The 228675-nt window shown below is 62.1% G+C and carries 216 protein-coding genes, 6 tRNA genes, 3 rRNA genes and 4 pseudogenes (2 of these 229 running past the window's edge); 81 read left to right on the top strand and 148 right to left on the bottom strand.

All coding sequences use genetic code 11. The annotated features are described in order from the left end of the window. The 3 genes in view from JWZ97_RS19115 to JWZ97_RS19105 are tightly spaced (at most 34 nt apart) and all read right to left on the bottom strand, a layout consistent with a single transcriptional unit that may run on beyond the window. A protein-coding gene (locus JWZ97_RS19115; protein ID WP_205432368.1) for a hypothetical protein crosses the window boundary here: on the bottom strand, nt 1-438 show its 5' portion. The gene continues 336 nt to the left of window position 1, outside the view; 438 of the gene's 774 nt are visible here — the first part of the coding sequence; its start codon is at nt 436-438; its stop codon lies beyond the left edge, outside the window. Nucleotides 439-472: 34 nt separating this feature from the next. Continuing rightward, entirely contained in the window at nt 473-898 is a 426-nt protein-coding gene (locus JWZ97_RS19110) for a DUF350 domain-containing protein (protein WP_205432366.1), read from the bottom strand. Between the two features lie 31 nt (nt 899-929). Further along, nucleotides 930-2411: a DUF2491 family protein gene (locus JWZ97_RS19105; RefSeq protein ID WP_205432363.1), complete on the bottom strand. Its 1482-nt coding sequence runs from the start codon at nt 2409-2411 to the stop codon at nt 930-932. Between the two features lie 243 nt (nt 2412-2654). On the opposite strand from JWZ97_RS19105, the gene rpsF reads away from it, so the two are divergent. From rpsF to rplI, 4 genes are read left to right on the top strand one after another with little or no spacing between them, the layout of a single operon-like run. After that, nucleotides 2655-3059 (top strand): 30S ribosomal protein S6, encoded by a 405-nt coding sequence (gene rpsF, locus JWZ97_RS19100; protein WP_205432361.1) that lies wholly within the window; start codon nt 2655-2657, stop codon nt 3057-3059. A 39-nt stretch (nt 3060-3098) separates the two neighbouring features. Next, nucleotides 3099-3332, top strand: a complete 234-nt coding sequence (gene rpsR, locus JWZ97_RS19095) for a 30S ribosomal protein S18 (protein ID WP_205432359.1) — start codon at nt 3099-3101, stop codon at nt 3330-3332. Nucleotides 3333-3365: 33 nt separating this feature from the next. Further along, nucleotides 3366-4286, top strand: a complete 921-nt coding sequence (locus tag JWZ97_RS19090) for a hypothetical protein (RefSeq protein ID WP_205432357.1) — start codon at nt 3366-3368, stop codon at nt 4284-4286. Between the two features lie 45 nt (nt 4287-4331). Then, complete coding sequence (gene rplI / locus JWZ97_RS19085; RefSeq protein ID WP_205432355.1) at nt 4332-4778, top strand: 50S ribosomal protein L9; 447 nt, start codon at nt 4332-4334, stop codon at nt 4776-4778. Between the two features lie 222 nt (nt 4779-5000). On the opposite strand, the gene JWZ97_RS19080 is transcribed toward rplI, so the two are convergent. Further along, nucleotides 5001-6191: a class I SAM-dependent rRNA methyltransferase gene (locus JWZ97_RS19080; RefSeq protein ID WP_205432354.1), complete on the bottom strand. Its 1191-nt coding sequence runs from the start codon at nt 6189-6191 to the stop codon at nt 5001-5003. A gap of 299 nt (nt 6192-6490) precedes the next feature. On the opposite strand from JWZ97_RS19080, the gene JWZ97_RS19075 reads away from it, so the two are divergent. The 5 genes from JWZ97_RS19075 to JWZ97_RS19055 are packed head-to-tail and all read left to right on the top strand — an operon-like array spanning nt 6491 to nt 10305. Then, nucleotides 6491-7423, top strand: a complete 933-nt coding sequence (locus JWZ97_RS19075) for an ABC transporter ATP-binding protein (RefSeq protein ID WP_205432352.1) — start codon at nt 6491-6493, stop codon at nt 7421-7423. Further along, complete coding sequence (locus JWZ97_RS19070) at nt 7420-8196, top strand: ABC transporter permease (protein WP_205432350.1); 777 nt, start codon at nt 7420-7422, stop codon at nt 8194-8196. Before JWZ97_RS19075 ends, JWZ97_RS19070 begins: the two co-directional genes overlap by 4 nt. Before the next feature lie 33 nt (nt 8197-8229). After that, a complete protein-coding gene (locus JWZ97_RS19065; protein WP_205432348.1) occupies nt 8230-8583 on the top strand; it encodes a hypothetical protein in 354 nt (117 codons plus the stop codon). A gap of 25 nt (nt 8584-8608) precedes the next feature. Continuing rightward, the gene (locus JWZ97_RS19060; RefSeq protein ID WP_205432346.1) at nt 8609-9706 is read left to right on the top strand and encodes a sensor histidine kinase; all 1098 of its coding nucleotides are present in this window, start codon (nt 8609-8611) and stop codon (nt 9704-9706) included. Further along, a complete protein-coding gene (locus JWZ97_RS19055; RefSeq protein WP_205432345.1) occupies nt 9703-10305 on the top strand; it encodes a response regulator transcription factor in 603 nt (200 codons plus the stop codon). Before JWZ97_RS19060 ends, JWZ97_RS19055 begins: the two co-directional genes overlap by 4 nt. A 179-nt stretch (nt 10306-10484) precedes the next feature. On the opposite strand, the gene JWZ97_RS19050 is transcribed toward JWZ97_RS19055, so the two are convergent. From JWZ97_RS19050 to JWZ97_RS19030, 5 genes are all read right to left on the bottom strand, one after another. Then, nucleotides 10485-11072 carry a DUF882 domain-containing protein gene (locus tag JWZ97_RS19050; protein WP_205432343.1) on the bottom strand — a complete coding sequence of 196 codons (588 nt, stop codon included), beginning with the start codon at nt 11070-11072 and terminating at the stop codon, nt 10485-10487. Between the two features lie 267 nt (nt 11073-11339). Further along, the gene (gene mtnC, locus JWZ97_RS19045; protein WP_205432342.1) at nt 11340-12014 is read right to left on the bottom strand and encodes an acireductone synthase; all 675 of its coding nucleotides are present in this window, start codon (nt 12012-12014) and stop codon (nt 11340-11342) included. Then, nucleotides 12011-12571, bottom strand: coding sequence for an acireductone dioxygenase (locus JWZ97_RS19040; RefSeq protein ID WP_205432340.1), 561 nt, complete (start codon nt 12569-12571; stop codon nt 12011-12013). Before JWZ97_RS19040 ends, mtnC begins: the two co-directional genes overlap by 4 nt. A 110-nt stretch (nt 12572-12681) precedes the next feature. Then, nucleotides 12682-14496 carry an ATP-dependent zinc metalloprotease FtsH gene (ftsH, locus tag JWZ97_RS19035; RefSeq protein WP_205432338.1) on the bottom strand — a complete coding sequence of 605 codons (1815 nt, stop codon included), beginning with the start codon at nt 14494-14496 and terminating at the stop codon, nt 12682-12684. A gap of 108 nt (nt 14497-14604) precedes the next feature. Further along, a complete protein-coding gene (locus JWZ97_RS19030; protein WP_205432334.1) occupies nt 14605-15225 on the bottom strand; it encodes a methylthioribulose 1-phosphate dehydratase in 621 nt (206 codons plus the stop codon). Nucleotides 15226-15341: 116 nt separating this feature from the next. On the opposite strand from JWZ97_RS19030, the gene JWZ97_RS19025 reads away from it, so the two are divergent. Next, nucleotides 15342-16229 (top strand): ATP-binding protein, encoded by an 888-nt coding sequence (locus JWZ97_RS19025; protein WP_205432332.1) that lies wholly within the window; start codon nt 15342-15344, stop codon nt 16227-16229. Between the two features lie 553 nt (nt 16230-16782). Further along, the gene (locus JWZ97_RS19020) at nt 16783-17544 is read left to right on the top strand and encodes a VPLPA-CTERM sorting domain-containing protein (RefSeq protein WP_205432330.1); all 762 of its coding nucleotides are present in this window, start codon (nt 16783-16785) and stop codon (nt 17542-17544) included. 203 nt (nt 17545-17747) lie between these two features. Here JWZ97_RS19020 and JWZ97_RS19015 read toward each other — a convergent pair whose 3' ends face one another. From JWZ97_RS19015 to JWZ97_RS18985, 7 genes are all read right to left on the bottom strand, one after another. Continuing rightward, the gene (locus JWZ97_RS19015) at nt 17748-18467 is read right to left on the bottom strand and encodes a hypothetical protein (RefSeq protein ID WP_205432328.1); all 720 of its coding nucleotides are present in this window, start codon (nt 18465-18467) and stop codon (nt 17748-17750) included. Nucleotides 18468-19173: 706 nt separating this feature from the next. Continuing rightward, the gene (chrA, locus tag JWZ97_RS19010) at nt 19174-20532 is read right to left on the bottom strand and encodes a chromate efflux transporter (RefSeq protein ID WP_205432326.1); all 1359 of its coding nucleotides are present in this window, start codon (nt 20530-20532) and stop codon (nt 19174-19176) included. After that, nucleotides 20525-21487, bottom strand: a complete 963-nt coding sequence (gene xerC / locus JWZ97_RS19005) for a tyrosine recombinase XerC (protein ID WP_205432324.1) — start codon at nt 21485-21487, stop codon at nt 20525-20527. The genes chrA and xerC overlap by 8 nt, the downstream gene beginning before the upstream one ends. A 3-nt stretch (nt 21488-21490) precedes the next feature. Then, entirely contained in the window at nt 21491-22192 is a 702-nt protein-coding gene (locus JWZ97_RS19000; RefSeq protein WP_205432322.1) for a DUF484 family protein, read from the bottom strand. Continuing rightward, nucleotides 22189-23019 carry a diaminopimelate epimerase gene (dapF, locus tag JWZ97_RS18995; RefSeq protein WP_371822545.1) on the bottom strand — a complete coding sequence of 277 codons (831 nt, stop codon included), beginning with the start codon at nt 23017-23019 and terminating at the stop codon, nt 22189-22191. The genes JWZ97_RS19000 and dapF overlap by 4 nt, the downstream gene beginning before the upstream one ends. Continuing rightward, nucleotides 23016-24263 (bottom strand): diaminopimelate decarboxylase, encoded by a 1248-nt coding sequence (gene lysA, locus JWZ97_RS18990; protein ID WP_205432321.1) that lies wholly within the window; start codon nt 24261-24263, stop codon nt 23016-23018. The genes dapF and lysA overlap by 4 nt, the downstream gene beginning before the upstream one ends. Next, nucleotides 24263-24472: a lipoprotein gene (locus JWZ97_RS18985; protein WP_205432320.1), complete on the bottom strand. Its 210-nt coding sequence runs from the start codon at nt 24470-24472 to the stop codon at nt 24263-24265. Before JWZ97_RS18985 ends, lysA begins: the two co-directional genes overlap by 1 nt. 101 nt (nt 24473-24573) lie before the next feature. On the opposite strand from JWZ97_RS18985, the gene mutY reads away from it, so the two are divergent. The 3 genes from mutY (at nt 24574) to JWZ97_RS18970 (ending at nt 26697) form a co-directional block, all read left to right on the top strand. Continuing rightward, nucleotides 24574-25662, top strand: a complete 1089-nt coding sequence (gene mutY, locus JWZ97_RS18980) for an A/G-specific adenine glycosylase (protein WP_240342403.1) — start codon at nt 24574-24576, stop codon at nt 25660-25662. Nucleotides 25663-25669: 7 nt separating this feature from the next. Continuing rightward, entirely contained in the window at nt 25670-25942 is a 273-nt protein-coding gene (locus JWZ97_RS18975) for an oxidative damage protection protein (RefSeq protein WP_205432318.1), read from the top strand. A 113-nt stretch (nt 25943-26055) separates the two neighbouring features. Beyond that, entirely contained in the window at nt 26056-26697 is a 642-nt protein-coding gene (locus tag JWZ97_RS18970) for a peroxiredoxin (RefSeq protein WP_240342402.1), read from the top strand. Nucleotides 26698-26763: 66 nt separating this feature from the next. On the opposite strand, the gene JWZ97_RS18965 is transcribed toward JWZ97_RS18970, so the two are convergent. Further along, the gene (locus JWZ97_RS18965; protein ID WP_240342401.1) at nt 26764-27996 is read right to left on the bottom strand and encodes an MFS transporter; all 1233 of its coding nucleotides are present in this window, start codon (nt 27994-27996) and stop codon (nt 26764-26766) included. 101 nt (nt 27997-28097) lie between these two features. Here JWZ97_RS18965 and JWZ97_RS18960 point away from each other — a divergent pair, with 101 nt between their 5' ends. After that, nucleotides 28098-28499, top strand: a complete 402-nt coding sequence (locus JWZ97_RS18960) for a Dabb family protein (RefSeq protein ID WP_205432317.1) — start codon at nt 28098-28100, stop codon at nt 28497-28499. 57 nt (nt 28500-28556) lie between these two features. Next, nucleotides 28557-28808, top strand: coding sequence for a Rho-binding antiterminator (locus JWZ97_RS18955; RefSeq protein WP_205432316.1), 252 nt, complete (start codon nt 28557-28559; stop codon nt 28806-28808). Between the two features lie 226 nt (nt 28809-29034). On the opposite strand, the gene JWZ97_RS18950 is transcribed toward JWZ97_RS18955, so the two are convergent. Then, entirely contained in the window at nt 29035-29481 is a 447-nt protein-coding gene (locus JWZ97_RS18950; RefSeq protein ID WP_205432315.1) for a hypothetical protein, read from the bottom strand. A gap of 168 nt (nt 29482-29649) precedes the next feature. Between JWZ97_RS18950 and JWZ97_RS18945 the strand changes: the two genes are divergently transcribed. Both JWZ97_RS18945 and JWZ97_RS18940 read left to right on the top strand, forming a co-directional pair. Further along, on the top strand, nt 29650-30612 hold the full coding sequence (locus JWZ97_RS18945) for a helix-turn-helix domain-containing protein (protein WP_205432313.1): 963 nt from the start codon (nt 29650-29652) through the stop codon (nt 30610-30612). 241 nt (nt 30613-30853) lie between these two features. Continuing rightward, nucleotides 30854-31504 carry a glutathione S-transferase family protein gene (locus JWZ97_RS18940; protein WP_205432311.1) on the top strand — a complete coding sequence of 217 codons (651 nt, stop codon included), beginning with the start codon at nt 30854-30856 and terminating at the stop codon, nt 31502-31504. A 63-nt stretch (nt 31505-31567) separates the two neighbouring features. On the opposite strand, the gene aroC is transcribed toward JWZ97_RS18940, so the two are convergent. The 3 genes from aroC to JWZ97_RS18925 form a co-directional block, all read right to left on the bottom strand. After that, a complete protein-coding gene (gene aroC, locus JWZ97_RS18935) occupies nt 31568-32668 on the bottom strand; it encodes a chorismate synthase (RefSeq protein ID WP_205432309.1) in 1101 nt (366 codons plus the stop codon). A gap of 78 nt (nt 32669-32746) precedes the next feature. Then, nucleotides 32747-33700: a sulfite exporter TauE/SafE family protein gene (locus JWZ97_RS18930; RefSeq protein WP_240342400.1), complete on the bottom strand. Its 954-nt coding sequence runs from the start codon at nt 33698-33700 to the stop codon at nt 32747-32749. Then, a complete protein-coding gene (locus JWZ97_RS18925) occupies nt 33688-34392 on the bottom strand; it encodes an MBL fold metallo-hydrolase (protein WP_205432305.1) in 705 nt (234 codons plus the stop codon). The genes JWZ97_RS18930 and JWZ97_RS18925 overlap by 13 nt, the downstream gene beginning before the upstream one ends. 198 nt (nt 34393-34590) lie before the next feature. Between JWZ97_RS18925 and JWZ97_RS18920 the strand changes: the two genes are divergently transcribed. Beyond that, entirely contained in the window at nt 34591-35955 is a 1365-nt protein-coding gene (locus JWZ97_RS18920; protein ID WP_205432304.1) for a sigma-54-dependent Fis family transcriptional regulator, read from the top strand. Between the two features lie 76 nt (nt 35956-36031). Here JWZ97_RS18920 and ntrC read toward each other — a convergent pair whose 3' ends face one another. From ntrC to JWZ97_RS18905, 3 genes are all read right to left on the bottom strand, one after another. Continuing rightward, complete coding sequence (ntrC, locus tag JWZ97_RS18915) at nt 36032-37447, bottom strand: nitrogen regulation protein NR(I) (protein WP_205432298.1); 1416 nt, start codon at nt 37445-37447, stop codon at nt 36032-36034. Next, a complete protein-coding gene (gene glnL, locus JWZ97_RS18910; RefSeq protein WP_205432296.1) occupies nt 37440-38507 on the bottom strand; it encodes a nitrogen regulation protein NR(II) in 1068 nt (355 codons plus the stop codon). Before glnL ends, ntrC begins: the two co-directional genes overlap by 8 nt. 288 nt (nt 38508-38795) lie before the next feature. Then, the gene (locus tag JWZ97_RS18905) at nt 38796-39833 is read right to left on the bottom strand and encodes a cytochrome-c peroxidase (protein ID WP_205432294.1); all 1038 of its coding nucleotides are present in this window, start codon (nt 39831-39833) and stop codon (nt 38796-38798) included. Nucleotides 39834-40046: 213 nt separating this feature from the next. On the opposite strand from JWZ97_RS18905, the gene JWZ97_RS18900 reads away from it, so the two are divergent. From JWZ97_RS18900 to JWZ97_RS18890, 3 genes are all read left to right on the top strand, one after another. Next, nucleotides 40047-41453 carry an amino acid permease gene (locus tag JWZ97_RS18900; RefSeq protein WP_205432292.1) on the top strand — a complete coding sequence of 469 codons (1407 nt, stop codon included), beginning with the start codon at nt 40047-40049 and terminating at the stop codon, nt 41451-41453. A gap of 334 nt (nt 41454-41787) precedes the next feature. Further along, nucleotides 41788-43848 (top strand): excinuclease ABC subunit UvrB, encoded by a 2061-nt coding sequence (uvrB, locus tag JWZ97_RS18895; protein ID WP_205434726.1) that lies wholly within the window; start codon nt 41788-41790, stop codon nt 43846-43848. 236 nt (nt 43849-44084) lie between these two features. Next, nucleotides 44085-44582 carry a hypothetical protein gene (locus tag JWZ97_RS18890; RefSeq protein ID WP_205432290.1) on the top strand — a complete coding sequence of 166 codons (498 nt, stop codon included), beginning with the start codon at nt 44085-44087 and terminating at the stop codon, nt 44580-44582. A gap of 106 nt (nt 44583-44688) precedes the next feature. On the opposite strand, the gene JWZ97_RS18885 is transcribed toward JWZ97_RS18890, so the two are convergent. The 13 genes from JWZ97_RS18885 to JWZ97_RS18825 form a co-directional block, all read right to left on the bottom strand. Further along, the gene (locus JWZ97_RS18885; RefSeq protein WP_205432288.1) at nt 44689-44943 is read right to left on the bottom strand and encodes a hypothetical protein; all 255 of its coding nucleotides are present in this window, start codon (nt 44941-44943) and stop codon (nt 44689-44691) included. Between the two features lie 270 nt (nt 44944-45213). Further along, nucleotides 45214-46410, bottom strand: a complete 1197-nt coding sequence (locus JWZ97_RS18880) for a DUF3322 domain-containing protein (protein ID WP_240342399.1) — start codon at nt 46408-46410, stop codon at nt 45214-45216. Then, a complete protein-coding gene (locus JWZ97_RS18875; RefSeq protein ID WP_205432286.1) occupies nt 46407-49799 on the bottom strand; it encodes an ATP-binding protein in 3393 nt (1130 codons plus the stop codon). Before JWZ97_RS18875 ends, JWZ97_RS18880 begins: the two co-directional genes overlap by 4 nt. Then, the gene (locus tag JWZ97_RS18870) at nt 49792-50457 is read right to left on the bottom strand and encodes a DUF4194 domain-containing protein (RefSeq protein WP_205432285.1); all 666 of its coding nucleotides are present in this window, start codon (nt 50455-50457) and stop codon (nt 49792-49794) included. The genes JWZ97_RS18875 and JWZ97_RS18870 overlap by 8 nt, the downstream gene beginning before the upstream one ends. Before the next feature lie 27 nt (nt 50458-50484). Then, a complete protein-coding gene (locus JWZ97_RS18865) occupies nt 50485-51939 on the bottom strand; it encodes a DUF3375 domain-containing protein (protein WP_205432283.1) in 1455 nt (484 codons plus the stop codon). Further along, entirely contained in the window at nt 51936-54641 is a 2706-nt protein-coding gene (locus JWZ97_RS18860; protein WP_205432281.1) for a DEAD/DEAH box helicase, read from the bottom strand. Before JWZ97_RS18860 ends, JWZ97_RS18865 begins: the two co-directional genes overlap by 4 nt. Continuing rightward, nucleotides 54638-54934, bottom strand: coding sequence for a type II toxin-antitoxin system RelE/ParE family toxin (locus JWZ97_RS18855; RefSeq protein WP_205432279.1), 297 nt, complete (start codon nt 54932-54934; stop codon nt 54638-54640). Before JWZ97_RS18855 ends, JWZ97_RS18860 begins: the two co-directional genes overlap by 4 nt. A gap of 3 nt (nt 54935-54937) precedes the next feature. After that, on the bottom strand, nt 54938-55144 hold the full coding sequence (locus JWZ97_RS18850; RefSeq protein ID WP_205432270.1) for an addiction module protein: 207 nt from the start codon (nt 55142-55144) through the stop codon (nt 54938-54940). A gap of 55 nt (nt 55145-55199) precedes the next feature. After that, nucleotides 55200-55454: a DUF2442 domain-containing protein gene (locus JWZ97_RS18845; protein WP_205432268.1), complete on the bottom strand. Its 255-nt coding sequence runs from the start codon at nt 55452-55454 to the stop codon at nt 55200-55202. A 21-nt stretch (nt 55455-55475) separates the two neighbouring features. Continuing rightward, entirely contained in the window at nt 55476-55736 is a 261-nt protein-coding gene (locus tag JWZ97_RS18840) for a DUF4160 domain-containing protein (protein ID WP_205432266.1), read from the bottom strand. 1 nt (nt 55737) lies between these two features. Next, nucleotides 55738-57477: a site-specific DNA-methyltransferase gene (locus JWZ97_RS18835; protein WP_205432264.1), complete on the bottom strand. Its 1740-nt coding sequence runs from the start codon at nt 57475-57477 to the stop codon at nt 55738-55740. 13 nt (nt 57478-57490) lie between these two features. After that, on the bottom strand, nt 57491-57706 hold the full coding sequence (locus JWZ97_RS18830) for a helix-turn-helix domain-containing protein (RefSeq protein WP_205432262.1): 216 nt from the start codon (nt 57704-57706) through the stop codon (nt 57491-57493). 284 nt (nt 57707-57990) lie between these two features. Further along, nucleotides 57991-58066: transfer RNA gene (locus JWZ97_RS18825), tRNA-Ala, on the bottom strand. A gap of 164 nt (nt 58067-58230) precedes the next feature. On the opposite strand from JWZ97_RS18825, the gene JWZ97_RS18820 reads away from it, so the two are divergent. From JWZ97_RS18820 to JWZ97_RS18775, 10 genes are all read left to right on the top strand, one after another. Further along, complete coding sequence (locus JWZ97_RS18820; RefSeq protein WP_205432261.1) at nt 58231-60360, top strand: YdbH domain-containing protein; 2130 nt, start codon at nt 58231-58233, stop codon at nt 60358-60360. Beyond that, the gene (locus tag JWZ97_RS18815; RefSeq protein ID WP_205432258.1) at nt 60357-60554 is read left to right on the top strand and encodes a YnbE family lipoprotein; all 198 of its coding nucleotides are present in this window, start codon (nt 60357-60359) and stop codon (nt 60552-60554) included. Before JWZ97_RS18820 ends, JWZ97_RS18815 begins: the two co-directional genes overlap by 4 nt. Before the next feature lie 12 nt (nt 60555-60566). Further along, nucleotides 60567-60908 (top strand): YdbL family protein, encoded by a 342-nt coding sequence (locus tag JWZ97_RS18810; protein WP_205432257.1) that lies wholly within the window; start codon nt 60567-60569, stop codon nt 60906-60908. Between the two features lie 30 nt (nt 60909-60938). After that, nucleotides 60939-61427, top strand: coding sequence for a hypothetical protein (locus JWZ97_RS18805; protein ID WP_205432255.1), 489 nt, complete (start codon nt 60939-60941; stop codon nt 61425-61427). A 108-nt stretch (nt 61428-61535) separates the two neighbouring features. Beyond that, entirely contained in the window at nt 61536-63614 is a 2079-nt protein-coding gene (locus JWZ97_RS18800; protein WP_205432253.1) for a carbon starvation CstA family protein, read from the top strand. Between the two features lie 243 nt (nt 63615-63857). After that, nucleotides 63858-65024 (top strand): aspartate aminotransferase family protein, encoded by a 1167-nt coding sequence (locus tag JWZ97_RS18795; RefSeq protein ID WP_205432251.1) that lies wholly within the window; start codon nt 63858-63860, stop codon nt 65022-65024. Between the two features lie 24 nt (nt 65025-65048). Continuing rightward, nucleotides 65049-65942, top strand: coding sequence for an ornithine carbamoyltransferase (argF, locus tag JWZ97_RS18790; protein ID WP_205432250.1), 894 nt, complete (start codon nt 65049-65051; stop codon nt 65940-65942). Between the two features lie 83 nt (nt 65943-66025). Continuing rightward, nucleotides 66026-66694 carry a TIGR04211 family SH3 domain-containing protein gene (locus JWZ97_RS18785; RefSeq protein WP_205432247.1) on the top strand — a complete coding sequence of 223 codons (669 nt, stop codon included), beginning with the start codon at nt 66026-66028 and terminating at the stop codon, nt 66692-66694. A 26-nt stretch (nt 66695-66720) separates the two neighbouring features. Continuing rightward, nucleotides 66721-68412 (top strand): dihydroxy-acid dehydratase, encoded by a 1692-nt coding sequence (gene ilvD / locus JWZ97_RS18780; protein ID WP_205432246.1) that lies wholly within the window; start codon nt 66721-66723, stop codon nt 68410-68412. 19 nt (nt 68413-68431) lie between these two features. After that, a complete protein-coding gene (locus tag JWZ97_RS18775; RefSeq protein ID WP_205432244.1) occupies nt 68432-68908 on the top strand; it encodes an MEKHLA domain-containing protein in 477 nt (158 codons plus the stop codon). On the opposite strand, the gene JWZ97_RS18770 is transcribed toward JWZ97_RS18775, so the two are convergent. The 3 genes from JWZ97_RS18770 to JWZ97_RS18760 form a co-directional block, all read right to left on the bottom strand. Next, entirely contained in the window at nt 68905-70482 is a 1578-nt protein-coding gene (locus tag JWZ97_RS18770; RefSeq protein WP_205432242.1) for a hypothetical protein, read from the bottom strand. The two genes, JWZ97_RS18775 and JWZ97_RS18770, sit on opposite strands and share 4 nt — an antisense overlap. 105 nt (nt 70483-70587) lie before the next feature. Beyond that, nucleotides 70588-72444 carry a DUF4105 domain-containing protein gene (locus JWZ97_RS18765; protein ID WP_205432240.1) on the bottom strand — a complete coding sequence of 619 codons (1857 nt, stop codon included), beginning with the start codon at nt 72442-72444 and terminating at the stop codon, nt 70588-70590. 54 nt (nt 72445-72498) lie between these two features. Further along, nucleotides 72499-73008 carry a DUF3015 family protein gene (locus JWZ97_RS18760; protein WP_205432238.1) on the bottom strand — a complete coding sequence of 170 codons (510 nt, stop codon included), beginning with the start codon at nt 73006-73008 and terminating at the stop codon, nt 72499-72501. Between the two features lie 236 nt (nt 73009-73244). Here JWZ97_RS18760 and surE point away from each other — a divergent pair, with 236 nt between their 5' ends. From surE to JWZ97_RS18705, 11 genes are all read left to right on the top strand, one after another. Next, nucleotides 73245-74000, top strand: a complete 756-nt coding sequence (gene surE, locus JWZ97_RS18755) for a 5'/3'-nucleotidase SurE (RefSeq protein ID WP_205432236.1) — start codon at nt 73245-73247, stop codon at nt 73998-74000. Beyond that, nucleotides 73997-74656 carry a protein-L-isoaspartate(D-aspartate) O-methyltransferase gene (locus tag JWZ97_RS18750; RefSeq protein ID WP_205432234.1) on the top strand — a complete coding sequence of 220 codons (660 nt, stop codon included), beginning with the start codon at nt 73997-73999 and terminating at the stop codon, nt 74654-74656. Before surE ends, JWZ97_RS18750 begins: the two co-directional genes overlap by 4 nt. 140 nt (nt 74657-74796) lie before the next feature. Next, nucleotides 74797-75537 (top strand): class I SAM-dependent methyltransferase, encoded by a 741-nt coding sequence (locus JWZ97_RS18745; protein ID WP_205432232.1) that lies wholly within the window; start codon nt 74797-74799, stop codon nt 75535-75537. A gap of 43 nt (nt 75538-75580) precedes the next feature. Further along, nucleotides 75581-76204, top strand: coding sequence for a DedA family protein (locus tag JWZ97_RS18740; RefSeq protein WP_205432230.1), 624 nt, complete (start codon nt 75581-75583; stop codon nt 76202-76204). Next, a complete protein-coding gene (locus tag JWZ97_RS18735; protein WP_205432229.1) occupies nt 76201-77397 on the top strand; it encodes an iron-containing alcohol dehydrogenase in 1197 nt (398 codons plus the stop codon). Before JWZ97_RS18740 ends, JWZ97_RS18735 begins: the two co-directional genes overlap by 4 nt. A gap of 26 nt (nt 77398-77423) precedes the next feature. Continuing rightward, nucleotides 77424-77744, top strand: coding sequence for a rhodanese-like domain-containing protein (locus JWZ97_RS18730; RefSeq protein WP_205432227.1), 321 nt, complete (start codon nt 77424-77426; stop codon nt 77742-77744). A gap of 5 nt (nt 77745-77749) precedes the next feature. Continuing rightward, nucleotides 77750-78199, top strand: coding sequence for a D-aminoacyl-tRNA deacylase (dtd, locus tag JWZ97_RS18725; RefSeq protein ID WP_205432225.1), 450 nt, complete (start codon nt 77750-77752; stop codon nt 78197-78199). 28 nt (nt 78200-78227) lie between these two features. Next, nucleotides 78228-79415 (top strand): ribonuclease D, encoded by a 1188-nt coding sequence (gene rnd / locus JWZ97_RS18720; protein ID WP_205432223.1) that lies wholly within the window; start codon nt 78228-78230, stop codon nt 79413-79415. Further along, nucleotides 79384-80967, top strand: a complete 1584-nt coding sequence (locus tag JWZ97_RS18715) for a bifunctional aminoglycoside phosphotransferase/ATP-binding protein (RefSeq protein WP_205432221.1) — start codon at nt 79384-79386, stop codon at nt 80965-80967. The genes rnd and JWZ97_RS18715 overlap by 32 nt, the downstream gene beginning before the upstream one ends. 397 nt (nt 80968-81364) lie before the next feature. Beyond that, nucleotides 81365-83032: an acetolactate synthase large subunit gene (gene ilvB, locus JWZ97_RS18710; RefSeq protein WP_205432219.1), complete on the top strand. Its 1668-nt coding sequence runs from the start codon at nt 81365-81367 to the stop codon at nt 83030-83032. Between the two features lie 3 nt (nt 83033-83035). Further along, complete coding sequence (locus JWZ97_RS18705) at nt 83036-83338, top strand: hypothetical protein (RefSeq protein ID WP_240342398.1); 303 nt, start codon at nt 83036-83038, stop codon at nt 83336-83338. Between the two features lie 47 nt (nt 83339-83385). Here JWZ97_RS18705 and phoU read toward each other — a convergent pair whose 3' ends face one another. The 5 genes from phoU to JWZ97_RS18680 all read right to left on the bottom strand — a co-directional run bounded on the left by phoU (nt 83386) and on the right by JWZ97_RS18680 (nt 87395). Continuing rightward, nucleotides 83386-84114, bottom strand: a complete 729-nt coding sequence (gene phoU, locus JWZ97_RS18700) for a phosphate signaling complex protein PhoU (RefSeq protein WP_205432217.1) — start codon at nt 84112-84114, stop codon at nt 83386-83388. Between the two features lie 222 nt (nt 84115-84336). After that, a complete protein-coding gene (locus JWZ97_RS18695; protein ID WP_205432215.1) occupies nt 84337-85191 on the bottom strand; it encodes a dihydrofolate reductase family protein in 855 nt (284 codons plus the stop codon). Continuing rightward, on the bottom strand, nt 85188-86126 hold the full coding sequence (locus JWZ97_RS18690) for a DNA/RNA non-specific endonuclease (RefSeq protein ID WP_240342397.1): 939 nt from the start codon (nt 86124-86126) through the stop codon (nt 85188-85190). Before JWZ97_RS18690 ends, JWZ97_RS18695 begins: the two co-directional genes overlap by 4 nt. An 82-nt stretch (nt 86127-86208) precedes the next feature. After that, nucleotides 86209-86853, bottom strand: a complete 645-nt coding sequence (locus JWZ97_RS18685; RefSeq protein ID WP_240342396.1) for a hypothetical protein — start codon at nt 86851-86853, stop codon at nt 86209-86211. Nucleotides 86854-87026: 173 nt separating this feature from the next. Then, a complete protein-coding gene (locus tag JWZ97_RS18680) occupies nt 87027-87395 on the bottom strand; it encodes an HPF/RaiA family ribosome-associated protein (protein ID WP_205432213.1) in 369 nt (122 codons plus the stop codon). A gap of 310 nt (nt 87396-87705) precedes the next feature. Here JWZ97_RS18680 and dapC point away from each other — a divergent pair, with 310 nt between their 5' ends. From dapC to JWZ97_RS18655, 5 genes are all read left to right on the top strand, one after another. After that, a complete protein-coding gene (gene dapC, locus JWZ97_RS18675; protein ID WP_205432212.1) occupies nt 87706-88902 on the top strand; it encodes a succinyldiaminopimelate transaminase in 1197 nt (398 codons plus the stop codon). A gap of 116 nt (nt 88903-89018) precedes the next feature. After that, a complete protein-coding gene (dapD, locus tag JWZ97_RS18670; protein ID WP_205432209.1) occupies nt 89019-89834 on the top strand; it encodes a 2,3,4,5-tetrahydropyridine-2,6-dicarboxylate N-succinyltransferase in 816 nt (271 codons plus the stop codon). A gap of 50 nt (nt 89835-89884) precedes the next feature. Next, a complete protein-coding gene (locus JWZ97_RS18665) occupies nt 89885-90286 on the top strand; it encodes a hypothetical protein (RefSeq protein ID WP_205432208.1) in 402 nt (133 codons plus the stop codon). Nucleotides 90287-90424: 138 nt separating this feature from the next. Further along, on the top strand, nt 90425-92479 hold the full coding sequence (locus tag JWZ97_RS20275) for a DCC1-like thiol-disulfide oxidoreductase family protein (protein WP_205432206.1): 2055 nt from the start codon (nt 90425-90427) through the stop codon (nt 92477-92479). 192 nt (nt 92480-92671) lie between these two features. Further along, entirely contained in the window at nt 92672-93322 is a 651-nt protein-coding gene (locus JWZ97_RS18655; protein WP_205432205.1) for a hypothetical protein, read from the top strand. A 220-nt stretch (nt 93323-93542) separates the two neighbouring features. Here the strand turns inward: JWZ97_RS18655 and JWZ97_RS18650 are convergent, their stop codons facing one another. From JWZ97_RS18650 to JWZ97_RS18635, 4 genes are read right to left on the bottom strand one after another with little or no spacing between them, the layout of a single operon-like run. Continuing rightward, a complete protein-coding gene (locus JWZ97_RS18650) occupies nt 93543-93968 on the bottom strand; it encodes a GNAT family acetyltransferase (RefSeq protein ID WP_205432203.1) in 426 nt (141 codons plus the stop codon). 41 nt (nt 93969-94009) lie between these two features. After that, nucleotides 94010-95974, bottom strand: coding sequence for an Hsp70 family protein (locus JWZ97_RS18645; RefSeq protein ID WP_205432201.1), 1965 nt, complete (start codon nt 95972-95974; stop codon nt 94010-94012). Beyond that, the gene (locus JWZ97_RS18640) at nt 95971-96597 is read right to left on the bottom strand and encodes a DUF2760 domain-containing protein (protein ID WP_205432199.1); all 627 of its coding nucleotides are present in this window, start codon (nt 96595-96597) and stop codon (nt 95971-95973) included. Before JWZ97_RS18640 ends, JWZ97_RS18645 begins: the two co-directional genes overlap by 4 nt. A 39-nt stretch (nt 96598-96636) precedes the next feature. Continuing rightward, nucleotides 96637-97095, bottom strand: a complete 459-nt coding sequence (locus JWZ97_RS18635; RefSeq protein WP_205432197.1) for a hypothetical protein — start codon at nt 97093-97095, stop codon at nt 96637-96639. 215 nt (nt 97096-97310) lie between these two features. On the opposite strand from JWZ97_RS18635, the gene JWZ97_RS18630 reads away from it, so the two are divergent. Beyond that, nucleotides 97311-98243 (top strand): DUF2167 domain-containing protein, encoded by a 933-nt coding sequence (locus JWZ97_RS18630; RefSeq protein WP_205432196.1) that lies wholly within the window; start codon nt 97311-97313, stop codon nt 98241-98243. 4 nt (nt 98244-98247) lie between these two features. On the opposite strand, the gene JWZ97_RS18625 is transcribed toward JWZ97_RS18630, so the two are convergent. The 3 genes from JWZ97_RS18625 to JWZ97_RS18615 all read right to left on the bottom strand — a co-directional run bounded on the left by JWZ97_RS18625 (nt 98248) and on the right by JWZ97_RS18615 (nt 100014). Then, nucleotides 98248-98901: an alpha/beta hydrolase gene (locus JWZ97_RS18625; RefSeq protein ID WP_205432195.1), complete on the bottom strand. Its 654-nt coding sequence runs from the start codon at nt 98899-98901 to the stop codon at nt 98248-98250. A gap of 188 nt (nt 98902-99089) precedes the next feature. Beyond that, the gene (locus JWZ97_RS18620) at nt 99090-99566 is read right to left on the bottom strand and encodes a DUF411 domain-containing protein (protein ID WP_205432194.1); all 477 of its coding nucleotides are present in this window, start codon (nt 99564-99566) and stop codon (nt 99090-99092) included. A gap of 22 nt (nt 99567-99588) precedes the next feature. Next, nucleotides 99589-100014, bottom strand: a complete 426-nt coding sequence (locus JWZ97_RS18615; protein ID WP_205432193.1) for a secondary thiamine-phosphate synthase enzyme YjbQ — start codon at nt 100012-100014, stop codon at nt 99589-99591. Between the two features lie 288 nt (nt 100015-100302). Here JWZ97_RS18615 and JWZ97_RS18610 point away from each other — a divergent pair, with 288 nt between their 5' ends. The 5 genes from JWZ97_RS18610 (at nt 100303) to JWZ97_RS18590 (ending at nt 106430) form a co-directional block, all read left to right on the top strand. Next, nucleotides 100303-100779 carry a formate dehydrogenase subunit gamma gene (locus tag JWZ97_RS18610; RefSeq protein ID WP_205432192.1) on the top strand — a complete coding sequence of 159 codons (477 nt, stop codon included), beginning with the start codon at nt 100303-100305 and terminating at the stop codon, nt 100777-100779. After that, the gene (locus tag JWZ97_RS18605) at nt 100776-102329 is read left to right on the top strand and encodes an NADH-quinone oxidoreductase subunit NuoF (protein WP_205432191.1); all 1554 of its coding nucleotides are present in this window, start codon (nt 100776-100778) and stop codon (nt 102327-102329) included. The genes JWZ97_RS18610 and JWZ97_RS18605 overlap by 4 nt, the downstream gene beginning before the upstream one ends. Before the next feature lie 75 nt (nt 102330-102404). Further along, the gene (gene fdhF, locus JWZ97_RS18600) at nt 102405-105251 is read left to right on the top strand and encodes a formate dehydrogenase subunit alpha (protein WP_205432190.1); all 2847 of its coding nucleotides are present in this window, start codon (nt 102405-102407) and stop codon (nt 105249-105251) included. An 8-nt stretch (nt 105252-105259) separates the two neighbouring features. After that, nucleotides 105260-106135, top strand: a complete 876-nt coding sequence (fdhD, locus tag JWZ97_RS18595; protein WP_205432189.1) for a formate dehydrogenase accessory sulfurtransferase FdhD — start codon at nt 105260-105262, stop codon at nt 106133-106135. A 49-nt stretch (nt 106136-106184) separates the two neighbouring features. Beyond that, on the top strand, nt 106185-106430 hold the full coding sequence (locus JWZ97_RS18590; RefSeq protein WP_205432188.1) for a formate dehydrogenase subunit delta: 246 nt from the start codon (nt 106185-106187) through the stop codon (nt 106428-106430). Nucleotides 106431-106526: 96 nt separating this feature from the next. On the opposite strand, the gene JWZ97_RS18585 is transcribed toward JWZ97_RS18590, so the two are convergent. The 29 genes from JWZ97_RS18585 to JWZ97_RS18445 form a co-directional block, all read right to left on the bottom strand. Continuing rightward, on the bottom strand, nt 106527-107399 hold the full coding sequence (locus JWZ97_RS18585) for an HDOD domain-containing protein (protein WP_205432186.1): 873 nt from the start codon (nt 107397-107399) through the stop codon (nt 106527-106529). A 251-nt stretch (nt 107400-107650) separates the two neighbouring features. Further along, a complete protein-coding gene (gene kdpE / locus JWZ97_RS18580; protein WP_205432184.1) occupies nt 107651-108346 on the bottom strand; it encodes a two-component system response regulator KdpE in 696 nt (231 codons plus the stop codon). 3 nt (nt 108347-108349) lie between these two features. Then, nucleotides 108350-111082, bottom strand: a complete 2733-nt coding sequence (locus JWZ97_RS18575) for a sensor histidine kinase KdpD (RefSeq protein WP_205432182.1) — start codon at nt 111080-111082, stop codon at nt 108350-108352. A gap of 116 nt (nt 111083-111198) precedes the next feature. Next, nucleotides 111199-111804 (bottom strand): potassium-transporting ATPase subunit KdpC, encoded by a 606-nt coding sequence (gene kdpC / locus JWZ97_RS18570; protein ID WP_205432180.1) that lies wholly within the window; start codon nt 111802-111804, stop codon nt 111199-111201. 98 nt (nt 111805-111902) lie between these two features. Next, a complete protein-coding gene (gene kdpB, locus JWZ97_RS18565) occupies nt 111903-114125 on the bottom strand; it encodes a potassium-transporting ATPase subunit KdpB (RefSeq protein WP_205432178.1) in 2223 nt (740 codons plus the stop codon). Nucleotides 114126-114205: 80 nt separating this feature from the next. Beyond that, nucleotides 114206-116014, bottom strand: coding sequence for a potassium-transporting ATPase subunit KdpA (gene kdpA / locus JWZ97_RS18560; RefSeq protein WP_205432176.1), 1809 nt, complete (start codon nt 116012-116014; stop codon nt 114206-114208). Then, nucleotides 116014-116226 carry a potassium-transporting ATPase subunit F gene (locus JWZ97_RS18555; protein ID WP_205432174.1) on the bottom strand — a complete coding sequence of 71 codons (213 nt, stop codon included), beginning with the start codon at nt 116224-116226 and terminating at the stop codon, nt 116014-116016. Before JWZ97_RS18555 ends, kdpA begins: the two co-directional genes overlap by 1 nt. Nucleotides 116227-116297: 71 nt before the next feature. Beyond that, a complete protein-coding gene (locus JWZ97_RS18550; protein ID WP_205432172.1) occupies nt 116298-116999 on the bottom strand; it encodes a M48 family metallopeptidase in 702 nt (233 codons plus the stop codon). Beyond that, nucleotides 116999-117499 carry a GreA/GreB family elongation factor gene (locus JWZ97_RS18545; protein WP_205432171.1) on the bottom strand — a complete coding sequence of 167 codons (501 nt, stop codon included), beginning with the start codon at nt 117497-117499 and terminating at the stop codon, nt 116999-117001. Before JWZ97_RS18545 ends, JWZ97_RS18550 begins: the two co-directional genes overlap by 1 nt. Then, the gene (lpxB, locus tag JWZ97_RS18540) at nt 117496-118626 is read right to left on the bottom strand and encodes a lipid-A-disaccharide synthase (protein ID WP_205432169.1); all 1131 of its coding nucleotides are present in this window, start codon (nt 118624-118626) and stop codon (nt 117496-117498) included. Before lpxB ends, JWZ97_RS18545 begins: the two co-directional genes overlap by 4 nt. Nucleotides 118627-118711: 85 nt before the next feature. Next, complete coding sequence (locus JWZ97_RS18535) at nt 118712-119806, bottom strand: DegT/DnrJ/EryC1/StrS aminotransferase family protein (RefSeq protein WP_205432167.1); 1095 nt, start codon at nt 119804-119806, stop codon at nt 118712-118714. Nucleotides 119807-119866: 60 nt separating this feature from the next. Next, nucleotides 119867-120199: a DUF5615 family PIN-like protein gene (locus JWZ97_RS18530; RefSeq protein ID WP_205432165.1), complete on the bottom strand. Its 333-nt coding sequence runs from the start codon at nt 120197-120199 to the stop codon at nt 119867-119869. Next, nucleotides 120196-120423, bottom strand: coding sequence for a DUF433 domain-containing protein (locus JWZ97_RS18525; RefSeq protein ID WP_205432162.1), 228 nt, complete (start codon nt 120421-120423; stop codon nt 120196-120198). The genes JWZ97_RS18530 and JWZ97_RS18525 overlap by 4 nt, the downstream gene beginning before the upstream one ends. Before the next feature lie 57 nt (nt 120424-120480). Further along, entirely contained in the window at nt 120481-121425 is a 945-nt protein-coding gene (locus JWZ97_RS18520; protein WP_205432160.1) for a Gfo/Idh/MocA family protein, read from the bottom strand. A gap of 22 nt (nt 121426-121447) precedes the next feature. Beyond that, nucleotides 121448-122230 carry an acyl-ACP--UDP-N-acetylglucosamine O-acyltransferase gene (lpxA, locus tag JWZ97_RS18515; RefSeq protein ID WP_205432159.1) on the bottom strand — a complete coding sequence of 261 codons (783 nt, stop codon included), beginning with the start codon at nt 122228-122230 and terminating at the stop codon, nt 121448-121450. A gap of 18 nt (nt 122231-122248) precedes the next feature. After that, the gene (gene xerD, locus JWZ97_RS18510) at nt 122249-123154 is read right to left on the bottom strand and encodes a site-specific tyrosine recombinase XerD (protein ID WP_205432158.1); all 906 of its coding nucleotides are present in this window, start codon (nt 123152-123154) and stop codon (nt 122249-122251) included. Then, nucleotides 123147-123644: a methylated-DNA--[protein]-cysteine S-methyltransferase gene (locus tag JWZ97_RS18505; RefSeq protein ID WP_205432157.1), complete on the bottom strand. Its 498-nt coding sequence runs from the start codon at nt 123642-123644 to the stop codon at nt 123147-123149. Before JWZ97_RS18505 ends, xerD begins: the two co-directional genes overlap by 8 nt. A 92-nt stretch (nt 123645-123736) precedes the next feature. Then, nucleotides 123737-124084, bottom strand: a complete 348-nt coding sequence (rplS, locus tag JWZ97_RS18500) for a 50S ribosomal protein L19 (RefSeq protein WP_205432156.1) — start codon at nt 124082-124084, stop codon at nt 123737-123739. Nucleotides 124085-124100: 16 nt separating this feature from the next. Then, nucleotides 124101-124844 (bottom strand): tRNA (guanosine(37)-N1)-methyltransferase TrmD, encoded by a 744-nt coding sequence (gene trmD, locus JWZ97_RS18495; RefSeq protein WP_205432155.1) that lies wholly within the window; start codon nt 124842-124844, stop codon nt 124101-124103. Nucleotides 124845-124856: 12 nt separating this feature from the next. Further along, a complete protein-coding gene (gene rimM / locus JWZ97_RS18490) occupies nt 124857-125357 on the bottom strand; it encodes a ribosome maturation factor RimM (protein WP_205432148.1) in 501 nt (166 codons plus the stop codon). 25 nt (nt 125358-125382) lie between these two features. Continuing rightward, the gene (rpsP, locus tag JWZ97_RS18485; RefSeq protein WP_205432146.1) at nt 125383-125637 is read right to left on the bottom strand and encodes a 30S ribosomal protein S16; all 255 of its coding nucleotides are present in this window, start codon (nt 125635-125637) and stop codon (nt 125383-125385) included. Between the two features lie 183 nt (nt 125638-125820). After that, a tRNA-Ser gene (locus tag JWZ97_RS18480) sits at nt 125821-125913 on the bottom strand. A 22-nt stretch (nt 125914-125935) separates the two neighbouring features. Next, on the bottom strand, nt 125936-126145 hold the full coding sequence (gene csrA, locus JWZ97_RS18475) for a carbon storage regulator CsrA (RefSeq protein ID WP_205432141.1): 210 nt from the start codon (nt 126143-126145) through the stop codon (nt 125936-125938). 136 nt (nt 126146-126281) lie between these two features. Further along, a complete protein-coding gene (locus JWZ97_RS18470) occupies nt 126282-127511 on the bottom strand; it encodes an aspartate kinase (RefSeq protein ID WP_205432140.1) in 1230 nt (409 codons plus the stop codon). 22 nt (nt 127512-127533) lie between these two features. Continuing rightward, complete coding sequence (gene alaS / locus JWZ97_RS18465; RefSeq protein WP_205432139.1) at nt 127534-130134, bottom strand: alanine--tRNA ligase; 2601 nt, start codon at nt 130132-130134, stop codon at nt 127534-127536. Between the two features lie 5 nt (nt 130135-130139). Continuing rightward, a complete protein-coding gene (locus JWZ97_RS18460) occupies nt 130140-130475 on the bottom strand; it encodes a regulatory protein RecX (protein ID WP_240342395.1) in 336 nt (111 codons plus the stop codon). A 140-nt stretch (nt 130476-130615) separates the two neighbouring features. Continuing rightward, complete coding sequence (gene recA / locus JWZ97_RS18455; RefSeq protein WP_205432138.1) at nt 130616-131659, bottom strand: recombinase RecA; 1044 nt, start codon at nt 131657-131659, stop codon at nt 130616-130618. A 245-nt stretch (nt 131660-131904) separates the two neighbouring features. Further along, entirely contained in the window at nt 131905-133032 is a 1128-nt protein-coding gene (locus tag JWZ97_RS18450; RefSeq protein ID WP_205432137.1) for a DUF3466 family protein, read from the bottom strand. Next, a complete protein-coding gene (locus JWZ97_RS18445) occupies nt 133013-133789 on the bottom strand; it encodes a VPLPA-CTERM sorting domain-containing protein (protein ID WP_205432136.1) in 777 nt (258 codons plus the stop codon). The genes JWZ97_RS18450 and JWZ97_RS18445 overlap by 20 nt, the downstream gene beginning before the upstream one ends. Before the next feature lie 316 nt (nt 133790-134105). Between JWZ97_RS18445 and JWZ97_RS18440 the strand changes: the two genes are divergently transcribed. Together JWZ97_RS18440 and JWZ97_RS18435 are read left to right on the top strand one after the other, a co-directional pair. Further along, nucleotides 134106-134729 carry a response regulator gene (locus tag JWZ97_RS18440; RefSeq protein ID WP_205432135.1) on the top strand — a complete coding sequence of 208 codons (624 nt, stop codon included), beginning with the start codon at nt 134106-134108 and terminating at the stop codon, nt 134727-134729. A 6-nt stretch (nt 134730-134735) separates the two neighbouring features. After that, entirely contained in the window at nt 134736-136493 is a 1758-nt protein-coding gene (locus tag JWZ97_RS18435) for a hybrid sensor histidine kinase/response regulator (RefSeq protein WP_205432134.1), read from the top strand. Between the two features lie 6 nt (nt 136494-136499). Here JWZ97_RS18435 and thpR read toward each other — a convergent pair whose 3' ends face one another. From thpR to JWZ97_RS18405, 6 genes are all read right to left on the bottom strand, one after another. Beyond that, nucleotides 136500-137063, bottom strand: coding sequence for an RNA 2',3'-cyclic phosphodiesterase (thpR, locus tag JWZ97_RS18430; protein WP_205432133.1), 564 nt, complete (start codon nt 137061-137063; stop codon nt 136500-136502). After that, nucleotides 137044-137559 carry a nicotinamide-nucleotide amidase gene (pncC, locus tag JWZ97_RS18425; protein ID WP_240342394.1) on the bottom strand — a complete coding sequence of 172 codons (516 nt, stop codon included), beginning with the start codon at nt 137557-137559 and terminating at the stop codon, nt 137044-137046. Before pncC ends, thpR begins: the two co-directional genes overlap by 20 nt. After that, nucleotides 137556-138260 carry a TMEM165/GDT1 family protein gene (locus JWZ97_RS18420; RefSeq protein WP_205432131.1) on the bottom strand — a complete coding sequence of 235 codons (705 nt, stop codon included), beginning with the start codon at nt 138258-138260 and terminating at the stop codon, nt 137556-137558. The genes pncC and JWZ97_RS18420 overlap by 4 nt, the downstream gene beginning before the upstream one ends. 7 nt (nt 138261-138267) lie before the next feature. Beyond that, the gene (locus tag JWZ97_RS18415; protein WP_240342393.1) at nt 138268-139200 is read right to left on the bottom strand and encodes a ZIP family metal transporter; all 933 of its coding nucleotides are present in this window, start codon (nt 139198-139200) and stop codon (nt 138268-138270) included. A gap of 255 nt (nt 139201-139455) precedes the next feature. Next, nucleotides 139456-141570: a flagellar assembly protein A gene (locus JWZ97_RS18410; RefSeq protein ID WP_205432128.1), complete on the bottom strand. Its 2115-nt coding sequence runs from the start codon at nt 141568-141570 to the stop codon at nt 139456-139458. 412 nt (nt 141571-141982) lie between these two features. Continuing rightward, complete coding sequence (locus JWZ97_RS18405) at nt 141983-143209, bottom strand: argininosuccinate synthase (protein WP_205432126.1); 1227 nt, start codon at nt 143207-143209, stop codon at nt 141983-141985. Between the two features lie 173 nt (nt 143210-143382). Here JWZ97_RS18405 and JWZ97_RS18400 point away from each other — a divergent pair. Continuing rightward, nucleotides 143383-143459, top strand: a tRNA-Arg gene (locus tag JWZ97_RS18400). Nucleotides 143460-143704: 245 nt separating this feature from the next. On the opposite strand, the gene JWZ97_RS18395 is transcribed toward JWZ97_RS18400, so the two are convergent. The 20 genes from JWZ97_RS18395 to JWZ97_RS18300 form a co-directional block, all read right to left on the bottom strand. Beyond that, nucleotides 143705-145744: a phage terminase large subunit family protein gene (locus JWZ97_RS18395; protein WP_205432124.1), complete on the bottom strand. Its 2040-nt coding sequence runs from the start codon at nt 145742-145744 to the stop codon at nt 143705-143707. Next, entirely contained in the window at nt 145734-146279 is a 546-nt protein-coding gene (locus JWZ97_RS18390; protein ID WP_205432123.1) for a hypothetical protein, read from the bottom strand. Before JWZ97_RS18390 ends, JWZ97_RS18395 begins: the two co-directional genes overlap by 11 nt. 207 nt (nt 146280-146486) lie before the next feature. Beyond that, nucleotides 146487-147092 carry a hypothetical protein gene (locus JWZ97_RS18385; protein ID WP_205432121.1) on the bottom strand — a complete coding sequence of 202 codons (606 nt, stop codon included), beginning with the start codon at nt 147090-147092 and terminating at the stop codon, nt 146487-146489. Then, nucleotides 147086-150001, bottom strand: coding sequence for a DUF927 domain-containing protein (locus JWZ97_RS18380; RefSeq protein ID WP_205432120.1), 2916 nt, complete (start codon nt 149999-150001; stop codon nt 147086-147088). Before JWZ97_RS18380 ends, JWZ97_RS18385 begins: the two co-directional genes overlap by 7 nt. Then, nucleotides 149988-150227 (bottom strand): hypothetical protein, encoded by a 240-nt coding sequence (locus tag JWZ97_RS18375; RefSeq protein ID WP_205432114.1) that lies wholly within the window; start codon nt 150225-150227, stop codon nt 149988-149990. The genes JWZ97_RS18380 and JWZ97_RS18375 overlap by 14 nt, the downstream gene beginning before the upstream one ends. After that, nucleotides 150224-150508 (bottom strand): hypothetical protein, encoded by a 285-nt coding sequence (locus JWZ97_RS18370; RefSeq protein WP_205432112.1) that lies wholly within the window; start codon nt 150506-150508, stop codon nt 150224-150226. Before JWZ97_RS18370 ends, JWZ97_RS18375 begins: the two co-directional genes overlap by 4 nt. Further along, nucleotides 150505-150990, bottom strand: coding sequence for a hypothetical protein (locus tag JWZ97_RS18365; protein ID WP_205432110.1), 486 nt, complete (start codon nt 150988-150990; stop codon nt 150505-150507). Before JWZ97_RS18365 ends, JWZ97_RS18370 begins: the two co-directional genes overlap by 4 nt. Next, nucleotides 150987-151409: a hypothetical protein gene (locus JWZ97_RS18360; RefSeq protein WP_205432109.1), complete on the bottom strand. Its 423-nt coding sequence runs from the start codon at nt 151407-151409 to the stop codon at nt 150987-150989. Before JWZ97_RS18360 ends, JWZ97_RS18365 begins: the two co-directional genes overlap by 4 nt. A 1-nt stretch (nt 151410) precedes the next feature. Next, nucleotides 151411-151713 (bottom strand): hypothetical protein, encoded by a 303-nt coding sequence (locus JWZ97_RS18355; RefSeq protein WP_205432107.1) that lies wholly within the window; start codon nt 151711-151713, stop codon nt 151411-151413. A 309-nt stretch (nt 151714-152022) separates the two neighbouring features. Further along, a complete protein-coding gene (locus JWZ97_RS18350; protein ID WP_205432106.1) occupies nt 152023-152697 on the bottom strand; it encodes a KilA-N domain-containing protein in 675 nt (224 codons plus the stop codon). Further along, nucleotides 152694-153098, bottom strand: a complete 405-nt coding sequence (locus JWZ97_RS18345; RefSeq protein ID WP_205432105.1) for a hypothetical protein — start codon at nt 153096-153098, stop codon at nt 152694-152696. The genes JWZ97_RS18350 and JWZ97_RS18345 overlap by 4 nt, the downstream gene beginning before the upstream one ends. Further along, nucleotides 153095-153337: a helix-turn-helix domain-containing protein gene (locus JWZ97_RS18340; protein ID WP_205432104.1), complete on the bottom strand. Its 243-nt coding sequence runs from the start codon at nt 153335-153337 to the stop codon at nt 153095-153097. Before JWZ97_RS18340 ends, JWZ97_RS18345 begins: the two co-directional genes overlap by 4 nt. Before the next feature lie 88 nt (nt 153338-153425). Continuing rightward, entirely contained in the window at nt 153426-154343 is a 918-nt protein-coding gene (locus tag JWZ97_RS18335; protein ID WP_205432103.1) for a hypothetical protein, read from the bottom strand. Between the two features lie 204 nt (nt 154344-154547). Continuing rightward, complete coding sequence (locus tag JWZ97_RS18330; protein WP_205432102.1) at nt 154548-154814, bottom strand: hypothetical protein; 267 nt, start codon at nt 154812-154814, stop codon at nt 154548-154550. 12 nt (nt 154815-154826) lie between these two features. Further along, a protein-coding gene (locus tag JWZ97_RS18325) for an IS5 family transposase (RefSeq protein ID WP_205434700.1) occupies nt 154827-155593 on the bottom strand; the annotation gives its coding sequence in 2 pieces (ribosomal slippage) (nt 154827-155218 and nt 155218-155593; 768 coding nt in all). A 38-nt stretch (nt 155594-155631) separates the two neighbouring features. Beyond that, nucleotides 155632-156003, bottom strand: coding sequence for a hypothetical protein (locus JWZ97_RS18320; protein WP_205432101.1), 372 nt, complete (start codon nt 156001-156003; stop codon nt 155632-155634). Then, entirely contained in the window at nt 156003-158651 is a 2649-nt protein-coding gene (locus JWZ97_RS18315; protein WP_205432100.1) for a phage tail tape measure protein, read from the bottom strand. Before JWZ97_RS18315 ends, JWZ97_RS18320 begins: the two co-directional genes overlap by 1 nt. Nucleotides 158652-158730: 79 nt before the next feature. Continuing rightward, entirely contained in the window at nt 158731-159078 is a 348-nt protein-coding gene (locus JWZ97_RS18310) for an AlpA family transcriptional regulator (protein ID WP_205432099.1), read from the bottom strand. Nucleotides 159079-159348: 270 nt separating this feature from the next. Further along, nucleotides 159349-159705: a toxin-antitoxin system HicB family antitoxin gene (locus tag JWZ97_RS18305; RefSeq protein ID WP_205432098.1), complete on the bottom strand. Its 357-nt coding sequence runs from the start codon at nt 159703-159705 to the stop codon at nt 159349-159351. Between the two features lie 4 nt (nt 159706-159709). Beyond that, the gene (locus tag JWZ97_RS18300) at nt 159710-159949 is read right to left on the bottom strand and encodes a hypothetical protein (protein WP_205432097.1); all 240 of its coding nucleotides are present in this window, start codon (nt 159947-159949) and stop codon (nt 159710-159712) included. Nucleotides 159950-160277: 328 nt separating this feature from the next. Between JWZ97_RS18300 and JWZ97_RS18295 the strand changes: the two genes are divergently transcribed. Next, on the top strand, nt 160278-160829 hold the full coding sequence (locus JWZ97_RS18295) for a recombinase family protein (RefSeq protein ID WP_205432096.1): 552 nt from the start codon (nt 160278-160280) through the stop codon (nt 160827-160829). A 249-nt stretch (nt 160830-161078) separates the two neighbouring features. On the opposite strand, the gene JWZ97_RS18290 is transcribed toward JWZ97_RS18295, so the two are convergent. Further along, on the bottom strand, nt 161079-162449 hold the full coding sequence (locus JWZ97_RS18290; protein WP_205432095.1) for a site-specific integrase: 1371 nt from the start codon (nt 162447-162449) through the stop codon (nt 161079-161081). A 374-nt stretch (nt 162450-162823) separates the two neighbouring features. Between JWZ97_RS18290 and JWZ97_RS18285 the strand changes: the two genes are divergently transcribed. Continuing rightward, complete coding sequence (locus JWZ97_RS18285; RefSeq protein WP_371822543.1) at nt 162824-163645, top strand: TIGR01458 family HAD-type hydrolase; 822 nt, start codon at nt 162824-162826, stop codon at nt 163643-163645. A 29-nt stretch (nt 163646-163674) separates the two neighbouring features. Here JWZ97_RS18285 and JWZ97_RS18280 read toward each other — a convergent pair whose 3' ends face one another. Then, nucleotides 163675-165660 carry a monovalent cation:proton antiporter family protein gene (locus JWZ97_RS18280; RefSeq protein ID WP_205432086.1) on the bottom strand — a complete coding sequence of 662 codons (1986 nt, stop codon included), beginning with the start codon at nt 165658-165660 and terminating at the stop codon, nt 163675-163677. A 140-nt stretch (nt 165661-165800) separates the two neighbouring features. Further along, a complete protein-coding gene (gene hpnH / locus JWZ97_RS18275) occupies nt 165801-166910 on the bottom strand; it encodes an adenosyl-hopene transferase HpnH (protein WP_205432078.1) in 1110 nt (369 codons plus the stop codon). A gap of 330 nt (nt 166911-167240) precedes the next feature. Between hpnH and JWZ97_RS18270 the strand changes: the two genes are divergently transcribed. The 7 genes from JWZ97_RS18270 to JWZ97_RS18240 all read left to right on the top strand — a co-directional run bounded on the left by JWZ97_RS18270 (nt 167241) and on the right by JWZ97_RS18240 (nt 177269). Continuing rightward, nucleotides 167241-168326: a phytoene/squalene synthase family protein gene (locus tag JWZ97_RS18270; RefSeq protein ID WP_205432076.1), complete on the top strand. Its 1086-nt coding sequence runs from the start codon at nt 167241-167243 to the stop codon at nt 168324-168326. Between the two features lie 46 nt (nt 168327-168372). Then, nucleotides 168373-170340, top strand: a complete 1968-nt coding sequence (gene shc / locus JWZ97_RS18265; RefSeq protein ID WP_205432074.1) for a squalene--hopene cyclase — start codon at nt 168373-168375, stop codon at nt 170338-170340. Further along, nucleotides 170337-171044 (top strand): phosphorylase, encoded by a 708-nt coding sequence (locus JWZ97_RS18260; RefSeq protein ID WP_205432063.1) that lies wholly within the window; start codon nt 170337-170339, stop codon nt 171042-171044. Before shc ends, JWZ97_RS18260 begins: the two co-directional genes overlap by 4 nt. A gap of 24 nt (nt 171045-171068) precedes the next feature. After that, nucleotides 171069-173699: an MMPL family transporter gene (locus JWZ97_RS18255; RefSeq protein WP_205432061.1), complete on the top strand. Its 2631-nt coding sequence runs from the start codon at nt 171069-171071 to the stop codon at nt 173697-173699. A gap of 40 nt (nt 173700-173739) precedes the next feature. Further along, entirely contained in the window at nt 173740-175131 is a 1392-nt protein-coding gene (locus JWZ97_RS18250) for an aspartate aminotransferase family protein (RefSeq protein ID WP_205432060.1), read from the top strand. Nucleotides 175132-175229: 98 nt separating this feature from the next. Then, nucleotides 175230-175622 (top strand): copper resistance CopC family protein, encoded by a 393-nt coding sequence (locus JWZ97_RS18245; RefSeq protein ID WP_205432058.1) that lies wholly within the window; start codon nt 175230-175232, stop codon nt 175620-175622. A gap of 6 nt (nt 175623-175628) precedes the next feature. Continuing rightward, a complete protein-coding gene (locus JWZ97_RS18240; protein WP_205432057.1) occupies nt 175629-177269 on the top strand; it encodes a copper resistance D family protein in 1641 nt (546 codons plus the stop codon). A gap of 97 nt (nt 177270-177366) precedes the next feature. Here JWZ97_RS18240 and JWZ97_RS18235 read toward each other — a convergent pair whose 3' ends face one another. From JWZ97_RS18235 to JWZ97_RS18225, 3 genes are all read right to left on the bottom strand, one after another. Further along, nucleotides 177367-177600 carry a hypothetical protein gene (locus JWZ97_RS18235; RefSeq protein WP_205432056.1) on the bottom strand — a complete coding sequence of 78 codons (234 nt, stop codon included), beginning with the start codon at nt 177598-177600 and terminating at the stop codon, nt 177367-177369. Between the two features lie 73 nt (nt 177601-177673). Next, nucleotides 177674-179323 carry a bifunctional UDP-sugar hydrolase/5'-nucleotidase gene (locus tag JWZ97_RS18230; RefSeq protein WP_205432055.1) on the bottom strand — a complete coding sequence of 550 codons (1650 nt, stop codon included), beginning with the start codon at nt 179321-179323 and terminating at the stop codon, nt 177674-177676. 182 nt (nt 179324-179505) lie between these two features. Next, a complete protein-coding gene (locus JWZ97_RS18225; protein WP_205432054.1) occupies nt 179506-179964 on the bottom strand; it encodes a DUF2721 domain-containing protein in 459 nt (152 codons plus the stop codon). A gap of 159 nt (nt 179965-180123) precedes the next feature. Between JWZ97_RS18225 and JWZ97_RS18220 the strand changes: the two genes are divergently transcribed. Next, the gene (locus JWZ97_RS18220) at nt 180124-180816 is read left to right on the top strand and encodes a hypothetical protein (protein WP_205432053.1); all 693 of its coding nucleotides are present in this window, start codon (nt 180124-180126) and stop codon (nt 180814-180816) included. Nucleotides 180817-180851: 35 nt separating this feature from the next. Here the strand turns inward: JWZ97_RS18220 and JWZ97_RS18215 are convergent, their stop codons facing one another. The 21 genes from JWZ97_RS18215 to rlmH form a co-directional block, all read right to left on the bottom strand. Further along, on the bottom strand, nt 180852-182042 hold the full coding sequence (locus JWZ97_RS18215) for an O-succinylhomoserine sulfhydrylase (RefSeq protein ID WP_205432052.1): 1191 nt from the start codon (nt 182040-182042) through the stop codon (nt 180852-180854). Between the two features lie 322 nt (nt 182043-182364). Continuing rightward, on the bottom strand, nt 182365-182601 hold the full coding sequence (locus JWZ97_RS18210) for a hypothetical protein (protein ID WP_205432051.1): 237 nt from the start codon (nt 182599-182601) through the stop codon (nt 182365-182367). Nucleotides 182602-182610: 9 nt separating this feature from the next. Further along, entirely contained in the window at nt 182611-184119 is a 1509-nt protein-coding gene (gene purF / locus JWZ97_RS18205; protein WP_205432050.1) for an amidophosphoribosyltransferase, read from the bottom strand. 7 nt (nt 184120-184126) lie between these two features. Continuing rightward, nucleotides 184127-184657, bottom strand: a complete 531-nt coding sequence (locus JWZ97_RS18200; protein ID WP_240342392.1) for a CvpA family protein — start codon at nt 184655-184657, stop codon at nt 184127-184129. A gap of 36 nt (nt 184658-184693) precedes the next feature. Next, nucleotides 184694-185665: an SPOR domain-containing protein gene (locus JWZ97_RS18195; protein ID WP_205432047.1), complete on the bottom strand. Its 972-nt coding sequence runs from the start codon at nt 185663-185665 to the stop codon at nt 184694-184696. 20 nt (nt 185666-185685) lie between these two features. Further along, nucleotides 185686-186948, bottom strand: a complete 1263-nt coding sequence (folC, locus tag JWZ97_RS18190) for a bifunctional tetrahydrofolate synthase/dihydrofolate synthase (protein ID WP_205432045.1) — start codon at nt 186946-186948, stop codon at nt 185686-185688. A 16-nt stretch (nt 186949-186964) separates the two neighbouring features. Next, entirely contained in the window at nt 186965-187858 is an 894-nt protein-coding gene (gene accD / locus JWZ97_RS18185; RefSeq protein ID WP_205432043.1) for an acetyl-CoA carboxylase, carboxyltransferase subunit beta, read from the bottom strand. A gap of 24 nt (nt 187859-187882) precedes the next feature. Then, the gene (trpA, locus tag JWZ97_RS18180; protein WP_205432042.1) at nt 187883-188686 is read right to left on the bottom strand and encodes a tryptophan synthase subunit alpha; all 804 of its coding nucleotides are present in this window, start codon (nt 188684-188686) and stop codon (nt 187883-187885) included. Further along, nucleotides 188683-189894 (bottom strand): tryptophan synthase subunit beta, encoded by a 1212-nt coding sequence (trpB, locus tag JWZ97_RS18175; RefSeq protein ID WP_205432040.1) that lies wholly within the window; start codon nt 189892-189894, stop codon nt 188683-188685. Before trpB ends, trpA begins: the two co-directional genes overlap by 4 nt. Further along, nucleotides 189878-190513: a phosphoribosylanthranilate isomerase gene (locus JWZ97_RS18170; protein ID WP_205432039.1), complete on the bottom strand. Its 636-nt coding sequence runs from the start codon at nt 190511-190513 to the stop codon at nt 189878-189880. Before JWZ97_RS18170 ends, trpB begins: the two co-directional genes overlap by 17 nt. Nucleotides 190514-190717: 204 nt before the next feature. Continuing rightward, a 5S ribosomal RNA gene (gene rrf, locus JWZ97_RS18165) occupies nt 190718-190830 on the bottom strand. Between the two features lie 132 nt (nt 190831-190962). Continuing rightward, a 23S ribosomal RNA gene (locus JWZ97_RS18160) occupies nt 190963-193856 on the bottom strand. A gap of 207 nt (nt 193857-194063) precedes the next feature. Beyond that, a tRNA-Ala gene (locus JWZ97_RS18155) sits at nt 194064-194139 on the bottom strand. A 4-nt stretch (nt 194140-194143) separates the two neighbouring features. Further along, nucleotides 194144-194220, bottom strand: a tRNA-Ile gene (locus JWZ97_RS18150). A gap of 66 nt (nt 194221-194286) precedes the next feature. Further along, nucleotides 194287-195822 (bottom strand): 16S ribosomal RNA (locus JWZ97_RS18145). Together the 16S, 23S and 5S rRNA genes with 2 tRNA genes alongside form the textbook arrangement of a ribosomal RNA operon. A 400-nt stretch (nt 195823-196222) precedes the next feature. Next, nucleotides 196223-197668, bottom strand: coding sequence for a metalloprotease TldD (gene tldD / locus JWZ97_RS18140; protein ID WP_205432038.1), 1446 nt, complete (start codon nt 197666-197668; stop codon nt 196223-196225). 42 nt (nt 197669-197710) lie between these two features. Further along, nucleotides 197711-198532, bottom strand: coding sequence for a carbon-nitrogen hydrolase family protein (locus tag JWZ97_RS18135; protein WP_205432035.1), 822 nt, complete (start codon nt 198530-198532; stop codon nt 197711-197713). Beyond that, complete coding sequence (locus JWZ97_RS18130) at nt 198529-202383, bottom strand: YhdP family protein (RefSeq protein ID WP_205432033.1); 3855 nt, start codon at nt 202381-202383, stop codon at nt 198529-198531. The genes JWZ97_RS18135 and JWZ97_RS18130 overlap by 4 nt, the downstream gene beginning before the upstream one ends. Nucleotides 202384-202425: 42 nt before the next feature. After that, on the bottom strand, nt 202426-203880 hold the full coding sequence (gene rng, locus JWZ97_RS18125) for a ribonuclease G (protein WP_205432031.1): 1455 nt from the start codon (nt 203878-203880) through the stop codon (nt 202426-202428). Beyond that, nucleotides 203877-204470 (bottom strand): nucleoside triphosphate pyrophosphatase, encoded by a 594-nt coding sequence (locus JWZ97_RS18120; RefSeq protein WP_205432029.1) that lies wholly within the window; start codon nt 204468-204470, stop codon nt 203877-203879. Before JWZ97_RS18120 ends, rng begins: the two co-directional genes overlap by 4 nt. A gap of 1 nt (nt 204471) precedes the next feature. Further along, nucleotides 204472-204939, bottom strand: coding sequence for a 23S rRNA (pseudouridine(1915)-N(3))-methyltransferase RlmH (rlmH, locus tag JWZ97_RS18115; RefSeq protein WP_205432027.1), 468 nt, complete (start codon nt 204937-204939; stop codon nt 204472-204474). Between the two features lie 209 nt (nt 204940-205148). Between rlmH and JWZ97_RS18110 the strand changes: the two genes are divergently transcribed. Beyond that, complete coding sequence (locus JWZ97_RS18110) at nt 205149-205916, top strand: sulfite exporter TauE/SafE family protein (protein ID WP_205432025.1); 768 nt, start codon at nt 205149-205151, stop codon at nt 205914-205916. Nucleotides 205917-206171: 255 nt separating this feature from the next. Here the strand turns inward: JWZ97_RS18110 and JWZ97_RS18105 are convergent, their stop codons facing one another. From JWZ97_RS18105 to JWZ97_RS18090, 4 genes are all read right to left on the bottom strand, one after another. Further along, nucleotides 206172-206714, bottom strand: coding sequence for a GNAT family N-acetyltransferase (locus JWZ97_RS18105; protein ID WP_205432023.1), 543 nt, complete (start codon nt 206712-206714; stop codon nt 206172-206174). A gap of 80 nt (nt 206715-206794) precedes the next feature. Next, nucleotides 206795-207892: a quinolinate synthase NadA gene (nadA, locus tag JWZ97_RS18100; protein ID WP_205432022.1), complete on the bottom strand. Its 1098-nt coding sequence runs from the start codon at nt 207890-207892 to the stop codon at nt 206795-206797. A 113-nt stretch (nt 207893-208005) separates the two neighbouring features. Then, a complete protein-coding gene (gene aspS, locus JWZ97_RS18095) occupies nt 208006-209784 on the bottom strand; it encodes an aspartate--tRNA ligase (protein WP_205432020.1) in 1779 nt (592 codons plus the stop codon). A gap of 68 nt (nt 209785-209852) precedes the next feature. After that, nucleotides 209853-210128 (bottom strand): FmdB family zinc ribbon protein, encoded by a 276-nt coding sequence (locus JWZ97_RS18090; protein ID WP_205432019.1) that lies wholly within the window; start codon nt 210126-210128, stop codon nt 209853-209855. Nucleotides 210129-210246: 118 nt separating this feature from the next. On the opposite strand from JWZ97_RS18090, the gene pyrC reads away from it, so the two are divergent. After that, nucleotides 210247-211281: a dihydroorotase gene (pyrC, locus tag JWZ97_RS18085; protein WP_205434718.1), complete on the top strand. Its 1035-nt coding sequence runs from the start codon at nt 210247-210249 to the stop codon at nt 211279-211281. Between the two features lie 80 nt (nt 211282-211361). Here pyrC and JWZ97_RS18080 read toward each other — a convergent pair whose 3' ends face one another. Then, on the bottom strand, nt 211362-212129 hold the full coding sequence (locus tag JWZ97_RS18080; protein WP_371822542.1) for a VacJ family lipoprotein: 768 nt from the start codon (nt 212127-212129) through the stop codon (nt 211362-211364). A gap of 171 nt (nt 212130-212300) precedes the next feature. On the opposite strand from JWZ97_RS18080, the gene rnt reads away from it, so the two are divergent. Beyond that, nucleotides 212301-212930, top strand: coding sequence for a ribonuclease T (rnt, locus tag JWZ97_RS18075; RefSeq protein ID WP_205432018.1), 630 nt, complete (start codon nt 212301-212303; stop codon nt 212928-212930). Here the strand turns inward: rnt and grxD are convergent. Beyond that, complete coding sequence (gene grxD / locus JWZ97_RS18070) at nt 212921-213250, bottom strand: Grx4 family monothiol glutaredoxin (RefSeq protein ID WP_205432017.1); 330 nt, start codon at nt 213248-213250, stop codon at nt 212921-212923. The genes rnt and grxD overlap by 10 nt on opposite strands. Nucleotides 213251-213427: 177 nt before the next feature. On the opposite strand from grxD, the gene JWZ97_RS18065 reads away from it, so the two are divergent. The 4 genes from JWZ97_RS18065 to mgtE all read left to right on the top strand — a co-directional run bounded on the left by JWZ97_RS18065 (nt 213428) and on the right by mgtE (nt 217283). Beyond that, a complete protein-coding gene (locus JWZ97_RS18065) occupies nt 213428-214561 on the top strand; it encodes a D-alanyl-D-alanine carboxypeptidase family protein (protein WP_371822631.1) in 1134 nt (377 codons plus the stop codon). A gap of 45 nt (nt 214562-214606) precedes the next feature. Further along, on the top strand, nt 214607-215458 hold the full coding sequence (locus JWZ97_RS18060; RefSeq protein WP_205432015.1) for a D-amino acid aminotransferase: 852 nt from the start codon (nt 214607-214609) through the stop codon (nt 215456-215458). After that, nucleotides 215455-215724, top strand: a complete 270-nt coding sequence (locus tag JWZ97_RS18055) for a YbeD family protein (protein WP_205432014.1) — start codon at nt 215455-215457, stop codon at nt 215722-215724. The genes JWZ97_RS18060 and JWZ97_RS18055 overlap by 4 nt, the downstream gene beginning before the upstream one ends. Nucleotides 215725-215840: 116 nt before the next feature. Beyond that, entirely contained in the window at nt 215841-217283 is a 1443-nt protein-coding gene (gene mgtE, locus JWZ97_RS18050; RefSeq protein ID WP_205432013.1) for a magnesium transporter, read from the top strand. 57 nt (nt 217284-217340) lie between these two features. Here the strand turns inward: mgtE and JWZ97_RS18045 are convergent, their stop codons facing one another. After that, on the bottom strand, nt 217341-218603 hold the full coding sequence (locus JWZ97_RS18045; RefSeq protein ID WP_205432002.1) for a M15 family metallopeptidase: 1263 nt from the start codon (nt 218601-218603) through the stop codon (nt 217341-217343). A gap of 3 nt (nt 218604-218606) precedes the next feature. Further along, entirely contained in the window at nt 218607-219230 is a 624-nt protein-coding gene (locus JWZ97_RS18040; protein WP_205432001.1) for a hypothetical protein, read from the bottom strand. A gap of 173 nt (nt 219231-219403) precedes the next feature. Between JWZ97_RS18040 and JWZ97_RS18035 the strand changes: the two are divergent. Beyond that, a pseudogene (locus JWZ97_RS18035) lies at nt 219404-219688 on the top strand (transposase); the annotation flags it as partial. A gap of 6 nt (nt 219689-219694) precedes the next feature. On the opposite strand, the pseudogene JWZ97_RS18030 reads toward JWZ97_RS18035, so the two are convergent. The 3 genes and pseudogenes from JWZ97_RS18030 to JWZ97_RS18020 all read right to left on the bottom strand — a co-directional run. After that, nucleotides 219695-219946 (bottom strand): annotated as a pseudogene (locus tag JWZ97_RS18030) (IS30 family transposase); the annotation flags it as partial. Between the two features lie 116 nt (nt 219947-220062). After that, nucleotides 220063-221319: an IS256 family transposase gene (locus JWZ97_RS18025; protein ID WP_205428540.1), complete on the bottom strand. Its 1257-nt coding sequence runs from the start codon at nt 221317-221319 to the stop codon at nt 220063-220065. Between the two features lie 53 nt (nt 221320-221372). Further along, nucleotides 221373-222287: pseudogene (locus JWZ97_RS18020) on the bottom strand (IS30 family transposase); the annotation flags it as partial. Nucleotides 222288-222467: 180 nt separating this feature from the next. Between JWZ97_RS18020 and JWZ97_RS18015 the strand changes: the two are divergent. Further along, nucleotides 222468-223301: a hypothetical protein gene (locus JWZ97_RS18015; RefSeq protein WP_205431993.1), complete on the top strand. Its 834-nt coding sequence runs from the start codon at nt 222468-222470 to the stop codon at nt 223299-223301. A 435-nt stretch (nt 223302-223736) separates the two neighbouring features. Here JWZ97_RS18015 and JWZ97_RS20150 read toward each other — a convergent pair. Next, a pseudogene (locus tag JWZ97_RS20150) lies at nt 223737-223996 on the bottom strand (transposase); the annotation flags it as partial. Between the two features lie 303 nt (nt 223997-224299). Between JWZ97_RS20150 and JWZ97_RS18005 the strand changes: the two are divergent. Next, nucleotides 224300-224971, top strand: coding sequence for an SDR family NAD(P)-dependent oxidoreductase (locus tag JWZ97_RS18005; RefSeq protein ID WP_205431991.1), 672 nt, complete (start codon nt 224300-224302; stop codon nt 224969-224971). A 22-nt stretch (nt 224972-224993) separates the two neighbouring features. On the opposite strand, the gene JWZ97_RS18000 is transcribed toward JWZ97_RS18005, so the two are convergent. Then, nucleotides 224994-225692, bottom strand: a complete 699-nt coding sequence (locus JWZ97_RS18000) for a cupin domain-containing protein (protein ID WP_205431990.1) — start codon at nt 225690-225692, stop codon at nt 224994-224996. Between the two features lie 93 nt (nt 225693-225785). Then, entirely contained in the window at nt 225786-226124 is a 339-nt protein-coding gene (locus JWZ97_RS17995) for a Rieske 2Fe-2S domain-containing protein (RefSeq protein WP_205431989.1), read from the bottom strand. Between the two features lie 662 nt (nt 226125-226786). Between JWZ97_RS17995 and JWZ97_RS17990 the strand changes: the two genes are divergently transcribed. From JWZ97_RS17990 to JWZ97_RS17975, 4 genes are all read left to right on the top strand, one after another. Further along, nucleotides 226787-227182, top strand: coding sequence for a bacteriohemerythrin (locus JWZ97_RS17990; RefSeq protein WP_205431981.1), 396 nt, complete (start codon nt 226787-226789; stop codon nt 227180-227182). Nucleotides 227183-227300: 118 nt separating this feature from the next. Then, on the top strand, nt 227301-228248 hold the full coding sequence (locus JWZ97_RS17985) for an aldo/keto reductase (RefSeq protein ID WP_205431979.1): 948 nt from the start codon (nt 227301-227303) through the stop codon (nt 228246-228248). Nucleotides 228249-228329: 81 nt separating this feature from the next. Then, nucleotides 228330-228419, top strand: a tRNA-Ser gene (locus JWZ97_RS17980). A 165-nt stretch (nt 228420-228584) separates the two neighbouring features. Next, a protein-coding gene (locus JWZ97_RS17975) for an Arm DNA-binding domain-containing protein (RefSeq protein ID WP_205431977.1) crosses the window boundary here: on the top strand, nt 228585-228675 show its beginning. It continues 185 nt past the right edge of the window; the window shows 91 of its 276 coding nt (coding positions 1-91); the start codon lies at nt 228585-228587; its stop codon lies beyond the right edge, outside the window.

Genomic DNA, 228675 nt, shown 5'->3' with positions numbered 1-228675 from the left:
CTCTTTCAGCTTGGCGCCGGCATCGGCATAGGTTTTTTCCAGCAAAGCCAGGAAATCCTGGGCATCCACGGCCTCGGCGGCTTCGCGCTCGACCTCCGGCGTCATCTGCTCCAGCAGATCGAGCAGCGTGGCCAGACTCTTTTCGATCTGCGCCTTGCGCGCCGGGTCGGCTTCGGCGGTGAGCTGGTTCTGCAGCAACTCGGCGGCCGCGATGCGCTGGTCGAGCAGGGTCTTGATCGCATCGGCCTCCTTCTTTTCGCGGTCGTAGCCCGCGCGCGCCTCGGCGACTTCCAGGCCCAGTTCGTCGAGGTGCTGCTCCATGGTGCGTAGCTCGGCCTCGGTCGCGCCTTTCGGATCCCAGCGCACCAGCGCTTCGATGCCGGCCTGTACAGCGTGGTCGGCCTTCACGCCGATGAGATTGCGGACGAAATTGAACATGCGTTTCTCCTTACATTATGACGAAAGCGGGGATTCAGCCGGCCATGGCGCCGGCGTTGAGCAGGGCGATGGCGAGTTGCACGCCGACCAGCACCGACGCGGCGGCGACATTGTCTTCTTCTATGGCCACGCGGAAATTACGGAACACGGCGGCGAATGCGATGAACGCGGTCAACTGGATTAGGACCGCCACCGTGCCCCACAAGACGATGTCCAGCCATATGTTGCTGGTCGCCAGCGTAGCTGCCAGCGGTATGGCGACGGCGATCAGCGAGCCGCCCAGCACCAGGCCGGCGGCCTTGTTGCCGCGGGCGATCAGCTCGCGCTCGCGGAACGGGGTGAGTGCGGCGTAACAGCCGACGCCCAGAATCAGCAGCGCGGCGGTGGTGAATAAATGCAGGAAGAGGATGGGCAGGCCGCTGCCGAGCGTCTGCCAGAGGGTGGAAAAAGTTTCGGTCACGGCGGGAACTCCATACTAGAGAACGATGGTTTTAGCTCAGTTGCAGGGCACTGATACTGACGTCGATGCCGACATGGATCGCCACCCAGGCGGCACCGTCCTGCTCGATGGCGGACGCCAGCAGATATTCGGTTTTCGGCGCGGGAGCGGTCGCGCCGGTTTCGCGGGCATACAGCATGGCCTGTTGGCGGCGGTTCCGGCTGCCCTCGGCGGTCTCCACGATTTCGTCGATTTCGCGCGGCGCGGACCGTTGCCCGCCGCCCGGCGTCCAGACGCGTTGATAGATTTTGCCGTCCTTGGTCTGGAATTCCGGCCAGCCTATCATGCCTTCGGTGCGATCCAGCCAGAATCCCCACTCGTCCTGGTCGGCGGGGGTGATTTCGTCCAGCAGGGAAAAATACCGGCACTCGTCCGGATTCCCTTGTTCGTCCAGATGCACCTGGAAAAAACTCGTCGCGGAGAGGTAAAGGCGATGCCAGCTCAGCCCGTCACTGAGCGCGACCCCCAAACTGCTTACCGATATCAGGCCGCTGGCGGTAGCGGCTTCCGGTGACCGAACCGAGGTGCAGGACTCGGCGAGGATGAATAGCGAAGGATCCACCGGCACGGTCATGCCGACACGGAACCATTTGGGACGGTAAGGCGTACGTTGCGAGTGACCGAGCATGGTTTTCTTGCCCTTGGCAATGTCGCCGGACAGATAGCGCCAGCCGAGGTAAACGACCAGCACGCAGACGGCGATCAACAGTAAAGCGGGAAAGGACGACGACTCCTCGGGTTGGTCGACATCCGGCGGCAGATAGCCCGGATTGCGGGGCTGCCCCTCCAGGGCGGCGAGGTGGCTATCGAGGTCGTGTAGCTTTTGGCCCAGTTCCGGGTTGTTCCGGGCCTGCTCGTCGGCTTCGGTGCGCCAGGCGCGGTAACCCGGATCGTCATAGTGGTGATGGAAAAATTCCGCGTGGCCGGGGCGCGACAGGGTATCCAGCAGCCCCCACAACAACACCGCGCTCCAAGGGCCGAAGCGTTCGCCCGCCGATCGTGCGTAAGCCGGCGGCATGCTCCAGCCGCGCAGACGGTAGTCGCCGGCCGTATCGCCGTAAGACGGCGTACGCGCGCCCCAGCCACCGTAACGGCCGGAACCGGAGCTCCAGCTCGACGGCCGTCGCGGAGCACTGTCGGTGCTTTGCTGCGGGTCGGCGCGATAGCTGTCCAGCGCCCGCCTGGACGAGCTGCGGGCCATCGCCCGGTCGGTTTCGCTCCCGCCGAACCAGGACGAGGAGGAAGAAGACGAGCCCGGTCGGCTATAACCGCCACTGCTCGAGGGCGTGCGCGACCCCCAAGAAGAAGAGCCGGTGGAAGGTGTGCGGCTCGATGAAAAAGATGACGAAGACGGCCGCGAGTAACCGCCGCTGGAGCCAGCCTTGGCGCTAAGCCCGGTGGGAAAGCTTATCCCGACGGCCAGCACGAATGCGGCTAGGAATTTGATGGCGGGAGACAAGGTTCGATAGTCCATGGTCGTCGAATAAACTCGTTTACCGGTGCGCCGTCGCCGGGTCATTATACCCGGACGGCTGCCATCGCGCAGAAACCGAGGCCAACAGATATCGCGTCACGACGGAAGCAGAAGCCTCTTCCGACTTGCCTCCGATGGATCCACTCCGTTACAATTCGCCGTTTTTCAGGCGGCGGGCATTCCGCCCGTCACTCCTTGCCTCACCGCCAGCCGGCGGGAGGCTTCATTCCGTAAGGAGCCCATATGCGACATTACGAAATCGTTTTTCTTGTACACCCGGATCAGAGCGCCCAGGTACCGGCGATGGTAGAGCGTTACCGCAGCATCATCGAATCCGGCGCCGGCGTGATCCATCGCCTGGAAGACTGGGGCCGCCGTCAACTGGCCTACCCCATCAACAAGCTGCTCAAGGCGCACTACGTGTTGCTGAACATCGAGGTCAATCAGGAGACCCTGGATGAACTGGAAAGCAGTTTCCGCTTCAACGACGCGGTGCTGCGCAGCTTGACCATCCGCCGCGACGAAGCCATCACCGAGCCGTCCCTGCTGACCCGCTCCGGTCATGCCGAAGCCGAGAAGGCCGATGACGAGGAAGTCGAAACCGCCGAGAGCGCTGCCGAACCGGCTGCCGCCGAAAGCGCCGAATAATCGCTTCCTTCTTCCACATCCAATCAAGAGATTCAGCACATGGCTCGTCAATTCAACAAACGCAGAAAGTATTGCCGTTTCACCGCCGAAGGCGTCAAGGAAATCGATTACAAGGACCTGGACACCCTGAGGGAGTTCATCTCCGAAACCGGCAAGATCGTGCCCAGCCGCGTCACCGGCACCAAGGCCAAGTATCAGCGCCAGCTCGCCACGGCTATCAAGCATGCCCGCTTCCTGGCATTGCTGCCGTTCTGCGACTCGCACCACCAGTAAGTTAGCCGGGGGCACCCTGGGGACTGGCGGTCGATGTACTCGCTAGCGACCATAGCCGCCGTCGCCGCGACCATAGGTTTCGGCGCCTTGTCTCTGCGCATTCCGCCCCTGAGTCTGCTGAGTGCTGCGGCCCTGGGATTGACCGCCCTGCGCTTGGACTTGCGTCCCAGCGCCGGAGTATTGGCCGCCTCGCTGATCGGTATCGGTCTGATAGGCATGGCTATCGGGGGCGAGTGGGGAGCGGTCGTGTTTTACGGCCTGGTGTTGTGGATGCCGATCTGGCTGGCCGGGCGGCTCCTGCGTTTCAGCGCGAACCTGACCTTGACGCTGGAAGCCACTACTGCCGCCGTGATCCTGGCGGTGGGCGTCTTCTATCTGGTGACCGACGAACCTGCTCAGTACTGGCAGAAGACCACCGAACAGGTGGTCCGTCCGATGCTGGAGCATGCGCCGCCCGGTATCGACCAGGCGCAGATGAAGCAGGGCCTGGAAGTGGTTTCCCACTACCTGAGCGGCATCTCGGCCGCCGGCGCTCTGTTCGGGCTGATACTCGAACTGCTGCTGGCCCGAGCGCTGCAGGCCGTTTGGTTCAATCCGGGCGGTTTCCGCAGGGAATTTATCGCCCTGCGCCTGCACCGCCCGGCGGCCTACGCCGGCCTGGCAACCGTCGCTGCCGGCTTGGCGGCGGGCGGAAGCATTGCGGAATTAGCCTGGAACCTGGCCATCCCGCTTTCGGTGCTGTGCCTGTTCGCCGGTCTGGCCGTCGTCCACGCACTGGCGGCCAAGTCAGGGACGGGCGGCTTCTGGCTGGCGGGCGTCTACGTCATGCTGTTCGTATCGCTGGCGGTCGCGCCGCGTCTAAGCGCGCTGGCGATCTTACTGACCAGCTTGCTGGGGCTAAGCGACCCTTGGCTGGACTGGCGCCATCGTTTTGGCGGCCAGACCCCACGGTGACATGCCATTTCTTTCTGTATTACGACAACGATTGAGACTACAACGATGGATATCATACTTCTCGAAAAGATCGCGAACCTGGGCAACCTGGGCGATAAAGTAAGCGTGCGTCCCGGTTACGCGCGCAATTTTCTGATCCCCAAAGGCAAGGCCGTCACGGCCACCGCCGAGAAGCTGGCCGCTTTCGAACAGCGCCGCGCCGAACTGGAGAAAAAGGCCGCCGATGAACTGGCCGCCGCCCAGGCCCGCGCCGACGCGATCGGCAAGCTGACCGTCACCATCGCCCAGAAGGCCGGCGACGAAGGCCGTCTGTACGGTTCCGTGGGCACCAAGGACATCGCCGAAGCGGCCGCCGCCGCCGGAGCGAAGGTCGAAAAGCACGAAGTTCGCTTGCCGCAAGGTGCGCTGCGCAACCTGGGCGACTACGAAATCACCCTGCACCTGCACACCGACGTCAACGCCACCCTGGCGCTGAAGATCGTCGCTGCCTGACCCTGCCAAAGAGCTAACCGACGTAAGGCGGAACCGGCTCCATCGGGTTCCGCCGGATGTTGGCGGCATGGCGGATCGCCCTCGCGGGCATCCGCCTTACATTACATTGCCGTCGGAACCGACCGCGAAAATCGGTGGGTTACGGCGCGCGCAGAGTTCGGCGCGCAACGGATAGGACGAGTTTACGCGCGCCTAACCCACCCTACATTTCCTCCTCTTTTCTCAAAGACTGGGCGTGACGCTGCAGAAATAAGCCTTGAGATAGTCGGTTTCCGGGATGGCCGGATGGACCGGATGGTCCGGCCCTTGCCCGCCCTGGGCGATGAATACCAGATGGCGGTCGCCGTGCCGGGCGCTCGCACGCAGCAAGTCGTGCAGGGTCTCGCGCTGCAAATGGTAGGAACAGGAAGCCGAGACCAGAATCCCGCCGGGCGCCAGGAGTTGCAGCGCCCCCTGGTTTAAACGCTGATACGCCTCGACGCCGGCCTTCGCGTCCTTCTTGCGCTTGATCAGGGCCGGCGGGTCCAGGACGATCAGGTCGTAGCGGCGGCGTTCTTCCCTGGCTTGTTTGAGAAAATCGAACACGTCGGCACGCAGGCTATTCACACGGCCGCCCACGCCGTTCAGCTCGGCATTCTCGCCAGCCAGGGCCAGGGCCGTTTCCGATCCGTCCACGCAGTCCACCGAAGCCGCACCGGCCACGGCGGCCTGTATGCCCCAGCCTCCTGTGTAGGAAAACAGATCCAGCACCCGCTGGCCCCCGGCCAATTTCGCCGCCAGAGCGCGGTTGCTTCGATGATCGAAGAACCAGCCGGTCTTCTGCCCGCCGAGTATGTCGATGCGGAATTTGACGTCGTTTTCCTCGATCTCCACCGGCCCGGATAACTCTCCGCCGATTAACCGGGTTTCCTTCTGCAAACCTTCGAGCTGGCGCAGACTGGAGGTGTTCTTCAGCACGATGGCGCGCGGCGAAAACGTTTTTTCCAGCGCCGAAAAGATCTCGGGTTGCAGCCGCTCCATGCCAGCGGTATTGGTCTGCACGCTCAGCACGTCTCCGAAACGGTCGACCACCAGCCCAGGCAAGCCATCGCTCTCCCCGTGCACGAGCCGGTAATAGGGTTTGTCGAACAGCCGCTCGCGCAGCGCCGACGCGGTCTCCAGGCGGCGGACGATGAAGTTTTCATTGACGGAAGCGCGCACGTCGCGAGTCAGCACCCGGGCACAGATCAAGGTATCCGGATTGACGTAGGCCAAACCCAGCGCCTGCCCGCGCGAGTCCTCGATCAGCGCCAGCGAACCGGGCTCCAGACCCTTCAACGGCGTCGCGGCGGTGTCCACCTCGTTGCTGAATATCCACAAGTGGCCTGCGCGCAGGCGTTTCTCTTCGTTTTTCTTTAGACGGAGACGGTTCATGCTGAAAGATCGTTGTTTAGGGCCGGGTTGGATGTAAGAGCCGATCGGATACGGGGATGCGACAGACTGGGCACGCGCGGTTCGGTATCCGAATACTATACCCGACGAGCGGCCACGCCGGCGCCCCTTCTGCTTTCCTGATGAACAACTCGCCCTCCGGAGCCTCTGCCACGCTTGCGGCGCTCCCGTACTCCGACAGAACACCGAGGTGACGATAGTCAGTTCAACTCGCTGACAGCCGCCACTGACGCCCGGGCGCAGCACTGGACAGAATGGCGACCCAGTACAGGAGGAACGCCATGTCCAATTCCATTGCCCAATCTGAAAGACCTGCCGGCGCATTGCTGGCGCGGCTGCGCGGCGTCAGCAAAGCCTACGGGGCCGTACAAGCGCTCTCGGCGGCAGACCTCGACGTGAGCGCCGGTGAAGTGTTGGCCCTGCTGGGAGCCAATGGTGCCGGCAAAAGCACGGCCCTCGGCTTGCTGACCGGGCGGCTGAGCGCCGATGCCGGCCGGGTCGAACTGCTCGGCGGCGACCCACGCGATCCGGCGATCCGCCGTGGCATCGGCGTGATGCTGCAAGACGGCGGGCTCGCCGACACCTTGCGCGTCGGCGAGCATGTGCGCCTGTACTCCGGCTACTACCCCGACCCGCGTCCGCTCGCCGAGACGCTGGCGTTGGCGGGACTCGAGGACATTGCCAAACGCCCTTACGGCGACTTGTCCGGCGGACAACAACGCCGTGTGCAGTTCGCCCTCGCAATCTGCGGCCGCCCGGCCTTGTTGGTCGTCGACGAACCGACTGTGGGCCTCGACGTAGAAGCGCGGCGCAATTTCTGGGCGGTGCTGCGGCAACTGCGCAACGAAGGCACCGGCATCGTGCTGACCACACATTACCTCGAGGAAGCCGACGCCCTGGCCGATCGAGTCCTGTTGCTCGCCGGCGGCCGCGTGCTGGCCGAGGACACACCGGCCGGCATCAAGTCACGCGCTGCCGGCAAGCGGCTGCGCGCGCGCACCGCCATCAGCCCCGGAACGCTGTCCGGTTGGCCGGAAGTGCGCTCGGCGAGCCTCGCCGAGGGCGTCACCGAACTGGTCAGCTACGACGCGGAAAGCGTCTTGCGGCGTTGGCTGGCAAACGACGAAAGCCTGACCGAACTCGAGGTCAGACCTCTGAGTCTGGAAGAAGCCTTTCTGTCCCTGACTGCGCCCGCACTGGAGCAATTCGCATGAACACCGTATCGCAGCCGCTCGTCATCGGCCGCCCTTCCCTGTTGCGCATCTATTTATCCGAAGCCGCGGCCGAACTGCTGCGCCTGCTGCGCACGCCGAGTTTCTCCGTACCGACGCTGGCATTTCCGCTGGTGTTCTACGTGTTGTTCGGAATCGTGCCGCAAGGCCATTGGGGGGATCTGCACAAAGCCACCTATTTGCTCGCGACTTATGGCGTATTCGGCGTGATCGGACCGGCCTTGTTCGGTTTTGGCGTCGGCTTGGCGATCGAACGCCAGCAGGGCTGGCTCGAACTCAAGCGGGTATCGCCTATGCCGACCGGCGCCTACTTTTTTGCGAAGATCGCAATGAGCCTGGTGTTTGCCCTGGCCGTCATTCTGGAACTGTCGGTCGCGGCGATCGGTTACGCCGACACCCACATCGCCATCGGCACCTGGCTGCTATGGGTCGCGGCTTTGCTGCTCGGCACTCTACCGTTCTGCGCGCTCGGTTTGTGGATAGGCACCTTGGTAAAAGGCCAAGCCGCGGTTGCGGTGGTCAATCTGGTATATTTACCGATGTCCGTACTGTCGGGCTTATGGATGCCGCTGGCGGCCTTTCCTACTGCGCTACAGAAGCTCGCCGTCGTCTGGCCGGCCTGGCACCTGAGCCGTATCGCACTCGGCGTGATCGGCCAGATCAGGGAGGTACACTACCTAAGCCATGTCGGCGTGCTGCTCGCGATGACCGCACTGTTTCTCTCCCTGGCCGCCTTGCGCCTGCGTTCCGTGTGAACCGCGATGATATTTCTGCGCGCGACGGTTACATTGAGCGTCGTGCTGTTGGCCTCGCTTCCGCCGCTAGTGGATGGCAAGGCGAGCGGCTCCTTTGGGGAAACGCTGAAGCCGATCGGATCTGCGGACACCAGAACTTGCAGGAAGCTCGTCTTTCAGTTCCGCGGCGCCGGCAGGAATTATACGGCGTTGCTCTTTTCGGGCGCCGAGCCGGGAGTTCTTCCGAACAGCGCGCAAATCCACCTCGGCAACGGCTCGGCCGAAATACGCCTGTCGTTGTCGGGTTCCTGCAGTACCGGTCTTACCGCCCTGCCTGCCTACACGGTCACTGCCGGCCTATCGGAAGGACACTTCCGGTTCGACGTGGATGTCGCGGAAATCCGTTAATATGCGCTCCACAACAGGGAACGACATGGCCACGAACGCGCACCAGCCGCCTATAGACGATCGGGACATCCACAGGACGCCTTTCGGGCTGGCCTACCTGGTGTTCGTGTTCCTGCCGCTGATATTTCCGCCGCAACGCACGGCGTCGGCCGCTCTCGCCAGCCTGCTTGCCGCTGCGCTATTCATCCCGCTATACCTGCGATTCCATAAGCTCGACCCGCGACGCCAAGCCGCCTCGACGATGGCTACGGCCCTACTCGGGTACGCCTTGATACCCTTCAACGGCGGCGGCAATACCTTCATCATTTACGCGCTGGCCATGGCCGCGCAATGCATGGCTGTGCGAACGGCTATCGTGCTGGCGGTGCTACTGGTTGCGGTCATGGGGGCGGAATTCTGGCTGATCATGCCCGGCCAGATGTACGCGCTCTGGTCGGTCGTGGTGGTTGCCGTGATCGGCACGCTGGCCATCGCCAATATCCTTTATCTTCGCGCGCGAGCCTGGCGCAACGCCGAATTGCGCCTGACCCAGGACGAAGTGCGCCGGCTGGCTGCCGTCGCCGAGCGCGAGCGCATCGGCCGGGACCTGCACGACCTGCTCGGCCACACGCTGTCGGTGGTAGCGCTGAAGAGCGAGCTCGCGGGCAAGCTGCTCGATCACGACCCGGCCGCAGCGCGCTCGCAAATACGTGAAGTCGAGGACGTTGCGCGCCATGCCCTCGCACAAGTACGCGAGGCGGTCGCGGGCATCCGCGCCACCGGTCTGCCGGCCGAGCTCGCCGCCGCCCGGCTGGCCCTGCTGTCGGCCGACGTGCGGCTCGACCAGCGCGTGGCGCCGGTGACGCTCGATAGCCAGGTCGAACTCGCGTTCACCATGGCTTTGCGTGAAGCGGTCACCAATATCATCCGCCATGCCTCGGCGCGCCGCGTGGAGGTGGAGCTGACCGCCGATGACTGCGGCACGCGCCTGCTGATTGCCGACGACGGGCGAGGCGGCATAGCCCGTCACGGCAATGGCCTTGCGGGTATGCGCGAGCGACTGCTGGCCATCGGCGGCGAACTGGAGGTCGACAGCCCTCCGGGCGCCGGCACGCGTTTGGCGATACGCGGGCCGAAACCATGATCCGCCTCGTGCTCGCCGAGGATCAAGCGATGGTGCGCGGTGCGCTCGCCGCGCTGCTGCGGCTAGAGGGCGATTTCGAGGTCGTCGCCGAAGCCGGCGACGGCGAGCTTGCATGGCGGGAGGTACAGGCATTACAACCCGACCTGCTGGTTACCGACATCGAAATGCCGTGGCTGACAGGCCTGGAACTCGCGCAGCGCGTGCGCGATTCGGCGCTCGCCACGCGCGTGGTCATCCTCACCACATTCGCGCGAGCCGGTTACCTGCGTCGTGCGCTGGACGCCGGCGTGCGGGGCTATCTGCTCAAGGACGCACCGTCCGAGCAGCTTGCCATGGCGCTGCGCCAGGTGCATGCCGGCGGGCGCGCCATCGACCCGCAACTCGCCGTCGCGGCATGGAGTGAGGATGACCCCCTGACCGAGCGGGAGCGCCAAGTGCTGCGCTTGGCCGGCGAGGGCGTGAAAAGCGTGGAGATCGGCAAGCGCTTGAATCTTTCCCAAGGCACGGTACGAAATTACCTTTCGGATGCCATCAGCAAGCTAGGCGCATCCAACCGGATCGAGGCCTATCGCACGGCTCGCGCGAAGGGACTGCTCTAAGCCGTCAATACACCAGTCAAGACGACTAGACACTTTAGGCTTTGAGCGCTGCCGAAGGCCAGCGCTCGTGGCCAATCGAAAGCCGCAAAAAACCCGCCCAGCCTCGCGGCTTGCGGGTTTCCAAATGGGTCCGTTTTCAAACCGCGCGCGGAGGCGAGGCGGTTTGAAAACAGCGCATGCTACCAGGAGCGGACCGAGCCGGTATCCATGTGAACGAAGTCCGAGGAGCGGTAATAGCCTACGCCGCCCTGTTCCAGAGCCAAAGCGGCCTGCTGGATTTGCCGAGTGCTGACGTCGTCCATGCGCAAGTCGATCGCCTTGCCTTGTATGTGCAGGCTGTGTTCGGCCACGCCATGGCTGACCTTGCGCAGCATTTGGTTGGTTTCCGGCGCCCGGTAGCCGGAGATGATTTTGAACTCGCCGCGGCTGCGGGTCAGTACCGAAACCGCATAGAGCAGATCGAGCAGCGCAGGATCCATGTGATGCGCTTCCTCGGTGCGGTGATCGCGCAACAAGTGGTTGAAACGTGTGAGCAGTTTGCGGTCGTAATTTTGTTGCGGGGAACAGATGAAACTCAACTCTTCGTCGGTGTTGGTGTTCAAAAGAGTCAGCTTGCGCTCCTTGGTCAGAGCCTTGGCGAAAGCTTCGGTGGAAGGCAGCAGCAGGGAACCCGCCGCCGCGACACCCACCCGGGTCAGAAACGTCCGGCGGCTGATGGTACCGCGCGGCGAGGGCCCGGAGTGGCTGTTAAATCGTTTAAACATCATGCATTCATTCCTCTCTACGAGACGCCGTCTATTACGACATTAAGGGCAAGGGTATAGAAGAAAAGAGCATTAAATCAAGCCCTTGTTATCACTTTTAGGCAGCAGTTTGTGTGCCATGGGATGGATGGCCCAGCGCAAAGCCGCGCGCCCAGCGGCCTGCGCCAAGCACCTAAGAAATTTCCTGAATCGTATTTTTTGTCCGCTTACGCACAATTTTGGGCAAAACTGCTGCTTTTCGAGCAGACACCCAACAGCGCATCCCACTCTTTAGGCCAGGATCACCTCGTCGAAATCGGCGGCATGTATATGAGCCGGACCGGGACTCGCCCCCTCCCGCAGCAACTGGCACGTCTGGTAACCGGCCTCGCGCGCCGCGTCGAGTTCGCCGACGATATCGGACAGGAACAGCAGCTGCCCGGCGGGCAGGCCGATCTCGCGGGCGATCGCACGATAAGACTCGGCCTCCTGCTTGGCGCCGACTCGGGTGTCGAAGTAGGCCGAAAACAAGGGGGTCAGATCGCCATAGTCGGTATGGCCGAACAGAAGCTTCTGGGCATATACCGAGCCGGACGAATAGACATACAAATCCAGCCCCGAGGCTTTCCACTCCTTCAACTTGCGTTCGGCATCCGGGTAGACATGGCCATGGAAATCGCCGCTCCGGTAGCCGGCCTCCCAGATCAGGCCCTGCAAGGCCTTAAGCGGCGTGGCCTTGCGGTCCTCGTCTATCCAGCGGACGAGCACGGCGATGGCCGCCTCGTCGTCCAGCGCCGCCCCGTGCAGTTCGGCCGTATCGGCCAGCAGGCGGCGCACCTCGGCCTCCCCGGCGTGGGCGCGCACGAAACCGGGCAGATGTTCGCGGGCATAGGGAAACAACACGTCCTTGACGAATGAAATCGAAGACGTCGTGCCTTCGATATCGGTGACGATCGCCCGGATCATGCGTAATCCTTAAGGAAAGCCTCCAGACGAGGGAAGCCTTCGGCGATGTCGCTGCCGGTATATTCGGCCACCCAGCCTTCCGGGGTGGTGAACAAGCGGATGCACTTGAGCTCGGGCTCGGCGCCCAGATCGAACCAATGCTTCACATGGGCCGGCACGCTCAGCAGATCGCCGCGCTCGCACAACACGCCGTATACGTGGTCGTCCGGATGCAGGTAGAAAAGGCCGCGCCCTTCGACGAAGAAGCGCACCTCGAATTCGGAATGGGTGTGCTCATTCAAAAATTTGGCGCGCAACTCGGCCTTCTGCGGATTGTTCGCAGCGATGCTGATGACATCGGCCGATTGGAAGCCGTGTGCTTCCTGCAGTCGCGTCACCTGGGCCTTATAGGCACCCAGGATGTCGTCCTGGCTCGCTTCCGGCCCCAAATCCCGGTCGGCGCTCCAGCGCTCGAACCTGACGCCGATCTGCGCCAAGCGCTCGGCTATCGCTTCGGGTTCGCGGATGAGTTCCGCGCGGCCGGGTTTATCTTCGGGATGTATGCTGAGTATGCTCATGGTTTGCTCCTGTAAATTGGATGATGCCGTTCTGACCGATACGGGACCGGAAAAACGAAAGCAATAATTGTGCAATCGGGACGACGAATTGTAGAGGGCGGAACACCGCGTCAGTGGTCGGTTCCGAGTAACGCGTGCAGGTCCGACTCCACCAGGGTTTCGTTTTTCAATAATTCCTGCGCGCCACGCTCCAACACGGCACGACGCGCGATCAACAAGGACTTGGTGCGCTCGAAAGCTTCCTCGATCAGCTTGCGCACGGCACAATCGATTTCGCGCGCCGTCTCCTCGCTGTAATCACGCTCCGAGACCTGCACGCCGCCCGCACCGCCGAGGAAAGTCGGATGCTCGGCCTCATAGGCCACATGGCCCAGCTTGGGATCCATGCCGTAGCGCATGACCATGCTGCGGGCGATGTTGGTCACCTTGGACAAGTCGTCCGCGGCGCCAGTGGATAACTGATCGAACACGATGCATTCGGCCGCGCGTCCGCCGAGCAGCACGGCCATCTTGTTCTGCAGTTCCTCGCGGGTCATCAAAAAGCGGTCTTCGGTCGGCCGCTGTATCGTGTAGCCCAAGGCCCCGACGCCCCGCGGAATGATGGATATCTTGTGCACCGGGTCGCTCCCCGGCAGGGACAGGGCCACCAGGGCGTGGCCCATCTCGTGGTAAGCCACGACGCGCCGCTCGTGTTCGTTCAGCAGGCGGTTCTTTTTTTCCAGGCCAGCGACGATGCGTTCGATGGCGCGGGTGAAATCGTCGAGGTTCACGGAGTCGGCGCGCCGCCGGGTCGCCAGCAAGGCCGCTTCGTTCACCAGATTGGCCAGATCGGCGCCCGAGAAACCCGGCGTCAGTGCGGCGATCTGCTCCGGGTCCATGTCCGCGGCGAGCGTCACTTTCTTCAGATGGACCTTCAGGATCTGCACCCGGCCCAGCTTGTCGGGCCTGTCCACCAGCACCTGGCGGTCGAAGCGGCCGGCGCGCAGCAGCGCGGGGTCGAGTATCTCCGGCCGATTGGTGGCGGCGAGCAGCACCAGGCCCTGGGAAGGATCGAATCCGTCCATCTCCACCAGCAACTGGTTCAGGGTCTGTTCCTTCTCGTCGTGGCCGCCGCCGGGAAAGGCGTTGCGGGCCCGGCCCAGCGCATCCAGCTCGTCGATGAACACAATGGCCGGGGCCAGCGCGCGGGCCTGTTCGAACAGGTCGCGCACACGCGCCGCACCCACGCCGACGAACATCTCCACGAACTCCGACCCGCTGATGGAAAAAAACGGCACGCACGCCTCGCCCGCCACCGCCCGCGCCAGCAGGGTCTTGCCCGTGCCGGGTGGGCCGACCAGCAGCACCCCCCGGGGGATGCGCGCGCCCAGCCGGCCGTAATCCTGCGGCGTCTTGAGGAATTGCACGATCTCCTGCAATTCCTCTTTGGCTTCGTCCACGCCGGCGACGTCGGCAAACGTCACTTTCGTATCGCTTTCCATGTAGACCTTGGCCTTGCTCTTGCCGATGGACAAAAATCCGCCGCCCATGCCCTGCTTCTCGGCGAACTTGCGCATGGCGAACATCCAGATGCCGAAAAACACCACGGCGGGGATGACCCAGCCCAGCAGATCCTTGAGAAAAGTGCTCTCTATCACGCCGGCGAATTCGACGTTGTACTGTTCCAAGTCACGCGCAAGATCGGTCTCGACTCGCGTGGTCACGAAACGACTGCGACCGTCGGGCAATGGGGAGCGCAGTTCACCTTCTATGGTGTTCTGGGCGATGGCGATCTGCTTGACCTTGCCCTCCTTCAGCAGATTCTGGAACTCGCTGTACGAGACGGGCTCCACGGTCCTCGTCTGCACCCAGATCTCATGCAGATAGGTGACGGCCAGCGCGGCCAGGATGAAGTACCAGATGTTGAACTGCGTCTGCTTATGCATAGCGCGAACCTTCGGACGTAGGCCGGAATGAGCAGCGGCGAATTCCGGCAGATGGCAAGCTTACGGATACGGCGGATCGCCCTCTCGGGCATCCGCCCCACGGCCAGGCTAACCGCGCTTCAAGCCATGGAGCCGCATTTCCAGATCGAACAGGAACTCCAGCGCCTCCACGTGGCGCAAGGCGTCCGGCACGCTGGATCCCCAGGTATAAAAACCGTGACCGGCGATGATGTAAGCGTAGATGTCGCCGTGCATCTCGATATATTCGTCCACCTGCAGGGCGAGGCGGGGGATGTTCTGGTCGTTGCGGAAGATGGGCACGACGATGCGGCTTTCGTGGGTATCTATGCCCTCCAGCGCCTTGAGCAGCTCGTAGTCTTCGAGCACCAGCTCGTGGGCGAACAAGCGGGCGGCCAGGGTGGCGTTGGGCGAGTGCGGATGCAGCACCGCCTGCACAGCGGGGTAGCGCTTGTACAATGCGACATGCAGCAGGGTCTCGGCGGACGGCTTCTTGCCGTCCAAGGGCCTTCCGTCCCCATCGGTGCGCATGATGTCGTCCGTCGTCAACTGGCCCTTGTGCCGGCCGGAAACGGTCAGCGCCAGGCTGCCGTCGCTCAGGCGGGCCGAGAAGTTACCGCTGGTGGCCGGCACCCAGCCGCGCGCGTGGATGAAGCGCCCGGCCGCTATCAGCTCGGCGGCTAGGGTTTGGAATTCGTGTTCGATGCTCAAACGGGTAGTCCTTTAATCGGCGGAGCGCCGATTGTAAGCCGCGCGCAATAGCCGCTCAAACCCGGTCGCTTGGCTTATCATGCGCCATCCCAAGCTCACGACCGATAAGCCTTACCATGCCCGAGACCACGCCCTTAGTAACCCTGCTGACCCAATTGATAGCCCGCCTGGACCGGATTTCCGGCCATCTGGAGCGTGCGTTCCCGGTGACGGACGACACCGCGATATTCGAACGGTCCATCGCCTATCTGTGGAAACCGCATGGCCCATCCGGCCGGCCGGGCTTGCACCCGGTGGCCGAACCGAACCTGATTCCTTTCGAAGCCCTGAAGAATGTCGACCGACAGAAAGCGCTGATCGAACAGAACACCCGCCAATTCGTACAGGGCCGGCCGGCCAACAACGTGCTGCTCACCGGCGCGAAAGGCACGGGCAAGTCCTCGCTGGTGCGCGCCTGTCTGCATGGCTTCCACGAACAGGGATTGCGCCTGGTCGAGGTGGACAAGGACCATTTGGCCGATCTGCCGGCCATCATCGACCTGCTGCGCGGGCGGCCGGAGCGCTACATCCTGTTCGCCGACGACTTGTCCTTCGAAGCGGGCGAATCGGGCTACAAGGGCCTGAAGAGCGCGCTGGACGGCTCCATCGCCGGCCAAGCCGCCAACTGCCTGGTTTACGCGACCTCCAACCGCCGCCATCTGCTGCCGGAACGCATGGCCGACAACCTGAGCTATGCCCGCGGCGAGGACGGCGAAGTGCATCCCGGCGAAGCGGTCGAGCAGGTCGTTTCGCTGTCCGAACGCTTCGGCCTGTGGGTCGCCTTCTATTCATTCTCCCAGGACGAATATCTCGCGGCCGTCGCGCAATGGCTGCGCCACTATGGCGCTGACGAAGAGAGCATCGTGGCCATCCGCCAGGACGCCATCAACTGGGCCACCCAGCGCGGCTCCCGCTCGGGGCGCGTGGCTTACCAATACGCCAAGGATTGGGCGGGGCGGCAGTGACGCGGTTCGCTCCCGCCCGCATCCTACAACCGCTCGTCCACCGCGCAACCGGGTGAAACCACGCACCCGGCTTGCCTTGTTTTAAATGCTCCGCGAGTTTCCAGCCGACACCTCCCCGTCCAGCCGTTCGATGAACCGCTTCGACTGACCGCTCCCGCAATCGCGTCTTTGCGTTTCAACCCATCTGGCCGCCAAGCCGGCCCGAAATTCTTCGGGTATCGCCGAAGGGAAAACTGGTCAGCGATGTCGTGCGTTATTTGACTCACGACGACCGGAATCCTGCGTCATACGACGCGGCTCAAATCGGACGATAGCCGTCGCGGGCCAGCAGATCATAGTCGCCCCACAAAAGAACACATTGTTTTCAATAACTTGTGGTGCGCATCTCAATCACCCGCTAGACCCCGTGATATTGGCAACCTATTTGCGTATTTCACGCCCTGCTTACCATGCAAAACGTATGGATTTTACATACTGGAGACTCCCCAAGGTTGAATCCCCAGGGGGCTGAGGGACCGGACAGCTAAACATTCCACTGGAACCGAGAGAACCAATGACGATTATGAAAAAGCATCATTTTGGATGGGCTGGCGCCAGCCTGTTGGCATTGACCGGACTGTGGGCGCCTGCCGCCTCGCAGGCCGCATTGGTGACGGGCGATGCGACTTTCACGATAAACAATACGGCCTTCCTGGCCGCCAATAGTTATCAGGTTTATCTGGAAAAGCATTGGGGGCCTGGCGACAATAGCCTGGACATCACCCGCAATACCACCGGCGGTACGACTTACGGTCAGTCGGATATTGCCACGACCTTGTTCCCGGTCAACACCAATACCGTCACCGCTACGCTCACCGCGCCTTGCCCGAGCTGTACCCCCAAAACGTATGGACGCACCCAGCAAGCGACCACCATGGATGCCGGCGATACCTCGGTGGGACAAATCGGATTAAGCGGGGCCTGGCGCCTGAACAGCCCTTATGGCGTATTAACCCCATACGATTTCAGCCTGGTCAAAAACGCCGGCACCTGGGTTATCCGCACTTATGACAGTGCTTACAGCTACCAGGATTTTTTGACATTAGCCAATGTCTCGGAAAGCCTGGACAACCAAGGCCGCTTGTCGCTGACGGGCGATTTGAAATGGGCGAATGCCTTGTGGCCGACCATGGCCGGCGGGAATACCTCGGCGGTTTTCGGCAGCTTCAGCCTGCAGCCCGCGGCCGTGCCCCTTCCTGCGGCCGTCTGGCTGTTCGGTACGGCTCTGGCGGGTTTGATCGGGGTAGTCGGCAGAAGATCGGCTTCCGCAAGCTAATAGGCACCGAAAACCGACCCCGTTTCAAAAGCCGGGAATGGTGTCCGGTTTATAGGCACGGCCCGGGTTTCCTTATCTTCCATTTACGGGAACCGGTTTTAGCCCGCGAAGATCGCGGCCTGAAAACTGCTCCCGCCATGACCCAACGCCTACGGCGGAATACGCTCGGCTATTCCGCCCTATGGTCCCTAACCGATTAGGTTTCACCGCTTCGGCGAGTAGCTTTTATTGGCCGCCTCCTCGAACTTCAAAGTGAAGTCATGAATTTGGTCAAAGAGTTCCTGATCGCCAAAAGCCTTTGCGGCCATGCCAAAGGCGAGGATGCTCCGATAATAGTAATTCCAAAGGTCCATCCGATACTCGGCGTGTCGCGGCGTACCCAACATACCCTCGACGTGGAAGTGAGGTGGGTTTCCTCCATACATGTCCATGATCTGCGGCGATGCTGCATGCACAAAGCCTGAATAGGTCTTTGTGAGCGTCTTGGAGAGCGCGATTGCCCTGCTAGGATCAAGGTTGGAGCCTTCCTTGTTCGCGATGTAGGCCTGAATCTTCGACCGTTTTTCCATTGGGCGTTTCTGGGTTGATTCTATAGGATCGTCCGCGTCGAACTCCTCTTGGTAAAAGGCATCAAGATATCGTTTGTGTAGCGGCGTCAGATCGTTGAAGATCAGTGCGTAGGCTAGGAACGTAATGTCTTCGTGTATCTCATGGATTACCCGCTGCAGAGCCCCTTGCTCTTGAACGAGGCCGTTCCGCATCAGGACCGTGGCAGCATGAAGTGTTGTGACGACGCGCGCTAACTTTTGAACGAGCGCCTGTTCCGGCAGTTGCTCGACATACCTGAAGACGAAAGACGCCTTGAACGGCACCTTCTGCGGCGGCGGAACCCGCGCGGCAAGACCATGCACTGTGCGCTGCATGTTTGCTAACGCCAAGTCGTATAACTGTTCTCGCGGCATCCTGTGAAACCTAACGAATGAAGTTGAAGGGCGTGCATTTTATTAAGCAAGATAACCGTAAACTGTCCATTATCACTTGCCGATAAAACCGAAACTGATGCGCTACCAAAGCACGTCCCTTCCAACGGACGTTGGGCAGCATATCACCGGCCCAGTCCGTTAACGCGGAATCGGATATGTGTTTGGAAAATCGTCCTGGCGAAGCGCTGCGTCGCTGTCCGCATCAACGCGTTGTGCGGCAGCTATGCTGCGCTTCGCTCAATATCATATTTTTCCAAAAACATCTATCGCGTTCCGTCGATAATGTGATCGAAACCACTATATGTCTGCTCAACGTGAAATCGATGGCGAATCCGGCATCTAAGAATTTTTATGCTACTGCAAATTTGCCGTGTAAGACGGCGGCTGTGAGGCTAGAGCACTCTTCGGCTTTGTGAAGTCTGTCAAGGCGGTCTGGTGTTACAAGGAACGATCCGCAAGGACCATAGGATGCGCTGAACAAAGGGAAGCGCATCATTCGAGTCATTCTCCGCCATGTACTTCGATGACTCCACCGCCACTACCGCGCCCATCGGCAGGGTAAATGCCTTGCTTTACGAATTGGCGGAAACTCGAATGGGGCCAGTCGTGCGATGCGCTTCCCTTCGGTCAGCACATCCTATGGGTTTCAAATCCCCGCCGTCCTGAGCATCAGCCCCAGCAAGGCGCAGCCGGCTATCACCGGTATCACTCCGAGCTTGTAGCGGAACAGGGCGATGAGTGCGGTGAGCGCGATGGCGGCCGAACCCCATTCGAAGTTGCCGGCGTAGCCTTGCGGCCACAGCACGTGGTAGCCGAAGAACAGGGCCAGATTGAGGATGACGCCGACCACGGAGGCGGTGATGGCGGTGAGCGGAGCGGTGAACTTCAGATCGCCGTGGGTCGACTCGACCAGGGGACCGCCGGCCACAATGAACAAAAAGGAAGGCAAAAAGGTGAACCACGTCACCAGCAGGGCACCGGCCGCACCGGCCAGAAACGGCATATCCGCTCCAAATAACGCCTGCACGTAGCTGCCGACGAAACCGACGTAGACCACCACCATGATCAAGGGCCCCGGCGTGGTTTCGCCCAGGGCCAGACCGTCTATCATCTGCGCGGGCGTCAGCCAGCCGTAATGCCCGACCGCGCCCTGGTAGACGTAGGGCAACACCGCATAAGCGCCGCCAAAGGTCAGCAAGGCCGCCTTGGTGAAAAACCAGCCCATCTGGGTCAGGGTGTGGTTCCAGCCCAGACTCGCGGTTAATCCGCCCAGCGGCACCGCCCAGGCGATCAGTCCTGCGGCTGAAACGCGCAACAGTCTGGCCCAGCGGAAGCGGGCGTGAGGCGGCGGCGGAGCGTCGTCGGGTATCAGGGCCGGACCATAGGATTTCGCCGACGCGCCGTGACGTCCGCCGGGACGAAACCCATCCGGCGCCCATTTCCCGCCCAGATAGCCCAGCAGCGCGGCGGCGGCCACGATAAGCGGGAAAGGCAGGTTCAGGGCGAAGATCGCCAGGAAGGCCGCGGCGGCAATACTCCAGAGCCAAGCGTTCTTCAGCACGCGCATGCCGATGCGATACGCCGCCTGCAACACGATGGCGGTCACCGCCGGCTTGATGCCGTAAAACAATCCCGCCACCACCGGCAGTTCGCCCAGGGCGACGTAAACCCAGGACAGCGCGATCAGGATGAGGAGCGAAGGCAATACGAACAAACTGCCGGCGACGATGCCGCCCCAGGTGCGGTGCATCAGCCAGCCCAGATAGGTGGCCAGTTGTTGCGCCTCCGGACCGGGCAACACCATGCAGTAATTCAGCGCATGTAGAAATCGCCGCTCGCTGATCCAGCGCCGCCGCTCGACCAGTTCGGTGTGCATGATTGCGATCTGCCCGGCCGGGCCGCCGAAGCTGATGAACCCCAGCTTGAGCCAGAAAGCCAGGGCTTCCCGGAAACTGACCGAGGCCACCCCGTCGTGCCCCCCCTTCTCCCCCGGCCCCTCACTCATGCGCCGTTTCCGGCTCGGGTCCAGCCAGTCCTTCGGAAGCACTCGCTGGAACCCGTTTGCGCGCGCGGGGATGGGCCTGATCGTAGACCGCGGCCAGATGCTGGAAATCGACGTGGGTGTAGATCTGGGTGGTGGCGATGTTGGCGTGGCCCAGTAATTCCTGCACGGCCCGGAGGTCGCGGCTGCCCTCCAGCATGTGGCTGGCGAATGAATGGCGCAGCATGTGTGGATGTACGTGGATGTCCACCCCGTGTTTGAGGCTCCAGCGCTGCAGGCGCATGTGCACGGTACGCGTGGCGATGCGCACCCCGCGGGCGCTGACGAACAGCGCCCGTTCCCCGGTGGCCGCGTAAGCGGGCCGGATCGCCAGCCAGGTCCGCAAAGCCTCGACGGCCTTGGAGCCCACGGGAACGTAGCGTGACTTGCCCCCCTTGCCGGACCGCACGTGGGCCATGCCGCCCGCCAGGTCGAGATCGGCCGTATCCAACGAAGTTAGTTCGGCGAGACGCAGGCCACTGGAATAGAAGAGCTCCCACATCGCCAGATCACGCCGCTCCAGATCTCCCTCCGGCCCGGCCTCCAGCATGCCGGTGATCTGGTCCACGTCCATCACGCCGGGCAGGGTCTTGGGAGCCTTGGGCGCCCGCACTCCCTTGGCTGGATTCAGGCTCAGCCCGCCTTCCTTCACCAGATAAGCGAAAAAACTGCGGATGGCCGACAGCTCCCGGTGCAGGCTGCGGCCGCTCAAGTTCTCGCGGTGGCGGGCGGCGACATGGGCGCGGATGTGATGCGGACGCAAGTCGGCCCAGTTGGCCAGGCCGTCTTGTTTGGAGCAAAAGTCGTGGAGATGTTCGAGATCGCGGCGATAGGCGAGCACCGTGTGGGTCGAAACCCGCCGGCCGGTCTTCAGCCTTTCGAGATAGCGCTCAAGCTCGGCCCGCGCGCCCTCGTCCATGGCTCAGTGTATTTCCTGCACCAGCGCCGCCAGCCGGGCGGCGGCGATCTCGCCCAATTGGACCAAGAACAAATGTCCCATGTCCGCCTCGAAGCGGCTGGCTTCCTCGCTGCCTATGGCCAACACGCCGCGGAACGGTCCGTGTTCCAGGGGCACCACCGCGTGCGACTTCACCTTGTCGGCATTGGAGCCGAACAGGAACAGGGTCAGGCGCTCGCCGGGCTGGCCACACTCGGGCTGGCCGGATTCCAGCAGGAGTTGAAGATGCTCCAGCTCGGCGGTATCCGGCGTCACGTACAGATCCGCGTGGGAACCGTCGAGCGTCGGCGCCAGCACGCGCAGGCTGACGAAATCGGCATCGAAACAGTCGTGCAGTTTGCGCCGCAACGCGGTCAGCGCTTCATCCAGCGTGGCCGCGTTGAGCAAAGCCAGGGTCAGGCGGTGTATGCGGTGGAACAAGGCGTCGTTGTCTCGTGCGATGCCGACTATCTCGCTGAGCTGCGCTTCCAGTTTGCGATTCTTCTCGCGCAGCAGATCCAATTGTTTCGCCACCAGGGATACCGCCTGGCCACTGGGGTGCGGCACCTGCAGGTGTTCCAGCAGTTCGAGATGGTCGGCGAAGAAATCGGGGTGCCGGCTCAGGAAATCGGCGACCTCGGTGGCCGTGAGGGTCTCGGCCAGGGACTGTAGGGGGTTCGAACTCATAATGTGATGCTACCTTCAAAAACGGTGACGGCGGGCCCCGTCATGTATACCGGCTCGCCGCGTCCGGCCCAGCGTATCTGCAAGCTGCCGCCCGGCAGGTCGACCCGCACCGGCTGTTTCAGCCAGCCGCGCTCGATGCCGCTCACCACCGCGGCGCAGGCTCCGCTACCGCAGGCCAGGGTTTCGCCGGTGCCCCGTTCGTAGACCCTCAGGCGGATGTGATGAGGGTCGACGATCTGCATGAAACCGATGTTGGCGCGTTGCGGAAAACGGGCGTGGCTCTCCAGCAGCGGACCCAGGGTGTGCACCGGCGCAGCGGCGGCGTTGTCGACCCTCAGCACGGCGTGCGGATTGCCCATGGACACCGCACCGTAGCGGTAGGCCGAACCCTCCACTTCGATTTCATATTCCAACGCTTCATCGTCCGCGAGCAAGGGAATCTGGACCGGCTCATGACGCGGAACCCCCATGTTGACGGTGACTTCGCCGCCGGCTTCGCGATGCAACACCAGTTGCCCCGCCCCGGTGTCGACCCGCACCTCGGTCTTGTCGCTCAAGCCTTGTTCGTAAACGAAGCGGGCGAAACAGCGGGCGCCGTTGCCGCACTGGGAAACCTCGCTGCCGTCCGCGTTGAAGATGCGGTAGCGGAAATCGGCGTTTGCGCTGAGCGGCGGCTCGACCAGTAATAGCTGATCGAAACCGATGCCGAAATGGCGGTGCCCCAAATGGCGAACCTGTTCCACGCTCAGTTCGACGCGTTGGCGCACGCCATCGATCACGACGAAATCGTTGCCCAGACCCTGCATCTTGACGAAATTCAGCTTCATGGCAGCAGTGTCTCGCCTTCGAACAAGCGGCTCAACGCCTCCCGCTCGCGCACCAGGTGCACCGTACCGCCGTCGACCAGCACCTCCGCGGCGCGGGGGCGCGAATTGTAGTTGGAGCTCATGCTGAAGCCGTAGGCCCCGGCCGAGCGCACCGCCAGCAAATCACCTTCGCGGATGGCCAAAGACCGCTCCTTGCCCAGGAAGTCGCCGGTTTCGCATACCGGGCCGACCACGTCCCAGGTTTGCGCCTCGCCCACGCCGCCTTCGATCACCGGCAATATGGCCTGCCAGGCCTGGTAGAGCGAAGGCCGCAGCAAATCGTTCATGGCCGCGTCGACGATGGCGAACTGCTTGGCCGGTGTGGACTTGAGATATTCCACCCGCGTCAGCAGGATGCCGGCGTTGCCGACGATGGCGCGGCCCGGCTCGACCAGGATCTCATAAGGCAGGTCGGCCAGCCGCTCGAGGACGGCGGTCGCCAGCTCCGCCGGCTCGGGCGGCGTTTCCTCGCGGTAGCGTATCCCCAAGCCCCCGCCCAGATCGAGGTGGTGCAGGGTGATGCCCTGCTCGCGCAGTTGTTCGACCAGCAGCAACACGCGTTCGAGCGCATCCAGGAATGGCCCGGTACCGGTGAGCTGCGAGCCGATGTGGCAATCGACGCCGACCACCTCCAGATGGGGCAGATCCGCCGCGCGGCGGTATTCGTCCAACGCGGCACGGATGTCGATGCCGAACTTGTTTTCCTTGAGGCCGGTGGAGATATAGGGATGGGTCTGCGCGTCGACGTCGGGATTCACGCGCAGCGAAACCGGCGCCTTGACGCCCAGTTCGCCGGCGATGCGGTTGAGCCTATCCAGCTCGCCCGCGACCTCGACGTTGAAGCAGCGTATGCCCACTTCCAAGGCCCGGCGCAGTTCGTCCTCGCGCTTGCCCACGCCGGAAAAGACCACCTTGGCGGGATCGCCGCCGGCCGCCAGCACACGCTCCAACTCGCCCAAGGAAACGATGTCGAAGCCGGAGCCCAGCCTGGCCAGCACATTCAGCAGCCCCAAGTTGGAATTGGCCTTGACCGCGTAGCAGATCAGATGCGGCTTGGCCGCATAAGCGCGGTCGAAGGCATGCCAGTGACGCTCCAGGGTGGCACGGGAATAGACGTAGGTGGGCGTGCCGTGGCGCTCGGCGATGGCGGACAAGGGCACGTCTTCGGCGTGCAATACGCCGTCGCGATAATTGAAATAGTCCATTACTGTATGACCGGCGGCAGTTCGGTGGACGTATTGTCCTTGGAAGCCGGCTCCACGGTGGTCTTTACGGGTTTTTGCGGGGCTTGCGCTTGGTCGGTCGAACTGACCGGTGCTTCTTCGCGCTCGACGTAGAGCGGGCCTTTCTGCCCGCAGGCGGACAGCAGCGTCAATATCGCCGTCAGCAGGACGGCGCGGGTGTATGAATTCATGCGTAATGGGGACCGGTTTGTTACAGTGGCGCGCCCGCGATAGTCCATAGGCGAGGCCGCGAAGGCCGTCCATTCTAATGCAAAACCCAGCAGCCCCCAATTTGCCTGCAGCCACCGAATTCCCTCACCGGGTACTAGCCTGGTACGACCGCCACGGCCGCAAGAACCTGCCCTGGCAGCAGCCGCGCACGCCTTACCGCGTATGGATCTCCGAAATCATGCTGCAGCAGACCCAGGTGGCAACGGTCATCCCCTATTTCCTGCGCTTCATGGATCGCTTTCCCAGCCTCGAGTCCCTGGCGGAAGCGCCGGTCGACGACGTGCTTAGCCATTGGGCCGGGCTCGGCTACTACGCCCGCGCGCGCAACCTGCACCGGGCGGCGCAGGCCTTGAACGAGGATCACGGCGGGCACTGGCCGCGCGACCTGGAAACGGTGAACGCCCTGCCCGGCATCGGCCGTTCGACCGCCGGAGCGATCTTGAGCCTGGGATTGGGGTCGCGCGCCGCCATCCTCGACGGCAACGTGAAGCGCGTGTTGTGCCGCTGGGCCGGCATCGCGGGCTGGCCGGGCGAGACCGCGACCGCGCGCGAGCTCTGGGAGCTTAGCGAAAAACTGACTCCGCATGAGCGTAGCGGCGACTACAACCAGGCCATGATGGACCTGGGCGCAACCGTCTGTACCCGCAGCCGGCCGGCCTGCGCCGATTGCCCGCTGCAAACCGATTGCGTCGCCTTCAAGGGCGATCTGACCGCTGTTCTGCCCTCGCCCAAGCCGCGCCGCACCACGCCGGTCAAACACTGCCTGATGCTGGTACTGCGCGATGAAAACGGCCGCATATTTCTGGAAAAACGCCCGCCCACCGGCATCTGGGGCGGCCTGTGGAGCCTGCCCGAATTCGCCGACCGTGCCGAACTGGACGGCTGGCTGTTTAGCCATGCAATCTCCGGGGTATTGCTTGAAAGCCGGCCTCCGCGTCGGCACACTTTCAGCCACTTCCATCTGGATTTCGTCCCCCTGCTCGCGCGCACGCGTTCCGGCATGTACCTGGCGGAAAGCGGACGCAGCGACTGGCGCGATCCCGCCACGGAACGAACGCTGCCCGCGCCCATCGCCAGACTGCTGGCCGAACTCGAGGCGGCGGAATCCAAACCGGACACTCACGACCACCACCTGAAGACAGAGGACTAAGACCGCCATGAGCAGAACCGTACACTGCGCCAAGCTGGGTGTAGACGCCGAAGGCCTGGAAAGACCGCCCTTCCCCGGCGAGCAGGGCCAGCGCATTTACGAGCATATTTCCCAGCAGGCCTGGCAGGACTGGCTCAAGCTCCAGACCATGCTGATCAACGAACACCGCCTGACCCCGTTCGAAGCCAAATCCAAGGAGTTCCTGGCCCAGGAACGCGAAAAATTCCTCTTCGGCGCGGGCACCGCCCTGCCGGAAGGCTATGTTCCGCCCAAGGCCTGAGACTGCCGGCTCGACACGGAGGATTGGGAGTATTAACTATGCGCGTTGGCAAGAGGTGGCAAAACCAGGAAGAAAAAGACCGAAGCACAGATGGATATTGAAGGAATACTTGTATGCCTCATCAGGCATATAAGTCGTTGAACAGTCATATGCCTTGGATTTTTAAGGACAAATCGATGAAAAATATTGTTTCCAGCGTACTGTTGATGAGCGTGTTTTCGCTGCCCGCTTACGCCGCATTGAAAGAGGGCGACCTCGCGCCTCAGTTCACGACGCAAGCCTCACTGGGCGGCAAGGCCTTTACTTATTCGCTCAAGGAGAACACTGAAAAAGGCCCTGTGGTTGTCTATTTCTACCCCACGGCCTTCGGCGGCGGTTGCAGCATACAGGCGCGCGCCTTCGCCGTGAACCACGACAAGTTCCTGGCCGCAGGGGCCACCATCGTTGGCGTATCGCTGGATGATATAGGACGTCTTAACGAGTTCTCCGCTCACCCGGATTTTTGCGCGAGCAAATTCCCGGTCGCATCGGATACTGACGGCAAGATCGCCAATTCTTTCGACCTCGCGGTCAACGAGACGACCCGCGGCAGAAAGGATAAACGGGGCGTCGTCGTCGAGCATGGATCGGTGGATCGCACCACCTTCATCGTCGGCAAAGGCGGCAAAGTCATTGCCACCCTCGGCGGCCTGGCCCCGGAAGCCAATGTCGAAAAAGCACTGGAAGCCGTGCAAAAACTCGGCGCCGCAAATTAATCCCTAGCGGTGCCTACGGCGGAACCCGAAAGAGCGGGTTCCGCCCCCTCCCCTGCAAGCGCGGGCTTACCTCTGCCGCCGAACCGGATCCACCGGCCTTTCCACCCAGATCCAAACGATCAACGTAGCCAGCAGGCTGGCCAGGGCGGCGAGGGCGAAGACCACCTGCGGACCCAGGCTGTCCCAGAGGGCGCCGGAGTAGTAGCTGCCTATCATGCCGCCCAGTCCATAGCTCGCGCTGCTGTAGAGCGATTGTCCCTTGCCGTGATGGGCACCGGAGAAATATTTGCGGATCAACTGGATGGCCACGACGTGGGTGGAGCCGAACGTCGCGGCATGCAGCAGCTGGGCGCCCAGCACGACCGGCAGGGAGTCGATCCAACCGCCGATCAGGGTCCAGCGCAACACGCCCAGCAGACAACTCACCAGCAGGATGCGCCTGAGACTGAAACGGGCCAGCACCCGGTGCAAGACCAGGAACAGCACGATTTCCGCCACCACACCCAAGGACCACAACAAGCCGGTCTGCGCGCCGTCGAAACCGTGATCCTTCAGGTAGATCGAAAAAAAGGTGTAATAGGGACCGTGCGCCGCCTGGGTGAGCATGAAGACCGCGCAGAAGGCGATGATGTGGGGCTTGCACAGCAGGCTCCACCAGGAGCCGCCGTCGCCGTGGCGCAGGCGGACGGAGCGTTCCGGCACCGTCAGGGAGAATGCGGTCATGCCGACAAACAGCAGGAAGAGCAGGAGCGGCAGGCATTCGATGAGCAGCACCGTATCCAGCGCCCGGCCTATGGCCAGGACCGCGACGATGAAGCCTATCGATCCCCACAGGCGGATGCGGCTGTAACGGTGGGCCTGGTCGCGCAGATAGGCCAGCGTGACCGCTTCGAACAGCGGCAGGGGGGCGTTCCAGAACAGGCCCGCCACCACGGTGGCCGCCATCATCCAGCCGTAGCCGCTGATCCGCTCGAACAGCAGAAAACTCAGGGCGGTGAACAGCGAGGCGATGCGGATCAGCCGCATGGAACGGTCGCTCACATCGGCCAGCCAGCCCCAAAGATTGGGCGTGATCAGGCGGGTGGCCGCGAACAGCGCCAGCAGCACGCCGATCTGCTCCGCGTCGTAGCCCTCGCCTTTCAGATAGAGCGACCAGTAAGGCAGGAAAGCCCCGAGCCCGGCGAAGTAGAAGAAATAGAAGCCCGATAGGCGCCAGTAGGGCAGATGGAGATGAGCGGATCGCTGGTCGGGCCGGTTCTTGTATCGAGCGTGTCGCTGAGGGGGCTTAATTTTTTTCAAAAGTCGTGGGGTGGTCGGAAAACGTGTTTTGCTGGATTCGATCCGCTGACCGGGTTACCTTGAACCGGCCCAAATTTCCAATTCAAAAGCCGGAGCGCGCCATGCAACGATCCATCGCCTACGCCTGCCTATTGTCCGCCTTGACGTTCAGCACCGCCAGCTTCGCCGAAGTGGCGGCGACCGCGTCGGGTCACGTGCATCATGTCGTCATCATCTGGCTCAAGGATCACGGCAGCGCGGCGGCGCGCCAGCAGTATATCGACGCCACCAAGGAGCTCGCCAAGCTGCCCATGGTGTGGCGTTATCAGGTCGGCACGGCCTTGCCGGGCGGTGATCGGAAAGTCGTCGACAGTTCGTACGACGTGGCCATCAACGCCACGTTCGAGAGCGCACAGGCGCTGGAAGCCTACGTGCAGCACGAAGATCACGCCAAGATCCTGCAGGAAAAGCTTAAACCCCTGGTGGACAAGGCCGTAGTCTACGACTTCGTCGAGGGACCGTGAGTAGGTCGGTCAGGTTAGCGATAGAGTAACCCGACCACCGCTAATTTTGGGGGGAACATGAATACCCGTCCCATCTCTTGCGACCTCCACGACTATCTGGAAATCGCCTGCCTTTACGGCTATCGCGTCAAGCTGACGCTGACCGATCATCAAACCGTGGAAGGCAAGGCGGTCGACACCCTGACCAGCGCCGAAAAGCGCGAGTATCTGGTGATCGACTGCGGCGAAAAACAGCAAATCGAATTGGTCCGGCTCAAAAAATTGCACGTGTTGACGCCCAACGCCAAGTTCACCGAAGTCGTTTTCTGAGGCGGCCGCTTCTGCCGGCTTGCTCAATACGCCGCCAGCCCCACCGGCTATCACCCCCAGCCCTACCTGCAATGCCGTTTAGTTAAAACCCGTTCGCTGAGCGAAGTCGAAGTGAACGGGGCGCGCGGTCGGCTGGCTTCGGCTCCGCTCAGCCAGCGGCAAGAACCCTTAACTGAACGGCATTGGACCTTCCTGGGGGATGGGCTTCAAGCAAGCGTCTGTAGGCTCATTCGTCGTCGAAGCTCGAACGCAGGACCAGCAGCGCGCCCCTGCCGAATCCGTAGCTGGTTATCACGATGCTGACCAGCATGAATACCCGGTAGGCGCCGGGCAGCAGGCCTTCCGGCGGGGGAGACGCGTCGAGCGAGGGGAAGATCGCCAACAGCAGGAATAAGCTGGAGTTGGTGAATGCCCCCACCACCATGGCCCAGCGCACCGCGCCCGGCAGGGGGAAGCGTGCGGCATAGAAGCCGAACAGCAGCGCGCTCATGATGAGGAAGTCCAGGTGTGCCTGCACCACACGGGAGAATTTGCCGGGAAAGACGTCGGGCAGCGGGGGCAGCCCCATGCCCAGACCCACCAGGCACCAAGCCAGAATCAAAGCCACCAGCAGCCACAAGGTCGCGGCGCGGAGCAGCAGCACGTTGCCCGCATGTCTCGATTCTTGACTCATCGCATCTCCCATCCTGATTGAAAAGAAGGCTGAGAGTATGCATGCCCCGGCCGGACTTCGCTTGTCCCGGCCGGAGGGCGAACTTGACCGTATCGGCGCTTCCGCGGTTTACATCGCTCGGTGCAACGCCTACGATGCGGCACCGTATCGGAAACGGGAGCCGTACCCATGGAGAACACAGCTTCGACACCCGTCCGGCTGTCGACGGCCGACGTCGCCCCGCGCGACAGGGCCGACTGGCTGCGTGAAGTCATCGGACGCGAATACGTCAGGGTCGAGATTCGGCCACCCGACGAGGGCGGTTTGTTCAATGAGATGACGATACGCCCCTGGGGCGCACAGCGCCTGTCCAGAATTCGATCCGGCGCCATCGGTATCGACCGGCTGGCGGGCGAACCCACCCGAAAGGACCAGGACGCCTATTTCGCGGTGATCTTGCTTGCGGGGCGCTACTCGCTGGAACAGGATGGCCGGTCGGCGATTCTGCGGCCCGGCGACATGGCTCTCTACGACGCCACCCGCCCTCATCGCATCCGCTGCCCCGGGCATTTCTCCAAACTCATCCTGTCCATCCCCCGGCCGGTCTTGAGCGCCAGGCTGCCGGGCGCGGAGCGCTGCACGGCCTTGCGCATTCCCGGAAACCAAGGTATCGGCGCCGTAACATCGAATTTCGTCCGCGTGTCCGCCGCTCAGGCCGCTTGCTTGAGTCGCGAGGAGATAGATGCGCTGTCCGAGCGTTCCGTCGACCTGCTGACCCTGGCCTTGGCGTCGGTACGCCCGGCGGATCGTGGTTGGTCGCGCGGTCGCTCGGCTTCGCTCCAGCGGATCAAGAATTTCATCGAACGGCATCTGCCCGATCCCGGTCTGGACGCCTCGACGGTCGCCGGGGCCGTGGGTTTGTCGTCCCGCTACATCAACGACTTGTTCAAGAACGAAAACACTTCCCTGATGCGCCACGTCTGGCTTCGCCGCCTGGAAAACTGCCGCAGGGACCTGGCGGATCCCGCGCAGGCCGGCCGTTCGGTTTCCGACATCGCCTTGCGCTGGGGATACAACGATTTGTCGCACTTCAGCCGGTCTTTCAGGCAGCGTTACGGCCTTGCGCCGCGCGACTATCGGCGCCGCCCCTGAAATTGGGCGCTTACGCCGGCCGTGACCAGATCGGCATGACGTCCATCGCTTGCTCGCCCTGAAAGAGATCGGCCGAGGACGCGCGTGCCGGCCGCTCGCCGATGTTCAGGCCGCGCGCGTTTCGAGCGTACCTCTTGATCCGTCGGTTTGCTAGGATGGACCCAGCCGAAAGCGCGCCCATCGGCCCGGATTCGGATTTTTCCAGTGTTTTAAGACATCGACTACCCAAGGAAGCGCATCCATGAGTCTCACCCTGGTCATCGGCAACAAAAACTACTCCTCCTGGTCCCTCCGTCCCTGGCTGTATTTGAAGCACCACGGCATCGCGTTCGACGAAGTCCGCATTCCCCTCTACCGGGAAGACAGTCCGGGCCGCATCGCCGCTTACAATCCGGCCGGCAAGGTGCCCGTGCTGATCGACGGCGAAGTCACCGTCTGGGACTCCCTCGCCATCCTGGAATATCTGGCGGAACGCTTCCCGGAAACGGGCGGATGGCCGCAAGCCCTCGCCGACCGGGCCAGGGCGCGTTCGATCGCGGCGGAAATGCATTCGGGCTTCCAGGCCTTGCGGGAGCATTGCGGCATGAATTGCCGTAGAGCGCCGGGACCCAAGACGCTGCCCGAAGCAGCCCTCAAGGACGCCGCCCGCATCAACCGGATCTGGGAAGATAACCGCAGCCGATGGGCGGCCGCGGGCCCCTGGCTGTTCGGACGCTTCACTATCGTCGATGCGGTTTATGCCCCGGTCGCCCTGCGCTTCAGGACCTACGCCCTCGATGCCGGCCCGGCCGCAAAGGCTTACGTCGACACCGTGTTGAGCGACCCGTCCGTGGTCGAATGGATAGAAGCCGGCAAGCGGGAAGCCGAGATTATTCCGGCGTTCGAGGACTGAGCGGGCCAGGGCGTTCGCGGCCGGGGAAAAGCGGCCGCGCGCCGTAGGAGCGGGCTTATGGCGCTAGGCTTGGCCCGCCGGTATCGGCTGCAGCGCCGTTGCCACACCGCCGTTCTGCGCCCGGTGACGCAGGTAGTGGTCCATCAGGACCAGGGCGACCATGGCTTCGGCGATGGGCGTGGCGCGAATGCCGACGCAGGGATCGTGGCGGCCGGTGGTGATCACTTCGATCGGCTCGCCGTGCAAGTTCACCGATCGGCCCGGCAGCCGCAGGCTGGAAGTCGGCTTGAGGGCGAGGCTGGCGACGATGTCCTGGCCCGAGGATATGCCGCCCAGCACGCCGCCGGCGTGATTGCTGAGGAAGCCGGCGGGCGTGATCTCGTCGCGGAATGCCGTGCCCTTGGCTTCCACGCAGCCGAAGCCGTCGCCGATTTCCACGCCTTTGACGGCGTTGATGCTCATCAAGGCATAAGCCAGTTCGGCGTCGAGGCGGTCGAATATGGGCTCGCCCAAACCGGGCGGTACACCGGTCGCAACCACGTTGATGCGGGCACCGATCGAGTCGCCCTCCTTGCGCAGAGCGTCCATGTAGGCCTCCAGTTCGGGCACCCGGTCCGGGTCGGGACAGAAGAAGGCATTGTTGTCGACCTCTTCCCAGACCAGTTTCTGAGCCTTGATGGGGCCCAGTTGAGCCAGATAGCCGCGTATTTCCACGCCCAGCTTTTCCCGCAGATATTTCTTGGCGATGCCGCCGGCCGCCACGCGCATGGCGGTTTCGCGCGCCGACGAGCGGCCGCCGCCGCGGTAATCGCGCAAGCCGTATTTCATGTGGTAGGTGTAATCGGCGTGGCCGGGACGGAACTGTTCGGCGATGTTGGAATAATCCTTGGAACGCTGGTCGGTGTTTTCGATCAGCAGGCCTATGGGCGTGCCGGTGGTTTTGCCTTCGAATACGCCCGAGAGGATGCGCACCTCGTCCGCCTCCCGGCGCTGGGTGGTGTGGCGCGAGGTGCCGGGCTTGCGCCGGTCCAGGTCGTGCTGCAGATCCGCCTCGCTCAGTTCCAGCCCCGGCGGGCAGCCGTCGACGATGGCGCCGAGAGCCGGGCCGTGGCTCTCGCCGAAAGTGGTGACGGTGAACAGTTTGCCTAGGGTGTTTCCGGACATGGGAATGCGCGAGGTCTATGGGTTGGATGCGCATTATCGCATCCTAGCGCAGGGACGGGGCGATCGGCCGAGCCGAAATCATCGTCCGCTACTTTCACCGAGGTGGGCGGATTGCCCGCTCTCGGGCATCGGCCGGTGTATCCAGGCGGCGATGCGCATCAGTATCAGGAAGCCGGCCAGGGCCGCGACCCCCAGCACGAACTCCCGGTGCCGGGTCAATTCCGCCGCCAGATCGGCGAGCAGTCGGACGGTGACGGACCGATAGAGGACGTAGGCGGCAATCAGGACGACGAAGAGGCCGAACAGCTTGCGCAGCATCGCCGCGCCCATTCGATGGGACAGCCATCCTCCCAGCAGGCTGCCCGTGATCGTGCCGGACATCATGACGGCGGTAAGCGGAATATCGAACCGGGCGTGCTCCAGATAGCCGCCGAGTCCGGCAAGCGCGTTCATGGCGACGATGAGCAAGGACGTCCCCACCGCAACCGGCATGGGCAGCCCGACCAGCAGCGTCAGCGCCGGAACCACCAAAAAGCCTCCGCTCACCCCGATCAGCCCGGTGAGCACACCGACGAAAAAGCCGTCGAACATCAGCCTGGCGTAGGGCGAGCGGGCGGGACACAGACTCCAGCGGACCGGCGCCTTGGGCGCCGCCGGCTCGGACTGGCGGCGCACGCTCAGCATGGCGATGCCGACCGCCAGGGTGAACAGGCCGAACAGCGCCATCAACACGTCGTTGGAAAAATGCATCGCCATCCGGCCGCCATAGTACGCGCCGACCATCCCCGCCAGGCCGAAAAAAAAGCCGCTCTTCCAGCAGACGCGACGCCGGCGCGCATGCTGAGCGATGGCGATCAGGCTGGACACGCCGATGACGGTGAAAGAGGTCAGGATGGCGGTCCTGGGCTCGACATGGAGGATGTAGACCAGCACCGGCACGGTCAATACGGAACCGCCGCCGCCCAGCAGGCCTAGCAGCAGACCGATCGCGAGAGAAAGTCCGAACGCCAGGAACACGGCTAACCCTGGCAAACCGAGGGCGTCCCGCCGCAGATCCGGTTGGCCGGCAGCGCCTGATCGATGTATTTGGGATAGGGCAGCTTCAGCTCCGCCATCAGGGCGATGAACTCCTCCCGGCTGCGCCCGCCGCCCAGTCTGGGGTTCTTGGCCATCTCCTGGTGGATGGTCGATACCGTGTTGCCCTGATAGTCGTGGGCCGGGTAGACCAGCGTATCGGGTGGCAGGGTGAACAGCTTGGTCGCGATGGAGTCGTAAAGCTGACCCGCGTCGCCCTGCTGGAAGTCGGTGCGGCCGCAGCCGCCGATGAGCAGTGCATCGCCGGTGAACACGCGATCGACCATGACGTAACTCACGCAACCATTGGTATGGCCCGGCGTATGGCGCACCTCGATCTCCAGGCCGCCGACCTGCAGGGGCACGCCATCGGTCACCAGCAGATCGGCACAGAGCGCTCCGGCGTCGCGATGCACCACGCTCTTGCTGCCCAGTTTTTCGCGCAGCGCCGCCGCACCGGTGACGTGATCGGCGTGCACGTGGGTTTCCAGGGTATGGACCAGCCTCAGGTTCAATTCCCCGAGCAATGCGACGTAACGTTCCGTTTCCGAGGCGACCGGGTCTATCAGACAAGCCTTGCGGCTGCGTTCGCAAGCGAGCAGGTAGCTGTAGGTCGAGGTGTCCGGTTCGAACAATTGGCGGAATATCATGGCGGCGCTTCCTTTGAAACGGGAACTATGACTTTGGCCTATCAAGCCTCGTGCCAGCAGACCCAGTCCCGCCCGGCCCGTGTGGGTCCTGGATTCCGCAGCCAGCGAACGCGACGAGGCCGTTTCACGGTGAAACATCCAGGCAAGCTGTAATACACTGATGACTCATCGTGAAACATCCTTGCCGGTTTGAACGCCATGAGTCTCTCGTCCCCGTTTTTCAACCGCTGGCTTAGCCAGATCGGCCCCGACCGGGCCTTCGAAGTGCTCACCGATCTGGTCGACGCCGGCGCGGTCTTCGCCGTGGACGAGGCCGGCAAGATCCTGTTCTGGAGCCGGGGCGCGGAGAAATTGTTCGGTATTCCTGGCGACAAGGTGATCGGCCAGCCCTGTACCGAAGCCCTGGCCTGCGAGGGCCATCACGATCCATGCGGCCTGGCCGAACACGGCGTGATCAAGGCCGAGTCGGTGCGCGTCAAGCTGCCGGGCGCGAGATCGCTTTCCTGCTATCGGACCGCGCGCGCTTTTTTCGATGCCAGCGGCCGCTTCGCCGGCGCCATCGAATTTCTCCAGCCGGAATCGGGCACGGGCTCCCTGCCGCCGCGGCCCGGCGAGGATGAAGGGGAAAGCTTTCACGGCATCTACTCCCGCGATCCGGCCATGAAGGACGCCATCAAGATCATCCGCAACGTGGCGGAAACCGATGCGACCATCCTGATCCGCGGCGAGTCGGGCACCGGGAAGGAATTGGTGGCCAGGGCGCTACACGTCGAGAGCCACCGCCGCGACCATCCCTTCCTGGCCATCAACTGCGCGGCCCTGACCCCCAGCCTGCTGGAGAGCGAATTGTTCGGCCACGTCAAAGGCGCTTTCACCGGCGCGCTGCGCGACCATGCGGGCGTGTTCCAGCAGGCGAACGGCGGGACCCTGTTCCTCGACGAGGTGGCGGAGCTGCCGCTGGAACTCCAGGCCAAGCTGCTGCGCGTGCTGCAGGAGCGCAGTTTCATGCCGGTAGGCAGCGACAAGGCCGTGACGGTCGATGTGCGCATCATCGCGGCAACCCATCGTTCGTTGCGCGAAGAGGTCAAGGCCGGCCGCTTCCGCGACGACTTGATGTACCGGCTGCGCGTGGTGCCCGTCTATCTCCCGCCGCTGCGCGAGCGCCGGCAAGACATCGGCTTCTTGTTGTGGCATTACGTGGGACTGCACAATCGGCAAGGACTCCGGCGCATAGAGACCATCGCCCCGGACGCCATGCGCCGCCTGTTGGACCATGCCTGGCCGGGCAACGTCAGGGAATTGCAGAACGTTATCGAATACGCCTTCGCCGTCGGACGGGGCGCGGAATTGACCCTGGAAGAACTGCCGCCGGAGTTCCGCGAGACCAGGAGCGGAGCGGAGCCGGCAGCTCCCCTGCCGGTGCGGCGCAGTCGTGGGGAAGACGAGGCGGAGGCGATACGCCAGGCCTTGCAGATAGCCGGAGGCCGGCTGGACGAAGCCGCGCGCTTGGCCGGCGTGAGCCGGGCGACGCTCTGGCGCAAGCGCAAGAAATATGGGCTGTAGGTCGGAGCCGGCTTCACCGGGCTCCGCCGGCTGATCTGGCGGATCGCCCATCGGCATCCGCCTTACGCTGATGCCTTTACACGTCCAGGCCCAATTCGCTGATTTTGCGCGTGAGGGTGTTGCGTCCGTAGCCCAGCATCTTGGCGGCATCCTGGCGCCGGCCACGCGTGAACAGGAGTGCCGTGGTGATCAATATGCTCTCCGCCGTGTCGATGGCATGCTTGGCGATTTCCCGTTCGCCTTTTTTCAATTGTCCGTCCACCCAATGCTTGAGACTGTCTTCCCAGGCGCCGTTGGCGGGAACGGCTTCCGGCTTGGTCTGCAGCAATTCCGGCGGCAGGTCGTCCCGATGCACTTCCTGGCCCGCGGCCATGACCGTGATCCAGCGGCAGGTATTTTCCAGTTGGCGCACGTTGCCGGGCCAGTCCAGCCGGCAGAGGAACTCTTCCACTTCGGGCAGCAAGGTCTTGGTTTCCACGCCCAGTTCCGCACTGGCATCGGCGAGGAAGTGTCGCAGCAGCAGCGGTATGTCCTGACGCCGTTCGCGCAGCGGCGGGATGTGGACACGGATGACGTTGAGGCGATGAAACAAATCTTCGCGGAAGCGGCCTTCGGCGACCAGGGTTTCCAGGTTCTGATGGGTCGCGGCGATGATGCGCACGTCGACTTTGACCGGGGTGTGCGCGCCGACGGGAAAGAACTCCCCATCCGCCAGCACGCGCAGCAAGCGGGTCTGCAACTCGGCCGGCATGTCGCCGATTTCGTCGAGAAACAGGGTGCCGCCATCGGCCTGCTCGAAGCGTCCGGCGCGGCGGCCCTGGGCACCGGTAAAGGCGCCGCGCTCGTGACCGAAAAGCTCGGACTCCAGCAGATCCCGGGGGATCGCGGCCATGTTCAGCGCGATGAAGGGCTGGGCGGCGCGCGGGCTGTGCCGGTGCAGGGCGCGGGCGACCAGTTCCTTGCCGGTGCCGGATTCGCCGTTGATCAGCACGGTGATGTGCGAGCGCGCCAGCCGCGCGATGGCGCGGAAGACTTCCTGCATGGCCGGCGCCTCGCCGATGATTTCGGGCGTTTTCTCCGGCACCGGCGCCGGAACTTCGCCCCGCTCGCGCCGCTGCCGCTGGCCGTGACTGCAGGCTCGCCGCACCAGATCGATCGCCTCGTCGACATCGAACGGCTTGGGCAGATATTCGAACGCCCCGCCATGAAAGGCCGACACGGCGCTTTCCAGATCGGAATGCGCAGTCATGATGATGACCGGCAGGCCGGGCTCCTTGGCTTGCAGCTTGTCGAGCAAGGCCAAACCGTCCACCCCCGGCATGCGGATGTCGGTCAGTATCGCGTCGGGTCGGGCGCTTTCCAGGGCTTCCAGCAGTAAATTGGCGTTAGGAAAACAGCGCGACTTGATCGAGGCCTTTTCCAGCGCCTTCTCCAATACCCAGCGGATCGACCGGTCGTCGTCCACCACCCACACTTGGGCCGTGTCACTCATGTTCCTTCTCCAACGGCAAGAATATGGAAAATACGGTATTGCCAGGCACGCTCGCGCATTCGACCAGGCCGCCGTGCTGGCTGATCAGCGATTGAGCGATGGACAGGCCCAGGCCGGTGCCCTCGGCGCGCCCGGTCACCATGGGATAAAAAATCTGGTTCAACAGTTCCGGCTTGATGCCGGGACCGTCGTCTATCACTTCGATCTTGACCGCCAGGAGGTGGCGGCGGTGTCCGAGCGTCACCTGACGATGGATGCGCGTCCTGATGGTGATGTTGCCCCGGCTGCCGACCGCCTGGGCGGCGTTGCGCACGATGTTGAGGATGGCCTGGATCAGTTGATCGCTGTCGCCCAGCAGGTCGGGGATGCTGGGGTCGTAATCGCGGTGCAGGGAAACCCCGGCCGGCGCCTCCGCCTGCACCAGCTGGCGCACGCGTTCCAGCACCTTGTGTATGTTGAGCTGGCTCTTGTGCGGCGGCGTATGCGGCGCCAGCATGCGGTCGACCAGGGATTGCAGCCGGTCGGACTCCTCGATCACGATGCGGGTGTATTCCCGCTGCTCCTCGTCCAGTTCGCGGTCCAGCAATTGCGCCGCGCCTCTCAGTCCGCCCAGCGGATTCTTGATTTCGTGCGCCAGGCCGCGCAGCAACATGCGCGAGGCATTCTGTTGCGCCATCAGTTGCTCCTCCATGGAGATGCGCAAGTGCCGGTCCACCTGCTGCAGTTCGACCAGCAGGGCCGGATTAGGCTCGTCGACCAGCGGCGTCATGGCGACATTGACCGTCATGGGGTGCAGCGGGAGCGACAGCAGCACGTTGCGCTTGGTGATCGACGAACCCGTCGCGAGCGCCCGGCGCATGTCGGATTCGACCGACTGGTCGCTGAAGAAGAAAACCTGTTGGGCCCTGGATCCCAATACCTGGCGCGCGCTGACCGCGAACAGAATTTCCCCCGGCATATTGATATAGGACAGCGACAAGTCCTGGTCGAACAGCAATACGGCATCGGTCAGGTTGTCCAATATGCGTCGATAAAACTGTACGGATTTAGTGGGAGTCATATTGGGCGAGGCAGCAATTAGCGCGCCACGGGGCGTATTCCGCACGCCACGTGACATTCGCCATGTTCAAGGGATCAGGCCGATTTCATTGTGCCTTTTTTTGGTGCAAAGCGCTCCGGCGCTGCGGGATGACCGCCACAAAAATGCCCCATAACGGGGCATAGGTTTGCTGGTTCGGCTGGAGGATGCCTGTATGCCCGGGCACCGGCCATGCTGAACGGTGTACCGCGCGCAAAAAAAACGACCCCTCGAGAGGGGCCGCTTGGGTGCAGACTTTGATCTTAACGCTTATTCGAAATCGAAGGTCTTGCCGGCATAAGCAGGCAGGCGCGCGATTTCCTGTTTCGGGAACTCGCCGGTCAGGCCGTTCAGGAAGGCGACGATATCGCCGACCTGCTGAGCGTCGAGATCCTTGTTGAGCTGGGTCTTGGCCATGACGCGGACGGCGTCATCGAGGTTCTTGACCTTGCCGTTGTGGAAATACGGCGCGGTCAGGGCGATGTTGCGCAGGGTCGGAACCTTGAAGAAATGCTTGTCGGCCTCGTTCTTGGTCACGTCGTAGCGGCCCAGATCCTTGGTGAAGTTGTATTGGGCTTCGATGGCGCCATTGTCGTAGGTCGGGAACTTCTGGAAGAAGCCGGTACCCTGCGGGAGCGCAGGTCCGTTGAAGGCCGGTCCGCTGTGGCAAGAGACGCAGCCGACTTCCGCGAAGGCTTTCAAACCGCGCTGCTGTTGTTCGGTGAGCGCGCCGCTGTCGCCGTTGGCGAACTTGTCGTAGGCGCTGTTCGGGGTGATCAGGGTACGCTCGTAGGCGGCGATCGCCTTGGCGGCGTTGTCCGCGGTCACCGCGTCGGCACCGCCGAACGCCTTGCCGAAGCCTTCCACATAGCCGGGGATGAGCTTCAAGCGGGCGACCACGTCGTCCCAGCTCTTCGCGCCCATTTCGATGGGATTGGTGACGGGACCCTTGGCCTGCGCTTCCAGGCTGGCGGCGCGGCCGTCCCAGAACTGCACGGAATTGAACGCGGCGTTCCACACCGTGGGCGCGCTGCGTCCGCCAACCTGGGCCTTGACGCCGACGGAGCCGGCCCGATTGTCTTCACCACCGGCCGAAACGTTGTGGCAGGAGGCGCAGGCCACGGTGCCGGACGAAGACAGACGCGGATCATGATAGAGCTGCTTGCCGAGCTCGACCTTGGCCTCGGTCGTCGGGTTGTCCGCGGGTTCGGGCGCCTTGGAGGGCAGCGCCGGCCATTCGCCGGCGAAAGTCACGCCGGAAACTCCCGCCAAGGCGAGAGCGCCGATCAATGTTCCGAGTTTGTACATCGTCTCGCTCCTTATTCGTTTTAGGTATTGGTGATGGATATTCCGAGTGTTGTCGTCGACAACCGAGCGCGCCTCTTATAGAGAATTACGGTGACAATTTCAACCGGCCGCCATCCCGTCGTGGATATCGTCAAGCGGTTTCGACTGGGCCAAAGAGGCTGGGGTTTGATGCATAATGAGCGGAACTTCCTTATTCACATACCGGTGATCGTTATGCAAATCTTGCGAACCAAGGCGTCTTCTCCGGACGACTTTCAGGACACCGGTTTGCGCCGTTGTTTGAGTGCGGCGGACCTCACCCTGCTCGGCATAGGCGCCATCATAGGCACGGGTATCTTCGTGCTAACGGGCATCGCCGCCGCCACCCAGGCGGGGCCAGCGGTGGTCCTGTCGTTCGTATTCGCCGGCCTGGCTTGCGCCTTCGCCGCCTTGTCCTACGCCGAACTGGCCGCCAGCGTCGGCGGCTGCGGCAGCGCCTACGGTTACAGCTATGCCGCATTCGGCGAACTGGTCGCCTGGATCATAGGCTGGGATCTGATACTGGAGTACAGCATTTCCGTGGCGGCGGTGGCCAACGGCTGGTCCGGCTATTTTTCCAACGCGCTGACCGCCATCGGCCTGCCTTTGCCGGTATCGTTGACCCGCGCTCCGTCGCTGGGAGGCTATGTGAACCTGCCGGCCAGCGCCATCGTTTTGATGCTGATGGTCCTGCTGATCGTCGGCGTCAAACAAAGCGCGCGGCTGAATACCGTCATGGTGACGATCAAGGTGTTGACCATCACGGTATTCGTATCCCTCGCGGCTTTCAATGTCGATCCGGCCAACTGGACGCCCTTCCTGCCCTACGGCTGGTTCGAACACAACCCGGCGGGCAAGCCGGTCGGGGTGCTGGCAGCGGCCTCCCTCGTGTTCTTCGCCTATGTCGGCTTCGACGCGGTGTCGACCGCAGCCGAGGAGGCCCATAACCCCAGACGGGACCTGCCCATCGGCATCATCGCCTCGCTGGGTTTCTGCACCCTGGTTTATATCATCGTGTCGGGCCTGTTGACCGGCCTGGTTCCTTATACCGAGTTGAACGTGTCCTCTCCCGTGGCGCATGCCCTGCACCTGCTGGGTTTCAACTGGGCATCCGCCCTGGTGGCGACCGGGGTGATCGCCGGGCTGACCACCGTCATGCTGGTGCTGTACTACGCGCTGACCCGCATCATCTTCGCCATGTCGCGCGACGGCTTGCTCTCGCCCGCATTCTCGGCCGTCCATGAGCGCACCCAGACGCCGGTACGCGTCATCGTGCTGTGCGGTTTGGCGATTGCGACCGTGTCCGGTTTCATTCCGCTGGGTGAGCTCGCCGAGCTGGTGAACATCGGCACCTTGTTCGCCTTCGTGCTGGTCTGTCTGGGCGTCATGGTGATGCGCCACAGGCAGCCCGCCTTGCACCGCCCTTTCCGCACGCCCGCCAATCCGGTTTTCCCGGTGCTTGGCGCACTGTCATGCTCGGCCTTGATGGCCTTCCTGCCCGCCACTACCTGGTACCGTTTTCTGATCTGGCTGGCGCTCGGCTTGCTGGTTTATTTCGCCTACTCGATCCATCACAGCCGCCTGGCGCAGAAGGCGAACTGAAACCGCTGCATACCCCGAACGGTTCGCCGGCAGCGCCAATTGCGCTCGGGCGGCAGGGGTAGGCTGGAATGAGCGGCAGCGAATTCCGGCAACAAGCTCACCCGTTGCTCATCCCGGCCTACAAGCTGAGTGCCATAGGATGTGCAGAGGAACGAAGCCCATAAATCGCGAACGATGCGCTTCGCTACCGCTTAGCACATCCCACTGTGCCGGCCAGCGCGGCCGCCGCTATACCCTCGCGATGCGTTATCATCCGGCTAACAGGCGCGCGTTTCGGCGCCGGTGAGCGGGTAGTGAAATGAAAGAACTGGCGAAGAAGTGGCAGCAGTCGCACATGGGCGAGGTCCAGGGCGCGGACGCGGAAGAACCGGCGCGGGAAAAGAAATTCCGTCTGCACAGCCGTTTCGAGCCGGCCGGCGACCAGCCGGAAGCGATACGCCAATTGCTGGAAGGCTTGCACGACGGCGAGCTGCACCAGACCTTGCTGGGCGTGACCGGTTCCGGCAAGACCTTCACCGTGGCCAACGTCATCGCCCAGGAACAACGACCGGCGCTCATCATGGCGCCCAACAAGACCCTGGCGGCGCAGCTTTACGGCGAAATGAAGGATTTCTTCCCGGAAAACGCGGTGGAGTATTTCGTCTCTTATTACGACTACTACCAGCCGGAAGCCTACGTCCCCTCCTCCGATACCTACATCGCCAAGGACGCCTCGCTCAACGAGCACATCGAGCAGATGCGGCTGTCCGCCACCAAAGCCTTGATCGAGCGGCGCGACGTGGTGATCGTGGCCACGGTGTCGGCCATCTACGGCTTGGGCGAGCCGGCCTCTTATTTCGAGATGGTGCTGCACCTGGTGCGCGGCGACCTGATGGACCAGCGCAAGCTGCTGCGCCGCCTGGCCGAGCTGCAATACACGCGCAACGACACCGAGCTGCGCCGCGCTACCTTCCGCGTGCGCGGCGAGATCATCGACATCTATCCGGCCGAATCGGAGCGCGAGGCCTTGCGCGTCGAGTTGTTCGACGACGAGATCGAGCGATTGTCGTTGTTCGACCCGCTTACCGGCGAGATCCTCGCCCGCATCGCCCGCTACACCGTTTATCCCAAGTCCCACTATGTCACGCCGCGCGAGAAGCTGCTGGCGGCGGTCGACGAAATCAAGGTCGAGCTCAAGGAGCGGCTGGAAGTGCTGCGCGGCCAGAACAAGCTGGTCGAAGCCCAGCGCCTGGAACAGCGCACCCTGTACGACATGGAGATCATCCTGGAAGTCGGCTATTGCTCCGGCATCGAAAACTACTCGCGCCATCTGTCCGGGCAGAAGGCCGGCGAGCCGCCGGCCACCCTGTTCGACTATTTGCCGGATGACGCCCTCATCGTCATCGACGAGAGCCACGTCACCATCCCTCAGATCGGCGGCATGTTCCGCGGCGACCGCGCGCGCAAGGAAACCCTGGTGGAATACGGTTTCCGCCTGCCCTCGGCGCTGGACAACCGGCCTCTGAAGTTCGAGGAGTTCGAGGCGCGTACGGGCCAGCGCATCTATATCTCCGCCACGCCGGGGCCCTACGAGCGCGAGCACTCCGGCGCGGTGATCGAGCAGGTGGTGCGGCCCACCGGCCTGGTCGACCCGGATGTGGAAATCCGCCCGGCCGGCACCCAGGTCGACGACCTGCTCTCGGAAATCCGTCAGCGCGTCGCGGCCCAAGAGCGCGTGCTGGTCACCACGCTGACCAAGCGCATGGCGGAAGACCTGACCGAATACCTGCTCGACCACGACGTCGCCGTGCGCTATCTACACTCCGACGTGGAGACCGTCGAGCGGGTCGAGATCATCCGCGATCTGCGCCTAGGCAAGTTCGACGTGCTGGTCGGCATCAACCTGCTGCGCGAAGGCCTGGACATCCCCGAAGTCTCGATGGTCGCCATTCTCGACGCCGACAAGGAAGGCTTCTTGCGCTCCACCGTCTCGCTGATCCAGACCATAGGCCGGGCCGCACGCAATCTGCACGGCAAGGCCATCCTCTATGCCGACAAGCGCACCGGCTCCATCGAGCGTGCGTTGGAAGAAACCGAGCGCCGCCGCGCCAAGCAGGTGGCCCACAACGAGAAGATGGGCATCACGCCCAAGACCGTACAGCGCAACGTCACCGACATTTTGGAACTGCCCATCCCCGGCCAGGGCGTGAGCTACACGGGCAAGCCGGGCAAGACCAAGCTCAAGGCCGCCGAACCCGCGGCCGATTACCAGACCCTCAAGCCCAACGAAGCCGCCAAGCTCATCAAGCAGTTGGAGGAAAAGATGTACGCCGCCGCCCGCGAGCTGGAATTCGAGGAAGCCGCCAGGCTGCGCGACGAGATCAAGAAGATACAGGACGGGGCCTTCGTCGGATGAGCGATAGCAAACTTCCACCCGCTGGCGGCGAAAACGACGACTTAGGCCCCTCTCCCCGTGGGAGAGGGGTTGGGGTGAGGGAAACCGCGCCTGGATTGGACGATGTGTCAGTCGAAACCGGGAAGCCTTCAACCCTCACCATGCCCTCTCCCAGCGATGTAGGCTGGAATGAGCGGGAGCGAATTCCGGCAAACGGCCCGGAAAGCTGGGATTCCCTGCGGTCATCCCAGCCTACCTTGGAAAACCCCACCGCTTCCGGCGAAGAACAGCGCTTCGACAACCCCGCCGAGCTGACGTACTGCGCAACCCGTTTCGTCAGCGCCAGCCGCCGCTATCTGGATCTGGCCGCCGGCGACCCCGAACTGCCGGCTTACGCAGACAAGGAGTTCGTCGAGGCCGTGAAGCAAGTGGTGCTGGGCAGCCCGCACAGCCGGGTGCGCATCCTGCTGATCGATCCCCGATCCCTGGTGCTGAGCGGCCACCCGCTCATTGAACTGGCCTTGCGCCTCACCAGCCACATGGAAATCCGTGTCCTCCCGCCGGACCAACAAGGCGTTACGCAAGGCCTGCTGATCGGCGATCGCCGCCACAGTCTCCAACGGATGGACCCGCGTCGTTGCACCGGATCGGCTTGGCCCAACGCCCCGCGCCGCGCCATGAAGCTGCTGGAAGAATTCGAAACGCTATGGGTAACTGGCGAAGTCGACCCCAATTTCCGCCGGCTGATGCTTTGACGGTTGTAGACCGTAGGTCGGGTTAGCCATCTTTTCGGCGTAACCCGACGGTTCTTGCGTCGGGTTACGCGCCGGAGACGCTAAGCCGCCCTGGCGACGGCGAAACTCACGGATCGGAAGGAATCGAATCCCGGTATTCCGTCCAGGCCTTGATCATATATTCGGCGATCTCCCGGGCCTCGGCGTTCGACAAGACATCGTCCAACCAGGAACCATCGGCTCTGGCATGGATGACATCATCGTAACCGGTGGTGATGCGCCAGCCGCCCGGGGGTGTTGTCAGGTTCAGGCCGATGCTGGGGCCCATGCAATGGATCTCCCGCCTGGTCGATAAGACGATCTTGTTTTTACCGGTTTGCATGACGATGAGTAAACGTAGTGGACGGAGCGACCGCGAACGGCGCCGCGGTGTGGGGCGATTTTATCATTCGGCCCGATGTCCGCCGCCGCTTGCGGGTGAATAGTCTCGTAACGAAGATCGACTAATTCGCGCTCGATTACTGGCGCAGATTGTTGATGGCCACGCACTCAACAATCTGCGAGCCAGCACCGACGGCATGTCGCGCCGGCCATCCACTATCAGATAAATGATGACTTGGCTGCCAGACACACTGTAAATCACCAGGACGACTTACTCGACCTGGTCAGCGCGCTTCAGCAGGCTTTCCAGTCGCTTGCTCAGCCAGCCAAAGCCCACGTATTCCTGCTCGAGGCGCAGGCTCTGGCGGATGCGATTGTCGCGCAGATCGTCGTAAAGTGCGCACTCGTCCGCAATCAGCCTGGACAAGTCGGCCAGCACGGGCTTGTCCTCGACACCCCAAACGGCGGCGTGCACATTCAGGGTTTCCCGGTCCATCAAGAATGATTCGACGTGGGCAAACTGACCGCGCAGCTGATCCAGAATGGCAAACCCGTGGGTGTCGATATCACCCCAGTAGTACATGGCGCAATCTTTCAGCCAAAGGCTGCGCGCCAGAGCATCCCAGCCGTAACCGGCCCCGAAGATCACTATGGCCTCCTTTGCGCGGGGAAAGGCCAGAAAGTTGGTTTCGTTCTCGGTAATGAATACGCGGCGAACGTCCAACTTCAGACGGCTGAAACTGTCGGCATCCAGTGTCATGTCGGGGCAGACCAGCCCACGGACCGACTGGATTTCCGGATCGATCACCCGGAAGCGAATACGCGGCGGTTTGTCCAGAAAACCGTAGCGCGTGGCAAACTGGCCGACGCCGGTCTTGGTGAGATCCACGGCATCGCCGGGTAGCGCCAGATCAAGCAAGCCGGTCAATACGCTGCGGTGGGTCTCGATGAATTTGCTGTGCACGCCGGGCAAGTCCACCTGGCGCAGGTAGATGCCGGGACGGGGATGAGCCATGAGCCAGCCCACCACGGCCAGCAATCGGGGCCAATCGTCCGCCAACTCCAAGGCTTGCAGCGGATGCCGTTCAAGCCAGAACAGCAATGCCGGATGCGCGACCTTCGTCGCAGCGACCAGTGCCGAGAAACGCTCCCAGTCACGGCGTCTGCCCAGCCAAGTCAGCGCGTTCTCCATGGAGTCGATCCAGACGCTGGATGGGAGGCGTTGCACCCCCTGAACCCGGTGGCGCACCTCCCGCCACTCCACGCGCATCGGGGCGGCCGTCGCCAGCTCCGCCGCCCAGGCGCGCACCGACTCGAAGCGATCCGTGATGTCCGTAGAACCCGGGGCTTTGAGGGTCAGGCGCAAGGGGAATCGCGCATGGCCCGTCACCGCGTCACGCAACAACTCGCCCCGTTCCCACATCCGCGCCAGTTGCACCTTCAAGTCCTTCGGAGTCGTCCAAGTCACGGCGCAATGCCCTGCACGGCCTGCGCTGTCATGTTGGCTTTCTGCACCCGGTATTCCTCTATGGACAGGTTGCGCAACTTGGACGCTCGGCCACCCTCGTTGTACACGAAACCCACACTGGACACGAAGGGCTCGATGATGTGGATCTTCTGCAGTGGCGTGACAATCAGCAGTTGCAGGTTGAGTTGGCGGAATAACTTCAGGCCGTATTGCGCCGATTCATCCGAGCCCCGGCCGAAGGCCTCGTCGATGACCACGAAGCGGAACGAACGGGAGCGCACTGCGCCCCACTCCAGCCCGAACTGGTAAGCCAGGCTGGCGGCCAGTATGGTGTAGGCCAGCTTTTCCTTCTGACCTCCCGATTTGCCGCCGGAATCCGAGTAGTGTTCGTGCTCGCTGTGATCCTCGCGCCAACGCTCGCAGGCGGCGAACAGGAACCAGTTGCGCACGTCCGTTACCTTCGCGGTCCAGCGACGATCCGCTTCGGTCAAACCCTCGCGTCCCTTGAAGCGGTCTATGATGGCCTTGACCTGCAGGAATTTGGCTTCCGAATACTGGGCGTCCTCCGAGCCCGTGACCGCACCCTCGGTACAGGCGCGCAGTTCTTGTTGGAAGTCACGGATCTCCGCATCGGGGCTGGCCTGCGACTCCAGCACGATGTAACGTCCGGGGTTGTAGTCGATCTCGCCCAGGGACTTATTGATGTGGGCGATGCGCTCCTTGATGGTCTCTCGCTCGCGGGCCAGTTGGGCGTTGAAGTTGGCGATCTCGTTGATGGTGTTGACGTTGAGCAGTTCCTTGAAACGCACCACGAAGCGCGGCAGGTCGTCCCTGTTCAACTGCGTCAGCAAGCTCTCATACTCGAAGGCCGCTTCGAGGCTGGCATCCATTTCCGCCGTTTCGAGCTTGAATGCCTCCTTGAAGGACGCCATGGCCTTGATGATCTTTTCGGCCAGGCGGTTCAGCGCCTTGGTTTCGTTGTCGATCCTGGTTTGAAGCCAGCTGCGTACATCCTGCTCACGGTTGTCGCAGGATTCAACGGTCAGCTGATGCTCGCCGAGCGCTTCGGCCTGCATAGTTTCCAAAGTGGCCGAAAGCGGTGGATCGATAGCAGCGTCCTGCAGGAGCAAAGCAGTTTGCTGGTGCAGATCTTGTGCTGCTTTTTGGCGCTGAAGTACGTCACCGCGTTTTTCGAGTGCGGTCCGCAATCCGGCTTCGGTCTCCTTGAGCGCTTGCTGCAGATCCCGCAGCCGCCCGTTCAATTCCTTCAACACATCGGACGTCGATTCCAAAGCCCGGCGCTCGTCTTCCAGCGTAGCGATCGCCGCCGCCACGCTGGCCCAGTCCAATTCTTCGAAGGCGGTGAACTCCTCCAGCCCGGCCAGCGCGTCGAGCCGACCCCGTAAACTCTTGCGCTCCGCGTCGATCTTGCCCATTTGACCGCCCAACTCCTCTAGGCGGGTTTCGAGCTGGCGTCGCTTGGCTTCCATTACGGCGATCTTGGCACTGTTGGTCCAACCCAGCACGTAACGGCTGCGGTCGTCGATGCGATGGCGGTCGTCCTTCTCGTGACGGCCTGTCGGATCCTTGATCTGGCCCGCGCGGGTGACGGCGCGCGTCTCGCGGCGGAATTGATCCTGGGTGGCGCAGCAGGCCACATCGAAACGGTGGGCGAGTTCGCGTTCCAACCAGTCGTAGTGGGGCGTATCGGGCTTGATGGCCAGCTTGCGCACCAAGGAATCACGGTGCAGTTCGGGCAGTTCACCCGCCTTGCGCGGCCGCACATGGAAATACACCAGGCGCCCACGCAGATGGCTACCATCCACCCATTCCGCCACGGCCTTGTAGCGGACGTCGGGCACCAGCAGCGATAGGCCGAAGCCTCGTAGCAAGCGTTCGGCCGCGCCTTCCCAGTCGCGCTCGTCATCACGTACCTGGATCAACTCGCCTGCGAACGGCATGTCGTCCCCGTTCAGATTCAATGCAGCATACAGTGCGGCGCGTATCTGGATTTGCGTGTCGTCGATGTTGCTGCGTCGGCGCTTGAGGCTTTCGATTTCAGCCGACAGCTGGTCGTGTTCCTGCTTGCCCTGCCGCAGAGTCACACCGTGTTCGGTCAGGGCGTTTTGCAGATCGGCGTCACGGTTACGAACATCCTCGCGCCAGCTTCTGAATTGCGCCCGCTGCGCGGTAAAGGTGGCGTCGTCCGTGCCCATGGTTTCGCCCAACACGGCTGCCAGCTCGCCGTATCGTCCGGCCTTGGCCTTGCGCGTATCGCGCAGTTGCGACTTCGCGCGGATCTCGGCCGCGAGCCGCTCCAGGCGGTCTCCACCGTTGTCGTTGATGGCCTGCTTCAGCTCGTCGATCTGGCGGCCCTGCTCTTCGCGCGAGGAGTCCAGTCGCCACACCTGCCCATCCACTCTCTCCCATTCTTCGTTCAGGAGGCGTAGGCGCTTGTCCAACAGCCCCAGTTTCAGGCCGGCAAAATGTGCCCGCAGACTCTCGCGACAATGGCGCAAACGGTTCACCTCGGCCACCTGATCTCCATGACGCGTGCAATCCGCCACCAGCGGCGTCAGCAGTTCCACCTGCTGTTGTGCCTTGAGCACCGCCTCATGGGCGCGGTTAAGGTCGTCGAAATGGCCGATCAGGGCCTTGATGCGAGTCACCACATCGAACGGCTCCAGCATATGGCTGCGTACGAAGTCCGTGAGATTGCCGACCGATTTCATCGACACCGTTTGGTGGAACAATTCCAACGCCTGCTCGTTCTCTATGCCGAAACGGCGCCTGAACCAGGCCGCATAGGGCGGAAAGCTGTCGTGCAGTTCCGCGCCCTGCCCCCGCAATTTCTTGCGCAACTGCCCGATCTCCGAACCGAACTGGGCGAAGTCCGACGCGATAGCCAAACCGCGCTCCGCCGTCACGAAGAAGCGTGCCGGCTGTCCCTGGGCTTCCTTCATCCAGAACACCTGCGCCAGGCTCACCGTCAGGTTGTAACCGGCGTTGCCGAACACCCCGAGGATGACCGAATAGCTGCTGTGGTCGCGCAAGGACACCGGCTTGGCCGCGCCGGTAATTTCGTTGCGCTCGGATTTGTAGTGTCCGAGCACATAGGAACGAAGGGTACGCTCCCTGCTGTCGGCTCCGGCCGCCTTGTTGTAGGCAATGCGGTGCGCCGGCACCAGCAAGGTGGTGATGGCGTCCACGAGGGTGGACTTGCCCGAACCGATGTCGCCGGTAAGCAAGCCGTTCTTGCCGTCCAGTTGCAGCGTCCATACCCGACCATCGAAGGTACCCCAGTTGAGCACTTCCAGCCTCATCAGGCGATAACCCGACAGTGCGTCGTCGGCGACGAAGTCCAATTCCAGGGATTGCTGGTCATTCATGACCTTTTCCCTCCTCGGTGCTTGCCGGCTCCGACAAGTCGGACTGGTAGACGGCCAGTCGGGCATCGAATTCAGCCAGCCATTGCGCATCGACAAAGGCCTTCAGTATGCGCCGCACCTCGTAGCTGGCTGGAACGGTAGTCCCGGTTGAAGCAGGCTTGAGTTTGTGCAGAAAGCCAAGCTCCACCACTTTGTTGATGTGGGTTTCGATCTGGTCGATCAGCCTCGCCTCGTTGGGGCCAGCCGGCAGAAACACCCGCACGAGTTCCGCGATCTCGTCGCGGCTCAACACCAAGCGCGTATCGCCGCCGCTGGCATCGAACTCGGCCAGCTTTTTGCGCAGCAAGGCCAGCAACAAACTTACCGGGAAGGATAAGGGCCGGCGTGCCACCAGCCGCGGCAGACGCGGCGCCGTATCGTCTTCAGCAGGCTCGGGGCGGCTCTTGAGGAAGGCGTAACCTTCGGCTTCGTCCAGTACCAGGTCGAGGTTGAGCACGGCCACGTAGTCTCGCACCCGTGCTTGCAGATTGAGCAGGGCCGCCCATTGCCGTTCGTCGTTTTCCCGGTAGAGCACGCCTTTGAGCAGACCGATCAGCAACACCGACAAATCGGCTGCGGGCGTAGGCGTAGGCGAGGTACTGGTAAATTCTTCTTCCATTGCTTGCCTCTATGGGGCCTGCTCCATTCACTGCGTGAAGATCACCCGCGGCAGTCGCGCGTTTCGGGTCACATGCTCGCCATCGGCCGACACGGCCGCCCACGGGATAACTTCGATCATGCCCTCATCCACCACGGCGCTGAAGGAGTCGCTGCCCAATTGCAGATAGGCCACCAATTCGGCCAGTCCCTGCTGCAAAGGCTGGGTGGCCACCAGTTCTCTCAGGGTAATCTGCGCCTTGTCTTGCAAGGCGTGACGGATGTGGCGGGTCAGCCGAGCCTTGTCCACCACCACCTGATCGAACAGAGCCGACGGGTCGATATCCTCTTCGCCCGCCTGCAAGGCCAAGCTGGCGATGACTGGCTTCACCGTCGGGGTGAACAGCGGGCGTTCCATCGCGAGCTCGATGTCGGCGCAGGATTCGGCCAACTCCATCACGTTGCCGGCCGGCGGCATCTCCCGCAGCGCTAGCGCCTTGCTCTCGATGCCGTGCAGGATATCCATGATGCGGCGGTTCTCCAGCCAGGCCTGGTCGTCGAGAAAGCGCCGCAATTGCTGCGACAAAGCTGCCACGGTACGTTGGGTGTGCTCGCCGGCCTCCATCCAGTCGTAGTGCACGCGGCGCGTACGGGCATCGGGCTTCAGATCGGCCACGACGGGCAAGGCCAACACCCGGTCCAGCAATTCGGTCAACTCCTCCTGGCGACGGCTGGACAGCAGGAAATCCCAGAAGGCGCGGAAGCTCTTGCCCTGGTCGGAGTCGACGATCGCGTCGCGCTCGCCCATGATCTCTTCGAGCAGTTCTCCCTTGCTGCCTTCCCATAATGCGATGCGCTCGCGGACGCGCCGGTCGAGCTGGCGGAAGTTGTGCTCCACCTCGCGAAAATCGGTGAGCAACTCCCGCGCCCCCTGCATGAATTGCTGGAAGCGGTCCTTCAGCGCCGTGTCGTCCAGCAGCGGCATTTCGCCCGCCAGCACCCGCGCGATCTCGGCATCAATCTCATCGCGCCTCTTACGCAGTTCGGCGATGCGCTTGACCGGGTCGGCCTCGCTGCCTTCGCTCATCTGCTTGATCAGGTCGAACAGGGTCAGCAACCGGGATTCGGTGCCGACGAACTGCCGCTCGGACAATTGCGCCAACCAGGCGATGGCCTTCTCAGTCGACGGCGTCAAATCGAACTGCGCCTCGTCGGTACCCGGCTTGTAGAACTTCCGCAGCCAGCCCTTGTCGGGCGCCGCCCAGTCGTTCAGGTACTCCAGCGCCGGCTTCGGGAATGCCGCCTCTCCCAGTTGTAGGCGCAGGGCATACAGCTCGTCCTCCAGCGCCTCGGCCAGATCGGCCGAGGCCATCACCCGCACATTGGGCACCACAAACACCCGGCGCAGAAAGCTCGCCAGCAGCGGCGCATGATCCGAACGGAGCAACCGCCACGCGGGGTGGTGGGTGCGCAAGGCGTCGAGGGTGGCGAAATCAAGCGTCATTGCAGCAGTGGCTCAATGCTATCCCAGCGCTTGTCTTTAACCATCACGAAACGGCAGCGTCCCTCGGACAGATTGGCCCACAGGCCGCCGATCAAGCGGTCATCCTCGGCCGAATTCCAGCGGTCCGCCCCCTTGTACTCGACGGCGAGGATAGGTCCGGGTTCGCCTTCCGCACCCGGCAACTGGCAGAGGAAATCCGGATAGAAACGACCGTCGGCCTTTTGCAGGAAGAACGAGCTGCCTTCACGCCGTACAAGGTTGCGTACCCAAAACTGGATACGGCCTTGCTGGGCTTGGATATCCAGCCAGCAGGCACACTCGAACTCCTCCTTGCTGTCGAAGTCGCCCATGCGCCCGTAGAAGTGCTTGCGGAAATCGAAATGTCCGAATCGCCTGTCGTAGTCGCGGCTGGGCGCATAGGCTTGGGCGTGAAACTCGAAAGCGTAATGATCGGTCACGGCCACGCGTGATGCGGCGTAATCCGCAAAAAGAGCCTGCTGGAACGCCTGGCCGACCGCCTGATTACGCAGCTCCCGGATGCGCGCCTCCATCAAATTGCGGATCAGGAACTTCTGCAGGTTGGCGCGGGCCAACGTGTAGCCCTCCCGGCGCAGCAGCTCGGTCAGCCAAGCCGCCACGAAAGCTTGCTTGCTGGCATGGGTCAGCGAAGGCTCGGGCAGGTTGCGGCACAGCCAGGCGGCCAAACGCACTTCATCCCAATTTTCCGGCTGATAGACGAGACCAAGATCGCGCTGCAATTCCGGCAGAAAGCGGGAAATGACCTTGCCGCTGCCGTCGATGTCGATTTCACCGCCTTCGGAAACTTTCAGCGCGGCACCGAGAGCCGTCAGGTCATCGGCCGTTGGCGCTGCATCGTAGAACGACAAGTCCCAGGGATACTCCAGCACCTCCGGGTCATCGAACAATTGCAGCTCGCCCTGAACGCGCAACGCCAGTTGCGGCACGCGGAACCGCTCCCCCAACTCAGCCGGCGTCTGGAAAAATTCAATGGCCGTGGTGCGGCTGACTTCTGCCGCCTCCACTATGGCCGCCGCAGCCGTTTCGGAGCTGACCGATGCCTTGAGGACTTCGGCTTCATCCTCGGTCAGTGGCGTGCTGATTGTCAGCGTGTTGAGCTTGCCGTCCCAGCTAACCTTGTCGCGCACCGGCTTGGGCACGCTCTTCAGATCGGGCTTTTCCGACAAGGTAATCGCTACCGGCCGAACGACGACACGCCCAGCGTGGCCATCCAGATCCAGCCGCGCTTGCTCGGCCTTGGCGGCGGTAACGAATTCGGTCACCTCGCGCCTCTCGAAGCCGGCACCCGCCACCAGGCGGTCACGCAAGGCCGCTGCGGTTTCGGCAAAGTTACGCGACACCACGAAGGCATAGGACTGGTTCAATGCCTTGGCCTGCCGATGGCTGGCGCCCGGTTGCCGAAGCACGCGCCCAAGCAACTGTTCCACCGCGGTGGCCGAATGCAGCGAGGCCATGCTCACCAGGACGTAAGCGAAGGGGCAATCCCAGCCTTCGGCTAATGCTTTTTGGGTGATGACGAACTTCACTGGGCAGGCCGGGTCGGCGATGCCCGGCTTGTAGTTGGCGTCAATCTGCTCCAGTCCTTTTTCCTCGCCGGTGGCCACCACGATCTCGCTGGCCGGAACACCGTGGTTGGTGATCAGCTCGTGGCGCACCTTCTCAAAATCCAGGGTCTCCACCCCCGCGCGGCGCGGTTCCGACTGAATCAGCACCAGCGGCCGCAGATAAGCCGCGCCAGCCCGGCGTTCCTCGTCCGCCAGCTTATGCAGGGCATCACGGCGGCCGATGGCATCGGCCAGGCACTGCTGCCAGTTCGGCTCGGTTTCCAGCACCACCGGCAGCTTGATCATTTCCTCCGCTTTCAGCTCGGCGGCGGAGACGCTGTGCAGCACGTTGCTGGGCGTGCGCTCCAGATCGGGCGTGGCGGTCAACTCCATCACGCCGCTGGGCCTGAAGCGCGCCAGCATGTCGAACGCCAGTTCCGTACGGCTGTTGTGCGCCTCGTCGACGATCACGAACGGACGGCGCAGGCGCAGCACATTGGCCAGCGAATAGGGTGTGGTGCGCTCCGCACCTTCGCCCTCGCTCAGCAATTCATCGTGCTGGGTGGGTGAGAGCTTGTCGAAGTGATGCATCAGTGCACCGCTGGACTGGTACACCTTGCGGCATTCCTCTTCCTCCACCTGAAATGCCTGCCGCGTGGCCACGATGATGGTGGTCGACGTGTCCAGCGTGGCGCGCGTCACGCTCTTGGCTTCTTCCAGATCCATCACGTTGACGGGGCCAGCCTCGCGCAGAGCGGCGTGGTAGGGGTGGGTTCGATCCTTCAGGGTCTTGAGCGTCTGTTCACGGATAGGCTTGCTGGGCACCAGCCACAGGATCACGCTGTGCTCGCAGCGTAACAGATGCGTATTGACCAGGGCCACGCTCTTCGCCGCCAGCCAGGTCTTGCCGCCGCCGGTGGGCACGCGCAAGCAAAAATACGGCATGTCGGTCGGAAAGCCAGACAGCGGGTTGTACGGGTTGCCGCGTCCCCACAGCCGTTCAGTGGTCGTAGTGAAGGCAATCGAAGGCGATGGCAATTCGTGACAGGCTTGGAAATACGCCTCGACGCTTTCGAGGACTTGGGATTGGTAGGTTTTGGGCGAGAAGGAAACCGTCATGGGCTGATACGCTCGATCCAATAATCCGGCGCCCGATGCGAATGAGCCGCGGCGATGATGTAAATCCGGTCGGATTCCACCGAATTAAGAAGCTTGTAGGGAAAACGGCTCAAAATATATCGCCGAATATCGCCCCTCTCCACCGGACAGGCCAAGGGCCAGGTTCGCAGACGCACCAATGCCTGCTTTACCTCCTCCCGAAATCGAGCACCCAGGCCAGGTACTTGCCGCTCGTAGAAACGCTCGCCCTCCTCGAACTCGGCCTTCGCCTCTGGAGAAAACTCCACGCGCATCAATTAAAAATCCCCGAAAATGTCTTCCGCCGGAACTCCCTTCGCTTCTCCGGCGCGATAAGCGGCAAGACGCCGCTCCGCCTCTTCGATCCAGATGCGATCGATTTCCGGATCGGGGCGATCCAGGCTATGCAGCACCCGGTCTATCAATTCAAAACGCTCTTCTGGAGCGAGTTTCAGCGCGGAATTGATGATTTCTTCGGTACTCATGAGTCATCTCGCTTATTGTCTGCTTTACTCCGGCCACACCGTAACAAAATACCGCTCACGACAATATCCATTCCCCCCGTTCTCGAATGGCGGCATGCATCGCGTCCGGCGCGAGATCGATTTCACCGGGCCAAGACACAAAGCCATCCACCACCCGAGCGGACTTGAAAAATTCCGGATCTTTCAAGCGCTCGAACACCCCATATAAGTGGGAGGGCAACATCCGAACCCGTCCGGTCAATCCATCGGCGAACGTGACGGTGAATTCGAGATGTCCAATCAACTGCACATCGACCACATCGGAGTTCATAGGCATTACTCCTCTTCTTCTCTATTCCAAGGGCCTGATCCGGTTCGGATGCTGGTGTCCTTGACACAGGTCCCAGTCCTCCAGTAACTCTGCCTGATGTAATTCGGCCCAATCCAACACCAGTTCCAATGCGCGGCGCGGCAGCCGGCCTTCGACGATGGTTAACGCGCGAATGTCGATGGTAGCCTTGTATTCGCCATATTGGGCATGGAAGTGCGGAGGCGCATGTTCGTCGAAAAACATGCGGATGATGATGCCGTAAAACTGGCTAACGATAGGCATGTCACACCTCCAAGGCGTACGGCGTCTGCTTGAAAGCGATGTTTTCCCGCGCAGCCCGTGCGCCCATGCGGTTCGCGGCGGCGTAGATCACCTTGGGGCCATCGAACCGGGGCAATAGCTCGTACACCGGGCCGGTCAGCACGTTGCCGCCAGCGGGCGATTTGTCCTTGAGGATGCCGTTGTAGAGCAGATAGATGGCGCGGCCTTCGTGGATGCCTAACAAGGGGGACAAAGAGCCCTCACCCCACCCCCTCTCCCAGAGGGCGAGGGGCTCTTGGCGCCCTTCTCCCTCTGGGAGAAGGGCGGGGGATGAGGGCATAAATCCCGTGCCGGTTTCGGCGAACCAGACGAATTCGGCCAGTTGGGCGTAGCTCACATCGGGGCGTATCTGGCCGTCGGCGGTGAACAAGGGCTCGGCGGACAGGCGGCAAAACTGAAAGCCGCCGCCCAGGCCTTCGACCCGATTTTTCTCCCTCTCCCCCTGGGAGAGGGCCGGGGTGAGGGCGCCTTTGGCATAACCCTGCACCGCCCGCCGAACGCGCTCCGCGGTCACGTTGCGGGCGATGTTTTCGTCCATCTCCACCAGGATGAAGCGGCGGCCGCCGCCGTCCTCGGCGTTCTGTTTGAGCACCGCGTGGCCGGTGGTACCGGAACCGGCGAAGCTGTCGAGGATCAACGAATCCTTATCGGTGGCAATTTGCAGGATGCGCTGGATCAGGCGGGTGGGTTTTGGGGTGATGAAGACATCGCCCGACGTGTCAAATTCCAGAATTTCCAAGAGTTCTTTCTTACCCTCTTGCGTGTGCCCGGCCTCGTCATACATCCATAAAGTCTGAGGCACCACTCCTTGCTTCACCTCTGAGATAAAACGCTTTACCGCAGGATTGTTGTTTCCATCCACCCCCCACCAAATACGATTATCCGCGTCGAGCGCACGGAACTTTTCTTCCGAATAAACCCAATAGCGCCCCTTCGGTGGTCCTGAAATAGCCCTTCCGGACGGACAGGTTATGGTGTATAGCCCCTTACTGTAGAAGTTTCGAGCTGACATCCCATCGGCTCGCCATGGTCCTCGCGGATCGTTGTCCGGATTTTTATACGCTTTATCTTGTTTCTCTCCCCGATTAACTAGATTCGGTTTCCAACGCTCGGCATTGGTCGCGTACACCACTATAAAGTCATGGTCCTCGGAGAAGTGCTTAGCCGAATTCTTTGGTGCGTACACCTTCTGCCATAACACCGTGGCAACGAAATTTTTCGCCCCAAAAATCTCATCCATCAACAACCGTAGCGTCGCCACCTCGTTGTCGTCGATGGAAACAAAAATCGCCCCGTCCTCCCGCAGGAACTGCCTCAGCAGCACCAGCCGCGGATACATCATGCACAGCCAGCGGTCGTGGCGGTCCAGGGTCTCACCTTCCTTGCCCACCACTTCGCCCAGCCAACGACGAATCTCGGGACTATTGACGTTGTCGTTGTAGACCCAGCCCTCGTTGCCGGTGTTGTACGGCGGGTCGATGTAGATGCATTTCACCTGCCCCGCGTAACGCGGCAGCAGCGCCTTGAGCGCGTGCAGATTGTCGCCCTGCACGATGAGGTTGCCGCTGGCCATCCCCGCCGACAGCTCTCCCGTGGGGCGTGGGGGGCAAGACAGCTCAGGCACCGGCTCCAGCAGTCTGAAAGGTACGGCACTATGGTGTTTGACGACGGCTTCCTTGCCGATCCAGTTCAATGTGGGCATTCAGGCCGTCCCTCTACTTGCGAGGCGATGCACTGGGGGCATCACCGTGTTTTTCTTCATCCGCGCCACCCGCGCGCACCCAATCATCGACCTCGGATACCTGGAACTTCCACAGCCGACCCAGGCGGTGCGCGGGCAGACCCTTGCGGTCGATCCAGCGATAGATCGAGTCGCGTGTCACGCCCAGATGCTCGGCAATCTGGTCGACAGATACCCACGGTTCAGTCATAGCGACGCTCCGGCATCGGTTGTTCAAATCGCATAAAGTCGGTTTCAATCGCAAAAATCGCAATTTATCAGGTTGCCGCACGCCGGGCGAGTGCTCGATGCTCCGAGCATCACCATTCGCTTGGCTTCGGGCTGGATCAACGCCGGAATAAGGTAGTGGTGCGGCCGATAGTCAGGTCGATGACCCCGGCAAGGCAGCCGCGCAGCACGGATGGCCAGAACCCCGCGCCACGCGAGAATTTCAGGCAAGAAAAAGGGCCCGGAGACTATCCGAGCCCTTGTGATTGGTGGACCGAATGAGGATCGAACTCACGACCTCCGCATTGCGAACGCGGCGCTCTCCCAGCTGAGCTATCGGCCCAATATGGGGCAAATTATACGGGTATGAGCAACATTTCAAGCGGCGCAGCGGCGACCCCACTTTCCTTCGTCTAGGAACCGCCGCAAACTCATGGCTCGCCGGCAGTGCCGTGCGCAAACTCCGGCTGCCGCCGCGTACCCCCACATCGCTACCCAGTAGAATCCTTGACCCCCATACGCCGATATCGATACCTCGTAATTACCGGTTTATCGCTGCTGCTCGCAGGCCTGGCGACCCGATACTACCTGCCGTTGGCGGTAGAAACCGGGCTGTTGCGCTGGGCGGAACAAACGGGCTTGGGCTCTCCCCGGCTGAAGCTGAAATCGGTAGGCTGGAGCGAAGCGAGGCTGGAGCACGCGGGCTTCACTCTGTCTTCCGCGCTGGGTCCCGCCGAAATGGAATTCGACGATATGCGGGTGGATTACTCCCTCGCGCGTCTCGAACTGGTCGGCATGAACATCGTTCGGGCCCACGTGCGCCTGAGCTATCGCGACCAGGCTGCGATCGGACCGGCGAATTCCGGCCCGCTGATTTTCCCGTTCGAGCACGGTTCCATCGAACAACTGGTCTGGGAGGTTGACTCCCCCTGGGGCCGCGCCGAATTCTCCGGACGCGCGGAAGCCTTGCGCGACGATCACGGGCGGACAAGCCTGACGATGGACGGCCCCGAACAGGCAATCCGGGCGACCCTGCTGCCCGACCGCTTCCAAGCCAGCCTGGCCGGGCACTCCGGCCCGGTGCTGCTGACACTGGAATACGCCGCGCAGGCGGACGGCGGATTCCGCTTCGAACTGGACGCCGAAGATAGCGGCCGCCTGCTGGAAAATCTCGGCTCGATCATTCCTCCGCTCGAGCGGCCGTCGGCCGGCGCATCCGGGCAGATTGCCGACGCCCTACGGGGAGCTTCCCTGCATATCCAGTCCGACAAAAGTGGCGGCAACACGCATATCGACGGACGGCTCCTCCGCGACCATCAGGTGCTCGCGGACATCTCGCTCGAGCGCCCGAAGACGGGTGCCATGCGGGCCGAAGGGAACATCGACCTGCCCGCGCGGGCACTGTTCGATCTGGCTTCGCACTGGCTGCCCGACGGCTGGCGACCCGATGGCGGCCAAGCGCGGGGCCGCATGCACTGGCAAGCCGCTGCGGGAGACAGCTGGAGCGGCAGCGGCCAACTGGTCATTTCTGGCCTGGCCTTATCCAACGACGCGCTCCGTCTCGGCGATGCCGAACTGGCCATCCAGTCCGCGCAAATCAACGAACGGGGGGCCCTGTTGAACGCCACCCTGTCCCATTTCGGCAAAGCCGTCGCCTGGGCGGACATACGCCTTCCCCGCCGGGGAGCGATGGAAGTCGACGCGCTCGCCTCGGTTTCCGCAGCGGAGTTGCTCGATATGGCCGCACCCGCCATGCCCGAGCCGTACCGCAGCTGGCGGGCCGAACGCGGGCGGGCGCGCGGCTCCGCGCTGCTCCGGTGGCGGCCCGGCGACCTGCAAGGCAAGGCCGAGATCGCGCTGGAAGATATTTCGCTGGCGATGAAAAACGCGCGCCTGGAAAACGCCTGGGCCGAGTTGAAGCTGGACGACCTGGCCGATCGCAGCGGGCGAGTCGTCGCGGAAGCGGCCAGCTTGCGCCTGTCGCCCACCCTGGCCGCCACGCGCTTGCGAACCGAAGCGACATTCGTCCCGAATCGGGTCGACATCGCCGGCATGAGCTTGAACCTGTTCGGCGGCCGGGTGGAACTCGTCCCGACCGTACTCTTGCTGGACGGCGGACCGGTACAGACTTCCATCCGCATCGCGGGGCTCGACCTCGCCCGCCTGCTGCAAAGTCTGAATCAGAAGGGGCTCGCGGGCAGCGGAACCGTGGCCGGCGAGCTTCCCATCGTGTTGACGATCCGCCCACCGAGTCTGGAAATCCACGACGGCAGGCTCGAAGCAACACAGGGAGGCTTGCTTAAATATCGGCATTCCCTGCCCGCGGGTGACAACATCGCCTTCCAGGCACTCCGCCACCTGCTGTACGATAAGCTCACGGCCAGGCTGAACTATCTCGCCAACGGCGACTATGGCCTGAACCTGCGCATGGAAGGGCATAACCCGGGCCTGCTCAATGCCCATCCCCTGGCGCTGAATTTGAACCTCAAGGGACATTTGCCAGCCCTGCTCAGGGAGAGCCTGCTTACCGGCGATTTCGATCACCCGGTGCTGGAATGGGTGCAGACCCAGAAACTCGAACAATCGCAAACCCGCCCCAACCCCGTGCCGCCACCGGCGGCGAGGAAAAAACGATGACCAGGCCAGCAGCTTTCGCCGGCGCCATGCTATCCACCCTAATCCTGTCAGGCGGATGCACGCCCTCCGTCAAGGTCGAAGCACCCGACAAGCCCATCGAAATCACGATGAACGTCAAGATCGAGCACGAGATCCGGCTCAGGATCGAAAAAGACGTGGAAGAACTGATTACGACCAAGAAAGGCTTGTTTTAAGGAGACATGGCCATGGACAAGCATCTGCATTTCATACTGGCCGCGGCCTTGACGGGTTTCCTGACTCTCGCGGCGACTCCCCTGTCGGCCGCCGACCTGTCCCAGGCGAAGGCGCAGGGCTGGGTGGGCGAACAACTCGACGGCTATCTGGGCCTGGTCAACGCCAATGCGCCGCCGGACGTAAAATCCCTGGTCGACAGCATCAACAGCCAACGCCATGCCGAATACGAGCGGATCGCGCGGAAAAACGGCGTCAGTCCAAGCGAAGTCGGACGACTCACCGCACAGAAAGTCATCGGGCAAACCCCGGCCGGACAATACGTGCAAACGCCGTCCGGCTGGAGCAAGCGTTAGACGAATGCCGACGCCCGAGCACGACGACCCATGACGAAGAATCTGAGCTCGAAACTGGCCCTGGCGGCCTCGCTGATGTGCGCGTACAAGCTGCCACAGGCGGCGCCGGCCGAGTTCGTCTACGAATACGCGGGCGAGAAATTCCCCTACACCGTTTCGGAGTCCGGGGAGAACCATACCTTCGAGTTCTCGCGCAATCCGGGCCGCGAACCCGGCCGCCTGAATGCGGCCCAGCACGTATTCAAAACCGTGTACGGCGACGACACGATCGCACCGAAGTACAGCGAATTCTTCATGAAGGAAACCGCTCGCTGCTTCGCTTTCGACGGCCGCTTCTACACCTACCGGGTCTGCATCCTCCCCAACGATTATTCTCCGGACAAGCAGGACCGGTTCTGGGGCTTCGTCAACCGACTTCCCAACACCGGGTGGTTTCTCACCTACAACGCCCTGCCCGCCGGCCTGGTGGGAATCGCCCTTTATTATTTCGTCTTCCGCGAAAAGCGCCCTGCCGCCTAGCGAGGTCGGGACACCTCGCCCTCGCGCCGAGCACATACCCCACGCGAGGCGGAGCAGGCATAATCAGTGCCTATCGATCACTCCTCACGCAAGAATTCCGTACCCGACATGAATAGACGACATCCCTGGTTCCGGCTCGCATTCTGGGCGCTGGTAGCGCTGCTCGGCGCGGGTGCCTTGGGCGGCATCGCGCTGCAGCGCGGCGAAACCGTCAACAGCTTATGGTTCGTCGTCGCGGCGGCCTGTGTGTATGCCCTGGGCTACCGCTTCTACAGCGCCTTTCTGGCGGCCAGAGTTCTGCTGCTGGACGCCGGCCGCGCCACGCCGGCCGAGCGTTTCAACGACGGGCGCGATTTCGTGCCGACCAATCGCTGGGTGGTATTCGGCCATCATTTCGCTGCCATCGCCGGCCCCGGCCCACTGATAGGCCCGACCCTCGCCGCGCAGTTCGGCTATCTGCCGGGCACACTGTGGATCCTGGTCGGCGCGGTGCTGGGAGGTTGCGTGCAGGACTTCGTCATCCTGTTCTTTTCCATCCGCCGCGACGGCCGCTCACTGGGCCAGATGGCGCGCGACGAACTGGGCGCGATCGGCGGTGCGGCGGCGATGCTGGGGGTGATGGCCATCATGATCATCCTGATCGCGGTACTGGGGCTGGTGGTGGTCAACGCGATGAAACACAGCCCCTGGGGCACCTCCACTGTGGCGGCCACCATCCCCATCGCGGTGCTGGTCGGGCTGTACATGCGCAGCATCCGGCCCGGCCGGGTGATCGAGGCCACGGCCATAGGCGTGAGCCTGCTGCTGCTGGCGGTGGCCGGCGGCGGCTGGATCGACGGCAATGAGAGCCTGCGTGGATGGTTCGACTTCGACGGCCCGGCCCTGGCGCTGATGGTCATCGCCTACGGATTCGCCGCCGCCGTGCTGCCGGTCTGGCTGCTGCTGGCCCCGCGCGACTATCTGTCCACCTTCATGAAGCTGGGCACTATCTTCGGGCTGGCGGTGGCCATCCTCATCCTGCACCCCGAGGTGAAGATGCCCGCGCTGACCCGCTTCATCGACGGCACCGGCCCCATCTTCGGCGGCAAGCTCTTCCCCTTCGTCTTCATCACCATCGCCTGCGGGGCAATCTCCGGCTTCCATTCGCTGATTTCCTCGGGTACCACCCCCAAGCTGCTGGCCAACGAGGCTGACGCGCGGCTCATCGGCTACGGCGCGATGACCATGGAATCCTTCGTCGCCATCATGGCCATGGTCGCCGCCACGGTGCTGGAACCCGGCGTTTATTTCGCCATCAACAGCCCGGCCGGCCTGGTCGGCAGCGAAGCCGCGGACGCCGTCGCCAAGATTTCCGCCTGGGGCTTCCCGGTGACGGTGGAGCAGATGTCGGACCTGGCCCGTGCGATGGGCGAGACCACCCTGTTCGCCCGCACCGGCGGCGCGCCTTCTCTGGCCGTGGGCATGGCCAGCTTGTTCGCCTCGGCCTTCGGCCAGAGCCTGCTGTCGCTGTGGTACCACTTCGCCATCATGTTCGAGGCCTTGTTCATCCTCACCACCCTGGACGCCGGCACCCGCGTCGCCCGCTTCATGCTGCAGGACGCCTTGGGCAATTTCGTCCCGGCGCTCGGCCGCACGAGCTGGATGCCCGGCGTGTGGCTCACGTCCGGTCTGGTGGTCGCAGGCTGGGGTTATTTCCTCTACACGGGCGTGATCGATCCGCTGGGGGGCATCAACAGCCTGTGGCCCCTGTTCGGCATCGCCAACCAGTTGCTGGCGGCCATCGCGCTGTGCGTGGCGACCACCATCCTGGTGAAATCCGGCAAGGCGCGGTATTCCTGGGTGACCGGGCTGCCGCTGGCCTGGCTCATCACCGTCACCACCTCGGCCGCCTGGGAAAAGCTGTTCAGCCCGGAACTGCGCATCGGATTCTTGGCCCACGCCAACGACTTGTCAGCGAAACTGCTCGCCGGTCGGCTGCTGCCCGAGGCCGCCAAACAGGCGCCGCAACTGATCTTCAACGATTATCTGGACGCCGCACTCACCGCCATATTCCTGGGACTGACCTGGGTGCTGGTGCTGGATACGCTGCGGGTGATCTACTGCGTGCTGGCAGGCAAGCCGCATCTGCCTTCCAGCGAATCGCCGCACGAGCCCAGCCGGCTGGTGGAAAACTGGGTGAGGGATTGACGCCCGGAGACTTTTCAGGGGCCAGGGACGGCGCTGAACCAAGTGTTGAGCAATATCGCGATGAAATTTTCGGCGATGGGCACCGGTCGCCCATGCCGAAAGCAGGTACGTAAACTTACTAAACCAGGTTTTCAGTCGACACAAACGCTTGCCTGACTTGATATTTTCACTATAATCCCCGCCTTCATTTTTTTTGCGGGCAGTCGAAGTGACTGCCTTTTGTTTTTTAATGGGACTCACGAAATGACTAGCCATGTGATGCCGACCTATGCCCGCCTGCCCGTCAGCTTTGCGCGGGGAGCAGGGGCCTGGTTGTGGGACGAAGAAGGCAAGGCCTATCTGGATGCGGTGGCCGGCGTGGCCGTCTGCGGACTCGGCCACGCCCACCCGGCTGTCGCGGCCGCGGTCGCCGACCAGGCCGGCAAGCTGATGCACACCTCCAACCTGTACCGGGTCGACCTGCAGGAAAAGCTGGCGGACGAGCTGACGAGTGCGAGCGGGCTGGACAACGCCTTCTTCTGCAATTCCGGGGCGGAAGCCAACGAGGCGGCCATCAAGCTGGCGCGCCGATACGGCCACAGCCGCGGCATCAGCGAAGCGCTCATCGTGGTGATGCAAGGCAGCTTCCATGGCCGTACCCTGGCCACCCTGAGCGCCACCGGCAATCCCAAGGTGCAGGAAGGCTTCGAACCGCTAGTCTCCGGCTTCGTGCGCGTGCCGTACGACGATGCCGATGCGGTCGCCGCCCTAAACAACTCAAACATCGTCGCGGTCCTGGTCGAACCCGTGCAGGGCGAAGGCGGCATACGCGTGCCGGCCGACGATTACCTGGCCAAGCTGCGCACGCTCTGCGACCAGCGTGGCTGGCTGCTGATGCTGGACGAGATCCAGACCGGCATCGGGCGTACCGGCTCGCTGTTCGCCTTCCAGCAATCCGGCATCAAACCGGACGTGCTCACCCTGGCCAAGGCGCTGGGCAACGGCGTGCCCATAGGCGCCTGCCTGGCCCGCGGCGCGGCGGCCGAACTGCTGACCGCCGGCAGGCATGGCTCCACCTTCGGCGGCAATCCGCTGGCCTGCCGTGCCGCGCTGGCCGTGCTGCAGACCGTGCGCGAGCAGAATCTGGCCGAGCGCGCCGCCAGCCTGGGAGCCACGCTGGTCGAAAACTTCCGTGCCAGTCTGGGCAACAACCCCCATCTGGTCGCGATCCGCAACAAGGGGCTGATGATAGGCATAGAACTGGATCGGCCTTGCGGCGAACTGGTCGGTCTGGCCCTGGATCAACGCTTGCTGATCAACGTCACCGCCGAGCGGACCATCCGATTGCTGCCGCCCTTGATCCTGAGCGACGAAGACGCCGATTTGCTGGTTCGGAAGCTGTCCGAGCTGGTCCTCGCCTATCTCGCCTGAAACTCGTCCACGGCTGGAGCCTCCATGTATCCGCGTCACCTGATTACCCTGAACGACCTCAGCGCCGACGAATTCCGCGCCCTCATCCGCCGCGCCATCGAACTCAAGCAGCTCAAGACCCTCCACGAGCCGCTCAAGAACAAGGTGCTGGGCATGGTGTTCGAAAAATCGTCCACCCGCACCCGCGTCTCCTTCGAAGCCGGCATGATCCAACTGGGCGGCGCGGCCATCTTCCTCAGCCCGCGCGACACCCAGCTGGGCCGCGGCGAACCGCTGGAAGACAGCGCGCGCGTGTTGTCCCGCATGGTCGATGGCATCATGCTGCGGACCTTCGAACACCGTACCGTCGAAATCTTCGCCGAATATTCCCGGGTTCCGGTCATCAACGGCCTGACCGACCGCTTCCATCCCTGCCAGTTGCTGGCCGATATGCAGACCTATTTCGAGCACCGCGGCGACATCGTCGGCCGTAAGGTGGCCTGGATCGGCGACGGCAACAACATGTGCCAGAGCTATATCGAGGCCGCCCGGGTTCTGGATTTCCAGCTCAGCATCGCGGTCCCCGAGGGCTACGAGCCGGAAAGCGAACTGCTGGAACAGGCCGGCAGCCGCGTCGTTCTGACCCGCGATCCGCGCGAGGCGGCACTAGGCGCGGACCTGATCGTGACCGACGTGTGGGCCAGCATGGGCCAGGAAGAAGAACAGGAACAGCGCGTCCGCGCCTTCGCCGGCTATGAGGTCGACGAAAACCTGATGGCCGTGGCCGCACCCGACGCCTTGTTCATGCACTGCCTGCCGGCGCACCGCGGCGAGGAAGTCTCCGCCGCGGTGCTGGAAGGCCCGCAGAGCGTGGTCTGGGACGAAGCGGAAAACCGCCTGCACGCGCAAAAAGCCCTGCTGGAACTCCTGCTGGCGTGAGCATGAAGTGAGGCCTTAGCCGCGCTCCCGATCATCCCATCCTTGATAGAATGGCCGCCTCGCCCATCTGCGGAGATCATTCGGTGAAGAAATACCTTGCGGCCCTCTTGCTGACCCTGGCTTGCGTTCATGCCCAGGCCGCCCAGCGCGGCTATGTGAGCGATCGCCTGGAAGTGCAGATGCGCTCCGGCCCCAGTCTGCAAAACAAAATCCTGAAGATGCTGCCGTCGGGCACGCCGCTCACCGTCATCGAGGGCGACGAATCCAGCGGCTACAGCCTGGTCAGCCTGGACTCCGGCGAGCAGGGCTGGATATTGTCGCGCTATCTCAGCGCCCAACCCGCCGCGCGGGCCCAGATCGAAGAGAACACCCGCAAGTCGAGCGAGCTGGGCGAAGAGAACAAGAGGCTCAAGGCCGAACTGGCCGAGCTCCGGGCCGGCAAGGAGAACGCGGAAAAAAACGGCCAGGAACTGGACGCCGAGACCAAACGGCTCAACACCGAAGTCATCGCCATCCGCCAGGCTTCCGCCAACGCACTGCAGATCCAGGCCGAGCGGGATCAACTGCAGGAGAAAGTCATAGGCCTAGAGCGCGACCTGGAAAAGACCCGCCGTGAGATGCAGGCGCAGGACGCCGACGTCAAACAGGACTGGTTTCTCATCGGCGCGGGCGTGTTGATTGGCGGCATCGTGTTGGGGCTGGTCTTGCCCCGTTTGAGCTGGCGCAAGCGCAGCAGTTGGAATTCGTTTTAGTCACCCACCCCGGGACCCGAGATACCATGACCGACAAGAAAAACCGCCCCTATTCCTCCCAAGTCGTCGACGGCATGGAGCGCGCGCCCAGCCGCGCGATGCTTTATCCGGTCGGCTTCACCGACGCCGATTTCGCCAAGCCACAGGTCGGCATCGCCTCCACCTGGAGCATGGTCACCCCCTGCAACATGCACATCAATAAGCTGGCGGACGACGCCGCGCGCGGGGTGGACGGCAACGGCGGCAAGGCGGTGATCTTCAACACCATCACCATCTCCGACGGCATCTCCATGGGCACCGAGGGGATGAAATACTCCCTGGTCTCGCGCGAGGTCATCGCCGATTCCATCGAAACCGTGGTGGGTTGCCAGGGCTTCGACGGCGTGGTGGCCATCGGCGGCTGCGACAAGAACATGCCCGGCTGCATGATCGCTCTCGCCCGCCTCAACCGGCCGGCGGTATTCGTGTATGGCGGCACGATATTGCCCGGCTGCCACGGCGAGAAGAAGCTGGACGTGGTCTCGGTGTTCGAGGCCGTGGGTGCGCGCGCCAACGACAGGATCGACGACGCCGAACTGCACGCCATCGAATCCAAGGCCATACCCGGCCCCGGCTCCTGCGGCGGCATGTATACCGCCAACACCATGGCTTCCGCCATCGAGGCGCTGGGCATGAGCCTGCCCGGCAGCTCGGCGCAGGCGGCCATTTCGCAGGACAAGAAACTGGACTGCGAACGCGCCGGCGCCCAGGTCGTGAAACTCCTGGATCTGGACATCAAGCCGCTGGACATCATGACCAAGCCCGCGTTCGAGAACGCCATCACCGTGGCGATCGCACTGGGCGGCTCCACCAACGCGGTGCTGCATCTGCTGGCCATGGCGCACGCCGCCGGCGTGGACCTCGACCTGGACGACTTCACCCGCATCGGGCAGCACGTGCCCATGCTGGCCGACCTCAAGCCCAGCGGCAAATACACCATGGCCGAACTGGTCGAAATCGGCGGCATCCAGCCCTTGATGAAGGAATTGCTCAAGGCCGGCCTGCTGCACGGCGACGCCTTGACCGTCACCGGCAAGACCCTGGCGGAGAATCTGGCCGAGGCGCCCGACTATCCGGCCGGCCAGGAGATCATCCACGACTTGGGGCATCCCATCAAAAAGGACAGCCACCTCGTCATACTTCGGGGCAATCTGGCGCCCGAAGGCGCGGTGGCCAAGATCACCGGCAAGGAAGGCCTGAAATTCACCGGCAGCGCCCGTGTGTTCGAGCGCGAGGAAGAAGCCCTAGCCGCCATCCTCGACGGAACGGTGGTCAAGGGCGACGTCATCGTGATCCGCTACGAAGGTCCCAAGGGCGGCCCCGGCATGCGCGAGATGCTCTCTCCGACTGCCGCCGTGATGGGCAAGGGTCTGGGCAAGGAAGTCGCCTTGATCACCGACGGGCGCTTCTCCGGCGGCACCCACGGCTTCGTGGTCGGCCACATCACGCCGGAAGCCTACACCGGCGGCCCGCTTGCCATCGTGCAGACCGGCGACCGGATCACCATAGACGCGGAGACCCGCGAGCTGACCCTGCACGTGGCGGAAGCCGAGATCCAATCCCGCCTGGCCGCCTGGAAACAGCCGGCGCCGCGCTACACCAAGGGCGTACTGGCCAAGTTCGCCAAGCTGGCCAGTTCGGCTTCCGAAGGCGCGGTCACCGACAAGCATCTGGACTGAGCGCAAGGGAGCGGGGGCGATGAGCCGGTTCGAGCAGCCCAGCGAGGACAACGGCTTCCTCGCCCCCCACGTGGCCATACTGCGCCACAGCCTCCGGCACTGGACCCGCCGCGAGCTGGTCGACCCGCACATGAGCGACGAAGAAGCGGCGCGCTTCCTGTTCCATGCACCTTTCGTGGTGGTGAGCCACGACACCCAGCCCGAGCCGGTGTTCAATTACGCCAACCGGACCGCGCTGAATCTGTTCGCCATGGATTGGGAGGAATTCACCGCCCTGCCCTCGCGCCTCTCGGCGGAGGAAGTCAAGCGGGAAGAACGCGAGGAGTCCTTGCGCAAGGTGGCCGAGCAGGGCTACATCGACCGCTACCAAGCCGTACGCATCGGCCGGCACGGCCGGCGCTTCCGCATCGAGGATGCCGTGGTGTGGAATCTGCTCGACGCGAATGGCGCGCCCTATGGCCAGGCGGCCTTGTTCGAGCGTTGGACCTATCTCTAAGGGGCTTCCGGAACGACTTCGAACTGCACGAACTCGTCGCTCGCCTCAAGCACTCGCGCGACGCGATAGCGTACCCGCTCGCCGCCCTGTTCCACGGTCAGTCCCTCGCCATTTTTCAGTCGCAAGGGCAATGCGATGACCGTGAACTGGTCGCCCCCCGACGAACGTCCCCACAAGGCCTTGTGCACGTCCAGGTGTGAGCCGTCGCAGCGGATGCGCACCGCTTCGCTCTCACGCTGCAACAATTCGAAGGGCAAACCGGTCGCGCCCAGGCCCGGCCGCGCGTTCGTACGCACCAGCCCGACCTGGATCAGCAGGGCATCCGTTTTCAGACCGACCAGGCCATGTGGCTGAACGGCCCGGCGCGCCGGCTCGACGACGTAATATCCGGGGGTTTCGCAACGGCGGACCCGGCTATACAAATGGGTTTCCGCTCGCTCATAAAGCGGCTCAACCTGGGCGCCCGGCCCCGGACGCCGCGCGGCGGCGGATACGAAGGTGCCGGCCGACTTGGAGCCTTCCGAGACGGACGAAAAACCGCCGTGATCGCTCAAGGGCACGATCTCGAGCCCGGCCGCGAGGCCTCCCCAGCCCTTCGTCCCCTTGCTCAAACCGTCTATCGCCTCGTAAATCGCCTGGAAACCTTCGATGAGCGAGGCGTCCCGACTATTCTGATCGAACGCGACCTGGGGCAGTATGCCGAGCCGAGCCTGCAGATGCGTCACCAGCGGTTCCCGGATGCGCTCATCGGCAGAAGCCGAAACCTGGCTGAGCGTGGCGATGTGGGTCAGCAGCGGGCGTATCGTCAGATAGCGCACCGCCTGCGCGCGCGCACTGGCGGCCGAGCCGGCCTTGGGCGGCTTACTCGACCCCAGATCGACCCAGAAATCGGCCCCGCCGTCCTCGTCCGGAGCAACATGCAAGCCTATGAGGCCGCCCGATTGTTTGAGCAACTCGAACAGCCGCTCGCAGTCGGTTTGCGGCAAACGGGCCGGAGCGATCAGCCGCGCCAACTGGATGCGGGCATAAACCGCCCCGATCTTGCCGATTTCGGCTATCGCCGCAGCTTCCGCGGCCGCCAGTGCCTCCGCTTGCCGGTAGAGCGTGTTGATGTTTTCCCACAGCCGGTGGCTGGGTGCTTCGTGGATGAGCGAAAGGCGGAGATAAAACAGTTCGTAGGATCGCAGGGCACGATAAAGCACTGGAGCCTGCCGCTCGACTTGGAAAACACTCGCAAAGCCGGGATCGGCCACGATTTTCTGGTAGCCCGCGCCCAACTCGGCGTGGAATTGCGCGCCCAGCTTGGCGATCTTGCGGACCTTTTCTTCGAGCGGAAAGGGCTTGCCCAGGAATAGGGGCCCCAGCTTGAACGACAGCCGGCTTGCCAGCGGGCGGATTTTCTCCAGGGCCTGAAAATACGCCGTGATTTCCGGCGGATCGGCATTGAGCGCCTGCAAACCCGTATAGAGGACGCGGCAGCTCTCCCGTACATTCTGCACGGGCAGGGTCGCCAGCCAGTGATCGATGGCGGCCGGATCGGGATGAGGGGGGAAATGAATTTCTGAAGCGGACATGGCGGTGACCAGCAAACGAAACGGCGGATTGAGTCTAGCAGCCCGGTCAAAAATGTTTCCCGGAACCCACGCAGACCGCCAATCCGTCCCCGCGCCCGGGGCCACTCAAAAGAATTGCCGCAGGCCCAGGCCCAGCTCATCCACCTCCCTGCCCCACCCGCGCTCGCGACTGATACGAAAACTCAGGCTGAGATCGGATCCCAGGTTGACCGTGTGCTCCAGGCCTAGTTTGCCCCCGCACCAGCCGTTTACGAGATGACAATCGGCCGAGAAACTCAGCCAGCCCTGGCCACCCAAGCCGCGGTAAAGCCATCCGAGACGCGGCCCCAAGCCGAAATCGACGCCGGATGCCAGGGCGGTTCCGGTTTCGAACAAGGCACCGGCCTGGAGGTAAGCCAATCCCCCGGCCAGCTCCCAGGCGAACCCGGCGTCCCCGCCGAAATAGCCCAGCAAGGGCCGCCCCTCTCGGAGCAGGCTACGCTTGGCGCCTAGGCCCAGCCCCCAAGACAAGGGCTTAAAGAATTCGTCGCGCGGGGAGAACGACCGGATGTCGAGCACGTCCAAGCGGTCCAGACGAAAGTCGCCGTTTTCGTAATAGCGCAGCGCGCCGTCGAGAAAGCGGATGGCGGCGCCTGCCCGATAGCCCGGCCAGGGATCGGTCAATCCATGGTAGGCGGAGCGCAGATTGAACTCGCCGTAGGCCCGATGGTCACGCCAGCCGAGCTCCAATCCCGCGGCCCGTGACCGGTGCCCCTGGTCGTCGCGCACCGCCGGAATCGGCGGCGGCTCGAAGGGCGACGGCACATCGACGCGGCTGCGCGCCCGCAACAGCCGGTAACCGTTGCCCGCCTCGGCTTCGCGCGGACGCTTCTCGTCCAGGGCGCGATAGCGGGAAAACTCGTAGGCGACCTCCAGCACGCCGGCCTTCGCGTCCGACGCCAGTTCGATCTTCTCGTCGGCCCGGTCTGCCAACCGGCGCGCCAGGGCGTGATGGATCTGCGGCAACTGCTGCAGATGGCTATCCAGCAAGGTCGCGGCCGAAGGACGGTAACTGGCCTCCGCCAACAGGCCGCCGGCCACGATGGCCCGCACGGTGTCGGCAGGAATCGCGCGGAGGGGAAATTGCCGGCGCAAGGCCAGGCCGGGGCGTGCTGCATCGAGTATGCCGAGCAGACGATAAGCGCAGTTCTCGCCGATGAAGAAATAATCGAAGCGTATCGGCCGCAGTTCCCAGACGTGGCGCACCAATTGTGCGACTTCTGCCGGCGCGAGATTGAGCCGGTACTCCCAGATATCACGATTTTCCAGGTCGTTGTATTCCTTGACCTTTTCGTAATAAGGCAACACCGTGACGCGGCCCGGATAACCGCCGAACAGGCCGCGCCAGGCGTAGAACAACTCGTTGTCATCGTCCGCGTCCGCCGCGTAATTCACGGTGGCGGCCAGCAGCGCGTTGTCCGGGTTCAAATCTTCCGGATCCAGGCGCAGGAAACTGTGGCCGAACATCGAGGACGGGCTGTTGAGATAAGCCGCCGGAAAGATGAGGCTCACCGCATGCGCCCTGAGCTTGTCGCGCCAGGTCCGGAATGCCGGGCAATCATGCTCGGGAAAAACCAGGGACAGCCGGCTCTGCAGCCAGTGCAGACGCGCCGGAAAGCGGCAGGCCGGATGATCGTCGCCGCCCCCGGGCCTGGCGAAGGCTTCGAGGTCGGCAAGCAATTCGGCTTCCGGGTCGGTCTTGCCGCCGGCCGCCAGGAAAAAGCCTTCATCGTCGGCGTCGCTGATCCAGCGATCGCCGAAAGCCGACAAACGGTAATGTCCCAAGGCTAACCAGCCTTCGTCCTGGGCCAGTTTCGCTACCGATGTGCGCTGGCGATTTTCAGGCGGGGCCGGTGACGCGGATACCGCTCCTACCGGGCAAGCCGCCGTCAAACCGGCAATCAGCCAGGCGGCCCATTTCATGCGGTCGCGAAAGGGAGGAAGAGGCGCCCGCCGAACGGACGCCCGAAAATCCGACTAACTGACGTATTTGGCGAGTACGGTATCGGCCTTCATCAGGCCCACCAGCGCGTCCGTCACCTGGTCGCTGGTCACCGACTCGTGGGCATAGATGCTCTCGAAATGCGTCCGCGCCAGGGCGTAGAACGCCGCCTTGTCGGACTCCGCCACCCCCATCAACTCGGCCAGCCCCGCCAGGGTTTCGCCGCCGCCACGCGACATGTCCTGCGCCAGCTTGGTCATGTTGGCGCTGATGTAGAGGCGTTCGCCCTTGTAGCGCACCGGCTGGCTGGAGTCGCAGCCCAGGGTGCCGGACGACATGCCGAAGGTGTTGTTGAACAAAAAGCCGTTCGTGGTCATCGCCACACTGTGGGCGCCGACCCCCGCGTTGCCGTCGAACAGCAAAGATCCGAGGCCGCAACCGCTGCCCGCGTCGGTCAATGCCGAACTCCGGGGAGCGGCGGGTCCGGCGGCGCCTGCCCATAGCGGAAACGCCAGCAGGATACCGGCCGCCAAAGCTCTTTTCATGTTTCTACTCCTTGCGTGGTTAGGTTGGAAACCAATCGGGCAATTTAATACCAGAATCGGAAGCCGATTGTAAGCCGCGGGGCCGGCCGGCACCTTGCCCGGCTCTGCCGGCCGCACCACACGCCGCTCATGGACAACACTGTGTTCGGCAAATCGCGCATCGCGCGCGCCGGCCGGCAAAAAAATTCCCGGCGAAGGATGTTAGAATCGCGCGGATTACGCCATCCCTAGGCCCCATGCACATACTACTCAGCAACGACGACGGTTACTCCGCACCCGGCCTGTACGCACTGGCCCAGGCGCTCAGGGATCATGCGGACATCACCGTCGTGGCGCCGGAGCGCAACCGCAGCGGCGCCAGCAATTCGCTGACACTGGACCGCCCCTTACGGGTGAGCTACGCGGACAACGGCTTCATCAAGGTCGACGGCACGCCGACCGATTGCGTCCACCTGGCGATCACGGGACTGCTCGACCGGGAACCGGACATGGTGTTCGCAGGCATCAACCACGGCGCCAACACGGGCGACGACGTCATCTATTCCGGTACCGTGGCGGCCGCCACCGAAGGCCGCTTCCTGGGCCTGCCCGCGGTCGCCATCTCCTTGGCCGGCGTCAATCCCACCCACTTCGACACCGCCGCGCAGGTAGCGGTCCGATTGTTCGAAAACATCCGCCGCCATCCTCTCCCGGCCGACACCCTGCTCAACGTGAACGTTCCCGACCTGCCCCTGGACGAAATCAGGGGCTTCAAGTCCACGCGGCTCGGCAACCGCCACAAGGCCGAACCGGTGGTGCGGGATATCGACCCACGCGGACGGGAGATTTTCTGGGTCGGCGCCGCCGGACCGGAACAGGACGCCGGCCCCGGTACCGACTTCCATGCCTTACGTGAAGGCTATGTCTCGGTCACGCCCTTGCAACTCGATCTGACCCGCTACGACAGCCTGGAAAGGTTGGCGGGCTGGCTGCCGGAAAACCTGACTGCATGAACCGCCGTCTACAAGGCATAGGCATGACCTCGCGCCGCACCCGCGAGCGCATGATCGGCCGCATCCGCGAACTGGGGGTAAAAAACCAGTCGGTGCTCGACGTGATGCTGGAAACGCCGCGCCACATCTTCGTGGAAGAAGCTTTCGCCAGCCGTGCCTACGAAGACATGCCCCTGCCCATAGGTTTCAGCCAGACCATCTCCCAGCCCTATATCGTCGCCCGCATGACTGAGCTGCTGTTGGAAAGCGGCCCGCGCGACAAGGTGCTGGAGGTCGGCACCGGCTCCGGTTATCAGACCGCCGTGCTGGCGCGCTTGTGCAAAAAGGTTTACTCGGTGGAACGCATCTATCCGCTGCAACAGCGCGCGCGCCGCTGCCTGCAGGACCTGCATCTGCGCAACGTGCTGATGAAACACAGCGACGGCGGCTGGGGCTGGGAAGATTACGCGCCTTATGACGGCATATTGGTAACCTGCGCCCCGGCCGACCTGCCTCAAGCCTTGCTGGAACAACTGGCGCCCGGCGGCGTGCTGGTGATCCCCGTCGGCGACGGCCGCAACCAGATGCTCCAGCGCATCGTGCGAACCGACTCGGGCTACGAAATCGAAGACATAGAGCCTGTCGTATTCGTACCTTTGCTGGGCGGGGTAGCGTAGACGCAGCAAACTCTCTGCATCGATCGCGGTGACCGCTTTATAAGGCACAATAAGTACGGGCGAACCTCAGCAGAACCAGATCCCCGAACCGCCCACACCCAATAAATTAAACCCTGCTCTCAGAACTAATAGGGATTTGCATGTCACTGAATACTCTGCTCGACAAGAAGCCGTTACTCCATCGCGGAAGAGAAGGCAAGGCGGTTTCATGGGCGATTTCCGAAGGCTTAATGAAGTTTCTCGATGAAACCACTCTACCCGGTTGGAAAACCATAGAGATAGGCTGCGGCTATAGCACCATTATTCTTATAGCGAAAGGCGCTCAGCATATCTGCATCGTTCCCGACAAAGAGCAAACCGAGAGAATAGTGGAGTTTTGCCGTGAAAATGAAATCAGTACCGCCGACGCCCGCTTCGAAATCGATTTTTCGGAAACGATACTGCCGAAACTCCAGCTGGATAACCTGGATCTCATCTTGATAGACGGCCGGCATGGTTTTCCGGCACCGTTCATCGATTGGTACTACACCGTCGGTGCCCTGAAAATCGGCGGCATACTCATCGTCGACGACACTCACATCTGGACGGGGAAAATCCTCCACGACTTTTTGGTCGAGGATCCCAATTGGCGCCTCGTTCGGGAAATCGACGGCAAGACCTCCGTTTTCACGAAGCTCGGCGAAGGCTCCCATCAAGCGGAATGGCTTAGCCAACCCTATGTAAAAAAGCACAGCCAACATCAACCCGAGGCAGATGCCCGGAGGGCGTTAAGAGCCTATTACATTAGGCGCGCCAAGGAGCTCATCAAGAGCGGCGACATTATCGGCCTGATATCAAAGGTAGTTAAATCGGGTATAGGCCTGATCAAACCCGCCAAATAAGTCTTCGGCGAAACGCCATAACCTCCTTCCGGAAAATAAACCCATGCTGCACGAAGCCATCAACTGGTTGGTCGCCACCATAGGTTCCATGGGCTACAGCGGCATATTCCTGCTGATGGCCATGGAAAGCTCCATCATCCCCATCCCCAGTGAAGTCGTGGTGCCGCCGGCGGGCTACCTGGCGCAACAAGGCCAAATGAACATGGGTCTGGTGATCCTGGCCGGCACCTTGGGCAGCCTGGTCGGCGCCTATGCCAACTACTTCGTCGCCCGCCACCTGGGCCGGCCGCTGGTGTTGAAATACGGCCGCTACGTGTGGATCACCGAGGAGCATTTCGAACGGGTCGAAGGCTTTTTCAAGCGTCACGGCGAGATCTCCACCTTCATCGGCCGCCTGCTGCCGGTGGTGCGCCACCTCATCTCCCTGCCCGCCGGGCTGGCCGGCATGAACCACCTGCGTTTCACGGCTTACACCCTGCTCGGCTCGGCCATCTGGGTCACGGTACTGGCCTATATCGGCTATTTCATCGGCGCCAACGAGGCATTGATCGAACAATACGCCAAGCAGGCCGTGGTCGACGTCATCGCCGCCAGCCTCGCGCTCGTGGCCGTCTACGTTTGGCGGCACAAGCGCAGAATCGCCCGGGAGGCGGATCAAGCCCGATGAGTTTCGCCGCGTTCACTCTCAGCCGGCTGCCGCGCATCGAGTTCGGTTCCGGCGTCATCGGCAAGATACCGGAACTGGCCGCGAGATATGGCGACCAGGCCTTGCTGATCACGGGTGCCCGCTCGTTCCGGCAATCGCCGCATTGGAACCGGCTGGTCACCGGATTGCGTGAAAAGGGCATGCGTACCGAGCATTTCACCGTCAGCGGCGAACCCTCGCCGCAACTGGTGGACGAAGCCGTCGCGCGTTACTTCGGCACCGGCATCTCGGTGGTCATCGCCATCGGCGGCGGCAGCGTGCTGGATGCCGGCAAGGCCATCGCCGGGCTGCTGCCGCACGGCAATTCCGTGCTGGACCACCTGGAAGGCGTGGGGCGCGGAATTCCCTACACGGGGCCGGCCACGCCTTTCATCGCCGCGCCCACCACCGCGGGCACCGGCAGCGAAGCGACCAAGAACGCCGTGCTGAGCGTGCAAGGCGAAAACGGCTATAAGAAATCGTTTCGCGACGAGGCCCTGGTGCCCGAGTATGCCGTCGTCGATCCCGACCTGCTGAGCACCTGCCCTCCCGCGCTGATCGCCGCCGACGGCATGGACGCTTTCACCCAGTTGCTGGAATCCTACGTTTCGCTACGTGCCAACCCGCTGACCGATACCCTTGCGTGGAGCGGCATGACCGCCTTTCGCGACGGTTTCTTCCACGCCTGGAAAGGCGGCGATGGCGAGCAGGCCCGCCAAGGACGCGCGGCCATCGCCTACGCCTCGCTGATTTCAGGCATCACCCTGGCCCAGGTGGGCCTGGGTTCGGTGCACGGCCTGGCCGCGCCACTAGGCGCCTTTTTCCCCATACCACACGGGGTCTGCTGCGGCACCCTGCTGGCCGAGGCCACGCGCATCAACCTCGCCGCCCTGGCCGCGCGAGCGCCCGACAGCCCCGCCCTGGCGAAATATGCCCGAGTCGGACGCTTATTGAGCGGACAAACGAGCGATTCGCCCGTATCCGCACACGCCGCCTTGCTGGAAACCCTGACGCGCTGGCAAGACACCCTGGAATTGCCGCGTCTGCGGACGTTCGGCGTCGGCCTCGATGACATCCCCCGCATCGTCGCCAACTCCCGCGGCAGCAGCATGCAAACCAATCCCGTCGTGCTGAACGACGACGAAGCCGGCGAAATCGTCCGCCGGCGCCACTGACCCAACGCCAACCCAGCCTATCGCCCATGGACCAGATCACGCCCTCAGAACTGAAAGCCCGGCTGGACCGGGACAGCAACCCGCCTCTGCTGCTCGACGTACGCGAGCCCATAGAGTTCAAATACTGCCGCATCGACGGCAGTCTCAACATGCCCATGAACGAGGTGTTTCTGAAGGCCGACGACCTGGATCCGGATCAGGAAACGGTAGTGATCTGCCACCATGGCCTGCGCAGCGCGCAGATCGCCAACTTCCTGATCGGCAAAGGCTTCCGGCATGTCGTCAATCTGCAGGGCGGGGTCGCGGCCTGGGCCAATACGGTCGACCCGCACATGCCGACTTACTGAGCGCCATGGTCACCGTCATCCAGCGGGTCCAACACGCCGAGGTGTCTGTCGACGGCGTAAGCGTGGGCCGTATCGGCCGGGGCTTGCTGGCGCTGGTGGCGGTGGAGCAAGGTGATGCGGAAGCGCAGGCCGAACGCCTGGCCGAACGCATCCTGGGCTATCGCGTCTTTCCCGACACCGAGGATCGCATGAACCTCAGCGTCGCCGACATCGCCGGCGAACTGCTGCTGGTGTCGCAATTCACCCTCGCGGCCGACACGCGCAAGGGCGCGCGTCCCAGTTTCACGCCGGCCGCCGCGCCGGAGGTCGGCCACCGCCTGTTCGAACACTTCGTCGATGCGGTGCGCAAGCGCCACCCGCGCGTGGCCACCGGCCGTTTCGGCGCCGACATGCAGGTCGGCCTGGTCAACGACGGCCCGGTCACCTTCATACTGCGCGTACCGCCCGCATCCTGACACCCCCGTCTCTCACCTAAGGACGAGCATGACTCAGCATACCCCTCCCGCTTACATCGACACCCCCGACGCCCTGCGCCAGTTGGGCGACTCGCTCAAAGGCCGGCCCTGGGTGGCCCTGGACACCGAGTTCATGCGGGAGAAGACCTACTACCCCAAATTCTGCCTGTTACAGGTCGCCACCCCCGACTTTTCCGCCTGCGTGGATCCCCTGGCCCTGACTGACCTGGAACCCCTGACGGAATGGTTGTTCGATCCTGCCATCGTCAAGGTCGTGCATTCGGGCCGGCAGGACATGGAGATCTTCTACCATCTGTTTGGCCGCCTGCCCGCCCCCTTGTTCGACACCCAGATCGCCGCCCCGCTTTTGGGGCTGGCCGAGCAAATCGGCTACGCCGGGCTGATCCAACATCTGCTGGGGGTCAATCTGGCCAAGACCCATGCGCGCACCGACTGGTCCCGCCGTCCGCTTGCGCCCGAACAACTGCGTTACGCCGCCGACGATGTCATCTACCTGGCCTCGGCTTACGAAAACCTCGTCAAGGGCATAGAGGGACTGGGCCGCACGGCCTGGCTGGAAGACGATTTCGCCGAACTGAGCAATCCGGCGCTCTACGAGAATCCGCCGGAACTCGCCTGGCAGCGCATCGGCGGCGCCCAGCAGCTCAAGGGCAAGGGATTGAACGTGTTGCAGGCATTGGCCGCCTGGCGCGAGGAAACCGCGCGCGCCGAGGACGTGCCGCGCGGCTGGATCGTCAAGGACGAGGTGTTGCTGGATCTCGCGCGCCAGCAGCCGCGCAACGCGGAAGCCTTGTCGCTGACCCGAGGGCTCGACGACAAGATCGTACGCCGCCATGGCCGTACGCTTTGCGCCGTGATCGCCGAGGCGCTGGAAAAACCGAAGCTGAGTTTGGAACTCCCGCCGCGCCCGGCGAAAAAATCGGCCGAGCAGGAAGCCGTGCTCGATGCGCTGGGCGCGGTGGTCCGCCTGCGGGCGGCGCAAAACACCCTGAACCCCGTCATCCTGGCGAGCCGCAAGGACCTGGAACACCTGGTGGACGGGGAAGCCGACGCCCGCCTGCTGCACGGCTGGCGCCGGAAAATGGTGGGCGACGAACTGCTGGGCCTGTTGCGCGGCGAGCTGGGCCTCGTCATCGAACAGGGAACACTGAGGGTCACCGCTCATGACTCACCCCGCACTGCCGCCGCCGATTGAGGCCTTCTACCGCCGGCTGGAACGGGAATGCCAACCCGCGTCGGTGCCGTTGATCGAAACCCACATCTCCTGGGTCATCCTGGCCGGCGACTACGCCTACAAGATCAAGAAACCGGTGGACTTCGGCTTCCTGGACTTTTCCACGCCCGAACGCCGGTACTTTTTCTGCCGCGAGGAACTGCGCCTGAACCGGCGCCTGGCCCCCGGGCTATATCTCGACGTGATCGGCATCGACGGAGGCCCCGATCGTCTCGACCCGGACGCTCCGACACCTCGCGGGGAATACGCCGTCATGCTCAAGCGCTTCGACGAGGACAAGCTGGCCGTTGCCCTGGCCGAACGGGGCGGATTGACGGAAGCGCACATCGACGGACTGGCCGATGCCCTGGCCGACTTCCACCTGTCCGCCGCGCAGGCGGACGAAAACAGCGGCCTGGGCAGCCCCGAATGCATCGCATCGGCGGCGGCGCATAATTTCCCGGCGGTCGAGGCCGCGCTGACGGAACCCGAAGCATGGACCCGGCTGCGGGCCATCCGGGACTGGACGGTGGCGCTGGGCGAGCGGCTACGCCCCACGCTGATCCAGCGCAAACGCGATGGCCATGTCCGCGAATGCCACGGCGATTTGCATCTGGGCAATCTGGTGGCGGAAGGAGACCGGCTCGTGCCCTTCGACTGCATCGAATTCAGCGAGGAATTGCGCTGGATCGACACGCTGAGCGAACTCGCCTTCATCGTCATGGATCTGGAAGTGCGCGGCCTGTCCGAACTCGCCTGGCGCTTGCTCAACCGTTACCTGGCGCACACGGGCGATTACACCGGCCTGGCGGTGTTCGACTATTACCGGGTGTATCGCGCAATGGTGCGGGCCAAGATCGCCTGCCTAACCCGGCAGCAGGCGGAAGAGGAGCAAAAGGCCGAGCTGGAACGGCAGTGTCTGCACTACCTGGAGTACGCCAGCCGCATCATAGCCAAGCACCGGCCCATGCTGATTATCACCCACGGACTGTCGGGCAGCGGCAAATCCTGGCTGGCCCACCGGCTCGCGGCCGCCCTGCCCGCCGTGCGCATCGCGTCCGACATCGAGCGCAAACGCCTGGCCGGCTACCCGGCCACGGCATCGACCGACCCCGGCCTCTACGCGCAACCCCAGACCGAGGCCACCTACGAACGCCTCCGCACCTGCGCCGGGTCGCTCCTGCAGGCCGGTCACAACGTGATCGTGGACGCAACCTTTCTGAAGGCGGGCTACCGCGACCGCTTCCGCGACCTCGCCCGGCAGGCGGCCATACCCTTCAAGATCCTCGATCTCGTCGCGCCCGAGCCCTTGCTCAGGCAACGCATCGAATCGCGCCGGCTATCCGGCGGCGACCCTTCCGAAGCCACGCTGGCCGTGCTCGAGGCGCAAATCACCGGCGCCGAGCCGCTCTCGGCAACCGAGCGGCTCGCCAGTGTCGAAGTGGATGCCGGCACGCCGCTGGATTTCCCGGCCGTGCTCGCCGCGTTGGATCCGGACAAACTCCGGGCAGGGGCGCCGAAACCGCTCTCATGAACCGGCATCGGCGAGTCGGCACCGCACCGCACTCCCCTCCCGCAAGGCGTTTCCGTCCGGCGGGCGGCCTCGCACCCGACGAACTGAACACAGGGGTCGAGGACGGGGCTTGCGCCTCACCGGCCTACTGCTTCAGAATGTAACCGTACTTCCAACACCTGTAGCCGATACGCGCCATGACTCCCCGTTACGCCACCGTCGAACATCTGCCCGTTTTCGCTTGGGTGCTGCTTGCGGTCGTCGGCGTGCCAGTCGTGGTGACGCATGCGCCGTCGCGGGTTGGAAGTGAATAGGTAAAGCGAACACCGAATCCAACAACCCCCGCCGGCGCGAACCGACGGGGGTTTCTTTTTTGGGACCTCCGCCGGCCATCCCGGCCAAGCACCAGGAGCATCCCATGGACATACTCAACGGCGCGCAACTCACCGTCAGGCTATTGGAACGGCAGGGCGTGCGCGTCGTCGCCGGCATACCCGGCGGCGCCAATCTGCCGATTTACGACGCCCTTTCCCGGTCCGGCCAAATACGCCACGTGCTCGCCCGCCACGAACAGGGAGCGGGCTTCATCGCCCAGGGAATGGCGCGCGCAAGCGGCGAGCCGGCGGTCTGCCTGGCCTCGTCCGGCCCTGGCGCGACCAATCTGTTGACGGCCATCGCCGACGCCAAGCTCGACTCCGTACCGCTGGTGGCGATCACCGGGCAGGTTCCCCTCGGCATGATGGGGACGGACGCCTTCCAGGAAGTCGACACCTATGGATTGACGATTCCGATCACCAAACACAATTTCCTGGTCCGCTCGGCCGAGGAATTGCTTACGGTCATTCCCCAGGCTTTCCGCGTCGCGGCGTCCGGCCGGCCCGGTCCGGTCCTGATCGACATCCCCAAGGACGTGCAAACCGATCTCGTGACGGTGGGCTCCTGGCCGGAACCGGCGCACCCGGACCCGCTACCCTCGGTCGATATCGCCCAGGTCGAGCAAGCCGCAGCCCTCATCGCGGCAGCCGAACGCCCGATCTTGTACCTCGGCGGCGGAGTGATACAGTCCGGCGCCGCGCAACCGGCGGTGGCTCTGGCCGAAAAAGCGGCGCTGCCGACCGTCATGACGCTGATGGCCCTGGGTGCGATGCCGGCGGATCACCCATTGTCGCTGGGTATGCTGGGCATGCACGCCGCGCGTTTCACCAACCTGGCGCTGGACGAGTGCGACCTGCTCGTCACCCTGGGCGCGCGTTTCGACGACAGGGCGACGGGGAAGCTGGCCCAATTCTGCCCGCAGGCCAAGGTCGTGCACGTGGACATCGACCCGTCGGAACTGGGCAAACTCAAAACCGCCCAGGTCGGCATCGCAGGCGATGTCGGCGCGGTGTTACGGGACTTGCTGCCCAGGGTACCCGCTCAGGCGCACGCCGACTGGCTGGATCGCATAGCCCGACTGAAACGCGAATTTCCGCTGGCCACCCCGGACATGAACGACCCTCGCAGCCATTACGGCTTGATACGCGCCGTCGCCGGATGCCTGGATGAAGAGGCGATCATCGTCACCGATGTGGGCCAGCATCAGATGTGGGTGGCGCAAACCTATCCCTTCCGCCAGCCCAGGCTGTGGCTGACCTCGGGCGGACTCGGCACCATGGGATTCGGCCTGCCCGCCGCCATCGGCGCGGCGCTCGCCGCGCCGGAAAAAACCGTGGTCTGCTTCTCCGGCGACGGCAGCTTGCTGATGAACGTACAGGAACTGGCCACCGCCGTCGAAGAGCAGGCCGACGTCAAGATCGTCCTGATGAACAATCGCGCCCTCGGCATGGTGCATCAGCAACAAAGCCTGTTCTACGGCCGGCGCATCTACGCGTCCCGCTTCCACAGCGGGCCGGACTTCGTCCGCATCGCCGAAGGATTCGGGATGCACGGGCTCGACCTGGACACCGCGGACAACGTCGAAGACAGCTTGCGCGATGCCCTGAACGCGCGCGGCCCCTGCTTGATCCACGCCGGCATAGATCTCCGGCAACAGGTCTTGCCCATGGTGCCGCCGGGCGCCGCCAACACCGACATGATAGGAGCCTGACCCATGATCGACCCCATGGCCCCCATCCAGCCAGACATCCGCCGTACCGTGCTGGAACTCGATGTGCTGAATCACACCGGCTCCGTCTCGCAGGTCGTCGGCCTGTTCGCGCGCCGCGCCTATGCCCTCGAAGGCATGGCATTCGGGCCGGCCGGCCCGCTGGGGCGCATCTGGCTGCTGGTTCGCGACGACGGGCGGCTCGCGCAGATCGTGCAGCAACTGGCGAAGCTGGAAGACGTCCGGGATGTCCGCCCTCAAGGCTCGAATCTCATGGGATTCCCACGGCTGGGAGATTTATTCCGCTGACCGGGACCGTAGCGACCCGATCGCACCTCGCAACCCGGCGGAGCCGGCTAGGCTCCGCCGATGTCGCGCAAGGCCTGTTCCAGGCTGATGTGACGGATGTCCTTGCCCTTGACGTAATAAATGACGTATTCGCAGATGTTACAGCAGCGGTCGCCGATGCGTTCCAGCGCCCTGGCCGCCCACAGCAGGTTGAGCCCGGCCGGAATACCCCGGCCGTCTTCGCTCATGCTGGCGATCTGCTGGCGCACGATGCTCTGGTAGACCTCGTCCAGCAAGCGGTCCTGCTCCTTGATGCGCAAAGCCGCCTCGACATCCAGCCGGACATAGGCGTCCAGGGTGAGCTTGAGCGTTTCGCACAACTGCTGGCCAAACGCGTGGAGCGCCTCCAACTGCCCCTTGCGCGGAAACTGGCCCGCCAGGGCCAGGGCGCAGCGCGCGATGAACTTGGCATCGTCGCCGATGCGTTCGAGGTCGTTGATCGTCTTGACCACCGCAATCACCAGCCGGAGATCGCTGGCGGCCGGCTGGCGGCGGGCCAGAATTTCGGTGCACACGGCGTCCAGGGTCACCTCTTCGAGATTGACCCGGACATCGTCGCGGATGACCTGCTCGGCCAAAGCCATGTCGTTGTCGCGCATGGACTTCAGGGCCAGGGCGACCTGCTCCTCGACGACGCCGCCCATGGTGAGCACGCGGCTGCGTATGTCGGCCAACTCCTGGTCGAACTGCTTGGAAATATGGTGATGCCGGGTGGGCGGTATGCTGATATCAGGCATGTAATGGGTCTGAAACGGAGTGATCCGCCTAGGTCCCCTAAGCGGATGTAGCCTGATCGGACGGCGCGGTCAGCCTATGTGGAAAAGGCCATCCCTGGCGCGAATTCCCCAGCCCTCTTGCATCCCGGAAGAAAGGCCCCTGCGGGGAATTTCATTCTCTACCAAAGTCATGACGGTTTTGTGACAGTTGCACCGCCCCCACGACGATAGCAAGCAATCTATTCAAACCGGCGGCGGGGAGTCCGGCCGAAAGTTGTCGAACTGGGCGAACCATTGCCCGGTATCGGCCGGAGAAGTGGGATCGTAATAGAGGGAGCGCATCTTCAGATGGCCGAACAAGCCCAGTTCGGCACCCGGCGTGAGAGTGCGGAAGGCCGTACCCCCCATCAACTGATGGGTGATGGTCTGGAACAAACGGTCCAGCTTACCGTCCCTTATCATCGCATCGAGCATATGCGGGCCGGCGATGAGGTAAATGCTGCGATAGCCGCGTGCGCCCAGTTCCTGCACCAAAGGGGCGCCCTCCACCAGTGTGCGAGGCCCCGATTCGATCACCTCGTATCCCTGAGACCGCCAATAAGCCACGCGATCCGGATCGGCCTGCGCGCCGGTGGCGATGAGGCAAGTTTGGCCGTGTTCCCGAATCGAGTGCGGCATGGGAAAATCCAGGCTGGCACTGGCCACCACGATGGCCGGGTGGGGGCTCAAGCCCTGCGCCACCCGCCATTCGGCCAGATCCTCGGTTCCGGGACGCAGACCGACTTGCAGGATGTTGCCCAACCGTCCCTCGGCCAGGGAGCGCAAATAGCCGCCGTGGGTGATCAGGCAATCGGCCTGGGCCTGGAGCTCCAGGAACAAACGGAAATCGTCCGGGGTGGTGAGGCTGCGGGGCAACCAGGTCTGGCCGCTCAGGGGGTCTTCCAGGGCGATGCGTCCGTCCAGGCTGGACAGGAAGTTGGCGTACACGAAGGGTTGCTCCGCCGTGCCGACTTCGTGCAACCCCAGGCCCAGATACAGGCCTTGCAGGGCCACGGGCTGGTAAGGCGGTGGATAGAGGCGAAAAATCTGCTTGCTCACGGCTTACTCCCGGCGACTTGGTGCTCGGCACGGTGATAGCGGCCCGCCTTATGCGCCACGTCCTGCAAGCGCCAGAAATCCGGATCGACTTCGGCCTCCATGCGATTCTCGGCCGCATCATCCAGCTCGTGGAAGAAATCCAGCCCGGTCCGGCGCTCCACCGAGTCCACGCTGACGAGATAGTGATCCAAAGGTTCGTTGCCCTCGACATTCTGGGGCATGATGAAGGCGATGGCTTTGCGGCTGTCCGGCGCGACGACGATCTTGTAAAAAGCGTCGGGGATTTCCACGCGCCAGCTCGCCTTCAGCCTTTCCAGCGGCGCCTCGAACACCGGCCCCGTGTACACCCAGACCTGCCCGGCCCGCGGGGCGAAGTGGTCGAGTTCGGCCTCTTCCAGACGCTCCCACAGGCGCCGGTTGAGGTTAGGCCTCTGCGGGGTGATGTTGGTCAGCAGGAAAGTATCCTCCTGGGCCTCCCGGCCGTATAGAACGCTGATCGCATGATTCGGCGCCATGTGCCCGTGATCGTAGCCGCTGCCGGCGTAATCTTCGTGACGCACGCGGTTGAGCGCGCGCCAATCGGCATAGAACCGGGAAGGACGCTTGAGCGCAGGCCCATTTTCCCGCGCTGGCGAAAGACGATAACACACCCACAGCGGATTGCCCCGCCAGTCCGAATAACCGACCAGAAAGCCCTGGTTGCGCAACACGCGAAACCAGGAATTGGGGGTGCTCCAGTCGAATTGGGCGCGCGGCAAGCCCATCCAGCTCATGCGCGGCTGGGCGACGCGCATCTCGTAAACCTGCCACGCGCCGAGCATCACGGCGGCGAGCAGCCAGATGCCGGGAGGCACCAGGCGCAACAGCCATCGCCCGAGCACCATCGCAAGGCGAAAAGGGGAACGACCCGAGCGGACCATGAAAGGGATCGTCAATCAGGAACCGGAACGAAAAACGGCGGCCCGGTCAGGGCCGCCGATTCGGAAAACCGGCTGCCCAAGCAGCCGGGATGCGGAATTATTTTTGCTCCGCTTCTCCGCCGGCCTTGTTCGTGTCATGGCTGCCGGAGCTCTTGTCGGTCATGTCGTGGCCGGCATGACCGCCCTTGCCCGTGCCGCCGCCGCTGTTGCCGGGACCGCCGGCGCTGCCGCCCGCACCCGCACTCACGCCTTGCGACTGGCGCATGCCGATCGCACCGCCGGAAGCCTTGGCGATATTCTCGGGCGTCAAGCCGCCTATCGCCAGGGCGTTGTCGACCACGTAAGTGGTCACCGGGGAAATATCCTGACGATCGGCGATGGCGCTGGTGACCGCTGCCTTGACCGGATCGGTGCTGGGCGAGTCGGGCGATGGATGCGCCGTGATCACGATGGGATAGGTCGCACCGGCCGGCACCGTAACGGAATAACGCCCGCCCTCGAAATCGACGCTGGTCAAAGGCGCCCCGTTCTTGTCGGTCACCTCGATCCGTCCCGTGTGCACGGGACCTTTGTTATCGCTGACCGTACCGCCGATCTTGGCTTCGATCTTGGCGCTAACGGATGAACCGCCGGTGCCGTCACCGCCGCAACCGGTCAACATCAAACCCGAGGCAGCCAGGGAAACCGCCAGGAGCCCACACTTCAGCAGGGAAAAAGCAGGGGAATGAATTTGTTTCACCATGTTGTAAATCCTACGATTTATGATCAGCGAAAACGCTCCCGCGGTACGGCCCGGCCAAGCCGTAAGCCGCGCCCGACAAGGGCGGCGGCTTTATACCACACTCGTTTCAGGGCTGTATATCCGCAGCCCTTGCGACCTGTTGTCGCAGCCAGGCTACCCCGGCTTGCGCGGGTTTATTGCAGGTCGCCGGCCTGCGCCGCCTGATGTTTCTTGACCTCTCCGCGCTGGATGCGGACGTGTTCTTCCAACTGGCGCTTGACGGCATCGAATGCGTCGCGCAGGGCGACATAAACGTCTTCGTGCGCCTGCTTGTCGTGGTGATCGCGGCTCACGACGATGTGTTTGTTAGGTACGCTCAGATCGATGCGGACGTGGTAGAGATTACCCTGGTGCTGGTGATGGTGGTCGGCTTCGACCGCGACCTTGCAGCTGATGATGTTGTCGCAAAACTGCTCTAGCTTGGCGGTTTTCTCGCGGATCTTGGCTTCGACGGCGTCGGAGTGTTCTACCCCGCGGAAGGCGATCTCTAGTGGTACTTGCATGGATATGTCCTGTATAAAGTCGTTCGTTCGGGAAGCACCCAAAGTTTAGGCGGGACTTCCGGGTTCGTAAGGTCTTATGGCGCCTGTAGAAAACGCCTTCGGAACGGTCAAAGACCGGATATCTTACACACCCCCTCGCGGTACTGTCGACCTCAACCGCCTAAAGGCGAAATTCCGCCTGCACCCGCGACGGATTTTCCGAGACTTGCCCCTAGCCGATCGATCTGGCAGCCGATCCCGTAATCCCCTATACTGCGGTCTCTTTTTCACCCAGGCGATGCCCGCTGCGCGTACGCCTAAGCCGCCCGCGATGAATCCCCATCTATCGAAACTGCAGCCCTATCCGTTCGAAAAGCTGGCCCGTCTGAAACAAGGGGTACCGGCTCCGGCCGACAAGGCCCACATCGCGCTGTCCATAGGCGAGCCGCAACACGCCACGCCGCATTTCATTGCCGAGGCTTTGATCGCCCACCTGCACGGGCTGGCCAACTATCCCGCCACCAAAGGTATCCCGGAATTGCGCCTGGCAATCGCCGAATGGCTGAGCCGGCGTTTCGGCCTGCCTGCCGGAGCGGTCGACCCGGAAAGCCAGGTATTGCCCGTCAACGGCACGCGCGAGGCCTTGTTTTCATTCGCCCAGTGCATCGTGGACCCGGCCGAGCAGCCGCTGGTGCTGATGCCCAATCCTTTTTACCAGATCTACGAAGGCGCCGCCCTGCTGGCCGGTGCCGAACCTTATTTTCTCAACACCACGCGGGAATCCGGCTATCTGCCCGATTTCGACTCGGTGCCCGAATCGGTCTGGGCGCGCTGCCAACTGCTCTACATCTGCTCACCGGGCAATCCGACCGGCGCGGTGCTGCCCATCGCCACCCTGCAGAAGCTGATAGCCTTGGCCGACCGTTTTGACTTCGTCATCGCCTCCGACGAATGTTATTCGGAGATCTATGCCGACGAGGCCAACCCGCCGACCGGACTGCTGCAGGCGGCTCATGCCATGGGCAACACGGCGTTCAAGAACTGCATCGTGTTCCACAGTCTGTCCAAACGCTCCAACGCGCCGGGCCTGCGCTCGGGCTTCGTGGCCGGCGATGCGGCCGTATTGAAGAACTACCTGCTCTACCGCACCTACCACGGCTGCGCCCTTGCATTGCACATACAACATGCCAGCCTGGCGGCCTGGCGTGACGAGGAGCATGTGGTGCACAACCGGGAACTCTATCGCCGCAAGTTCGCCGCCGTACACGACATCCTGTCCGGCACGCTGGACGTGGCCATCCCGCCGGCCGGTTTCTACCTCTGGCCGCGAGTCCCGACCGACGGCGAGACCTTCGCCCGCGACTTGTACGCCCGGCAAAACCTGACCGTGCTGCCGGGCGGCTACCTATCGCGCGAGGCCCACGGCATCAATCCCGGCGAACAACACGTCCGCCTGGCCCTGGTGGCTCCGCTGGAAGACTGCGTGGAAGCGGCGCAGCGCATCAAATCCTTCGTTCTATCGTCGTAGGCTGGGTTAGGCGCGCGCAACGAGGATTTTCTGCACGAACGCATCGGGTGCGCCGTAACCCACCGCCCGCCCCCCAAAAAGTTTTATTGTTGGATCAACCCGAAAGTAGAAACCGCATGTCATTAGAAAACGTCATCAACCAGGCCTTCGAAAACCGAGCCGAACTTTCCCCCACCAGCACGCCCGCCGAGATCCGCGAAGCGGTGAACGAGGCCTTGAACCTGCTGGACCAGGGCGAACGCCGCGTGGCTGAGAAAGTGGACGGCAGCTGGGTGGTCAACCAGTGGCTGAAGAAAGCCGTGCTGCTGTCCTTCCGCATCAACGACAACCGCGTGATGGACGGCGGTCCGACCAAATATTACGACAAGGTTGAGCCCAAATTCGGCAGCTACTCGCCGGAAGACTTCCGCAACACCGGCGCCCGCGTGGTGCCCAACGCCATCGTGCGCAAGGGGGCCTTCATCGGCCGCAACGCCATTCTGATGCCGTCCTACGTCAACATCGGCGCCTACGTCGACGAAGGCACCATGGTCGACACCTGGGCCACGGTCGGCTCCTGCGCCCAGATCGGCAAGAATGTGCACCTGTCCGGCGGCGTGGGCATCGGCGGCGTGCTGGAACCCCTGCAAGCCGGCCCCACCATCATCGAAGACAATTGCTTCATCGGCGCGCGTTCGGAAGTGGTCGAGGGCGTGATCGTGGAGGAAGGCTCGGTGATTTCCATGGGCGTCTACATCGGACAGTCCACCAAGATCTACAATCGCCTGACCGGCGAAATCAGCTACGGCCGCATCCCGGCCGGCTCCGTGGTGGTATCCGGCAACCTGCCGGCCAAGGACGGCAGCCACAGCCTGTACTGCGCGGTCATCATCAAGCAGGTAGACGAAAAAACCCGCGGCAAGGTCGGCATCAACGAGCTGCTGCGCGACTGAGAACCGTCGGGTTACGCTAACCCGACCTACATAGAAGAAAAGGTAATCCGATGAAGAAGACGATGATATTCAGCTTGGCCCTGCTGTTCTCCACCAGCGTATTCGCCGGTGCGGATCACTATGTCCGCAAGGAAGGCGGCCACGTTCAGCACCTCAAGATCACCAAGCAGAAGGGCGATGTGGACGTGCTGGTCGACGTGGATTTCGACCCCACCGGTGCCGAAACCGACCGGCCCTGCTCCGCGCAGATTTCCGGTGAAGCCAAGGTCGTCAGCGATACCGAGCTGACCCTGAAAAAGCAAGCCCAGGGCGAGGCCCATTACTGCCAGCTCAACATCAAGCTGGAAGGCGACGAGGCCAGGATCGAGGAATCCCAGGATTGCGCCCGCTATTTCTCCGGCGGCTTCTGCCGCTTCGGCAGCGAAGGCAAGGCGCTGAAAAAGATCCAGTAAGGATCAATCCGCTACGGACCGGTTTCAGCTCGCGACGATCGCGGGCTGAAGCCCGCTCCCACCAACATCGCCGGCTCGGCTGCCCCATCGTCCCGATTCCGGCAGCGCCCGCCCCCTCGACCCACTAGGGGTTCCCGCATGATACCTACGCTCAGAGCCTGGCTGGAACGCGGCCTGGCCAAACAGGTCCCCGCCACGGGACTGGCCGTTTTCCGCATACTCTTCGGCCTGGTCGCGCTGGCGGAAATCCTGTTCCTGGCCTATTTCCGCCACCTGATCTTCGACCGCGTCCCCTTCCTGGAGCCGGCCTCGCCGGTGGTCGATCTGTTCCTGGCAATCTGGGCCGTCGTGCTGACGGGCATCATCCTCGGCTATCACACACGGGCTGCGGCCATCGCCAATTACCTGCTGTGGCTGGTATTCGTCGGTTTCACCCCGATGTGGCTGGACTTCGACGGCGGCTTCGACCAGATGATGATAGGCATCAGCTTCCTGATGCTTTTCCTGCCGTCCGACCGTGCGCTGTCGCTGGACAATCTGCGCCGCAAGCTCAAATACGCCTACCCGGGCCGGCGCTACGAATACCCTCGCCCTCTGGGAAGGGTTGCGACTCAGCAACCGTTTGCGATTGGAGAGGGCAGGGTGAGGGCTATTGTCCGTAACGAAGAAACACCCCAATCGTCGGCCGAAGGCGTTGCTACCCTCACCCCAACCCCTCTCCCAGAGGGCGAGGGGCTCAAGGCTAGCGTCTCCGTGCTGTGCTACACGCTGCCCCTGGCTTTCGTGCTGGGCCTGCTTTATCTCGATGCCGGCATCCACAAGCTTTCGGCGGAATTCTGGCGCAACGGCATGGGCTCCTGGCTGCCGCCCACCCACCCTTACTACATGTCCGGCCTGGACATGAGCTGGCTGCTCGACAACGAATGGGCCGAGCGGCTCATCGGCTACACCCTCATCGTCTTCCAGTTCCTGTTCCTGCCGCTGATGTGGTTCCGCTGGGCGCGGGTGCCGCTTCTGCTGATCGGCGCGAGCTTTCACACCGGCATCATCGTCTCGCTCAACATCTACCAGTTCGGCTTCGGCATGCTGGCGCCCTACGCCCTGCTCGTGCCATTTTCCTGGTGGCGCACGCTGGGCGGCTGGCTGCAGAGACGGGAACCTGTGCTGACGGTGTTCTACGACGGCCTCTGCCCCTTGTGCAATCGCACCGTGATCGTGCTGTCGCACTTCGACATCTTCCGGGCCGTAGCCTTCAAGGACTTGCAGACCCATGCAGCGAACTACCCGGCGCTGGCGGCCATCCCCGAAAGCACCTTGCTGACGGACCTTTACGCGCTCGACCGCCGCGGCCAACTTCACTCCGGCGTCGACACCTATCTGCGCATCCTGACCGCGATGGTCTATCCGGCTCCGCTGGCCTGGATCATCCGCCTGCCGGGCCTCTACCATTTGGCCAAGGCGAGCTACCGCCGCATCGCCGACACGCGCGCCCGGCTGAGTTGCGACGAGAGCTGTGCCGCGCCGGCTTTAGACCCGGAAGCCGATCCCTGGGCACGACTCGCCGCTCATTACACGGGCACGCCGCGCCGCCGGGCCACGCGCCTGGCCAAGTGCCTGGTGCTGATCGGCCTGTTGCAGCTCAACAGCACCCTGCAATTCGGCGTGTTCTACCGGCTCAACGAAGGCCACGCGCGCACGGAAGCCGGCCTGGCGTTGGAAGGGGTGAGCAACGCCGTCCTGTTCCTCTCGCACACCTTCTTGGGGATAACCCCGCACGCGCTGTACATGCACGATCACTTCGTCGGCTATACGCGCATCTTGGGGCTCACCTGGAAGGATAAAGAGGGCGTGGAACGCTGGTTGCCCTTCGTCAACGAACAAGGCCGCATCGTCGCGCCCAACTGGGGCCGCATCCAATGCTGGTGGGCCAACATCGCCGTCACCCCCCACATCAAGCGCAAGCGTCTGGACAAGGCCTTAATGCAGATCACCGCATTCTGGGGGACCAAGGAAGGACTGGACTTGAACAACGCCCAATTCGTCGTCAAGGAAAAGTATGTGAAAGTGCCGATGGACTGGGAAGCGGGCCTGCGCGGCAACAACCTCGAACAGCCGTGGCACGACGTCGGTGCCGTGATCTGGCGAAATCAGGAAGCGCGGATCGACTTGCCGGGCTTGCAAACCGGGGACTAGCCGGACGATTGCTCGGCCCGGCTTAAGGGCTCTTTTCGGGAGCAACGTTCAGGCTGCGGCCATCGCGGGCTCAAGCCCGCTCCTGCGTACCGGCTCGGTTGGAACCGGCCTACGGTCGGCGCGGGATTTTGAACAACGGCAGCCGTTCTCTTATCATCGACTCACCCCACTCCGTCCGGCCGAGGGTATATCGTGAACTGGCTTACCCGAGCGTTATCGTGCTTAGCGATCCCGGTTTTAGCCTGGGTCGCGGCCGGCTGCACCAGCCCTGGCTACAACGACAACCCGTCGCCGCAAGCCGGCAACGCCCATATCGGCTGTCCGGTCGCCACGGAATTCTTCTCCGTCTATTTCAGCGTCCGCGTACAGCCCGCCCAAACCCATCGGGACACGCGGCTCACTCAAGAAGTGTTCCGCGCCTATTGTCACGAGCTGCCCGAGCCGGGCACCGTCTACTTCACCGCGGATTTGGTCGGGCCGGAATTGCCGCGCATACCCTTAGGGCTAAGAGTCGTCGCGGAAGATGTGGAGAGCGAGCCTGGCCAGAGCGTCAGCTCCGACCATCCGCGCGTCCTGCTGGATGTCCCCCCGCAACGCTATGCCAAAGGCGTTGTCGAATTGCAGGTCGACCTCGACCGCAAGGGCCGCTATGCCGTCGTCTTTACCCGCGGCGGCGCAGAGGCTCTCAGCGACGAGGACAGGCTGAGCATCCCCTTGTGCGTCGGCAGCGATCCCGGCCGGACCCTCGGCCACCTGGTACCGACGGCCCTGTTGGCGATCGCCTTATTGGCGCCGGTGGGATGGATGGCTTATCGGTACTGGCGAAGACGCCGGGCGCTTTAGCCGGATACCGCCGCCAATTCTTGTGCTATCGCTATTAAGGTCGCCTGAAATTTCCCTGGCCAGTTCTGTGGGAGCGGGCTTTAGCCCGCGAAGATCGCGGCCTGTAACCCGCTCCCACCATGACATGTGGGCCAGGTTAATAAACAAACCGTCGCACAAGTGACGCGTTCACCGGCCCGAATAACACTGGCTAGCCACAGTGACGCACCCGGATTGACCCTCAGACCTCGGGCGTATCGGAAATGAGGCGTTTCCCCAGACTCACGACTTCGTCGACCCGGTAACCGAGCCGACGGTAGAACTCGAGGACCTCATGGTTGCCGGTGCGGACCTGGAGATTCAGCTTGGGGCATCCGAGTTCCGTCAAATTCTCTTCGGCACGCCGCATGAGCCGCCGGCCTATGCCCGCGCGTCTATGCTCCGGATCGACGGCGAGGTAGTTGACCCAGCCCCGATGGCCGTCGTAGCCCGCCATGGCCGTGCCGACGATCTCCCCGTACAGTACTCCGACGAGAAACAGCTCGGCCTGGGTAGTGAGCTTGCGCCGTATGTCCTTGTGCGGATCGTTCCACGGGCGGATGAGCTCGCATCGCCGCCAGAGTTCGATGACCGCAGACTCGTCCGCGGACTCGTAAGATCGTATCAACACGCTCTCGTAGCCCGGACCCGCAGACGCGTCCGGTCGGTTCATTTGTTGAACGGCCAGAACGATTTCTTCCCTTCTTCCTCTTCGCCCGCTGAGGATGCTTCCTCCTGTAAATGCCCGACGGGATTCTCCGGCACTTCCTCGAAATTGGCCGGCTCCGCGGAACGCGGAGCGTCTTCTCCCGCCCTCACGTCGAATTCCACTTTCCAGCGCTCGCCACCGCTTGCGACGGCTTCCAGTTGCAAGGTGCCGACCTCGCTGACCTGGGCGGCGAGATGCACCGGCACCACTTCGCCGATCTGGCGCCGGTCGGCCGAGAGCGTCACTTCGATCTCGTCCAGTTCTTCCAGCTCGCCTTCGCTCCAGTAGTCCAGGCGCGCGCCGACCTGATCGTCGCGACGCAGGGTGGATCCGAAGAAGCGGAAGCGCACCGGTTCGCCAACCACCAGGCCGAATTCGTCGTGCGGTAGTTCGGCGCGGGTACCTTCCTCCATGCCGAAAGGCGCGATGCACAAGGCTTCCAGCGGAGGCGGGAAACCGGGCACGGCCGGCACGGCGCTTTCCACGCCGACGTAATAGGCCGCCGCCGTGCCGCCGCGGATGCGCACGCCCTTGCCCTGGCGGACGTAGCCGTAATAGGCCGCGCCGCGCGCGACCGCGAGATCCAGATCGGCGCCGGCCAGCAGGCGCGCCGCGGGTGCGCCGTCCGATTGCAACCAGTCGTTGAGCACGTCCAGCAAGCGCCGGCTCAGGGGCTCGGATTTGAACACGCCGCCGTTGAGCAACAGCGCCGTGGGATGGATGAAGCGCGCGCCCTCGGGCTGGGCGAATCCGCCGAGTTCGCTGGTCGCGTTGAGCTGTCGGCTGAGAAAGCCGGCCAGATGAACGGTGATGCGGGCGTCCTTGGCGTACGGCAGACCCAGCGTGGTCAGACCGGTGCGCGCCTGCACCGCCGGTTTGTCGGTGACAGTGACCCTGGGAAAGAATCCTTCCACCAGGGTGCGGGAAACTTCCTCGCGGGTCAGCGAAGTCCTGAGGGTGCCACCGATCAACGAGGAGCCGCGGCTAGGCACCACAACAGGAATCTCCGCGACGTTCGGATCGGCCAGCAGGGTTTCCTTGGCATCGCGGCAACTGTGGGTGAGCGCCTGGATCTGCCAGGGCTCCAGGCGTTTGCCTTCCTTTTCCAGTTTCAGCTTGAGCACGTAGGCGAGCGCTAGATCCATGTTGTCGCCGCCGAGCAGGATGTGGTCGCCAATGGCGATGCGGTTGAGCACCAGATTGCCTTCGTCCTCGGTCACGGCGATCAGGGAAAGGTCGGCGGTCCCGCCGCCGACATCCACGACCAGGATGATGTCGCCCGTCTTGACCTGCTCGCGCCAGGCGCCGCCGCTGCTCTGTATCCAGCTGTACAGCGCCGATTGCGGCTCTTCCAGCAATATGGCCTGGCGCAACCCGACGGCGTGGGCCGCCTCTACGGTCAGCTCGCGCGCGGCCGGGTCGAACGAAGCCGGCACGGTGATGACCAATTCCTGCTCGCTCAGCGGCGCATCGGGGTATTGAGCATTCCAGGCGTCGCGCAGATGGCGCAGGTAATGGATGGAAGCCTGCAGGGGCGAAACCCGCTGTACCTCTTCCGGCGCCTGGATGGGCAGGATGGCGGCGCGGCAATCGACCCCGCTGTGGCACAACCAGCTCTTGGCGCTCGCGACCAGCCGGATGGGCGTCTTGCCGCCCAACTGGCGGGCGAGCTCGCCGACGATGGCCTCCGGATGTTCGTCCCAGGGCAAGGCCACATCGCCCGGCGCCAGTTCGGCCTCATGCGCCTGATATAAAAAGGACGGCAGTTGTTTCTTGTCGCCCACCGCACCGGGGCTGACCAACTGGGGGATGGCGACCACTTCCAGCGGCGCATGTTCGCCGTCCGCCTGGCTCAGTTCCAGATAGGAAATGACGCTGTTGGTGGTGCCCAGGTCGATGCCGACCGAATAACGGGGCTCGCTCACAGTTCCACCTCCGCCGCGGCGACGATCCTCACGTCATGCCCTTCGGTGATCTTGGGCAGGGTGATGTTTTTCACCTTCCAGCCGCGATGGACCAGGGTGCCGGTGAACGGCGCCTCGCCGACGATGTTGCCGCTCAGGCGGACGGCCGAGGCGTCGAAGCCCTTGGGCAGGGTGATGCGATTGCCCTCGGTTTCGGACCGTACCGTCTCCAGCTCGAAATGCTGCTTGAATACCTTGCTGCAACCCTCGTGCACCACGCGGGCCGCCGCGCCGATCTCGGCGTCGGAATAGCTGCCGATGTTTTCCTGGATGAAATCGACGAAGCGCGCTTCCTTCTGCAACAAGCCCAGCAATTGCAGCGCCGCATCCGGCGTGGCCTCCTTGACGACGACTGTTTCGGTCCTGACCTCGGTCTTGACGACCGGGGCCGGCGCTTCCGCGGCGGCCGGCCTGGCAGGAGCGGGTTCCAGGCGGGCCTCGGCCGGCTTGCACTTCTTGCGCAGGGCCAGCCAGGCCACCAGCAAGAACAAAAACTGCAGGAAGAACAAACCGGCCACCGTGGCGATCAAGGCGGCGTGGACCGTGTCATAAGTCGTCGGGATGATGCTCAGATCGAATTTCATGGGTGTACTCGGCTGGGTTGAGGGGCGTCGCCCCCGGCTTTATTTCTTCTTGCCCTGCGCAGAGGAGGACGCCTGTTGGGCTTCTTCCTGCTCCGCGGCGCGCTGAGCCTGGACGAACTGAACGGTGCGCATCACCCGTTGCGCGCCCTGGCTGCGGTTCTTGCGCAGATAACGCTCGCCGATCTGGCCGGGAACTCCATGCGCATCCAGCGCGGTCTTGATCGGCGTCAGCTTGTCTTCGCAATTACGCAACACCAGATCGCCGATGGCGCGCGGATCGCCTTCCCGGTCGGCCAGGGCGCCGAGTTGGGCATCCAGACATTTCTGGTAATCCAGATTGACGGCATTGATCTTGGCGATGGTCTCGGGCGGCAGGGTGGAAGCCTGCCATTCGCCCTTGCCGGCCAAGGTATCCGACACCGGCTCTTCCTGAGGCGGATCGGACTTGCAACCTGCCAGCACCAGGCCGGCGAGTAGAAGGGTGACGGGAAAACGCATGGTGAATACTCCTCAAGCAACAGGGGCGGATAGGCACGCGATTTTACGCCAACTGGCGACCGCGGCCTAAACCTACCCGCCAGGGAAGTACGGAAAACGGAAGGCTTGCGGCCCCCAAGAGGCCGCGCGAGTCTCCGAACGGTCCGAGATCCTGTTACCCTAGTCCGCAAGCGCCCGCGCCCGGCGCGGACCTCACTATTTCAAGAACTTCCCTCATGCGATATCCCATGTATTTCTCCACACTGCATCCCTGGCGCCTGCTTGCGCTGTTCTGCCTGTCCATCCTGGTTCAGACCGCGTGGGCGGAAAACGAAAACTCCGGGCCACGAACGGAGCTTCAAGCCAGCCTGCAAGCGGTGAAGGACGCCACCGTCCACGGGCCGAGCGAGATCGAGCTGGCCGACCAGGCCATCCTCAGCCTGCCGGCAGGCTATGCCTTCGTCCCCACCAGCCAGGCCCGACGCCTCATGGAAGCCATGGGCAATCCGGGGGGCGACAGCTTTCTCGGGCTGATCCTGCCGGACGGAGAACAAAAGGGCTGGATGGTCGCCGCCAGCTTCGAAAAATCCGGCTACATCAAGGACGACGACGCGAAAGCCTGGGATCTCGACGAGTTGCTCGACACCCTGAAACGCAGCGCCGACGAAATCAACCAGGTGCGCGCCGAACGCGGTCTGGGACAACTGGAGGTGGTGGGCTGGGTGCAAGCGCCCGCTTACGATCCGGACGAGCACCGGCTGGTCTGGTCTCTCGCCGTGCGGGGAAAAAACGCGGGGGAAGGGGAACTGCAGAGCGTGAACTACAACACTTACGCCCTGGGCCGCGAAGGCTACATCAGCCTCAACCTGGTGACCGGTCTGGACGAACTGGAAAGCCGCAAACCCGTCGCGCAAACCCTGCTGGCCTCCCTCGATTACCACGACGGCAAGCGTTACCAGGATTTCGATGCCGGCAGCGACCATGTCGCCGAATACGGCCTGGCCGCGCTGGTGGGCGGCATCGCCGCCAAGAAGCTGGGCTTGTTCGCCCTGGCCGCGATTTATCTGGCCAAGTTCGGCAAGATCGCCGCCGTTTCCGTCATCGCCCTGCTGGGCCTGTTCGGCAAGCGCTTCGGCCGCCGCAAGGGAACGGACACGCTGGAAGCCTGAGACCTCATCTCACATTGGCTGTGCCGGCGATGCCGCGCGTGACAAGGTCGCGGATGATGGGCAGTTTGCGGTGGAAAAAATGGTCCGCGCCGGGAATCACGGTCACCGGCAACTCCTGGGGCTCGGCCCACGCCAAAACATTGGCCAGCGGCACTATGTCGTCGCGCTCGCCGTGTATCACCAGGGTGTCGCGCGCCACCTCGGGAGTTTCGTAGTGCCGCGCTCCCTCGATGAAACCGGCAACGGTGCCCACGAGCACCAGGCGCCGAGCGGGCCTGCCCTCATCGGCCAAACGCCTGGCGAGCAGCGTGGTGACGTAGGCCCCGAAGGAAAAGCCGGCGAGGTAGACCGGTAGTTCCAGACCGTAACGTCCGTGAGCCCAATCCAGTAGGTGCTGCTGATCACGGGTCTCCTTGCCGCCGTGATCATGAGCGCCTTCGGAACCGCCGACGCCCCGAAAGCTGGGCCGCAGCGTCACGCAGCCCAAATCGCGGAAGGCGCGGGCCAGGGTAGTCACCACCTTGTTGTCGGCGGTGCCGCCGAAGAGCGGATGAGGATGGGAAATCAGGGCGATGCCCTGGTGCAACTCCTGAGGTTCGACAAAAACCTCGAGCCTGCCGTCCGGCCCGTCGACAAAAATGTGCTCATGCCTGCTCACCCTCCCCGCCTCCGCCGCGCCGGAAAGGGAAAATTCGGGTTCGTTAAGCTCCTGCTCATGATCTCAAAATTCAAGGGTGGAATAGCGAAGCGTATTCCACCGAATGTTAACCTTTCGTGCGGCGGAATACGCTGACCTGGGAGAACCGTCACCGGATCAACAAGCACTACCGCTTCGGCTGAGCGGGCTCAGTAGCGGTCGTAGGTCTTGACCGGCGCGGCCTTGCCTGTCTTGTCGAAGCCGACGACCTCGAAAGCCTGTTTGTTCCCGCCCACTTCCATGCCCGGTGATCCGGCCACCATGCCGGGCACGGTCAGGCCGGCCAGGGCGGACTTCTCTTTCAACAGCTTCTTCACGTCCGCCGCTGGCACGTGGCCCTCGATCACATAGTCGCCGACCTTGGCGGTATGGCAGGACTGTAGTTCCGAGGGTATACCCAGCTGCTTTTTCAAGGCGTCCATGTCCTCGCGCTTGATGTCCTTGATGACGAAGCCCTGTTTCTTCATGTGCTCTATCCACTGGCCGCAGCATCCGCAGGTGGGGCTGCGGTAAACGGTCATCTCGACCGGCTTGGCCAAAGCTTCGGTGGGCTGGTCCCAGACGCTTCCGGCCCAGGCGGGAGAGAGGAAAGTGAACAGGATCGGCGCGGACAAGATTTTTTTCATGATCGTGACTCTTGGAGAAAAGTTATTCGGTTTCACCCTGCAGGGTGGCGACCAGGGAGCGGGCGCCGCCCCTATCGCGATGCTCGCCCAGATAGATGCCCTGCCAGGTTCCCAAAAGCAGCCGGCCCTGGCCTATCGGCACGGTGACGCTCGATCCGAGGACGCAAGCCTTGATATGTGCCGGCATGTCGTCGTCGCCTTCCAGGGTATGGGTGTAATGCGCCGCGCCTTCCGGAGCCAGCCTGTCGAAATGGGATTCCAGATCGGCCCGTACGCTGGGATCGGCGTTTTCGTTGATGGCCAGGGAGGCGGAGGTGTGCTGGATGAAGAAATGGGCCAAGCCGACCCGAATCTGCCGCAGTTCCGGCAAAGCCCCGAGAATTTCGGCGGTGACCAGATGAAAGCCGCGCGACCGGGCCTTGAGGACGAGCTGTTTTTGTATCCACATCGGGGACGAGGAAAACGGCAGGGTAACCGGCCTACCGTATCACACCATCCCCGCCTTGCGAAGATCGGCTCCTAATAGGAAATGTAATGTTTGCCCTGGCGGCCAAGCGCTGACGACGAGCCGCCGAAAGCCACGTAGACCGGGCGACAGGCCTTATGTGCCACAGGGAAAGCCACTAGAAAGTCCGTCGTTTTTATTTTCCAATTTTTATGCTTTTATGCATACAATTCGCGCCTCGCCTGTCTTAGGCTGGCGGATTATTACAGACGTATTATCGATGAGAACGCGATGACTCAGCATGTATGGGACAAGAGCGCAGTCACCCGGGTGATTGCGGAGCTCCAAGACCAACCCGGCGCCTTGCTGCCGATCCTGCACGGCATCCAGGACAGCCTGGGCTACATTCCACCCGACAGCGTGCCCCTGATCGCCAGCGCGCTGAATCTGTCCCGCGCCGAGGTTCATGGCGTCATCACCTTCTATCACTATTTCCGCGATACTCCGCCGGGCAAACACACGCTTCATCTGTGCCGCGCCGAGTCCTGCCAGTCCATGGGCAGCGCCAGCCTGGAGAAATACGTCAAGGAAAAGCTCGGCGTCGGTTTCCATGAAACCACGGCCGACGGCCAGTTCAGCCTGGAACCGGTCTACTGCCTGGGCAATTGCGCCTGCTCGCCGGCCCTCACGGTGGACGGCGAAATCTACGGGCGGGTCACGCCGCAGCGTTTCGATGAAATTCTGGAAGAAGCCCGGGGGCAGGCATGAGCATCACGGTTTATGTACCCATAGACTCCAGCGCTCTGTCGCTGGGAGCGGAAAAAGTCGCCAAGGCCATCGCTGCCGAAGCCGAGACGCGCGGCGTAGCGATCAATCTGGTGCGTAACGGCTCGCGCGGCCTGTTCTGGCTGGAGCCCCTGGTCGAAGTGGAAACGTCCAAGGGACGCATTGCTTACGGTCCGGTCCAGGCCAAGGACGTGCCCGCGCTGTTCGACGCCGACTTCCTCAAGGGTGGCCAACACGCCCTGTCGCTCGGGCCGACCGAGGAAATCCCCTATCTGAAGAACCAGGAACGCCTGACCAATGCGCGCGTGGGCATCACCGACCCCGTCAGCCTGGACGATTATCTGACTCACGAAGGCTATCGCGGCCTGAAGAACGCCCTGAAGCTGGCGCCCGCCGACATCGTCAAGCAGGTGACCGATTCCGGCCTGCGCGGACGCGGCGGCGCCGCCTTCCCCACCGGCATCAAGTGGAACACGGTGCTGAACGCGCCGGCGGACCAGAAATACATCGTCTGCAACGCCGACGAAGGCGACTCCGGCACATTCTCCGACCGCATGATCATGGAAGGCGACCCCTTCGTGCTGATCGAGGGCATGACCATCGCCGGCCTGGCCGTGGGTGCGACGCAGGGCTACATCTATCTGCGCGTCGAATATCCGCACGCCTACAAGAACCTGAACGCCGCCATCGCCGCCGCCTACAAGGCCGGCTACCTGGGCAAGAGCATCCTGGGCAGCGGCAAGGCCTTCGACCTGGAAGTCCGCCTCGGCGCCGGCGCCTATGTCTGCGGCGAGGAAACCGCCCTGCTGGAAAGCCTGGAAGGCAAGCGCGGGCTGGTCCGCTTCAAGCCGCCGCTGCCGGCCATCGAAGGCCTGTTCGGCAAGCCGACGGTGATCAACAACGTCATCTCCCTGGCTTCCGTGCCCATCATCCTGGACAAGGGCGGCGACTATTACCGCGATTTCGGCATGGGCCGTTCGCGCGGCACCCTGCCCATCCAGCTGGCCGGCAACATCAAGCGTCCGGGTCTGATCGAAAAAGCCTTCGGCGTCACCCTGCGCGAGATTCTGTACGACTACGGCGGCGGCTCGGCGACGGGTCGACCGATCCGCGCGGTGCAGGTCGGCGGTCCGCTGGGCGCCTTCATGCCGGAATCGCAATTCGACACGCCGCTGGACTACGAAGCCTTCGCCGCACTGTGGGCGGTACTCGGGCACGGTGGCATCGTGGTGTTCGACGACACCGTGGACATGGCCCATATGGCCCGCTATGCCATGGAATTCTGCGCCGAGGAATCCTGCGGCAAGTGCACCCCCTGCCGCATCGGTTCGACCCGCGGCGTGGAGGTACTGGACAAGATCATCGGCGACGAGCAGCGCGTCGCCCAGCTGGCCTTGCTGCGCGATCTGAGCGACACCATGCTGAACGGCTCGCTCTGCGCCCTGGGCGGCATGACACCTTACCCGGTGCTTAGCGCGCTCAACCATTTTCCGGAAGACTTCGGCGCGGCCAAGACAGAACAGGCTGCTTGATATTTAGGGGCGGGGAACGCCCCCTCGAACTCGGGCGGTAGACTCCACCCCTGCGGAATCAACGAGGTAACTCTCATGTCACTACGCGATAAAGATTACGGCACCCCGGCCAGCGCTTCCGAAAAGAAGGTCACGCTGCAAATCGACGGCTTCGATGTCACCGTGCCGGAAGGCACTTCGGTGATGCGCGCGGCCTCCAGCATAGGCATAGAGATACCCAAACTCTGCGCCACCGACAGCCTGGAGCCCTTCGGCTCCTGCCGTTTGTGCGTGGTGCAGGTGCAGGGCGGGCGTGGCTATCCCGCCTCCTGCACCACCCCCGTCTACGAGGGCATGAAGGTCGAGACCCAGAACGACAAGCTGGCGCAGATACGCCGCGGCGTGATGGAGCTGTACATCTCCGATCATCCGCTGGACTGTTTGACCTGTTCCGCCAACGGCAACTGCGAACTGCAGGACATGGCCGGCGCGGTGGGCCTGCGCGAAGTGCGCTACGGCTACGAGGGCAAGAACCACCTCAAGTCCGAGAAAGACCACAGCAACCCCTATTTCAGCTTCGATCCCAGCAAGTGCATCGTCTGCTCGCGTTGCGTGCGCGCTTGCGAACAGACCCAGGGCACCTTCGCCCTGACCCTGGACGGCCGCGGCTTCGAATCCAAGGTCTCGCCCGGCCAGTTGGAACCCTTCATGGAATCCGAATGCGTGTCCTGCGGCGCCTGTGTGCAGGCCTGCCCGACCGCCACGCTGATGGAAAAATCGGTCATCGAAAAGGGTCAAGCCGACCACAGCATCACTACTACCTGCGCCTACTGCGGCGTCGGCTGTTCCTTCAAGGCGGAGATGAAAGGCGCCGAAATCGTGCGCATGGTGCCGGATAAGAACGGCCAGGCCAACCACGGTCATTCCTGCGTCAAGGGCCGTTTCGCCTTCGGCTATGCGACCCATCCGGACCGCATCACCTCCCCGATGATACGCAAGTCCATCCACGACCCGTGGCAGAAGGTAAGCTGGGAAGAAGCCATCGGCTATGCGGCCTCCGAATTCAAGCGCATCCAGGGTAAATACGGCCGCCACGCCGTGGGCGGCCTGGTCTCCAGCCGCTGCACCAACGAAGAAGGCTACCTGGTCCAGAAACTGGTCCGCGCGGCCTTCGGCAACAACAACGTCGACACCTGCGCCCGCGTCTGTCATTCGCCCACCGGTTACGGCCTCAAGCAGACCCTGGGCGAATCCGCCGGCACCCAGACCTTCGACTCCGTCCTGAAATCCGACGTCATCCTGGTGATCGGCGCCAATCCGACCGACGGCCACCCGGTCTTCGGCTCGCTGATGAAAAAGCGCCTGCGCCAGGGCGCCAAGCTGATCGTCGCCGATCCGCGCGCCATCGACCTGGTCAAGTCGCCGCACATCCAGGCCGAGCAGCACCTGAAGCTCAAGCCGGGCACCAATGTCGCCCTGATCAACGCGATCGGCCATGTCATCGTCACCGAAGGCCTGGTGCAGGAAGACTTCGTCAACGCGCGCTGCGACGTCGAGTCCTTCAAGAAATGGCGCGATTTCGTCGCCCAGGAGCGCAACTCGCCCGAGGCGACCGAATCCGTCACCGGCGTACCGGCGGCCGACGTGCGCGCAGCCGCGCGCCTCTACGCCACCGGCGGCAATGCGGCCATCTACTACGGTTTGGGCGTGACCGAGCACAGCCAGGGTTCGACCACGGTGATAGGCATCGCCAACCTGGCCATGGCCACCGCCAACATCGGCCGCGAAGGCGTGGGCGTGAACCCGCTGCGCGGGCAGAACAACGTGCAGGGCTCCTGCGACATGGGCTCCTTCCCGCACGAACTGCCGGGCTACCGCCACGTCTCGGACTTCGAAACCCGCTCGCTCTTCGAATCCGCCTGGGGCGCCACGCTGGAATCCGAACCGGGCCTGCGCATCCCCAACATGTTCTCCGCCGCGCTGGACGGTTCCTTCAAGGGCCTCTACTGCGAAGGCGAAGACATCGCCCAGTCCGATCCGGACACCCAGCATGTATTCGCCGCGCTGGAAGCCATGGAATGCGTGGTTGTGCAGGACTTGTTCCTGAACGAAACCGCGAAGTTCGCCCACGTCTTCCTGCCGGGCGCATCCTTCCTGGAAAAGAGCGGCACCTTCACCAATGCCGAGCGCCGCATCTCGCCGGTACGCCGAGTCATGCCGCCCTTGGCAGGCTACGAGGACTGGCAGGTCACCCAGTTGCTGTCCAACGCGCTGGGCTATCCGATGAACTACTCGCATGCGTCGGAGATCATGGACGAGATCGCCCGCCTGGTGCCCACCTTCCACGGCGTCAGCTTCAAGAAACTGGATGAACTGGGCAGCGTGCAATGGCCCTGCAACGAGCAGGCACCGGACGGCACGCCGACCATGCATGTCGATCAGTTCGTGCGCGGCAAGGGCCGCTTCATGCCGACCGAATACGTGGCGACCCAGGAACGCACCAGCAGCCGCTTCCCCTTCATCCTGACCACCGGCCGCATCCTGTCGCAGTACAACGTCGGCGCCCAGACCCGGCGCACGCCCAACAGCCAATGGCACTCCGAGGACAGGCTGGAAATCCATCCGCACGACGCCGAGCTGCGCGGCATCAACGACGGTGACTGGGTCGGCATCAAGAGCCGGGCCGGCGAGACGGTATTGCGCGCTTCGGTCAGCGAGCGCATGCAACCGGGCGTGGTGTACACCACCTTCCACTTTCCGGAATCGGGCGCCAACGTCATCACCACCGACAATTCCGACTGGGCGACCAACTGCCCCGAATACAAGGTGACGGCGGTGCAGGTGACCAAGGTCAATTCGCCGTCGGCCTGGCAGCAGGAATATCAGGCATTCAGCGAAAAGCAGCTGGCCCTGCTGGATCAGGCCACCGCGGCGGAAGGCTGAGGCATGGCATGAGCGCGGCCGCGGAAAAGACGGATCCGGCTTTTTCCGAGACCGCGCTCGCCGAACATCTCCGGGAGTTGGAACCCCAAGGCTGGTCCTGGCCCAGCTACCGTAGTGTCGAAGTCGAGCGCTGGAACGAAAACGGCGTCGGCGCGAAGCAGGACTGGGTTGCCGAGGAAGTCCCGGTGGTTCTGGTCTACAACGGTCAGCCGCACGTGGTCATGCTGGCCACGCCGCTCGACCTGGAAGACTTCGCGCTTGGCTTCAGTCTCACGGAAGGCATCGTTGGCTCGTTGACGGAAATCGAAGCCATACGCGTGCATCACCGCTCGGAAGGCATCGAGGTACGGATACGGCTGGTTACGCAAAACCAGGATGCCTTGGCCGGACGCGAGCGCAATCTGACCGGGCGCACCGGCTGCGGCTTATGCGGCACGACCAGCCTGCGCCAGGCGATACGCCGTCCCGCCCCGGTCAAAAGCGACATCCGGGTGAGCCCGACGGATCTACATGGCGCGCTGCAGAATTTGCGCGCCAAACAGGAAATCAACCGCCTGACCGGAGCGGTACATGCCGCCGCCTGGGTCTTGCCGGGCCGGGGCATAGCCGGTGTGCGTGAAGACGTGGGCCGCCACAACGCGCTCGACAAGCTGATCGGCATGTTGAGCCGGACCCCGCGGGAAGAAGGCTATGTCCTGGTCACCAGCCGGGCGAGCTACGAGATGGTGCAGAAATGCGCCTCGGCCGGCATAGGCCTCATGGCGGCCGTTTCCGCCCCCACCGGTCTCGCCATCCGCCTGGCCAAGGAAACGGGTTTGACCTTGGTCGGATTCGCGCGCGACGACAGCCATGTCGTCTACGCCCATCCCTGGCGTTTAACTTGAACCGCAACATTATCCGTATCCCTGTTCATCATCGACCACACATCACGACATGCACATCGAAAATCTCGTCAAAATGGCCAACAACATAGGCGACTTCTTCCAGTCCGATCCCGACCATGAGGCGGCGGTGCACGCCGTGGCCGACCATCTGAAAAAGTTCTGGGATCCGCGCATGCGCAAGCAAATCATCAAGCACTACGACGAAGGTGGTGAGGGTCTCAGGGAGTTGACGCGCGAATCGGTACGCCTGCTGGCGGAAGAGAACGCCGCTCTGACTCAGTGCGGCGACGGCTAGCGATAAATCCGATACGTGAATAAAAGCCGCTGCGCTCGTCGAGACAGCGGCTTTTTTGCGCGGCGAATTTGGCGCGAGCGCTTGGCCACGGAGCCGTCAATAAACCATCATCGCGGAGGGGCTGACGATTTGCAGCGTTTCGAACCCGCGCATCAAGGCGATCTGCAGAAACTCCGGTATGCGTTCCTCAGGCTGATCGAGCTCACGCCAAACCTCCGGAACGAAACCCGGGACGTAATCCTTGGCGTAACGTTCAACCTGGGTGCTGGGTGCAATCCCCGAAGCCATGTCCGCGGCGACGTGGAGTATGGCCACGCCCGGCATGTCGTCATCGGACGCTTCCAGCGGATTCAGGTGATATCTGAGCGTTTGCTGCAACTGCAGGGGTAAGTGCCAAAGCCGGCACAGTTCCGCGCCGAGCTCCGCGTGATCGAAACCGAACACCTCGCGCTCGGCGGCAATGAGGCTTTGCTCCGTCTGATCGGGGCTGAGCGCCAGCACCCGGCGATAATCGTCCGGAGCGAGCGTATAGAAGACCAAGCGGCCTATCCCGTGCAACAGGCCCGAAAGGTAGGCGATTTCGCGGCTCTGCCGGCAGCGCCCGGCGAGCAGTTCGGCCAGGGTCGCGCAAGTCACGCTGTTGCACCAGAAAGTATCCATGTCCACCGATTCCCGCGGTATTCCCTGAAAGGCTTCCGCCATACCGGCGGCCATGGCCAGCTTCCTGAGCTCCTGCCTGCCTAAAACCGTGATAGCGTGAGACAGCGAGCCCACGCGGTTGACAAATGCGAAATGTGGGCTGTTGACCAGCCGGAGCACGCGTACACTCAGACCCGGGTCCTGACTGATGATTTCCGTCAGATCGACATTCCGCGCATGGGGATCATCGATCAGCTTGTTGAGCTGGACGACCGCGTCCGGCAGACACAACAAGGACCCCACCCGCTCGGCGAGCGATGCCGCATTCATAACAATACCTCTCGAGTTTCTGCCTGGGAAAAATCTGCAGACAAATTTAGTCCAATCGGCACGAATCGGCCTTCGCACCTCGACCGAACGGAAGCGGGCCCGCCCGGGACAGCCTTGGCCGTCGTCGGCCGGTCCGGGCTTGCGCGTTTCGGACCCGGCCACAGTCCGAAACGGCCCGCTCGCCGACCGTCCATGCTTGCGGAATTTGCCTTCCACGCCGCCCGGCAGATGGACCGCACACGGCTGCGGAATCAGGGTTTGAAGCGATAGCCGACCCCCAACTCGGTCAGCAAATATCTCGGTCTGGCCGGATCCTCCTCCAATTTTTGCCGCAGCTGACTCATATAAATCCTCAGGTAATGCGCGTTCTCCGCATAGGCGGGACCCCAGACTTCCTTGAGGATCTGACGCTGAGTCAGCACCTTGCCCGCATTTTTCACCAGCAGGGCGAGCAGGCGATACTGGATGGGCGTGAGATGGACCTCGGCACCTTCGACGAAAACCCGGCGATTGACCAGATCGACGCGCAGCTTGCCGGCCTCGAATACCCCGCCGCCCGCATCGTCAGCAGCTCTCGCGCCGTGCCGCAGGGCGACCCGTATCCTCGCCAGCAATTCGCCCAAACCGAAGGGCTTGGTCAGATAATCGTCCGCTCCGGCGTCCAGGGCCTCGATCTTGTGCTGTTCGGAACTCCGCGCGGAAAGAACGATGATAGGCATGGCGGACCAGCCACGTATGGCCTTCACCACCTCCACGCCGTCGGTATCCGGCAAGCCTAAGTCGAGGATGATCAGATCGGGTTTGCGCACTCCGGCCTCGACGATGCCCTGCCGGCCGGTTTCCGCCTCGAACACATTGAACCCCTGGGCGCTCAGGCCGGTGCGGAGAAAGCGCCGGATAGGCGGGTCGTCCTCGATCACCACGATGGTCGGAGCGGGCGAGGCCACGGGTCATTCCTCCTCGACGACCGGCGGCGTCTTGTCCTGGGGCAGCACGAATGAAAATACCGCGCCTCCGGTCGAGCGGTTGCGCGCTTCTATCGTCCCGCCGTGCACCTCGACGATGGCGCGGCAGATGGCCAGGCCCAGCCCCACTCCGCTCTGCGCACCCTCGCGCTGGCTGCGATAAAACTTTTCGAACAAGCGCTTTTCCATCCCTTTCGGTATCCCCGGCCCGCGGTCGGCGACCGCGACCTCCACCGCATAGGGCGTGATTTCGGAACTGATATCCAAAGGACTGCCCTCCGGCGTATAGCGGATCGCATTTTCCAGCAGATTGGTCAGCACCTGCTCGATCAGCACGGCGTCCGCGTAGATCATCGGTATGCCCGACGGCAGCTTGACCTTCACCGGCCGCCCCTGCAAAGGCTGCTGCAAACGGGTCAGCACCGTCCCGACGATCTCTTCCAGCGGATGCCACTGCCGGTTCAGCTCAATCACGCCGGCGTCGAGCCTGGCCATGTCCAATATGTTGTTCACCAGGCTGGACATGCGCCTGGCCTCGTCGTAAATGGCGCTGCTCAGTTCGATCTTGTCCTCGGGTTTCAGCCTGCCGTCGTCTTCGGCCAGGGTGCTGGCCGACCCCACGATGCTCGCCAGGGGAGTACGCAAATCGTGGGAAATGGAACTGAGCAGCGAATTGCGCAACCGCTCCGCCTCGATCTGCATCTGCGCCGACCTGGCCTGCTCCGCCAGACGCACGCGCAGGATCGCCTGGGCGATCTGACGGAGGAAAGTGTCGAGCAGTAGCCGCTGCTCGGGGAGAAAAATCCGGCGCAGATTGACCGGAAGCAGGGCCAGCACACCCAGCACCTTGTCGTCGTTGCTGAGCGGAAAATAAACGGACTCAGCCCCGGGCAAGGTGTTCGTTCCCTGCCCGGCGATTTCGTTATGGTCCAGCACCCACTGCGCTAGGCTGAGATCGGCTCCGCGCAGCGATTGGGCCATGGGCCTGTCCTTGGGATAGACCACCCGATTGTGCTCGTCGGTCAGCAATACGACGTTATGGCTCCCGAATTCCGTGTACAGATGGCGCACCGCCGTGCGGACGATCTCATCCTCGCTCTGGCTGGCCGCCAGATCCTTGCTCATGGCGTAAAGCACGGTGGCGCGGCGTTCGCGGTGGGCGGCCACCTTGGCCTGCGAGCGTACATTGGCCATCAAGTGGCTGATCAGGATGGCGACGATCAGCATCGCGATCAGAGTCAGCAGGTACTGGGTGCCGCTGACCGAGAAACTGAAATAAGGCGTGACGAAAAAGAAATCGAGAATGGCGACACCCAGCACCGACGCCAGGATGGAAGGCCCCCGCCCGTATCGCGTCGCGATGAAGACCACGCCCAGCAGAAAGACCATTACCAGATTGGCCAGCTCGAAACGTCCGAACATCAGGTGAGCCAGTGCGGCGCTAGCCAAGGTGGTGACCACGGCCCAGAGGTAGCCTCGGTAGTAACCCTTTTTTCGGACCGGCGCCCGGTGCCCGAATCCCGCTGAGGAATTTCTGGCGGAAGCAGGCGCTATCCGGTCCACAGTACGGTTTTCGCCCTGCGGACTGCCCAGCAAATAGATGTTGATATTGTGAGCATGACTGATCAGCGTGTCCACGATCGATCCCATCAGCCAGCGCCGCCAGCCCCGCCGCGAGGGCTTGCCCATCACGATCTTGGTGACGTTTCTTTCCTTCGCGAACTCTATGAGCGCCTCGCTCATTTCCGGCGCGCTCAGAGTCACCGTCTCCGCTCCGAGCTGCTCCGCCAGGCGCAATATGCGCAACACCCCGTCTCGCCTGGCCGCCGGCAGACGTTCCAGCTCCGGCGTCTCCACGTAGACGACGATCCAGTCAGCCCGCAGGCCCGTCGCGAAGCGTTTGCCGGCCCGGACCAGGCGCTCGGCCAGCGCATTCGGGCCTACGCATACGAGGATGCGCTCGCTGACCGGCCAGACTTCGCGGATGGCGTTGTCTTCGCGGTAATCCAGCATCTGGGCGTCGACCCGGCTGGCAGTCTGCCGCAGGGCAAGCTCCCTCAGCGCAATGAGATTACCTTTGCGGAAGAAATGCCTGACGGCATCCTGGGCCTGCCGCGGCAGATAAACCTTGCCTTCCTTGAGGCGAAGCAGCAATTCGTCCGGCGGCAGATCGACCAGTTCTATCTCGTCGGCCTGCTCGAACACGGTATCCGGCACCGTCTCGCGCACCCGGATGCCGGAGATCTGCCCGACATCGTCGTTCAGACTCTCCAGGTGCTGGACGTTCAAAGCCGTATAGACGTCTATCCCCGCCTCGAGCAGTTCCTCGATGTCCTGCCAGCGCTTGGGATGCCGGGAACCCGGGGCGTTGCTGTGCGCGAACTCGTCGACCAGGATAATGGCCGGCTTACGCTTGAGCGCGCCGTCCAGATCGAACTCGTGCAGGACGGTACCCCGGTATTCGACCCTGCGGGGAGGCAAGACTTCCAGGCCTTCCAGCAGGGCTGCAGTCTCCCCGCGGCCATGGGTTTCCACCAGCCCCACCACGATGTTGATGTTCTCGGCCCGCCGCTCCCGCGCCGCCAGCAGCATTGCGTAAGTCTTGCCCACGCCCGCCGCCGCGCCGAAGAAGATTTTCAGCCGGCCGCGCCTCGCCCTGGCCTCCTCGCGTTCGACCTTGGCCAGCAGGGCATCGGGATCGGGACGCTGATCATTCATCTACGGACGGCTCCGATTCGAAATGGGATGACGGCATCCGCGCCCAGCCATGGCGGACCGTCGCAATTACGGCGTGCAAAGCCGGGGGCGCGGGATCGGACCCGCCGCCAGACGGTTCAACGCCGGTCAGCCCGTGGCCACCCAGACAGCGGAGCAGCATCCAAGGCCAGGTTAAGCCTTAACACATGGACCCGCGGCTCGCCCAACAGGCCTATTTGTCGGTTTTCCGTATGTCGACGCACCAAATCGCGGATTTTCTCCACTGACTGCCCGCGGGCGCGGGCGACCCTGCCGAGCTGGTATTCGGCCGCCGCCGGGCTGATATGCGGATCCAGCCCGCTGCCTGAAGAGGTAACCAGGTCGACAGGCAGCGGCGCCCGGTTGTCCGGATCGGCCACCCGCAAGGCGGCGATCCTGGCCTTGACCGCCTCAGCCAGCGCCGGATGGGTCGGTCCCAGGTTGGAACCGCCGGACGCCGCGGCATTGTAGGGGTAAGGCGTGGTGGCGGAAGGCCGGCCCCAGAAATATTTCGGGTCGGAGAAAGACTGGCCTATCAGGGCGGAACCCAGGACTTGGTTCTGGCTATTGGAAATCAGGCTGCCGTTGGCCTGTTCGGGAAACCAAGCCTGCGCCAGAGCGGTCACCGCGGCCGGATAGATCGCACCGGTGAGCAGGCTAAGAAGGACGAACAAGACGATCGCAGGCCTAAAGTGCATGAACATGACGAACCCCATCAAACAATGTGGGTCGGGTCAGCGGCGCAGAAGATCGCGCTTGTTTTTCCGCTCGACGCCATCGCGCCGCGTAACCCGACGAATATTCAAACCCAGCCCAAACCGGTCAATAAGATATCGATCGCCTTGATGCCGATGAAAGGCACGACCAGGCCGCCCCCGCCGTAGACCAGCAGATTGTTCTGCAGCAACGCGGCGGCGCCCACCGGTCGGTAGCGTATGCCTTTCAGCGCCAGGGGAATCAGGGCGATGATGATGAGCGCGTTGAATATGACCGCCGAAAGGATCGCGCTGGAGGGGCCGGCCAAACCCATCACGTTGAGCACATTCAGTTCGGGATAGGTGGATGCGAAGGCGGCCGGGATGATGGCGAAATATTTGGCCACGTCGTTGGCGATGCTGAAGGTGGTCAGGGCGCCGCGGGTCATCAGCATCTGCTTGCCGGTCTCTACGATCTCGATCAGCTTGGTGGGATTGGAGTCCAGATCCACCATGTTGCCGGCCTCCTTGGCCGCCTGGGTACCGCTGTTCATCGCCACCGCCACGTCGGCCTGGGCCAGGGCCGGGGCATCGTTGGTGCCGTCGCCGGTCATCGCCACCAGACGCCCTTCCGCCTGATGCCGGCGTATCAAGTTCAGCTTGGCTTCCGGCGTGGCTTCGGCGAGGAAGTCGTCGACCCCGGCTTCGGCGGCGATGGCGGCGGCGGTCAGGCGGTTGTCTCCGGTGATCATGATGGTCTTGATGCCCATGCGGCGCAGTTCGATGAAACGCTCCTTGATGCCGCCCTTGACTATATCCTTGAGCTCGATGACACCCAAGGCACGAGGTCCCGCTGCGACGACCAGAGGGGTGCTGCCCCGGCGCGCCACGTCGTCGACCAGGGTGCGCAGTTCGTCCGGAAACCGGCCGCCCTGATCCTCGACATAGGCACGGATGGCGTCCGTGGCGCCCTTGCGTATCTGCCGGCCCTCCCCTACCCAGGAACCGGCGACCGAAGGCCGCTCCTTATCCCCTACTCCCTCTGGGAGAAGGTGGCCCGCAGGGCCGGATGAGGGAAGAAACCGCTCGGTTCCAGGGCTACAATCCGTGGGCCCTGGGGCCGAGCGGTCTCTCTCGGAGGGGAGATTGACACCGCTCATGCGCGTCTGGGCGCTGAAGTGCACGAAGGTTGCGCCTATGGCCCTCACGTCGCGCTGCCGCAGGCCGTATTTCTGCTTGGCCAGCACGACGATGCTGCGGCCTTCCGGCGTTTCGTCGGCCAGCGACGCGAGTTGTGCGGCATCGGCCAGTTCCTTTTCCGCAATGCCTTTGACCGGTATGAAAGCCGCAGCCTGGCGGTTGCCGAGGGTAATGGTACCGGTCTTGTCCAGCAGCAGAACATCCACGTCGCCAGCCGCCTCCACCGCGCGGCCCGAAGTGGCGATCACGTTCTTCTGCATCATGCGGCCTATGCCCGCCACGCCAATGGCCGAAAGCAAACCGCCTATGGTGGTGGGTATCAGGCAGACCAATAACGCCACCAGCACGGTGAGGGTGATCGGCTGTCCGCTACCCGAAATTTCCACGCCATAGCGCGAAAATGGCAACAGGGTCGCGGTGACCATCAGAAACACCAGACTCAGAGCCACCAGCAGTATGGTGAGGGCGATCTCGTTGGGCGTCTTTTGGCGCTTGGCCCCTTCCACCATGCCTATCATGCGGTCCAGGAAGGTCTCGCCGGGATTCACGGTGATGCGCACCACCAGCCAGTCGGACAGCACACGCGTCCCACCGGTCACCGAACTGAAATCACCGCCGGATTCGCGTATCACCGGCGCGGACTCACCGGTGATGGCACTTTCGTCCACCGAGGCTACGCCTTCGATCACCTCGCCGTCGCCGGGCACGAAGTCGCCTGCTTCGATCAGCACCACATCACCCCGCCTGAGGCTGGAACCGGCGACCTTGGAGTAATTGGAGCCGTAACGCGGTTCATCCAGTTTTTTTGCCGCGATATCGCGCTTGGCGCTGCGCAGAAATGCCGCCTGCGCCTTGCTCCGTCCCTCCGCCACCGCTTCGGCGAAATTGGCGAACAACACGGTGAACCACAGCCACGAGGTGATTGCCAGAATAAATCCGGCCGGCGCCTCGCCTTGACCGCCCAGGGCCTGCAGCCACAACAGCGTGGTCAGCAGGCTGCCGAGGTAGACGACGAACATCACCGGATTCTTCCATTGCTGTCGGGGACTCAGCTTGCGGAACGATGCGATGACGGCCTCCCCAAGCAACTCGGGGCTGACCAAAGAAATCTTGGTGGATTTTTTGCTCATGCGTATTCTCGAAGAGGCTCGTGGGAGGGTACGGAACGCATCCAAAATGATCCTTAGCTCAAAAAAGCGTCTCAGCCATCCTAGGGTTTGGCCACCATTTGCAGATGCTCCACCACCGGCCCCAAGGCCAGCGCCGGAACGAAGGTCAGCGCGCCGACCAGGAGCACCACGGCCAACAGCAGACCTACGAACAAGAGCGTATGCGTCGGCAGCGTTCCCGGACCGACCGGCACGGTTTTCTTGGCGGCGAGGGAGCCCGCGATGGCCAGCACCGGCACGGCCACGCCGTAACGGGCAATCAGCATGACGATGCCGAGCACACGATTGTAGAAAGGCGTGTCGGCCGCGAGCCCGCCGAATGCGCTGCCGTTGTTATTGCCCGCCGAGGAAAAGGCGTACAGCACCTCGCTGTAGCCATGCGCGCCGGAATTGAAAATCGATGCCCTGCCGGCGTCCGACATCAACGCGATTGCGGTCCCGCCCAAAACCAGCAAGGGGGGTATGAGGATCACGACCGCGGCCATCTTCATTTCATAGGCCTCGATCTTCTTGCCCAGGTATTCCGGGGTGCGGCCTATCATCAGGCCGGCGACGAAAACCGCGACCAGGGCGAACACGATCATGCCGTAGAGTCCCGAGCCGACGCCGCCGTAGATCACTTCGCCCAGCTGCATCAGCCACATGGGCATCATGCCGCCGATGGGCGTGAAGGAATCGTGCATGGCGTTCACGGAACCGTTGGACGCCGCCGTGGTGGCAACCGCCCACAGTGCGGAGTTGACGATGCCAAAACGGGTTTCCTTGCCTTCCATGTTGCCGCCGGCCTGTACGGCGGAGGCCACCTGATCCACCCCCAAGGCGCTCAGAGTCGGATTGCCGCCCTGTTCGGCCGACACCGTCACGAATACCAGCACGACGAACACCAAGCTCATCGCGGCCAGGATCGCCCAACCCTGGCGGGTATCGCCCACCATGACCCCGAAGCTGTGGCAAAGAGCCGCCGGAATCAGCAGGATCGCGAGCATTTCCAGGAAGTTGGATAGCGGGGTCGGATTTTCCAGCGGATGGGCGGAATTCACGTTGAAGAAGCCGCCGCCATTGGTGCCCAACTGCTTGATGGCGACCTGGGAGGCGGCCGGGCCGACCGCGATGGTCTGCTCCTTTGCCTCGACCTTTTCCATGACCGGCTTGCCCGTAGCATCCTTGAGCGCTTGGCCGCCCTCGCCCGGCTCGGGCTGTTCGTAGCCTATGGATTCAGTCAATTGCACGTTCTGGTAGGGCTTGAAGGTCTGTACCACGCCCTGCCCCACCAGGGCCAAGGCGAGCAGCAAGGACAAAGGCAGCAGGATGTATAAGACGCTGCGCGTCGCATCCGCCCAGAAATTGCCGACGGTTTCCGCGTTGCGCCGGGCAAATCCGCGTATCAATGCGACCAGCACCGCCATGCCGGTCGCCGCCGACAGGAAGTTCTGCACCGTCAGGCCCAGCATCTGGGTCAGATAGCTCATGGTCGTCTCGCCGCCATAAGCCTGCCAGTTGGTATTGGTGGCGAAGCTGACCGCCGTGTTGAATGCGGAGTCGGGGTCGACATTGGCCAGATGCTGCGGATTCAGCGGCAGGTAGGCCTGCAGGCGTTGAAGGACGAAGACGGCCAGCACGCCCAGCAGATTAAACAACAGCATCGCGGCGGCATAAGCCTTCCAGGCCATCTCCTGGCCGGGATCGATGCCGCTCAAACGGTAAATCAGCCTTTCCGCCGGCGCAAACCAGCGGTTCAAACCAACCGGCTCGTCCTGATAGACCCGCGCCATATACCATCCCAATGGCTGGGCCAGCCCCAACAGGACGAGGACATAAAGCGCTATTTGCAGGAAGGCGTTGCCGGACATTAGTACTTCTCCGGATAAAACAGGGCGACGACCAGGTAGACGAAAACCACCAGGGCCAGGCCTGCACTGACGAGATCGATCCAGCTCACGATGGCATCCTCCGATTCACCGTCCCCGACGAAGCCGACGTTGAGTGGGAAACCACCCACACGGAAAGCCGCCTGAAAACGCACGATTTCGGTCGGGAACGCCGGGTTTTCAAGACATGGCAAGACTACCCGTGTCGGTATAAAAACGGCGTAAAAGTTTCGCAGCGGCGGCCGCGAGATAGACGAGAAGGACTCTAGGGAAACCGCTTCAACAAGCCGAGGCCATGCGTTTTGAGCCAACGCCGCTCGCCTTGCCAGCGCGGGAGATGATCGGCCACCAGGGCCCAGAAGCGGGGAGAATGATTGCGTTCGCGGATGTGGCAGAGCTCGTGGACGACGACATATTCGAGCACCGACTCAGGCGCCAGGGCCAGCAGCCAGTTGATATTGATGTCGTTGCTAGGTCCGCAACTGCCCCAGCGCGTTTTCATGGCCTTGATGCGAATTTCGCGTGGCTGCAGACCATGCTTGGGGGCGTGGCGTTCGACCGAGCGTTGGACCTGCCCGCGCAGCCAACGCCTGGCCCATTCCTTGAACGCATGCCGAGCCCAGGCATCGCGTTGATCTCCGGCAAACGACGGAATACTGATGCGCACGCTGTCGTCCACGGCCACCTTGAGACGCTTGCCGGGAATGTCCTCGATCTTCAGCGGCAGATCCCGGCCCTGCCAGGGAATGGTGGGATGCTCGGTGAAGCGGACCGGCACCGGCCGCTGGCCGACGCGTTTTTCCATTTCGCGGCGCTGGGTTTCCAGCCACGTGCGATGCTGTTCGAGAAAGGATTTCGCCTGTCTCTCGCTGACACCCGCAGGAACCACCAGCTCGACAAGCTCGGGTTTAACCACCAGGCGCAGATATTTCGCCCGCGCACTGCGGCGCAGGGTGACGCCCTCCATCACGGCTCGCCCCGGCGGATGGCGGCGATTTCCAGCTCGACATCGCCGGCGGGCCGCCGCCAGGTGACGACCTCGCCGACCCCGGCGTTGAGCAAGGCCTTGGCCAGGGGCGACACCCAGCTGATGTCGCCCTTGACCACGTCGGCCTCGTCCTCGCCGACGATGCGGTAGGTCTGCAACTCGTCGTCCTGGTCCAGCACATCCACCGCGGCGCCGAAATGCACCCGGTTTTCCGTCTGGCCCGATGGTTCGACCAATACGGCCGACTCGACGCGCTGCTCCAGATAACGTATCTCGCGCCTGACGGCCGGCAAGGCCTGGCGAGCCGCCAGTTCGTCCCTGCTTGTTAACTCGCTGCGGCGCGCCAGGTTATCGGCCAGCCGCTGCTGCAACTGCTTGAGCCCGCGCGGGGTGACGTAGTTGGTATGCGGACTGACCGGCTTGTCCGGCAGTTCCTCGATCGCCTCGATGTCCTCTTCCTTGACGAAGGCCCGGCTCATGGTTTCCCGCCCCCCATCATGTCCGCCGCCAAGCGGGCCAGACGCGCCGACCCGCCGCCTTCGCCCAGTCGATCGGCCACGGCGCGCAAATCCTCGCGCATCTGTCCGGCATATTCGGGGTCGGCGAGGATGCGGCCTATCTCGCCAGCGATGTTGTCCGCGTTAGCCTCGTGCTGGATGAACTCGCGCACGATACTCTTGCCGGCCAGGATATTGGGCAGGCCGATGAAGGGTATCTTGATCAGCCGGCGACCGAGCTGGTAGGTGACGGGCGTGACCTTGTAGATGATGGTCATGGGCACGCCGGACAGGGCGACTTCCAGCGTGGCCGTGCCGGACACGGTGACGACCGCGCCGCAGCATTGCAGCACGTCGTACTGCCGGCCCTTGACCGTCCGGATAGGCAGCGGGCAGCTTTGCAGCAGGCCATGCAACAGGCGGTCGTCCACCGAAGGCGCCTGGCTGAGGACGAAACGGGCTTTCGGGAAGCGATCGGCCAGCTTCTGCACCGCCTCCAGGATGACCGGCAGCAGGCGCTTGATCTCGTTGCCACGGCTGCCGGGCAGCAGGCCGATGACCGGCCCCTCCCCGGCTAGGCCGAACTCCTGCAAAGCCTCGTCCTTGGCGATTGAAGGCCGCACCCTGCCGGCCAACGGGTGGCCGACAAAGGTCACGGGAATACCGTGGGCCTCGTAAAACGGAACCTCGAAAGGAAAGATCACCGCCATGTGATCCACCGCCCGGCCGTATTTCTTCACCCGCCCCGGCCGCCAGGCCCAGACCTGCGGGCTGACGTAGAACAACACCTTGATGCCGGCAGCCCTGGCCGCCTTGGCCAGCTGGAAATTGAACTCCTTGTAATCGACGCAGATCAGCAGATCCGGCTTCTCGTCTCGCGCCAGGTTCTGCATGAGCTTCAGCGCACGGCGTATCTCGCCGTAATGCTTGATGACCTCGGTGGCGCCGATCACGGCGATGCCGGTGGAATCGTAACGGATGTCCACGCCGGCCTCGCGCATTTTGGTCCCGCCCATGCCGATACCGCGCAGTTCCGGAACCAGCTTGCGCAGTTCCAGAAACAGGCTGGCCGCATGCTGGTCGCCGGAGGCCTCCCCGGCGGAGAGCATAACCAGAGGCGGCCGTGCAGACCCCTCGCCCTTTGGGAGAGGGGTTGGGGTAAGGGCGGCAGGCGGAGCCATTAAGTCCAAGCCCTCAGGCGCCCAGTGCCGAGCGTATGACGCCGACGACTTCCCTCACCTGCTCTTCCGCCAACTCGGGGAAGATAGGCAGGGAGAGGCAGCGCGCCGCGACCGCTTCGGTCACCGGCAGGCTCACGCCCTGGCAGTCCGCGGCGAAGACCTTTTGCTGGTGCAGGGGAACCGGGTAATAGACCGCGCAGGCGATCTGGGCATTTTGCAATGCGGCCTGGATAGCATCGCGCCGGTCGCTCAGCAAGGTGTACTGGTGGTAGACGTGGACGCCGATGCCGTCTTCGTACGGCGTTTCCACCAGGCCGGCCAGCAGTTCGGAGTAAAGATGCGCCGAGCGGCGGCGGCCTTCGTTGAACTGGGCTATGCGCTTCAGCTTGACCCGCAGGATCACGGCCTGCAACTCGTCCAGCCGGCTGTTGTAGCCGATCACGTCGTGGTAATAGCGCACTTCCGAGCCATGGTTGCGCAGCACTTTCACCTTCGCCGCAACATCGTCATCGTTGGTCGTCACCAGGCCGCCGTCGCCGTAGGCACCCAGGTTCTTGCTGGGGAAAAAGCTGAACCCGGATGCCAGACCGAAGCCGCCGGTCTGTTTGCCGTCCACGGAAGCGCCGAAAGACTGGGCGCAATCCTCGACGATCTTCAGCCCATGCTTGTGGGCCACCGCCTGGATGCCGGCGATGTCCACCGGCTGGCCGAACAGATGCACCGGCATGATGGCCTTGGTCTGGGGCGTGATGGCCGCTTCGACGGTGGCGGGCGTGATGTTGAAGGTCCTGGGATCGATATCGACGAACACCGGCTTGGCGCCGACGTAACGGATGGCTTCGGCCGTGGCGATGAAGGTGAAGGCCGAGGTAATCACCTCGTCGCCCTGCCCTATTCCGGCGGCGAGCAGGGCCAGATGCAAAGCCTCGGTACCGTTGGCCACGCCGATGGCGTGTTTCACGCCCAGATATTCGGCCGCTTCCTTCTCGAAAGCCTGCACATTGGGCCCCATCACGAAGGCGGTATTCTCCAGTGCGGCCAGCAGGCCGGCGTCGATCTCGTCCTTGAGCTGGTGGTATTGGGTTTTCAGATCGACCATGGGGATCATGGTGGGGGTTTCTCCGGAAGTAAACAAAACCAATGAAGTCGGGGTTACACGATTAATTTTTCAATAAATTTCGATGCACGCCTTATCCTCCGCCAACAGCGCTTTTTCAATCAGCGAACGGTGGCTCAACAATACCGACAAGGTCGTGGCCTTATTTTGGTTGCCGGTACGCAACCATATGATCTTGGGCGGCTGCCCGTAAATGGTGCTGAGATCGTAAAAATCGGAATCACGCGTCACGATGACATATTCATGGATACGCGCATAAGTCCAGACTTCATGGTCACTGGACTTTTCCATTTCAAGCAGGGCTATCTGAGTGGAGTCTGGGTATTCGGCGAGCAGAAACGGCAGCAACCGCCGGGAAAGATTTTCATCCAAGAGCAGTTTCATACGGCCTTGAGCGATTCGATATGCCGCTCTCTGTCCGCCGCAAAGCTCAAGACCGCACGTATGTCCTCGGAACTGAGCTCCGGAAAATCTTCAACGATCTCCTCCATACTCATGCCTGAGGCAAGGTATTCGAGCACATCGTAGACGGTAATACGCAAGCCCCGGATACAGGGCTTACCACCGCGTTTACCCGCCTCGATGGTAATAATCTCGCGATAATTCATGCTGCTACCTCCCAATTCCGTAAACGCCGGAGTAACACCCTGGCCTCGCGGCCTATGCTACACCACTCCTTGTTTGAGCAATTGGGTGATGGCGGTTGCGGTAGCCAGCGCCCGGCGGCCGGCATGGCCGGAAACCAAAGGCTCCTTGCCTTCGCGGATGCAGGTGACGAAGTGCTTGATCTCTTCCAGCAGGGCATCGCCGTTTTCGAACACCGATTCCTCGCTGAGGATTTCCGGCACGCCGGGAAACATTTCCTTATCGCCCTTGCGGTGTATGGCCAGCACGCGGTTCTGGAAATCCACAGAGACGTAGGCGTTGGGCATGAACATCCGCATCTTGCGCTCGACCTTGAGGCTGGCTCGGCTGGCGGTGACGTTGGCCACGCAGCCGCTCTTGAAGGTGATGCGGGCATTGGCGATGTCGGTGTCGCTGGTGAGCACGGTCACACCCTTGGCGTCGATGTGCTCGACCTCGGAATCGACAATGTCGAGGATGATATCGATGTCGTGGATCATCAGGTCCAGCACCACGCTGACGTCGTTGGCGCGCGGGTTGAACGGCGCCAAACGGTGCGACTCGATGAACAGCGGCTTGTCGTGAGTCAAATCCATGCCGAGTATGGCCGCGTTGAAACGCTCCAGATGGCCGACCATCAGGCGCAAATCCTTTTCCTTGGCGATGCGGATCAGCTCGTCCGCCTCTTCTACGGTGACGGTGATGGGTTTTTCCACCAGCACATGGGCGCCGGCTTCGAGAAAATCCTTCGCCACCTGGAAATGCAGGCTGGTGGGCACAACGATGCTGACAGCATCGACCTTGCCCAGCAGCTCACGGTAATCGGTCAGCGCCTGGGTGTGGTTCTGCTCGGCGACGGCACGGGCCTGTTCGGGATTATTGTCCACCACGGCGACCAGTTCACAATCCGGCAGAGCGGCATATTTTTGCGCGTGGAACTTGCCCAGGTAGCCGACGCCGATCACGGCGCATTTCAGTTTGCTCATGTTGTTTTCCCCGAGAGATGATTCAGTCCGCGTCCTTGTGGATGTCGATGAAGGGCAGGATGCCGCGCTTGCTACCTTCCGCCAACCAGGCGCGCAGATAGTCCAGTTCCGGCGTATCGGCCAGGCCTTCCAGGCTCTGCTTGTTGCGCAAGCGCCGTATGGCGGCGGACACGGTCTTCAGACGCTCGCCGTCGATGCCGGCGCGGCGCAGGCCGACCAGATTCAGGCGGTAATGCTTGCCGGGGCGTCCGCCCACCATCATGAAAGGCAACACGTCCTTGTTGATGCCGGCCAAACCCTGCAGCATGGCGTAGCTGCCGATACGGCAGAACTGATGGGTCATGACCCCGCCACCGAGAAACACCCGGTCGCCGACCTGCGCATGGCCGCCCAGGGTCGCGCCGCTGGCGAAGATGGTGTTGTTGCCCACCGTGCAATCGTGGCCGACGTGACTGTTGTTCATCAGATAACACTCGTTGCCGATGCGGGTCGCGGTACCCGTCTTGGTGGCCCGGCTGATGGTCACACCCTCGCGTAAGACATTGCCGTCGCCGATTTCGACCCAGGTGTCGAATTGCGGATCGAAAGCCAGGTCTTGCGGCAAGCCGCCCAGCACGGCGGTGGGATGCACCGTATTGTTCCGTCCCATGCGGACACGGGGCTGGATGATGGCGTGGGCACCGATCACGCTGCCGTCGCCGATCTCGACCTGGTCTTCGATCACGGCGTAAGGACCGACGGTGACTCCGGCGCCCAGTTTTGCGCCGGGTGCGATGTGAGCGGTGGGATGGATGGTTCCGGTCATGCAGGCTCCGAGTTTGGTTCAGCCGCGCGGATGGCAGCGGCTGTGCAGGTCTTTGAGGCGTTCCTGGGCGACGTGGGTGTAAATCTGGGTGCTGGACAAATCACTATGTCCCAGCAGCAATTGCACAACGCGCAGATCCGCGCCGTGGTTCAGCAAATGGGTCGCGAAGGCATGTCGCAGGGTATGCGGCGACAAAGGCTTGCTGATGCCGGCCTTGATCGCATAGCGCTTGATGAGATACCAGAAGGCCTGGCGGGTCATGGCGCCGCCCCGCTCCGTCACGAACAGATCGTCGCTTTGCCGACCGCCGAGTATGGCCGGGCGGCCTTGGTGCTGGTAAATCTCCAGCCAGTTTTGCGCTTCCTCGCCGAGCGGCGTCAGCCGGGTCTTGCTGCCCTTGCCGGTCACCCGCACCAATCCCTGCCGTAGGTTGATCTGCTCCAGCCGCAGGCTCACCAGCTCGGTCACCCGCAGACCCGTGGCATAAAGCACTTCCAGCATGGTGCGATCGCGCTGCCCCAAGGGCTGACTCGGCTCGGGCGCGTTCAGCAAGTCCTCGACCTCGCTTTCGCTCAGGGTCTTAGGCAGGGGCTTGCCGACTTGGGGCGATTCGATGCCGGCACAGGGATCGTGATCCAGCTTCTCCAGCCTCACCAGATTCGCGTAAAACTTACGCAGGCTGGACAACAACCGGGCGCTGGTACGGTGGCTGGCCTGCTCGCGGAAGCGATGGGCGAGATAGGCTTCGATATCGTCCCGTCGAACCTCGATCAAGGCCTTGCTCCGCTCGGTTCTCAGCCAGAGGGCGAACAGATTAAGATCGCTGGCGTAGGACTTTTGCGTGTTCTCGCTCAGACCCTCCTCGATCCACAGGCCATCCTGAAAACTTCGTATCAAGACCTGGTTGGCGGCGGCTTCAGTCAATCGGATAGCCCTCGTGCCGCAGCAGCCAGCGCTTGATTTCCAAGAACGGACCGTCGAGCCGGCCGCAATAGCCGCCCAGGCCCTGGGACGATACGACCCGATGGCAGGGTATGAGGATGGGGAATTCGTTGCTGCGGCAGGCACCGGCCACCGCCCGCGGACCGGAGCTGAGTTCGCCGGCGATCTGGCCATAAGTCTTGACCTGGCCGGGTGGAATGGCGCGCAAGGCGTCCCACACGCGCATGCGGTGAGACGTGCCGTGCACGCCTATGGGAAGATCGAACGGGCTGAGCGGATCGCGGAAATAAGACAACAATTGGCGCTCGGCCGTCTTCAGCAAGGAACCGAGGGGGGCGATCGGCTCCAAAACATCCGGCGACACATCGAGACCGCGCAACGCGGTGTCGCCTGCGCGTACGATCACCGAACCGAAGGGCGCGGGGATGACGGCCACATGCTCGGGCTCGGCGACTATCGGGCGTGCTTTCACTGTGACGATGCGACACCAACGCAAAAAGACACGGGCGGCCCTGAGGCCACCCGTCGTCCGTCCCGAAACTCCGACGGCAAAAGCCGCAGGGGTTAGATTTTTTCCTTGATACGGGCAGCCTTACCGGTGCGGTCGCGCAGGTAGTAAAGCTTGGCGCGACGCACGTCGCCGCGGCGCTTCACCTGGATTTCCTGAACCTGCGGGCTGTAAGTGAGGAACACGCGCTCCACGCCTTCGCCGTGGGAAATCTTGCGCACGGTAAACGCGGAGTGGTAGCCACGGTTACGCTTGGCGATGACCACGCCTTCATAAGCCTGCAAACGTTCGCGGTTACCTTCCTTGACCTTGACCTGTACGACGACAGTGTCACCGGGGCCGAATTCGGGGATGGCCTTGTCGCCTATCCATTCTTTTTCGAGCTGTTGAATTATGTTTGCCATGGGTTCCTCTACACAACTATCTGGTATTCAAATCGTTTCTAAACTCATCCAACAGCCTTTGCTGCTCGACATCCAGGACCCGGCCCTGCAACAGGTCCGGCCGCCTCAGCCAGGTCCGGCCTAAGGCTTGTTTCAGGCGCCAGCGGCGGATCGCCTCGTGATTGCCGCTCTGCAAAATTTCCGGAACGGCCCGGCCATCGATCACCTCCGGCCGGGTGTAATGCGGGCAATCCAGCAAACCCGCCATGTACGAATCCTGCGCGGCGGACTGGTCATCGCCCAGCACGCCCGGCAGCAAGCGCACCACCGCATCGAAAATCACCAGGGCAGCCAGTTCGCCGCCGCTCAGCACGTAATCGCCGATGGACCATTCTTCGTCCACTTCGGCCTCGATCAAGCGCTCGTCCACCCCTTCGTAGCGTCCGGCCACCAACACCAAGCGGGGCAGTTCCGCGAAACGCCTGACCGAGGCCTGATCGAGCCGGCGCCCCTGAGGGCTGAGATAAATCACCGGCGCGGGCTGTTCATGGGCGTTTCGGGCCGCGCGGATCGCCGCACGCAAAGGCTCGACCTTCATGACCATGCCGGGGCCGCCGCCGTAAGGCCGGTCGTCTACCGTGCGGTGCCGGTCGTGGGTGTAATCCCGCGGATTCCACAACCCGATTTCGGCCAAGCCCTGATCCAAAGCCCTCCCGGTGACGCCCCAGGCCGTCGCCTCCCGCATCATCTCCGGGAAGAGCGTGACAATATCGAAACGCATCCGATGGCGCGCTTAGAATTCCGGATCCCAGTCGACGATCAGATAACCCTCGTCGATATGGACTTCCTTCACATATTCACCGGTCACGAAGGGAACCAACCTCTCCCGCTCGCCCTTGACAACCATGACGTCGTTGGCCCCGGTTGCCATCATGTCCGTCACGATGCCGAGCGCCTGGCCGTCCACCGTTTTCACCTGTAAACCGATCAAGTCGGCCCAGTAATAATGGCCGGGCTCCGGCACCGGAAAACGATCGCGCGGCGCCAAAATTTTGCTGAACCGCAGCTTTGCTGCCTGGTCGCGATCTTCTATCTGTTCCAGTCTCGCCAGGACGCTTGGGCCTTCAGCCCGCGCGGCCAACACCTTGCACTCCCTGGTCACGCCGTTGGTGTCCAGCACCCACGGCACGTAGTCCAATATTGCATCTCTCGGCTCGGTAAAGGAATGAATCTTCACCCATCCCTTGACGCCATGAGCGCCAGCAATTTCGCCGACCACGACCAGCCGAGACACGCCAGCCGCCCTGATCTACAAGTTCTTACGCCGCCTCTTTGCGGGCTGCTTCGCGGATCAAACTAGCGACGCGGTCGGACGCTTGTGCGCCTTGGGCCACCCAATATTGGATGCGCTCATCGTTCAAACGAACACGCTCTTCCTGACCGCGTGCGATCGGATTGAAAAAGCCTACCCGCTCGATGTAGCGGCCATCACGCTTCGATCGGCTGTCCGTCACAACCACGTGATAAAAAGGCCGTTTTTTTGCACCGCCACGCGCCAGACGTATGGTTACCATTAGTATTCCTCTATAACCTTTAAATGAATTGGAATTCGAGCCGGGTATTCTACTTAAATTCCGCGGAATGTGAAGCCGGCACAGACCATAGCCTACCGACCATCTGTTTTGCAGGCTCCCGAGCGAGACCACGCATCAAAGGCTTGCATAAAGAAACCCGCCTTGCGGGCGGGTTCCAGACACTGGCGGAGAGAGAGGGATTCGAACCCTCGATACAGGTTTTGCCCGTATACTCCCTTAGCAGGGGAGCGCCTTCAGCCTCTCGGCCATCTCTCCAAAATCGACGTACTAAATCAGGTTATGCACCAGACCCGGTCGGCTTTTCACCACCGGACAAGCCCTGCTGCTCTTTTTTGATGCGTTCGTAGATCTCTTCCCGATGAACAGAAACGTCTTTCGGCGCGTTAACGCCGATGCGCACCTGATTGCCCTTAACGCCAAGCACAGTCACGGTGACATCATCCCCTATCATCAGGGTCTCACCTACTCTTCGAGTCAAGATCAACATAAGTCCTTCCTTTGCGGCTTCTCGCCATACAAATATACAGAAATCAGCAACATTTATAGCCAACCAAAGCCTTCTTGCTGAATTTCAGATTCTAACAATATTTTTAAAAATTATAAAATTTTTTTATCGCGCCGGATCATTCCGCCACCGGCGCCTTGTCGAGCCCGAAAGCATCGTGGAGGGCGCGGACCGCGAGTTCCAGATATTTTTCGTCGACCACCACGGAAATCTTGATTTCCGAGGTCGAGATCATCCGGATATTGATCCCTTCTCGTGCCAAGGCTTCGAACATCTTGCTGGCGATGCCCGCGTGGGATCGCATACCGACCCCTACGATGGAAACTTTGACTATTTTATCATCGCCCGTCACCTGTCGGCCACCCAGTTCCTCGCAGGTGCTCCGCAGGATTTCCAGCGCCTTGGGATATTCGTTGCGGTGTACGGTAAAAGTGAAGTCCGTGGTCTGATCATCCGCCATGTTCTGCACGATCATGTCGACTTCGATGTTCGCATCCGCGACGGGACCCAGAATCTTGTGGGCGATGCCGGGACGGTCCGGTACGCCCAATATGGTGAGCTTGGCCTCGTCGCGATTGAACGCGATCCCCGAAATTAACGCTTTTTCCACGCCGTTTTCCTCGTAACTGATCAGGGTGCCGCCGCCTTCTGCGAAACTCGACAACACGCGCAAAGGAACATTGTATTTGCCCGCAAACTCCACGGAACGGATTTGCAGCACCTTGGAACCGAGGCTGGCCATTTCCAGCATTTCTTCGAAGGTGATGCGGTCCAAGCGACGAGCCCGGGGCTCGACCCTCGGATCCGTGGTATAGACGCCATCGACGTCGGTATAGATGAGGCACTCTTCGGCCTTCAGGGCAGCCGCCAGAGCGACCGCCGTGGTGTCCGACCCGCCGCGCCCCAGCGTGGTGATATCTCCCTCCGCGGTCACGCCTTGAAAACCGGCCACGACCACCACCCTGCCGGCATCCAGATCGGCCTGGATGCGGTCGGTGTCTATCTTCTCGATGCGCGCTTTGGTGTGGGCATCGTCGGACACGATACCCACCTGCCAGCCGGTATAGGAAATGGCCGGGCATCCCTTTTGCTCCAGTGCCATGGCAAGCAGGGCGATGGTGACCTGCTCGCCGGTGGAGAGCAGCACGTCCATCTCGCGCGGACTGGGCCGCTCCTGGACCTCATGGGCGTAGGCCACCAGCTTGTTGGTTTCGCCGCTCATGGCGGAAACCACCACCACCACGTCCTCGCCCCGCTGGCGGGCGCGTATCACCCGCTCGGCGACGTTCTTGATGCGCTCGGTGCTGCCCACCGAGGTACCGCCGTATTTATGTACGTAAAGCGCCATCTATTTCTTCTAGGTTCTTTGATTAAGCCAAGCGCTGGCGCACCCAATCGGGCACGCCCTGAAGAGCGACATCGAGTTTGGAGGCGTCGTTGCCGCCGGCCTGCGCCAGATCGGGCCGGCCACCACCCTTGCCACCCACTTGGGTAGCTACGACGTTGACCAGGTCGCCGGCCTTGATGCGACCGGTCTGATCCTGGGTCACGCCGGCGATCAGGCTGACCTTGCCTTCCTGTACCGCCGCCAGCACGATGGCCGCGCTGCCCAGCTTGTTCTTGAGCTGATCGACCAGATCGCGCAGGGATTTGGGATCGGTGCCGTCGAGCCGCGCCACCAGCAATTTCAAACCGGCGATCTCCACGGCCAGGGACGCCAGATCGGAACCGGCGGCGCTGGCCATCTTGGACTTGAGTTTCTCTAGCTCTTTTTCGAGCTGGCGATTGCGGTCGAGTATCTGTTGGACTTTTTCGTCCAGCCCGTCGCGACCGGCCTTGACCCGCTCGCTCAGCGCCTGGATGAGCCCGTCGCCGGCCTCTACCCATTCCACCGCGCCCTGGCCGGTGACACCCTCGATGCGGCGCACGCCGGAGGCCACGCCGGTCTCGGTCACGATCTTGAAGAAACCGATGTCGCCTGCCCGCTCCGTATGCGTTCCGCCGCACAGTTCGGTGGAAAAATCGCCGATGCGCAATACTCGCACCTCGTCGCCGTATTTCTCGCCGAACAGCGCCATCGCGCCGGCCTTTACCGCGTCGTCCTTGGCCATAGTCTCCGCGCTGACGGCGGCGTTGCGGCGGATTTCGGCGTTCACCAGGCGCTCGACTTCGCGCAGTTGCTCGGCGCTGATCGGTTCGAAATGGGAGAAGTCGAAACGCAGCCTTTCCGGATTGACCAGCGAGCCCTTCTGGGCGACGTGATCCCCCAACACCCGGCGCAAGGCCGCATGCAGCAAATGGGTGGCGGAATGGTTGAGGGCCGTGGCACGGCGGCGTGCCTCGTCCACGCGCGCGTCCGCGACGGCACCGACCCTCAGAGCACCGGAAACGACGCGGCCGACGTGCAGGATCAAATCGCCGGCCTGCTTGCGCGTGTCGGTCACCTCGAAGCGGAAGCCATCGGCGACGATTTCGCCCCGGTCGCCCACCTGGCCGCCCGACTCGGCATAAAAAGGTGTTTCGTCCAGCACCACCACGCCATCCTCACCCGCTTCCAGGCGATCGACGGACTGGCCGTCTTTGGACAGCGCCAACACGCGGGCCTGACCGGCCAGGAACTGGTAGCCGGTGAAACGGCACTGCGCATCGAGTTGGATATCGTGCGAGTAATCGGCGGCGAAATGGCTGGCCGCTCGCGCGCGTTCGCGCTGGGCCTCCATGGCGGCGTCGAAGCCGGCCATGTCCACGCTGAGCCCGTGTTCGCGCGCCACGTCGGCGGTCAGATCGACCGGGAAGCCGTAGGTGTCATAGAGCTGGAAGGCCGTCTCGCCGGCGATCACCTTGCCGACCAGGGACTTGATCTCGGCATCGAGGATCTTCATGCCCTGATCCAGGGTCTCGGCGAAGCGCTCTTCTTCCTTGAGCAAGGCCCGTTCGACGGTATCGCGGGCCTTGACCAACTCCGGGTAAGCCTCGCCCATCTCGGCGCACAAGGCGTCCACGAGCTGGTGGAAGAAGGGCTCGCGCTGGCCCAGCTTGTAGCCGTGGCGGATGGCGCGCCGGATGATGCGGCGCAAGACGTAGCCGCGCCCTTCGTTGGACGGCAGCACGCCGTCGGCGATCAAAAAGGCGCAGGAACGGATGTGGTCGGCGATCACCCGCAGCGAGCTGTTGGTCAGATCGGACACGCCGACCAGGCCAGCGGCGGCCGTCAGCAGATTGCGGAACAGATCGATCTCGTAGTTGCTGTGCACGCCCTGCATGACCGCGGCGAGACGCTCCAATCCCATGCCGGTGTCGACCGAGGGTTTGGGCAGCGGCGTCAGCGTGCCGTCGGCGGAGCGGTCGTACTGCATGAAGACCAGATTCCAGATCTCGATGTAGCGGTCGCCGTCTTCTTCCGGTGATCCCGGGGGTCCGCCCGCGATCTCGGGGCCATGGTCGTAGAAGATTTCGGTGCAGGGACCGCAGGGGCCGGTGTCTCCCATGGACCAGAAATTGTCCTTGGTGCCGATGCGGGTGAAGCGGTTCGGATCGACGCCGACTTCCTTCAGCCAGATCTCCTCGGCTTCCTTGTCCTGGTCGTAGACCGTCACCCAGAGCTTCTCGGGCGGCAGCCCCAAGGTGCCGGTCAAAAAGCCCCAGGCGTATTGGATGGCGTCGCGCTTGAAATAGTCGCCGAAGCTGAAATTGCCCAGCATCTCGAAGAAGGTGTGATGCCGCGCGGTGTAGCCGACGTTCTCCAAGTCGTTGTGCTTGCCGCCGGCACGCACGCAGCGCTGAGAAGAAGTGGCCCGCACATAGGGGCGCTCCTCGCGGCCCAGAAATACGTCCTTGAACTGCACCATGCCCGCGTTGGTGAACAGCAGGGTCGGGTCGTTGGCCGGTATCAGCGGGCTGGTCGGTACGACGGCATGGCCGCGATCGGCAAAATACTGGAGGAATAACTTACGCAGTTCAGCGCTGGTCATAAGCGTCAATCTATATCCAAGTCTTCGAATTCTGTGGCCCTGGGCAAGCGCCGGAACAAGGCCGAGATCTGCTCGCCGCTGAAACCCCGCTGGGCCAGGAAACGCATGCGCGAAGCGCGCTCCTTAGGCGAGGCCGGCTGGGATGCCCCGTATTTCCGCCGGTAAACCTCGGCGATCACGGCCGCCCAGTCATAGCCGGCCAAAGCATCGGCCGAACCCGGGCTCAAGCCCTTGTCGCGCAATGCCTGCCGTATCCGTTGCGGCCCCTGCCCGCGCGCGACCCGCCCGCGCACCAGGCTGTCTACGCACCGTTCGTCGCTCTGCAAACCGTCTTCGCTCACGGCATCGACGGCCGAACGGGCCGTGGCTTCGTCATGCCCCTTGCCCCGAAGTTTGTGAATCAGCTCGGTGCGGCTGTATTCCCGGCGCGCCAGCCAACGCAGACAATCGGCTTGCGCCTGCCGGAACGCGTCGGGATCGCTCAGCTCTCTTCCTCGACGGGAGCCCTGCCGCCCGCTTTCAGCGGAGCCGGGACGCTGCTTGCCAGCGCTTTCTCACGGATCTTCGCCTCGATCTCGTTGGCGATCTCCGGATGCTCTTTCAGGTAGTTGCGCACGTTGTCCTTGCCCTGCCCGACACGGTCGCCGGCATAGCTGTACCAGGATCCCGACTTTTGCAGGATGTCCAGGTTGACGCCCAGATCGACCAGTTCGCCTTCGTGCGACACGCCTTCGCCGTAGAGGATCTCGAACTCGGCGTTGCGGAAAGGCGGGGCCACCTTGTTCTTGACCACCTTGACCTTGGTCTCGTTGCCGATCACCTCGTCGCCGCTCTTGATCGCGCCGGTGCGGCGGATGTCCAGGCGCACCGAGGCGTAGAACTTGAGTGCGTTGCCGCCGGTAGTGGTCTCCGGATTGCCGAACATCACGCCGATCTTCATGCGGATCTGGTTGATGAAGATCACCAGGGTGTTCGACTTCTTGATGTTAGCCGTCAGCTTGCGCAAGGCCTGCGACATCAGACGCGCCTGCAGGCCCACGTGGGAATCGCCCATTTCGCCCTCGATCTCGGCCTTGGGCGTGAGCGCGGCCACCGAGTCGATGACCACCACGTCCACGCTGCCGGAACGCACCAGCATGTCGGCGATTTCCAAAGCTTGCTCGCCGGTATCCGGCTGGGACACCAGCAAGTCGTCCAGATCGACGCCTATCTTCTCCGCATAGGCCGGATCCAGGGCGTGCTCGGCATCGACGAAGGCCGCCACGCCGCCCAGCTTCTGCGCCTGGGCGATGACCTCCAGCGTCAGGGTGGTCTTGCCCGACGACTCCGGCCCGTAGATTTCCACGATGCGCCCGCGCGGCAAGCCACCGCAACCCAAGGCGATGTCCAGGGCCAGCGAACCGGTGGGAACGACCTCGATATCGTGCACGGCGACGTCGCCCATGCGCATCACCGAGCCCTTGCCGAACTGCTTTTCGATCTGCGAAAGCGCGGCACTCAGGGCCTTTTTCTTGTTCTCGTCCATTGTTTGCTATCCGTGGATATTGCTGTGATTAATGCGCTTATTATTCCATAGGCTTACGGTCGGGCATAGGGTGATCTCTCGACGGCCGCCAGTTCGGTCGGTGTATCGATGCGCCGGGAAGACGGAAACGGGTGGCACCCACCGCGTAGGCGAGCATCACCCGTCGGAGATGAAGAAGGGAAGCGGCTTTTCCGTACTTGTCGCGGGAGGCGAACGGTAAAGCCTTTTGAGGCGGGCCGCTCTCTTCAGGTCTTGCGCCGGAACGCCGGGAGCAGGCCGGCCCCGCTCAGCAGCAACGCGGATCCGGGCGGCAAGGGTACGCTTGCGACCGGATCGAGCCTCAAGGCGCGGCAACCCAAGACCGGGTGACATCCGCTGGCGGCTATCTGGCCCGCGTCGTTGATGCCGGTGGCAAACACGACGTTCCAGCCTGCGTCGGCCGCTACCAGCAAGTGATCCAGATTCCAGAGCGTTCCGTGGTCGTACAGGAAGGCGTAGGCGTCTGACGGAGGACTGCCGTAGCCGTAGCCGAACCCGTACAGATCCAGATAGAGCTGGGAGCTTCCGACCACCTGGCCGCGGTTGTTGAGGTCGTAGCCGTAAGCGCTGGTTCCGTCTCGAAGCACGCCCAGATCCCGCAGCGAGGAACCGTCCCAGAGCAAGGGATGGGAGATTGGGTTGTCGTCCTCGTCGTAACGGAAGGACCAGCCGGTAACCCACCCCGCTTCGTTGATGGCGACCCCGTAACTGTCCGGCAGATCCCCACCCAGGGTACCCAGATCCTGCAAGTCGCCGCCCTTCCAGACAAAGGCATGGTACTCGCCCGCCGCCGTCCTGGCGGCTCCGGTAAGCCACCCGCGGTCGTTGATGCCGGTGCCGTAGCTGCTGGCGCCGCCCAGGGTGCCTAGGGTTTGCAGATCGACGCCGTTCCAGACGAACGCGCGGTAAGCCCCGCTTTCCGTCTGCAGCGTTCCCGACAGCTGACCGGCATTGTTGAGGCCTACCCCGAAGCTGGGCGTGGTACCGGGTAAGGCGCCGACCGCACTGCCGTTCCAAACGACGGCCTGGGGAACGCTGCCGCCCGGCCGGAATTCGTAGCGATACCCGCCGACCTGGCCGCCGTCGTTGATCGCCAACGGAATTCCGTTGCCGACCGTTTTCGGCGGGCCGCCGTTACCCGTCACGGCAGTCACGCCACTCACGCCGCTGACGGTCCCGCTTTCGTTGACTCCCAGGGCGAGAGACTGTGGTGAAAAGCGGTTGACGAAGCCGAGATCCACCACGCGGTAAACGGGGGCGGCCGAAACCGCGCCCGCCCCCAGCATCGAGCCGGCGAGCAGGGCCGCCCCGGCTTTAATCGCCAGACCGTGCATATCCCTCTCCTATCGGATTCGACCCGCGACGTCGACCGTAACCGACCAGGCCCGCCAGGGCCGAGCCCATCAACCACGCCGCGGCGGGAACGGGAACGGTCGCGACCGGTTCGCCGTAAACCTTGATTTCGCTGATGGAGAACCAATTGCCGACCGTACCCTGGAAATTGCTGAGGACCAAGGCCCAAGCCGGAGTCGAGGCCAGCGGCGTAGCGCTCAAGTCGATCAGGTCGTTGACGTCGATGCCGTCCTTGTTCTGCGTCGGCCCGAAAGGCGTGGTGTTGAAAGAGATGACCGGAACGCCGCCGGTCGGTCCCAAGACGCCGACGTCGACGGCGGTGATCGCTCCCGGAATGCTATTGGTGGCGACTTCCCCGCCATAGATTTCCACTTTGTCGACCCGCCAGGGCTTGGAAACATCCAGGGTCAGGAATATCGCCGGCCGGATGACCGTGCCGTCGGACGCGGCCGGCGTGACGAAAAGTTGTGAGGCGCCCGTCCCGCCGACCACGCCGTCGTTCAGGGTACCGCTGCCGAATTGGTAGGTCGCTACGGTGCCGGCGGGTTCGATATTCACGAAATGGGCTCCCGGCGTGATGGTACCGTCGTAGGTATGAAACCAGTTGCCATGGCCCGACAATACGGCTTCGTTGATATCGTAATGGTCGATCGCGATCTGCTGAGACCAGGCCGAAGAGGACAGGGCAAACAATGTGAGCCCCAGGGAAAGCTTGTGTGTCAGATAGTTAGGGTGCATCGCAATTAAACTCCAGGTTGTTTAGGACAAGACGAGCCTCCACTCGAACGTTGCGCGCAAACTCCCGGCTCTCCGCGATTCCCCGCCAACGCGACGTTTTCCGCTCGGGTCCTGAGACTAATTACCGCCTGTGCGACCGGCAATTCCCCCGTTCGAGGGGGTTGCCCGCCGCGTGGATATGCCGAAATATGATCGACCTGGAGATTTGGACCGGAGATGCTGCAAGCAGGCCCCGGAAAAAACGGACGCCCTGTCCGGCCGAAATGCGGATTTCGATGAGCTCAACCCGAACGGTACCGTGGGAGCGGCCGGCTAAGTGACGAAGATCTTGCTGCTGGATGACCATGCCCTATTTCGAGCCGGCCTGCGCCTGCTGCTGGAAACCTTGGGCAAGGACGCCGTCGTGCTGGAAGCCGGCACGATAGGTGAGGCTTTGGCACTCGCGAGCCGTCATCCCGATTTGCCGCTCTGCCTGCTCGACCTCAACCTCCGCAACGAACACGGACTGGACGCCCTGGCCCGCATCAAGGCCACCGCGCCGGACGTAGCCATCGTGGTGATTTCCTCGACCGAGGAAAGCGGCGCCATACAGGCCTGCATCGAGGCCGGGGCGATGAGCTTCATCGCCAAGAGCGCGCCGCCCGAGACGCTGGCCGTGGCCCTGCGGCATGTGCTGGCCGGCGAGATTTACCTGCCGCCGCCGTTCGACCGGCCTGCGGAACCGGACGCCCCGCCGGTCGCCCTCTCGCCGCGGCAGCGCGACGTGCTGCGAGGTCTGTGCCGCGGGCTCCCGACCAAATCCATCGCCCGCGAACTTGGCCTGTCCGAGCATACGGTCAAGGACTATATCGCCTCGGTATTCCAGCTTCTGGGCGTGCACAACCGCACCGAGGCGGTCATCGAGGCCGCCCGCCTCAAGTTGCGGCTGGACTCCGGCTGACCCGCCATGGGCGACGAGCTTGGCCGCGACATCGAGCGGGAGATCTTGGGCGAACTGGTGCGTCTGCATGCGCGCGTCCTCACCCGTCTGCCTTACGTTCAGCTGCTGCTGGTCGTCGGCCTTTTCCTGCTGGTATTCCGCCACGTAGCCATACCCAGCTTCATGGCTTGGGCCGCATCGGCCGTGCTGGGGGAATGCCTGCGCGGCGCTTACGGCAAGGCCTTGCTGGAGCGCGGCGAGGCACTCGATCCGCAGGCGGCCCACCGCCGGCTGATCCTGCTGGCGGGCATGGTCGGCGGCATCATAGGCTCGGGCGGCGCGCTCTTCCTGGCCAAGATTCCGCTCCCGGAACAGGCCTTGCTGACCATCATCCTTTTCGCCATGCCCGCGGCGGGCGTATCCGTCGCGGCCTCTTCCCGGCCTATCCTGGCGGCCTATTCGCTGTTCATCCTGGCCCCCGTCAGCCTCGCCTGGATTAGCCTCCATCCGCATCAGGTGGCGGTGGTGGGCGGTCTGGCCGCCCTCTACTGGCTGTTCATCATCAGCGTCGCCGCGGACGGCGAACAGTTGCTGAGACGCTCGGTCGCCATACGGCGCGAACGCGACCGCGTGGTCAAGGATCTCGAAAGAAGCAACTCCGAAGTACGTTCGGCCGTGGCGCGGGCCGAACAGTCGTCGAAGGCGCGGGCGCGGGTATTGGCCGCCGCCAGCCACGACCTGCGCCAGCCACTGCACGCCCTGTCGATCTACAGTGCCGTGCTCTCGGCTAACCCGGCGCCCGGCGCGTTGCCCGAGATCGCCCGCAACATCGACCGGCTGGTCCGCAATCTCGGCGGATTGCTGCACGGACTGCTCGACCTCTCCCGCTTGTCGGCGGAACATTACGCGCCGGAGCGGCAGGCATTCTTCCTGAATGCGGTCGTGGCGGACATCTGCACCGAATACGCGAGGGCCGCGGCCGAGAAGGGTCTGCGCCTGGTCTGCGAGCTGGAACCGGTGCGTCTGCGCGACGATCCGCTGGCGGCCGCGCGCATCGCCCGCAACCTGCTCGACAATGCGATCAAATACACCGAAAGCGGCGAGGTCAGGGTGAGCACGCTGCGCCGGGGCGCCGCCGGCATACTCAGGGTGGCGGACACCGGCAAAGGCATACCGCCGGACGAACAGGCCCGCGTGTTCGAGGAGTTCTACCAGCTGGACAACCCGGGGCGCGACCACGGCAAGGGCGTGGGGCTGGGCCTGGCCATCGTGCAGCGCCTTTGCGAGCTGATAGGGGCCGAAATATCCCTGGCTTCCGGCTCCGATGAGGGGGCGTGCTTTTCCGTGAGCTTCCCCACCGTCGACCCGGAGTCCGACGACAAACCGGCCACCGAAACGCACACCTTTTCGGTCCGGCTGCGCGGCAAACGCATCTACGTTCTGGACGATGAGCCGGACATCCTGGAAAGCATGAGCGGGCTGCTGAGCACCTGGGAGGCTCAGGTCGAAACCGCCGACTCGGTCGAAACCGCGGAAGCGCTGTTCCACCGCGCCGGTGCTCCCCATCTGTTGATCGTCGACCTCAGGCTGCGAGGGACGGAAGACGGCGCCACGCTGGCGAGCCGTTTGCAGGATAGACACGGACGGTTCCCGGTTCTGGTGATCACCGGCGAAACCGCGCCCGAATCGCTACAAAAAAGCCGGGAGCGGGGTTATCCCCTGCTGCAGAAACCGATCAACCGCGACGTGCTTCAGGAAGCCCTGAGCGTTGTTGTGGCGGAATGAGCCGGTTCAGCCGCGCCCGTCCAGCTTTCCTGCGGCCAATGGCCAGGTATGCAGGGTCTGGTAACAGGATCCCTTATCCGCCGGCACCGACTCGACCAGGCCGAACGACCGGTACGGCCAGCTGACGGGCTCCGACTGCGGCAGTTCTTGCGGAAGGCGACGTAGCTTGCGCGCCAAGGTGAGGTGAGCCTTGAACGGCCGTTTCTCCAATCGGAAATCGGCGCGACGCAGGACATCGGCCAGACTCACGGCCAAACCTTCCAGAGCGGCCGAGCCCAGCGACGAGGTGAGGCATAGCACGTCCGGACGGCGCCAGTATTCGACCCGGTCCAGTTTCAGACGCCCCGCCTCGCCGCGGACGGCATCGCCGCAGGCTCGCGCCTCGGCCACCCGCTCGGCCTCCACGGAACCCAGGAAGGCCAGCGTCAAATGCCAGGTCTCAGGCGGCATCCAGCGGCCGTCGATGTCCGGCTTGAGCCGGCGGACCAGTGCCGACAAAGCCGCGCGCGTACTCTCTTCGGGCCAGACCGCGAAAAACAAGCGCCGGGCTTCAAGCCCCGCCGCCGCCACCGCCCGCTTCCTCGTAAAGCGCCAACACGCCGCGCAAGGCCTCGGCCACCGCCTGCCGGCGCACGGCGCGGCGGTCGCCTTCGTAGCGCGCGCACCGGGTGGCGACAGCCCCTGTGTGCGTAGCCCAGGCGAACCACACCGTACCCACCGGCTTGCCGGGCACCGCTCCGCTCGGCCCGGCGATGCCGCTCACCGCGACGGCGCAATCGGCGCGGCTGGCGTTCAGCGCGCCCGCCGCCATGGCGCGCACGGTTTCTTCGCTCACCGCCCCATAAGCTTCCAGCACCGAGGAGGGCACGCCCAGCAATTCCTGCTTGGATCCGTTGCTATAGGTCACGAATCCGCGCTCGAACCAGGCCGAACTACCGGCCACGTCCGTCACACATTGGGCGACCCAGCCTCCGGTGCAGGATTCCGCCGTCGCGAGCTTGAGCCCCCGTTCGAGCAAGCACGCGCCCAGCCGCTCGGCCAGGCGATACAATTCCTCCTCGCTCACCGCCGCCATAATCCTGCGGCCTTCGCCGCAACAACTTCCACCCACTGGCCGACCGCGCCTTCGGGCAGCAGACGCCAGGCCGCGAACGCGGCGAAGCCCAGGAACAGCACGCCGCTCAAACGGTGCAGCAGATGCACGGGCATGCGGCGCAGCAGGGTACGTCCCGCCCACACGCCCAGCGCGGAAGTGGTCGCCAGCGCCAGGGTGGCGCCCAGCCAGACCGGCGTCGGCGGAAAAGCCGCACCCATGCCGGCCACGGCCAACTGGGTCTTGTCGCCGAACTCGGCGGCGAAGATCATCAGCAAGGTCGTCAAGAACATGCCATGGCCGCTCTTGACCGTTTCCTCCCCGTCTTCATCCTCTTCCGCGGCCAGCAGGGAACGCAAACCGAAAAAAGCGAACAGCACGGCTACGGCGGCACCGACGACGAATTCCGGCACCCAGCGTGCCACCGCCGCACCGAAGATCACGGCGGCCAGATTGAGCATGGCGAAGGCGGCCGTCGCCCCGGCGACGATGGGCAAGGCCCGGTGGTAACGCGCGGCCAGAGTCATGCAGACCAACTGGCTCTTGTCGCCCATCTCGGCGGCGACGATCAGACCGAAGCTGCTGGCGGAAACACCACCCCACTCGACCCACTCGCGTGGCGGCCGGACACGCTCGAGCAGCGAGGACCAATCGAAAGACAACAAACAGGACATCGGCGCCTCAGGTCAACAAATTGTCGAGCACCATCATCACGACGAAACCTATCATCACCGCGAAGGTGGCCGAGCGCGCCTTGCCCTTGGATTGGGTCTCGGGAATGATGTCGTCGGCGATCACGAACAGCATCGCGCCGGCGGCGAAGGCCATGCCGAAAGGCAGCAGCGAGGAGAACACCGTCACCGCGGCCACGCCCAGGAAACCGCCGATGGGCTCGACCAGGCCGGACAAGGTACCGATCAACAAGGCCTGTTTGCGCGAGTATCCCAGACCGACCAGGGGCAGAGCCACCGCCAGACCTTCCGGGATGTTCTGCAGCCCGATGGCGATGGCCAGGGCCGTGCCGTTGTGCCAGTCGCCGGAGCCGAAGCTGACGCCGACCGCCATGCCTTCGGGAAAGTTGTGCACCGTGATGGCGATGATGAACAGCCAGATCTTGCGCAGGGATCCCGTCGTCTCGGCGTCCTGGCCGACGAAACGGTCGTGCGGTAGCCAACGGTCGGTCAACTCCAAAAACAAGGCCCCCACCAGCATGCCGAATGCAACGATGAGCATGCCTTTGCCCGGCCAGAGCTGGTTGCCGTATTGGATGCCCGGCACCACCAGGGAAAACGAGGTCGCCGCCAGCATCACGCCGGCCGCGCCGCCCAGCATGATGTACAAGGTCTTCTGGTTGACTTCCTTGAAGAACAAGGCGGGCAAAGCGCCCAGGCCGGTCGCCAAACCGGCCAGTATGCTGGCCAGCGAGCCATAGGCCACGATGGGATTGATGAAGAAATACAGGAAGGCCAGGATGACCGTCGTGTACAGGACAATGGACGCAAACACCAGCAGGCGCTGCGCCAGCGCGGACTGCGCGCTGAACTGCTGGTAGAAGGGCCAGGTCAGGAACTTCTTTACGATGGCTTCCAGGGTATCGAGGGCATGTATGTTCATGATCGTCATCCGTCTTGTTGTTGTATCCAGGGGCAGGTTGGCGACCTGGCCTGTTGTATGGGTTCCCCCGCAGGAGTACGGAACGCCGGGCTGGGCGAGGATGCCCAACTCCCGGTGCGCCATCCGGTGCGTCTTCTCCCCCGGCTAGGGAGCCGGGTCGATTCCGGCCGTATTGAAGATGGCGGCATCCTATCACCCTCATCGTAAGCGGCAACCCACGCCACGCGGCGACCGCAGCACCGCCCGGAGCTCTCGCTATTTCTCCGGCGACGGCTCGAATACCCAGTCGACCGTGCCGGAATCGACCTCGAATACACGGTCCTGGCCGCTGCCCAGGGAATCGAGCTCCCGACGCAGTTCGGCGGAATTGCTCATGGTCAGCAGCCGCGGCGAAGTCGACGTGATCCGCCTTTTTCTCACTACAGACATGCCTGCGACGGACTCGATGCGGATGACCACGCCTTCGGCAAGCTCGCCGGCCTGTGCTTCGTACGCGGCTTTTATCGCCCGCCGTTCTTCGAGGGATAGTTCCAGCGACTCAAGCTCGCCGCCGAGTCCCCTCAGCGCCGCCGAAAGTTCGGCGATTTCGGCGAGTTCATTCGCCACCTTGCCACGCAACTGGGCGAGCGCCTTGCTCTGTTCCGCCGTCAGCACCCCGCCTTTCGCCTGGAATTCCTTCACCTTCTTGGCGTTTTCCAGATAGCTCCGTACGGCGGGCGTCGCCACGACCTCGCCGTAGCGGGCGCTGTTCTTTTCGAACTCGGCCTTTTTCGCCGTGACGGCGAGCTCCGCCTCGGCAATCGCCCCGCTCTCCTCGTCGATGTGCCGCCCCAAATCCGCGAGATCGGGCACTTCCAGCACAAACACGTTTTCATCCCGCCCGGAAAGCCCGGGCTTCAGCCCGGCCCTTCCCACGGAAATGGCTTTTCCGCCGACCAGGCAATTCTGCAGACTGCCGATTTCGATGGTGTCGCCCACGACGATGCAGTTCCGGATTTCGTCCAGAACGACGGTGCGGGCGCGAATCACCGAATTTTCGGCCCGGCTCAAGCGCACCTCCCCCTGCGTCGATTCGATATGGGCATGCGAGGCGAAGCCGCCGATTTCGATCGGCCCGTCGGCGTTTCGCACCTGCCCTTTCAGGACGTTGCCGCGCACCTTCACGACCCCGCCTTTCGAAATGACGCCGCCGAAAACGTTGCCCTTGACGCGGATGGAATGGCCGGTCACCGAAAAGCCCTGTTCGACGTCGCCGTGCTCCTCGAACTGGTCCGCCACGATGTCGAGGCTGCCGGTGGTTCGGACGCCGATGCCCTCGCGATTGACGAGTCGCTCGGTTATGAAGAATTGCTGCGAGCGGGTGTCGATGTTGACGTACCCATCCATTCCAGACACCAGAAACTCGCCTTCCTCGCCGGCCTCCCATTCGATCCCGGCGCCCGCCAATCGGCTCAGGTCGATGTCCTTGGGCGGATTCGGCCTTATCGGGAATCCCGCCACGTCGCGTCCGGGAGCGCCCGCCACGCCGGGCAGCTTGCGGACCAGCCGCATGCCTTTGCCGATCTGCGGAAAGGTGTTCTTGAAGCGGCGCAGATCCGCCTTGCCATCCCAAAGTATCGAAGGCGACCGGTCGCGATGCAGCTTGTCGAACACTTCGGCGATCTCGGCGTCCTTGCTACGCGAAGGAGCGGTCTGCCGGGCGACGATCATCCACGCAGGCTTCGTCTGGTCGTCGGCGATCCGTGCCCTGACTTCCGCTTCAAGCAATCCGTAGCGGACGCCACGGTTCCACAAATGGGCGACGAATTCGTCGAAATCCAACCGCACCGACTCGCTGACGACCGCCTCGGCCGGGGAACCGTCTTCGGCCGAGCCGGCCACGGACCTGTCGAGTATCAGCGGCTCGAACAGATACGAAGCCTGAGTAAAGTCCGAAGGGGTCTTCACCGCCCGATAAAGCGGTTTCCGCTCATCGGGAATGCGGGCCAGAGACGCGGCGAAACGAATCTGCGGCGCCAGCCCGGACTCTTGCAGGTCGGCGCGCAGCTTGGCGGTTTCCGCGGGGTCGAAAAGAACCGTCTGAAAGCTGGGGTAATCGATCCCTTTGAAATAAGCGCCGGAAGCAAAGGTGACGGTGACGAACTGCCACAGCTCCTGCGGCGTTTCGTCCAACCGTTCGAGATCGACGAACAGGCCTTCCGGCTTCTGGAGCACGAAACTCGGGAGCAGGATTTCGCCTTCGTCCAAGTCGACAAGATTGCCGACGACATCCGAGGTATCGGTCCGGGCAACGTCCCCCGATTCCGCCTGGGCGATTTCCGGTTCAATACAGGCCGAGGGGTCGCTCGGTGAAGTTGGCAACTGCGGCATGATTTTATCTGTAAGGCTGTTCCAGAAGATATTTCCTGTTCGCGTCCGCCCTGACCCCGGAAAATGTGGGTCGAAGCGGCGCACGGACACCCAACCGTCATCAGCCGGGCCAGCGCTTCCCTCGCACACCCCGGTGACCATGGACGTCGCGAAGCGAATACTTCGATCTCCCTCCGGGAGAGACCGCTCGGCCCCATGGCCCGCGGATGTAGCCCTGGAACCGAGCGGTCCCTTCCCTCATCCGGCCCTTCGGGCCACCTTCTCCCAGAGGGAGAAGGGGATAAGGAGTGACCTCCGGTCGCAGGTTCCTGGGTAGGGACGGGCTGAGGGAAACAGCTTATGGCACGAGCGCCATAAGCTGTTGATTCCTTGTCCGCGATCTAATCCGGAAAAGCCGGACTCGGCCCATCCATCAGATGAACTTCGCCCCCTTCTTGCCGGCGATGCGCAGGCGCAAGGCGTTCAGCTTGATGAAGCCCTCGGCGTCCTTCTGGTTGTAGGCGCCCTTGTCGTCCTCGAAGGTGGCGATGTTCGGGTCGAACAGGCTGTTGCTCTCGGACTTGCGGCCGACTACGGTCACGTTGCCCTTGTAAAGCTTCAGCCGCACCTCACCGTTGACGTTGACCTGGGACGCGTCGATCAACTGCTGCAGCACCAGCCGTTCCGGGCTCCACCAATAGCCGTTGTAGATCAGGCTGGCGTAGCGTGCGATCTGCTCGTCCTTCAAATGCGCCACCTCGCGATCCAGGGTGATCGACTCGATGGCGCGATGGGCCTTGAGGATGATGGTGCCGCCGGGCGTCTCGTAGCAGCCGCGCGACTTCATGCCGACATAGCGGTTTTCCACGATGTCCAGACGGCCGATGCCGTTGGCCCCGCCGATGCGGTTCAATTCGGCCAGCACGCTGGCAGGACTCAGCCGCTGGCCGTCGATGGCGACGACGTCGCCGCGCTCGAAGCTCAGCTCGATGTAGGTCGGCTTGTCCGGAGCGTTCTCGGGCGAAACGGTCCAGCGCCACATGTCCTCTTCCGGCTCGGCCCAGGGGTCTTCCAGCACACGGCCTTCGTAGGAAATATGCAGCAGATTGGCGTCCATGGAATAAGGCGAGGAACCGGCGCGCTTCTGCTCGATCGGAATGCCGTGCTTCTCGGCGTAAGCCAGCAGCGTCTCGCGCGAGGTCAGGTCCCACTCGCGCCAGGGCGCGATGACCTTGATGTCCGGCTTCAGCGCGTAGGCACCCAGCTCGAAGCGCACCTGGTCGTTGCCCTTGCCCGTGGCGCCGTGCGCGATGGCGTCGCAACCCGTTTCGTTGACGATCTCGATCAGGCGCTTGGCGATCAAGGGCCGGGCGATCGAGGTGCCGAGCAGATACTCACCCTCGTATATCGTGTTGGCGCGGAACATGGGGAAGACGAAATCGCGGGCGAACTCTTCGCGCAAATCGTCGATATAGATTTCCTTGATACCCAGGGCCTGCGCCTTGGCGCGCGCCGGCTCGACCTCCTCGCCCTGGCCGATGTCGGCGGTGAAGGTCACGACCTCGCAGCCGTAAGTTTCCTGCAGCCACTTGAGGATGACGGAAGTATCCAGCCCCCCGGAATAAGCCAGGGCGACTTTCTTGATGCTGGGTTGGGACATGATGCTCACGTAGTGGGTAAAAATGACCCGGCATTATAGCGAAATCGTGGGATGGTGCCCCCTAAGGGCGCGGGATCGAATGATTCTCCAGGCGGCGCCAATCCGACCTCTCCGCGAATTTGCATCCACTCGCATTGTTTAAGGGTAAAAGACTTAGTAGAATACGCGGCCACGCGTCCGTAGCTCAGTTGGATAGAGTAGCGGCTTCCGAAGCCGTTGGTCGCAGGTTCGAATCCTGCCGGGCGCGCCATGTTTTCAATGACTTACGCACATCCTGACGGAGCCGGAAAATTCCTGTGCTACCGCTGTGCTACCCGATCCAGGTAAGTCGTTCCGCTACCTACCCCCTACGATCCAGCCAAGGCAAGCAAACCAGGGGCTTCCCGGTCTACGTGCTTCATGCACGTTTCTCTTATTTGCTTTTTATAAGCATATACTAATACTTGGCGTAATGAGGCCTCACGCGCTGCAGGCTGGGCCCGATGTTGGGCATGGTTACCTCTGGCGGGCGACGTAAAAACGGGCGCGGCGGCCGCGCGCCTGCGTGGCGGGCGGCAGTTTTGCGGGCGGGGGGATGGCCGGCGGCTGGGCATCGGCTGGCTGGGCGCTGGCCACAGGCTGGGCGTCGAGCTCGGTTAGCAGGTCGATTTGCACCAGGGCGGCGCGCAGCTTTTCCCACCGCTCGGCGGTGTAACGGTCCAGGCCGAGAAAATTCGCCATGGCCAGGTTATATACCATTAGGTCGAGCTGCTCGTTGCGGCTGCCGCGCTTGATCAACTCATAGCTGGTGCGGCGCTTGCCTTTGACCCAGCGCGTCGTTTTGGCCTCGGACAGGAGCTGCTCGTAAAACTGGATCGGCAGTTGATCGCTGGTGTGGATGGCGATTTGGCCGGCGAGGTTGAGACGGTTGTAAATCCAGTCCTTGGCGGTGTCGGTGCCGATGTTCCATAGCTGGGTTCCGCCCATGATGGGCTTGCCGCGGTAGTTGTATTCGACTTTGCTGGGGCTGCCGGCGATGACCGGCTTTTTGGCCTGCGAGGCGCCCTTGACGGCGAGCACCGCTTGCAGCTTGCCGGCGACGTAGCGCCGCGAACGGGGACGGCAAAATTCGTAGACTTCTTGCGTGCTGTCGCCGTCGCCGGAGTCTATGCCCACGGCGCGGATGACGAACAGCGCGCCGCTGGCATGACGCACGGGCGTTTTCAGCAGCTCGTCCAGCTCGCTCCACACTTCCCGCAACGTGGGATCTCCGTAGAGTATGTGCGTGCCCACGATCCAGGCCTCCAGCCCGGTGGGGCCGGGACCCCAGCCGACGATTTGACATTCCAGTCGATTGCCCTGCACGTCCACCGTGGCGGTGAGCGACAGGGCCGGCATCGGCACGATGCCGAGCGGATAGGCCTCGGCTTTTTCGCGGAGTTTTTCCGGCTTTACAACGGCATTTTTGCTGCTCCAGGTGCGCGCCAAACGGGTGTTGTAAAACACCTGCAGCTTTTCGCGATCACCGATGTCGGCGGCTTTTTTGGCTTCGTCGTATTCGCGCGCCAGAGCCAGCCAGGATACCCAGCCGAGCGGGGCATAGAGGCTGCTGATTTCGTAGCTCCAGGTTTCGCCGTTGCCGGGGGCGCTGGGGATCCATTCCGCCCTGCCGCCGGCTTTTACGTCCGGCAACATTACCGGCTTTGCGTGCTCTTCGATGATGCAGCCGTTGCGTATGCAAACCATCCAGGCGCGACCGCGGCCTTCGGCGTTGAGCTCGTAGAAAAAATTCTCCCATTCGAGCGCCTGCAGCTCGCCACAGTGCGGGCACGGCACGTGGTATTGGTGCTGGTTGCCCTCGCGGTAGAGCTCTTCGATGCGGCTGGCGTCCTCTTCCGTGGGGCTCGAAATGTAGAGCCCTTTCGCCTTGCGGCCGTAAGTGGTTTGGCGCTTTTCGACCAGGCCGACCGTGTCGCCCTCGCCCTTGATTTCGCGCAGGATGCGGTCGACCTCATCGACCACGACATAGCGGGCTGAGGCCTCAGACAGGTTGGACGCCGAACGGGCCGAGAGGAACCAGGCCGTTCCGCCTTCGAACTCCTTGGTCTCCGCGCTATTTTTCGAGTCACGGTGTTTGCGCTTAGCTACCTTGCGGGTAAGCGGCGCGACCTCTTGGGTGATCTTGTCGAAGCGGGCGGCGACGCGGCGGGCCAGCTTGTCGGTGGGCTCCAATACGATCACGTTGGCCGGCTGGCGATCGATGACGGAGCAGACAAAGTTCAGCGCGACCTGAGTTTTGAGCAACTGCGATGCGCCCTTGATCACCACTTTCAGCGCTGGATGCTCGGGTGATAGCGCCCGCATGGGCTCGCGGGCATAGGGCGTGCGCTCGACCCGATAACGGCCGGGCTCAGCCGCGCCCGAGCTTTTCGGGATCACCATATGCTGCTCGGACCATTCATCAACCCAGAGCGGTGGGTCGGGCCGCAGGCCGGCACCGAACGCCTCCCGGTAGGCCGTCGCCCCGTCGCTGTAGATGGCGGCATCAAGCTGCATGCTGAGGCTCCCGACCGCTCAGGCCATCCACGATGGCGTACAGCTCGGCACGGATAGCCTCGCGTAAACGGCACTCAACCTGCCAGGGATCGGTCATGGCTGCCAGCTCCATGCTGATTTTGCTCGGCAGGGTGTCGATCAGCGCATCACGTAATACGCGGGCTGTCTCGTGCGCTGCACGTTCCATCCCGCGGCGGTCGACCAGCTCGCCGGAACGACGTGCTAGCTCTTGCTCTTTCAGGCTGGCTTCGGCCGCCTCTTTGCGCGCTTTGTGATCGCTCCAGTCTGTCGTCGGCTTGGCGCTGACCGGCAGGGTTGTAACCGGCATCGCTACCAATCCAGCACGGGAATGCAGGTCGGCCCGCTTGCGGGTATTGCGCTCCCACTCGGCATCCGCCGTCGCGGGATCGATACGCCCGTCGACGATGCTAATACGCCCGCCCGCAATCGCCTTTTCGACCGCCTGCCGGGTACACCCAGCCAGCCCCGCTGAGCGCCGATGCTGCGCGTATGCCTGTACCGTCATCATTGTCATTGCAACCTCCGCAGCCACCAACTACAAAAAGCAACCTATTGAAACCACTAAAACTACCAAAAAATCGGGGCACGAATTAACCGCGTTCGCGAACCCCAGGAAGGACCCGCGTTCTATCTGGCGCCTTGGCGTCCCACCAGCCTCACCAGGGCGTGATACTACCGTTCGGAAGGGGCAGAGCTAGGGACTAAAATTCGCCGCGCAGAATCATTCCTCTGCCCGCCCCACAGCGGCGGCCCGTTCGACTTCAGCATGGCGCACCCATGAGCGGAACCGGGCCAAGTCTTCGGCCACTCGGGCGGGCGCCATTCGTTCACGACAGGCAAGCAGCTTGGATGCCTTGTCCTTGGACCAGGGCCACAGCTCACAGAGGCGGACTATCAGACCGTCCAGTTCGGCCAGGTCCTCGGGTGTCGGGGCTGGTGGGGTGAGCAGCAGCAGCCAGGCATACCATGCCGCATGGTCGGGATTGCTCTCGGCTTGCTCGGATAGATAGGCCCGGTCCTCGGCATCGGCGAAGGGCTCAATCGCGGCCATCAGATCGGGCAGATTTCGGGGGATCGCATCAAGGGAAATCAGCACGTTTGCGCCGTGTTTTTCCCGGCCCCCCTCATTTTGCAACCGGGAAAACCGGGAAAACCGGGAAACCCAGACGCCACGCGGCTTCCAGCCTTCCCGGTTTTCTATTTCGGGGGTTTCGATTTCCGGGAAAACCGGGAAAGTTGTTTTACCGAATTGCACCGACGTTGATATGAGGGCGTTGCTCGCCGCCGGTTTTTCAGCCGTGGCGAGCGTATCCAGCCACTTCAACACGGCGCGTCATCCCACAATTTGCGGCCGATGATGCAATACGATCTTGGGTCTCCGTTGGGCAGTTTTTCCTTGAGGGTGGTTCCGTCCGCATCGCATTTCAAGATGCCCCGCGCCTTCAGCACGGCCGCCACGCGCTTGGGCTTGAAACCGGCTTTTACCCCGAACTCTTCCGCGAATCGCTCGCGGGTGACATAGAACAGGAAGGCGGGGTCGTCCGGATTGAAGGGAACGTCTTTCTTGCGAAAACCCAGCGTCTCTTGAACCGCCGCCATGCGGGATATGTCGGCGTTGTCTTCACTCACCCTGTGCCAGTCGACAAAGCGGGCCTGCCAGCTCTTTTCCATCACGCGCCGCACGTGGGCGAGTATTTGCGCTTCTTCCAGGTTTCCCGCCGTGGGCCGCCCTTCCAACCATTCGGAGAACAGCTCTCCGGCCGCGTTGAACGCGGCTTGCGCCTGCCATGGAACGATGCCCCAATCGGCCGCCAGTTCTCCGGCCGTGGCAATCAGGGCGAAGCATCCGGCCACGCGCTTGGTCTGGCCGCCGGCATCGGCGGGCACGAAGTCCAGAAAGAACCGCTCTTCCAAACGCTTGACCACGCCGGGCACATCAGGAAGCCGCTCGATCAGCGCAGCCACGAAAGCCCGGCCGGCGGTGCCGTGGTAGCGGCCAGCTTGGGCCTTGAGGGTGTCGGTAAACGTGCGTCCGTCGGCAAGTCCGTGCAGTTCGTTCCACATGCCCAACTCGGCGCCGCCGTTGCTCGGCAGCTCGATGAAGCGGACCGACTGCCCGGCGTGGGCCTTCTGTCCCGCGCTGGCCAGGTGATCGGCTAGGCCCAACTCACCGGATGAAAGCATCGCTATGCGCCAGGTCAACGTCTCCCGCAGTCCACCGGCATGGTGGGCACGATTCTTCCCTTTCGCATTACTCAACATGTAGGCAATAGCGCCGGCCTGCTTGGGATCGACCTCCTTCAGTTCGTCCATGATCAGCAAGCCATCGTTATGCTGAGCGGCGACATACTCGGTTGAGTTATCTGTGCTCCTCCAGCTATGAACTATGCCAGCAGGAGCGCCCCAGACAGACCCGGCCGCCGTCAGTGAACCGGATTTGCCTTCCGAACTGTCGCCTACCCAGTGACAACAGAAGGACGGCCCGCCGCAGGGCTTCAACAATGGGCCGACAAAGGCGACCGACAGGGAGAACATCAGCCGGGGATTGCCGACCGCCAGCGCCGCGATATTCGCTTGCCAGTCGGACAGCTTGCCCTTGCCGGTGAACACCCCGAGCGCCCGCTTGCTGCCGCGATAAAGCAAGGTTTCGTCCGTGTCGCCTATGGCACCCTCGGGATGCAGGTAAGCGGACCCGTGCCAGCCGGTGGCATCCACCAGGCGGGCGCGTTTCGGCGGTCTGGCGCCGGCAATGTAGGCCTTGAGCCGGTCCAGCGATTGCCGGCCAGGCTCGATGAATAGCCCCAGGTCGGCAAGCTGCTTCGGTCCGTCCGTGCCGTCGCCCAGGAACTGGCGCCGAGGGATGATTTCCTGTCTCAAGTGGCTGTCCATGTCGCGGAACTCCAGCACCGGGGACCAGCCGGCGGACTCTTCATCCCGTGCCAGTGCAGGAACGTAGAGCGCATCGGAAATACGCACCTGTCTAAGCTCGCCATCCTTGTCGGCTGCGACGTAGTACAAGCCGGCATCGTTGACCATGAAACGCGAATCGCCGCCGGTCGCGGGCTCCGCCGCCTCGGGTACTTTCGGCTTCTGCTTGGCCTTTCCAGGTTTCCCCGCCGGCTCCGCCGTCGATTCCGCTGGCACCGTCTCCGGTTCAGCCGCCACCGTGGGCGTGGCGTAAAAGTCCGGCCGGTCGACAATTTGAACGAAATGATCGACCGTCCAGCCTTCCGCCACGGCGTCGGCGGCGTCCCAGCCTTCCGGCAGTTCGCGGGCGTGTTCGGTCAGGATCGCCGCCCCGGCCTCATCAGCGCCAGGCGCCAGCTTGGCAAACAAGGACAGATCGACCAAGCGCACCGATGCGGCACCGGCCTCCGTGAGCAGCCCTGCGGCCTTGTCCATCGCCTCGCGGCCGGGCTGGTCGGCATCTGGCCAGAGAATCAGGTCGCACCCGGCCAGGGGACCGAAGTCGGCCTTGTCGATCGCCTTCGAGCCGCCCGGCCAGGTCATGACGACCCAGGCCGGCATCAAACCCCGTGCCGCATCGGCCGATTTTTCGCCTTCCACCAGCAGGACCAAGCACCCGGCCCGTTGCGCCAGGTCATCCAGACCGTAGAGCGGTCTCGGGACATCGAATCCCTGCCAACGCCACTCCCGGCGGCCTGCGAGTTCCGCATAGACCAGCCAGGCGAATTCCTTCTTCTTCCGTGTAGCCGACTTCTCGAAGCGGGCCACGTAGCCCAGCAGGCGGCCGGCGGCATCGTGGTATACGTGCCAGGCGTCCGGCTTGCCGTGCCCGCGGTGCGCCGCAGGCTTAGGCGGTGCATCTTCCGGAATGGGCAACACCGGCCGCCAGACCGCCTCCGGGGCCGGTGCTGGCGCTGGCGCCGGTTTAGGCGCTGCTGGTGTGGCGGGTTTGGGCTCGTCGTCCGTAGCAAGCCCCAGGAAGGCCGCCAGCTCGCGGGCGGCATCGCCTTGGGAAATGCTGTCCACGTAGGCGACCAGCGACACCAGGTCGCCGCCCTTGTCACCCGTGCTGAAGTCGGACCAGATGCCGGCCTTGTCGCCGCTCAGGTGTACTTTCAGGCTTTGGCCTTCCGCGCCGAAGCGGTCGCCGATTTGCCACTCGCGCCCGCTGCGCTTGCCATTCGGCAGCCAGCGGGCGCAAACGGCCTCGATTTGATCGAGAGCACGGGACTTGATGAGGTCGAAATCGGGAGGTTTACGACGGGGCATCGTCACCTCCTCCCGGTGGCCGGGCGTCGATTTCGTATTGCAGAGCGGCCGTACACAAGTCGATGGTCTTGCTCAGCCCGTATTCGTTGTAACACTCCATGTCCGTCGACGCGATGGACAGGAAGTCCAGCACGGCGATGACATGGCCCAGCGTGTCGGCGTTGTTGCCATCGATCAAGGGATTGATCTTGCTGGCGGTTTCGCGGTCTATGCGTGTGGCGCTCATGACCGGTCCTCCGTGGCAGCGATGGCAGCGGCAGTGCGCCGCAGTCCTTCGGCCAGGTCCGCCAATTCGGCAACCGCTTGGAATAGATTTTCTTGCAGAAAATCGAAGGCGGCTTCCAGGGTGTCAGCATCGACGATGACGTGGCCATCGACGCGCTGACCCACCCGGATTTCAGAGCCGGCCATGACTGCCAAAACACTGCCCGTGCCTGAAATCCTCCGCCGGATGGCATCAATATCGACGGCCAGGCTTTCGACATTGGATCTTGTGAGTGCGTTCATGAGCGGCCTCCTTGCGCAGCGACGATGCCTTGCTCGATCAACCGAACCAGCTTGAATCGTGGGAGGGTCAACGGGGTGTCATCATTGGGCGCCAAGGGGGCGGCCTCGCACGCGATAGCCTCGGCGATTGCGCGGGGAGACTGCGAGCCGACGTCGTTCAAGCACCGGGCCAACGGCTCGGGCGGAGCGCCCGAGTCCTCTTCACCCTCCGCCAACGGCGAGCCCGTCTTGGACTTCAGGCACAGCTTTTCAAAAGCCACATCAAGATCGTTCTCTACACTGGCGAGCCAATAATTCAGCATGCCCAGCAGACTCGATACGTTGGGGTCTCTCGGCTCGGAGATCGCTTGACGCAGATAATGGGCCAGCGTTCCAGCCCAATCGATTTGGTTAAGGGTCATCAGCCAGGTGTCGGAAATATCGCCCAGCGTGATGGGCGCTTCGTAGTCGACGTTTTCGAGGTATTTCGGCGCATAACTCATGACTGCGCCCCTCCCTGTTGGCCGTTCTCGCTTGTGGCGGCCCGCAGCACGGCCAGTTGGGCGCGTGCGTCCGCATGGATCAGGTAAGCCTCTGCCGTCAGCGTCGCCAAGCCGTTCAACAGCCATGCAACGTCGTTCAGCACGCCGTCCGGCAATTCACGCCGGTCGACCACCGCCAGCAGATGCGCCACGGCCGCGCTGTAGGCGGTCAGGTTCTCGCCGACGCTGTACGACAGGCGTTGCAGGGAATCCAGCCCGGGGGCATCGGTCTGGAACGCGAGCCAGCCCAGCCCGGCGTCATGCCCCCGTGTCTGTAGCAAAGCCCCCAGGGCCGGCACCGATGACAGAGCGCCTCCGCAGCGGTCGATTTCCAGAACGCCGCCATGCGCAAGGGGAAACGCGATCTTGGTTGCGGCCATCTCAGCGCCCTCCCTGGTTGCCGGCATCGGTACCGCTCAAAGCCGGGTCTATCTGCCCTTGCAAGGCGTTCAAGTCATCCAAGACCCGGGCCAGTTGGTCGCCCAGAAACAGGAAAATCGTTTCTATGCTGCCTTCATCGCACAGCACACGGCCATCCGGCAGCGGCCCGATGGCGAGACTGGCGGCGCCCAGGGTGGACGTGAGCGATTGAAGGTGGCTGACCTGTCGGACGATGGCCTTGAGGTTGTCCGATAGTTCGGAATTCGGGCGGGATACGCCCTCGCTGGGGGTATTACTTTGCATGGCAGTTGCTCCAATCAAGATTGATTAAAGCGCCGCCCCTAAAGGGATGGCGCAAGGCTTCAACTACCGCTTCACAACGGCCCCGGCTATTCGTGCGGTTGCCCGCCTTAGTTCCCCGGTGTAGACCTTGCGCCAATTCTTGAAAACTGGCGTGGCCTGCTTGGTGTCGCCGGGTCAGTGGCCCGGTTCGCCGAATGGCAGGCACAAAAAAATCACGATTACGCTGTGATGAGGCGTGTGAAGTAGTAGTGCGGCCATTCTGCCGGCAGGTGGGCGGGGGCGTCAATGGCTGCATCGCTCGGGTAGCCATCATGCTGCCCTCTCGATCTTGGGCTGCTGCCCGCTCCGCCAGTCCAAGGCGTGTTGCTCCAGTATCTTTTTCCGGTCGGCGTAGGCGACACCACGCCCCAGCCATACGGCGTTGCGCTCTTCCAGGCTTGCCAGGAGCGCCAAGTCGCACGGCGCCAGGGACTCACGATCCAGCGCTTTGAACTCGCCCGATAGCGCCCAATTCACTACCCGGGTTTCGTTGATGTAATGGCGGGTTTCGGTGGCTTTGCCTTGATCCTGCCGCACCAGGCGCAACACCTCCGCCATCACCTTGAACGAACTGGTCGCCGCAGAGCGGGCTTTCTGCCAGTCATAGGCTTGGTGGGTGCCGCGAACCAGGGCGTCTATTTGCAGATCGCACCAAATGGCGAAACGGGTATCCAGCCAACGGGCGAAGGGAACGGCAAGTTTCGGGTGCATCCAGGTACCCCCGTGGTGTCGGCCTCGCTTGGTCTTTAAAAGTGAGGATTTCTCACATTTAGAAATCTCGGCCAGCGTAGCGATATAGTCTTGCGTGCTGTCCAGGGCCAACCAGTCCACAGGCCGTTTACCAAACCCCGCCGCCGCTTCCGTGGCATTAAACCAGCCGGTTTCCGCGAAGCCTATTTCATGGCCCTGATAATCCAGGGCGATAATGTTCGACGCCCCGATCATTCCGCTCCCCCTTGCTCGCTTGCCGCGCAGAGGGACGAACTCGCTTCATCGACGAACCGGAAGCCGGCGAAGTTGCAATGCTGCGAGCACGGCGTTTCATCGTCCTCAATGTACCCGTCCAGGTGGGGATACGCGGCCTCTTCGATGGCCAAGAACAAGCCCACGACGCGGACGAACGTCTCCTTGTTGTCCCGTTGACGAAAGACCGCCCGCAGAGTGGGCGGGGCCGGGCAAAGCTGGGGCGGCCGCACCTGGATAGCCCCTCTCAGCAAGCGGATTTCTTCCGCAAGACCCCGCAGGGCTACAGGAATGGTGATAAGTTTTTTGGCGGGGTCTTCGTCGAAGAGGAGGCAACCGACTATCTCGTCCAGCACGGAAACAATCTCATCGGCGCCGGTCATTGGGCTGCCTCCTCGGTGGTCGCACCGTTGACGGTGTGGCTGGCCAAGTAGGCGTCAAGGTCCGACTTGCGGTATTTGACCCGCCGGCCCAGGCGCACGAACGGCAAAGAATGCCGTCCGGTACAGGCCCATGACGCAAGCGTTTGTTCGGATAAGCCTAGATATTTGGCCGCCTCGGGGCGGTCCATGATTTCGCTCGCCGCCGTTGCGGCGGCGACTGGTTTTGAGATGGCCGACATTGTTAGAACTCCGAATAGGTGAAGAAATACCCGGCTATCGCCAGGCTTCGGGTTCAGTGTCGGTATAACTAGGGCGGGCGTGTGGCTTTTAGGCTGTTTTAGTCGGTTCTCGTCGCTTTTTGCCGGAAGCATTCTCCCTGAGATTATTCATAGACCTTCGGATTGATTCCTTGGTCATGGTCGTGCCGTCGGCGAGATATATTGTCTGACCCTTAGTTTCGACAAGTCGCTTGTCTTTCATTGGGTCAGTAGATGGTTTATTCGCCTCATCCCACAGGCAACCGTGAACCTGTCCATGGGTGGGCGAGGCCTCTGGATTGCCGCCCTTCAGGGCGCGCCATGTTTCGTAAACAAGCCAAGCTTGGTCGCTGTTGTTTTTCGGCTCACGCAAGGGGGGCACGGCCAATAATTGGGAAGGCTCAGCCGCCGTTCGGTCGGCCCGCTCATCCGGCGCGGCCTCGTCCGTTGCTTTGCCTGCCTGTTCGCCCGCGATTACGTCGTCATCCCGTAGCGCGGTACAGATCATTGATGATGCCAACCCCAAATCCGTGGCTATTTTTTCTAACAGCCCCATTGAATATTTGGGGATACCGTCGTGCAGAACGTCGGTCGGGTAAGTTGCTCTTATTTGCTCAATTAGGGCGTTTATTTCCCTTGAAATTGGTATCGATGACGGCACCTCGGGCGGTATGTAATTCAACAGCAAAAATGCCGCCTCGCGGGCATCGCAGGCCTTGATTGCTTCACGCCATACCTTGGCGAACGGCTTTGTGAGGGGTTGTAAGGCGCTCGAAGAATGGTGGGCTCGCGAGATATTACGCTCCAAGTCTTGAAGTGCGACTTTGTCCCCTGCTCCTAGATATGAGCTTCCAAAAACAGTGGACACCCTTCTGTCCATTTCGAAAGCGTTTTTCATTACCTCGTTCACCCGTCGAACGCCATCGTCCAAGGCGTCCAAGGTCATATATTCGGGCAGGGCGAAATCTGGTAACTTATCGTCAGCCATCGCGATTCCTCTTAAATCGTGATCGGTAGAAACCCGCCGCAGGTGCCAGCCTAAGGCGGGTTTTGTTTTGTCTGCTAATCAACACTGAAGGCTTCCAAGATCGGAAGGCGGCAGTGCGTTGAAAACGCAATATCAGGGTAACAAAAAACCCGCCGTCTCGGGCGGGTCTGTTGCTCGATAGGGGTGGAATGGCCGGGCAGCGGCCTAGTCTTGGCGCTCCACCCGGATGGTCCGCTCGCCTATACGGAATGACCGGACGCCGGGGAGCTCGCCGCTTCTTAGAAAAGCCTCGTATTTCTCCACCAGCGCATCCCCCTGCAAGCGCAGCACACGCCGCGCCATGAGACGAGCGGCGAACAGGCCGGCATCCAGTCCGCCTAGCTTCAGGGCATCCATGGCTATGTTGAGCTCCAAGAATTCATCTATGCCGAAGACTACCGGCCGGTAGACCTCCTCGATACGCGCCATCATTAGATAGTGTCGTCATAAGATAGCGGCCCAAATAGCAATGCAGCGAATCTGCACCGCCGCCAAGAATGAAGCGGTATTTTTGGCATAACGAGTTGCAATACCGCGCCAGCGCTTCAGGTGTAGAAAGGCGTTTTCCACCAAATGCCGAAGGCGGTAAAGGTCTCGGTCATACGCGCGAAGTTCGGTGCGATTTTTCTTCGACGGAATGACAACCGCCATATGGGCAGCTTGTGCTTGGGCGACGATGGCGTCCGTGTCGTAGCCTTTGTCCGCCAGCAGATGCTGGGCATCCAAACCCGCGATCAAGGTTGAAGCCTGCGTACAATCTGCCACGGTACCTGCTGTAACAATGACTCTGAGCGGCATACCATGCGCATCCACGGCCAGATGTATCTTGCTGTTGAGCCCCCTTTTGTGACCCCCATATCCTGGCTGCCCCCTTTGGCGCCCGCCGCATGCGGGTGGACTTTAATGTGGCTGGCATCGATCATCAGCCATTCATAGTCAGGTTCGATCACCAACTGTTCCAACAAGGATTCCCATATGCCTTTATCGCGCCAACGGCAAAAACGGCGATGGGTGTTTTTCCAATCGCCGTAGTCGGGCGGCAAGTCTCGCCACGGCGCGCCAGTGCGCAAAATCCAAAAAACCGCATTGATAAACCGGCGGTTATCGTGCGCTTTACCACCCCAAGCACCTTCTCGCCCCGGCAACCGCGGCTCCAATAATTGCCAGACTCGATCCGATATATCGTGTCGCCGATGCCCTGAATCCGCCATCTTTCCTTTCAAAGAAAATTTGAGATAGAACTATTCTCTCATAATCTTGTGACGACGCTATCTAGATTTGCCTCGATGCCGGCGAGGCACACAGCGGCCGTTTTCAGCGCCACGGCTACCAAGTCGCCCAGGTCCGCGCCACGTTGGCCATCATCGGTTTCGGGTATGGCCAACCGGATACCGAAGTAGTCCGACGCCACAACAAGCGCGGCGGCGCCCAAGGCCGCATCAAAGGTCCTTACTGGCAGGGGCTCAATCGTGCAGGGTATTTGCACCAGGGTTTCGTTGGGAATGTCTCGCTCATCCTGGTCCAGAAAAGCACACACGTGCTGCCGAAAAAGATCGACGTTTGTCAGCAGGCCCTTGATTTGATCGCTAAAGCGCGACAAAGCCTCGTTTTGTCTATCCATCACAACGCCCCGATAAGGAATTCCAAGCCCTCTTGATTGGCCCTCAACTGGCAGGCCTTGAGGATCTCATGGAATATCATTTCCAAGGCCGGTTGCAAGGTGCCGGACTCCACTTTTACCAGCGCATCGCCCTGGTTGAGTTTTTGCCGCCGGGCCTGCAGGTATTTGAGCTGCTCTTCCGTGAGTTTTTTCTGTTGTTCGAATTCTTGCGCGCGGCGCTTCTGTTCCTCGCGGATTTGGTCCTGGAGGCCCAATTTATCGAACTCCGACGCGCCTTTCATGGCATCGTTGAGTTTGCCGAGCACGTCGCCCGTGGATTTGATGCCGGCGTCGATCGACGAGAACACCGCTTGAACGCGCTTCAAGTCAGCCTCGATTTGCGCCTGGTCGATCTTGACCTTGGCTTCGATGACGGCAATACGCTCTTTTGACTGGATTTCGCGCAGCTTTAGATCGAACTCCCTAGCCTGCTTTTCCACTTCTGCCAGCTTGCCGCCCTGGTCGGATAGGGCCTTATTCGTGCGGTCGACCGCGTTGCCGAGCTGCACATACGACACCCGCCCCAGATCGTCGACCACCTCCTTGTAGCCCGTCGCGGCTTCCTCAGCTTTTGGCCAGACTAAATGCAGGTTGCCCAAGGCGTCGGTGACTTTCGTGTATCCCGTGGCAAGCTGCTCGACCTTGGCGTTTCCATCGGAAAACTTGGTCGCTGCGGCGCCGGCATCGTCCAAAGAAACTCCCATGCGCTTTGCGGCCTCAGCCACTGCATTGAAGCCGGTCAGATCGATAGGCTTGAAGCTCTCATGTGCCTTGGCCGAAGACTGGCCGGCACCATCCAAAGCCCTGCCCATGGTGGCCACGCCGCCGGCCGCCGTGGTGGCCGTGGCCGTAAGGTCTTCGGCCTTGTGGGTAAGGTCATAAATCAACGTTCCGAGCGAGTCCCCTCCCGTGAGTTTTCCTACGACTTTATCGATAGCCCAAGCCAGACCCGTACCGACGCTGTACCCCAGCGCACCGGCCAGCGGGGCAACCGCGACGGTCAGCCCGCCCATGATCACCGCGGCCGGCCCCGCAGCGGCTGCCAAACTACCTATGGTCTTGACCGCCCCGATGGTTTGCGCCCCGGCAATAAGGGATAACGACGTGGCTACCAGGTGCATCGTGTTCTGGAATTCGTCCAACACCGGCCCTGCGCTCTCGATGACGCGCGCGAAGCCGAGAATCCTGCCACCCAGCTCCTGCGTGCTGTCACCGGCCTGAACGGTGTGATCGATGACCGAACCCATGGCGCGAAAGAACGGTTCCATCCCCTGGCCTATGCCGGTGGTGATCCTCGTCAGCGCCTCGAAGCCATCGACCAGGCGCTGCAGCGCGGCCCTCAGGCCTTCCGGCGTGCTCAGATCGACGCGGCCGAATACGTCCTCAAAGATCGTGGATAGCTCGCCACCCAGATCATGGAAGGAATCTATCAGGCCGGTGAAATCCAGGCCGCTCAGGGCTTCCGGGAGATTCGCGGCGATTGCCTGGAGTTGGCGCTCGGCCTCGCCACCGAAGGCTTGCAGGGCATTCAAAAGCGGGTCGAACGCGCCCGCGTCGATGCCGGCGCCCAGGCCCTGGAAGATCGCGGCCAGGGCCTTGGTGACGCCGCCGAACTCTTCAAGCAATGGTTGTCCGGCCTTGATCGCGGCCACTTCGATGGAATTCACCAGGCGCTGAACTGACAAGCCGACGTTATCCGCCATAATGTTGAACGCCTGGTCCACGGTGCCGGAAGCGTTGGCCATGGCCGCGAGTGCTTCCTTGAACTTACCCGACTTGTCGGCCCCGAGAACCATCGCGCCGTTGAGGCCTTCCACTGATCCAAACAGCTTGGCCATCACATCAATGTTGCCGCCGGTAGCCTTGAACACGTCGCCCAGGACGCCGGAGAACCCCTTGGACGACAGCGCCGACGCGTCGAACTTAAGGCCCAAATCTTCGGCGATTTTCGCCGCCTCGCTGGACGGCTTGATGATGTTGGACAACGCCGACCGAATAGCGGTGATCGCTTCCGACGTGGGCAAGCCGGCGACCGTCAATGCTGCAATGGCCGCATTGAGCTCTTCAAAAGAGACACCGGACCCGGCCGCTATGCCGGTCACTTGGGAAATGCTTTGCGCCAGCTCCGGCAGCGTGGTTTGCCCCAGCTTGACGGTCTGGAACAGATCGTCGCTGAACCGCCCGGCGTCTTTCGTGCTCAGGCCGTAGGCGTTGAGCGCGGACACCAGGACCTTGGTCGTCTCGGTCAGGTCCGCCTTGCCGGCGACGGACAGCCTTTCCGTGGTGTTGATCAGCCCAAGAGCATCGTTGTAATCCACACCCGACGAGATGGCTTCGTAGAGGGCGCCGTTGAGGCTTTCAATCGATTGGGTGGAGTCTTGCCCGTAGTTGAGTACGTCACGGCCGAAACGGCCTATCGCTTCAGAGGATCCATTGAACAGGGTGCCGATTTCCTTGACCGAATCGCTGAACTTCCCCGCCTCATGGACCACGGCGCCGACCAACGCCGCGCCCAGGGCTATGGCGGCGGCTTCGGTGGTGGCCATGGTATCGGCCAGCGATGCGAGTGGGGCGGCCACGTCGCGGACACTGCCTTCTAAGTCGCCCATGGCGCGCTCGATGATTAAAAGACTGGTCCTCAAGTTTCTATCTTGGGCCCCGAAGATAATTTCAATTGTGCGGGTTAGATCAGCCATGGTGGGTTACTCCGGGGGATGGGCTGAGGCGGGGAGGATCTGATTCTTCCAGGCTCGCAAGATAATTTCTTACGGCGCCAACCCGCCAGCGCGTGGCGCCGGTGCCGACCTTAACCGGTTTGGGCAGTTCGCCCGCCTTGGCCTTGCGCCATATGGAGTTGACGCCAAGGTTCAGGAGCAGAGCGAACACGTGGACGTTGATTAGCGCGGCAGCCGGGAGGTTGTCGAAATCGACCAGGCCCGCCGGCGGGCTTTTCTTGCGGGGCGTTCGTCGTTTGAGGGGGAGGGCGGTGGCGCCGGGCTTACTGCCGGTGGATGGCGCCCGTTCGGGTGTGTGCATGGCGTAGCCTCATTCCGTTTGGTGTGAGGCGACATTAGATGGCATGAAAACGAAATGGATAAGGCAAGAATTTCGCAGTTGCCTCAACTTAGACGTGGGCCGATTTCAGCGGGGAGAGCGTGTTGCAACGGCCGGAATTCCACAAACTCCCGGCACTTGTGAGCATTCAAAGAAACGGGTTGACGATCATCAGCCGGTCATCGATCAACTGGCCGTGCTGCATGTCTTCCCGTAGCGTTTCGCCGGGGTGCGGTGGGTTGTGCATGTGCATCAATGCGCCACCGCCCGCCTTTCCGTATGGCGCTCGGTCAGCAAGTAGAGCAGATATTGATTGAGGCTCACGCCTTGAGCCTTGGCGTCGCGGGAAAGATCGGCGTGTAGCCGTTTCGGCACGCGCAGAACAAAGCGGCCGCTGTATCCCTGCTCATCGCCGGGCCGGGAGGGCGCCGGCACGGGATTACCCGCAACACGGCAAGCCTCGATCCAGGCAGCAGCGGCAGGCTGAGACGCTTTCAAGGCGTCTTCCTCGGTTTCACCCCAGGCCGAACAACCGGGCAGATCGGGGAACACGGCAATAAAGCCTTCGTCTTCCTCGCTCCAAAAGATTTCAACGGGGTAATGGTGCATAGGGTTAAGCTCCGTACTTGTCCATCATCTCGATCAACTGCCGGGCCTGATACGGCGGAATGAAGCCGTTCCGATTCTGGAAGTTCAGCCCGACAGGCTCACCCGTGCGAGAAAAAGCACAATGCGAACCTTGGCCGCCTTTATGCACGAACCCCAGTTCCTCAGCGACCTTGCAGGCGTCCTCGAAACGTACGCCCTTGGGGTTGTTGCGAATGCTTGTCCACAGCTTTTCTCGTCGGGTCATGAGGTCAAATTATACTGTATACGGTATCACGCACGACAGCCAGGCATAACGACGCACGCCGATGCAACCCCGCCCTTCGCGGCCAGCTTCGCACAGTTTCGGCCGATGCCCAAGGTTGCAGACTTTGGCGTCATCCTCTGCCTGCCTGGCTCCCAAAGTTCGCCCCAAGCCGTGTTCAGTTGAGTATACCTTTTTGAACACTGGACACATGCCCCTGAAACCCGCATTTCACCGTGTCCATAAAGGTTTAGATTTTATTATTTGACACGCCTTTTTGAGTAGTCTATAACCTTTCTGAACACGAAATAGACCGGAAAGGGGCATTCACATGACCAGCGTCGGATACATCAGGGTAAGCAGCTTTGACCAGAACACGGACCGTCAACTAGCCGGGATCGCCCTGGACAAGGTTTTCGAGGAAAAGGCCAGCGCGAAGGATGCCAAACGACCGCAGCTTCAAGCGTGTATCGACTTCCTCCGGGACGGCGACACGCTCCACGTCCATAGCATCGACCGGATGGCGCGCAACCTGGTCGACCTCCAGACCATCGTTGACGGCCTGACCAAGAAAGGCGTGATGGTGCGCTTCCACAAGGAAAACCTGCAATTCGGCGGGCAGGATGGCGCCTTGCAAACCCTCATGTTCCAGATGATGGGGGCCTTTGCTCAGTTCGAGCGCGCCCTTATCCGGGAGCGTCAGCGGGAAGGCATCGCCGCCGCCAAGGCGAAAGGTAAGCATGTGGGGGCGCCTTCAAAGCTCACGCCCGAAACGGTCGCAGAGATACGGCAGAAGCTCAACCAGGGAGCGAACAAGAAAGCCCTGGCCGCAGAGTACGGCATCAGCCGGACGACCTTATACGCAGCCTTGGAAAGCCGATAGGAGCTAGGCAAAGTTTGGCTTGACCTTATCAAATGCGCTCGCTGCCGGGGTGCTGGCAGGTGGGAAAGCTAGCGCGCGAAAATCCGGCGTCGTATAACTCAGTGAATGCCGGTGCAAGAATTTTCCCGGTTCTCCCGGTTTTTCCCGGTGCCAAAAATCAAACCGGGAAGGCTGGAAGCCGCGTGGCGTCAGGGTTTCCCGGTTTTCCCGGTTTTCCCGGTTGCAAAATGAGGGGGCCGGGAAAAAACATCACTTTTTAGCCTTGCGCTTGGCTCCCAGGTCGACCACTTCGGCAGTGGGTTGTATGCCCCCGGCGGCGAATATGGCGCTGGTCGCTCGCTCCATCGCATCGCGTACCGGGTCCACACTCAGCCGGGCATAGATACGGGTTGCATCGGTGCTCTTATGCCCCAGGGCTTGTCCGATGATCGCCATGCTGGCTCCCTGGATCGCTGCCCAACTGCCCAGGCTTCGGCGTAGGTCGTGCATGCGCAGATCGGTCAAGCCGGCCCGCTCCAACAGGTCCGCCCATGGCTTCGCCGGGTGGCCCATGTGACCACTGGCAGAGTAGGAAGGAAACACCCAGGGACTACCGCTGCCCCGCCGCTCACGCAGCACTTCCAGAGCAGGCGCAGTCAGAGGAATAACCAGGTGGTCGCCGTTCTTTGATTGCTCACCCGGCACAGTCCATAAGCCGGCGTGTAAGTCCAGGTCGACCCAGCGCATACCCTGAATATTCGAAGATCGAGCCCCAGTAGAGATAGCCAGCAAAACGAAGTGACGGAAATACTCGGGAGCCCCTTGGAGCGCTTCAAAGAACTTGGGCAACTCTTCAGCCTTGAGGAAACGCGAGCGCTCCCGCTCGGGATATTTCGGAATGCCCAGGGTAGGGTTCTCACCGTCATAAGCTCGCCACTCCGCCAGCTTCCGATAGAGCGCCCGCAGAAGAGCCAGCACCTTGTTGGCCGTGCGCGGCCCGACGTTCTCCCGAAGGCTTACCATCAGCTTGCGGACCTCCACCGGCTTGATGCTGGATAGCTTGCGCCCCTCCCAATCAACCGAACCCGGTGCTTTGGTTCTTTCCTTCCCGCGGGGCTTTTTCTGTCCGGGCACCACCTTGCCAACGTAGCGGGCAAACTCCCCTTGCAGCTCCTCAGCGGTGCGCCGGCCTTGGGGTTGCAAGTGGTCTTTGTAATACAGGTCGAAGGCCTCCCTAAGCGTCAGCTCCTCCGCCGCTTTGCGGCGCTGTTCCCGCCGGTCCGCCACCGGGTTTTCGCCCCGATCCATCGCCGCCGATACGGCAACCGTCAGGGCGCGCGCCATGCGGACATTTAACCGGGGCGTGTTGCCGATATAGGCCAGGGGATCTAGAGGCTTACCGTTGGCTAGCGTTTTCGGCAGTTCTCGGGAATCCGGCAAATCGGGATCGAATCGCCCTAGGACGGCCCGCACCGGTTTACCTCCAACCTTGCGGTAAAGCTGGAATGCCTTGGTACCGGAAGCGGTTACGTCCAACAGCAAGCCAGCTTGCTTGACGTCTCGGAAATAGTCCCGCCCCTTCGCCGGGGGAGTGATCGCGGACAATGCCGCTCGCGTGAACTCGATTTTTTCGCTTGCCATGGGTAAGCCGTCCAGGGTGTTCAACCGGTAGCACAGAGTTCCTGTGCTACCGCTGTGCTACCGGAAAGAGGAAATTCGAGGCATTTCCGTACTATTCGGTAAACCTGGCCTCAGCTTAAACCCATTGAAAATAAAAGAAAATGTATCCCGGTGAAACAGGGTGTAAGAGTCGTGGGACTGATTCCGAAGCCGTTGGTCGCAGGTTCGAATCCTGCCGGGCGCGCCATCCTATCGATCCCTAGCTCTCCCGTTCGGCGAAGCGCGACCATCCGCTGCTACCGCTGCGATACTTCACTCGGCCTGTTCGGGTGATTCCCGACACCTCCCGGTTTACGATCCCGCGTGTCATCCGGGCCTAGACGTCACGAGCCAGCTTGGCGCTCGATGCCGAATCTGCTTACCATACGCCCATGGGCTCATTCTCTCCTTTCGGCCTCAAGGGCATCCTGTTCGATCTCGACGGGGTGCTTTACGTGGGATCCCACGTCATTGCCGGCGCCGCTGAAGCCGTGCGACAGGTGCGGGACGCCGGCTATGTTTGCCGCTTTATCACCAATACCAGTACCTTGTCGCTGGCCACCTTGCAGCGAAAAATCGGCGCGCTGGGTTTTCCCGTCGCAACCGAGGAAATCGTCAGCGCGCCGCAGGCCGCCCGGCTTTATCTACAAGCCCTGCCCGATCCGGTTTGCCGGCTGTTGCTGGCGGAGGACGTCAAACGGGACTTCGCGGAGCTCCGCCAGTCGGATACGAAGGCGACGCATATCGTCGTGGGCGACATCGGCGATGGCTGGTCTTATTCCTTGCTGAGCGAGGTCTTCAATGCGCTGAAAAACGGCGCCGAGTTCATCGCCGTGCATAAAAACCGTTTCTGGCAGACGGAGTCGGGCTTGCAAATGGACATCGGCGGCTTCATCCACGGGCTGGAATATGCGAGTGGCGTCACCGCTCGCATCATAGGTAAACCGTCGGAGGATTTTTTCCGGCTGGCCTTGAACGACATGGGGCTTGCGGCGTCCGAAGTCGCGATCGTCGGCGACGACATCGACGTGGACGTGGGCGGCGGTCAGCAGGCCGGATTGCGGGGCATCTTGGTGCGCACGGGCAAGTACCGCCAGGCTTACACCGAGGCCTCGGCCATCCGACCGGACCTGATCCTCGATACGGTGAGGGATTTACCCGCCGCGCTGGGATTGTAGCGCGCGAGAGGCGGCCTGCACCTCCCGGCTCAACCCGCCAGGAGGCGGCTCTCGGCCTGGTCGATCTGCTCGGTTTCGCCGAGCAGTATGACGATATCGCCGGCCATCAGCTCGTACTCCGGCGGCGGCGACTGTATGCTGCTATGCCCGCGCCGCACCGCGCTCAGCGTCACGCCGAACTCGTCCAGTCCCAGATCCACGATGCGGCTGCCGGCGGCGGAAGCGTTCTCCGGCAAGGGGATGGCATGCAGCACCTTCAGCCGCCGCCCTTCCTCGTCGATCAAGCGGGTCTGTTCGCCCTGGAAATAGCCTTGCAGGATCTGATAGCGCTCCCGCCTGACTTGATTGATGGCTCGCACGATCTGTCCGATCGGCACATTCAGCATGGCCAGAACGTGAGACACCAGCATCAGGGCGCCTTCCAGGCTTTCCGGCACGACCTCGCTGGCGCCCTGATCCAGATAATCCTGCAAATAGGTGTCGTCGCTCGTGCGCACCAGTACGGGCACGTCGGTGCGCACGGTGCGCACCGTCGCCAGCGTGCGGGATCGGCGCGCCTCCTCGCTGAAACTGATCACCACCAACCTCGCTTGCTCGATACCGGCGGCTTTCAATAGTTCGGGGCGGCGCGAATCGCCGATGAAGACGGATTCGCCCGCTTCGGCCGCTTCCCGCACCCGCATGGGGTCGCTGTCCAGCGCCACGAACGGAATGCCGAAACGGCGCAGAAAGCGGGAAACCGTCTGACCGACGCGGCCATAGCCGCAGATCAGCACCGGCCGGTCCAGTTCCGCGACCTGGGCTTCCAGCGACGCGATGCTCGCTTCGTCCGGCGGGGCCGAGGCCGCATCCCGCTTGCGCAAAATTTCCGCAAACCTGCGGCCGATGCTCGTAGCAACCGGTGTCGCCAGCATGCTCAGGATGATCACGCCCGAGACGAAGGAAACCTGGGTCGTATCCAGCAAGTGCTGCTGCCCCCCCAGATTGAGTAACACGAAACCGAACTCGCCTCCCTGCGCCAGCATGAAGCCGACCCGCAAGGCATTGCGGGCATTCTCCCTCATGGCCAAAGCCAGACCCGCCAGCAAGCCGGCCTTGACGGTCAGCAACACCAGGGCGGCCAGCACCAGCCAGGGACCGAACTCGACGACGACGGAAAATTCGAGCAGGGCGCCCACACCGACGAAAAACAGGCCCAACAGCACGTCGCGGAAGGGCCGGATATCGGCCTCGATCTGATGACGGTAATGGCTCTCGCCCAAGGTCACGCCGGCGACGAAAGCGCCCAACGACATGGGCAACTCGAATAAATGCGTCACCCATCCCGCGAACAAGGCCACGACCAGGGCCGCCAGTACCAGCAGTTCCTCGCCGCCGGCCTTGGCGACCAGTTCGAACAGCTTAGGCAGCACCCAATGTCCCAGCGCCAGCAAAGCGGAAAACAGCAGTATCCCGCGCAGCAACAACTCCCCGACCAGTCGCGGTCCATCCCCCAGCGACGCATCGTGCAGCACCGGCGCCATCAGGATGAACAGCAGGGCCGCCAGATCCTGGAACAACAACACCCCGAAGGCCAGTTGGCCATGATGGCGGTTGAATTCCTTACTCCTGAGCAATTCCTTGCTGACGATGGCGGTCGAGGACAGGGCCAAGGCCCCGCCTATCACCAAGGCGCCCACGAACGGCACCCCGGCGAACCAGGCCAGCGCGACGATGACCGATTGGCATACGGCGACCTGCAATCCACCCAGGCCGAATACGGTGCGCCGCAGGGCCAGCATCTTGGGGATGGAAAACTCCAATCCGAGGCTGAACAGCAGGAACACGATACCGAATTCGGCGAAGTCGTGGATGTCGGCAACATTGTTCAACAGCCCCAAGGCTCCGGGCCCGAACGCCACGCCGACCAGCAAATAGCCCAGGATGGGCGCCAGGCGCAGACGTCCGAACAACGCACTGATCAACACCGAGGCGCCAAAGATGAGCAGTAAGTCGTCGAACAGCGAGGAGTTCATAGTCCGTCAGATGCGGGAGTCTGCGCCGATTGTACCTTCATCCCTATCGCGCTTGAGCCCCGCACACGATACGCGGACACAAAAAAGCCTCTGCCGGGAGGACCCCGGCAGAGGCTGATAGCGTATTACCGACGTAACGTCTATTCGACCGCTTCGATGCTGATGACCGGGCGGGACAGCACGCTCTTGGTCTGCTTGGCCTCCCATTCGGGGACCGGGTCGGGGGCCATGGCGCCTTCCGTGCGCGGCCCGCGCAAGCCTACCCACAGGGCTTTCAGCGGATTGCTGATGGAATCGTCGGCGGCGGTTGCCTCGAAACCGCAGTGGGCCATGCAGTTGGCGCACTTGGGATTCTTGGAATTGCCGTATTTGTCCCAGGGCGTGTCTTCCAGCAGCGATTTGAACGACGGCGCGTAACCTTCGTCGACCAGCAAATAACAGGGCTTCTGCCATCCGAACACATTGCGGGTGGGGTTGCCCCAGGGCGTGCAGTTGTAGGCCTGGTTACCGGCGAGGAAATCCAGGTACAGCGGGGAGTGGTTGAGGGCCCACTTGCGGTTCTTGCCGATCTTGAACACCTTGCGGAACAGTTCCTTGCTGTCGCGCAGCTTGATGAAGATGTCCTGCTGCGGTGCGTGCTCGTAGCTGAAGCCGGGGGCGATCGTGACGCCTTCGACGCCCAGCTTCTTGGTATAGTCGAGGAATTCGACGACTTCCTCGGCGGATTCATTCTGGAACAGGGTGCAGTTGACGGTCACCCGGAACCCCTTCTTGATGGCCTGCTCGATGACCTCGACCGCACGATCAAATACGCCTTCCTGACACACCGAGGCATCATGACGGTCGCGATTGCCGTCCAGATGGATGGAGAAGGTCAGGTAAGGAGACGGCTGGTAATCGTCCATGCGCTTTTTCAGCAGCAAGGCGTTGGTGCAGAGATAAACGTATTTCTTCCGCGCGATGATGCCTTCCACGATTTGCGGCAGCTCCTTGTGCAGCAGCGGCTCTCCGCCCGCGATCGAGACGATGGGCGCGCCGCACTCGTCCACGGCCGCCAGGCTGTCCTCCACGCTCAAGCGGCGGTTGAGGATCTCCTCCGGGTAGTCGATCTTGCCGCAGCCGGCGCAAGCCAGATTGCACCGAAACAAAGGTTCCAACATCAGTACCAGGGGGTAGCGTTTGACACCTTTGATCTTCTGCTTGAGCAGGTAGCTCGCTACGGTGATCTGTTGACGTAATGGAACGCCCATCGTGTATCTCCTAATTGAATGTTGTGCAATGCAGCCGCCCTAACTCGACATCGCGCTGTGTGGAAAACGCAACAACTCTCCGCAGGTCCCTGCATGGCCAGAAAAGTTTGCCGTTTTCGGAGATAAACCTTATCCAAAATAAGAGTTTACTCAGCCCTTGGTGATTGGGTCACTGGCTTTCGGTGGTTATGATAAAACAAATTTTCTACAACAAGTTGTTTTTTTCTCAAAAAAAATAGCTAAAATACAACAGCCTTACTTTTGCAAGGCAATTGCGCCTAGCCCAAGGCTTGCGCGCCACCCAAACTTTTTAGAGCAGACAGCACACGCATGAACGGAAGCCACTCCGAAATCGCCATTCCAGATTTCGCCCGTCTGGACGACGACGCCCTGCAGGCCTGGCTGCTCGAAGGCGTATCGCGCACCTTCGCGCTGACCATACCCCAGTTGCCCGCAGGCCTGGCCAAGCCGGTTTCCAACGCCTACCTGCTGTGCCGCATCGTCGATACGATAGAAGACGAAGTCGCCCTGACCTCGGCGCAGAAGCGCCAGTTCTGTCAGCGCTTCGTCCGCGTGGTCGCCGGTGAAGACGATGCGACAGCCCTTGCGGCCGACTTGGCCCCTCTGCTCTCGCAACAGACGATACCGGCCGAACACGAGCTGATCCGCCTGATCCCGCGTGTCATCGCCATCACCCACGGGTTCGAGGCGCCGCAGCGCGAGGCCTTATATCAATGCGTGAGCGTCATGGGCCAGGGCATGGTCGAGTTTCAGGACCGCGACCTGCGCCACGGCCTGGCGACCATGGATGAGATGAGCAGCTACTGCTACTACGTGGCCGGCGTGGTGGGCGAGATGCTGACCCGGCTGTTCTGCCATTACTCGCCGGAAATCGCCATCCACCGCGACCTCCTCATGAAACTCGCGGTTTCCTTCGGCCAGGGATTGCAGATGACCAACATCCTGAAGGATCTGTGGGACGACCACGGCCGCGGCGTCTGCTGGCTGCCGCGCGAAATTTTCGATGCGGCCGGCTTCGACCTGAGCGACCTAAGCCCCGGTCATCACGATCCCCGTTTCGCCGAGGGCTTCCGCCGCCTGATCGGCATCGCCCACGCGCATCTGCGCAACGCGCTGGAGTACACCCTGCTGATCCCCAGCCACGAGACCGGGCTGCGCGAATTCTGTCTGTGGGCGCTGGGCATGGCGGTATTGACGCTGCGCAAGGTCAATGCCCACATCGATTTCAGCGAATCCAGCCAGGTCAAGATCACCCGCCGCAGCGTCAAGGCCACCATCCTGACCAGCCGCCTGACCCTGCACAGCGATCTGCTGCTGAAAACCACATTCTGGCTGGCGGGCTTGGGGCTGCCGGCCGCCGATCGCCAAGTCTTGGCTTTGGCGCACCAAAGCTAGTCATCGAGCAATTTCGAACACCGCGTTAACAAGGAGCAACCGAGCCATGTTAAGAGAATTCGACGAAATGTCCGGCCTTGATTCCGCCTTCGTGGGCTGCTTTCCGGAATCGCCTCTCGACGAGGCCGTTGCGCGCGCCCGATCCAGTCTGCTGAACCTGCAGCATCCCGAAGGTTACTGGGTGTTCGAACTGGAAGCCGATTGCACCATCCCGTCCGAATACATCCTCATGATGCATTTCATGGACGAGATCGACGCCGACCTGCAAGCCAAGATCGCCCGGTTCCTGCGCACCAAGCAGAGCGCGGACGGCAGTTATCCGCTGTTCCACGGTGGGGCCGGCGACATTTCCTGCACCGTCAAGGCCTATTACGCCCTGAAACTCGCGGGCGACGACATCGATGCCCCGCACATGAAGAGGGCCAGGGAGTGGATACTGGCCCAGGGCGGAGCGGCCAAGGCCAACGTCTTCACACGCATCATGCTGGCTCAGTTCGAGCAGATACCCTGGCGCGGCGTGCCCTTCATTCCCGTTGAAGTGATGCTGCTGCCCAAGTGGTTCCCCTTCCACCTGGACAAGGTTTCCTACTGGTCGCGCACCTGCATGGTGCCCCTGTTCATCCTCTGCACTTACAAGGTCACCGCGCGCAATCCGCACAAGGTCGGCGTGCGCGAGCTGTTCACGGTCGCCCCTGAAAAGGAACGGAACTACTTCTCCCACGTCAAGACTCCGCTGGGCAAGGCCGTCCTGGCCGTAGAGCGCATGGGAAGGCTGATGGAGCCGCTGATCCCCGGCTTCCTGCGCCGCAAGGCTACCAACCTGGCCCGCGACTGGTTTATCGAACGCCTCAACGGCGTGGACGGACTGGGTGCGATCTTTCCGGCCATGGTCAACTCCTACGAGGCGCTGGACTATCTGGGCTTCCCCAAGGATCACGAATTGCGCGCAACCGCCAAGGAAGCCATCAACCGCCTGCTGGTCATCAAGGGCGACACCGCCTATTGCCAGCCGTGCGTATCCCCCATCTGGGATACCGGCCTGGCTTCGCTGGCCCTGCAGGAAGCCGACCGCTACGAACGCGACCCGGAAACCCGCGCGCAGCTCAAGAACGCCATGCGCTGGCTGGCCAGCAAGCAACTCACCGACGAGCCGGGCGACTGGCAGATCCAGCGCCCCGAATTGCCGGGCGGCGGCTGGGCCTTCCAGTTCGGCAACAGCTACTATCCGGATGTAGACGACACCGCGGTGGTTGCCCAGGCCATGGTGCAGGCCCGCGATCCCGAACTCGCCGGCAATATCGAGCGCGCAGGGGTATGGATCGCCGGCATGCAGTCGCGCAACGGTGGCTGGGGTGCTTTCGACGCCGACAACGACCACTACTATCTCAACCACATTCCCTTCGCCGATCACGGCGCCCTGCTCGACCCGCCGACGGCCGACGTCAGCGCCCGTTGCATCATGTTCCTGGCCAACCTGGTCGACGAACACCCGGAATACCAGGCCGTGATCGACCGCTGCATCGCCTACTTGAAAAAGGATCAGGAAGCGGACGGTTCCTGGTTCGGCCGCTGGGGCACCAACTATATCTACGGTTGCTGGTCGGTGCTGATCGGCTTCGAGAAAGCCGGCGTTTCCAGGGACGATCCCAGCGTGCGCCGCGCCGTCGCCTGGCTCAAAAGCAAGCAACGTGCGGACGGCAGCTGGGGCGAGGACAACTACACCTATCACGACAGCAGCGAGGCCTTGCGTGGCGAGTTCCACACCGGCATGGCCTTCCACACCGCACTGGCGCTCATCGCCCTGATGGCGGCCGGCGAGGCGAACTCGGCAGAAGTCAAAGCCGGCGTGGACTACCTGATCGCGCACCAGAAAGCCGATGGGCTGTGGAAGGACGAGCATTTCAATGCCCCCGGTTTCCCCAAGGTTTTCTATTTGAAGTACCACGGCTACGACAAGTTCTTCCCGCTCTGGGCCCTGGCGCGCTACCGCAACGAGCGCTCGCTGAACGCGTGAAACGGGTCGGCATCGTCGTCGCACTGCCGGACGAAGCGCGCAGTCTCCACCGAACACGATTGAATTCGAGCGCACCCGTGGCGCTCGACGAATCCCGCCTGCTCATCATCTCGGGCGCCGGCCCCAAGGCCGCCGCCTCGGCCGCGACCGCCCTGGTGAACCTGGGCATATCCGGCCTGGTGTCCTGGGGTTGCGCCGCCGCCCTGGCACCCGCGCTTCGCCCCGGCGACCTGGCCCTCCCCCACACGCTGCATAGTCCCGACGGCGCTGCGCTGGATACCACGTCATACTGGCGGGAGCGCATCGCCGCCACGCTGGCTCCGCACATCAACTGCCATCACGGCACGCTCGCCGGCAGCGTGGAAATCGTCGCGACCGCCTCAGCCAAACGGACGCTGCATGAGCGCACCGGTGCGCTGGCCCTGGACATGGAAAGTGTTGCCCTGGCCCGCACCGCGCAGAAATACGCCCTGCCTTTCGTGGCGATCAGGGCCATCGCCGATCCGGCCTCCATGAGCTTGCCCGGCGCCGTGGTGGCCGGCATGGACGAGGCCGGCCACGTCCGCATTCCCCGCCTCCTGGGGCATGCGTTAAGACATCCGACCGATTTCATCGGCCTGATCCAGTTGGGCGCCCACTTCCGGGCCGCCTTGCAGACCCTGACCCTCGCCGCCAACCACCTGGGCCCCGACCTGGCCGTTTGAGCGCCTCCGCCGCCTAAATCCTCGATGAACAAAGCCGCACACAACCTGCTGATCAAAGTCATCCACTGGTGGGAAGCCAGCATACTCAGCCGTCCCTGGCCTCTGCTGATCATCACCCTCGTCGCCTGCGGCTATGTCGGCAAATACGCCTACGAAAACCTGACCGTGAACACCAACACGGCGGACATGCTGTCCATCGAACTGCCTTTCCAGAAAAACCGCATCCGGCTGGAACACGCGTTCCCCCAGGACGTGAGCACGATCCTGCTGCTGGTCGAGGGCCCCACGCCCGAACTAACCTCCGAGGCGACCAAGCGGCTCGGGGAGAAATTGCGCGCTCATCCGGACAGTATCAAGTCGATCTACCAGCCGGACGAAGGCGGCTTCTTCGAGCGCAACGGCATGCTCTATCTGAGTCTGCCGGAGCTGCAAAAACTGTCGGAAAAACTCAGCCAGGCCCAGCCCTTCATCGGCCGGCTATCGCAGGACAACAGCCTGCACGGCCTGCTGGGCATACTGAGCCAGGCCATCGAAGCCAAGGATGACGATTTGGCCCTGGACCTGGATCCGGTGCTCGCCCGCTTGAACGAGGCCATCGAGGCGGTGCGCGCCGGACAAGCCTATCAACTCTCCTGGCAGCAATTGATGCTGGACCAGAAAGACGGACTTGGCGTTACCAAACGCTTCATCTTCGTCACCCCCATCCTGAACTTCTCGGAAATGCTGCCGGCGGAGCAAAGTATCGCCGCCATCGATAGCGCGGTCGCCGAGACGCTCACGGGAGACCTGGCCCGGGTCCAGGCGCACAAGACCGGCGAGGTGGTGCTTGAGCACGAGGAAATGCAGACCATAGGCCAGGGCACGGCGGCGGCCGGCGTCGCCTCCATGATACTGGTGTGCATCACGTTATGGATCGCCTACCGCTCGTTCCGCCTGATGTTCGCCACCTTCCTCACCCTGACCCTGGGACTGGTGTTTTCCATGGGCTTTGCGGCCTATGCGATAGGCCATCTCAACCTGATCTCCATCGCCTTCGCCGTGTTGTTCATCGGCATGGGCGACGCCTTTTCCTCGCATTTCTGCCTGCGTTACCGGGAGCTGATACTGCGCGGCGAGTCCCAGCGCGACGCCCTGCGCGACACGCTGACCTCGACCGGCACCGCCTTGATCCTCTGCGCCATCACCGCCGCCATCGGCCTCTACGCCTTCATCCCCACCAACTACATCGGCGTGTCCGAACTGGGCATGATCGCGGGCACCAGCATGATCATCGCCCTGATCACCACGTTCACCGTGCTGCCGGCCATCATGAACATCCTGCCGCTCAAGCCGCCGCGCGCATCCGCCGGCGCGCACCGGCGGACTTCGTTGCTGTCCAACTGGCCCCTGCGTTATGCCCGGCCCATCCGCTGGATATCCGCGATCCTGACGGTGCTCGCCTGTGTGCTGCTGGCCCGCGTACAAGTCGACTTCAATCCGATCAATCTGCGCGACCCCAACACCGAGTCGGTCAAGACCTTCAAATACCTGCTGCAATCCCGGGACACTTCGCCCATGACTCTGGCGTCGCTGGCGCGCAGCGAAGCGGAAGCCCGCGACAAGCAGGCGCGCTTCGAGCAGTTGCCGACCGTCGACAAGGTCGAATCCCTGTTCGACTTCATACCCGCGGATCAGGACGAGAAATTGGCTCTGATCGAGGAACTGGGCCTGGTGCTGGGCACGCGCCTGGCCGAATTTCCGGCCCCCGCGACGGGCAACGCCGACTGGGCCGCCGTGGAGAAATTCCGCGCCGTGCTCGCCACCCGCCTGAGCCAGGAGGAAAGGCCCAGCCTGCGCGCGACGCTGGACGCCGTCGACGGCTTGCTCGAAGCCCAGCGCGAACTCCCCGCCGAGGACAGCCAGGCCGTTCTGGACCGTCTACAAACCAGCGTGTTGAGCGCCCTTCCCGCCACCATCAACACCTTGAAAAGCGGCCTCGACGCCAGCCCGGTCGAGAGGGAAACGCTGCCCGCCGACATCGTCGATCGATGGCTCAGCAAGGACGGGCTCTATCGTATCCAGGTATTTCCCAAGAAAGACCTGAACGATCTGGAAAACTTGCGGGAGTTCATCCTGGAAGCGCAGAAGATCGATCCGGAAGTGACCGACCTGCCGGTGACCTATCTGGAATCCATGAACGAAGCGGTCAAGGCCTTCGTCGAAGCCTTCACCATCGCGCTGGGCGCCATCACCCTGCTGTTGCTGATCATACTGCGCAGCGTCAAGGACACCCTGCTGGTGCTGCTGCCCCTGTTGCTGGCTTCCCTGTTCACCGCGGCCGGCACCGTGGTGTTCCACACCCCGCTCAACTTCGCCAACATCATCGCCCTGCCCCTGCTGTTCGGCCTGGGCGTGGACAGCGGCATCCACATGGCGCACCGGTTGCATTACCTGCATTCAGAGGACGAAAACCTGCTCAGCACCAGCGAGGCTCAAGGGGTGTTCTACGGCTCGCTCACTACCGTATTCAGCTTCGCCAGCCTGGCCTTCACGCCGCATCCCGGCACAGCGTCCATGGGCTTCCTGCTGGCCCTGGGCCTGTTCATGACCTTGCTTTGTTCTCTGGTCGTACTGCCGGCCTTCAGCGCGCTCAAGCTCAAACATCGCCGCGCATAGTTTTGTAAAATCACGTTTCAACCTACACACCGAGTTCACCATGTCCATATCCATCGCCGAACTGCTCAAGGAACGGGCCGGAGAAAATTTCGACCTGCACGAAAAACATCTCAACACCCAGATGGTGCGCGTGCTCAAGACCATAGGCTACGACCGGGTCTACACGCGGGCGCAAGGTCCCTATCTCTACGACGAAAAGGGCAGCGAGTACCTCGACCTGCTGTCCGGCTTCGGCGTGTTCGCCCTGGGCCGCAACCACCCGACCATCATCCGGGCGCTGAAGGATGTGCTCGACGCCGAACTGCCGGACATGGTGCAGATGGACGTCTCGCTGCTGTCGGGGATATTGGCCGAGAAGATCCTGGAAAAATGCCCGCCCAAGCTGACCAAGGCCTTCTTCTGCAACTCCGGGGCGGAAGCGGTGGAAGCGGCCATCAAGTTCGCCCGCTACACCACCAAGCGCGAGAAGATCGTCTACTGCGAGCATGCTTTCCATGGCCTCACCCTGGGTGCCCTGTCGCTGAACGGCGAGGAAGTCTTCAAGGAAGGCTTCGGCCCCCTGCTGCCCGGCGTCAGCAGCGTGCCGTTCAACGATCTGGCCGCGCTGGACAGAGCCCTGCGCAACAAGGATGTCGGCGCCTTCATCGTCGAACCCATCCAGGGCAAGGGCGTGAACCTGCCCGGCGACAATTACCTGGCCGAAGCCGCCAAGCTGTGCAAGCAATACGGCACCCTGTTCGTCGCCGACGAGATCCAGACCGGCATCGCCCGCACGGGTAAGTTCTGGGCCATCGAGCACTGGGGTGTGGAACCGGACATGATACTGATGGCCAAGGCCTTGTCGGGCGGATTCATCCCTGTAGGCGCCGTTGCCATGACCGACAAGATCATGGATTCGGTGTTCAACCGCATGGACCGCGCCGTGGTGCACGGCTCCACCTTCTCCAAGAACAACATGGCCATGGCCGCCGGCATCGCCGCGTTGCAGGTCATCGACGATGAAAAGCTGGTCGAGAATGCCGCCAAGATCGGCGGTGAGATCATCGCCGGCCTGGAGGCCATGATCCCCAAATACGACTTCCTCAAGCAGGTGCGCGGCAAGGGGCTGATGATCGCGGTGGAATTCGGTTCACCCGACGGCCTGCTGCGCAAGGCCGCCTTCGCCGGCCTGGAAGCGGCCAACAAAGGACTGTTCAGCCAGACCATCACCATCCCGCTGTTCAAGAACCATCGCATCCTCAGCCAGGTGGCCGGCCACGGCATGAACGTGGTCAAATTCCTGCCGCCTTTGGTGGTGAACGACAAGGACCGCGACTGGATCATTTCGGCCATGGATCAGGTCATCGGCGATACCCAGGAAGTCGGCGGCGCCATCAAGGACCTGGGCAAGAACCTCATCAGCCACGCCTTGAAGCAAAAAGCCGGCGCTTGAGGCCTCGACGGAGGACACCCGCTTCGGGCGCCTCCTCTTTGACCTGATCAGACCTTGTCTGCCCCCGTGTACCCTTACCCTACAGAAGGAATGTTTACATGATCGATAAGCTCCTGCCTGCGACCCTGCGACGCCTGTTCTTACCCCTGATCGCTTGTGGCCTGCTGCTCGCTCCGACAGCCGAAGTCGCGGCCCATGCCGTGGTCACCGAATCCTCGCTCAAGCACAAGCCCATCGAAGTCAACCACGAAACCGAGGTCGTGCTGCATTTCAACTCCAACGTGGAGCTGGGCCTGTCCAAGGTCTTTCTGGTCAGCAAGGGCGACATCTATCACCCGCTGGAGATCGCCTCGGGCAAGAAGCCGGGTCAGGTGATCATCAAGGTGCCTGCCCTCAGCGAAGGCGATTACGCCATCAAATACAAGGTGTTCGCGGCCGACGGCCACATCACCGAAGACGTGCTTCGTTTCAAAGTCTCAGCTCAGCGGTAATTATTCATGTACATACAAGGCCTGGCCAATTTCATCGACGACTTCCTGGGCGGGCTGATGCTCATCAGCTACGCCCTGGTGGTCGGCAGCGTGCTGTGGAGCTTCTTCATCCTGCGCGTCGGCACTCCGGCGGCGGCCGGCGACGCCGTCGTCACGCGCAGCGTGAAGCTGCTCAATATCGGCGCCGTATCGCTGGCCGCCTCAGTGGGCACCAAGCTGGTGATCAAGGGCGCGGTGCTGGCCGCGACGCTGGGCGAACTGCCCTTGGGGCCTTACGCCAACACCGTGCAGTTCAAGGCCGGCCTGTTGCGGCTGATACTGGCTTTGGGCTTCATCTGGGTGGCCAAGCGCCTGAACCAGGCGCCGCGTGACAAGAGGAACTGGCAGATCGTCGCCCTGCTCACCCTGCCGCTGGTCGTCAGCGGCGCCTGGCTGGTACATGCGGTGGGCCGCTTCGAGCAACGCGAACTGCTGATGATCACCACCGTGGCGCACCAGCTCGCCGCCGCCGTCTGGTTCGGCTGCGTCGCGCAATTGATGGTTTTGTGGCGGACCAGCCGGCTGAACGACGAAGCCAAGGCCCTTTGGCCGCTGGCGATCACGCGCTTCGGCTTGCTGGGCGTCAGCTCGGTCGTGCTGCTGCTGGTCACCGGCCTGCCTTTGGCCTGGACCTACATCGGTAGTTGGGACGGCCTATTCGGCACCGGCTACGGCAGCCTGGTGGTCACCAAGGTGTGGCTGCTGCTGGTCGCCCTAGGATTCGCCTTCCTCAATCACCGCGCCGGCCGGCTTTGGCGGGCGAATGCCGGCGATCCGACCGTCACCAAAAAGGTTCCCTACTACATCGAAGCGGAAACCTTCATCCTGGTCGGCATCCTGTTCATCGCCGCGACGCTGTCTTCACAGCCGCCTTCGGTAGACATCCCGGACCGCACCGCCCAGGTCGCGGACGTGATCAACATGTTCAAACCGCGCCTGCCCAAGATCGAATCGCCCTCGCACGAAGCCCTGCTGGCGGGCGAGGCCGGCCGTGTGGCGGTGGTCGACAAGGTGCCCTCGGTCGCCGCGACCGAATGGTCGGACTACAACCACAACGTCTCCGGCCTGTTCCTCACCGGCATGGGCCTGCTGGCCATGTTGTCCTATGTCCGCGGGCTCCGCTGGGCGAACTATTGGCCGCTGGGCTTCGTGGGTCTGAGCTTGTTCCTGTTCTTCCGCAGCGACGCGGAAACCTGGCCGCTGGGTCCCATAGGATTCTGGGAGAGCACCTTCGGCAACGGCGAGGTCTTCCAGCACCGCATCGCCACCCTGCTGGCCTTCGTGCTGGGCGTCATGGAACTTCGCGCCCGCACCCATCCCGAAGCGCGCAAGCTGCAGTACGTATTTCCCATCCTGTGCGCATTCGGCGGCATCCTGCTGCTGACCCATGCGCACGCGGAATTCGAGCTCAAGAGCGAATTTCTGATCCAGTCCACCCACACCACCATGGGCCTGCTCGCCGTCATCATGGCGGCCGGCCGCTGGCTGGAATTGCGTCTGGCGACGAACGAGGGCTACGTGGAAGGGCGTTTCGCTGGTTTCATCGCCATCTCGGCCATGTTCCTGATCGGCAACTTCCTGATGTTCTATCGGGAGCCGCTTTACTGATCCAAAGCGATGGGTTAACCAGGAAGGCTGGAATGACCGTGGGGAATTCCAGCCCTCCTGTCGTAAACGTCGCTTGACCCTCCACCTTACAGGCCCATCACTCGGCATATACCGTCAGGCTGAAATAGCTCTGCCCTTCCCTTGCGGGCACGAAGCGGCTGCAGCCTCCTTCTTCCGCTGTACGCACGGCGTAGCCGAGGCGTTCGGCCAACGCAATCGCCTGCGCCAGGGTTTCCGCGGATCCTATGACGCGATCCGCTCCGGCTATGCCTTCATCGTCCACGGGAACGATCCTAACCGGGTATTCGTGGCTGATTCCGCATCGGGCCATGTGGTGTTTACTCGTGCAGCAATCGCTGTCGCTTCCGGCTTTGCGAGAGCGGGCTGAAGCCTACCCCCTCACGCTATTCCACTCGCCGGATGCGACCCTCGATGGCGGTGGTGACCGTTTTGTCGGGGAGACGCCCGATGGCCTCTTCCACCGCGCGGCGGAAGCTCACCGGCTCGCGGGCGATCAAGGGCGGGCTGGTTTCGCCCTTGCCCTTGGCAAACAGTACGTAGCCATCCTTGTAGCCCGAATCCCAGATGAAATCGGTGGTTCCCACCGTGTATCGACGCGTCAGATCGAGCGGGCGGAAATCCCGGCTGCCTTGCGGCCTGATCCCGACATCTTCGGCGGCCACCGTGAATCGCGGCGCATCCTCGTTGCCGACATTGCGGTACTCGAAGCGCAACCCGGAAACTTGGAGGAATCGGCCGTCGCCCAGATGGACCTTGGAAACCGCGTTGTTCAGGATGTCCAGCAGTTCAGCCCCCGTGACTTCTCCGGCGACCAACTGGTTGTCGAAATAGAAGAGGCCTTCCAGGTCGAGCGAGGTAATGGGCCCCGGCAGGATGTTGTCGTTGATGCGTATGCCGCCGCCGTTGGTGAAGGCCACGTCTGTTTTCATGCGCGTGCGGATCGTATCGGCCAGGAAATTGCCCAGCGCGGTTTCTCGCCCGCGCACCGCCGTCTCTATGCCTTCCAGCAGATTGACCGCCCGGCCCACGACCTCCCCGGCATCGCGGCCGGTCTGCTGCTTCACCGTGGCATTCAACTGCGCGCGGTATTTTTCCACCTCGGCCTGTAGCGCAGCATCCTTCTCGGTACCGGCATCCAGGTCGATCTTGCGCGGCGTGGCTTCTAAAGGCTGGCCGGGCCGCACGGTCACGTCGTAGACCACCGCGCTCTGGTTGTCCGCATCGGCCTTGGTGATCCAGGTCCGGCCGACGCGCTTTTGGATGTGAAAATGTTCGTGGCCGCCGACGATCAAGTCAATATCGGGAAACTCCGCCGCCAGCTTCTCGTCGTCGGCCAGATCCTGATGAGTCAGGGCGATCACCACTTGCGCGCCCTGCTCCTTCAGACTATCCAAGGACTTGCGCACGACCACCCGCCGGGCATCGCCCTCGTAGTCGTAGCGCACGTAATCGCGGTCGTTCACGTCGGTGGTTAGGCCGAATACGCCGACTTTCACGCCATCCAGCTCACGCACCAGCGTTTCATGCACATGGGTCAGGCGTTTGGACAGCGGCTCGCCTCCCGCCTGTGGAATCGACCGGTAATAGACATTGGCCGTCACCCAATCGAAATCCGACTGCGCCACCCGCCCCAGCAAGACGCCCGGGTCGCGATCGTCGAACTCGTGATTGCCGAAGGTGGCGATGAGATAGGGGTCGAACGCCGCGGGGTCGCCATCCAGCCCGTTCAGGATCTTCACGACGGGCTGGGCGCGCAGATATTTGCTCATCACCGAGGGAAACAGGATGTCGCCGCCATGCAGCACCAGCACCTTGCGCCCGCCGGCCTCCAACTGCTTGCGCAAGGTCCGCAAACGCGCGAAACCGCCCTTGCTCCCACCTTCCAGACCCTCGATCTTGTAGGTGTCGTTGACTTGCAGGAGGGTGAAGTGGGCATCGGCCGGCTTGTCCGTCGGCGGCCTGGTGCCGGCGGCACAGGCGGCAAGCGTGGAGGACAATACGGCGACGGCGGCTAAACGGTTCAATTTGGGCATGGTTGCTGACTCTTATTTTTACAGTTTTTTGCGAGGAGGCCCTTAAATAACAATAAAACCCGCGTATGAGTAGTTTCATCGCCTATGGCAAGCGCAAGGCACCCATGCGGCGAAAGCGGCGCAAACGGTTGCTGCCTCGCCCCCAAACGAATCTTTTCGGGCGCCCAGGTAGTGCAGAGCAATCAGGATATCTCGTTCGATCGATCGTTGCCGCTCAATTCCAAACCGAGGGCGAGCAGGGATTTCTTGACGTCCATGATGAGTAACCAGAGTGAAACGATGAGGCAGGTCAGGGAGGCGACGAAGAGCAAGGCGATCATCAGCCAGGCGTCCTGCAGGCCAAGCAACACCGTCACGAACAAGTCGATGATCAGCAAAGCGGCGAACAGCGCGCTCAGGGAAGCGAACTCTATGCTGTAGCGCAGCATGCGGGTGCGGCGCCAGAGCACGGCCATCTGTGCCTTGAGCTGGGATTTGTGCGGCTCGGACGCGTGCTCGGCATCCTTGGACAGGCTGCGCACGCGGTCTATGGAATGCGCGAGCCGGTTGTTGGTGGTGAGCAGCAGCAGACCGACCGCCGAGATCAGGATGACCGGGCCGATCGAGGTTTGCAGCAGGGGAATGAGATCATTGACGATCATAGGCTGGTCGCGGGTTAGTCGGGATTTGCCGCTTACTCTAACAAGACTCGGCCACTCGGCCGTCGAAAACTTTCCCCCGTGAATTGAACCTTGCATGCGTCTCGGGAATATACGAAGGAACCCTGGATCGCATGGGGTCCTCGAATCACTGGAGACGACATGAAAAAACATGCACTTATCAGCGCGCTGCTCTCGGTCAACGCGTATGCGGCGCCGGAATTGATCACCGCCCCTGGGGCGGACACCCCGTTGTACAGCGTGGTGGTGGTCGACAGCCGTAAACTCAAAACAAGCCTGCGCGACGCCCTGGCGCAGATACCCGGGGAAGAATGCATCGCAGCGGCGGACACCAACTCGATACCGAGCTGTCCGGGATTGACGCTCGCCGGAACCTACAGCTACAACATGGCGTCAGGGTTCGTGCCGTTCCCGGACCCCAACGATCCGCGCAAACAGCTAAGGGTGGACGGAATCAAGATCAAGCAATTCAGCAATTTCCAGGTGCCCGGCCCGTGCACCGTGGTCAACGGAACCACGACATGCCCGCCGCTTCCTCCGCTGCAAATCGTATCGGCAAGGTTCAACCGCCCCACCACCGAATTCGGCTTCACCTTCCGAGCAAATCGGCCCGACCTGATCCCGCCGTTTATCGCTGGCTTCAACGTGATCGCAAACGGGCAAGACCTGGGATTCGTACCGGTCCAGCCGGACGGCGTGCAGTACATCGGAGTAAAAGCCGCCGAAGGGCTGCAGAACGTCAGCTTCCGGCCGGTCGACTATCAAGCCGTGATCAATGCGGGCGACTACGGCGTCATCGGCCCGTTCTACGGTGACAAGTTTTACTATCGCTGATAAGCGGTGGCGGATCGCCCTTGCGGGCATCCGCCCTACCAAGGCGAAAAGGCATTCGACAGGTCGCGGCTGATATCTTCCACGGTTTCCAAGCCGACAGCGATTCTCACCAAGCCGTCCGCGATGCCGGCAGCGGCGCGATCTTCGGGCGACAACCGGCCGTGTGTGGTGGTGGCGGGATGGGTGATGGTGGTCTTGGCGTCGCCCAGATTGGCGGTGATGGACAGCAAGCGGGTCGAGTCGATCAGCTTCCAGGCGGCCTCCTTGCCGCCCTTCACTTCGAAGCTGACCACGCCGCCGCCGCTCTTCTGCTGGCGCAAAGCCAGATCGTGCTGGGGATGCGAAGGCAGGCCGGGATAATACACCCGCTCAACCCAAGACTGAGATTCCAGCCAGTGCGCCAGTTGCAGCGCGTTCTCGCTGTGCGCCTTCATGCGCAATCCCAAGGTTTCCAGGCCTTTCAGGAAGACCCAGGCATTGAACGGACTCATAGTCGGCCCGCCGGTGCGTAGCCAGGGATAGATGTCCTTGTCGAGCAAATCCTGCCGTCCGACGACCGCACCGCCGATGCAACGCCCCTGCCCGTCCAGATATTTGGTCGCCGAATGCACGACGATGTCTGCGCCCAATTCCAGAGGCTTCTGCAAGATCGGCGTGAGGAAACAGTTGTCCACCACCAGCAGACTGCCTTGCGCGTGAGCGATGTCGGCCAGGCGGCGGATGTCGGCGATCTGCGTCAGCGGATTGGAGGGGGTTTCCAGGAACAGGAAACGGGTCTCCGGTCGGATCGCCGCTTCCCACGCCGCATAGTCCGTCAGGTCGACGAAAGTCGTCGGGACGCCGAACTTGGCGAAGTAGTTCTGGAATAAAATGGTCGTGTTGCCGAATACGCCGCGCGAACACACCACGTGATCGCCCGCCTTCAATAAGCCCATCCCCACCGCGGCGATCGCCGCCATCCCCGACGCGAAGGCGATGCAGCGCTCGCCGCCTTCCAGCGCCGCCAGCCGTTCTTCGAAAGTGCGTACCGTGGGATTGGTGAAGCGCGAATAGATATTGCCCGGCACCTTACCGGAGAAACGCTCGGCGGCATCGGCGGCACTGCCGAACACATAGCTGGAGGTCGCGAAGATCGGATCGCTATGCTCCTGCTCCTGAGTCCGCCGCTGCCCCGCGCGCACCGCACGAGTTTCCGGGCCAAAATCGTTCCAATCGAAATCAGTCATCGGTAGGGTTATCTCGGGTTACGAAAAGTGAGAAAAAATATTTCGTAGGGTGGAATCGCGGCTCTTTGGCGTATTCCACCGTTCTTGGTATTCCATGTGGTGTCGCAATACGGCCAATGTAGTGTCGTCATTCCTGCATGGATTGCCGGAATCCAGGTTACAGGGATGTAAAACGCCTCAGCCATCCGTGGCCTCTGGACCCCGGCATTCCCTGCCGGGGTGACGATGCGCCTCTTAACTTAACGACATTGGCTATGCGACTATCTCCTAATCCGCGAGGGCTCCGGATCCGACACGATATGCGGTCGGGAAATAGATGGAGTCATTTCCATCCTAATTCGGAGTAGAGCTTTTTGTCGAGTTCCGGGAAATCGGACTTGTATACCCCCCACCCCATGTACTCATAGTATTGGGTCATGGCCTCGAAGTGACTCCCCGCCTCGACAGACCAGACGAGTCTGGCGGTTGGGCCAAGGAGTTTGCGCGCGGCTTCGCCTTGAGCACCGGCGAGGCAAAACGTTTGCTCGTTCTCCAACTCGACCCACAGTTCGTGCAACATGCTCACCGCTCAACTTGCATTATGCATTTCAATCACCGACGAAGCGCTTTCCCTTTGCGCCTTGGCCGAGTCGCAGCGATATTCCCCTAGGTGATCGAGATAAGCCTGGTTGATGTCGCCGGTGACGTATTCGTTATTGAAACAGGAGGTATCGAAGCGGGTGACGTTGGGATTGCCCTTCTGCACGGATTCGATGAGATCGTCCAGATCCTGATAGATCAGCCAGTCCGCGCCGAGTTCGGCCTGCACTTCCGCTTCGGTGCGACCGTGGGCGACGAGCTCTTCGGCCGCCGGCATGTCGATGCCGTAGACGTTCGGATAACGCACCGGCGGGGAGGCGGAGGCGAAATAGACGTTCTTCGCGCCGGCTTCGCGGGCCATCTGGATGATTTGCATGGACGTGGTGCCGCGCACGATGGAATCGTCCACCAATAATACGTTTTTGTCCTTGAATTCCAGGCTGATCGCATTGAGCTTCTGACGCACGGATTTCTCCCGCAACTGCTGCCCCGGCATGATGAAGGTGCGGCCGATGTAGCGGTTCTTGATGAAGCCTTCGCGGTATTTCACGCCCAGCCGGGTGGCCAGTTCCAGCGCGGCGTTGCGGCTGGTGTCGGGTATGGGGATGACCACATCGATGTCGTGATTGGGCCGTTCGCGCAGGATTTTTTCGGCCAGCTTATCGCCCATGCGCATGCGGGCCTTGTAGACGGAGATGTTGTCGATGATGGAGTCGGGACGGGCGAAATAGACGAACTCGAAGATGCACGGCGAATAGATGGGGTTGGCCGCGCACTGCCGGCTGTGCAACGTGCCGTCCTTCTCGATGATGAAGGCCTCGCCGGGCGCGATGTCGCGTATGACCTTGAAGCCGAGAACGTCCAGCGCCACGCTTTCCGACGCGATCATGTATTCGACGCCGGATTCCGTGCGGCGCTCGCCGTAGACCAGCGGCCGGATGCCGTAGGGGTCGCGGAAACCGATGATGCCGAAGCCGGTAATCATGGCCACCACGGCGTAAGCGCCTCGGCAACGTTGATGCACGCCGGCAACGGCACGGAATACGTCGTCCGCTTCTATGCGCAGCTTGCCGATTTCCTGCAGTTCGTGAGCGAGAACGTTCAACAGGACTTCGGAATCGGAGTCCGTGTTGATATGGCGTTGGTCCTGAACGAACAGCGCTTCCTTGAGGGCGGGGGCGTTGGTGAGGTTGCCGTTATGCGCCAGGGCGATACCGTAGGGCGAGTTGACGTAGAACGGCTGCGCCTCGGCGGAACTGGTGCAACCGGCGGTCGGATAGCGCACGTGAGCAATGCCCATATGGCCTATCAGACTGCGCATGTGGCGGGTGTGAAAAACATCGCGCACCAGGCCGCTGTCCTTGCGCAGATGGAAACGATCGCCTTCGCAAGTGACGATACCCGCGGCGTCCTGCCCCCGATGCTGAAGTACCGTCAACGCTTCGTAGAGCTCCTGGTTGACGTTTTCATAGGAAACGATACCGGCGATGCCACACATGGTCGTCTTACCTTTTAACTGAAGAGGGGGGATAGTTGACGTAAGCCGAGATGCCCGAGGGGAGCTGAGCCCGCAGCCATAGCGCCAAATTCTGAAACGGAGGGATGAGTCTGGATTGCTTCCACCACGGGTCTTCCGGGATCGGAGTGGCGCCGGCCAGAAGCACCAGTACGGAGACGATCAGGCCACCGCGCGCCACGCCGAATAACAGACCGGCCAGCCGATCGGTTCCGCTGAGGCCGGTGAACGACACCAGCTTCCCCAGCAGGTAGCCGAGCAATCCGCCCACCAGCAGCGTGCCGACGAACAAGGCCAGGAACGAGGCCGCCATGCGCGCGGAAGGCGCCGGTATCTTGTTCTCGAACAGTACGGACACGTCGCGGCTGTAGTGCAAGCCGAGCCAGATCGCCGCACCCCAGAGCGCCAGCGAAAACACCTCGCGGATCAGCCCGCGCATCAGCCCGATCAGGGCCGAAAGTGCAAGCAGCCCCAGAATGCCGTAGTCGATCCAGATCAGGTTGTTTAAATCGAGGTTCACCGTGGACCTATCCCGGCATACCAGCGCTGCTGGGCTTTAGGGGTGAGGAACGATGATGCCCTTGATTCCGACACTGCCTTCGATCTGCTTCTGGGTCTGCTCGGCGCGGGCGCGATCCAATTCTGGGCCGACCTGCACGCGATAGGTGAAGCCGGACTCGCCGGGCGCGCGCTCCACGAAGGCGGCGAAGCGCGACTGGCGGAGTTTCTCCGCTAAAGCCTTGGCTTTGGCTTCGCTGGTGAAACTGCCGGTCTGAACGACCCAAGCGGTCAGTTCCTCCGACTCCGGCTTGCTCGTCGGGGCAGGGGCGGCGGCGGGAGCGACCGGCTTGGCCGGCGGCGCTACGGCGGGCTTGGATGCCGGTGCGGGCTTGGGCGTCACGCTCTTGAACGGCGGCGCGTCCACTTCGACATCGGCATGGTTCGGTTCAACCGGTGCGACTTTGGGTTTGGCCACAGATGGCGGGGTGACCTCAGTTTTCTTCGCCACGCCCGCCGATGCGGGCGCAACGGCCTGAGGCGGAGGAGTCTTCGGTTTCTTGGTGTCGATTGGCGTTTTGTCGGCAGGCGGAAGCTTCACGCCGACTGGCTTCTGGGCAATTCCCGCGACCGGCGGCTTCTCGGCTTTGGCCGGCTTTTCCTGCACCTTAGGAAACTCGTCCTCCTCCGCGACCGGCTCGGAATCGCCGGCCTCATCGGTCGGCGCGGAAGCACCGGGAGAGGCGGGCTTCGCTTCGGCAGTATCGGCTTTTTTCGCCGGCGCTTCGTCGGTCAACGGTATGATGCGATAGCCCGCGCTTCCCGTTTCCGCCTTTTCGTCCTTGGGTGCGACATCTTCGGCGGATTTGGGCAGTTCTATCGTTTTCTCCATGACTTCGTCCGGAATCGGAGGAATGCCGCCGCCCGAGCGCTGCGGGTCCTTGTCGTCGAACAGCATGGGAACGAATATCACAACCAGAGCAACGACGATGGTCACGCCGATCAGACGTTGCTTCAACTGCTGATCCATAGAACTCTACCTCGAAGAAATCAGGGCTCTAAGGCCAAAAACTCGGAAACCAGAAAAAACGAGCCGAATACAACGACCACGTCATCATTGTGCGCGTTACGTCGAGCGGCGGCAAACGCGGAAGCCGCATCGGCATAGCCTTCGCTGACGGCATCGATGCTGCAGTGGCCGAATACGTCTACCAGTTCCGACGAAGTGGCCGCGCGCGGCATTTTCAACGGAGCCAGATACCAGCGATCCACCAAGGGCGCCATGGGAGTGACCACCCCCTCGATGTCTTTGTCGCGCATGACTGCAAATACCGCGTGAACGCGCCGGCCGGGAAAACGGGCCTTGAGATGATCGGCCAATACGCGCGCGGACTGCGGATTGTGCGCGACATCCAGCAGCACCGGCGGGGTGCCGTCGATGAGTTGGAATCTCCCCTGCAGCTTGACCGAGCTTAATCCCTCGTGGACGGCATTTTCGCCGACCGGCCGTTTTCCCCGGATGGAACCGAGTACCTGCAAAACCGCTGCGGCATTGAACAACTGGTGTTCGCCGCATAAAGCGGGCAGAGGCAAACCGGCCAAAGTGCCACCGGCCCCCCACCAATTCCATCCCGATTCCGTTTTTTCAAAACCGAAATCCCGCCCGGACAAATCCAGGCGAATTCCGGTTTCGGCGGCATAGGCCAGCAAGGTCTTAGGCGGATCGCTGTCACCCACGACCGCAGGCCGGCCGGGACGGAATATGCCGGCCTTTTCCAAGGCGATGGCCTCCCGGGTGTCCCCCAGCCACTCCTGATGATCCAGATCGATACTGGCGATCAGCACCGCATCGGCATCGACGATATTCACGGCGTCGAGACGACCACCCAGCCCCACTTCCAGTATCTGCACGTCCAACTCGGATTGCGCGAAGATGTCGAGCGCGGCCAGGGTACCGAATTCGAAAAAGCTGAGGCTGGTATCGCCGCGCGCCCGGTCGATGCGATCGAAGGACCGACAGATACTTTCGTCGTCGAGAACCTGGCCGTCGATACGCATGCGTTCGTTATACCGCAGCAAATGTGGCGAGGTGTAGGCGCCGACACGGTAGCCCTGGGCCCGCAGGATGGCATCCAGCATGGCGACGCTGGAACCCTTGCCATTGGTGCCGCCGACCGCGATCGTGAACGGCATGGGCAAAGGGGTGCCCATGCCCTGAAATACCCGCCTTACCCGGGCCAGGCCCAAATCAATGGTTTTGGGGTGCAGGGCTTCCTGCCAGACCAGCCATTCGTCCAGCGTGGAAAATCGCATGCTTTGAATTGGGGTCTTAGTTGGAATCTAGCTGTCCGGCAGCGAGGTACGCGGGTTCGGCATGCATCAGCAAGGCCAACAGGCTGGCTATCCGATCCCTGAGTTCGCGCCGGTCAACGATCATGTCGATGGCGCCGTGCTCCAGGAGAAACTCGCTACGCTGGAAACCTTCCGGCAGTTTTTCCCGCACCGTCTGCTCGATGACGCGGGGACCGGCGAAGCCGATGAGCGCGCCGGGCTCGCCTATGTTGATGTCGCCCAGCATGGCCAGACTCGCCGACACTCCGCCCATGGTCGGATCGGTCAGCACCGAGATGAACGGCAAGCCCTGATCGGCCAACTTGGCCAACACGGCGCTGGTCTTGGCCATCTGGAACAAGGACAGCAAGGATTCCTGCATGCGCGCGCCGCCGCTGGCAGAAAAGCAGACCAGGGGAATACGTCTTTCCAGGCACGCATTGGCGCCCCGGACGAATCGCTCGCCGGCCACCGACCCCATCGACCCGCCCATGAACTCGAAATTGAATGCGGCGGCCACCAAGGGGCGTCCCTTGAGGGTACCGCGCGCGACGACCATGGAGTCTTTTTCACCGGTCGCCTTTTGGGACTGGCTCAAGCGATCCTTGTACTTCTTGCTGTCCTTGAATTTGAGCGGGTCCACCGGGCTCAAGCGTTCGCCCAGTTCGACCAGGCTGCCTTCATCCAGAAACTGGCCCAGGCGCTTACGGCCATGGATGCGCATGTGATGGCCGCATTTCGGACATACGTCGAGATTGCGTTCGAGCTCCGCGCGATAAAGGATGGCGTTGCAACTGGCACACTTGCACCACAAGCCTTCCGGAACGGTGCTCTTGGATGAGGCCTCGGTGCGTATCTTCGACGTCACCAGTTTGTTGAACCAACTACTCACAGAACCCCCTCTCTCTAGTTCTTATCAGGCGTCCAGCGCCGCTCGCAGCTCACGCAACAGGGCAGTGATCTCATTGCGCGCGAGATCGGTATCGTCTCCGGCACTCTCGATCTTACTCACCAAAGCGCTTCCGACTACGACAGCGTCCGCCAGCTTGGCGACCGCCCCCGCCGTCTCCGCATTTTTTACGCCAAAACCTACGCCAACGGGTAGGCTGGTGAGTGAACGGATTTCCTCCAGCTTGCGTTCCACATCACCCAAATCGAGATGCGAGGCGCCGGTAACACCCTTGAGCGAAACATAATAGAGATAGCCGCTACCCAGTTGCCCCATCTTGCGTATGCGCTCAGGGGTGCTATTAGGAGCCAGCAAAAAAATGGGTGCAACCTCCGCCTGATTCAACAACGAAATCAGCTCGCCCGACTCTTCCGGCGGCATATCCACCGTCAGAACCCCGTCGACGCCGGCCTTTTTCGCTGCCGTCACGAATGCCGCGTACCCCAAACTCTCGACGGGATTGAGGTAACCCATCAATACGATGGGGGTTTCGGCATCCTGCTTCCGGAACTCTTCCACCATCCCTAGCACCTTGCGCAAGCTGGTCTTATGCGCCAACGCGCGCTCGCTGGCCTTTTGTATCACGGGACCATCGGCCATGGGATCGGAAAACGGCACGCCGAGTTCGATGATGTCCGCACCGGCTTCGACCATGGCGTGCAGCGTGGGCACGGTGAAATCCGGATTCGGGTCGCCGGCCGTGATGAAAGGAATCAGCGCCTTGCGCCCTTGGGATTTGAGGGTGTCGAGTTTGGCGGAAATACGGCTCACAGGGTGATTCCTTCGCGTGCGGCTATGGTATTGATGTCTTTGTCGCCTCGACCGGACAGATTCACCAGGATCTGCTGATCCGGACTCAGGGTCGGCGCGAGCTTCATGGCGTAAGCGATGGCATGGCTGGATTCCAGCGCCGGGATGATGCCTTCCAGCCGGGTCAGGGTATGGAAACCTTGCATGGCTTCGTCGTCGGTGATGCTGACGTAAGTCGCACGGCCGCTGTCCTTGAGCCACGCATGCTCGGGGCCGACGCCGGGATAATCCAGTCCGGCCGAGATCGAGTGAGTTTCTATGATTTCGCCGTCCTCGTCTTCCATGAGATAGGTCCGGTTGCCATGCAGCACGCCGGGACGACCGGCGCTCAACGGGGCGGAATGACGCCCGGTTTCGATCCCGTCACCCGCCGCCTCCACACCGTACATGGCTACGTCGTGGTCGTCGATGAAGGGGTAGAACAAGCCTATCGCGTTCGAACCGCCGCCGACGCAGGCGACCAGGGCGTCCGGTAGGCGCCCGGTCAGCTCCGTCATCTGCTGCTTCGCCTCGCGGCCGATGATGGCCTGGAAATCGCGGACCATGGCGGGATAGGGATGAGGACCGGCCACCGTGCCGATAATGTAAAAAGTGTTGTCGACATAGGTCACCCAATCGCGCATGGCTTCGTTGAGCGCGTCCTTCAGGGTCTTGGAGCCGGACTCTACCGGCACGACTTTGGCGCCCAGCAACTTCATGCGCAAGACATTGGGCGCCTGCCGGGCCACGTCCACCGCGCCCATGTAGACCACGCATTCCAAGCCCAGACGCGCAGCTACCGTTGCCGTCGCGACGCCGTGTTGACCGGCACCGGTTTCGGCGATGATGCGGGTCTTGCCCATGCGCTTGGCCAGCAGAGCCTGACCGATGGTGTTGTTGACCTTGTGCGCGCCGGTGTGATTCAGGTCTTCACGCTTTAGGAAAATCTGTGCGCCACCCAGTTCGCGGCTCAGGCGTTCGGCGTGATAAACCGGACTTGGTCTGCCGACGTAGTGCTTGAGGTCGTAATCGAGTTCCGCGAGAAACTCAGGATCCTTGATGTAGCGGTAATAGGCCGCGGTCAACTCCTGGATCGGAGCCATCAGCGTTTCTGCCACAAACACGCCGCCGTACGGACCGAAATGACCGTTCGCGTCGGGCAGGTTGTAGGGTTCAGTTGAGTTTTGCATGGTCAAACCTTTGGACCTCTCTCAGAAATTCCGCCATTTTGTCGCCATCCTTGACGCCCTTCGTCGCTTCCACGCCGCTGCTCACGTCTACCGCATAAGGGTTTACCTGCATAAGGGCCGCCGCGACATTGTCTGGACGTAATCCGCCTGCCAGGATGATCGGCAAGGGGCAAACCGACGGCACCCACGCCCAATCGAAGCTCGTCCCCGTGCCGCCTTTGGCGTCCTTGTTGTCTGCGTCCAGCAACAAGCCGGCAGCGTCAGAGTAATCCTCCGCCACACGCAGCAAATCCGTATCGTGACGCATGCGTATGGCCTTGATGTAGGGCCGGCCGCCGCCGGCACATGCCTCAGGGCGTTCGTCACCATGGAACTGCAATAGGTCGATACGGACCTGCTGAGTCACCTCATAGAGGTATTCTTGGCTCGCGTCCACAAAAAGCCCTACCACCGTAACAAAGGGGGGCAAGCTCGCGACGATCGCCCTTGCCTGCTCGACTCCGACATTACGAGGACTGGGGGGGTAAAAAACCAAACCAATCGCGTCGGCCCCAAGGCGCACGGCCGCCAGTGCGTCATCGGGACGAGTGAAGCCGCAGATTTTAACGCGAGTTCGCATGTCGGTGCATGGTCGATTTTAGTGATTTATGGCTTTGTGCCGGGCGAGATTTTCAAATCTCGGTTTGCCGAGCGATTTTCCCACATAAGCAATTACCGAGAAATTCTAAAATCACTCCGCCGAGATTCTCTATTCGTGCCAGAAAAGACGTCGCAATAAAAAACCCCCGTCTTGATTTTAAGAGCGGGGGTTTAGGGGTTAGGTGCCTGGCAGTTCCCTACTTTCGCATGGGGGTCCACACTATCATCGGCGCTAAGCGGTTTCACTTCCGAGGTCGGGATGGGATCGGGTGGTTCCCGCTCGCTCTGGCCACCAGGCAAAACTGGTTAAGCTTTTGGAGCTTTTGTTGTTCATCGGCAAGGCCTTAGGCCTTGTCGATGTCTTGGAAAACGTACACTTCGCGGATGTCAGACACCCTGTTGGCTTTCACCAAACTGTTTGGGTGTTATATGGTCAAGCCACACGGGCAATTAGTATTGGTTAGCTTCACGCATTACTGCGCTTCCACACCCAACCTATCAACCTGGTGGTCTACCAGGGCCCTTCAGGGGACTCGAGGTCCCAGGGAGATCTTATCTTGGGAGGGGCTTCCCGCTTAGATGCTTTCAGCGGTTATCCTGTCCGAACATAGCTACCCGGCAATGCTTCTGGCGAAACAACCGGAACACCAGAGGTTCGTTCACTCCGGTCCTCTCGTACTAGGAGCAACTTCCCTCAAATCTCCAACGCCCACGGCAGATAGGGACCGAACTGTCTCACGACGTTCTAAACCCAGCTCGCGTACCACTTTAAATGGCGAACAGCCATACCCTTGGGACCGACTACAGCCCCAGGATGTGATGAGCCGACATCGAGGTGCCAAACACCGCCGTCGATATGAACTCTTGGGCGGTATCAGCCTGTTATCCCCGGAGTACCTTTTATCCGTTGAGCGATGGCCCTTCCATACAGAACCACCGGATCACTAAGACCTACTTTCGTACCTGCTCGACGTGTTTGTCTCGCAGTCAAGCGCGCTTTTGCCTTTACACTCTGTGCGTGATTTCCGACCACGCTGAGCGCACCTTCGTGCTCCTCCGTTACTCTTTGGGAGGAGACCGCCCCAGTCAAACTACCCACCATGCACGGTCCCCGATCCGGATTACGGACCTGGGTTAGAACTCCAAATAGACCAGGGTGGTATTTCAAGGTTGGCTCCACGCAAACTGGCGTCTGCGCTTCAAAGCCTCCCACCTATCCTACACAAGTCGATTCAAAGTCCAGTGCAAAGCTATAGTAAAGGTTCACGGGGTCTTTCCGTCTAGCCGCGGGTACACTGCATCTTCACAGCGATTTCAATTTCACTGAGTCTCGGGTGGAGACAGTGTGGCCATCGTTACGCCATTCGTGCAGGTCGGAACTTACCCGACAAGGAATTTCGCTACCTTAGGACCGTTATAGTTACGGCCGCCGTTTACCGGGGCTTCGATCAAGAGCTTCGCCTTGCGGCTGACCCCATCAATTAACCTTCCGGCACCGGGCAGGCGTCACACCCTATACGTCCACTTTCGTGTTTGCAGAGTGCTGTGTTTTTAATAAACAGTCGCAGCCACCGTTTCACTGCAACCTCGTTGGGCTCCATGAGCAAGTCACTTCACCTACTTGAGGCATACCTTCTCCCGAAGTTACGGTATCATTTTGCCTAGTTCCTTCACCCGAGTTCTCTCAAGCGCCTTAGAATTTTCATCCTGCCCACCTGTGTCGGTTTTGGTACGGCCTCTTACAACCTGAAGCTTAGAGGTTTTTCTTGGAAGCCTGGCATCAATCACTTCTGCTCTTACGAGCTCGTCATCACGTCTCGACATTAGGGTTCCGGATTTGCCTAAAACCCCTGCCTACACGCTTAAACCGGGACTACCAACACCCGGCTGACCTAGCCTTCTCCGTCACCCCATCGCAGTTGTAACAGGTACAGGAATATTAACCTGTTTTCCATCGACTACGCCTTTCGGCCTCGCCTTAGGAGCCGACTAACCCTGCGCCGATTAACGTTGCGCAGGAAACCTTGGGCTTTCGGCGTGCGGGTTTTTCACCCGCATTATCGTTACTTATGTCAGCATTCGCACTTCCGATACCTCCAGCCAACCTTACGGTTGACCTTCTCAGGCGTACGGAACGCTCCTCTACCACTTGACGCTGAGCGTCAAATCCGCAGCTTCGGTACATGGCTTGAGCCCCGTTGAATCTTCCGCGCAGGCCGACTCGACCAGTGAGCTATTACGCTTTCTTTAAAGGATGGCTGCTTCTAAGCCAACCTTCTGGCTGTCTGTGCCTTCCCACATCGTTTTCCACTGAGCCATGATTTTGGGACCTTAGCTGGCGGTCTGGGTTGTTTCCCTTTTCACGACGAACGTTATCACCCGCCGTGTGTCTCCCGTGCTTGCACTTCTCGGTATTCGGAGTTTGCAACGGTTTGGTAAGTCGGGATGACCCCCTAGCCGTAACAGTGCTCTACCCCCGAGAGTGATACACGAGGCGCTACCTAAATAGCTTTCGAGGAGAACCAGCTATCTCCGAGCTTGATTAGCCTTTCACTCCGATCCACAACTCATCCGAATCTTTTTCAACAGATCCCGGTTCGGGCCTCCAGTGCGTTTTACCGCACCTTCACCCTGGTCATGGATAGATCGCCCGGTTTCGGGTCTACTCCCAGCGACTGAATCGCCCTATTCAGACTCGCTTTCGCTACGCCTCCCCTAGTCGGTTAAGCTCGCCACTGAAAGTAAGTCGCTGACCCATTATACAAAAGGTACGCAGTCACCTAACAAAGTAGGCTCCCACTGCTTGTACGCATACGGTTTCAGGTTCTATTTCACTCCGCTCACCGCGGTTCTTTTCGCCTTTCCCTCACGGTACTGGTTCACTATCGGTCGGTAAGGAGTATTTAGCCTTGGAGGATGGTCCCCCCATGTTCAGACAAGGTTTCACGTGCCTCGCCTTACTCGATTTCACATTAGTAAGATTTTCGTGTACGGGGCTATCACCCACTATGGCGCGACTTTCCAGACGCTTCCACTAATCTTACTGATGCTTAAGGGCTGCTCCCCGTTCGCTCGCCACTACTTGGGGAATCTCGGTTGATTTCTTTTCCTCGAGGTACTTAGATGTTTCAGTTCCCTCGGTTCGCTTCCAGCAGCTATGTATTCACTGCAGGATACCTGTCTTATGACAGGTGGGTTTCCCCATTCGGACATCTCCGGGTCACAGGTTGTTTGCCACCTCACCGAAGCTTTTCGCAGGCTGCCACGTCCTTCATCGCCTCTTACCGCCTAGGCATCCACCGTATGCGCTTATTCACTTGACCATATAACCCCAAAAAGTTTGAAGTCATACAGCAATGCTGACATCTCGCGTGTTATGCTTTCGCTCCAATGGCTCAAGGCCATCTTCACTGAGCATTACAGTGTACGTTTTCCAAATTGTTAAAGAACAGTCATCCACAAATGATGACTCGCAAGCATTACTCGGTTCATACTGCTTGCGGCTCATCAATCGCCGATCACTTGAGTTATGGTGGAGTCAGGGAGGATCGAACTCCCGACCTCCTGCGTGCAAGGCAGGCGCTCTCCCAGCTGAGCTATGACCCCTCAATGGTGGGTCTGGGAGGACTCGAACCTCCGACCTCACCCTTATCAGGGGTGCGCTCTAACCACCTGAGCTACAGACCCGAGCTCTTCGTCTTGATCAAATAATTTGTTGTGGACACTTACGCTCCGCATTGAAGCGAGCTTATATAAGGAGGTGATCCAGCCGCAGGTTCCCCTACGGCTACCTTGTTACGACTTCACCCCAGTCATGAATCACACCGTGGTAAGCGCCCCCCTTGCGGTTAGACTACCTACTTCTGGTGCAACCCACTCCCATGGTGTGACGGGCGGTGTGTACAAGGCCCGGGAACGTATTCACCGCGGCATTCTGATCCGCGATTACTAGCGATTCCGACTTCATGCAGTCGAGTTGCAGACTGCAATCCGGACTAAGATCGGCTTTGTGGGATTAGCTCCACCTCGCGGCTTGGCTGCCCTCTGTACCGACCATTGTAGCACGTGTGTAGCCCTGGCCATAAGGGCCATGATGACTTGACGTCATCCCCACCTTCCTCCGGTTTATCACCGGCGGTCTCCTTAGAGTTCCCGACTTTACTCGCTGGCAACTAAGGACAAGGGTTGCGCTCGTTACGGGACTTAACCCAACATCTCACGACACGAGCTGACGACAGCCATGCAGCACCTGTGTTCGCGCTCCCGAAGGCACCCCCGCATCTCTGCAGGGTTCGCGACATGTCAAGGCCAGGTAAGGTTCTTCGCGTTGCATCGAATTAAACCACATGCTCCACCGCTTGTGCGGGCCCCCGTCAATTCATTTGAGTTTTAACCTTGCGGCCGTACTCCCCAGGCGGTCAACTTAACGCGTTAGCTGCGCCACTGAGAACCTAATTGCTCCCAACGGCTAGTTGACATCGTTTACAGCGTGGACTACCAGGGTATCTAATCCTGTTTGATCCCCACGCTTTCGTACCTCAGCGTCAGTGTTGGTCCAGGTAGCCGCCTTCGCCACTGGTGTTCCTTCCGATCTCTACGCATTTCACTGCTACACCGGAAATTCCACTACCCTCTCCCACACTCGAGTCTGACAGTATCCAATGCAGTTCCCAGGTTAAGCCCAGGGCTTTCACATCAGACTTATCAAACCGCCTACGCACGCTTTACGCCCAGTAATTCCGATTAACGCTCGCACCCTCCGTATTACCGCGGCTGCTGGCACGGAGTTAGCCGGTGCTTATTCTGCAGGTAACGTCAATGCAAAAGGGTATTAGCCTTCCGCCCTTCTTTCCTGCTTAAAGTGCTTTACAACCCGCAGGCCTTCTTCACACACGCGGCATTGCTGGATCAGGCTTGCGCCCATTGTCCAATATTCCCCACTGCTGCCTCCCGTAGGAGTCTGGGCCGTGTCTCAGTCCCAGTGTGGCTGGTCGTCCTCTCAGACCAGCTAAGGATCGTCGCCTTGGTAGGCCTTTACCCTACCAACTAGCTAATCCTACGCAGGCTCATCCACCGGCGCGAGGTCCGAAGATCCCCCGCTTTCCCCCGTAGGGCTTATGCGGTATTAGCTCTCCTTTCGGAGAGTTATCCCCCACCCGTGGGCAGATTCCTACGCGTTACTCACCCGTCCGCCACTCGTCAGCGCCCGAAGGCCTGTTACCGTTCGACTTGCATGTGTTAAGCATGCCGCCAGCGTTCAATCTGAGCCATGATCAAACTCTTCAGTTTAATGGCTTTGCCAGGTTACCCTGGACTTTATCTTGAATCGACTAAGCGCGTGTTACGCACTCACATCGAAATTTATTAAGACTGGCTTAATGCATTCGAACGCAAGCGCCCACACAAATTATTTGATCAATTTTTTAAAGAACCCGGCACCGTTAGCTCCGTGCCGTTCAAGAGCCGCTCATTTTACAGCACCCAACCACCCTGTCAACCCCTTCGTCCGAAGCCGCAAACCCAACCAGCTCCAAAACCCTCTTCCCTAAGCCCACTGCAAAACCTCAACGCTCCCACCCTCCCGCTTCAGTGCCTAGCACCTCACCGGAAGAGCTGCGCATTCTGAAGAATTTATGAGCAACTGTCAACACCTTTGTAACCTGCTGGTCACATTGATGTGTCTATTCCTTCAAACGGCCGTACCACCTACCGTGATGCCATCGATACGCAAAGTGGGCTGACCTACGCCCACTGGCACGCTTTGGCCCTCCTTGCCGCAACTCCCCACGCCGCTATCCAAAGCCAGATCATTGCCGACCATGCTGACCCGATTCATCACGTCCGGACCGTTGCCGATCAGGGTTGCGCCCTTAACGGGCCGAGTGATTTTTCCATTTTCGATCAGATAAGCCTCGCTCGTCGAGAAAACGAACTTGCCGGATGTGATGTCGACCTGACCGCCGCCGAAATTGCGCGCATAAAGCCCCGTCTTCACGGAAGCGATGATTTCGTCGGGATCGTGTTCTCCCGCCAGCATAAATGTGTTCGTCATGCGCGGCATCGGCAAGTGGGCATACGACTCCCGACGTCCGTTACCCGTAGGTTTGACGTTCATCAGGCGGGCGTTCAACTTGTCCTGCATATAGCCCTTGAGTATGCCCTTTTCGATGAGTACGGTGGATTGAGTGGGCGTACCTTCGTCATCGATATTAAGCGAACCGCGTCGTTCAGGAATCGACCCGTCATCCACCACGGTGCATAACGGAGAAGCCACGCGCTCGCCGATGCGTCCGCTGAACGCGGATGTCCCCTTACGGTTGAAATCGCCCTCCAGACCATGGCCGACCGCCTCATGCAACATGACGCCGGGCCAACCCGATCCGAGCACAACCGTCATGCTGCCGGCTGGCGCATCGACCGCATCCAGATTTATCAATGCCTGCCTTACCGCCTCGCGGGCATAACTTTCCGCCCGACCGTCCTCCAGAAAATAGCGATAGTCCTTGCGTGCCCCACCGCCATGACTGCCCTGCTCGCGCCGTCCGTTCTGCTGCACGATGACGCTGACATTAAGCCTGACGAGCGGGCGGACGTCGCCGTGCATTACACCATCCTGATCCACGACCATGACTACGTCATGAGCGCCCACGAGGCTGACCATTACCTGCTCCACCCTCGGATCGATTTTCCGCGCCACTTCGTCGAGTCGGCGCAACAGATCGATTTTTTCCTCTTCGGGCAGAGACTGCAGAGGATCGATGGGACTATATAAGGCAGGCGCTCGCGCCGCGTTGCTGAGCGCTATGCGTTCATTTTGTCCGCCGTGAGCGATGGCTCGCGCGCTTTTGGCCGCCTCCAACAGCGCAGGCAGGGCGATTTCGTCGCTATAGGCAAAGCCGGTTTTTTCTCCCGCCACCGCCCGCACTCCGACGCCCTGTTCTATGCTGTGACTCGCTTCCTTGACGATGCCATCCTCCAGACCCCAGGACTCATAACGGCTGTGCTGCAGATAGATGTCGGCGGCGTCGATTTTCGATCCCAGCAACTGACCCATGGCCTTGTCGAGATCGGAAGAGACCAGGCCGGCCGGTTCGAGTATGGTTTGCCGTGCAATGGTCAAGGATAGGTTGGTCATCGTCGTACTCACGGAATTAGGAATTTGATCCGCACTGTACCATCATCGGCAATACAATCGGCGATGGTGGAGCGCCGGAAAAGTGATTCTAACCTTCGTCAGTTGCTCCGAATCGACTTCGGCCACCACGACGCCGGAACCGCTGGGCTGGGACGCCAAAACCTTACCCCAGGGATCGACGATCATGCTGTGACCATAGGTTTCCCGGCCGTTTACGTGAAACCCACCCTGATTACTGGCTATGGTGTAGCAGAGGTTCTCCACGGCTCGCGCGCGGACCAGGATATCCCAGTGCGCCGCGCCGGTACGCGCGGTGAACGCGGCCGGGACCGCCAGTATGTCCATGCCATGATCCGCCAGTTGGCGAAACAGTTCAGGGAAACGCAGGTCGTAACATATGGCCACGCCCAAGCGGCCGAACGGCGTATCGACCACCAAAGCCTGTTCGCCTGGCTCGATCGTGTTGGATTCGCGGTATTGTTCGTTGCTGCCGGGTACGTCGACATCGAACAAATGAATCTTGTCGTAACGGCCGACCCGTTCGCCACGCGAGTTGAACACGAGGGTGGTCGCCCTGACCTTGCCCGCCCCGGCCTGCACGGGTATCGTCCCGCCCACCAGCCAGACCTTGTGCTTCTCAGCCGTCTTGCTCAAAAATTCCTGTATCGGCCCCGCGCCATCCGGCTCGGCGACCGACAGCTTGTCGGTTTCGCTCATCCCCATGATGGCGAAATTTTCAGGCAGGACCACTAAGCCGGCTTTTTGCTCGGCGGCCTTTGCCACCAGCCGGCCAGCTTCGATCAGATTGGCGCCTACGTTGGGGCTGGACGCCATCTGGACCGCCGCGCACACCGTTTTCGTCATGGTTGTAGCTCTCCTTCTTGTGATTCAAAACCGGACAATTCTTTAAGACCCGACCATGCGCGATTGATCATATCCATCGGCATGTACCCGGATTCGTTGGTCACCCTGGGGCTGTTCCAAGGTCCCGAGACCTCGTAATGACTGGCCGTGATGGCATCGACCTCATCGCCGACCAGGCGCTGGGCCAGCAACACGGCCGCGCCGACCGCAGGTCCACCGGCCAGGGTTCCGGCGATCGGCAAGGCGACCGAGGTGTGCGGCACGACGGCGATTTGCATGTCGAGATCCTTGTCGACCAAGCCGGCGCGTCCACTCACGAAGATATTGGCTGCTGCGGCCTCGATCAGAAAACTTTCCGTCCGCGCCTGCCCGCCCCCGAGGGTAAACCGCCCTGCCACGCTGTCGTAAGCCAGACCCTTACCGAACATGTCGCTGAAATCCAGGCGTAAGCGGCGGCTCAAAGTGCTCAAGTTTAACATGCCGATCACTCGTCCCAGCCCAGGCTCCACCTGAAGCAAGCCGCCCTTACCGAGTTTCATGTCGATATGCCCCGCCACCCGCGCCGCGGAAAACCGCTGCGGTCCGCCGGGCCAATTCAGGTTGAAACGCAGATGGGATTCGGTGTCGCGTATCTCCCGGCCATAGCCCAGTTCCTCGACGAAGCGCCCCATATCCTTTACGTCCAGACTCCCGTCCAACGACGTTTCCGGGCCTGTCTCGGCCTTCATCCAGCGCCCCTTGAGCTTGAGCTGGTGATTGCTGCTGCCCAGCGTCAAATGCCGGATATTCAAGCCCTGGGTCCAGCGCTCCGCCTCGAGGTCCAAAACTCCGAGCGCACTGCCCTGCCAAAGCGTCTGCTTGCTGCGCAGTTTCAGGGCCGGCAAGCGGGAAGGATCGACGTCGCCGCCGTCGTCAGGCGCGATCGGCTGCGCCAGCTTCGGCCACTTCAACGTATCGAGGTCGAGCGTCAATTTGGGCGGACTGAACTCCGGCACATTAAGCTCGAACCGCCCCTTGCCGTAGAGCGTGTCCAGCGTACCGCGCCAGGTGTCATCGGACCGGCTCCCACGCAGATCAAGGTGGCCCAGTTCCTTTTCGTCCCACGTACAACGGTCTATGGAAATATCTACGACATCCGGCGCGAGCGGAAACGCTGCCGTTTTGTCGGTCTGGCCGCCGTCCAGTGCCGTAGCCCAGGCCGCCAGGTTAAGCTCGGGGAGATCGAAATGGAGGCGTAAGCCCGTCGTGCCGCCAGGTGGCGACAAGGGCGCCCCCACGGCAAGCTCCCCCCCCGTTACCTGCAGGCCTTGCGCCGTATCTGCCAGCGCGAATCGCGCCTTGAGTTCGGAGCCATAAGCCACCTGCAGGGACGACCGTCCGGCCTGCTGAAACAGCAAATCCAACTGAAAATCCCGTTTCGAGCGCTCGATCTTGCCCAAGGGGGCCGGCAGTTCCAGGCTCAGGCCGTTCAAGTCGGAAGCCAGATGCATGCGGAACGGGCGGCTGCTGGCATCCATGGTTTCCGGAATGGCCAGTTCGAGGCGATAAGCCGCCTGCCCGGCGATGCGCCGTCCGCCGAGTGCCGGGAAGGTTTTGGTCAAGGATTTGATTCCAACCCGGCCGTTCGCGCCGATCAGGATGTCGCCGGGACTCTGCTCGACCGTGATATCGACGGGCTCGTCCAGCATCTGCGCCCGGATACCCTGCGCCGCCAGCCCTTCGTTGCGGAATCCCAGATCGCCCTGAATATGGGAAAGCGTTAGTCCCAGCGCGGGTAGTTCCAAGGCCGCATCCGTCAGGCGCGCCCTGCCGTCGACTCTCACCTCGCTCATCCCTTCGCTGATGGGCACCTGCAAATTCAACGAAATCGCCGTCGTACCCGCCGGATTGGCTGCTTTCAGCAAATGCTCGGGAATGCGCCGCAACGGAGTCCTGCTCAGGAATTGCATGGCCTGGGGAACGGTGGTTTCCACCTCGCCGGTGATCGCCAGCCAGTCTTCACGGACCAGATCGCCCACTTCCGCATGCGCCGAGCGTATCTGCGCATCGCCGATGCGGCCGGCGTCGGCTTCGATCACCATGCCCCGACTGCGGAACGCGATCAGGCCATGTACGTCGTAGAGATGCGGCCACTCGGGATTGAAATCCAGCTCCATGCCCTCGGCTTGTACCTGGGCCTGGAGCACACCCTCACCGTTGGCGAAGGGGAAGTCGCGCAAATACCCGTGGAACAGGAAGTCAGCGCGCGGAACCCGCCCGGCCTCGAAAGCCTCGGTCAACCAATTTGCCGACAGGCGCGGCATGACGGCCACGGGCAGATAGTCGCGGATCGCCGCGGCATGCACGTCGCGCAAACCGGCTCGCACGCTCAGGAAGGGCGAACGGTTCCCGTCCTTGGGCAATACCAGCAGAAAACGCCCGGCCAGATTCAGTCCCGGCGCGCTCGCTTTCGACACCTCGCCGTTCAGCGACCATGCTTCGTCGTCCTGGCGCCAACCCAGTTCGCCGTCCAGGGTGGATAGGTGCAAGTCTTTGGGCCATAGGGTTCTAAAACCCAGCTCGCTGTCGCGCAACGCCAGCCGAAGCCGACCGTGCCTATCGTTGCCGCAGAGAGAGCCGCTCAGACCGCGGCCGCCCGGCAAACCGTCGAGTGCCTTCGCACCGAACTGGTCAAAACGCGTACATAAGGCCCACTCCGTCCGGCTGGTATAGGCCAGCCGGACATCGCTGAGTTCGCCTTGAAGGGCGAGCGCCCTCACACGCGCGCGGCTTTCCTCATTCAGCAGCGGCAAGGCATCCAGCAGCACGCGCAAGTCGTCGAGGGACACTCGCGTCGCTGCCGCGCGCAGCACCGGCTCGCTTCCGGTTCCGGTCGACTCGTAGGCCAGGGCCAGATCGACCGGGGCGACCGGCTGGTCGAACAAGGCCAGCCGCACGCCCTTGAAGTCCGCTTGCCAACCGCTCTTCGTCGCCTGCCACAGAAAATCGCCTTGCAGCCGGTTCAGGACCAGGCTGTGTTCCTCCGCTGGTTCGGCGGCATGATGAGCCAAGGCCGCCTTGAGCGCAGTCAGCCGGCCCGCGATCTGGCTCGGCTGGCCGTCCCGCACCTCGCCCCACAAGGCGAAATCGACACTGCCCCCTCGTACCCGCCATGGGAAATCGACCGGTACCTCGATAGCCCCCGGACGCAAGCCCTGGGCAGCCACATAAAACCGGCCATCCAATTCATCCAGCCGCTCGGGCAGTCCCTGCCACTCGCCCGCCAGAACCACCCTGCCGCCCAGATCTACCGGCAAATCCAGGGTGATATTCACCCCATGACGGCCGTCTTCGTTCTCCAACATAAAATCGGCGCGCCCCAACCATCGTGTGGCGTCGCCGGTTCGTTCGTCACGCCAGCCCAGCTCGATATCCCGCAGTTCGATCTGCCCGAGAGCCATCAGCCAAGCGGGCCGCCCCCCGCTTCCTGCCACCCCGAGCAGGCCGAATCGACCTTCGGCATCCCGCCGCACCACCACACGCGCGCCTTCCAGGCTCAAGCTGCGCCAGACCGGCCGACCGCTCAACACGGTACGAGGCAAATCGAGGCGCACGCACAAGCGCTCGAATGACAGCGCCGGTCCTCCGGAAGTCGGATCAAGCAGGCTGAAGCCTTTCAGCACGATCACCGGCTCGAAGCCCCTCATGTCGGCGGCCAGGGTTCCGATTTCCACCGGCGCGCCGAGCTGTTTGGCGATTTCGCTCGCCAGAGTCACCCGGTAAGCGGCCGCCTGAGGGATGAGCCAGAAACGAATGACACTGAGCGCCAGGGCACTGGCCACCAGCAGACTCAGCAATACGTAGCGCGTCACACGCCCGAGATGCGGGAGGAGCTTCAGCAAAGTCCGGACGGATCAGAGCAAGACCACATCGTATTGCTCCTGGTTGTACTGCGCCTCGGCGCGGAATTTGACGGTGACGTTCAGGAAGGTTTCCAGCTCGGACAGCATGTCGGCCTCCTCGTCCAGCAAGCGCTCGACCACCTCGTTGGAGGCGAGCACCAGCAGCTCCTGCACGTTGTACTGACGGACTTCGCGGATGATTTCGCGGAATATCTCCAGACACACGGTTTCGGCCGTTTTCAGCATACCGCGTCCGCTGCAGGTCGGGCAGGGCTCGCACAACACATGTTCCAGGCTCTCGCGCGTGCGTTTGCGGGTCATCTCCACCAGGCCCAGCGCCGAGACCTCGCTGATGCTGTTCTTCGCGTGATCCTTTTCCAGGCTCTTGGACAAGGCCTGCAGCACCTGCTGCTTGTGGTCCTCGTCCTGCATGTCGATGAAATCGATGATGATGATGCCGCCCAGATTGCGCAGCCTGAGCTGCCGGGCAATGGTCTGCGCCGCTTCCAGATTGGTCTTGAAGATGGTCTCTTCCAGGTTGCGGCCGCCGACGAAGGCACCGGTGTTGACGTCCACCGTGGTCATGGCCTCGGTCTGGTCGAAGATCAGGTAGCCGCCCGATTTGAGCGCCACCTTGCGCTCCAGGGCGCGCTGGATCTCCTCTTCGACACCATAGAGATCGAACAGCGGCCGTTCGCCGGAATAATGTTCGATCAGCGGCACCGTTTCCGTCACGAACTCCTTGCCGAACTTGAGCAGACGGGAATAGGTCTCGCGCGAATCGACGCGGATCTTTTCCACCTTGCTGCAGTGCAGATCGCGCAGCACCCTCATCGCCAAGGGCAAATCCTCGTGCAGCAGGGTCTTGACCTTGACGGTCTTGATGCGTTGGGCGATGGAATTCCACAGCTTCTGCAGGAACAGCATGTCGGCGCGCAGGGCAGCCTCGTCGACGCCTTCCGCGGCGGTGCGCACGATGAAGCCGCCGGTATTGTGGTCGCGCTGGAAACCTTCCACGCAGGCCCTAAGGCGCGCGCGCTCCGCGTCGCACTCGATGCGTTGCGAAACGCCGCTGACCTTGGCGTAAGGCATGTAGACTTGATATACGGACGGCACCGAGACTTCCGTGGTCAAACGCGCGCCCTTGGCGCCGATGGGATCCTTGACCACTTGGACCACCAGGTCCTGCCCTTCCCGGAACACCAGCTCGATCTGATTGTCGACCGCTTTCTCGCGCTCCGCCGCGTTGAGATCGGACACGTGCAGAAAGGCCGCCCGCTCCAGCCCCACGTCCACGAACACCGCCTGCATGCCTGGCAAGACCCGGCACACCCGGCCCTTGTAGATATTGCCCACCAGCCCGCGGCTGCGCGCCCGCTCTATCATCACGTCCTGCAGGACGCCGTTTTCGACCACCGCGACGCGGGTCTCCGGCGGCGTGACATTGATCAGAATTTCGTCGCTCATGCGGAATCCGGGGTCAGAATGGGAATGCCGGACTGGCTCAACAAGCCGGCGGTTTCGTACAAGGGCAAACCCATCACGCCGGAATAACTGCCGCTCAAGTGGCGTACGAAAATCGCGCCCAGACCCTGGATGGCGTAGGCTCCGGCTTTATCTCGCGGCTCGCCGCTGGCCCAGTAGGCGCGGACTTCAGCTTCCGCGATATCGCGGAAGCTCACTTCGCTGACGCTGAGCACCTGGCTGTGCCCGCCGTCCGTGCATAAGGACACGGCGCTCAGCACGCGGTGCGCGCGCCCGGACAATCGCTTCAGCATCCACACGCCGTGCTCGAGATCGCGCGGCTTGCCGAAAATCTCGCCGTCCAGCACCACTTCGGTATCGGCGCCGAGCACCGGCCGCGTGGCACCGCTCGCCGACCAGCCCGCCTCGGCCTTTTCCCGTGCCACCCGACGGACATAGGCCTCAGGCGATTCGCCGGCTTCCGGGACCTCGGCCAGCGCTAGCGGAAAGACGTCGAATTTCACGCCGATCTGTGCGAGCAATTCGCGCCGGCGGGGCGAGGCGGATGCGAGGATGAGTTGAGGGCCGCTCATGCTAACGATGATAGGGATGATGCTGCAGGATACTCCAGGCCCGATAGATTTGCTCGGCCACGAGTATGCGCACCAAAGGATGCGGCAGGGTCAAGGCCGACAGTTTCCAGCGCTCGTCGGCCAGAGCCAGGCATTCGGCGGCTAGGCCGTCCGGTCCTCCAACCAGCAGGGAGACATTGCGCCCGTCGCCCAGCCAGCGGGTCAAGCTGTGGGCGAGCTGCTCCGTGGACCATTCCCGTCCGCTCAAATCCAGGGCCACCACGCGGTCGCCGGCCGGTATCGCGGCCAGCATCTTCTGCCCCTCGTCGGCCATCGCCCGGGCGATATCGGCATTCTTGCCGCGCTGGCCGGGTGCGATTTCCTTGAGCCGCAACTCGCATTCGCGCGGCAGGCGCTTGGCATATTCCCCGTAGCCCTCGCTCACCCAATCGGGCATGCGCTGACCCACGGCGATCAATTGAATCTGCATCCGGTACCAGGCGCAGTGCCGCAAACGCGGAACCCGCGTGCCGGCAACAAAGGAGACAACATCGATAAATGGATCAGAACGGAGTGGTGGACGGCGTCGGCCCGATCTTTGGGCAAGCGCCATTTTGACCTAGCGGCCGGCGAACTGCTAGCCTCGCGGTTCCCGCGATCTCCTATCCAGGGCACTGGAAAGCCCGCCGCCTACTTCCCATGCACGAACCGCTCATACTGCTCGGCACCCTGGCTTTTTTCGCCGGCCTGATCGACTCCGCCGTCGGCGGCGGTGGGCTGATACAGATACCGGCCTTGTTCACCACCCTGCCCGACGCTCCACCCGCCACCCTGTTCGGCACCAACAAGTTCGCCAGCATCTGCGGAACGGCCACTGCGGCACGCAGCTATATCCGCCGGGTGCGACTGCCCTGGCCGCTGGTTTTGCCAGCGGCTGTGTCGGCTTTCGTCCTGTCGTTCGCCGGCGCGGCCGCGGTCAGTTTCGTGCCGGGTGCCGCGATGAAACCCGTCGTCCTGGTCCTGCTCATCGTGATGGCGGTTTATACCTTGTGGCGCAAGAATTTCGGCCGTTTGCACAAGCCCAAGGCCATCGGCAGACGCGAACGCCGGCAGGCGGCCGCAATCGGCGGGGCCATCGGCTTTTACGACGGCCTGTTCGGGCCGGGCACCGGGAGTTTTCTGATCTTCCTGTTCATCCGCTTCTTCGCCTTCGACTTCCTGCATGCTTCGGCGGCGGCCAAGTTCGTCAACTTCGCCACCAATCTCGCGGCGCTTTGCTTTTTCGTGCCCTCGGGGAACCTTCTGCCCGGCTACGCCGTCGCGATGGCGGCGTGCAACATCGCCGGCAGCCTGGTCGGAACGCGGCTGGCGCTGCGAGGGGGGGCAGGATTGGTCAGGTGGCTGTTCCTGATCTTGCTCGGCGCGCTGATCGGCAAATTCGCCTGCGACCTGATCCTGATGCGCTAAGGCTCGCGGTATATGCGCTCGGTACCGTCAACGACCTGCCGCCCTTCGCGGTGATAGGACGAAGCCGTCATTTATGTCGATCCGGCCGGGCATTGGCGATGCGGTTAGAGACGGCGATACCGACCGGACGACAGGAATGCCCGCAGCGGTTCGGTGCCGAAGCCGGTGATCTTCGTCTCGATGAAGCCGACGCAGAGACGGTTCTCGGCCGCTCGCGCCAGCGGGCCGAGTATCGTCCGGGCAGGATGCCGGGGTCTAGGGTTCAGGCCGAACGCCGAGTCCCACACGTTTTTCCAGCACCTCGAGCGCCAACCCATCGACCTTGAGTGTCCACAGTGCCGGATTGACCGGAAACTCATGCAGCACGCCGGTACGGCGATAGCCACGGCGGCCGTAAAACGCAATCAGTTCGTGGCGCAGCGTGATGACATGCAGGACGATCTTGTCGACCTGCCATTCCGTCCGGGCGGTTTCTTCCGCGCGAGACAGCAGATGCTTGCCGACCCCTTGCCCCTGACGGGTCGGATCGACCACGAACATGCCCAGGTTGGCGTCGCCGCCGGCTTTTTCGATATGCACGGAGCCGATGATCGCCTCCGCGTGTTCACAAAGCAGGATGATGGAATCCCGGCGGGCGATCAGTTGCCGAATATCTGCGGTATCCGTCCGCAGCCCGTCCAGCAAATGGGCTTCGGTCGTCCAACCCAGGCGGCTTCGTTCGCCGCGGTAGGCGGAGTTAATCAGCGCGGCGACGCTTTCGGCCTCGTCGGCAACGGCTTTGCGGAAGGTCAGCGACATGTTGGCTTGCCGATCGGCAATCCCTTACCCGCCATTACGCATAGCGATTCCAGCTCCCCGTAGCCGACTCGGCCGCAGGCCTACACGACCGCCAGCATGTGATCCAGCGTGGACTTGGCTTGCCGGGCGATATCTTCCGGCACCCGCACGCGATTCACCACATGACCGGCGACCAGGTTTTCCAGCACCCAGGCGACGTGCTGGGGATCGGTGCGGAACATGGTGGAACACATGCACACCGTCGGCGACATGAAGTGCACGTTCTTCCCCTGGTGCTTCACTTCCTCGTGCAACCGGTTCACCAGATTCAGTTCGGTCGCCACCAGCCAGCGGGTGTTGGCCGGCGCTTCGCGCACGGTCTTGAGGATGTATTCGGTGGAGCCGATGTAATCGGACTTCTGGCACACCTCGAAGCTGGATTCCGGATGCGAGATGACCAGGGCGTCCGGGTACTGTGCCTTGAAACGGTCGATGTGCTCGGGGAAAAACATCTGGTGCACCGAGCAAAAGCCTTTCCACAAGATGATCTTCGCCTTGCGGATTGCCTCCTCGCTCAAGCCGCCGCGAGCTTGGTCGTAGTCCCACACCACCATCTCGTCCAAGGGTATGCCCATGCGATAGCCGGTGTTGCGGCCCAAATGCTGGTCGGGAAAGAACAGCACCTTCTCCCGTCGCGCGAACGACCATTCCAGGATCTTCTGCGCATTGCTGGAGGTGCAGACGATACCCTCGTGACGACCGCAGAATGCCTTGAGATCGGCGGCGGAATTGATATAGGTCACCGGCGTAACGGACTCGTCCGGATTCAGGACCTCGGCCAGTTCGCGCCAGCAGCGCTCGACGTTGGCCAGATTGGCCATGTCGGCCATGGAACAGCCGGCGGCCATGTCGGGAAGTATCGCGACCTGATCGGGGCGGGACAGGATATCCGCCACTTCGGCCATGAAATGCACGCCGCAGAACACGATGTATTCGGCATCCGACTCCGCCGCCAGACGCGACAGCTTGAGCGAGTCGCCGGTGAAATCGGCGTGCTTGAATACCTCGTCGCGCTGGTAGTGATGGCCCAGTATCACGCAGCGCCCGTTCAACTCCTCCTTGGCCGCAACGATGCGCGCGTCGCACTCGGCGTCGTCCAGCAGAGCGTAGTTTTCGAAAGGAATGGCTTGAGCGGTCATGGCGATAACTCGTACAAGAAGTGCTTGAAACGGACACGGGCGGAACCGTGCAAAAACGAACGGCGGGGTAGCGCGCTAAAGCCGCCCAACCCGACCGTAGACAAGTTCCCGGCTTAAACCGGTTCCTTGGGCTTGCGCAATTTGATTCCCAACTCCCGCAACTGCACGTCGCTGACTTCCGCCGGAGCGTCGATCAAAGGACACCAGGCCGACTGGGTCTTGGGGAAGGCCATCACTTCGCGAATGGAACTCGCGCCGGACATCAGCATGACCAGGCGATCCAGACCGAAAGCCAGTCCGCCGTGCGGCGGCGCGCCGTACTTGAGCGCGTTGAGCAGGAAGCCGAATTTCTGCTGGGCCTCTTCCTCGCCTATGCCGAGCAATTCGAAGACCTTGCTCTGCATGTCGGTGCGGTGGATACGGATGGAGCCGCCGCCAATCTCGGTGCCGTTCAGCACCATGTCGTAGGCGCGTGAGAGCGCCGATCCGGGATGGGCCAGCAGTTCGTCCTCGCTGCAATTGGGCGCGGTGAAGGGATGATGGAGGGCGAACCAGCGGCCGCTCTTTTCGTCCCATTCGAACATGGGGAAGTCGGTGACCCACAGCGGTTTCCAGCCCTTTTCCACCAGTCCGCGGTCCTGGCCCAGCTTGACGCGCAGGGCGCCCATGGCCTCGTTGACGATCTTCGCCTTGTCGGCACCGAAGAAGATCAGGTCGCCGGTCTCGGCTTCGGTGCGGTCCAGGATCGCACGCACCGCATCCTCCGGCAGGAACTTGAGGATGGGCGATTGCAGGCCTTCCAGCCCCTGGGTACGGTCGTTGACCTTGATGTAGGCCAGACCCTTGGCGCCATAGATGCCGACGAACTGGGTCAGGTCGTCGATCTCCTTGCGCGACAGCTCGCAGCCGCCCGGCAGCTTGAGCGCAACCACGCGGCCGTCCGGATCCTTGGCGGGACCGGCGAAGACCTTGAAGTCGACGTTCTGCAACACGTCGGCGATATCGATCAGCTCCAGCGGGATGCGCAGATCCGGCTTGTCCGAGGCGTAGCGGCGCATCGCTTCGGCATAGGTCATGCGCGGGAAGGGATTGGGCAGCTCGGTCTGCAGGACCTCGGCGAACAAATCCCGGATCATGGCTTCCATCAGGAACATGATGGCGTTTTCGTCCAGGAAGGAAGTCTCGATATCGAGCTGGGTGAATTCCGGCTGGCGATCGGCGCGCAAGTCTTCGTCGCGGAAGCAGCGAACCACTTGGTAATAGCGATCCATGCCGGAAATCATCAGCAATTGCTTGTAGAGCTGGGGCGACTGCGGCAAGGCGAAGAAGGCGTTTTCATGGGTGCGGCTGGGCACCAGATAATCGCGCGCGCCTTCGGGGGTCGCCTTGGTCAGAAAGGGCGTTTCGATTTCGTAGAAACCGTGATGATCGAGGAAATTGCGCAGGAAGCGGGTGATGTCGCGGCGCATGCGCATGCGGCCCTGCATCACCGGGCGGCGCAGGTCGATGTAGCGGTAGCGCAAACGAGTTTCCTCGTTGACCTCGATCTCGCTCTCGATGGGGAACGGTGGCGTTTCCGCTTTGTTGAGGATCTCCAGCGCAGTGGCAAAGACTTCGATGGCGCCGGTGGGCAGGTTGGCGTTTTCCGTACCGGCCGGGCGGCGACGCACCCGGCCATGCACTTTCAGCACATATTCGCTGCGCACGCTCTCCGCCAGTTTGAACGCCTCGACCTGGTCCGGATCGAACACGATCTGCACCAGGCCTTCGCGGTCGCGCAGATCGATGAAGATCACTCCACCGTGGTCCCTGCGCCTATGCACCCAGCCACAAAGGTCTACTTCCTGATCCAGGTGGGTTGCATTGAGTTCCCCGCATGTGTGGCTGCGCATGGTGCTGTGTACTCTACCGAATGATGAAAAGGGTCGAATGGTACGGATAGACCCCTAGACGCGCAAGCTCACTCCGAGGAGCTTGCCTTGGAGGACGAGCTTTCCTTGGTCGATGTCGAGGCGGCTGAACTGCCCTCCCCGGCCAGGTTTTTCTTTTTGCCTCCGCTTTTGAAGTCGGTTTCGTACCAGCCGCCGCCCTTGAGCCGGAAGCCCGCCGCCGACACCAGCTTGGTCAGTTCTTCCTTGCCGCACTCCGGGCAAAATTTCAAAGGCTCTTCGCTGATCTTCTGGATGGCCTCCAGTTCGTGGCCGCAGGATTTACATTGATATTCGTAGATGGGCATGAGCAGACTCCGTATTCGATTGGCCCGCCAGTGTTGGGGATGCCACTAGGGATTTTCAAGAGCCGGGACCGGCGGTGTTAACATGCCGGTCCCAGCCAACCAGGCCTTATCTTACCGCATGCAAAGACTCGCCCTGATCCAACCCGACGACTGGCATCTGCACCTGCGCGACGGCGCCGCATTGGCGCACGTGGTTGCGCACAGCGCGCGGCAGTTCGCTCGCGCCATCGTCATGCCCAATCTGAAACCGCCGGTCACCACGGTAGCGCTAGCCCTGGCCTACCGCGAGCGCATCCTGGCCGCCTTGCCCGCCGGCAGCGGATTCCAGCCGTTGATGACGCTGTATTTGACCGAATCGACCACGGCGGACGACGTCAGGGAAGCCGCGGCCTGCCCTCACGTCCATGCGTTCAAGTTGTATCCGGCCGGAGCGACCACGCACTCCGAAGCTGGCGTGGGTGGCCTGGACAAGGTCTATCCGGTCCTGGAAGCGATGGAGAAATACGACGTTCCATTGCTGGTACACGGAGAAGTGACGGATCCGGAAATAGACATTTTCGATCGCGAGCGGATTTTCATCGACCGGGAGCTGGCGCCCATCGTCAGACGCTTCCCGAGGCTGCGCGTCGTGCTGGAACATCTGACGACGAGAGACGGCGTGCAGTTCGTGCGCGCGGCGAGCCCCCAGGTGGCCGCCACGATCACCGCCCATCATCTGCTGTACAACCGCAACGCCCTGCTGGCCGGCGGGATAAGGCCGCATTACTACTGTCTGCCCGTGCTGAAGCGGGAGGCTCACCGGCAGGCGCTCATCGAAGCCGCCTCCAGTGGCGAGGCGAAATTCTTCCTCGGCACCGATAGCGCGCCGCATCCCAAGAGCGCAAAGGAATCGGACTGTGGCTGCGCCGGTTGCTACACCGCTCATGCCGCCCTGGAACTCTACGCCGAAGCCTTCGAATCCGTCGGCAGACTGGAAAACTTGGAACGCTTCGCCAGCCTCAACGGACCGGACTTCTATCGCCTGCCGCGCAACACGCGCACCGTCACGCTGGAAAAAAGCCCCTGGACCGCCCCGGCCGGCTATGCGTTCGGCGCAGACAGCTTGACCCCCCTGCGAAGCGGCGAAAGCATCGCCTGGAAACTGCTGGCCTAAGCCCTGCCCCAAAACGGCGAAGCCCGCGACCCCCACATTTGGGGGCGCGGGCCTCCGCAAGCGGCCGTAGTCGGGAAACGCTATTTCAGGCCATTGCCGTTGCCGCCGGCCTCCAGCTCGTCCATCTGTTTCTCGATATCGTCCTCGATGGGCGGATTGCCGTCGTGTATCTTGTAATTGCGCTGCTGGAAGTAGGCATTGCGGATGAACTCGTAGCGGTCCACCGAAGCCTCGTCGGCAATTTTCGTGGCGCTCAGCAAGTCGGCGCGAAAATCGACCGTTTTCACGGTGCCGGTGCCAAAGCCAATGGCGCCCGGGGTGATCCAGTTCAAGGGGTTCGCCGCCGTATCGCCGGCAAGCCCAAATGCGCCGCGCGGCGTGCTCGGTCCGATCAAAGGCAAGACCACGTAGGGTCCCGAAGGGACGCCCCAATAACCCAGGGTCTGGTCCAGATCTTCCTCGTGCTTGGGCAGGTCTATCGCGCTGGCGACATCCACGAAACCGCCAATACCCAGAGACGTATTGACCAGGAGACGGCCCGTGTCCTGACTGGTCTGCAACAGCTTGCCCTGCAGGACGTCGTTGAGGACCACTCCGATGTCGTCGACGTTACTGAAGAAATTGCTTACGCCACGATCGACGAAATCCGGCGTAATCCACTGATAGCCTTTGGCAACCGGTTTCATGAAATAGTCGTCCAGGCCGTCGTTGAAACTCTGCACCTCGCGATTCCAGCCTTCCCAGGGATCGCGAGGATCGTTCTTGGGCGTACTGGCGCAACCCGTGACGGCAATAATCAAGCCCGAAACCAGGGCTATCCGACAGCTATTAGGAGTGATCTTCATCATTTTTATTTAGTCCCGTTTGCTTGCCTCGTACCCGAGGGCCCGGAAGTCATAGGTGACGCTTACTCTAGCACAAAATGCCCCCGGCATCGAACCTGCGCGACTTCGCGCCAAAAAGCCGAGCGGCTCATTATAATGGGCGCTCCCGCCATACTCAGCACCAGAAATTTTCCCATGAGTCAGGAAAAACCGCTTTTTGCCAAGCGCTTCCGCGGCTATTTGCCGGTGATTGTCGATATCGAGACTTCGGGCTTCGATCCCGTGAAAAACGCGGTACTGGAGATCGCCGCCGTCATCCCGGCCATGGATGAAAACGGGCGACTGAGCCTGCACGAGACCCACGCCAGCCACGTCAATCCGTTCCCCGGCGCTCGTCTGGAAGAGTCGGCCTTGGCTTTCAACAAGATCGATCCCTTCCACCCCTTCCGGATAGCCCTGGATGAGGTCGACGCCTTGTCGAAAATCTTCCAGCCCATCCGCAGCGCGATCAAACGCAACGGATGCACGCGCGCCATCCTGGTGGGCCACAACCCGGCCTTCGACATCGGCTTCCTCAACGCCGCGGTGGCGCGCAGCGGCATCAAAAAAAATCCATTCCATCCCTTTTCCACCTTCGACACGGCCACCCTGAGCGGCCTGGTTTACGGCCAGACGGTCCTGGCCAAGGCCGCGCAAGCGGCCGGGCTGGACTGGGACAACAGCGAGGCGCACTCGGCCGTATACGATGCGGAGCAAACGGCACGGCTGTTTTGCGCCATCGTCAATCGCTGGGCGGACTTGGCGGGCGGGGCGATTCAGGCTTGATCGGGGCTTTGGGTCGCAGTCGCCAGCAGCTTTTGCAACTCTCCGCTCTGAAAAAGCTCCAGCATGATGTCGCTGCCTCCGACGAGTTCTCCCTTGATGAACAACTGGGGAAACGTGGGCCACTGCGAATAGACCTTGAGGTTCTCGCGGATTTCCGGATCCTCGAAGATGTTCACATAGCCGTAATCGACCCCGCATTGCTCCAAGATGTGTACGGCCCGTCCGGAAAATCCGCACTGAGGGAAATCGGGCGTGCCCTTCATGTAGAGCAATACCGGATTAGCCTCCAATTGCTGTTTGATACGTTCCATAACGTCCATCGCGCGTGCCTCGAGTGAGATGAAAGAGCCGCACATGGTAGCGGAGCGCTACCAGAAAATCTAAATCCCGCACGACAGTCCGCCCGGCAATTTGCAAGCGCCCCCGTGTTACAATGCCGCCATTGTCGCAACGCAAAGCCAAGTGGAAAGGCCATGAGATTCAACCCGCTGCGTTCCATGCTGTTCATCTTCTCCATCCTGCTGTTCGGCTTCGGCCGCGTGTCAGTTGCCGCCGACCAGATACTGATACCCGCAGCCCCCGAATTGGGCGCCAAGGCCTATGTATTGATCGACTTCAACAGCGGCAAGGTGCTGGCCGAGAAAGAGGCCGACACCCGCCTGGAGCCCGCCAGTCTGACCAAGATCATGACCGCCTACGTGGTGTTCCGCGAATTGTCCAAGGGCAATCTCAAGCTGGAAGACATGGTCACGGTGAGCGAGAAGGCCTGGCGCACCGAGGGTTCGCGCATGTTCGCCCAGGTAGGTGCCGCGATTTCCGTGGAGAATCTGCTCAAGGGTATGATCGTGCAGTCCGGCAACGACGCCAGCGTGGCGCTGGCCGAGCATGTCGCCGGCGACGAATCCGTGTTCGCCCAGCTCATGAACCAGAACGCCGAACGACTGGGCATGAAGAACACCCATTTCAAGAACAGCATGGGATTGCCCGACCCGGATCATTACACCACGGCCCGCGACCTCTCCATACTCACGCGGGCGATGATCGAAGAATTCCCCGAGTACTACAAATGGCACTCCATCAAGGAGTTCCTGTTCAACAACATCAAGCAGACCAATCGCAATCGGCTGTTGTGGCGCGACCCGACCGTGGATGGCGTCAAGACCGGCCATACCGACGGAGCGGGCTATTGCCTGGTGACCTCGGCCTTGCGCGAAGGCATGCGCTTGATCTCCGTGGTGCTGGGCACCAAGAGCGACAACGAGCGGGCCAACGCCAACCAGGCGTTGCTGAATTATGGCTTCCGCTTCTTCGAAACCCGCCCGCTTTACAAGGCCAACGAGAAGCTGGCCGAAGCCCGCGTGTGGAAGGGCGAAAACACGACCGTCGACTTGGGCTTGCCGCGCGACTTTCACGTCACCTTCCCGCGCGGCCAGTACAACAACCTGAAAGCCTCCATGGAGGTCAACAACTCCATCACCGCACCCGTGAAACAGGGCGACAAACTGGGCGCGATCAAGGTCGCGCTGAACGACCAGACGGTGGGTCAGATCGATTTGTCGGCCATGAAGGACGTAGCTGTAGGCGGCTGGTTCCGACGCGGCCTGGATACCCTGCAGTTGATGCTCAAATAGGGCCCAGGCCACCTACTCGCTTCTTCGATCTTGCACCAAACACCGATGGCACACGAACAAATCGTATATCTCAACGGCGAGTTTTTGCCGCTGGCGCAGGCCAAGATCTCGGTCCTCGACCGCGGTTTCCTCTTCGGCGACGGCGTATATGAAGTGATACCGGTGTACGGCGGCAAACCCTTCCGCCTGGCCGAACACCTGGCACGACTGAACAACAGTCTGGCCGGCTTGCGCATTGTCTCCCCGCTCGGCGACGCGGAATGGGAGGCCTTGTTCGCCCGTTTGATCGAAGGCGAAGACGACCAGTCGATCTACCTGCAAATCACCCGCGGCGCGCCGCCCAAGCGAGACCATGCCTTCCCTAAGGATCCGGTACCGCCCACGGTGTTCGCGATGTGCACGCCCATCGCGCCGATTCCGGCCCAAGGCGTCTCAGCCATCACCGTGCCGGATATCCGCTGGCAATGGTGCCACATCAAGGCCATCACCCTGCTGGGCAATGTTTTATTGCGCCAGCAAGCGGTGGAGCAAGGCTGCGCCGAAGCGATCCTGGTGCGGGACGGTTACGCCATCGAAGGCGCCGCGAGCAATCTGTTCGCCGTGGTCGACGGCATCTTGATGACCCCGCCCAAGGGCCATGACATTTTGCCCGGCATCACCCGCGACCTGGTGGTGGAAATCGCCCACGACAACGGCATTGCCCTGGAAGAACGCAAGATCGCTTTCGACGAACTCAAGCGCGCGAGCGAAGTCTGGGTCACCAGTTCCACCCGCGAAGTCCTCCCCATCGTGGAGCTGGACGGGGTAAAAGTGGGTGACGGCATCCCCGGCCCGCTGTGGGCGCGCGTGAACGATTTGTATCAGGCCCGCAAGGCACTGCTGCGCCGAGGCTTATGAGCGAGCCCCGCCCGCCCCTGCTGGAATTCCCCTGCGACTTCCCGATCAAGGCTTTCGGCCGCTGTGGGGAAGACTTCGACCTGCGCGTGGTGGAAATCGTGCGCCGCCACGCGCCCGACCTGGGCGAAAACGCCGTGAGCAGCCGCCCGAGCACGGGCGGTAAGTTCGCCGCCGTAACCATCGTGGTGCGGGCCCGCGACCAGGCGCAACTGGACGCCATCTACCGCGATCTCAGCGCCAGTCCCGACGTCATCATGGCGCTTTGAGCCAATTCGACATGGGTATGCGATCGTTACGAAAACGGGGGAAACCACCCTATTAACACCGGCCGCAAGGTCGAACACAGCCCCCGCCCTCCTCCTCGACCTTACTCCGGCTCACCATGGCAGACCCGAACAGCACCCCGACCGACGACCTGCTCAAGCTGCACCTGGAAGAAGTCGTCGAACTGCTGGAAAAACAGAAGCTGGAAGAAACCATCGTCCAGCACCAGTCCATGCCCCGCCATGAGCTGATCGAAACCCTGCTGCACAAGCGCCATCAGGCCGCGCTTAAGCAGAAGCTCGACAAGCTCCATTCCGCCGATATCGCCTACATCCTCGAAGCGCTCCCCCTGGAGCAGCGCCTGGTGGTATGGAATCTGGTCGAGTCCGAACTGGACGGCCAGGTCTTGCTAGACGTGTCCGACGCGGTGCGTCAGACCCTGATTTCGGACATGAACACCCAGGAACTCCTCACCGCGACGGAGCAACTGGACACCGACGAAATCGCCGACCTCGCCCCGGACCTGCCGGAAGAAGTCTTGCAGGAACTGCTGGAATCGCTCAACGACCAGAACCGCGCGCGGCTGGAATCGGTGCTAGCGCACGAGGAAGACATGGTGGCCTCGCTGATGGACTTCGGCATGGTGACCATCCGCGACGACATCACCCTGGGCGTGGTGTTGCGCTACCTCAGGCGGCGCGGCGACCTGCCTGAACATACCGACAAGCTCTTCGTGGTCGATCAGCAGGACGTGCTGAAAGGCGTGCTTTCGCTCAAACGGCTATTGGTCAACAACCCGGAAGCGAAGGTTTCCGAGCTGATGTCGCGCGAGGTGGTCAGCTTCAAGTTGAGCGACCAGGCTGCCGACGCCGCCCGCGCCTTCGAGCGCTACGACTTGCTCACCGCGCCTGTCGTGGATGAGCACAACCGCCTGCAGGGCCGTCTGCGCGTCGAGGCCATCGTGGACTACATACGCCAGCAGTCGGACGACGAATTGCTGTCCCAGGCCGGCCTGCTGGAAGAAGAAGACCTGTTTTCCGGCATCTGGCAGAGTCTCAAGAACCGCTGGGTCTGGCTGGGCATCAACCTGGTCACAGCCTTCCTCAGCACCCGCGTCATCGGCTTGTTCGAGGGCACCATCGAACGCATCGTCGCGCTGGCTTCGCTCATGCCCATCGTCGCCGGCATCGGCGGCAATACCGGCACGCAAACCACCACCCTCATCGTCCGCTCGCTGGCCCTGGGGCTGATCGGCGGAGCCAACGTACGCAAGCTGGTCGCCAAGGAAATGGGCATCGCCGTGCTCAACGGCCTGGTGTGGGGTTCGCTCATCGGCCTGGTCGCCTACGGCCTGTACCACGACAGCGAGCTGGGCATCGTCATGGCCACCGCCATGATGCTGAATCTACTGGTGGCCGCCATCATGGGTCTGGCTATACCCCTGGTGCGCCACCAACTCAAGCTCGACCCCGCCATCGGCGCCAGCGTCCTGCTGACCGCCATCACCGACAGCATGGGTTTCTTCATCTTCCTGGGATTGGCGACGATGTTCTTGCTGTGAGGATGTCTGCACCCCATGCATCCTTTGGCGCACTTAGAGCAGCGCGAACCCCAGCCATCACCCTATTCCGAGCAAGCCTTTCGCCCGGACCAACAGGCGGCGCCGGTCCTCCAGGCCATTGGTTCCGCCGTTGATCTTCTTGGTCACCGCGATCAGGTCGTCTCGGTCGGCCAACGGATTGATCTTGCGCGTCTCCCAATACCAGCCGGCCACATCCACACAGAGGGCCGGATCGGTCGCTATCAGGGTCGGCTGGGCGAGGATTTCGTCCTTGCGTCCGATGGCTTTCCCGTAGGATTCGTAGTTCGCCCGCCCGGTCAGTTGTATCAAGCCGCGGCCTTTGAAACGCGGGCCGTCACCGGACCGTGTGTTGCCCAAATCAGCCCGACCCTCATAAGCCTTGCCGGACGCGATCTCCTCATGGAAACGCAGCTCGCCGCTTTCATGACCCAATTGGGCGAGAAAGTGGGCGATGCGCAAGGGGCTGTCGATGCCGCGCTGCTTCATCGTAGCGAGCAACGAGGCGTGAAAGCCGCTCGCGTCCGCCTCGGCCGCGCGCAGATACAGCAAGGCCATGAAGGCCTCCTGGTCGACGGTCGGAAGAAAGTCGCACAGGGCCGACCAGGTCGCCCCTTTGACCGACACCACGCCGTCCGGCTCCGTCTCGCCCAAGGCGGCACGTTGAAAGGCGGAAATCGCCGCCAAAGTCTTGCCGCCGAACGCACCGTCGGTGCTCAGCGGCGCATCCAAAGCGATTTTTCCGGCCTCCAGGCTGAGATTCAGGATTCTCTGCACCGTCTCCACATCGTCGCGCTGGTTCGGACAACGCACACCGACCGCGGCGGCGAGCAAGCCTGCGCCACCCCGGCTTGCGCTCCCCCCCACCGCTCGTCCCGCGACGCCGGCCACCTCGGCTACGGCCTCGACCGCTCCGGCTGTGCTCACGGATGGCGCTTCCACCGCGCTCGCCGGCCGACGCTCGAAATGCGGCGTGTCCTTGAAGCTCGACCAATTACCTCCCCAACGATTGGCGCTGTCCAGGCTTTCCCAATACTGTCCCAAGGGGCGTAGCGCGTCGGCGTCGTAGGTGAGCGCCAGACCGCCATCGGCGTCTTCCTTGAAGAAATTCAGGTCGACCGCGAGCCGCTTGAGGTGCTGACTGCCCATGGTCTTGCTGCGGCCGTTTTTCATATACAAGGCTTGCTGCTCCGGCGTGCGGTACAACTCGCCGCCGGTGACCACGAAACCCAGCTCGTGGGCCTTGCGTATTAGCTCGCCGACCTGCAGCAGGAATATCGATTGTTCGCTTACCAGACTCATAGCTCATTCTCCCTCGCGCCGCGGCTGCTGGTTGATGCGTTGCGTCAGCCGCTCGATCTGGTCCTGCTTGTTGGAGCTGCTATAGCTGGAGCCGTAGAAAAACTGGATGATGGCCGAAAGCGAAGTGCCCAGCAGGAAGCCGATCACGGTGTCGATGATCCGCAATCTTTCCGGATCGATGGGCTCGCTGGAAAAGGCTGCTTTGAACACGAATGCGAAGGTCAACAGCGTGATCAACACCGCAAACCCGTGGATGAAACGGCGTATCCAGGGGTCCGAACTGTTCATGGCGGCGATCTGCAGATCGCGGGCATTCTTCCGGTCCTGATTGGCCAGTTTCTGCGCCTCCAGTTCCAGATTCTGCTCCTCCCCTTTCTGCCGCACCGGCAGCAAATCCTCCTGGTTTTGCAACTCGAATTCTTTCAGCTTGACCCACTGCTCGTCGCTTAACTTGTCGTCGGCCGCGTCGCTGATCTGGATTCCCGTCTGCGCCAGGATCAAATCGGCGATACGGCCGATTTCCTTTTCATCTCCGCCGCGGAAAATACCACTCAGCAAGTCGATGCCTCGGCGAGACAGCGCCGAACTGATCGCGCTCGATACACTCGGTGTAAACGTCGTAGCCATGGATCATGTCCTGTTTATTTGTTTGTTGACGTCGAAACGCACTCGCACGCACACAATACCGACCGTAGACCGCCGCAACCAGTGATTCGTAACAGCCAGCTTGCGTGTTTGTAAATTGAGCTGCGTAACTGCTCTTTGACAGACTGGCGGCACACCGCCTCTAGGAGCAGAAAATGGCCCTCAAGCTCAAAACACTGGACGAACTTATGAAGGACTGCAAGACCCCACAAGACGTGGATGCGCTTTACTCGCAGTTGCTACACCGGCTGATCAACCGCAGTCTCGATGCCGAGATGGACGCGCACCTGGGATACGAAGGGCACGCGAAAAACGAGCCCGGCCAACGTCGCGGCAACACCCGCAACGGCAAGGCCAGCAAAACGGTTAAAGGGGCGTTTGGCGAGTTGGAAATCGAAACGCCTCGCGACCGTCAGGGTAGCTTTGAGCCGCTCTTAGTTGTGGATTCAACCGGTGGATGCAACGGTTTGGTGAAATCGTTGTGCTGGCGTTTCGTAGTTTAGTGTTTTCCTTGGGCGCCCATTCAATTCTCGCGCTACGGCATTAAGCTTGGCTTGTGAATAGGCAGACAAGTCAATTCCCTTCGGGAAATACTGGCGCAGAAGTCCGTTGGTATTCTCATTGGTTCCCCGTTGCCAAGGGTGGTGCGGATCACAGAAATAGACTTGGATGTCGGTAGCCAAAGTAAAACGCTTGTGGTGGGGGCGTCAGAATTTCTGTGTGTGAGGCGTGAGTAGACTTTTCCACGGTGACGGCTGCCGAAGGTCCGTTCAGACCGTAGGCAGAGGGCGCGGTGGCAAAGTCGGTGGTCATTTTATCCGCGAGCCGCTTCAAAGCGTTCAGCGTAGAGGATGGCGAATTGGTTCATGGCGTCCTTCCAATCCTTGGCCGCCCGTCCCCAGTCGGCCGTAATGTTGCGCAAGGCCAGCCAGATCAGCTTGCTGGCAGCATCGTCGCTCGGGAAATGGCCACGCGTCTTGAGGATCTTGCGCAGTCGGGCGTTGATGCTCTCGATGGCATTGGTCGTGTAGATCACCCGGCGGATGGCGGGCGGGAAGGCAAAGAAGGGAATCACCCGGTCCCAGGCCCGCCGCCAGGCGGCGACCACGGTCGGGAATTTCTCACCCCAGAGGCCTTGCTCGAACGCGTCGAGTTCGGCCAGCGCGGCTTCGGCGCTGGGCGCGGTGTAGATCGGCTTGATCGCTGCCGCCAGTGCCTTACGGTCCTTCCAACTCGCGTAGTCGAGGCTGTTGCGAATCAGATGCACGATACAGGTCTGCAGCGTGGTCGCTGGGAAAACGGCGGCCAAGGCCTCGGGCATGCCCTTCAGGCCGTCGGTGACGGCGATCAGGATGTCGACCACACCGCGCGTCTTGAGGTCATTGAAGACCTTCATCCAGAACTTGGCGCCCTCGGTGTTCTCGATCCACAACCCGAGGATGTCGCGCGTGCCGTCTGGCAGAACAGCCAAGGCCAGGTAGATCGCCTTGTTGCGGACCACCGCCTCCTCGCGAATCTTGACCCGCAGAGCATCGAAGAACACCACCGGATACATGGCTTCGAGCGGGCGTGACTGCCAGGCGGTGACCTCGGCCATCACCGCATCGGTGACTGAACTGATGAATTCCGGTGAAACCTCGGTGCCGTACTGCTCGGCCAGGAAGCCCTGAATCTCGCGCACCGTCATGCCCCGGGCGTACATGGCCACGATCTTGTCATCGAAACCGGTGAAGCGCCGCTCGTGCTTAGGGATAAGCAGGGGTTCGAAGCTGCCCTGACGGTCGCGCGGGATGTCGATCCGAAGCGGCCCGTCTTCGGTCAGCACCGTCTTGCCGGTCACCCCGTTGCGGTGATTGCCCACCTCGCCGGGCTTGTCGGCGCCGGGTGGGTAACCCAGGTGATGGCTGAGTTCGGCGCCCAGTGCACGTTCGATCAGCGCCTTCTTGAACGCCATCGAGGCGGCATTGATCGCCTCGGCGTCCATCGGGCCACTGACCATCTGGTCTATGAGTTCTTTCGGAATGCTGGGCAGCGCCGCTGCCGGTTTCTTCTTGCTCGTCTTGCTTGGCATACATGCTCCTTAACAACATGTTATGCCTCACACACAAAATTTCTGACAGGCTCCTTGTGGTCAGCCATTTCCTTGCCCCGGTCCCAGGTCAGCGATTTGTATAATTCTTGCGGCAATTTATGAGCATTCTTGATCAACGCATTGGTGACGGTTTCGGTGTCCTTTCCGGACAGTTTGAGCAGCATCACGTAACGTGACTGACGTTCCACGAGCGTCGCAATCTGACTGTTCTTGCTGCCGCACAGCAGGTCGCCTTCCCAATGCCCCGGTATGGCCCGATCATCCGCCGCGGCAGGACGTTCGCTAATGGACACGGTATCGACGATTCGGCCGTGATTGTCCGTCTTCTGAGTGTGATGACGAGAACGGCGCATGGCGCGTGTACGACGCAAATACGCCAGCAACTCCTTCTTCAAAGCCCCTCGGGTTTGGATGAACAAGGTGCGATAGATCGTCTCGTGTGACACCTGATGACTTGCATGGTCGGGATAGATGCGCTTGAGCCATCCGGCAATCTGTTCCGGCGACCACAGCAACTGGAGCTTGTTCGCCACGATGTGGGCAAGCGTTCGGCTCTCCACCAGCTTACAACGCTTGGGACGACGCGCCCGATCCCAGGTAGCCTGGTCGGCTTGGCTGGCTCTATAGCAACTCCGACCTCCATTGCGATTGATTTCTCGGCTGATGGTGGAAGGCGCTCGCCCGAGCTGGCTTGCAAGGGTACGAATGGAGTGCCCCGCAACCAAACCTCGGGAAATTTCTTCCCGGTTGCTCAGCGTCAGCGCCAACCTAGAGCGACATCGCGGAGCAGGAGGTATCCCACCTGTCTCCGCCAGAATTCTCTGAACCGACGAGTGGTTGCGATCGAATAGTTGCGCAATCTGCTGGAGGGAGTCGCCCTTTCTCCAGCGCTCCCACATCAGCGCCTTCTGGCTGTCCGTGTAATAGATTCGGGGTCGCTGTTTCATCTGCAACACTCCTTCTGCCTATGCAGATCTAGTATGTTGCATCCACCGGTTGAATCCACAGTGAAGAAGCGCCAGATGCGTCTGGCGGGCATGGAGGACAAGATACTGCGAAGCGGCGGCTCGAACCCGCACTACTGTGACTGGACAGTCGGCTAATTCGGATTAACTAAGGAGCTCACGATGAAACCCTGGAACCAACCGTCACGCGACGAAGAAATCGCTCGCCTCAAATCGGATTTATGGATGGCTCGGTCTACGATCATCAACTTGATGCCTGCGGAGTTTGGGGGGCTCCTGCGTGGCTATTACTCTTGCGCTTCGCGCCAAGACGGGCATCGGTGGATGGACGGGGTCGTTGACGAATTAATCGAGCAAGCCGGGCATTCTGCGCACCCTTCCGACATGTTCGGCGAACGGAGAGCGATGTGCCCGCTGTGTGGCCAGGGCAGTAGTTCCCCCTACGTCGAGGGCTATTCACTGCCTGAAGGGTTACGGCGTCATCTCGTCGGATGGGGGAACCAGCGATGCGTCGTCATGGAGACGGTATCTCATCTGGCCCAAGATCACTGGGATGAAAAATTTGCGTCGGCGGAAGAAGAAGCCTTGAGCGCATCCAAGGCAGCAGAGCTGCAAAGGCGCAAGACGGAAACGCTCTACCGTGTGTCACCTGGTAGTGAGCCTAAGCTGCTGGATGAGGGAAGCTATGCTTGGTCTCCGCCACGTTCGCCCGAGCAACTTGCATTTGCTGCGGAGCGCCTGAAATCGTTGGGCTTCCAATGCTTGACCGACAACAACGTCCAAACATGGGTCGATGAGCAAGCGGATTATGTGGTGTATGCCGATCCTCGGCAGGCCGGAAGGCTGGAGTTCGAGGTATGGCGTAAACCGCTACCCAAACGGATGGCTCCGAATTCGAGGCATCGCATGGCGGGCAGATTCCACCTGCTCGACTCCTGGAAAAAGGACTTGCTCGAGAAATACTCTCATCGCGTAACTCAAGGTCTGACGCGCTAGCTGTAGAAGTCGCGACCTGATCTGACAGTTACCTGTTTTGGATGCACCTGGTTGTCAGATCAAATTCAAGTGGCTGACTTTTTGGTCCCACACCTCATTTCCAGCAGCCAGGGTTTGTAAGGGTGTGCATGAGAAATGGTCAAAAGTTGTGTATGGAAATGTCGATCAGGCGGCGATTTTCTCAATGTCTTCCCGTACTCCGTCCTTGAAAATAACTCCCTCGATGACTTGAGCCCGGCGGGGAACTGGAAAAACGGAATGATGTTGTCCCAGTGACCACGCCAGCTCCGAATCACCGCCCGGTACTTGTCGCCCCATTCCGCGTCCAAGGCGTCCATCTTGCGCGTCGATACGCCGCCCGGCCGTTTTAGTCGCGGCGCTCGCCGAAGCTCGCCCGACCCAGGCCTGTTGAATCACCGCCACTAGGGCCCGCTACGACAACCGCCTCGGTTCCAGGTAGGACGGGAAATAGCTCCCCCGGCGTAGCTTCGGGATGGCCAACTCCAACGTGCCCAAGCGCATATCCAAGGTCCGGTCGCGGTAGCCATTGCGATAGGCCCACGCTCAGCGCTGCGCTCATGCCGCTCGGCCCCGAGCCGTTGCGCCACCTCGAATTCCATCCGCTTCGCCAGCGTCGTTTCCGCCAACGGCCGCAACAAATCCAGATCGCGGCATTGGCGCACCACATCCAGCAAATTGTGGACTCTCCCTTTTGCCGCGCTCAGTTGGCTGTCGGCCTTTTGTAGTGGTGTGAGGCCCTCAGGGTCCAGGACGGTCCAGGGCAGAACTCGGCGGTTCTGGTAAACAAAGGATGCACGAACGGCGGCTTAATAAAACGTCTGCACGAAAGTACCATTGCCATTCTTAACCGCCCACCGTTGGAGCTCCCACATGTCCGAAATCGAAAGCGCGCGTAATCCCGCGGCAGCAAAAATTTACGCGTCCGGCCTGAACAGATCGACAGGTACCGGGAGATTCCTTGCGACGAGGGTAGCGCTATGACGGCGCCGGTTGCTTTGATCGTAGGCGCCGGTCCCGGCATCGGTGGTGCCTTCGCTTCCCGCCTCGTCGCACGCGGTTATACCGTGGCCTTGGCCGCGCGCCAATTGTCACGGCTGGAGGCGCTGGCGGCCTCGTTAAACTGTCGAGCCTATCCTGTGGACGTCAGTTCACATACCTCCGTTGCAGAACTGTTTCTTGCCGTCGAACGGGATTTGGGAGCGCCGGAGGTCGTCCTGTTCAATGCCGCCGCCCGATATCCTGGCGCGATCACCGACCTGCAGCCCGAGGTCGTCGCTCACAGCTTGCAGATCAATGCCTTGGGTGCATTCGCCGTGGCCCAGGAAGCCGCGCGGCGCTTGCTGCCGCTAGGCCGGGGGGCGATTTTCTTCACCGGTGCGACGGCCAGCGTGAAAGGCTTTGCGCGATCGAGCGCATTCGCCATGGGCAAATTCGCCCTGCGTGGGCTGACGCAAAGCTTGGCCAAAGAACTGGCGCCACAGGGCATCCATGTCGCGCATTTCGTGATCGACGGTGTCGTGGCTGCAGAAGGCGGGGAACGCGACTTTACTCCCGGTAATATCGCCGATAGTTATCTCGCCGTACTCGATCAGCCACCCGGTGCCTGGTCCTGGGAGATTGAATTGCGTAGCTGCGTCGAGCGCTTCTAGCCCCGACCTTGCCTGAACTGCTTCACTGGGCGTTGATGCCGCTGGCCTCGAAGGCATAGCGTTTTTCCGGGCGCAAATGGCCTTCCTTGATGAACAGTACGCAGCCTTCTTCGGTATAAGGCTTATGCGTGCTGCCGACGGGGCTGCGTATCCAACTGCCGGCCGGATAAGTGCCGTCCTCGTCGCAGAAAACGCCCTCGAGCACGAGAATTTCCTCGCCGCCCGGATGAAAATTGCACTCCAGGCGGAGTCCGGGCCGCAAGCGGATCAGATAAGTCGATACTCCGTCGAAATCATGCAGCGGCATGGCGGCCATACCGTCGCGGCCCGCCCTGATCCAGGGTTGTGACCGCGTATCGATGACCGACCTGAGCGTGTCATCCGGCGAGAACTGCCTAAGCTTCACGAACAGCGTGCAGCCTTCCTTCGTCTGTGGCGCATGCGAGGTGCCTATGGGATCGCGCAAATACGTGCCCGCCGGGTAAACGCCATGTTCGTCTGCGAGTGAGCCTTCGATTACCAGGATTTCCTCGCCGCCGCCGTGCACGTGAAACGGGAAGTGACTGCCCGGCTCGAAACGCACCAGGCTGGTGGCCCGCGCAATCTCGCCACCTATCCGGTCTAGCATCAAACGAGTTACACCCGATTGCGGGGACGGCACCCATTCGGCTTCTGCGAGCCGGACGATCTCTTTCCGGGAAAAATCTGCACGGACCTGCATGGCGAAAATTCTGAGCGGTTTATGTAGCCCCCAAGCTTGGGAAAAGCCGGGGGACGAAGCAAGCTAGGATCACGTTTTCGACGACGGGTGGACTCAGGCAGCCGAGCGCGGCGGCTTGATCGGCCCGACGTCGACTTGAACCTCGTCACCCTCAACGCGCAATTCGTAGGGGTGGAGGGCGTGGCGGACCAGGTGCGTCACACACTTGCCGCTGCTGCTGTCAAAGCCCCATTGGTGGTACTGGCACCTGACGGTCTTCCCGTCGAAGCTCGCTTCGTTCAAGGGCATGTCGGCATGTGGGCAGCGCCCGCGATACGCCTTGAGCTCGCCGCCGGTTGGCCATATCACCAGCACGCTCTTTTTGCCGGCCTGGAAGAAGCCCATACCCCCTTCGGCCACGTCATTCTTGTGACAGATCACGGTGAATGCCATCGGAATCGCCCTCTTAAAGTGAACACCTGGCCAGGAACAAGCAAATCGCGGACCATGGACGGCCTGTATGGCAAACGAAAGAGCCACAGGGCGCCGACTACGCAGTCGAACGCGGGCTGGATAGGACGAAAGACGGCTGCGGGTGGCTAAGGCGCACCAGGCCGGGGCAAGCTGAACCGTCTACGTCCCGGAGAGAAGCTGCCGGGGAGCAGGTAGCGGAAGCTGGCATAGACACTAGCGCCCAAATGGCCTGGCCCGGAGGCAGATGCGAAGAACAGTCAATGGAGCCGGGGCGGCGCTAGGCATAAATCGGGGTTGGAAATGCGACAATCTTGTCGGTTTTGTGCCGGAGTGCCGAATCGGCGGGGGTGCAAATATCCTGGTTGAGCAGACTTTGCATTATTACCCGGCCCAAAGATCTCATGGTGGGAGCGGCCTTCAGGCCGCGATCTTCGCGGGCTAAAGCCCGCTCCCACAAATCACTGACCAGGGATATATAAGGCCACCTTAATAAAGGTTTTAAGAAGATGGGACCACCATCCCAGCGGAAGAAATGCAGCGTTTCGAGCAAAGACGCGTATATGGGCTACCCAGGGGCAGCGGGGCCCGCAATAATGCGGGGCTATACCGGTTGGCGCCACAGACCCCGAGGCTTAAGACCTATGAGTACCCTTGAACACGCTGGCCTATTACAGGTCGGTCACGACCTGATCGACCAGGACCATGCTGAATTCCTGGATCTGCTGGGCCGTTTGGACGCAGAGAGCGATGCGGAATTTCCGGCGCTGTTCGCACAGCTCTGCTCACATACCGAGCAGCATTTCGAACGGGAAAACCAGCTGATGCGGCAATCTGCTTTTCCCGCCGAAGCCGAGCATAAGGGTGAGCACCAGCGCGTGATCGGCGAGTTCAGGCAGTTCAAATCCCGTGTCGACAGGGGCTTGATCCCTTTCGCCCGCTGCTTCGTGCGGGAAAACCTGCCGGGCTGGCTCAAACTGCATGTCTCCACCATGGACAGCGCACTCGTCGCCCACCTCAAAGCCCAAAGCGAGCGCTGACGCTAAAGCTGGGCCGTTCGCGGGAGGCGTTCGACCCGAAGTGCCCGCGACTAGGGGCTCTAAAGCCATACGCTCCGATACCCTTTCTGGCCCTGTTTCTGCACCAAACCAAGACGGCATGAAAAAACGTAGACTGGGCTCGACCGGCATCGAGATCGCGCCTTTGGCGCTGGGTGGCAATGTCTTCGGTTGGACCGCCGACGAGGCGACCTCGCTTTCCCTCATAGACCTGTTCGTCGAGCGCGGTTTTTCACTCATCGACACCGCCGACGTCTATTCCACCTGGGTGGACGGCCATAGCGGCGGCGAATCGGAAGCCATCATCGGTCAATGGCTCAGACGCGGCGGCGCGCGCGAGAAGATCGTCATCGCGACCAAGGTCGGTATGGATATGAAGACCTTCGGCAAGGGCCTTTCCAAGTCCCATATCCTGCGTTCGGCCGATGCCTCCCTTAAGCGCCTAGGGGTTGAGCAGATAGACCTCTACCAGGCGCATATCGACGACGCATCCGTGCCGCTGGAAGAAACCCTCGAAGCCTTTGCGCTTCTGGTCGAATCCGGCAAAGTCCGCGCCATCGGCGCCTCCAACTATGTGGCACCGCGGCTCGCCGAAGCGCTCGCGGTCTCCGATACCAAGGGCTTTCCGCGTTTCGCCTGCCTGCAGCCCCATTACCACCTCGCCAACCGGTCCTTCTTCGAGGGTCCGCTGCGGACGCTCTGTCTCGACGAAGACCTAGGCGTGCTCTCTTACTACGCGTTGGCCGGCGGCTTCCTCACCGGAAAATATCGCAAGGAGAGCGATCTCGCGGGCAAGGCGCGCGCGCAGACCGTCGCCCATTACCTGGATCCGCGCGGGCTCGACATACTCGCCGAGCTCGACAAGATCGCCGCGCGTCTCGACGCCACTCCCGCGCAGGTCGCCATTGCCTGGGTCATGGCGCAGCCGGGTGTCACGGCACCCATCGTGAGCGCGACCAGCCTTGCGCAGCTTGAGGACACCTTACGATCCGCCGAGATCAGCCTCGATCGCACGGCGCTCGATCGCCTGGACCGGATCAGCGCCTGAAAGCGGCTCTTGCCGCGCTCCTGCGTCCATGTGGCGTCCCGATTGCGTAAATTGCCTGCCTTAGGGCATACTACTGGGCCCGGAGAGGTGGCAGAGCGGTTGAATGCGGCGGTCTTGAAAACCGTTGAAGGTTTATCCCTTCCGTGGGTTCGAATCCCACCCTCTCCGCCAGTTGCAGTTCCGCGGAAGCCCGAAGACATCCGCCAAGCCCGTGAATATGCGGGCTTTTTTGTGCCTTGAGCTTCCGAAAAAGACCGATAAAAACCGATTGAAACCGGGAAATTCCGGGGGCACAATCGTGGGCATATTCGGTTTCCCCAAAAGAGATGCCCCCAGATGCCCCTAAAGGACGTGGAAATCAAGGCCGCCAAGCCAGGCGCCAAGCCCTTACGGATGTTCGACGGTGGGGGCATGTATTTAGAGGTCA

It is taken from the genome of Methylococcus sp. EFPC2, assembly GCF_016925495.1.
In the GTDB taxonomy this organism is placed as follows: Bacteria; Pseudomonadota; Gammaproteobacteria; order Methylococcales; family Methylococcaceae; genus EFPC2.
Note: the sequence above shows the minus strand (reverse complement) of the source record. Positions and strands in the feature narration are given on the sequence as shown.

Bases quoted from the DNA above. Each gene is read 5' to 3' on its own strand.
- JWZ97_RS18335 (WP_205432103.1), bottom strand. From the start codon at position 154,343: ATGGCTGACGATAAGTTACCAGATTTCGCCCTGCCCGAATATATGACC.
- JWZ97_RS18795 (WP_205432251.1), top strand. From the start codon at position 63,858: ATGACTAGCCATGTGATGCCGACCTATGCCCGCCTGCCCGTCAGCTTT.
- JWZ97_RS18250 (WP_205432060.1), top strand. From the start codon at position 173,740: ATGTCCATATCCATCGCCGAACTGCTCAAGGAACGGGCCGGAGAAAAT.
- JWZ97_RS19020 (WP_205432330.1), top strand. From the start codon at position 16,783: ATGACGATTATGAAAAAGCATCATTTTGGATGGGCTGGCGCCAGCCTG.
- JWZ97_RS18405 (WP_205432126.1), bottom strand. From the start codon at position 143,209: ATGTCCCAACCCAGCATCAAGAAAGTCGCCCTGGCTTATTCCGGGGGG.
- JWZ97_RS18080 (WP_371822542.1), bottom strand. From the start codon at position 212,129: ATGATGAAGATCACTCCTAATAGCTGTCGGATAGCCCTGGTTTCGGGC.
- JWZ97_RS17990 (WP_205431981.1), top strand. From the start codon at position 226,787: ATGAGTACCCTTGAACACGCTGGCCTATTACAGGTCGGTCACGACCTG.
- kdpC (WP_205432180.1), bottom strand. From the start codon at position 111,804: ATGTTCATGCACTTTAGGCCTGCGATCGTCTTGTTCGTCCTTCTTAGC.
- JWZ97_RS18355 (WP_205432107.1), bottom strand. From the start codon at position 151,713: ATGCAAAGTAATACCCCCAGCGAGGGCGTATCCCGCCCGAATTCCGAA.
- JWZ97_RS18525 (WP_205432162.1), bottom strand. From the start codon at position 120,423: ATGAATTATCGCGAGATTATTACCATCGAGGCGGGTAAACGCGGTGGT.
- JWZ97_RS18640 (WP_205432199.1), bottom strand. From the start codon at position 96,597: ATGAAATTCGATCTGAGCATCATCCCGACGACTTATGACACGGTCCAC.
- JWZ97_RS18215 (WP_205432052.1), bottom strand. From the start codon at position 182,042: ATGACTGATTTCGATTGGAACGATTTTGGCCCGGAAACTCGTGCGGTG.
- JWZ97_RS18350 (WP_205432106.1), bottom strand. From the start codon at position 152,697: ATGATCGGGGCGTCGAACATTATCGCCCTGGATTATCAGGGCCATGAA.
- trpB (WP_205432040.1), bottom strand. From the start codon at position 189,894: ATGCAAAACTCAACTGAACCCTACAACCTGCCCGACGCGAACGGTCAT.
- JWZ97_RS18445 (WP_205432136.1), bottom strand. From the start codon at position 133,789: ATGCACCCTAACTATCTGACACACAAGCTTTCCCTGGGGCTCACATTG.
- JWZ97_RS18945 (WP_205432313.1), top strand. From the start codon at position 29,650: ATGGAGAACACAGCTTCGACACCCGTCCGGCTGTCGACGGCCGACGTC.
- rng (WP_205432031.1), bottom strand. From the start codon at position 203,880: ATGAGCGACGAAATTCTGATCAATGTCACGCCGCCGGAGACCCGCGTC.
- JWZ97_RS18110 (WP_205432025.1), top strand. From the start codon at position 205,149: ATGCACGAACCGCTCATACTGCTCGGCACCCTGGCTTTTTTCGCCGGC.
- rplI (WP_205432355.1), top strand. From the start codon at position 4,332: ATGGATATCATACTTCTCGAAAAGATCGCGAACCTGGGCAACCTGGGC.
- shc (WP_205432074.1), top strand. From the start codon at position 168,373: ATGTTAAGAGAATTCGACGAAATGTCCGGCCTTGATTCCGCCTTCGTG.
- rpsR (WP_205432359.1), top strand. From the start codon at position 3,099: ATGGCTCGTCAATTCAACAAACGCAGAAAGTATTGCCGTTTCACCGCC.
- JWZ97_RS18940 (WP_205432311.1), top strand. From the start codon at position 30,854: ATGAGTCTCACCCTGGTCATCGGCAACAAAAACTACTCCTCCTGGTCC.
- JWZ97_RS18905 (WP_205432294.1), bottom strand. From the start codon at position 39,833: ATGTACAAACTCGGAACATTGATCGGCGCTCTCGCCTTGGCGGGAGTT.
- JWZ97_RS18610 (WP_205432192.1), top strand. From the start codon at position 100,303: ATGACTCAGCATGTATGGGACAAGAGCGCAGTCACCCGGGTGATTGCG.
- JWZ97_RS18090 (WP_205432019.1), bottom strand. From the start codon at position 210,128: ATGCCCATCTACGAATATCAATGTAAATCCTGCGGCCACGAACTGGAG.
- JWZ97_RS18745 (WP_205432232.1), top strand. From the start codon at position 74,797: ATGTCACTGAATACTCTGCTCGACAAGAAGCCGTTACTCCATCGCGGA.
- JWZ97_RS18800 (WP_205432253.1), top strand. From the start codon at position 61,536: ATGAATAGACGACATCCCTGGTTCCGGCTCGCATTCTGGGCGCTGGTA.
- JWZ97_RS18245 (WP_205432058.1), top strand. From the start codon at position 175,230: ATGATCGATAAGCTCCTGCCTGCGACCCTGCGACGCCTGTTCTTACCC.
- JWZ97_RS18840 (WP_205432266.1), bottom strand. From the start codon at position 55,736: ATGCCTATCGTTAGCCAGTTTTACGGCATCATCATCCGCATGTTTTTC.
- purF (WP_205432050.1), bottom strand. From the start codon at position 184,119: ATGTGTGGCATCGCCGGTATCGTTTCCTATGAAAACGTCAACCAGGAG.
- aroC (WP_205432309.1), bottom strand. From the start codon at position 32,668: ATGTCCGGAAACACCCTAGGCAAACTGTTCACCGTCACCACTTTCGGC.
- JWZ97_RS18715 (WP_205432221.1), top strand. From the start codon at position 79,384: ATGACTCACCCCGCACTGCCGCCGCCGATTGAGGCCTTCTACCGCCGG.
- JWZ97_RS19070 (WP_205432350.1), top strand. From the start codon at position 7,420: ATGAACACCGTATCGCAGCCGCTCGTCATCGGCCGCCCTTCCCTGTTG.
- JWZ97_RS19080 (WP_205432354.1), bottom strand. From the start codon at position 6,191: ATGAACCGTCTCCGTCTAAAGAAAAACGAAGAGAAACGCCTGCGCGCA.
- JWZ97_RS18225 (WP_205432054.1), bottom strand. From the start codon at position 179,964: ATGATCGTCAATGATCTCATTCCCCTGCTGCAAACCTCGATCGGCCCG.
- JWZ97_RS18470 (WP_205432140.1), bottom strand. From the start codon at position 127,511: ATGGCGCTTTACGTACATAAATACGGCGGTACCTCGGTGGGCAGCACC.
- JWZ97_RS18380 (WP_205432120.1), bottom strand. From the start codon at position 150,001: ATGCCCCGTCGTAAACCTCCCGATTTCGACCTCATCAAGTCCCGTGCT.
- JWZ97_RS18340 (WP_205432104.1), bottom strand. From the start codon at position 153,337: ATGTCGGCCATCTCAAAACCAGTCGCCGCCGCAACGGCGGCGAGCGAA.
- kdpA (WP_205432176.1), bottom strand. From the start codon at position 116,014: ATGTCCGGCAACGCCTTCCTGCAAATAGCGCTTTATGTCCTCGTCCTG.
- fdhD (WP_205432189.1), top strand. From the start codon at position 105,260: ATGAGCGCGGCCGCGGAAAAGACGGATCCGGCTTTTTCCGAGACCGCG.
- JWZ97_RS19075 (WP_205432352.1), top strand. From the start codon at position 6,491: ATGTCCAATTCCATTGCCCAATCTGAAAGACCTGCCGGCGCATTGCTG.
- ilvD (WP_205432246.1), top strand. From the start codon at position 66,721: ATGACCGACAAGAAAAACCGCCCCTATTCCTCCCAAGTCGTCGACGGC.
- rplS (WP_205432156.1), bottom strand. From the start codon at position 124,084: ATGGCAAACATAATTCAACAGCTCGAAAAAGAATGGATAGGCGACAAG.
- dtd (WP_205432225.1), top strand. From the start codon at position 77,750: ATGGTCACCGTCATCCAGCGGGTCCAACACGCCGAGGTGTCTGTCGAC.
- JWZ97_RS18345 (WP_205432105.1), bottom strand. From the start codon at position 153,098: ATGACCGGCGCCGATGAGATTGTTTCCGTGCTGGACGAGATAGTCGGT.
- JWZ97_RS18105 (WP_205432023.1), bottom strand. From the start codon at position 206,714: ATGTCGCTGACCTTCCGCAAAGCCGTTGCCGACGAGGCCGAAAGCGTC.
- JWZ97_RS19040 (WP_205432340.1), bottom strand. From the start codon at position 12,571: ATGAGCATACTCAGCATACATCCCGAAGATAAACCCGGCCGCGCGGAA.
- glnL (WP_205432296.1), bottom strand. From the start codon at position 38,507: ATGACTCCCACTAAATCCGTACAGTTTTATCGACGCATATTGGACAAC.
- JWZ97_RS18875 (WP_205432286.1), bottom strand. From the start codon at position 49,799: ATGAATGACCAGCAATCCCTGGAATTGGACTTCGTCGCCGACGACGCA.
- rlmH (WP_205432027.1), bottom strand. From the start codon at position 204,939: ATGCAGATTCAATTGATCGCCGTGGGTCAGCGCATGCCCGATTGGGTG.
- rpsF (WP_205432361.1), top strand. From the start codon at position 2,655: ATGCGACATTACGAAATCGTTTTTCTTGTACACCCGGATCAGAGCGCC.
- rpsP (WP_205432146.1), bottom strand. From the start codon at position 125,637: ATGGTAACCATACGTCTGGCGCGTGGCGGTGCAAAAAAACGGCCTTTT.
- JWZ97_RS18450 (WP_205432137.1), bottom strand. From the start codon at position 133,032: ATGCACGGTCTGGCGATTAAAGCCGGGGCGGCCCTGCTCGCCGGCTCG.
- JWZ97_RS18925 (WP_205432305.1), bottom strand. From the start codon at position 34,392: ATGATATTCCGCCAATTGTTCGAACCGGACACCTCGACCTACAGCTAC.
- JWZ97_RS19060 (WP_205432346.1), top strand. From the start codon at position 8,609: ATGGCCACGAACGCGCACCAGCCGCCTATAGACGATCGGGACATCCAC.
- argF (WP_205432250.1), top strand. From the start codon at position 65,049: ATGTATCCGCGTCACCTGATTACCCTGAACGACCTCAGCGCCGACGAA.
- JWZ97_RS18685 (WP_240342396.1), bottom strand. From the start codon at position 86,853: ATGGTGAAACAAATTCATTCCCCTGCTTTTTCCCTGCTGAAGTGTGGG.
- JWZ97_RS18920 (WP_205432304.1), top strand. From the start codon at position 34,591: ATGAGTCTCTCGTCCCCGTTTTTCAACCGCTGGCTTAGCCAGATCGGC.
- lpxB (WP_205432169.1), bottom strand. From the start codon at position 118,626: ATGCTCTCCGCCGGGGAGGCCTCCGGCGACCAGCATGCGGCCAGCCTG.
- JWZ97_RS18845 (WP_205432268.1), bottom strand. From the start codon at position 55,454: ATGAACTCCGATGTGGTCGATGTGCAGTTGATTGGACATCTCGAATTC.
- JWZ97_RS18590 (WP_205432188.1), top strand. From the start codon at position 106,185: ATGCACATCGAAAATCTCGTCAAAATGGCCAACAACATAGGCGACTTC.
- JWZ97_RS18615 (WP_205432193.1), bottom strand. From the start codon at position 100,014: ATGTGGATACAAAAACAGCTCGTCCTCAAGGCCCGGTCGCGCGGCTTT.
- JWZ97_RS18815 (WP_205432258.1), top strand. From the start codon at position 60,357: ATGACCAGGCCAGCAGCTTTCGCCGGCGCCATGCTATCCACCCTAATC.
- JWZ97_RS18195 (WP_205432047.1), bottom strand. From the start codon at position 185,665: ATGGATCAGCAGTTGAAGCAACGTCTGATCGGCGTGACCATCGTCGTT.
- fdhF (WP_205432190.1), top strand. From the start codon at position 102,405: ATGTCACTACGCGATAAAGATTACGGCACCCCGGCCAGCGCTTCCGAA.
- JWZ97_RS17995 (WP_205431989.1), bottom strand. From the start codon at position 226,124: ATGGCATTCACCGTGATCTGTCACAAGAATGACGTGGCCGAAGGGGGT.
- aspS (WP_205432020.1), bottom strand. From the start codon at position 209,784: ATGCGCAGCCACACATGCGGGGAACTCAATGCAACCCACCTGGATCAG.
- dapF (WP_371822545.1), bottom strand. From the start codon at position 23,019: ATGAAGCTGAATTTCGTCAAGATGCAGGGTCTGGGCAACGATTTCGTC.
- lysA (WP_205432321.1), bottom strand. From the start codon at position 24,263: ATGGACTATTTCAATTATCGCGACGGCGTATTGCACGCCGAAGACGTG.
- JWZ97_RS18305 (WP_205432098.1), bottom strand. From the start codon at position 159,705: ATGCACCATTACCCCGTTGAAATCTTTTGGAGCGAGGAAGACGAAGGC.
- uvrB (WP_205434726.1), top strand. From the start codon at position 41,788: ATGGGCGAGGTCCAGGGCGCGGACGCGGAAGAACCGGCGCGGGAAAAG.
- JWZ97_RS18620 (WP_205432194.1), bottom strand. From the start codon at position 99,566: ATGAAAAAAATCTTGTCCGCGCCGATCCTGTTCACTTTCCTCTCTCCC.
- ntrC (WP_205432298.1), bottom strand. From the start codon at position 37,447: ATGAGTGACACGGCCCAAGTGTGGGTGGTGGACGACGACCGGTCGATC.
- JWZ97_RS19090 (WP_205432357.1), top strand. From the start codon at position 3,366: ATGTACTCGCTAGCGACCATAGCCGCCGTCGCCGCGACCATAGGTTTC.
- JWZ97_RS18975 (WP_205432318.1), top strand. From the start codon at position 25,670: ATGAGCAGAACCGTACACTGCGCCAAGCTGGGTGTAGACGCCGAAGGC.
- JWZ97_RS18295 (WP_205432096.1), top strand. From the start codon at position 160,278: ATGACCAGCGTCGGATACATCAGGGTAAGCAGCTTTGACCAGAACACG.
- JWZ97_RS18680 (WP_205432213.1), bottom strand. From the start codon at position 87,395: ATGCAAGTACCACTAGAGATCGCCTTCCGCGGGGTAGAACACTCCGAC.
- grxD (WP_205432017.1), bottom strand. From the start codon at position 213,250: ATGGACGTTATGGAACGTATCAAACAGCAATTGGAGGCTAATCCGGTA.
- JWZ97_RS19025 (WP_205432332.1), top strand. From the start codon at position 15,342: ATGCCCGAGACCACGCCCTTAGTAACCCTGCTGACCCAATTGATAGCC.
- JWZ97_RS18410 (WP_205432128.1), bottom strand. From the start codon at position 141,570: ATGCCGCAGTTGCCAACTTCACCGAGCGACCCCTCGGCCTGTATTGAA.
- JWZ97_RS18060 (WP_205432015.1), top strand. From the start codon at position 214,607: ATGGCACACGAACAAATCGTATATCTCAACGGCGAGTTTTTGCCGCTG.
- folC (WP_205432045.1), bottom strand. From the start codon at position 186,948: ATGCGATTTTCCACGCTGGACGAATGGCTGGTCTGGCAGGAAGCCCTG.
- JWZ97_RS18315 (WP_205432100.1), bottom strand. From the start codon at position 158,651: ATGGGCGACTTAGAAGGCAGTGTCCGCGACGTGGCCGCCCCACTCGCA.
- JWZ97_RS17985 (WP_205431979.1), top strand. From the start codon at position 227,301: ATGAAAAAACGTAGACTGGGCTCGACCGGCATCGAGATCGCGCCTTTG.
- JWZ97_RS18705 (WP_240342398.1), top strand. From the start codon at position 83,036: ATGATCGACCCCATGGCCCCCATCCAGCCAGACATCCGCCGTACCGTG.
- JWZ97_RS18040 (WP_205432001.1), bottom strand. From the start codon at position 219,230: ATGGCTACGACGTTTACACCGAGTGTATCGAGCGCGATCAGTTCGGCG.
- ilvB (WP_205432219.1), top strand. From the start codon at position 81,365: ATGGACATACTCAACGGCGCGCAACTCACCGTCAGGCTATTGGAACGG.
- mgtE (WP_205432013.1), top strand. From the start codon at position 215,841: ATGGCAGACCCGAACAGCACCCCGACCGACGACCTGCTCAAGCTGCAC.
- JWZ97_RS18330 (WP_205432102.1), bottom strand. From the start codon at position 154,814: ATGATGGCGCGTATCGAGGAGGTCTACCGGCCGGTAGTCTTCGGCATA.
- trmD (WP_205432155.1), bottom strand. From the start codon at position 124,844: ATGCGTTTCGATATTGTCACGCTCTTCCCGGAGATGATGCGGGAGGCG.
- JWZ97_RS18390 (WP_205432123.1), bottom strand. From the start codon at position 146,279: ATGACAATGATGACGGTACAGGCATACGCGCAGCATCGGCGCTCAGCG.
- JWZ97_RS18120 (WP_205432029.1), bottom strand. From the start codon at position 204,470: ATGAGCGGCCCTCAACTCATCCTCGCATCCGCCTCGCCCCGCCGGCGC.
- JWZ97_RS18045 (WP_205432002.1), bottom strand. From the start codon at position 218,603: ATGAGTCTGGTAAGCGAACAATCGATATTCCTGCTGCAGGTCGGCGAG.
- JWZ97_RS18370 (WP_205432112.1), bottom strand. From the start codon at position 150,508: ATGAACGCACTCACAAGATCCAATGTCGAAAGCCTGGCCGTCGATATT.
- JWZ97_RS18005 (WP_205431991.1), top strand. From the start codon at position 224,300: ATGACGGCGCCGGTTGCTTTGATCGTAGGCGCCGGTCCCGGCATCGGT.
- JWZ97_RS18000 (WP_205431990.1), bottom strand. From the start codon at position 225,692: ATGCAGGTCCGTGCAGATTTTTCCCGGAAAGAGATCGTCCGGCTCGCA.
- JWZ97_RS18665 (WP_205432208.1), top strand. From the start codon at position 89,885: ATGAAGAAGACGATGATATTCAGCTTGGCCCTGCTGTTCTCCACCAGC.
- JWZ97_RS18065 (WP_371822631.1), top strand. From the start codon at position 213,428: ATGCTGTTCATCTTCTCCATCCTGCTGTTCGGCTTCGGCCGCGTGTCA.
- JWZ97_RS18055 (WP_205432014.1), top strand. From the start codon at position 215,455: ATGAGCGAGCCCCGCCCGCCCCTGCTGGAATTCCCCTGCGACTTCCCG.
- JWZ97_RS18280 (WP_205432086.1), bottom strand. From the start codon at position 165,660: ATGAACTCCTCGCTGTTCGACGACTTACTGCTCATCTTTGGCGCCTCG.
- JWZ97_RS18865 (WP_205432283.1), bottom strand. From the start codon at position 51,939: ATGACGCTTGATTTCGCCACCCTCGACGCCTTGCGCACCCACCACCCC.
- JWZ97_RS18835 (WP_205432264.1), bottom strand. From the start codon at position 57,477: ATGCCCACATTGAACTGGATCGGCAAGGAAGCCGTCGTCAAACACCAT.
- chrA (WP_205432326.1), bottom strand. From the start codon at position 20,532: ATGAGTGAGGGGCCGGGGGAGAAGGGGGGGCACGACGGGGTGGCCTCG.
- JWZ97_RS18585 (WP_205432186.1), bottom strand. From the start codon at position 107,399: ATGAATGCGGCATCGCTCGCCGAGCGGGTGGGGTCCTTGTTGTGTCTG.
- pyrC (WP_205434718.1), top strand. From the start codon at position 210,247: ATGCAAAGACTCGCCCTGATCCAACCCGACGACTGGCATCTGCACCTG.
- JWZ97_RS18960 (WP_205432317.1), top strand. From the start codon at position 28,098: ATGCAACGATCCATCGCCTACGCCTGCCTATTGTCCGCCTTGACGTTC.
- JWZ97_RS18375 (WP_205432114.1), bottom strand. From the start codon at position 150,227: ATGAGCGCCACACGCATAGACCGCGAAACCGCCAGCAAGATCAATCCC.
- xerC (WP_205432324.1), bottom strand. From the start codon at position 21,487: ATGGACGAGGGCGCGCGGGCCGAGCTTGAGCGCTATCTCGAAAGGCTG.
- JWZ97_RS18870 (WP_205432285.1), bottom strand. From the start codon at position 50,457: ATGGAAGAAGAATTTACCAGTACCTCGCCTACGCCTACGCCCGCAGCC.
- hpnH (WP_205432078.1), bottom strand. From the start codon at position 166,910: ATGGGCGTTCCATTACGTCAACAGATCACCGTAGCGAGCTACCTGCTC.
- JWZ97_RS18575 (WP_205432182.1), bottom strand. From the start codon at position 111,082: ATGAATGATCAGCGTCCCGATCCCGATGCCCTGCTGGCCAAGGTCGAA.
- JWZ97_RS19050 (WP_205432343.1), bottom strand. From the start codon at position 11,072: ATGATGTTTAAACGATTTAACAGCCACTCCGGGCCCTCGCCGCGCGGT.
- JWZ97_RS18985 (WP_205432320.1), bottom strand. From the start codon at position 24,472: ATGAATTCATACACCCGCGCCGTCCTGCTGACGGCGATATTGACGCTG.
- JWZ97_RS18765 (WP_205432240.1), bottom strand. From the start codon at position 72,444: ATGAAATGGGCCGCCTGGCTGATTGCCGGTTTGACGGCGGCTTGCCCG.
- JWZ97_RS18255 (WP_205432061.1), top strand. From the start codon at position 171,069: ATGAACAAAGCCGCACACAACCTGCTGATCAAAGTCATCCACTGGTGG.
- JWZ97_RS19000 (WP_205432322.1), bottom strand. From the start codon at position 22,192: ATGAGTTCGAACCCCCTACAGTCCCTGGCCGAGACCCTCACGGCCACC.
- mtnC (WP_205432342.1), bottom strand. From the start codon at position 12,014: ATGATCCGGGCGATCGTCACCGATATCGAAGGCACGACGTCTTCGATT.
- JWZ97_RS18855 (WP_205432279.1), bottom strand. From the start codon at position 54,934: ATGCGCGTGGAGTTTTCTCCAGAGGCGAAGGCCGAGTTCGAGGAGGGC.
- JWZ97_RS18635 (WP_205432197.1), bottom strand. From the start codon at position 97,095: ATGCGTTTTCCCGTCACCCTTCTACTCGCCGGCCTGGTGCTGGCAGGT.
- JWZ97_RS18240 (WP_205432057.1), top strand. From the start codon at position 175,629: ATGTACATACAAGGCCTGGCCAATTTCATCGACGACTTCCTGGGCGGG.
- JWZ97_RS18025 (WP_205428540.1), bottom strand. From the start codon at position 221,319: ATGCCAAGCAAGACGAGCAAGAAGAAACCGGCAGCGGCGCTGCCCAGC.
- rnt (WP_205432018.1), top strand. From the start codon at position 212,301: ATGAGTCAGGAAAAACCGCTTTTTGCCAAGCGCTTCCGCGGCTATTTG.
- surE (WP_205432236.1), top strand. From the start codon at position 73,245: ATGCACATACTACTCAGCAACGACGACGGTTACTCCGCACCCGGCCTG.
- JWZ97_RS18365 (WP_205432110.1), bottom strand. From the start codon at position 150,990: ATGAGTTATGCGCCGAAATACCTCGAAAACGTCGACTACGAAGCGCCC.
- JWZ97_RS18235 (WP_205432056.1), bottom strand. From the start codon at position 177,600: ATGGCCCGATGCGGAATCAGCCACGAATACCCGGTTAGGATCGTTCCC.
- JWZ97_RS18730 (WP_205432227.1), top strand. From the start codon at position 77,424: ATGGACCAGATCACGCCCTCAGAACTGAAAGCCCGGCTGGACCGGGAC.
- nadA (WP_205432022.1), bottom strand. From the start codon at position 207,892: ATGACCGCTCAAGCCATTCCTTTCGAAAACTACGCTCTGCTGGACGAC.
- JWZ97_RS20275 (WP_205432206.1), top strand. From the start codon at position 90,425: ATGATACCTACGCTCAGAGCCTGGCTGGAACGCGGCCTGGCCAAACAG.
- JWZ97_RS18860 (WP_205432281.1), bottom strand. From the start codon at position 54,641: ATGACGGTTTCCTTCTCGCCCAAAACCTACCAATCCCAAGTCCTCGAA.
- JWZ97_RS18210 (WP_205432051.1), bottom strand. From the start codon at position 182,601: ATGTTGCACGAACTGTGGGTCGAGTTGGAGAACGAGCAAACGTTTTGC.
- JWZ97_RS18830 (WP_205432262.1), bottom strand. From the start codon at position 57,706: ATGACTGAACCGTGGGTATCTGTCGACCAGATTGCCGAGCATCTGGGC.
- recA (WP_205432138.1), bottom strand. From the start codon at position 131,659: ATGGACGAGAACAAGAAAAAGGCCCTGAGTGCCGCGCTTTCGCAGATC.
- JWZ97_RS18950 (WP_205432315.1), bottom strand. From the start codon at position 29,481: ATGAGTCAAGAATCGAGACATGCGGGCAACGTGCTGCTGCTCCGCGCC.
- JWZ97_RS18955 (WP_205432316.1), top strand. From the start codon at position 28,557: ATGAATACCCGTCCCATCTCTTGCGACCTCCACGACTATCTGGAAATC.
- JWZ97_RS18735 (WP_205432229.1), top strand. From the start codon at position 76,201: ATGAGTTTCGCCGCGTTCACTCTCAGCCGGCTGCCGCGCATCGAGTTC.
- JWZ97_RS18775 (WP_205432244.1), top strand. From the start codon at position 68,432: ATGAGCCGGTTCGAGCAGCCCAGCGAGGACAACGGCTTCCTCGCCCCC.
- csrA (WP_205432141.1), bottom strand. From the start codon at position 126,145: ATGTTGATCTTGACTCGAAGAGTAGGTGAGACCCTGATGATAGGGGAT.
- JWZ97_RS18270 (WP_205432076.1), top strand. From the start codon at position 167,241: ATGAACGGAAGCCACTCCGAAATCGCCATTCCAGATTTCGCCCGTCTG.
- JWZ97_RS18760 (WP_205432238.1), bottom strand. From the start codon at position 73,008: ATGAAAAGAGCTTTGGCGGCCGGTATCCTGCTGGCGTTTCCGCTATGG.
- JWZ97_RS18395 (WP_205432124.1), bottom strand. From the start codon at position 145,744: ATGCAGCTTGATGCCGCCATCTACAGCGACGGGGCGACGGCCTACCGG.
- JWZ97_RS18520 (WP_205432160.1), bottom strand. From the start codon at position 121,425: ATGAGCAAACTGAAATGCGCCGTGATCGGCGTCGGCTACCTGGGCAAG.
- JWZ97_RS18435 (WP_205432134.1), top strand. From the start codon at position 134,736: ATGGGCGACGAGCTTGGCCGCGACATCGAGCGGGAGATCTTGGGCGAA.
- JWZ97_RS18170 (WP_205432039.1), bottom strand. From the start codon at position 190,513: ATGCGAACTCGCGTTAAAATCTGCGGCTTCACTCGTCCCGATGACGCA.
- JWZ97_RS18310 (WP_205432099.1), bottom strand. From the start codon at position 159,078: ATGCACACACCCGAACGGGCGCCATCCACCGGCAGTAAGCCCGGCGCC.
- JWZ97_RS18970 (WP_240342402.1), top strand. From the start codon at position 26,056: ATGCCTCATCAGGCATATAAGTCGTTGAACAGTCATATGCCTTGGATT.
- JWZ97_RS18230 (WP_205432055.1), bottom strand. From the start codon at position 179,323: ATGCCCAAATTGAACCGTTTAGCCGCCGTCGCCGTATTGTCCTCCACG.
- dapC (WP_205432212.1), top strand. From the start codon at position 87,706: ATGAATCCCCATCTATCGAAACTGCAGCCCTATCCGTTCGAAAAGCTG.
- JWZ97_RS18135 (WP_205432035.1), bottom strand. From the start codon at position 198,532: ATGACGAAAACGGTGTGCGCGGCGGTCCAGATGGCGTCCAGCCCCAAC.
- JWZ97_RS18535 (WP_205432167.1), bottom strand. From the start codon at position 119,806: ATGATCCCCATGGTCGATCTGAAAACCCAATACCACCAGCTCAAGGAC.
- JWZ97_RS18360 (WP_205432109.1), bottom strand. From the start codon at position 151,409: ATGGCCGCAACCAAGATCGCGTTTCCCCTTGCGCATGGCGGCGTTCTG.
- JWZ97_RS18420 (WP_205432131.1), bottom strand. From the start codon at position 138,260: ATGTCCTGTTTGTTGTCTTTCGATTGGTCCTCGCTGCTCGAGCGTGTC.
- JWZ97_RS18015 (WP_205431993.1), top strand. From the start codon at position 222,468: ATGAAACCCTGGAACCAACCGTCACGCGACGAAGAAATCGCTCGCCTC.
- JWZ97_RS18415 (WP_240342393.1), bottom strand. From the start codon at position 139,200: ATGAACATACATGCCCTCGATACCCTGGAAGCCATCGTAAAGAAGTTC.
- JWZ97_RS18220 (WP_205432053.1), top strand. From the start codon at position 180,124: ATGAAAAAACATGCACTTATCAGCGCGCTGCTCTCGGTCAACGCGTAT.
- JWZ97_RS18810 (WP_205432257.1), top strand. From the start codon at position 60,567: ATGGACAAGCATCTGCATTTCATACTGGCCGCGGCCTTGACGGGTTTC.
- tldD (WP_205432038.1), bottom strand. From the start codon at position 197,668: ATGACCAACCTATCCTTGACCATTGCACGGCAAACCATACTCGAACCG.
- JWZ97_RS18750 (WP_205432234.1), top strand. From the start codon at position 73,997: ATGAACCGCCGTCTACAAGGCATAGGCATGACCTCGCGCCGCACCCGC.
- JWZ97_RS18550 (WP_205432172.1), bottom strand. From the start codon at position 116,999: ATGGAGGGCGTCACCCTGCGCCGCAGTGCGCGGGCGAAATATCTGCGC.
- JWZ97_RS18605 (WP_205432191.1), top strand. From the start codon at position 100,776: ATGAGCATCACGGTTTATGTACCCATAGACTCCAGCGCTCTGTCGCTG.
- JWZ97_RS19105 (WP_205432363.1), bottom strand. From the start codon at position 2,411: ATGGACTATCGAACCTTGTCTCCCGCCATCAAATTCCTAGCCGCATTC.
- JWZ97_RS18740 (WP_205432230.1), top strand. From the start codon at position 75,581: ATGCTGCACGAAGCCATCAACTGGTTGGTCGCCACCATAGGTTCCATG.
- JWZ97_RS18320 (WP_205432101.1), bottom strand. From the start codon at position 156,003: ATGGATAGACAAAACGAGGCTTTGTCGCGCTTTAGCGATCAAATCAAG.
- JWZ97_RS18300 (WP_205432097.1), bottom strand. From the start codon at position 159,949: ATGACCCGACGAGAAAAGCTGTGGACAAGCATTCGCAACAACCCCAAG.
- JWZ97_RS18900 (WP_205432292.1), top strand. From the start codon at position 40,047: ATGCAAATCTTGCGAACCAAGGCGTCTTCTCCGGACGACTTTCAGGAC.
- JWZ97_RS18290 (WP_205432095.1), bottom strand. From the start codon at position 162,449: ATGGCAAGCGAAAAAATCGAGTTCACGCGAGCGGCATTGTCCGCGATC.
- ftsH (WP_205432338.1), bottom strand. From the start codon at position 14,496: ATGCATAAGCAGACGCAGTTCAACATCTGGTACTTCATCCTGGCCGCG.
- lpxA (WP_205432159.1), bottom strand. From the start codon at position 122,230: ATGACCGGAACCATCCATCCCACCGCTCACATCGCACCCGGCGCAAAA.
- JWZ97_RS18885 (WP_205432288.1), bottom strand. From the start codon at position 44,943: ATGCAAACCGGTAAAAACAAGATCGTCTTATCGACCAGGCGGGAGATC.
- dapD (WP_205432209.1), top strand. From the start codon at position 89,019: ATGTCATTAGAAAACGTCATCAACCAGGCCTTCGAAAACCGAGCCGAA.
- alaS (WP_205432139.1), bottom strand. From the start codon at position 130,134: ATGACCAGCGCTGAACTGCGTAAGTTATTCCTCCAGTATTTTGCCGAT.
- JWZ97_RS19055 (WP_205432345.1), top strand. From the start codon at position 9,703: ATGATCCGCCTCGTGCTCGCCGAGGATCAAGCGATGGTGCGCGGTGCG.
- phoU (WP_205432217.1), bottom strand. From the start codon at position 84,114: ATGCCTGATATCAGCATACCGCCCACCCGGCATCACCATATTTCCAAG.
- JWZ97_RS18850 (WP_205432270.1), bottom strand. From the start codon at position 55,144: ATGAGTACCGAAGAAATCATCAATTCCGCGCTGAAACTCGCTCCAGAA.
- JWZ97_RS19015 (WP_205432328.1), bottom strand. From the start codon at position 18,467: ATGCAGCGCACAGTGCATGGTCTTGCCGCGCGGGTTCCGCCGCCGCAG.
- JWZ97_RS18805 (WP_205432255.1), top strand. From the start codon at position 60,939: ATGACGAAGAATCTGAGCTCGAAACTGGCCCTGGCGGCCTCGCTGATG.
- JWZ97_RS18530 (WP_205432165.1), bottom strand. From the start codon at position 120,199: ATGAAACTGCTCTTGGATGAAAATCTTTCCCGGCGGTTGCTGCCGTTT.
- kdpB (WP_205432178.1), bottom strand. From the start codon at position 114,125: ATGAGCAAAAAATCCACCAAGATTTCTTTGGTCAGCCCCGAGTTGCTT.
- JWZ97_RS18770 (WP_205432242.1), bottom strand. From the start codon at position 70,482: ATGTCCGCTTCAGAAATTCATTTCCCCCCTCATCCCGATCCGGCCGCC.
- JWZ97_RS18630 (WP_205432196.1), top strand. From the start codon at position 97,311: ATGCGATATCCCATGTATTTCTCCACACTGCATCCCTGGCGCCTGCTT.
- JWZ97_RS18545 (WP_205432171.1), bottom strand. From the start codon at position 117,499: ATGAGCCGGGCCTTCGTCAAGGAAGAGGACATCGAGGCGATCGAGGAA.
- rnd (WP_205432223.1), top strand. From the start codon at position 78,228: ATGACTCAGCATACCCCTCCCGCTTACATCGACACCCCCGACGCCCTG.